Raw genomic sequence first — 196,506 nt, forward strand, 5'->3', positions numbered from 1 at the left:
CCTCAGGACACTGGCTACTCTTTCGCGGGCACTGGCTCATACCAGTCTGAAGAAGGAGCTTCTGGCCGCCAGAAGTACAGAAACGGCTGTGGAATCTATACTGCGTCATACCGGTGCAGTACGCCATGCTCCGGGTGCCTCTAAAGCCAGTGGGAAGAAAATGGCTATTATCAATGTATATATGCAGGAATATCTGCAGAATATACTGGAGCTTATGGTAGAGATGGGCATTGACGGAGCTACTATACTTGAATCAGGAGGAATGGGTGCGCACATTTCTGATGTCCCGATATTTGCCAGTTTCATTGGATTCATGCAGGAGCGTAAAAATATTTCCAAAACCATAATCGCCCTTGTTGAGGAAGAACAGTCAGCAGAACTCATACGCAGAATCGAAGAGCTTACTGGTGATCTCGATACTCATCAGGGGGCAATGATTATGCTGATCGATGTAGCTACGGTCAGGGGATCAATGAAGATGATGTAGTAAACATGGCGGCAGATTCTGCCGCCATGTTTACGAATCAACTCAGCTTGCGGGCAATTCTGCGGGCTGATTTATGATTGCCTGCTCTGATATATGCCGCAGCCGCAGCTTCTATCGTCTTTCTTTCAGCATTATCCTGGACATTGATCTCCGGATGGCTCTGTGCCCGGTATTCGGAGAAACGACCTGGAAAATCAATAATCTGTCTGTTTTCTATTACCAGCAGCCTGTCAACCACAGCATCAAGAAGATAACGGTCATGTGATACCACTAATAATGTGATTTCACTTTCTGCCAGTGCTTCTTCGATTATTTCCTTGCTCGGAATATCCATATGGTTAGTCGGCTCATCCAGCACCAGCAGGTTAGCGCCCTGAAGCAGCAGGACAGCGAGCTGCAGCCGGTTGTATTCTCCTCCGGACAGGTCGTTCACAGCAGTTTCAAAATCCTGCCTGCTGAACTGCAGTCTGCTCAGCATCGAGCTGACTTCCTTTTCTCCTGAGCCACTAGCTGTTCTCAGAGTGTTCACGAGACTTTCCGAACCGGAGAACTGTTCTCTGTGTTGTGAAACATAGCCAAGCCTGAAGCTCGGGCCGATCCTCATTTCCGGATTATCCCAGTGCCCGGTTGTTACAAGGTCCCGTATCAGGCTTGTTTTTCCACAGCCGTTAGGGCCGAACAGTCCGACCCTTTCATCTGAATGTATCCTGAAATCCAGGGTATCAAGAACTGGCATTCCATCATAGCTTTTGCTGTAATTCCGTATATCAACAGCGATGTCAGCCTGGGATTTTTTGCTGGATATCTGGACCTCGATCGGTCTCCCTCCAATATCCGGAGCATCAATAGACTGTTCCCTGTTCTTCTCAAGCTGGGTTCTTCGCGCCCGAAGGCGCTTACCCCAGGCTGGATCACCTGTAGCACGGGCGATCTGCTCAAAGCGCTGTACCAGAGCTTCAAGCCGCCGCAGTTTGGCTTGCTGTACACTGTATTGTGCAAGCTGGGCAGCTGAATTCTGAAGGAGGGTCATCTTGTAGTCGGTGTAGTTACCCGAGAACTCGAGAACCTGTCCTCCATCCAGCTGCCAGATCCTGTCCACGCAGCGGTCAAGCAGTGTGCGGTTATGTGAGACCAGTAACACCGTTCCCTTGAAATCGCGAATTACATTTTCCAGACGTTCAATACCGGAAAAGTCGAGATGATTACCCGGTTCATCCAGTACCAGTACATCCGGATCCGCCATAAGCGCCCGAGTCAGCGCCAGTGAATTGCGTTCACCGCCGGATAGCTGCATGACCTTTGCGTACAGATCTATTTCAAGACCAATCTCCATGAGAATCCGCTCTGCCTTGACTTCAGCAAGATCCCCCTGAAGAGCATCATATTCTTCACGCAGATTTCCATACTTCAGCAGGACTCGTTCCAGCGCTTCAGCTTCCTGATCAGTACGGCCCATGGCATTTTCCAGGCGCTCCATCTCCTGTCTTTTTACAAGAATATCCGGCATCAGGTACTGGATCACACTTGTTTCCGGATCTGCATTGAGATGTTGAGGTACCCAGCCGATTTTCAATCCCCGTTGCACAGAAACGGTTCCTGCATCCGGATTGATTTCTCCGGTGATCAAACGGCAGAGCGTAGTCTTCCCGCCGCCGTTCGGTCCAACAAGACCAATCTTTACTCCTGCTGGTATGGCAAAGCATGCCCCTGAAAGAACGTCGGCCCCAGCTGGACGTACCGTAATTTTCTGTCCCTGAATAATCATTTTTTCCTCTCTTTTCGCAGAACACAGGACCTGACTTGTTCACCGTACAGGACAGAAAAAAAGCCGCAGGACCTGGTGTCCTGCGGCTTTGTTGATTAACTTGCAATAAGTAATTTAACGCGTTGCGAAAAACTCATTACAGCCCCAAGCAGCAGATACACCTCTCCCCTCGGGTCGAGCTGCTCCTGTTGTTCGGACTGTTAAAATTTCTGCAATACGCATTTTTCTACATTACTCCTGTTTATGCTGTATGTCAACGAATGGCTGAAACAGCCTATTCCATCTTCAGGCGGCCGACAGCCATCTGAATCAATCCAAAATAGTCCTTGAAATCAGACAGGGTGGCACCTGTTACAGCATCAGCGAGCAGCCATTTGTTGTCACTTCCCCGGACCATTTCGTCAAGAGTAAAACCGGTTCCGAAACGTGCGGCTGCTTCTTCAACAGCGTCGATATTTCCCTGCCATCCAAGATCGCCAAAGTTCCAGTAGCTGGAACCACGTTTGTACAGAGATCCTGAGGCGGTAGTAGTTACAGCCTGACCCTGTCCGCCGAATTCGGTGTACACCTGAAATCCGCCTTGTGCGATGCTGTCCCAGTAGGTCTTCATGTTGGCTTCACTGCGGATGATAATCAGCTCGAGATCCTGTCCACCTGACGGATTTCCTTCATCATCAGCTGCAACGTAGATTACTGCTCCACCGACGGTTGTGCCGACATAGTTGGTGCCGTTGTAGGAAATATATTTCGCAGTGCGAACCTGGTTGCCTCGGCTGAGATAATATACGGTGTTGTCTTCATTCCACTCAGGGGCTTCAATGTCAACCTGTGCAAGAGTATGGGGTAGGAATGCTTCATCGAGTTCAGCCTGCAGGCTTCCGTCTTCAGCTGTCTGCACTACAGCCCGACCAACATATCCACCATGAACATAGTTATAAGCCTCAACGGTCTGTCCGCCAGCAAAGCCGGTAGGTGCTACAGGATCATCACCACAGGCGATGAGAGATGCAGCAAGAACCGCAATAATCAGAATTAGAGAAATTTTTCTCATACAGTTACTCCTTGTAATAAGATATTTTTTTATCATAATCTTCCAGGCAGAATTGTACAAGTGATTTTTCTGAAATCTCATGAGGAAATTGCAGAAAGATCTAATGTAAAATTATCAGCTATCCGGTGGCAGAAAATTCATCTGCAGTGCTTCTGTAAGGTCTGATTTTAAAAGGCTGTCCGAAAACTGTTTCGAGTGGTATCATGGACGCTGGAGGAAAATAATGCAGTTACAGGATTTTCTGGATGGTTTCACCAGATCTCCCCTGGAGATAGCGCTATCTCTAGGTTTTCTCCTGCTGTTACTGGTTTTTTTTGTTTCAGTCAGCTATCTGCGTCGCCGTCAGGAGCAGGCTCAGATAAAAAAGCGCTCACAAAAAGTATATCAAACCCTGCTCAAGCGGCATTCAATAACTGCGGATGAGGAGGTTCTTCTCTCGGAGCTCGCAGCCTTTCTTCGGTCCAATGAACGGAGTTATATGCTCATGGAGAATCAAGCCATATTCAATGCCTGCGCAGAAAAGGCTCTGCATACAGACCGGCTGACAAAGGCACAGATTTCAGCGCTGCGTGACAAGCTTGGGTTCAACAAGCGGAGATCCGGTATGATACTAGAATCAAGTAAGCAGATACCGGTTACCTCTCCTGTTATACTACTGAAAAAACCGCATTCACCCGTAGAGGGGAAAGTATTGGAGCCGACTGAAAGAGCCTTCAGGGTTCAGTCCGGTACGAAGGATATGCCATTTCCAGCTAAATCCGAGGTTGAGATCGTATATCATGATGCAACTGGAGTATATGCATTTTCAGCATATCTTATTAATTTTTCCTCCGGAGTTTTCAGCCTGACTCACAGCGAACAGCTTCGGCGTGTTCAGCGACGCGAGTATTTCAGGAAAAAAATCAGTATTCCCTGCTATATGCATAGATCAGGGGAGAGGGATCAGGTCTTTCCTTCTCGTTTTATTGATCTGGGAGGCGGCGGAGCCAGCGTAGTTAATCCAAAAAAAGCATTTTCTGCCGGGGATGATATCAGTCTCAGTTTCCGTTCTGATACAGAAACCATGCTGCACATCATAGGTAGAGTTGTTCGCACCTCAAAGCATAATACAGTGTTGCACATAGATTTTGATAATATGGGAGAAAGCCGTAGAGATCGTCTGTATCGTTTGCTGTTCGGCTGATTCCTGGCCCCCTTTATTTAGCTGAAGGAATTCGGCACAATGGCCAGCATGAAAATTGCTGTTTTGCTTTCCGGCGGAGTTGACAGCTCCGTTGCTCTGAATCTGCTGCTCAGGCAGGGGTATACAGATGTATGTGCCTATTATCTCAAAATCTGGCTTGAAGACGAAATGGCTTACATGGGCTCCTGTCCCTGGGAGGAAGATCTTGCCTATGCCGAGGCTGTCTGCAGTCAGGCTGGCGTCCCGCTCAGGGTTCTGCCTCTTCAGCAGGAATACTATGATCGTGTTGTAGAATATGCGGTTTCCGAGCTTCGTGCCGGTCGTACACCAAGTCCGGATATTTTCTGTAATCAGCGTATAAAATTCGGTGCTTTCTGGGACAAGCTCCAGGAGGATTATGATTATGTTGCAACCGGTCATTATGCCCGGATTGAGCGTATCAGAAGTGACCAGACACCACCTTCATTTGTGCATCGGAACTCTATTGTTGGCGCAGCCGATCTCTGCCTTTTGCGCCGTGCACCGGATCCTGTCAAGGATCAGAGTTATTTTCTGAGTCATCTCTCCCAGGAACAGCTGCAGCGTATACTCTTCCCACTTGGGGATTATACAAAAGCCCAGGTTCGGGAGCTGGCACAGGAGTTTGATCTGCCAACAAAGGATCGCAAGGACAGTCAGGGAATCTGTTTTCTTGGTAAAATCCGGTATCCGGAATTCGTAGGACATTATCTTGGTGAGCAGGACGGGCCGATAATCGAGCGAGAAAGCGGAAAAGAACTCGGTCGACACAAGGGCTACTGGTACTACACTATTGGTCAGCGTCAGGGGATAGGTCTGGGTAATGGCCCATGGTATGTGGTAGGAAAAGATGTAGATCAGAACGTTGTCTATATTTCCCATAGCAGTCATCGTGACGAAGCCAGACGGAGTACCTTCAGAATCGAGAACCTGAGCTGGACAATTCCAGAGCCTGAGCAGACAGGTTTTCCTGCCGGTTCCTGGGGGCAGGAGTATACACTTCTCACTAAATTGCGGCATGGGCCTGAACTGATTTCCTGTACACTTGATCCCCTCAGCGGCAGAATGCAGCTTAATGATGGAGATCAGGGCATTGCTCCCGGTCAGTTTGCCGTTCTCTATGCCGGTGAATACTGTATCGGCGGAGGTCGAATCTGTGCGGACGAACTGAGCTCAGGAAAAATCTCCGGAAGAACGGATTCTTCAGATGCCTCCTCAGGTGAGACTTCAGATGCGAAGAAAGTCGGCAGCAGAGTTGAATTCCTCACTGGTGAACGCAAGCATCCGGATCGGGAAGGATTCACTTCTCCGTACCCGGTCAGTCTTGCTCCCATGATGGATCGTACCGATCGATTTTTCCGCTGGTTTCTGCGTCAGATCACGCCTAATACTTTGCTGTATACCGAAATGATCAGTACTGGAGCCATAGTATATGGCGAACGATCCAGGCATCTGGATTTCTATCCAGAGGAAAAACCGATCGCACTTCAGCTAGGTGGAAGCGATCCCTGGGAACTCGGTAAAGCAGTCGCCATAGCTGATGACTGGGAGTATGACGAAATAAATCTTAACGTCGGTTGTCCAAGCGACCGTGTGCAGCATCGTGGAATCGGAGCCTGCCTGATGGCAGAACCCGATAAGGTTGCCCGTCTGGTAGATATAATGCGGAAAAACACCAGCAAGCCTGTTACTGTAAAGCATCGTATCGGCATTGACGGACGGGAGAGTTTTGAAGAGCTCTGTCAGTTCGTGGAACAGGTAGCCGCATCAGGGGTCGAAAGACTGACAGTCCATGCACGGATTGCAATCCTGGCTGGGCTCAGTCCAAAAGAAAACAGAACAATCCCCCCCTTGCGATATGAAGATGTATACCGACTGAAACAGGAATATCCGAATCTCGAGATAGAAATTAACGGTCACATTGATTCAGTGGACTCAATCCGCAGGCATCTGACTCATGTCGATGCGGTCATGCTGGGCAGGGCAGCCTACGATAATCCATACCTCTTTGCGGATATTGAACGTGAGATATTCAGGAGCAGGACACATGTTCCTGACCGTCGTGAAATTATCGATCGTCTTATAGTTTTTCTGGAAACACGCTGGGACAGTGATTATCCCAGACCGCCACTTGGTCACATTATGGGTCTTTACCATGGTATGCCCGGGGCACGCCGCTGGCGGGGAACAATCAGCACTGAACTTTCTGCCGGTACATCTGCTCCGGAAGTTCTTCGCAAGGCGATGGAGCAACTACCGGCCTCTGCTGATTAGCCATGTAGAAACATGTATTGCTCTTTCTCTGCTTCCTGAATAAACTTTAACGAGATAGTCAGCGTCAAGGGGGTGGTGGCGATGAATAAGTTGTGGAAATATCTGTTGGTTTGTGCCTTGCTGCTTTTTGTGCTTGCATCCTGTACGGAATCAGACAGTTCAGCTGAAGTCGATCGCGGAGTGGAAACAGAGCTGACTGAACACAGAGTTGAGGCGGTTGAATCAGCTGTCGCAGTGGATGAAACCGAAACCGAAGCGTATGACGAGCAGGGCGACGAATCGGATGACCGGGCAGATATCGGAACCGATTCCCCAGCTGTTCCCGAACTGCATATTGAATTTGCTCCCGGCGATGATCCGGGCAATGTGAGAAATGCAGTTATACTTCCAGACACAGACAGTATGGGTAATGCAGTTTCCTGGCAAAGTTCGAAACCGGAATACATCAGCATTAACGGAGAAGTTAATCGACCCGATTTTTCTGAATCAGATCAGGATGTTCTGCTAACTGCCAGTATCCAGCGTGAAGAAACTGAAATCAATGAATATTTGCTGCGTGTGTTGAAACTGCCTGGGGTAGTATTCAACGCCAATGGTGGGCGGGGAAATATGCAGCCGCAGACTGTTGCAGAGAAGTTAGCGGTTCAGCTGAATGAGAATCAGTTCTCCGCACCTACCGGCACTGTTTTTGCAGGGTGGTCACGCAGTCCGGACGGACAGGCTACATATGCGGATCGTGGTAATTTCACCGCTGGAGAAATTCGGGAAACTATCCTTTATGCTGTCTGGGCAACTGACGTCTATGCAATAAGGTATCATGACCTTTTCGATGGCAGAAATAATCCAGATAATCCCGTTTCATACAGCAGTCGCTCTGCCGATGTCGTTCTGCTTGATCCTGTTCGCCGTGGGTACCGGTTCACTGCCTGGCATGATGGACCGAGTGCGCAGGCAAATCAGATCAGGCGCATAGTTCAGGGAACAGAACGCGATATCCTGTTATACGCCAGATGGAATCCCGAGCGGTATACCCTGAGGTTTGATTCTGCTGCTGACGATGTCCGGAATCCTTCTTCAGTAACAGTGACCTTTGACTCTACCTATGGCACGCTGCCGGTGCTGGAACGTTTGGGGTACCATTTTCTGGGCTGGACAAGGGAATCCGATGGAGTGCGTGTCAGCTCTGAATCAATTGTGCAGACAGATCGTGATCATGTGCTGACTGCGGTCTGGTCTCCTGTGGAGTATTCTATCAGATATTCCAGTATGTACGATGCTGTTAATCATCCTGAAAATCCTGTTGTATATACGATAATCGAAAATCAGATCAACCTTCTGCCAGCTGAAAGAGCCTCATATCATTTTGATGGCTGGTTCGATAATCCCGAGTACAAAGGTGACAGGATCACCCATATTCCGGCCTCTTCAGTTGGTGAACGCGAATATTATGCGCGGTGGCTGTACGCTTTTCCCGGTATTGAGTACAGGGATATGGTCGTTGTTCCGGGAGGAACATTTCTACAGCGTGCGACAGAAGGAGATCCCCGGCAGTTCTATAATCGTGTTACCAGCTTTGAGATAGCCCGTTATCCGGTGACATACGAGCTTTGGTATGCTGTAAAGAGCTGGGCCGATGCGAATGGCTATGACATTGGCAGGCCAGGGCGTGAAGGAAGTCATGGACCAATCGGGCGTGAACCGCAACGTTTTCCTCATGAACCCGTAAGTACTGTCAGCTGGAGAGATTCAGTTGCCTGGCTGAATGCCTACAGTGAAATGAAGGGGCTGGAACCAGTGTATTACATAGACAGGGCCATGACACAACCAGTCCGCAGCAGCTCTACCGCAAACAGTCCCCAGACTGCTGCTGGTCAACAGGATAATCCCTTCGTGAACTGGAATGCTACAGGTTATCGTTTACCCACCGAAGGTGAATGGCAGTTTGCAGCAAGTTACCGGGACGGTTTTGAGTGGACACCTCATACCTTTGCCTCTGGAGCAACAGCAACCTGGACCAATGAAACGGCGAGTTCCTTAGTAGCATGGTATTTCGATAATGCCGATACCGGAAGCGGCCCGAAAACACAACCGGTCGGAAGCAAAGGGCCGAATGCCCTCGGAATATACGATATGAGCGGGAACGTATGGGAGTGGTGTTGGGATTGGTGGGCTGAGTATCCCGCTGCCGAGCAATCGGATTACCGCGGCGCTTCGACAGGGACACAGAGAATAACACGGGGAGGAGCATGGCGTTATGTTAACAGCCTTCTCCAGATCGGTAGACGGGATGGTATAGAGCCCTGGTATGCAACAACCAGAACCGGATTCAGGGTTGTTCGCAGCCGCGAATAGAGGAATACAGCAGAGTAGAGTAGCAGTAGAGTACTGCAGAGGAGTTATCCCGTGAGAAAAATACTGTGTTTGTTGTGCGGCATCATCGCCTGTATCCTGTTGTTCACATCCGCCGGAAGATCGGAGCCTAACAATTCGCAATCCGATATCCCGGCTGAGGATCAGGCGGATGCTCAGTCCGAGGCGCCGCTCTCCAACCTCAGCTTTCCAATTCTTCTTGTCGATGGGCTTTCGCGCCGCAGTGATGTGGATCTGATTGCCACTTTTGCTGAGGAACGGGAACATTTGAGCGAACTTGGTGCTGATGCATTTATCAGCAGCCGGGATGCTTTTGGCTCAATTCAAAGCAATGCTGCCCTTCTTGCTCAGGACATTGATCGAATTCTGTCAGAGACCGGTAGCAGCAAGGTATATATTATCGCCCACTCCAAGGGAGGTCTGGATTCTCGGTATCTCATAAGCAAGCTTGAATATGGAGACAGGGTAGCCGCACTGGCAACGATCGCCACCCCTCATCGCGGGACCTGGATTGCAGATACCATAGCTGAAAATGTCGGCAATGCAGAAGAACTTGTAGCTAGAGTGGTAGACTGGTTTGCCCGTTTTATCGGAGATTCTTCTCCGGATTCAGAGATGGCTGCAGACCAGTTGACCCGGCAATATATGGCGGAATTTAATGAAGAAGTACTGGATCATCCATCCGTACGGTATGTAAGTTATGCTTCTTCAATCACCGAGGAATATCCAAATCCTCTCTGGGCAAGAGTTGCATTGGCTTTTTCAGAGGAAGAAGGGGCAAATGATGGTCTTGTTTCGGTTTCCTCAGCGCAATGGGGCGATTTCAGGGGAATTGTCAATGAAATATACGGGTATGAACAGGTAAGCCACCAGGATGTTGTCGGAATGAACGATTTCTGGAACAACATGGGCTTTCCGTATCTTGAATTTATTGTGGATGTTGTTCTGGAGCTCGAAGAGGGCTATACTTCCCGATAACTATGGATACTTTACTTCTCATATTTGCCTCAATGGCCGTTTTTGGACTCGGGGTTACTCTGGTCGATATGTTCGGACTTCTGGGTGACGACAGCAACGACAGCGACGGTAGTGATGTCCTTGACTCCGACTCCGACTCCTTCGATGGAGATTCACTGGACGTAGATTCATCTGATAGTGAATCCCCCATGGAGACCGATGAATTGTTGGACGGCAGCAGCAGGCATCAATCTTCTTCTGTGTTGGCTTCGGATGAGAAAATGCCTGCAAACCGGAGTTTCTTTAGATTTGTAAGCAGATCTCTCTCCTTGCTGCGGAATCTGGTGTATTTCTGTCTGGGAGCAGGACCTACCGGCGTCTTCGGGATTCTTACAGGCTATGGACTCCTGGAAGTTCTCGCCTGGAGCGGCGGGGCAGGAGCTGGAATTCTACTGGCTGCCAGGTTTATTCGATCACTTGCGAGGCGTGATCTCGATTCCACTATCAGCATAAATGAATATTTATTCGATGAGGCGGTAATAACAGTACCAGTCCTTCCCGGTCAGATCGGGAAAGGCACTGTGCGTCGGTATGAGCGTGAGGTGGAGCTGTATATGCGCTCCCGGGATTCTGGTGAGACATTGCGGCGGGGAGACCATGCAAGAATCATCGAAATACTTGATGAGATCTGCACAGTTGAAAAACTGCCTGTTCAATAAATACCGCTGCATAAAAATCAGGAGGAGGAGAAATGCTCGAGTTAATCGATTTCAGTCCCGCATTATTCTACGGGGCTCTTGGAGGAGTTGTATTCTTTGCACTTCTCGCGGTGCTGAAGGCTACAATACGGGTTGCGAGCCCGGACAAAATTCTTGTAGTTACCGGCAGGAAGACAAAACATCATGGTCGGGAGTTCGGTTTTTCGGTTGAGCGCGGCCGGACCATGATTGTGCCGTATTTTCAGTCCATGGGACAGCTGGATCTGGGGGTGTTCCCTATATCTGTCCGTGTTGAAGGTGTAAACAGTGCGAATGGAATTACTGTTGGAGCGGATGCAACGGCATGTGTATGTATCGACGACGACGATGATGCAATGCTTTACAGCGCTGTCGAGAGGCTGATGGGGAAACGTAACGATCAGATTCATGATCAGGTTCAGCAGACCCTGGTAGGTAACTTCCGCGGTGCTTTGAACAAGGCTACCCCATTGCAGGCCATTGGTATGGAGGATGTTGTAGAGAGTGATTCGGACTCAGATTCGGAAGAAAATATCGAGCGGGCGCAATTCCGTGCAGAACTGCTGGAGGACATCAACTCCGATTTACGGTCTTTCGGAATGCGCGTTGTCTCTGTTTCCCTGCAGAAAATCTGGGATACATCAAACTATATCGCTAACCTGGCCCAGAAGACCCTGGCAGAAAAGCGCCGGCAGGTTGAGATAGAGGAAGCACGGCTCTATGCAATTGCCGAGCAGGCAGAGAGCGATGCCAAACGGATTATAGAGGTCTCTAGATCCAAGGCCGATGAAGCGATTATTGCTGCCCGTCAGGATCTTGAAATGTACCGACGGGAAGCCGCCGGACTTATTGAGGAGGCTACGCTTCAGGCCGATCAAGCTATCTCCGAGGCTAAAAATGCCGGGGAATCCATGGTGCAGGCTGAGTTGATATCACTGCAGAAACTGAAGAATGTCTCTGCGGTTACCTTGAAGGCAGAAGCTGAAGAAGAGGCTGCCAGGATAATTGCTGATGGAGAGCAGAAATCCGTATCGGTACGCCGGGGAGCCAGAAACGAGGTCCTGGCTGATAAAACACAGATTATCGGTGAGTATGGTGACGACGCTGCAAGTGTTATTTTTCTCCAGCATAAACTGCCGGATGTATATGCTGCCTACAAAGAGGCGACAGAGAACAGCAGTGTAGACAGTCTGGTAGTGATGAACGATGAGGAGGGATTCTCCGGCGCTGTAAACCGGGGACCACGGGCTTTTGCTGATTTTCTGAATACCTTTGCCGATACATTCGGAATTCGGGTCCGGGATTTTGCTATGCCTGAGAAAGGAGCTGTCAAATGATTTATTTCGTAATTGGACTCGGTGGGTTTGCTGTCGGAGCTGTGCTCCTGCAGCTGATCACAAACATGAAGATAGTTGGTGGTAATGAGCTAGGTGTGGTTTCCGGTTCCGGGGGAAAGAAAGGTTTCAGAACATTTTCCGGTGGGCGTGCATTTATAATCACGTTGCTTCAGAAATTCAGCAAGTTTGATCTGACTCCGGTCACTATCGAGGTTGTTGTTGATTCAGCGATCGCGGCAGGCATAGTACCCTTGAATGTCAAAGCTACGGTATCGTTTGCTATCGCCGCCAACGAAGCTGGTAGAAGTCATGCCGTTACCAGAATTCTCAGTCTTGCAAGAAACCGCGAGAATCTTCAGCGGGTTGCTAATGACATCATTGAAGGTCACCTCAGGGATTCTATTGCCAGCATGACCCCGGAGCAGGTCATGAAGGACAAGGATACTCTCGTAGCCAAAATGATCAATGTCTGTAAGCTGGATCTTGAGAATATCGGGCTTGAAATTACAACCATGAATATAGCGGATGTGGATGATCACCGCCTCCCGGGGGTTGAAGAGCCAGATCTGTATATGGCATTGCTCAAGCGGGTTCAATCCGCAAATGCTGAAACAAAGGCTCGGCAGGCTCAGGCTGAAGCACGCGCTTCAGCAGCAGAGCAATCCCATGAGCGGAGGGCTGAAACAGAGGTTCAGAATCTCAAGAATGAACTCGAGCGTCTGAAGGCTGACGTCAGGGTAAAACTTGCGGAGCAGCATCAGCGGCGGAAGGTTGGCATCGAGCAGGAGAGTGCAAATGCAAGAGCTCGTGTTTCCGGAATCCGGGGAGAAATTGAAGCTGAAAAACAGAATATCGAGATGCTTCGAAACCGTTACAAGGCAGAAATAATAACTCCGGCAGAAGCCGAAGCAGACAGGCTGCTGCTTGCTGCAAAGACCGGGATGGCCGCCTGGAAGGCCATTGCCAAAGCCGAACATTCGGAACTCAAGCAGACGCTCAAGACACTTAAAAGCGCCGGAGATGATGCACGCCGTGCATGGATAATCGACAACTTCGATGGCTTGTTCAAGCCGTTTGCTGGAACCCTGGGCAGTTATCCCTCACGTCACGTATCCGTTGTGACTGGTGCCATGGGTGACCATGCTCCGATTTCTGCTATTCATCCCAACGCCGTAACTGCGGCACGAAATGATATGCTTGCGGCAGCCTTTGATTCTGTAAAGCCCGCCGACAAAAAAGCAGAGAGATGATATAATATGGAGCAGGAGGATATCATGAAAGAGAGACCTCAAGCTGTCGTTCTTTTTGCAGACGGGTTTGAAGAAGTCGAGGCTGTAACGCCTGTTGATTTTCTGCGTCGCGCTGGTATTGTTACCCATATGGTCGGCATTCAGGACAGAGATGTCGTCGGTTCACATGGTATACGCATTACTACCGATTATACGCTGGATGAACTGGACACCACTCCGGAGGTGATTATTGTGCCGGGAGGACCGGGAGTAGTAAATCTTGCTTCTGATCCTGCGGTCTGCAGTCTGCTTGAACAGCAGTTTTCATCCGGGCGCTATATCGCTGCCATTTGTGCTGCACCGGCAAAAGTTCTGGGTCCGCTCGGCCTGCTGGTAAATCGCCGCTATACCTGTTATCCCGGTCTTGAGGAAAATCTGAAGGAAGGAGAATTCTCAACGGATCGGGTAGTTGTTGACGGCAATCTTATAAGCAGTAGAGCCGCAGGCAGCTCAGCGGAATTCAGCCGGGAAATAATCCGGATTCTGGCAGGTGATGAAGCGGCCGATGGGGTTCACTCATCTACTCTGCAACCCTGATATAAAAAAGTCTGTCTGAAACATAGTTCAGACAGACTTTTCTGATTTGTAGTATACTGATATGCAGTATACGATATAATCCTGCTCGGATTATTTCCAGGGTCTGGTCAGAATCCTGTCCAGACCATTCCACTTTTTCAGATCCTTCGGCAGCTTCGCCTTCCTGTCAGCATTAATATAGGCAGGATCCTGGAAACGATAGGTGTACTCTGTGTGCTCCGCATACGTATTGTTGATCAGGGCATAGGTATCTTCAGTCATTACCAGTTCTTCGTCTGTTGGTATTACAAAAATCTTGACTGCTGAGTCTGGAGCGCTGATCTCGGTTTCGGCATTTTTTGTCATAGACGCGAAGTTCCGTTCACGATCTATTTTAATACCCATTGATTCCAGGCCTTCCAGTGCCTTCTGGCGGATAATAGGGCCTCGTTCTCCGACGCCTGCAGTAAAGACAATTGCATCTGTTTTACCGAGGGCAGCGGCATAGGATCCTATGTACTTGCGGATACGGTATGCTTCCATATCGATTGCAAGCTGAGCCCGTTCATCGCCTTCTTCGGCAGCAATTTCGATATCGCGTCGATCAACATATTTTTCTGTTATTCCGAGCACGCCGCTCTGTTTGTTCAGGGCTGACTCGACTTCTTTTGAGGTCATACCGGTTTCATTGATCATATAGAAAGTGATTGCTGGATCATGATCCCCGCTGCGGGTGCCCATAATCAAGCCCTCAAGAGGAGTCATGCCCATGCTTGTATCAATGGATACCCCGTTCTTTACGGCACATATTGAGGAGCCATTCCCGATGTGTGCAATAATGGCATTGGTTTCGAAGGGGTCTTTCTCCAGCAGTACCGCAGCACGCTTGGCAGTATAGAGAAATGATGTGCCATGAAATCCATAGCGCCGCACTCCGTGTTCACTGTACCAGTTGTGAGGTAATGCATAGAGGTAAGCCTGTTCGGGCATGGTCTGATGCCAGGCCGTGTCCATTACAGCTGCATGCGGCACATCCGGGAGAACCCGACGGGCTGCTTCGATACCGGTGATATTTGCCGGATTATGCAATGGAGCAAGATGTGAGAGTTCACGGAATGCCTGAATAATCTCATCGTTTACCAGGACAGACCTGTTGAAGCGCTCACCGCCATGTACGACACGGTGCCCTACCGCCTTGATCTCATTGATCGATTCGATTGCTCCGAATTCTGCATCGGTCAGGGCTTCAAGAATCAGCTCGATAGCCTCCGCATGAGTCGGACAGTCACGTTCTTTTACCATTTCCGGTTTTCCCGCGCTGGCATGCTCGATTTTAGATCCCGGCTGGGTTACTCGTTCTACGATTCCGGAAGCTACTACCTTACCCTCTGTCCAGTTGTATAGCTGGTACTTAAGGGAAGAGCTTCCACAGTTTAAAGTCAAAATTTCCATTCCTGTACTGTACAGGAAAGCGATTGGCCGATGCAAGCAAGCTGGGGGTGTCAATACAGTCAGGAATTTGGAAAAAAATGATTTTTTCCTTGCGAATGCAGCTTATACCCCCTATAATCGAGTTAGTAACGCGCATTAAGGAGGAGAATTACCGAATGAGTGTGATGACAATTAACGGTGGTCCAGTGCTGACTTTTTTATCGAAGCCAGCAGTAAGAGTGATAACCTCAATTCTGATAATAGCTGTTCTCATAGCTGTTTTCGGGTTAAGTGTTGATTTCATGCGGCAGCAGGATGCCCCGCGTGCAATGCTTGCAACGGTTGCATTGCTGGTAGGGGTGCTCGGTATCTGGGCCGTATATTTATCGTTTGATAATCTTATCGATACCTTTCCGACAAGGATCAGGGATTTTATCAGACCGTATCTTTTTATGGGCCCTGCGGCAGTGGCTCTTTCGGTCTATTTACTTTATCCAGGGGTGAAGACAATATATGTGAGCTTCTTCACGTACCGGCGTGGTCAGGGTGGGCCCACACCCGGAACCTTCGGATTTCAGAATTATGCTACCTTGTTCTCGGACCGGAATATATTGATAGCCTTCCGGAACAATCTTCTCTGGCTGATTCTTGTGCCGCTTTTTGCGGTTTCAATCGGTCTGATTGTTGCCGTGCTTGTAGACAGAATTAAATGGGAAAAGTTTGCCAAATCCCTGATTTTCCTGCCAATGGCTATTTCTTTCGTCGGTGCCAGTATTATCTGGAGGTTCATATATTACAGGGCTCCTTATGGCGAACAGATTGGGTTGCTGAATGCATTGAGGGTCAATTTATTCGGTATGGAACCGGTAGGGTTCCTGGCAATGCAGCCATGGAATAACCTTTTTCTTATCGTGATCATGATCTGGCTGCAGACAGGATTTGCTATGGTTATTCTGTCCTCGGCGGTCAAAGGTGTGCCAAGTTCGCTAATGGAGGCTGCCAGAATTGATGGTGCTGGGGAATTCAGGATTTTCTTTCAGGTAATAATTCCATATATTTCAGGAACCATCCTGACGGTAACTACTACCATAACCATACTGGTCCTTAAGGTTTTCGATATTGTATTTGTAATGACCAGTGGTAATTTTGATACAAACGTAATTGCGAATGTCATGTATCAGCAGATGTTTGTCCAGGGCAACTTCGGCCGTGGAAGTGCTGCAGCAGTTCTTCTGTTCGTGGCAGTTCTTCCGGTTATGATCTACAACATGCGCAGTCTGGAAAGCAGGAGGTAATTTATGTCTGATGCTATATTCAAGGTTGAAACAGCCGCACATTCCAAGGCGTATAAGTTGCGTAAGCGAAAAGAACTTGGTAACAAGCTGCTCGTGAATTTAACCGTTACTGTAATTGTTACAATATGGACCATTCCTACGCTCGGTATTCTCGTCAGTTCTTTCAGACCCAGAAACATGATGGTTTCTTCTGGCTGGTGGACTGCTCTGGTGAACCCCTTTTTGAGTGGTCAGTGGACGATTGACAATTATATCAGTGTTCTTGTGGGGAGAGGCATGGGAAATGCCTTTATGAACAGCCTTCTCGTTACTATTCCGGCTACGGTTATCCCTATTACCATTGCAGCCTTCGCTGCATATGCTGTTGCCTGGATGGAATTCCCCGGAAGGAAGCTGTTCTTTACCATACTTGTCGGTCTTATGGTTGTGCCACTTCAGATGAGTCTTCTGCCCTTGTTCACCCTGTATCAGCAGGCAGGGCTTAATGGAACTTTTCTCGGTATTTGGCTGGCTCATACCGGTTTCGGTTTGCCATTGGCAACCTACCTGCTCTATGGCTATATTGCCGGACTGCCGCGTGACCTGATCGAGGCGGCCAGAGTCGACGGGGCTGATCCCATGCTTACGTTTACCAGGCTTGTACTGCCACTTTCCACACCTGCAATAGCTTCTTTTGCAATCTTCCAGTTCCTCTGGGTCTGGAATGACCTGCTGGTAGCTCTGGTATTTCTGGGAACGCGGGCGGATGTGGCAATTGTTACTACCAATCTGTCGGAAATGGTTGGTTCGAGGGGACAGGACTGGCATCTACTTACTGCAGGTGCTTTCATATCAATGACCGTACCTCTGGTGGTATTTTTCAGTTTGCAGAGATACTTCGTTCGCGGTATGATGGCAGGGTCTGTGAAGGGCTGATATCCGACGGACAATTAGCGTATCTGATTGGAGTAGGTAGTGAAGCCAAAACGAGTTTCAGCAGAAGATGTAGGAAGAAGAGCCGGGGTGTCACGTACGACTGTTTCATTTGTGCTGAATAATACACCTGGTAAAAGTATTGCTGAAGAAACCCGCCAGCGGGTGCTGCGGGCAGCCGCTGAGTTGGGGTATACTCCGAACGAGGCTGCCCGCAGGCTGGCTCTTACCAGGGACAGGTCAATCGGTCTTTACATCTGCCACTCCAAGTCGGTATTCTCCGACGCCTTTATTATTCGTCTGATTGAGGGTATGACTCAGACCGTCAATCGGAACAGGGTCAGATTGCTTATTCATCAGCTTCCACTGATTGGGAGCGACTACCTTCAGTTAGCCCGTGAGGATGATGTGTCAGGGGTATTGTTACTGAATACCCATGCTGAAGATGCAGAGCTTCGCCGAATCGTTGAAAGCGGATTTCCTGCTGCGGTACTGGATGTTCACCAGACTCTGCAGGTTGACCAGGTAGCAACAGATAATAAAGGTGGTGCCAAAGAGGTGGTAGAGCACCTTTTAAATCTGGGACACAAACGCATTGCAATGATTACACATGCCAAACTGGAGTTCACTGCTTCTCGTTTACGGTATCAAGGCTATCGTGAGGCTTTGTCAGAAGCCGGTATTGAATATGATGACAATCTCGTGCAGATAGGTGACTTTACTGAAGAGAGTGGGTATGCTTGTGCTGTTCGGTTGATTGCACTTGAAAACCGACCTACGGCAATCTTTGCCGGGAATGATGTGATTGCATACGGTGTGCTCAGCGCATTTCGTGACAACGAAATTACCGTACCGGATCAGATATCGGTAGTAGGCTTCGATGATGACTTTCTCTCACGCTATCTGAATCCTCCGCTCACCACAATGGCTTTGCCGGCAGGCGGGATGGGCGGAACAGCAGTAGATCTATTGCTGGAGCGTATGGACAGAGACCCATCAGAAGGTGATGCTGTCCGGACAATCATATTACCTTCCCATCTTGTAATCCGGGAGAGCACAGCTCCTCCAGGTGGGAACTGAAAATCCTGATAACGTGAGGAGCGCAGTGTGTCGCATTCTGAACACCCTTATGAGCTAGATGGATGGAGAATTACTGAAACAGAATTCCATCCAGAAAAAGTCGCTGCGGACGAGACTGTATTTGCCCTTGCAAATGGTCATATAGGTATCCGGGGAACCTTCGAGGAACAACGCTGTATCTATCATAATGGGACCTATATCAATGGTTTCTATGAAACCGAGCCTATTGTGTACGGTGAAAGTGCATACGGTTTTCCCAAACTGAAACAGCAAATGCTCAACATTACTGACGGTAATATTATTGAGCTGTATGTGGATGAGGATCCTCTGGATCTGTCTACCGGCACGGTACACGAATACCGTCGAAGTCTCGATATGCGTTCAGGGATCAGCACCCGGCATGTCCGCTGGGAAAGTCCGGGCGGAAAAATTATCAACCTCAATGTACGCAGACTTGTCTCCTTTCGCCGCAAGCATGTTGCCGCCATAGACTGGGAATGTATTCCGGAAAATGAATCAGCGGTTCTCACCATAATGAGCAAACTGGAAGGGAAGCAGCGGGCAGTCAGCTCAGCGGATGATCCTCGTGTTGCGCATTCACTTTCACGCAATGCTCTCATTCCGAAAGGGAAGAAGATTGATGATCTTGAAGGCTCAATGCAGCACATAACAAGAAATACCGGCTTGGGATTACTGGTGACAATGCGGAATATTTTGAGGACCAAGGCGGAATACTCAGCTGAAGCTCATACATATCCTCAGGAAATTGTGCATAGCTACAGAGTCGAAGCAGAACCAGGCCAGATCGTTCATCTCGATAAGATCTATACCTACCATACAAGTATGGATAAACGCAGTCCTGATCTGAACCGCCCTGCAAAACGCGTGAGAAACGAGGCATACAGTCTCGGCTTTGAGGGTCTGGCCAAAGAGCAGCGTGATTATCTCCAGGATTTCTGGAAGCATACGGATGTAGAAATCCAGGGTGACATAGCTCTTCAGCAAAGCCTGCGTTTCAACATGTTTCATCTGCTGCAGGCGGCCGGACAGGATGGCTTTACCAATATTGGAGCCAAGGGACTGACAGGTGAGGGGTATGAAGGCCACTATTTCTGGGATACCGAGATCTATGCCCTTCCGTTTTTTACCTATACCAAAAGAGATATAGCCAGAAAACTGCTTGAATTCCGTATTCATACACTCGATCAGGCTCGGGCACGTGCCAGGGAACTGCATCATAAAGGTGCTCTGTATCCCTGGCGGACTATAAACGGGAATGAAGCATCAGCGTATTTTCCCGCCGGCACAGCCCAGTATCATATCAATGCAGATATTGTCTTTGCGATGAAGAAATATGTTCTGGCAACTGGTGATGAGAATCTGCTACTGCAGGGAGGCGCTGAAGTTGTAATTGAAACTGCACGTTTCTGGTATGATCTTGGCGATTTCATACCATCAAAAGGCTTCTGCATTAACGAAGTGACCGGTCCAAATGAGTACACAACACTCGTAAATAATAATGTATTTACCAATATGATGGCACGACAGAATCTTCAGTATGCGGTAGAACTGGAGAAGTGGTTGTCAAGTGAACACCCGGCTCTTTATGATGATATTGTTGACAGACTGATTTTGCATCCGAGGGAATCAGTCAATTGGGCGAAAGCTGCAAAATCGATGTACATCCCCTATGATGAAAAGAAGTCCTTGTATCCTCAGGATGAAAACTTCTTCGACAAGGCAGTATGGGATTTTAAAAATACACCAAAAAGCAATTATCCACTGCTGCTTTACTATCATCCACTGACGATATATCGCTACCAGGTGCTGAAGCAGCCGGATCTTGTGCTTGCACTCTTTCTGCAGGGACAGCACTTCAGCCCCGAAGAGAAAAGACTGAATTTTGATTACTATGATCCTCTTACTACCGGTGATTCAAGTCTGTCGGCCTGTGTGCAGAGTATAGTAGCAGCTGAGGTCGGAAATACTGAAAAGGCATATCATTATTTTATGAAGACTGTTCGTATGGATCTCGACGATGTGAATGGCAATGTGAAAGATGGAGTACATACGGCGGCGATGGCAGGTTCATGGCTTTCAATGATTTATGGCTTCATTGGACTGCGTGATTATGAAGGCTTACTGAGTTTTAATCCGCATCTCCCGGATGCATGGGAGTCGATCAGGACAAATCTGCAGTACAGAGGTTCTTCTCTGGCAATTGAGTTGAACCGTAAAGGACTTCAGCTTTCATGGAATGGTGCTGAAGAAATAAAGATTGAGGTCAGGGGCGCTGAGTATTCTCTGGAAGCCCGAAGCAGCATATCTGTCGGAATTATGTGAGGAATTCCTGGAATCTGACTTTTTCTGATTGAACATACCTTTCGATGACAAGTTCTGCTGTATAGCTGAATGTGAGAAGTATATTTGGATACCTTGTTATTCTGCTGGGACTTGGAGTTCCGGCAGAAGCTGCTCAATTGTATAGCAAGTTTCATTCTGATACCGGCTCGTTTCACCGCCTTAAAATAGACTCGGAGCTGCAACTTGTGCGTCTGGATTTCAGTTATCAGGAAGACGCTCATCTGGAGGCTTTAGGATTACGGCGGGACTTCAGTTCTGGTGTACGGTTGGCAATCGGTCCGATCGGTGGCCTGTCCTGGCTCTATAGACCATCAGTGCCTGCTTTTTCTTCCTTGTTATCGGATGCTGGCAGAATTCATGCAATCAGGGATCTCTCCTTTTCCAGCGGTAATACTGTATCAGAAGCATATGCTGCTGCAGTTTTCAATGTCCTTCATCTTATTATTAATAGTGGTATTTCTGTGAATATGGATGAATTCCGGAATGTATCATCACATGTATCCGTGTGTCATCCAGGCGGACTGAGCGCTGTACTGGCAGCTGATCGGGGTCTGGTTATTCCACCGTCTCTGGCAACGGCATCATTTATACTTCCGGGGGAAATACCCGCAGCTGGCACAGGACACAACCTTCATGGAATTCTCAGGTATTCCAGCAGCAATCTGATTTTATCTGCAGGGCTGTTTACAGCAGTCCTGCCTATGACAGGAAGGCGGAATGGCACCTGGGGATTCCTGCATTACAGCTTGAGTAATTACAGTTTTGCTGCTTCTCTCGGCTATGATCAGGGAGCTTACAGCAGACATACGGGGACCTTTCGTCCCTTGAGGATTCCCTTCCGGATTCAGTTGAAGAATGATAATAAAGAGCATATGGTCTTACTGCGGCTTTCGGCAGAACTCGATGATTGCAGCTGGAAAATCAGAGTCCAGCAGAAGATTCCTGTTTTCTCTGAAAGTTTGTGGCTGCAGGCTTTCGTGGAGCTGGATTCACTCGCAGAAACAGTAGTCGAAGGACAGCTGCAGTTCCAGCATAAGCTGAAGCACGGTTTAGTCGATCTGCTTGTATTCGGAAGTTTACAGCCTGGTGACTTCAGATCCCGGCAGGGCCTACGTGCTGTCCTGCGATATGGACTCTTCGGGCTGGAGTATGCACTCAGGCTGGAAAGCAGCATACCTGGTCTCGAGCAGCAACTTCGGCTTCATTTTCAGACAGCTTCTGTTCTGGTTCATACCGAAATCATGTGGAATTCCTTGAGAAGAGGGATAAGTCACGAAATGGGGATTCGCGCAGGAGAAGGCTAATTCCAATCGCCAATGAACTGGACTTCAGGATCCAGGCGCAGTCCGGTTGCTTCCTGAACTGTTTTCTGAACCTCGTCAATCAATTTCTTCATATCAGCTGCCGTTGCATCTCCCTTATTAATGAATATGTTCCCATGATATGGCGCAATCTGGGCCCCTCCAATGCTTTTTCCCCGTAGGTTGAGCTCGTCAATTATCTGTCCGCTTGGTTTTCCGAAATCATAGTTGTTCTTGAACGTGGATCCTGCTGAAGGATGCCGAAAATGTCCCTTTGTGTTTCTGTCTTCATAATGGCCTTTCATACGTTTGCGGATATTCTCCGGGTCCTCTTCTGTAAGATGGAATTCGGCTGCCAGTATCACAACACCTGATTTCTGGAATGGAGACAGCTTGTAGTCCCAGTCACCTTCATGAAAATGGTAGGTATGTATTCCTTCTGAACTGGATATACAGCGTACCGTTTTTAGTATGCCTGAAATTTCCGATCCATAACAACGTGCATTCATCCAGACAGCACCCCCGATGCTTCCCGGCATGCCATAGAGGAAGTCGAGACCGGCAAGACCCTCATCGGCACAGAGCTCGGCTGCCCTGGATACATCCATACCAGCACCGATTTCCAGACTGATATATTCGCGTTTCCTTGTAATAGTGAAATTCTGTAGTTTGCTGCTGAGGATGGTCAGACCCCTGATTCCCTTGTCGCTGACCAGAATATTAGCGCCGGCGCCAAGGACCAGCCAGGGAATTTTTTTACCGGCGGCCCAGTTTATTAATGACGACAACTGTTCTTCGGTCTCCGGAATTGCAAGCAGATCAGCAGGACCGCCGATTCTGAAACTTGTGTAATCTTTCATTTCTGCATCTATCAGGATTGATCCTGACTCTTTCGGGATATACAGATCTGATAGTTGAGAATAATATATCGTGTCCACTGGGTTATCATAGTCATTTTTTGTTGATTATGGTAGGCTTGCGAACATAAACTTGCTTGAAAGGACCTGTAACCGGCGACGGTGCGACTTGTTTAATATGCAGAAAGAAGAGAGAAACGGAATCCCGGAATTCCAGGATGTGTACAGGCATGTGTTTCCCATTATCTATCGTGTAGTTCTGCGTATTGTGAACAGCGAGGATATTGCTGAGGAGCTGGTGCAGGAAGCCTTTATAAAATATCACCAGCATCGCGAGAAGCTTCCTGATATTGCCCAATCGAAATACTGGCTTATCCGGGTATCAAAGAATATGGCTCTGAATTATCAAAAGCGGAAGGGGCGTGAGTACAAGGCCTATGAAAAGGCTTTTTACGAACCGAAGCGGGTGCAGGAGACGGGTGAGACCGAACTGCTTCGCCAGGATTCCGCGGCGCAGGTTCAGGCCGTACTGCAGCAACTGCCCGAAAAACTTCGGACGGTACTGATATTGAAGGAGTATGGCGATTTGTCCTATAGAGAAATCGGTGCGATAATGGGTATTCGTGAAGGAAATGTAAAGGTTCGTGTGTTCCGTGCCCGCGAACGTATTGCGAAATTGATGGAGGAAGACGATGTCTACATCCCGTGATATGGAATTACTGTCTGCCCATCTTGACGGCGAAGTGCCTGAACCCTGGCGAAGCCGAATGGATAGATTTATTGCATCCAGTGCTGAACGGCAGGCAGGTTTCGAGCGGCTTAAATCAGTGAAGACGAAACTGCATTCGGAATCGCCGATTGATTATCAGGGTGCTCAGGATCGTGTCTGGAATCAGCTCCAGCAGCGTATTACCCCCGCCAAACCGCGTATACTTACTTCGGCTCACTGGTGGGAAAAAGCCGTTTCTGTCCCTCTTCCGGCGGCTGCCGCAGTGGTAATCACAGTATTTGCATTCGGTGTATTTGCCTTTCGAGGTCCGGGACGTCCTGACCCCGGTTATGACCTTGCGCGCAGCTCGGAACTTTTTTCGGGTTCACCGGTTTCCTTCGACTCAGGGGGATTGAATTCTCCGAATTTCAGGCCTGTAATGGATAATCAGATCGGATCGGATCTTCAGTTGAGGGTTCAGGTTGACTCCATTGCTCAATTGCTGGAAATATTAGCTGCACAAAATGTCGTCAGAGATATAACCATAAATCTTCCACAGGAATCACAGTTCAGTATATATGGTGAGCCAGCCCTCATGCGGGCATCTGATGTGAACTCACGGGGTGTCAGGTGAAATCTGTTCTTCTCCTATTCAGCTTGATGGTGTCTATACCCAATATTGTCCTGTCAGAGACAAACGATATTCCTCCCGTTCCGGAGGGTAGTGTCCAGACTGGAGAGCACCTGGATTTATTGAGTGATTCAGGATATGAATTCGATATTATTGCTCGTCTTATTAATCAGGAAAGTGAAGCAATCTGGGACATGGAAATATCAAGGCAAACTATTTCCGGTAGAGCAATTTCCATTCGGCTTGAAGGCGAAAGTATTGTGATTCTTGCCCAGTTTACGCCCTATGAACTTAAAGAGGATACAGTCTTTCTGGTTGCCCAGGGGCAGACCTGGCTTTCTGTGGATGAAGATGAAGGCGTCAGATACCGGACAGCCTTCAAAAGTCTGGAGCTTGTGCTCGATGAGTCCTTGTTGTTTTTTCCTCTTGGCTATAAATTTGCTGAGGAAAGTGGTGACGGTATGAATCTTGAAATAGAGATAAAATTCAGCTCCATCATTTTTGCAGCTGAGAACGAGTAATTTACTGAAAAGGACTTCAAACAACATGCTTCAACGACGACAGGTGCTGCTTCTTGCTGCACTGGCTGTACTGATTACTGTAATTATTCTATTTGCCAGATTCATGCAGCCTATAGTAGAGATTGACTCCATCAGCCCGACCAGGGGTTCTTCCGGTGAGATAGTCGTTGTACTCGGTCAGGGGTTTTCCGGTAGCAGTACCCGAATACGCATCGGCGATCGCATTGTTCCACGGGCAAATATCAGGGAATGGGCGGATAGCAGAATAAGATTCCTGGTGCCTGGTCCTGCGTACTCCGGCCTTGTCACGGTTGAAGTTGATGGACTCATCAGTAATCCGGTACTGTTTACAAATACAGATGGATTACCACAATCTGCAGCCGGCAGTTCATCTGTACATGCATACGAGCCCTTTGTTTTTTCCGTCTCACCCAATGTCGTACCTCCCGGCCGCGAAGTAACCATTTCCGGGCGTGATTTCGGGGTAACCCGAACCCTGGGCAGTATTGTGTTACAGCCTGATGAGGGGCGAGGTGATGAACTGCAGGATTTCCCGGAGCGTTATATTGTACCTGAATCCCATATTATTTTATGGACTAATGACACGATTCGTTTCTATTCACCAAACGGAATTATTGCTGATCAATTGTATATTGAAACCAGGGAGGGCAGGAGTGATGCTCTTCGTTTTGAATTACAGGATACTGTCGGCACATACCAATACCGCAATCCCTATGAAATTGCCGCTGGTTTCGTGTTTGATGTGGAGGTTGCATCTGAAGATTCTGAAACTGAAGCATCATTGATATCCGGTGTAGGTAATGAAGTAGTTTTATGGTTGCCGGCAGTACCTGAAAGACCGGAGCAGCGTTCGGTGGATAATTTGAGGCTTTATCCGGAACCCAGATATTTCGGCAGCAATGCTATGAAGTTTGTATTCTCGGATCAGGATATTATTCCGAGGTTATCAATGAACGATCGAACCGAGCTGATCAGGATTCACACCGCATTAACAAGGTATTCAGTTGAAACCACTTTGCTACCCGACCGGGTTGTTGCAGCTTATCAAGCGGATCATCCACTATATCGTGATTTCCTTGGCAGTAGTCCTGGAATAGAAGTTAATCAGGAGACCCGGAACAGAGCCTTGAGTCTTGGGGGGAGAGGAAGCAATCCCCTTGTCATAGCCAGAAATCTCTTCGCTGCTGTGCGCAATGAATTGAGCATATCAGGCGATGATACTGTTGATTCAGCTGAGTACGCCCGGCAGCTTACAAGCCTGCTGCGCAGCAGAGATATACCTGCCCGAATTGTCACCGGTATTCTGTTCCCGCCGGAAACAGACAGTACGTTCTATCACCATTGGGTAGAGTGGTATGTTCTGGATTTCGGCTGGCTTCCCATGGACCCATATGTAGCTGATGCTGTTGCCTCCGGGCTTGATTGGGTACAAGGTTTTCCTGAGGATCCACTTTACTATCGTGAAAACCTGGATCCATACAGGTTAACACTGCATCATGCCGGAATTCTTCCACCCAGGAATGACAGATACAGTCATCAGCGGGATATACATGGGAATCCGGTTCCTTTTATGGAACTTGCCTATGGTCATCTTGAAAATCTTACAATGGACATCTACTGGAATGATCCCATGCGAATTTTTGCCGGGCATCATAATCAATAATGTAGAGGAAATTGCACTTAATTCTGCAATTTCCTCCTCGCATCAGTGTATCGTACTAAACCAGATTTTCAGTTTCAATTGCGTGCTGGATTTTTTCGATTTGATTTCGATTTGATTCGACCCCTGTCTGAAATTCCTTCAGCATGTTTGATGAATCATTCGTGTTGTCTGCTATCTGCCGGCAAAGCTCACTGCAGTCTGCCATTCCTGCTTTGTTATCCTCATAGAGATCATGAAACCTGCTACTTGTATTTTTGCTGGTCTGAAGAGCGGAATTGATAGTATTCAGGACCTTTGCTGCTTTGTCAGCAGTTTTTAAGGCTCTGGTGAAATTATGTGATGCTTTATCAGAGTAGAAGCCTGCTTCACGTACGTTATTAATGATCTTATGGATCAGGCTGTACATTGTATCTGTATTTTCAGAAGTATAATCAGCAAGTTGACGGATTTCGGATGCTACGGTTTCGAAACCTTTATTGCTTTCTCCTCCATGAGCACTTTCTATATATGCATTCAAGGACAGCTGTCTTGTCTGCTCACTGATCGAGTGAATACTGTTCAGTATTTCCATGACATTTGCTATGTCCTGTTCAATGCTCGTTATATAATCATTTTCTTCAATAACCAGTGATTCACTGCTCTGCAGATCGTCAACGAGTCCGGAGCATAGAGTGGTTATCCTTGTCTGTTCTTCCAGCAGTTGATGTAGTTTCCGGGCAGAAGAGTCAAGCTGTTCTGAGTTATCACTCATGAAGGAAGCTCTGGTGTCAGTTTGCTCTATAAGCCTTCTGGATTTCAGCTGAAGCACTCCCGAGGCATCTTCAGCAGATTTCAATAGTATTCTGTTCGCACTGAGATCCTTCAGATAGCTGTTGCTCAGTTTCTCCAGATGACCCGCCGATTCATTGTATGTATTTTTCAGATCCTCGATTTCTATGTTCAAGGCCTCGACCGTGTCCAGGCTTTGTCTGTTTTCGTAGGCTTTCTGTCTGAAAATATTCAGTTTCTTACTGATTTTCAGAATGAACATATCCAGTTCATCAAGCTTACCCTGTGGAAGGGTTAGGCTTTTCGGCTGCTGTACACAGCTGCTTAAATCAGTGTATACACGGCGTATACGGCTTCTGGTTTTTCTGGATGCATACACAATGAATAGAAATCCGGAAATAGTACCAGATAGAAGTATCAACAAGGCTGTGATTGTCAGAATCGTTTGATATTTTTCTCCCCTCGAAACAGCCTCGTTTTCGATATCCCTGAGAGTGGAAAACAAGGCCCTGCCGTTTTCTACAGATGAATGATTGTCAAATTCTTGTATGAACATATCCAGTCTTTGTTCCTGGCTGCTGGAAGGGGATGCAGTCCACACCTTTCCTGCAAGATCTATAGCCTGGTCCCGGAGTATGCCTGCGTCCTGTTCAGACATCTGGATTCCCTGCTGTCGGGTTATTTGATTGAGTGTATAGCGCCTGACAGCCGATCCTGCATCGTGCGCCATGGCTGTTTTTTGACGATACAGACTGTCTGTTATAGCTGAAGCGGCCAGAAGAGTTGCAGCAGCCAGAAATGAGACTGTAAAGAGAATCTGGATCCAGGTAATTTTTCGGCTGATATACATGATATACAGTGTAGAAGTATTTGCACCAGCCTGCAACATATAAACAGTAATACCCCTGCCGATTGACAGCCGTTTTTATTTTTCATATCCTCGCTCATACGCACAGCAATACAAGGGGTGTTAATATGCAGTACTTGATGGAAGCAGATCCGGAACTGGTAGAGGTAATCAGAAAAGAAGAGGATCGTCAGAAACATAAACTGGAGTTGATTGCTTCGGAGAATTATACCAGTCAGGCCGTGCTGGAAGCAGCAGGAACTGTGCTTACAAATAAATATGCCGAAGGGTATCCCGGCAAGCGTTATTATGGCGGTTGTGAGTATGTGGATATTGCTGAGGATCTTGCCAGAAATCGCGCCAAGGAACTTTTTGGTGCCGATCACGTCAATGTACAGCCCCATTCAGGCAGTAATGCCAATATGTCGGTATATATGACAGTCCTCCAGCCCGGAGATACCATTATGGGTATGGATCTGGCACATGGCGGACACCTGACACATGGTGCTTCTGTAAGTTTCAGCGGGAAAATCTATCGATCTGTCAGCTACGGGGTAAGCAAGGAAAGTGAAACCCTGGATTACGATGAGATTGCAGAAACCGCGAGACGGGAACGGCCCAAGCTGATTATTGCAGGAGCTTCAGCATATCCCAGAACAATCGATTTTGAACGATTTGCGGCTATTGCTACAGAAGTCGGTGCGTATTTTATGACAGATATGGCGCATATAGCCGGACTTGTAGCTGCTGGTGTGCATCCGAGCCCTGTTCCTTACTCTGATTTTGTTACCACAACTACACACAAGACCCTCAGGGGGCCACGTGGAGGCATGGTACTGATCGGAAGGGACAAGGAAAACGATATGGGAATTGTTGCTCCCAAAAGCGGACGTACCAGGCGTTTCTCAGAGCTACTCGATTCAACTGTCATGCCTGGCGTTCAGGGTGGACCTCTTATGCATATAATTGCTGCAAAAGCTGTGGCTTTTAAACAAGCTCTTCAGTCCGATTTTACTACCTACCAGAAACAGGTCGTGAAAAACGCATCTGTGCTGGCTGAGCGGCTTTCGGATGGAGGACTGCGTCTGGTCTCCGGAGGAACTGATAACCATCTTATGTTACTGGATCTCACTGCTCTCGGTATCAGTGGAAGAGATGCAGAGCATATGCTGGATGCAGCTGGAATTACTGTTAACAAGAATGGAATACCATATGACACCCGTAGCCCACTGGTGACTTCCGGTATCCGTATAGGTACTCCTGCTCTGACAACCCGGGGAATGGCAGAGGATGAAATGGCAGTTGTCGCCGCTTTTATTCTGAAAGCACTCAAGAGCGGTAGTGATGAGCAAGCTCTGAAAAAAATCGCTGGAGAGGTTCGTGAATTCTGCGCGGCTTATCCGCTTTTTTCTTCATGATTTTTACAGTATTGCGCTACAGTGCATGACAATTCCGGATTTTTGAAATATACTTGAGCATACATGGCACAGGAAAATCCGCTTCAGTTAGCATTTGTATCATTTCCTCAGGGAGCCTACATCATCGTCGAGGGCAAGGCGAATGCTGACTGCTTTTATATAATTCGTTCCGGTAAGGTTCAGATAAGCAAAGAGGTTGAAGTTGTTCAGGAAGAGAAGGGCAATCTTCTCGGTCCCGGTGACTTTTTCGGCGTCGTCTCTACTATGTCCGCTCACAGTCATATTGAAACTGCGCGGGCGGTTACCGAGGTCTCTATGATCGCCGTCAGGCGAGAGCAGTACCCTCTGCTTATTGAACGTAATACGCCTGTGGCGATGAAGATTATTGAGGCTTTCTCCAAAAGAATGAGATATCTGGATGAAGCCCTCGCCCAGCGTACATACAAGGCATCTGCAGAGATGAACAGTAATCATCTGTTTAATGTAGGTGAATATTATCTGAAGCAGAATCAGTACAATCTTGCCTTTTATGCCTATTACCAGTATCTCAAACTGGTTCCTGGCGGACAGGAATCTGTAAAGGCAAAGGAACGGCTGGAAAAAATCAAGCCCTATGCCTCTCCTGTATATCTTGAGGAAGAAACCGAACAGTTTAACCGGACATACCCGAAGGATACCATGATTTTTGCCGAGTCCATGCCAGGCCGGGAATTGTATATTATCCAGCAGGGCCGGGTTAAGATTTCAAAGATCATAAACGATAATGAGGTGCTTCTGGCTATGCTGAAACCAGGAGATATCTTTGGTGAAATGGCTCTGCTTGAAAATAAACCGCGTTCAGCTTCAGCAATAGCTTTCGAAAACTGTACAATGCTGGCGGTAAACAAGGAAAACTTTGGCCGCATGGTTACTTCACAGCCACAGATTATTGCCCGATTAACCACTCTTCTCTCCGAGCGGATATGGCTGATATACAAGAGTCTTGCTAACACTCTCATCGAGAGTCCTGCCGGACGGATGTATGATGCATTGTATATCCAGCTCGAAAAAGATCGTGTTCCATTGAGGAGAGGAGCTGGCCATACCTTTGAATTCGGTCCTAAGGAACTTATGAACCTGGCCGGAATACCGCTGGACACCGGCTATGTACATGTCCAGGAGCTTCTGAAAGGCCAGTACTTTAATCTTGCAGATGGAAAGATCCGTTGTTCTGATGTCACCGAGCTTGAGAAGCAGGCTAAATATTATCGGAAAATGGAACGTATCAGCAGTGCGCGTCGCAGCAGGTAGGGCCTGATCCGAACATGATGTCTCCCTATAAGTTCCCTGCATTATATGCTGCTCAACACAAAAACCAGCTTGAGGACCTCGAATTCTACCAAGGTTTTTGCGGCGCTTCGGTGCTGGAGCTTGGTTGTGGAACCGGAAGACTGAGCTTCCCGCTTGCGGCTGCGGGGCACCAGCTCACCGGTGTCGACATTGATGAGAATATGCTGGCTTATGCTAATGAGATTCTGGCTTCAAGAAAAGAGCTTGCAGACCGAATTCGATTTATCAGATCGGACATACGGGTGCTGGACCTCGGTGAGAAATTCGACACGGTCATTTTCCCTTACAACTCGATAGGACATATTTCACCCGGAAAAGACCTGGAGCAGCTGGCAGCCGCTATAGCATCTCATATGAACTCTGACGGGAAATGTATAGTGTCATTGTTGCAGCCAGACGACGATTTATGTTCTGCTGATTCAGAGCTCCGACACCTTGAGCAGTTCAGTGATGCAGCAGGTGTGATAATTGATCTCTATGAGAGGACCCAGTGGTTCCCGGAAAATAATCGTCTGGTATTTGACTGGTATTATGAACAGGATGCGCAGGACGAGCTGCTGCACCTGAGGAATGAATTGCATCTGCATAGTGGAGAAGGCTTGGCTCGTGTGTTCGCAGCACAAGGCCTGGTGCTGAAGAAGTGTTTTGGTGATTTTGATGGGGCTCCATGGAGAGAGGGCAGCCCTGAACTCCTGCAGCTGTACCAACTGGCATAAACGAAGTCAGCCTGACGCTTTTCTTAAAACTGCACTTGCGTTATAGTGGGGCAATCACACTATACGCCAAGGAGCAGCAAATGGGTTGGTGGAAAAACAGTACGGTATATCAGATCTATCCTCGCAGTTTTGCAGATGGAAACCATGATGGAATTGGTGATATCCCCGGAATCATCGAAAAGATACCATATCTGGCTGAACTTGGTGTGGATGTCGTCTGGCTGAGTCCTGTGTACCGCAGCCCGATGGATGACAATGGCTATGACATTTCTGATTATCAGGATATCCATCCTGAATTCGGCACCATGAGTGATTTTGACAGGATGCTTAGCACCATGCATCAGTATGGTATCCGCTTGGTTATGGATCTTGTCGTAAATCATAGTTCAGATGAACACAGCTGGTTTACCATGGCTCGTGAAGGTAAGGATTCTCCAACCAGAGATTACTACATCTGGCGTGATCCAGCTCCTGATGGTGGCCCTCCAAATAACTGGACAAGTTTTTTCTCCGGTTCAGCCTGGGAGCTTGATCAGGCTTCCGGACAATACTATCTTCACCTTTTCTCCAGAAAGCAGCCGGACCTGAACTGGGAAAATCCGAAGCTCAGGGAACGTGTTTACGAAATGATGCGCTGGTGGCTTGACCGCGGGGTTGATGGTTTCAGAATGGATGTAATCAATCTGATTTCCAAGACTCCCGGGCTACCGGATGGTGCTGAGGGAAATGGATTGCTGGTTGGAAAAGAGCATTATGTAAATGGACCGCGCTTCCTTGAGTTCATGGATGAGATGAACAGGGAAGTTCTCAGCAGGTATGACACACTCACCGTTGGGGAGATGATAGACGGTACAAAAGACCGGGCACTCGAGCTGACGAAATCCGATCTGAATCGTTTGAATATGATTTTTACCTTTGAACATGTCATGGTTGATTATGGACCGCTGGGTAAGTATGATCCTGTTGATTTTGATCCCGGGAAGCTCAGGGAAGTCCTGTATACCTGGCAGAAAGAGGTTGCGGCTGAGGGGTGGAACAGCCTGTATCTGAGTAATCATGATCAGCCGAGACATTTATCCCGTTATGGGAATGATCAGGAATACCGCAAGGAATCTGCAAAGTTATGGGCTATGGTGCTTCATGGTCTGCGTGGTACGCCTTATGTATATCAAGGGGAGGAACTCGGGATGAGAAATTATCCCTTCACCTCCATTGAAGAGTTCAGAGATATTGAAGCCCTGAATGCATACAAGGCTATGCTGAATGATTATGGAATGAGTAAACAGGAGGCTCTTCGCAGGCTTCTGGTTCATAGCCGTGACCATGCCCGCACGCCGATGCAGTGGCAGCCGGATATGGAATCGGCTTTTCCTCATCCCTGGATAGCTGTGAATCCTGATGTTGAAGAGGTAAATGCTCTTCAGCAGGTGGATGATTCAAATTCAGTGTGGTCCTTGTATCAGCGTCTTATTGCACACCGCAAGGAGCTGCCGGTTCTTTCAGGAAACTGGATAGCAATGAATGAAGATCATCCATATGCCTTCGTCTATGCGCGGATCTGTAATGACCAGTTACTGCTTGTCATGGCGAACCCTGAAAATACAGGCATCAGTCTCGATGTCGAAGTGAAATCCCTGCCGGATGAATGGCAGGATATTATAGCACGTGTAAATCCGAGAATGCTCTTGTCATCTGTCCATGATTTGCGGGAGTTGCCGCGGGCGGTAGAGTTCTCGCTGGCCGGTATTGAACTGAAGCCATGGGAAGCCTGTTATCTGTTATGGGACAAGCGCTGATATTTACAATGAGGAGTACCTATGCAAGCTGTTGATCTGGCGAAAGCCTTTAACCCCAGAGAATTTGAAGATGAAGTCTACAAGCGCTGGATGGAATCCGGTGCATTTGCTCCGGCTGATGAAGCCCGGTATGGAGCTGATGAAACACCTTTCGTGGTTGTTATTCCACCTCCAAATGTTACCGGTGTACTGCATCTCGGTCATGGATTGAACAATACACTTCAGGATATTCTGGTTCGCTATCATCGCATGACCGGAAGGCGCACCTTATGGGTTCCTGGTACTGATCATGCCGGCATCGCAACACAGAACGTTGTGGAAAGGATGCTGCATAAGGAAGGGACCAGTCGGCAGGAACTCGGCAGGGAAAAATTCATCGAGCGCACCTGGGAAGTCAAACGGGATCATCATGCTACCATTACCCGTCAGCTGCAGAAAATCGGATCTTCGTGTGACTGGAGTAGAGAACGTTTTACCATGGACGATGGTCTGAGCAAGGCTGTCACAGAGGTGTTTGTTCGTCTCTATAATGAAGGACTGATCTACCGGGGAACCTATCTCGTAAACTGGTCAAGCGGATTGCAGACGGCTCTATCGGATGACGAGGTTGAATACAGGGAAGTTCAGGGGAAACTGTATCATCTCAGGTATCCACTGCCGGACGGCAACAGTGTGACGGTAGCTACAACCCGTCCAGAGACCATGCTGGGAGATACGGCTGTTGCTGTGCATCCCGAGGATGAGCGCTTTGCTCATCTGGTGGGCCAGGAGGTTGAACTTCCTCTGACTGGACGTCGGATTCCAATTATTGCAGATGAATATGTTGATCGCGAATTCGGAACCGGTATGGTCAAAATCACTCCTGCTCATGACCAGAACGACTACGAGATAGGCGAGCGCCATAATCTCGAGAAAATCAATATTCTGAATCCTGACGGGACACTGAATTCCAATGTGCCGGAAGCCTATCGGGGTATGAATGTTATTGATGCCCGAAAAGCCGTTGTCCGTGATCTGGATGAGCTTGGCTTTTTCAGTCATGACGAGCCTCATAAGCATCAGGTGGGACATTGCTATAGAACGGATGTAGTTATTGAACCGTATCTCTCGGAGCAGTGGTTTGTGCGCATGCGTCCTCTCGCAGATAAAGCAATGAAGGCATTGACCGATGACAAGATCCGTTTTTACCCGAAAAAGTACGAGAATACATATACGCGTTGGCTCGAAAACATACGTGACTGGTGTATCAGCCGTCAGCTGTGGTGGGGACATCGTATTCCTGTCTGGTATGATGATGAAACAGGCGAAGCATTTGCATCAACGACTGATCTGAACTCACCGGAGATGGTGGCAAGCCGGGGCGGCAAGTTGCTCCGGCAGGATGAGGACGTTCTGGACACCTGGTTCAGTTCCTGGCTCTGGCCGTTTTCCACCCTTGGCTGGCCTGAGAAGACCGAAGATCTTGAAAGCTTTTTTCCTACCTCAGCATTGGTAACAGGCTATGACATTATATTTTTCTGGGTGGCCAGAATGATAATGGCATCAAGTCATTTTCTGGGTGAAGTGCCCTTCAGGGATATTTATATAACCAGCCTGGTACGTGATATTAAAGGCCGGAAAATGTCCAAGAGTCTCGGAAATGGAATAGATCCACTGGAAATCGTAGACGAATTTGGCGCGGATTCCTTGAAGTTCACATTAGCATTCCTTTGTGCACAGGGGCAGGATATTCTGATCGACAAGGAAAGCTTTGGACTCGGCAGCCGCTTTGCCAACAAGATCTGGAACGCAGCCCGGTATTTGCTCATGAATCTGGAAGGAAGGCAGATTATACCCTTTCCGGAGATCGAGCTGAAGGCAGTGGATAAATGGTTGTATCATCGATTGAATGAAACAGCTGCCTCTGTGGCCAAAGCAATGACTGTCTATCGATTTAACGATGCCTGTCAGGCTGTATATGAGTATTTCTGGAATGACTTCTGTGACTGGTACATCGAGGCCAGCAAGCTCAGCCTTTTTGGTGAAGATGATCTCGAGAAGGATCGTGCAGTCAGTCTTCTTATGTATGTTCTCGAGGAAAGCATGCGACTTCTGCATCCGTTCATGAGTTTTATAAGCGAGGAGATCTACTCGAAACTACCGGAGCTCAAGCCTGCAGACGGATCAGAACCCGGAAAACTTCTGATGGAATTACCTTTCCCGAAAGCATGTAATGATCGCGAGTTCCCTCTTGAGGCTGGCCTGTTTACTAGTGTACAGGAACTGGTTCGGCTGGTCAGAACCCTGAGGAGCGAGTTTACCATTCCTCCTGGTGTAAGGATTCGCTTTTCTGTACTTGTTGACGACAGTTTCAGTGATATGGATTTCCTGGTAAACAACGCTGATATTATCGAGCTTCTCACGAAGTCTGAATCTCTGAAGATTCATGCCGCAGGCAGCGCTCCTGCTGGCATTGCCGATGGGGCTGTTTGCCTTGTAGGTACCGGCTACCAGTGCTTGGTATATGTCCGTGATCAGATTGATGTGGATGCAGAGCTGAAGAAACTCCACAAGAATGCGGACAAACTGAGCAAGCAGCTTGAAGGAACTGTCAAAAAGCTTTCCAACGAAGCTTTTGTGAATAAGGCAGCTCCGGAGGCGGTGCAGAAAGAGCGTGAAAAGCAGAGTGAGTTCGAGAACAAGCTGGCGAAGATTACTGAATACATAACAGCACTGGGAGGCTGATCAATATGCGGAATCTGCTCAGCTACGGTCTGAAGCGTTTTACCGAAATTATGGGTAGAACCTTCAGCTTCTATATATTCCATCGCCCGTCTCCCAGTTCTGTTTCCGGCTATCATGGCCGGCGGCGGGTAAGATACCGCAGTCAGGGTAACGATATGGAGACAATTCGGCATGAGATGGAATGGATAGAGCGATTCCGTAAAAGCGACCTGTATCATTTTGTTCCCAGATTACTGGATGCTTCGGTAGAGTTCGGAAATGCCTATTATGATATTCAGTATTATCCGCATCCGAGCATGTCTGTCATCCTCAGGAAGAACATGAATGCCAGTTTTTACCTCAGGAAGAGGTGGAATATACTATTTCACGGACTCTCCGAGACTTTGTATGGGGATCAGAATTCGCTGGAGGTACCTGCTGATTATCTCGAGAAGGAGCTTTTTGAGCCCATTCAGAAAGAAATTAGAAGTATTGCCGCCAACAAGTCCGTAGGAAAGCTGCTGCGCTCGGAAACTCCGAAGATCAACGGACAGACGATGGTTGGCCTGCTCCCTGCTTTGTCTCTGTTGAAGCAGCGTGCTGATATCCGGGAGCGCCTGGTTCCAACGCGTTTGCACTGCATTCATGGACGAATGTCCCTTGAAAATATCCTGTGCGGCTGGAGATCTTCCCGCATGGTACTGCTTCATGGTGGTGGACGCCCGCAGGGCATTTATGGCGATGTTGCAAAGGATGTCGCACGTCTGTATCATGAGCTCCGCGGTTATATGATTCATCTGCAGGAGCGTCAGTACTCACTGATCATGCTGGTTGATGAGCAGCCGGAGCTCGAGTTTGAAATTCTGAACCGTCATCTTCGCGACAGACTGGTTGATAATTTCGTTATGGTACGGGATGCCGTTGAGACCTGGGTCCAGCCCCGTCATGGAAATGTATTATATCGGGCTGCATTTTATGAAGCCTGTGAGCCATTGTTTGATCTGCAGCGCAAGGATATGCGCCGCTCCGAACAACTGATGCTGGGAGCAACTGCAATTATTCGCTTGAATGAGTGGTTGCTAAGGTATCATGCTGATGTTCTCGATCAGCTTCAGACATCACTGCAAGGAGACAAGGAATGATTTATCGCTATGATAAGAGTCGAAATCCGAGACTGTTAACACTGAAACTCGGTCTGCTTGTTCTTGGAGCAGCAGCCTCTGTTGTTGTGTTTACCGCACAGCCTATAGTTTCTATACCCGTTTTTATTGTAGCTGCTTTTCTCATTTTGAAGGTTCATCGGGTATACAGGGACATGATTGATAGTTATTTTAATGTTCATGATGAAGGAATATCCGGCAGGACGCCTTCGGGAAAAATGGTCCGGATGTCCTATGATTCAATGAGTGATGCAGGAATACTCAATTCATCCGGTGATACACGAGTAGCATTTTTCTACGATAGTGACGCTGACCAACTGATTCAGCTGCCGGATTTATATATTAATTTTAATGCAATGCTGGAAGAAATCTCACAGTACCGGTCTCTGCCTGAGGTGATACTTGAGGATGGTGAGAGTCTTGAAGAAATGCTGCGGAAGAAATTTCCGGATGATGAAAGCAGTGCGGATGATGAAAGCAGCACTGAAGAAGCAGAACTTGATTTGTAATAGAGCAGGAGGATAGAGTGTACAAGGCTGTAGACCCAAAGGTCAGTTTTCCCGGAATGGAAGAAAATGTACTGGAATTTTGGAAGAAAAAACGGATATTCGAGCGTTCTCTGGAACAGCGGGAAGGTGCCGAGGAATTTGTGTTCTATGATGGACCTCCTTTTGCCACTGGACTGCCTCACTTCGGGCATTTTGTGCCTGGTACAATCAAGGATATTATTCCCAGATATCAGACAATGCGCGGGAAATATGTAGACAGAAGATTCGGCTGGGATTGTCACGGTCTTCCTGTAGAATATGAAATGGAGAAATCGCTCGGGCTTTCAGGAAAGCGGGAAATTGAGGAATATGGTGTAGCCAGATTCAATGAGGACTGCCGCGGTATTGTACTGAGATATACAAAAGAATGGGAGCGCATTGTTACCCGGCTGGGACGCTGGGTTGATTTCGAAAATGATTATAAAACCATGGATCCCTCGTATATGGAGTCTATCTGGTGGGTGTTCAAGCAACTCTGGGAGAAGGATCTTATTTATGAAGGTTACTATATCCTGCCTTATAGCCCTGCTTTGACAACAGCACTCTCCAATTTTGAGGTGAATCTTGGGGGCTATAAGGATGTCACTGATCCTGCAATTACGGTTGCATTTGAGGATACAGAGCATAAAAATACCTATTTACTTGCATGGACCACAACTCCATGGACACTACCTTCGAATCTGGCTCTTGCAGTTGGTTCTGATATCTCATATGTGGAGGTTGAAGACAAGGGCAAACGTTATATTCTTGCCGAGAGCAGACTGAGTCACTACTACAGTGAAGATGAAATGCCCGAAATAGTTGCCCGTCACAGTGGTCATGAACTGATTGGTAGATCATATCGACCCTTGTTTCCATATTTTGCTGAAAATACGGAGCTTGGGGCCTTCAAGGTATTTGCAGGTGACTTTGTAACTACCGAGAATGGAACCGGAATTGTCCATCTTGCTCCGGGTTTTGGTGAAGACGACTATGACACACTGAAGGACAGTGGGCTTCCTGTCATTGTGCCGATTGATGCAGATGCAAGGTTTACAGATGAAGTCAGTGATTTTGCCGGCATGTATGTGAAAGACGCTGACAAGGAAATCATCCGTCATTTGAAGGATCAGGGCTCTCTGATCAGGCGTGAGAATTACCTTCACAGTTATCCACATTGCTATAGAAGTGGTAAGCCGCTAATTTACCGGGCTATTTCATCCTGGTATGTTCGTGTCGAGCGGATCAAGGAATTAATGCTGGAATGCAACAGCGGTGTTCACTGGATGCCTGAACACCTGCGTGATGGCCGCTTCGGCAAGTGGCTTGAGGGTGCTCGTGACTGGGCGATAAGCCGGAACCGCTACTGGGGTAACCCTATTCCTGTATGGGTCAGCGACACGACGGGTTACAGCGAATGCATTGGCAGTATCGCAGAGCTTGAGGAAAAAAGCGGCACGAAGGTGAGCGATCTTCACAAGCATTTTGTTGATGATCTTACCTGGCCTGACCCCAGCGACCCGGATGGGAAAGGCGTGATGCGCCGCGTCCCGGCTGTACTTGACTGCTGGTTTGAATCAGGCGCCATGCCATATGCCCAGAGTCACTATCCATTCGAAAACCGGGAACATTTCGAGCAGAATTTTCCGGCCCAGTTTATTGCTGAGGGACTGGACCAGACCAGGGGATGGTTCTATACCTTGACGGTTCTTGCCGCGGCTCTTTTCGAAAAGCCCGCATTCAAAAATGTTGTTGTAAATGGTCTTGTGCTCGCTGAAGACGGCAAGAAAATGAGCAAAAGCCTCCGTAATTACACGAATCCTGAGGAAGTACTCAATCGTTTCGGTGCTGATGCCTTGCGGCTTTTCCTGATTAATTCTGCGGTTGTACGTGCTGAAGATCTTAAATACAGTGATGATGGTGTCAAGGACGTTCTCAAGAACATTATAATCCCACTCTGGAATTCCTATAGTTTCTTCGTTACATATGCAAACATAGACGGAGTTAATCCAGTAGAAGCCCCGCGAAATCCGGACAATCCCCTGGACCAATGGATCCTATCCTATGTTGAAGGTCTCGCAGAGGAAATGACCAGTCACCTGGATAATTATGATCTGCAGAAAGCAGCAGCACCGCTGGTGAAATTTATTGATCAGCTTAATAACTGGTATATACGCCGCTCGCGACGCCGTTTCTGGAAGAGTGAGAATGATCAGGACAAGGACCAGGCCTACAGCACATTATATGCCGTTCTCATGAAGCTTATTACACTTGCGGCTCCTTTTATTCCGTTTATAACTGAAGAGATATATCAGAATCTCAGGCAGGATCATATGCCTGAATCCATTCATCTCTGTGATTATCCGGCGGTAGGGAAAAATCCCAGAAATACTGCGCTGGAACAGAAAATGGCAGCCACCCAGCAAGCCGTCAGCATGGGGCGGGCGATCCGCAGCATGTATAATCTTAAGGTCCGTCAGCCGCTGAAAGCAGTACATCTGGTGACTTTGAACAAAGAGGAAAAGAATATCCTGCGTGAAATGGAGGATATCATCCGTGAGGAGTTGAACGTCAAGGACGTTGTATTCAGGGACAACGAGGAAGATCTGGTAGAATATCAGGCCAAGCCAAATTACCGTGTGCTGGGAAGCCAGCTTGGTAAGGATATGAAGCTGGCTGCCTCCAAGATCCAGGCTTTTACCGGACGTGAAATTGTAAGCCTTATGGAAGGTAATGTTCTTAACCTCGATATCGGGAAGCGGAGTATTGATATAACTATCGAAAGCATTGAAGTACAGCGTCTTGAAAAAGAAAACCTGAAGGTCTTGAATGAGGGATCTCTCACCATCGCGCTTGACCCGGAAATTACCGAGGAACTCAGCCGGGAAGGTATCGTCAGAGATCTTGTCAGGGGTATTCAGAATCTCAGAAAAGAAAGCGGCTTTGATGTAACTGACAGGATCATCATCAGTTTACAGAACGATGAGATGCTTGCAAAAGCCGTACAGGATTTTGAGGAATTCCTGCTGGACGAGACGCTCTGTACCGGCATTGAATGGAAGAGCAGTCTCGATGGTGTAAAAGTCGGGGTTGGTGAGATGACGGCCTGTCTGACCATACGGAAGGCAGGCTGATGAAAAGGCTAATGCTGCGGATGCTTGGCACCGCAGTCTTTCTGCTGTTCCTGTACTCCTGTGCCAGCGTTCCCCGGATCAGTGAAGATGCTGATCCGCTTGCATTGCTGCCGCCCGATTCAGTGCTTGTCTTCAGTCTTCCCGCAAGTGCCCAGCGGGAAGGTGTAGAACGGTTGATGCCTGAATTATACCAGGGTGATATGTCTGCTGTCATGAACAGGGCTGCACGTATTACCATTGCCCGTAGACCGGTCGTTGTTGTGGAGCAGATACACATGGTTCTGGAAGGTAGGTACAACTCTACAATGCTATTCTGGGGCTTGAGTTCGCGCAGGGGATGGCAGCGAATGCGGCTTGAGAACGGGCAACGCTTTTATCTGCATGACAGGATTGCCGTCATGCTGGTCGACTCCGGATACCTGTATGTTCTTGCAGGGGATTTCAGTAGTGTTGAGCTCGAGGCCGCATTGAACCGGGCCCTGGTGCCTTCAGAACTGCGGTCTTTTCCGGAACTTGCAGCGGACCAGGACTTCGGCAGAATCTGGTGGAAGGATACAGAGTCGCTTATTGGTTCTGAGGCCATGTCAATTATTCCACCTCTGTTCCGCAGCAGTTTCGATGCGGAAGGAAGTTTCGATTTCTATGTTCATCCAGAAGGCAGTGTCAGTCTGGAAGGTTCTCTGCTTGCCGGCAGTGAAATGACCGCCAGGGTTCTTAATACAAGTCTGCGGGCATTACTGCCTCAATTACTTCAGACACAAAGCAGACCGGACATATATCGTGAAGGCAGATCTGTGTATCTGGAAGATTTGCGTATAGAATCCGACATTGCGGAAGGGTGGATACGTTCTATGCTTGAGGATATTCTCTAATACAGCTACATTAACGTTATGAAGATAACTGTTGTCGATTATGAAGCCGGGAATTTACGCAGCATAGAAACAGCTCTGCAGCGTCTTGATGTGCCCTATGAAATCAGCTCCGATCCGGATCGGATCAGGAAAGCGGTTAAAATTATTTTCCCGGGAGTTGGCCATGCCGGTCATGCAATGCAGACCCTTCATGCCAAAGGTATAGACTCTGCACTCCGTGAGGCCTACACTGCTGGAATTCCGATTTTCGGAATCTGTCTCGGATGCCAGATTATTCTATCATCTTCAGAGGAAGCTGCAGGCAGCTGCCTGGGTCTTATACCAGGAAGTGCCATGGAGTTTCCGGTTAATTCTGGACTTAAAGTACCTCATATGGGTTGGAACGAGGTTCAGCACGATGAACGTCACTGGCTGTTTGAAGGCATTCCATCCGGGGTGAGCTTCTATTTCGTTCACTCTTATTATCCTAAGCTTGAAGAAAACAATGAGATAGCCTCCTCGGAATATGGATTTCGTTTCAGTGCAGCCATGGAAAAGAATTCTCTCGTGGCTGCACAGTTCCATCCTGAAAAATCCGGCGAGTACGGGATCCGTATGCTCTCCAATTTCTGTTTCAGACCAGTCTAGTTTTTCGTGTTGTAAAGGAGATATGTCTATGCTGCAAAAGCGAATAATTGTCTGCCTTGATGTCCGTGAGGGGAAGACAACCAAAGGTGTAAAATTCAAATCCAATGTGGATATTGGCGATCCCGTCGAGATGGCCCGGCAGTACTATGAGGATGGTGTAGACGAGCTTGTCTTTTATGACATCACCGCATCCGCTGAGAAGCGCGGAATTATGATAGATGTAGTAGAACGGGTTGCTGAACAGATTTTTGTGCCTTTCTGTGTTGGTGGAGGATTGTCGAGTCTGCAGGATATGCGGGCAGTCCTACTGGCCGGAGCCGAGAAGGTAAGTCTGAATTCCCAGGCCGTCAGGAATCCTGATATTATTTCCGAAGGAGCCGGACAATTCGGCCGTCAATGCATCGTACTTGGAATGGATGCCGTTCGCGACGCCGAGATGCCGAGCGGGTATAGAGTCGTTATTGATGGTGGGCGTACACCTACGAAACTCGATGCCCTGCAGTGGGCCCTGAAAGCAGAAGAACTAGGTGCTGGCGAAATAGTATTGAACTCGATAGATGCGGACGGAACGAAAAATGGATATGAAATCCAGCTTACAAAGATGATTTCCGAGGCTGTTCGGGTTCCGGTTGTCGCCTCAGGTGGTGCGGGACTCCCAGAGCATCTCGCCGAAGTTCTTGATGCAGGAAAGGCAGATGCAGCATTGATTGCAAGTATGGTACATTACGGAGATTACCGGGTGCAGGATATCAAGGCTGTACTGACTTCATATGGATTACCTCTCAGGCTGCGCTATAAACCAGCCTGAAAGCGTTTCTGAAATCTATTTGTAGACGGCTACTGGACGTTTTTGCAATTCCTCAATATATTATCGCCATTAGTTCACTCAAGGAGAAAACAATGCCCAGCTATGATTATGAATGCACAGCCTGCGGGTATCAGTTCGAGGAATTCCAGGCAATGTCGGATCCTTTGCTTACCGACTGCCCGTCCTGCGGTGAATCCACGCTGAAACGTCTTATAGGTGGTGGTCTCGGGGTTATCTTTAAAGGCAGCGGTTTCTATGTGAATGACAACAGATCCGCAAAGAACGGTGCCGGTTCTTCCTCAGGAGAATCGTCCTCAGGCAGCACTTCTAAAACGGCTGCGGGAACTGCTTCGACAGCCAGTTCGTCATCGGCAAGCTCATCTGTTCCCTGATTACGAACTGGGGATTCTGATATTCCACTCATATAAGGCAGTTCCGGATACCGGTGCTGCCTTTATTTTTTCAGTCCAGTAAGCAGGATATCTGTATCTCCTACAATTTCCAGACCGGCAGGTTTTGCGATATCTTCGAAAACAATATATCCGTCGAGGGTTGTGAGCTTCACCCTCGCTTTGGCTTCTATGCTTTCGCTGATGGGTCTACTCATGGAACCCTGCACAGGTGCTATCAATGTTCCTGCAGATTCGCGGTCAGCCTCAATATTCAGGATATACTCACTGTTTCTGATTTGCAGCTGAACCTTTTTTTCTGTTATGGTGCAGGATGTAATACGGGATTTGTTGTATGTTGTAAATCGCTGCTGGGTTTTCGGGGTGTGGCAGACAGCCAGAAAACCCGGGAAACTCTTTCCCATCCAGGGTATATGTGCCAGTGAAAACATGACCGAATGTCCGGGGCTGGAGAAGGAGTTTGTCTGAAACCAGACCCATGACTGCGGCATGGAACTGCCCCAGTCTTTTTCTATGTAACCCCTGCCTCCATTCATGTCTATGCTATTGCCATTCAGGCTAATACTTCCGAATACATCATGATCAAGACTGATCACTCCATGATAGCATTCCATTTTGGGAACAAAACGGTACCAGCCCATGATTCCGGGGGAAAACAATCTCCGGTCTGCCAGGTCTGTAAGTGAAGAATATCTTAGATCGGCCTCAATCTGGCAGTCATCGCGGTCAATATGCAGCAGGATTCCATCCTTACTGAATCGGTTCGGTCCGATAAATACCTCGTAGTCCTTTTTGCTCCATCGGAAATCCTGTACCGGATACGGAATATAGTGGGTGACCTTGCCCTGAATATACTGAATGAAAGCCTCACCGCGGCCTTGTTCATCATAAGCCAGCCCGCAAATGACCGAAACGGAAATTCCTCCGGCGGCACTGACTTGTTTATGGTACCAGCCTTCAAAATATGACTTTTTTTTTCTGACCCCCTGAAAACACTGTGGATTCCATATTCGTCGCACAATACCCATGCACTTAGTGTAAACACTGATTCATGAAATGACCAGCTTTTTAATATGTATAGTTGTCATATAATTGCGGTATCGGTAAGCTACAGCTTATGGAAAAAGATATCGATTTTATTGAAGAGGGATTGAAGCCACAGCTGCAGTTCAATAAAAGAGGCGGTCTACTGCCGGTCATTGTACAGGATGTCAGTGACGGCAGGATACTGATGCTCGGCTACGCCAATCATGAGGCATTCGAATACAGTCTTCGAGAGCGCCGTGCCTGTTTTTTCAGTACAAGTAGAAACAGGTTGTGGGTTAAAGGTGAAACTTCCGGTGACTATCTGAGTATTGAGAAGATTCTGGTTGATTGTGACCAGGATGCTATCGTGTACTGCGTCAGCAGGGTAGGGGAAGGAGCCTGCCATACCCGTGGTGCAAACGGTAAGGCACGAGTCAGCTGTTTTTACCGTGAGGTAATTTCTGATGGAAGCAGCCTGGCATTTCTGGAACATGAAGCCGGCAGTACAGAAATATGATAGCAACAATTATTAATGCAGCTGCAATCATACTTGGTTCTCTTGCAGGTATTCTTGCGAAGCGCTGGATCAAGCCCTCGGTTAATGAGCGCATTTTTCTGGCTGTGGGTGTCTTTACGATTATAATCGGTATGGATATGGCATTGACCTCACAGCGTTTTCTGTACATGGCCATTTCACTGGTTGTCGGTGGAATCATCGGAAACGGACTCAGAATCGAGGACAGACTGTATGCAGTTGGTCAGCGCATCAAGGATTCAGGCATTTCCAGGCATGATCATTTCGCAGAGGGTTTTCTCACATCGTCTGTATTGTTCTGTGTAGGGGCGATGGCAATTCTTGGTTCGCTGCAGGCTGGTGCAGCCGGATCATATGAAATACTGCTGACCAAGTCGGTAATGGATGGGAGCATTGCCATACTCCTGGCTGCTGCCATGGGGGGAGGTGTTGCGCTTTCTGCGATTGTTATTCTGATCTATCAGGGTGGGCTGACATTATTTGCCGGCGTCCTTTCACCGCTACTGAATGATTTAATGCTGGCGGAACTTACGGGAACCGGAGGCGCACTGATACTCATGATCGGCTTGAACCTGAGCGGAATTGTGAAAATCAAGACCGGTGATTATTTGCCAGCTATTGCGGTAGCAATTCTGCTGGCCTGGATTGATCCCATGAAATCAATACTATAGCAGATAACAGTCCTTACCCGAGACCCGGCGTCTCGGGATGTTCATCGACCATGCTGTAGACCGTAGCTTTCTGGTTTACAACCGGCAGTGCTTCTATTTCACTGATTGCATCATGAATCGCAGATGCTGGAGTTGGGTGAACAGTAATAATAACAGGAACAGATTGATCATGCTCCCAGCGTTCATCCTGCAGCATACTGGCGATGCTGATTCCGTGTTTGGCAAATACTGCGGTTATAGCAGCCAATGCTCCTGCGACGTCATTCAGTTCGAGTCTCAGATAATAGCGGAATTCCATGAGAGCAGCCGGGGTCTGGGCCAGCGGTGCGGCCTGATCCGACCAGATCCTGAAATCAGCGAAGGCGGTTTGATATGTGCCGGCCGCGAGACCGATAATATCACTTACAACCGCAGAACCTGTCGGACGTCCACCGGCTCCGCGCCCGTAATACAGGGTATGTCCGAGATTGTTTGAATACAGGCTGATTGCATTGAAGGCGTTATCTACACGGGCAAGGGGATGTTCCTTTGGAATAAACGCCGGACTGACCATGACATGCGGGCCTTCGTCGGTCTGCTGGGCCATAGCCAGCAGTTTTACTACATAGCCTAGTCTTTTAGCATAGCGGATATCATTGGGGTCCAGTTTATCTATTCCGATGGTCGTAATTGATTCCATAGGAACCCGGGTGCCGAAAGCTATAGTAGAAAGAATAGCAATCTTGTGTGCTGTGTCCTCACCGCTCACATCCAGTGTGGGGTCAGCTTCGGCCAGACCAAGCTTCTGAGCCTGCTTCAGAGCCTTATCATAGGATGAGGTGCCCATTTGGCTCAGTATGTAGTTACAGGTGCCGTTCAGGATGCCGTAAATGGCATCCATTTGTTCTCCGAGCATGGCCTGGGTCATTACCTGAACAATAGGGACTCCGCCGGCACAGCTGGCTTCGAAAGCAAGCGCAACATTGTTTTCTCTGGCGATCGCCATGAGCTCATGGCCGTGATATGCCAGCAAAGCCTTATTTGCAGTAACAACGTGTTTTCCTGCTTTCAGGGCAGTAGTTATAAATTCTTTGGCAGGGTGAATTCCCCCGATAAGTTCAACAATAATATCCGTTTCAGGGTCCGTAAGTGCTGCCTGGGTATCTGTTGTATACAGTTCTTTGGGCAGTTCAAGTGAGTCTGCAACATCAAATGCCAGAGACGCAATAGCACGTAATTTCACTTCAGTGCCAATTCTGCGGGCAATGCTTTCAGCTTCAGACAGCAGTATTTTTGCTGTATTGGCTCCGACAGTACCGGCGCCTACTATGGTAACCTGTATGGATTTCATGGCGCCATCGTATGTCAGCTTCTGGTCTCTGTCAATAGAGTTGACATGCGTGGCTGAGACGCGTACAAAGATGTATGTCATTGCAACTATGCCTGCGTCCTGCAGGAGAACTATCTTCCGACGCTGTCATCCGGAAGTCCATAATGTTCAGAATATTCGAGCGGACTACTCACAACAATACCAGTGATTATGCAGATACCGGAGTGTATCCTCCCGTGCTTTTCCGTGATGAAATTCTTGTCTGGGGATTTGATGTCATAGAAACAGCAGCCGGAATTGATCCGGATATCCTGTTGCCAGTCTATAATTTAGAGGGCTGCAGCTGGTTTGCTACGTTCAGGGCTTTGCTTATGCATGAAAATCGCTGTGACCAATACAGTTTTGTGGAAATGGATCGTCTTGACAAGCTGATCAATCAATATGATCTATCTGAAGAGGAAAAATCCCTGCTTGATCCTGTAGTGCAGCGGAAAGGCAGTTTCCGTTCACATGTATCCCGCTATCGGATACTTCCTGAACTGCTCAGACAAGCTGTGAACAGCGGCTTGTGCGATGTTCGTACTGCGCAGGCTGCAGCAGACCTGCCTGAAATACTGATCCAGGCTGTACTGGAGAGAAATCCGGGTTTCAGCAGCAGCAGAATCATGCTTACCTGGCTGGCCGAGATTGTTAAAAGGGATTCAGTTGATTCTGCTGAGGCGGCCCTGCTGGTTGATAAAATACAGTCTGCCGAAAAGCCTCAGGAATTGTTGAAGATCATCCGCTATCCAGAACTGACGGCACGATTACAGAGAGCTGCAGAATTGCAGGACAGGGATTCCGGGTCATCACGGCTGAAAATCGAGCTTCCGGAGAATCTGGAAGGCGATAGCGTCAACATTCGCTGTCAGGTTCGGTCAAAAGAAGAGCTGGAAGAACAAATCAGTATTCTGTCAGCTCTTCGGGAGAATTTGGATGAGTACCTCGACTTATTATAAACATATAATCGACAGGATTTATTTCACACCGGAGTCCGAGAACTTTGCCGCATTCAGGAATGTCGCCGAGCAGCTGGGAGGACTTCCCTGGAGCTGTGTAAATTCAGCACAGGATATCCCCGAAGAATTCCGGAATGAGAGGTCACTTCTGCTGCAGACGGTGCGTGGAGAACCATTGACCAGCTGCCCCGGGACCAGGGTTCATGAGTGCTGCAATTATCATACCCTGGATGCTTTTATCGGGTGCAGTCTGGGATGCTCATACTGCATAATGCAGAGTTATCTAAATTTCAGTCCACTTGTCGTCCAGGTTGATCCGGGTCCGGGAATTCGCTCGATGCAGGCAGCTGCTTCCGGAATGCCGGTTTTACGTCTTGGTACAGGTGAGGTAGGTGATTCACTGCAGCTCGATCCACTGACAGGTATTTCAGATGCATATATTCAGGCCGCAGCCAAGTTGCCAAATGTGCACTTTGAAATGAAGACCAAGACTGATTTTGTTGATCACCTCCTGGACATACAGCCGAAAGGCAACGCGGTGATTGGATTTTCAGTAAACCCTCCTGAGATTATCCGCAGTGAAGAAGGCGATGCAGTATCACTTGAACGGCGGTTGAAAGCTGCAAGGAAGGCCGTTGAAGCGGGATACAGGGTAGCCTTTCACTTCGACCCAATGATACGGCAAGGTGACTGGCACTCCTGCTACCGAGATCTCGCACTGAGTTTACGTAGCTTTTCTCCGGAGAGCGTCGCCTGGATCAGTCTGGGGAGTGTCCGTTTTACACCAAATCTCCGTAAACAGGTCGCAGACCGTCCGTATCTGTATGATGAATTCGTTCCTTCTGCGGATGGAAAACTTCGCTATCTGCAGCCCCTGCGGGTAGAGTTATACCGCAGTGTGGCTGACATTCTGTTTCCGGATTACCCCTTGTATCTGTGCATGGAGAGTCAGGCCGTCTGGAAAAAGGTTTTTTCGTACTTGCCGGATGACATTCCTGCATTACGTGATATATTTATCGGCAGGAGGCTAGATCGTGGATAAATCGCAATTAAACTGTAATGGGAGCATCTACCGGAAACTGGACGGACAATTGTGCCGGACTGTATTGCTGGCAGCTGTCCTGATTGCAGTGTTTACTGCACAGCTTCCAGCTTCAACAGCTCAGAAAGCCGTAGCCACCACAATGTTTCTGGAGGGCAGCCCTCAGCTTGTCCGTGAAGGCAGGCAGGTGGCGGGTGAAATCGAGTTCGGCCAGGACTTGTATAATCTGGACCTTATCAGAACAGATCGCAGTTCTCTGCTTGAACTGGAACTGTCTCCGGATCTTCAGGCACAGGGTAGAATGACTGTGCATCCTTCCAGCGAATTCTACCTTGCTTTCGATGCCGGGAGTCATGAATCCGCGGTGCATATTCTGCGGGGCAGCAGCAGTTTCGATATCAGCAGACTGCCTCGGGGACGTGGGTTCTCGGTCCACACAGCTGGTGCTGTTATGGGGGTCCGCGGAACATCCTTTTCTGTTGATACCTCTGCACAAGGCGAATACCTGGTCAGTACATTAACTGGCAGAGTGGAGGTAACCAGTCAGGACGGACAAAGTATTGTCGCGGTTCCGGGACAGGTAGTAGAGTTCACTGTAGTCAATGGTTTCAGGGCCTTACAGGTGGAGCGCGGACATGAAGACGAGTTTCGCAGTCGATGGAAGGAACAGCGACTTGAGGTTCTGCTTGCAAAGCCCGAATCAGCGATTGATTTCTTTTCTGGAAGATACTATGACGGCTTGACTGAATTCAATCAGCGCTTTCGTGATTTGATGGAGCACCAGGATATCATCGATCTCTGGATACTGGAAGACAAACAAGGGCGTCAGTCCCGCATGGCAGATCAGCTGCGGCAGAAATCAGCTCTGGCCGGCCCGCTTATGCGGATGACCGCGCACCTGGTAATCTTTGAACGGACATATTACCGTGCCGTTGAACTCCGCGACATTCTGGAGGAGGCGTCCATGCTTCACTCAGTTAAAGGCGCTTCGGAGTTCTATGCTGATTTTGATTCTGATGCCAGGGTGATCGCAGAGCGGCTGAATATGCTTCGGTATATCATGCGCTTGTATGCAGATCGAAATAATGGACGGCTGCCGTTCTAGGCAGCCTGTTGTTCATGACTGAAATCAAATTAATTCATTTTTCCAACAAAAATAGTTTGACAGTAATCCAAAGGCGTGGTATTTATTAGTGATCAATTAGTTGATTGTTCCAATTAAAAGGTTGATTAATTAATTGCGATTTCCAACCAATTCTGTCTACAGTTTTGGTTGGAGTTAGGCAAGTGGGTATGCAAGACTGAAAACCCCTGCATACCCCCACGTACTGTAAGGAGGTACATATGAAAATGAGAAGGATTGCATCAATTGCGATTGTTCTGTTGCTGGTAGCCGGTATGGCATTTGCCGGCGGAAGGCAGGAGTCTGCATCTGGCCGGGTTGTAGTTGATACTATGGCTTATGGTGACAACTCAAATGCAGAAGGCGTAAACTGGGTTCGGATAGTAGAAGAATTCGAAGCAGCAAACCCCGATGTGAAAATCCAGTATGAACTGCTTTATGATGAGGCTTATCACCAGAAGGTTACAGCCCGTCTGGCAGCTGGAAATGTTCCGGATCTTGCGTATATGGGAGCTGATGCACGCTGGGGACTGCCATGGCAGGAAGCAGGGCAGCAGGTTGATCACCGCGCATGGATCGATGATTCTTTCTATGATATGAGCCTGATTCCTCCGATGGGTCCGAACGGCGAAGTTGTTCAGATTCCTCTGGGAACCGGTAATATCACAACCGTACTCTATGTCAATGAAGCCCTGGTGAAATCACTCGGCTATGAAGTTCCAACAACTTACGAGGAATGGGTAGCTATAGTTCCTGCTGCACGAGCAGCGGGTCTGGATGTAATTTCTATCAACGGTGCTGATGGTTGGGCATGGGGCAGCTGTTTCATGTCAACTATTATCGCCCGACTTTCCGGTGATCCGAACTGGGTGAGCAAGGCTGTTGCTGGTGAGCACAAGTTTACCGATAAGGTATTTGTTGATTCACTTGCATGGGTTGACCGCATGATCAAGGATGGCGTTCTTGCTTCTGATTCAGTTCTGGTAGACTATGGTGCAAATGTGGCCAAGTATACCAACGAACAGGCTCTTGCAATGATCCAGGGTCAGTGGATTGCAGGCGATATTTCTTCTGCAAACCCGGCTGTTGCCAACAATACTGTTCTTATGCCGCTTCCAGCTCTTCCTGGTGAAAGCCCTGCTACAGCAAAATCTGTAGCTGCAGCAATCCAGGTTGGCTATGGTATTACCGCAAAGGGATCACAGGATCCAGCAGTACGCGATGCAGCATTACGCTTTATCCAGTACTTCTACAGCCATCCCGAAACAACCCAGAGACTGCTTGACGGAGCTATCGTAGCCCCGATCCTCAAGGATTTTCAGGTTCCTGCTGAGCTTTCCCAGATTAACCGACGTAAGGTTGAACTGGCTCAGAACGCCTCAATGGAAACTGATGTAATTGATGCATATCTTGCCGGTGCTGCAAACGAAGCACTGAATGCAGGCATGCAGCAGATCGCGTCCGGAGCATCGACTCCAGCGCGGGTTGCTGAGCAGGTTCAGAACCTGTTGAACAACTAAGCATTTGCCTGGTTGCGGCAGGGAGGGCTTGCTCTCCCTGCCGCTTTTTTTGAGGAGTTAATACGTGCAACAAAATAAAAGAAATCTGGCAGCGTTTTTCTGGCTGGTAGTACCTGGATTGTCCCTGTACCTGCTGATTGTCGCTTACCCCATAATACACTCCATCTGGCTGAGCCTAAGTGATTACAATCCAAATCGAGGCGGTGAATGGAATTTCGTAGGACTCATGCATTACCGGCGCATGCTGGTTGATCCAATGTTCTGGCATGCTTTCCGCAACAATATGTTTGTAGTTGCTGTGTCAGTTTTCGGTCAGATTCCGATTGGTTTTATTCTGGCTTATATATTGTACCGGGAAAAAGTAAAAGCCCGGAATTTTTTCCAGTCAATGGTGTTCCTGCCGCATTTTCTGTCAATGATAGTCATCGGACTGCTCTGGCGGCGGATGTTTATGGCAAATGGTCCTGTAGCAGGACTTCTTCAGTTCTTTTCCGGGGATCCAAGAGCTCAGTTTACAATGATGCTCCGTGCCGAGACAGTAATGATTCCCATAGGTTTTGCCCTTATATGGGTCTACACCGGTTTTTACCTGGTGATTTTTATGGCAAATCTTCAGAAGCTCGATGTTGGTATGGTTGAAGCTGCAATGATCGACGGGGCCAGTGAGCCGCAGATCTTCACCAAGGTAATTGTGCCTCAATTATCAGGAACTCTGCTTGTCACATCTATACTTGCAATAGCTGGTTCCCTTAAAGGCTTCGAGCTGATCTTCTCCCTGACTACTCAGGGTCTGCAGCGAAATAATGCAATGGTACTGCCGATTTATATGTACCAGACTGCCTTCCAGGATTACACGAACACAATGAGGTTTGCATACGGGTCAGCGATCTCGAATGCAATAGTTGTAATCAGTATTGCTCTGATTCTAATCAGTAATCTTGTTAACAAGAAATTCAGGGCAGGAGAGGAATTTTAAATGAAAACAACAGTAGTTGAAGCAAAAAAACCTGCACAGACTTTTTTAGATATGCTTGCACAAACTGCTTCATATGCAGTCTTTATTGGATGGGCGTTAATAACCATACTTCCGCTCCTCTGGATGGGATATTCTTCCTTCAAGACAAACGAGGAACTCACAAGAGACATGTTCAAGCTCCCCAATGTGCTCGTAAGTTCCGGTGAACATGAATTTGTTGCTATTGAGCGCAGTCTGAATGTAAGACTCCCGTACAACCCGAATGTTGATACAAGGGAGCGCTTGATAATTGAATCCACGAGTATCGCTCCGGCCCGCAGGCTGCTGGTGTTTTTCCTTTTAAAGGAAGAACTACCTCCACATCTGGCATCCATGCAGCCGGGCGATACTCTTCTTGTTCAGGATCTGCCGGGGCACATGCAGCGGAATATCCGTTTCCGTATGTTTTTCTATAACTATATAAATGCCTGGCAGCGGGGAACAATGGGGCAGAAGTTTCTGAATAGTATTATTTATTCAGCGGGATCCACGTTCCTGATTGTGTTGTTCAGCCTTATGATAGGTTTTGCAATTACCAAGCTCGGGCTGAAAAAACTGAGTACTTTGGTTGCGGTGCTTATCGGTCTGGGATATCTGATCAGTATAAACTCGGTGATTATTCCCCTGTTTTTGATGCTGTCATCTATAGGCTTAACTGATACGCATCTCGGGATTATTATGGTCTATACAGCCTTCGGACTCCCGCTGGCGGTGATGTTGTGCAGCCAGTTTATTAAAGGAATACCTGACAGCCTCATTGAGTCTGCCTATATGGATGGTGCTACTGTCTGGCGAATGTTTCTTGGAATCGTAGTTCCAATGACTACCCCGGTAATAGTTACGGTCTCGATAATCAGTGCTCTCGGTATCTGGAATGAGTTTCTGCTGGTACTGGTGCTCGCAAGTTCGAGCGCAACCGTCTCTCTTCCCGTCGGGGTGTATTCTTTCTCGAGTCAGACAAGTGCACAGCTTGGCTGGCAGTTGGCTGCCCTGGTGATCGCCGCACTTCCTGTTATGGTTGTGTATTTCTCTTTTCATAGCAAAATAACACAAGGTGTTGTGGCAGGTGCCGTTAAGGGTTAGATAATCCTGATCTGAAGGTTGCCGGTAACAGCTGCCAACGATAGCTATCAATATCTATAGATAACTGCGGGATTTCACGGTTTGTGAAATCCCGTTTTATGTATTGGTCCTTATGTATTGGTCAGGTGAGCCATGTGTTCCAGAAGACGATCCCTTATTTTCCCGATCAATCCTCCGTCTGCATGTAGATAATCAGGAACTCCGAACAAGGAGTGAAGCACAAGGTTGGCAGCACCGACTGCTACTGCTTTTTCTGCATAACTTGAATTGCTTATACTTACTTTCCGGGGAATCTGCGGTTGATATGACCAGTTTTCTTCTATGCAATGCCGAAGCACCGGAATAATTTCTTCCGAAAATCCTTCCAGTCCTCCGCAGATATACAGACCATTTACATTGAAAGTATTGATAATCAAGGATATCTGCCGTGAAAGTTCGGTAAAGGTCCTGGTTCGAATCTCCTTGTTGCTGTGGAAATCCTGCAGATCCTTTTTGTGAACAGAGAACTGGGCATCTGGTTCACCATTCCAGAATATACTGCGGAACTCCCCGGCAAAATAATCCGGTCCATGGTATATCTGTCCCTGAAGCGCAAGTCCTATACCCACGGAGAAAGCATCTACCACAGGGGGAGTCTGACCAATCTGAACACCCGGGGTTTCGCCGAGAACAGCCATGAAATTACCGGTGTTTCCTTCCTGTGCATTGTTGAGTTCTGCCCAGGCACAGGCATTAGCATCGTTTTCAACAATAACCGGGATGCCATGGGTCTTTATTAGACTGTCTGTTAGATTCAGCTCTGAGTGAATCTGGAGAGGAATGGAATACCGTATGCTGCCCTTCCGGGTATCAATAATACCCGAAAGACCTACTCCAACTGCTGCAACAGGTACAGACACCTCTTTGACTTCTCTGCAGAGTTTTCCTATCAGTTCTGAAAGCTCAGGCAGCAGATTCTCTCTGCTTATATGATGTTTGCCGCTTTGGGAATGTAGTATTTCACCACGGAGATTTGTGAAAACAGCCTGATATGATTCCGGTCTGAACTCAATACCTAGAATACTGCCGAATCCTGTTTTTATTCTGATCAAGGTTGGCTTTCTTCCTGCGCCTGGTGCTGAATTTCCCTGTTTCCATTCTTCTATCAGGCCAAGATCAAGAAGTTTATTACTGGCATTGGTTATTGTGGATTTATCCAGCTGCAGGCATCGTGCTATTTCCGTGCGGCTGATAGCCTGCTCTTTCCAGATCAGATGGAGAATCCGTGCTAGATTCAGTTTGTTCTGTGTCTGCCTGCTGCTGAGCATCTCTATTCTCCTGTATTATATCTGAATTGTACAAACTAAGCGCCGGACAATCAATACAGCAGCTCGTGGCCTGAAAAACACCTGCATTGTTCAATGCCCCGTAGACTGTAGAACAAGATCATTCAGTGATAGCAGCTGAATTCTTGATTTCTCATCTGTCTGTTCCGGCATCAAAGCTGTAATTTCATGGATCGGACTCAGGGTTTCAAAATTCGCTTCTCCATTCGGCAGCGGCTTTCCGTCTATTTCGATCCATGCTCTGCAGATAAGGTTCTGTGCCTTGACTGATAGCTGAGGAATACCCTTGAGGTTCCTGTTGATTTTCAGTTCATAGCGTGGTGTCTCCCACTTGAACTGTCGTGGGTTGCAGAAGAATTTGCTGGATGACCACTCGAGCTTTCCTTTTCTGAACAGCTGCATATGAATACAGCTGTTATCGATATTGAATCCCTTGGGCAGCTTAACCGCCTGCAGCCTGATTGTATTCATTCCACTACCGTCAATTTCGAGGCCTTTGAATTCAAAGCTTTCAAGCAGCTTTCCGCTGCTGTGTATGCAGGACAGGACTACAGAATACATATCTTTAACAGCAGAGTCGCTGAGTAATACTGTATTGATTTTTCTACCGGAAATACTGCAGTCAAGAATAACAGGAGCAAAGATTGAACGTGTCGCATAATGCAGAGGTTTCCATAGTCCGTAATAATCTATTCCTGACCATGATGGTCCCGGCCATGAATCATTCAGCTGCCAGTAAATGGTTCCCATGCAGCGAGGTGAGTTCATGCGAAAATGTCTTATAGCTTCCCCGATACCTTCTGCCTGCATAAGTTGAGATGCATATACAAGGTGGGGGAATTGGCCGGGTTCACCGATGTATTCTCTGGTATAATGCTGGATTAATTCGTTGCCGGCATCGTTTTTCTGATGGTGATCCATTACATCTGAGTGGAGTTGCTGTTCTGTAATGTCGGCAAATTTTCGTACCGTATCCATAGATGGAAATGACTGCATTCCGAATTCTGACAGAAAACGATGGAACTGTGTAGAAAACCAGCTGAAGGGCTGACGTCCATGCCATACCTGCCAGTCGTGAACATCGCCGTGGTTGGGGCTCTGTGCCTGGATAATCCCTCCGTAGGATGAAGGAGAGGATGGCCAGTACTGTCTGTCCGGATCCAGAGCATGAACGATTTCAGGAATCCTTATTTCAAACAAGCTCAGATAATGCTGTGTGAGTTTCTCGGTTTTTGGGATATCCCAGTGATCATATGCAGCCTCCATCTCATTGTTTCCACACCAGAGAGCAAGTGAACTATGATTTCTGAGTCTTCGGACCTGGTACTCGGTCTCCTTCAGGAACTCAAACGTGAATTCTTCAGTTAGTTCATGAGCAGAACAGGCAAGCATGAAATCCTGCCAGACGAGCAGTCCAAGGCGGGTGCATTCCTCGTAGAAAAAGTCATCCAGGTAAATGCCGCCTCCCCATATTCTGATCATATTATGATTTGCTCTGCGGCAGTCCTCGAGTAGTTCTGTTATCCTGTCTCCGTTTATTCTTGTAATGAGATTGTCCTGGGGAACGTAGTTTCCCCCTCTGGCGAATATATCCCTGCCGTTAATCCGAAAATAAAAGCTGCTGCCCCACTTATCAGGTTCAGTAACCAGAGATATGGTGCGGATACCAAATTTCATCTCCATGCGGCTGCTGCCGAAGCTGTTTCTGTGTTCAATTTCTGCTCGGTATAAAACCTGTTCTCCCATACCGTTAGGCCACCAAAGCCGGGGATTCATGACAAGGAAAGATAATCGCCCTCGATCAGTGTGGATTCTCTGCTCGATAGTCTGCAGCTTTTTTCCGCCCGGCTTATAGACAGTTATTATTATCTGATCGTCAGAGAAAGTATTGCGGTCCATTGTGAAATCAAAATGAAGTACTGCTGTGTCCTTGCTGTGTACCTGACGAAGGTGCACGTCCTGCAGCGCTGCACCGGCACAGGTCTCGATTTCAATTGATCCTGCCGGGCCCATATCAGGCAGTGTTGGGCCCCAGTCCCATCCGGACATGAAATATGATTTTCTCAGATGGCCAACACCCTGGAGGCTGTGATGGGCATTCCACAAGGGAGATTCACTGTTTTTCTTTCGATAGAAGTCACTTGCTGAGGAAAAATGAAGTTCGAGGGTATTTGCTCCATTTTTCAGCACCCTGGTGATATCTATTCGGTGTTCCCGGTGCATGTTGCTCAAAGCTGCACATTCCTGACCGTTAAGAATCACGCGGCAGATGGTATCGACAGAAGACAGCACAAGAAAATGATTCAGGTCAGTGTGTTTCTGAGTCTCTGGAAGATCATAGTTGAATTTTCTGGTAAAGGAGCATCCCTGTTCGGCAAGTTCTGCATATTGAAGATCATTCTTTCCATAAAAAGGATCAGGAAGTATTCCGGCATCCAGGACGGCTGTGAATAGTGATCCCGGTACTGCTGCATTAATGGTTTGGGATAAAGCCGGGCTCTGTAAGCTCCAGCCTGTGCCGTTCAGAGATAGAGAGTGAACCTTCATACCGCCTCCTGCTGCTGTTACATGGAAAATATAATGATATATTCTTACAGTATAGTTTATTAAAATGAAAAATCCTATGTGCAGTAAAAGGATTTCTTCAAATCCGGTTTCTCCATATCTGAATTTTTTCAGGAATACCGGTTTAATCTACAGGTTCTTTCATATATGCTGGCATGATCCTGATCAATATTTACAAAGAGGGTATCGTGTTTTCAATTCTGAAAAAATTCTGGCCGTTTTCTCGTGAATACAGAGCTAATCTGATGATTGCCTCTCTATCGATGCTTTTTCTTGATTCGGTTATGTATCTCATACCGATTGGAATTGCCTATGCCACTGATCATATATTTCCGAATATCCGTGATGAAGGCATGCTGTTACAGCTCTTCTGGATCACCCTGATTATTCTTCTTGCTGGTGTGTTCCGCGGTGCGGTAGCTCATGTTATGATCCGGAATTTCTGGAGGTCAGCTGAAGGTACAGTCAAGAACATTCGGAACGCTATGTATGAAAAGTTTCAGCATCTGGATATTTCCTTTTATGATACCGCCCAGGTCGGCGATCTCATGTCCCGTGCAACCTATGATCTGCAGCTCGTACGCAACTTTTTTGCATTCGGGATTGAACATCGAATCAGAATCGTACTCGTAACCGTAACTGTACTGGCGTTCATGCTCTGGCAGGATTGGCGTCTTGCCCTGCTTGTGTATGGAATACTGCCGGTGATGTTCGCGCTTGTACTGTATTTCAGTGCGGTAATGAAACAGGCTGTAAAACAGCGTCAGAAACAGATGGGAAACCTGAATACCCGTTTGCAGGAGAATATTGCTGGTATCCGGGTGGTGAAATCCTTTGCTATGGAGAAGCAGGAGATACAGTACTTTGACCGCGAGAATTCTCTCATGCTGCAGAAGGATTCAGCTGTAGCCCTTTTGCAGGTGAATCTGAACTCTATTCTGTTGCTGACAGATGGGATTGGATCCCTTCTTATTCTACTCTTCGGTGGGTATATGGTAATCGAAGGCACAATGTCGCTGGGTGTTCTCTTGGCTTTCTTTGGTTATCTGAGTGTAATTTCCATGCCTGTACTTCTGCTCTCATTCAATACATCGCTTATAAACCAGGCGAAGGGCGCTGCTGTCAGAATACTGGAAATTTTGAATTCTCCTGATCAGCAGCGTTTTAACTGCGGCTCACTTGCTGCAGACATAGAAGGCCGTCTGAGCTTTGACAAGGTTTCATTCAGTTATACAGACGGGAGTCCGATTCTCCGTGATGTATCATTTACCATCGAACCAGGAGAGCATGTTGCCTTGTTCGGCTTGACCGGAGCAGGAAAAAGTACCCTGATTTCGCTGATCCCCCGGTTCTATATGCCTGATAGCGGCAGTATACAGCTGGACAACGCTCCTATCGAAGACTGGGACATGCATTATCTCCGTTCCCGGATTGGAACAGTGCTGCAGGAGACTTTTCTTTTTTCAGCCTCTGTGTCGGAAAATATCGCCTTCGGCAAACCTGGAGCGAGTATGAGTGAGATCCAGGAAGTCGCAAAGCATGCTCAGATACATGATTTTATTGAATCACTGCCGGAAGGCTATGATACGATGATCGGTGAATACGGGGCCGGTTTATCGGGAGGTCAGAAGCAGCGGATTGCGATTGCCAGAACCCTCCTGCAGGATCCGAAACTATTGATTCTCGATGACTGTACTTCCAGCCTTGATGCTCTAACCGAGCGGAAGATCCAGCAGCAGCTCAGACTGCTCATGCAGGGCAGAACGACAATTATTATAGCACAGAGGATCTCGACCCTGGCACTTGCTGACAGGATCATCGTTCTTGATAACGGAGCAGTGAAAGCCATCGATTCTCACGATGGTCTGCTTAAAAATAACGAGCTTTACAGGTCGATTTTTGAATCACAGACTGTTTTCAGGGGGAGTGCGATATGAGTATAGGCAACAAGCGGGCAGCTCTTGCTATTGCACAGGAGAAAGAGACTGCACAGTTCGATTGGTCACTCCTGAAGCGTCTCCTGGCTTATCTCAGGCCATATAAGCTTAGATTGGCTGTTATGTACAGCTTCGCTGCTGTGAATGTGCTCTGTGGTCTGATGATACCGGTTCTTGTAAAAATCGGTATTGATGATCATATAGCAGTAGGGGACTGGCCGGGCCTGCTGAGGACTTCAATTATCCTCTCGGTTCTTGTGTTTCTGTTGTTTGTCGGTGCGCGCATACAGGGACGTTTGATGATGAAAATTGGCTACAGGGTCCTTTACGACTTACGGGCAGACCTGTTCCGGCACCTGCAATATATGTCCTTCAAATATTTTGATACCAATAAAGCCGGCCAGATAATGAGCAGGTTGACCAACGATGTTCAGGTTCTGGAGGAACTGCTTCAGGGCGGACTGGATACAATTGTGGTAGATGTTCTGATTATTCTCGGTATAACAGTAGCCATGTTCTCTCTGGATCCCAGATTGAGTCTGATCCTGTTTTTTACCGTACCGGCATTGGTCCTGGTTGTTTTTGTTCTTCGAAGCAGGATTATAGATGCCGGCCGTGGTATACAACGGACATTGTCACTGGTGAATGCATTTCTGAATGAATCGATTTCCGGAATCAAGGTTATCCGTTCATTTTCCAGGGAAGAGGAAAACATTCAGGCATTCGCCGTGGTGAATGAGAATTATTTCACAGAAACCAAACGCTTTTATCCGCTGTTGGCCTTTTTCTGGCAAAGTGTCGCGAGTCTGAATGTGATCGGCAAAGCGCTGGTTCTGGGAGGGGGAGGTGTGCTTCTGTACTATGAGGCAATTACAATAGGGGTCATAGCAGCCTTTCTTTCCTATATCAACAGATTTTTTCAGCCCATGCAGAAGTTGAGCAATATGCTGAATCAGATGAGCCGTGCCATGGCATCTGCCGAGAGAGTTTTTGAATTGATGGATATTGCACCGGAGGTTAATGATCTTCCTGATAGTATACATGTAGAGGAACTCCGAGGCGATGTTGTCTTCAGAAATTTATGGTTCTCCTATAACCGGGAAGAGACAGTACTCAGAGATATCTCGTTCTGTGTCGATGCAGGGCAGACTCTGGCGGTAGTTGGCCCAACCGGATCGGGTAAAACAACCATTATCAGTCTGCTTTCAAGGTTTTATGACCCTGGTCATGGTGCAATTCTCGTGGATGGCTGTGATATCCGTGAATACTCACAGGAAAGCTACCGCAGCCGTATTGCCCTGGTAATGCAGGATGCCGGAATGTTCTCCGGAACGATCAGCAACGCTATACGTTACGGGAAACCGGATGCCACCAGAGAAGAAATCGAGAAGGTCGTCAAGGAGATAGGTTTTCACGAAATGGTATTAGGCATGCCGCAAGGCTATGATACGGATATAGGTGAACGCGGAGCACTGCTTTCCCTGGGGCAGAGGCAGCTGCTTGCATTTGCCAGAGCTTTGATACGAAATCCTTCCATTCTTATTCTCGATGAAGCCAGCGCATATCTGGATTCACGAAGCGAGGAGCTTGTACAGGCTGCAATGAAGCGTCTTTGTATGGGGCGAACTTCTTTTGTCATAGCTCATCGCCTGTCGACTATTCGTGATGCTGATAAAATTCTGGTTATTGATAAAGGGGTAATTCACGAATCCGGGTCTCATGATGAACTCATGGAAACCGGTGGGCATTATGCTCAGTTGATTCATACACAATACGGTGTTGTCTGATTGAGGGATACACTGTTCTAAAAAGCTGTTTTTAGTTTAGCAGCAGAGCAAAAAAAAGACCGCCTGAAAGGCGGTCTTAAATGCATACCAGGCTTTATTTTGCCTTGTAATCCAGTGATTCTTCTGTAGTGATATCGAAGAGAGCCATTCGCTCCATGTTCGGAACAAAGCGAAGCTCGTCACCAATATCGTATTTAAGGGTAGGGGCAGTACGTGCAATAATTGTGTGGTTGCCGGTATTAACATATACATGTGTTTCGGCACCAAGAGGCTCAATAACCTCAACGTTTGCACGGATACAGTCGCCATCTGGAGCCTGAGCATTGTACTCAAGGTCTTCAGGACGAATACCCATAATGAGATCCTGTCCAACATATGGTTTTGCCAGGTCTGATTTTTCACCTTTGAGAATAACCGAGAAGTTGCCTTCTGTCAGTTTGATCTTTCCACCGTCTTCAGTAACCTTTACAGTCATGAAGTTCATTGGAGGAGATCCGATGAAACCAGCAACGAAGCGGTTAACCGGCTTGTTGTACAGTGTGAGTGGGTCACCAATCTGCTGAATGTATCCGTCTTTCATAACAACGATTTTGTCGCCCATGGTCATAGCTTCAACCTGGTCGTGGGTAACGTAGATCATGGTAGCCTGAAGACGTGTGTGCAGTGCACTTACTTCAGCACGCATCTGAACCCGGAGCTTGGCATCAAGGTTTGAAAGGGGCTCATCAAAAAGGAAAACCTTTGGCTTACGAACAATTGCACGGCCAACAGCAACACGCTGTCTCTGACCACCGGAAAGAGCTTTCGGCTTACGCTCGAGCAACTCACCGATATCCAGAATACGGGCTGCTTCATCAACACGCTTCTTGATTTCTTCCTTGTTGTATTTGCGGATTTTCAGACCAAACGCCATGTTGTCATACACAGTCATGTGTGGATACAGAGCGTAGTTCTGGAAAACCATTGCGATGTCCCGGTCTTTCGGGGGCTTTTCGTTAACAAGCTCGCCATCGATCCGGAGTTCTCCTCCGGTAATTTCTTCCAGTCCGGCAATCATGCGCAGGGTTGTGGTTTTACCACATCCTGAAGGACCAACCAATACGACGAATTCCTTATCATTAATAATGAAATTCGATTCCTTAACGGCTTTTACACCGCCATCATAGACCTTTGTTAGATTTATGAGCTCAACTGTGGCCATAGAAACCTCCTATCTAGGGATTATATTATGTGCTCATGTTACGCTGGATTCAATGATCTGTCAAATTCAATTTACTGCTTTTTACTCATCTTCTCCGCGGGCGTCGATCCAGGACTGAATACGGGATTCGAGAAGTTCCTGCCGGGGTTCCTGTGGTGATTCAAGCATTTCCCTTATGGCAGGTGCGAGTACATTATTCTCGAGATCTCTCCAGTAGGACGGCAGTAAGGGAGGGAAAATCAGACGTGAAGCGACCGGTGCCTTGCCATACATCTCCGGAAAGTAGTGAGGAATTGCCTGTTCATTTGTCTTGACGATGGCCGATAAGCCACCGAACAAACCGAAGAGCGGTAAGCCCTGGCTGATCGTGTGTTCTATAAGGGCACGCTGACTGTCTTCAAGCGACAGCCATTTCAGAAAGGCTTCAGCAGCCTTCTTCTGCCTGCTTTCAGCTGGTATGGCTGCATAGATCATATTCGGTAGTACTGGAATTTTTCCCTGGTTGCCGAACCAGGCAAAATCCAGATCCTGTTTGAGATCCCCGGGAAGCCGCTGGTATTCACGCAGGTCTACAGGATAATAGTCGATGCGCCCCTGTCGTAGCAGGGCATAGTATGGAGGGTACATATAGGTGTCGCGGAATCTGTTCAGTTCACGTATCTCTGAACCGGACTGCTCTATCCAGTCCCTGAGTTCGATAATAGAATCGATCACTTCATCCGAATGCCATGCGGGGCTGCGAGGCGCGGAGAAAGCCAGCTTTATAAGCTGTGAACGCATGTACCACAGGGGGAAGTTCCTGTTCCACAGCGGAGAAAACCCTGTCCGGGTCAAACGCCGTTCGTTGGCAACCGTTTCGTATTCAAGACGGTTCAGTTCAGCAAGCTGATTCAGTCCGATTGTCAGCGGCGGTTCTCTGTTCCATTTCTGGCCATGCCAAACCATGACAGGCAGTGAAAAAGCGACCGGCAGCATTGTTCTGCCGGATTCATCAAGATAGATTTCCTTTAGCTGACTGTACATCCCGTCGGGAACATCCAGTTCAAGTGCGGAAAACCAGTTCTTTCTGTAAGCCCCTGCAGGGTTTTGTTGTATGATTAAATCCGGTGCGGGATCTGAGGAGTTCCGGTAAGCAGCAGGATCGGGAAGGGTTACCACTCTTAGCTGAATACGGCTTTGACTGGCATTGAAATATTCAGCATATATGTGCATAACCGCTTCCGATGTATGCACTCTCAGGATCGTTTCTGTCTCAGGCCTTCCTGGAAGGACTGTGATCAACAGGGCTGCAGTCAGCACGAGCAGTGCTGCCAACAGCCATAATCGTCGTTTCTGAATCATGCTCTGTTTGTATCATGATAGAGCGGCATCGGCAACGGCACTGTATAGTTCGGTCAGACTTTCAGGATCTACTCCGGCATATGCTACCCTCAGGAGACTGGTGCCGAATGCAATCACTCCGATTCCCTGATCAAGAAGCTTGTTCCGTATTTCCTCTGCCTTGCCCTCAGGACTGTGGAATGCCATGAAATAGCCTGAATTGAAGGGCAGAACCTGAAGCGGGAATGTGGGATCAGAAAACGGCTTCTCACTAATGATTTGACGTACTATTTCATAACGATGCTGAAGTAGGGTTGCTATTTCTGCTTTCTCCGCGTGATAACTGCTGTCTTCCATAGCCTTGAGAAGCAGGCTTTGACCGAGAGTATTACCGTTGGATACGTTCGATCGTATTGAACCGGTCAGTTTATCATCCCAGGCGGCAAAATGATCCTCGCTCAAACCTCTGGCTGCGACGGTAATGAAACCTATTCGAAATCCCCAGACATAATCTTCCTTGGTGGCACCGTCAATCTTGACTGCAAGTAGTCTATGATGAGCTGCGGCTGCATGTGCAAAAAGAGATTGTGTATCCGTCTGCTCATTGTAGAAAAGGCCGAAATAGGCATCATCGCAAATCAGCATAATATCCGTGGATGCCGCTGCTTCTGTCAGGGAACGGATTATTTCCGCTGATTCATTGGTATCCGGGCTGTATCCGGTGGGATTGTTGGGAAAGTTCAGCAGTATGCGGACACCACGCGCATTTTTATGCTGCTCGATGCAGGAGCGGAGGCCGTCGATATTGAACTGATTGCGGCTGTTGAAGAATGGGTAGGTTACTATATTAACACCATGCCGGACTGCAAACAGAAGCTTGTAGTTTCCCCAGAAAAGATCCGGCAATATCAATACATCTCCCGGGTCACAAAAAAGATCAGCAATCTGGCTGAGTCCATTTGTCAGTCCTGGTGTAACCATCGGCAGGCTTGTTGCAGCTGCAGCAAGGGAAGGGTTTTTTATGAGCATTTCCTGCTTCCACCGCTCGCGGAGTTTCCGGTTTCCGGGGGTAGGGCTGTAGCCTACAGTATCTTTCGGGCTGACGCCGGGCACAGCGGCATGAATGCTTCTGAGCATAATAGGTTCGCCTTTACTGTAAGCCATGCCTACAGTGGCATCAAATCTGTGTGCTCTGGCTGCGGCTTCTGCTGCCTGTGCCACAATTCCTTTCGGGAAAAACATTGCCTCTCCCAATCGGGAAAGCATGCTTCTGATAACGGTACCTTCAAGTCGCTGATTTAACTGCTCTGCTGGCTGCACGTCTAAATACCCTCCGTGCTACAGCATATCCGAGTGCGGCTGCTTTTACAAGCATAGCGCATGTGTATTCCACAGCTATGAATTGACAACAGCAGGAATATGACGTAGGTTTTTCTTATGGCAGAAAGCACTTCTCCCGCTGATGAAGTTGTAGGCTTCCTTGATAAAATACTCGCTTTTTTTGGCGGAGAAAACGATCCCGAACGCGCCAGGAAGCGGCGTTTAAAGCAACTCGGGAAAATTCTGGGAAAACAGAAATATAAATTCTACAAAGTGCGTAATTCCGAGGCACAGTCCGGGCTTGCAAAGCTGTTTTTCGAGATATACAAACTGCTTGCCCAGGCGCAGCAGATTCTTCAGGGTGCAGAGAGTTCACAGGCAATCAAGGCAATTACCATTGAATCATTTCTGGGCAATGATCTGCTGGAGCTGCAGGAACATTTCAGCGAGGATCATATCCGCAAACTCTGTGAAGCTCATGATACCAAGAAGGTTGCCTCGCTCATGAAAGATGACATGATTGCCTTTTTCGGGGCATTTGACGGCGGGACCGTCCGGGACATCCAACAGGCATACTTTCTTGTTTCAGTCTTCATCGATCTTGTTCGGTATGACTACTATTTCATGCTCAAGAAATTTGATTCCAGTATTCAGGAATATAATCTTACGTACCAGCCGAAATTCGAATCAATCAATGCAGAGTATATTGTTGATGATCTGAAAAATTTTGTTGATATTCTTCAGATGGTTCCTCAGGATGGTGATTGGGACAAGGTTTTTGATATCCTGACTGCCTATCGCGGGATAGAGCTTGTTGACCGTGGGAAATGGAAGAAGCTGCTTTCGCAGCTGCAGGGTATAAAAAAATCAGGTATTCTGGAACAGATAGTTCAGCATGCGTCGAGAGACCCTGACTTCACCCCCCTGAAGAAAGCCAGTGTGGAAAAAATAGTAGAGCCTTATCTGAGCAAAATGAAGTCCCAGACCGAGATCACTATCCAGAAGATTCTACAGGAACAACGCAACAGTAAAGTGGCCCAGCTGGTCAAGAAGGTTTTTGGTACCTCGGTTGTGGCACGCTCCAAGCATTATACGGAGAAAGCAAATGTGATGTTCTCCAAGCGGATGATGGGTGGATTCACACACACGGCAGCATTCAATTATCTCAAAGCGTTTCTGATAGATTTTTTCAAGAAGGATGTCCGGGAAGTGCATGATATTCTGGTCATCCGTGGGCAATGGTCTTCACAGATTATGTCTAATCAGCTTTCTGCTGCTTTTCATGAGCTCATGGATTTGAGTCAGAAGGTTGTTCAGTTCGATGAATCGCTATCCGAGGAAGGTGAGCTTGGAATGAAGCTCAAGAAAGCGAGCGGAAAGGTGGTTGAAAAGGATCCCTCTACTGCAAAGCTGCTCCGACAGCTGCTGGATGAGATCAACAAGACAGCTCAAACATATATCAATAATGCCGCCCAGAATCTTATACAGATGGGTAAAGGTGTAAAGGGTGTTCTTGAAGACTACGGTAACAAGAATGATCCTCTTATATTGAACTGGCGTGAGGTTGAAAATGCCTCTGAAGAGCCGATAGATGCCAGGTTAAAGGATATATACACCAGAATGTATTATTTCGTTCAGCTTCTGCAGATGTTTGTAAAGTCTTCAAGCTGAGCAGGAATCATCTTCAATTCTGAATTTCTGCTCCAGTTCGATCAGATATTGTTTCTGTTCTTTTCCGCTTCCATCGGGCTTGCTCCGAAGTGCATATGAACCTATCTCCCCTGAGGAAAGTATTACGCGATGGCATGGTATTATGATAGGGACGGGATTCCTGGCCAATGCACCACCAACTGCTCGTGCAGCATGCCGGTTGCCGATCTTGAGAGCAAGTTCTGCATAGCTGATCGTCGTCCCGTAGGGTTGTTTCTGCAACCGTGACCACACCGCCCTCTGGAAGTCGGTGCCCTTCAGTTTTACCGGTAGATCGAAACAGATTCTGGCTCCGGAGAAATACTCCTTGATCTGCTGTTCTGCTTCACCACAGGCGTATTTATTGCGTTCTGCTGTTTCAATAAATGGCGGCGGTGTATTAAGACCTATATGCAGCAGATGACCACTCTTATCGACGGATAAATAGAGTGATCCGAGGGGGGTGTCGATAATATTGTAATAGATATATCGCTGCTGCATGCAGCAAGCATACCTTATTCAGCTGTAGTGAAGGAAGAGGTGAAGGGAGCATCAAGAGGATTCTCTCCGATGTTCCTGGCTGTCTCCGGAATAATAATACGGATTGTGGCATCCTGTGGCCATCCAGCTCCCGGCGGGCTTATCCTCAGCTGGTGGAGCTCGGGCCAGTCAAACTGAAGATTGATAGGATGCACGGTATCGTTTTCTGGATCCTGCAGAATAAGTTCATCGGTTACCGTGTCCTGGTCCATGGCCGCAGAAAATACTACGAGAAGGGCCTCATCGAGGCTGCTGATCTGCTGCCGGTTTTCGAGCTTAATGGGACTTCCTTCTGTATAACTGCTTGCTTCATACATGCCAACTACAAAAGGAGTAAGGATAGGGTCGAAAGGATTGCTTCTGTCCATGACACTGAGGCCGGGTATGCCGCATGCGCCGATGCTCAGGCTGATAATGCTGAAAATCAATATCAGTCTGCCATTTTTTGCTGTCAGAGAGGTGATCCGCTTGTCCTTTAATAGTTCCATAATAGTGATACCCCGCGCGGTTCTATAATGAGTCGGCCTCCTGAGAGACCTGTGCTCCTGTTTCCTGAGAGTTCAAACTGATTTTCTTCAGCAAGCATTCGTGACTGCCTGGCCGCTGACCTTATTTGAAGCATTCCGTAGGTGATTCCTGAAATACCCAGTCCGATTCCAGCTGCACCGCCTATTCGGTAATAGATGCTTTGCTGCTGCATATCAGCATAGGCTGTGTGGGCAGAAGCGAAGTCCTGGATGCTTGATGTCTGATCAAGCTGCATGTAGACATTGTACAGATCATCTGCCTCGCGGTACATCTCCATGCCCTGGAGAGATGCCCATACTCCGCCTGAAGTTAGGGCTGCCCCCGCAAATATCGAGATAACACCACGCTGTATTGCAGCTGTGCCGGGAGGAGGGATTTCTTCAGGTTCTGCGTGAGACTGTATTCGCTGCTGTAGATCGGGTCTTGTTGATTGTGCAAACAAGCGGGAGCCTGGCAGTGCAATGAGTAGAATCAGAACTATGGCAAAACGTGGATGCAGCATCATACTGAATAGTATATCGGAAAGACTGTCGCGTTTCTGTATGTCGATGGTGCATTATTCCCTTGACTTTTATTCATTTTCACGTGAAAATTAGAAGCATTAATAATCAGTCATCAATTAATGTCTGCAATAACTGTCGACAAAAATTGTTACAACAAGGGAGCATAGAATGAAATCATCAACAGAAAAGAACAGGCGCACAAAAAGCAATGGACAATTCTGCTTCAGTGAAGAATCCAGTGTTCGAATTCGAGAGTGTAGTCAGGACAAAACCCGGGAACCCTGGCTCATGCTGCTTGCCAGAAGAAATCAGAAACCGACCAGCACCTTATGCTGGGGGCTGACAAACAGCGGAACAACATTTGCCCGTATCGGAACACAGGAGGGTGACATTCTGAACGGCTTTGTTCATGAAGATCCTTACAAGGCAAGATTGCTGGGGCCATATACCTATTTTGTCGATTCAAATGATAATTATTTCACCAACACCTGGTATCCGGTTATGCATGAAGATCAGAAACTGGAAACCGAATTTAATTTCGGATCTGTAGTATACAGAACTTCATATAAGGATCTTCGTGTCGAAACCAGTTGTTTTATACCCAATGAGTTTGATGCCCTTGTTCAGATAATAAAACTGAAGAATGAATCTGAAACCGGACAAAAATTCAGAATGTATTCGATTAACCCGATCAATATCGGTGATGCGCGTGACATACAGTTTTCCGGATTCAATACTCTCATGATGGGAGGTGCCCGGATCGACAGGGAAATTGATGCACTTGTATGGCGGAACAGCTTTGGAATCCCTTTTGCCGATAATCCCGATACCGTCAAGGGCATGTTCGGGAAACTTGCAGTTCATGTCTCATCGCTGAGTGGTTGCAGCTTCTCAAGCAGATACGAAGAATTCGTCGGGCATTTCAGTGACAGTCTGGCCTGTCCTGCGGCTTTGTTTGAAGGACCTTTGCCGGATCGAGATGCAGAAGAGCTGACAAGTGCCTTATCTGCGCTTCAGAATGAAGTTTGCCTTGCCCCGGGTGAGGAGAAAGAGATTGTGGTGGCCCTCCTGGCATCCAGTACCGAGGATTATTACCGCAACGGGAAGAAGGAACTTAAAAAACACCTTGAAGCTATCCGGGACCCGGAACGAGTGAAGGCGATGTATGCTGCCGTACGCAAGGATTGGGAAGAGGATATTGCCCGGCTGAAACTGCATGTTCCCGAAGATAATCTGTTTAATGATTCCTTTAAATGGCTGCAGTATCAGTGTGCAATGGTTGCAATTCTGAACCGGATGAAATCGCGGTATCATTCTGGTTTTGAATACGGATATGGATTCCGGGATATTCTGCAGGATCTGCTCGCCTTGCTCCCGACGAACCCGGTTCCAGCCCGGGATCTGATTGCCTTTACTGCCTGCCAGATGTTCTCTGATGGATCTGTATATCATAATTTCTTTGTATCTGCTAAAGGCAACCGGGATTTCCAGGCTTGTGATGATCCCTTGTGGCTCATATATGCGGTATGTGAATACGTCAAGGAAACCGGAGATACAGCTTTTCTGGATGAAGTACATGACTTTGCAGACAGCAAGGAAGGATTGCCTGCACGTTCAGGGACTATAATGGAGCACTGTATTGCTGCCGTGGAGCGTGTCTGGAAGAATTCTGACAATGGATTACCGCTGATGATGGATGCTGACTGGAATGATGATCTTTCGTCATACCCGCAACACCGCTCGGTAATGGCTGCCCAGATGTTGTTCAAGGCATTGAATGAAATGATTCAGCTTTTCGAGGTAGTAGATACGCATGCTGATTTACTGAATGGATACCGGCAGAGGGCAGAGACTGTCCGCAATAGCGTTGAATCCCGCTGTGTTGATCCTGAGGGACATTATATTCGAGCGCTGGCTCCCGATCCGGCAACTCAGGATCTTGGCTCGAGCAGAACTGACAAGCTTGTTTTTCTTGAGCCGATTGCCTGGTCATCTTTCAGCGGCCTGGCAGACAAGAAGCGCTTCGATGTTCTGAAAAAAACCGTTGAAGATAATCTCGATGACAAGTACGGAATATCCCTCTGTCAGGGTGACCGTGGACTTGCAGACGGGGCACTGCCATTAGATTATTCTGCCTGGAAACGCAATGCTCCCGGAAAAAAAGAAAATGGCGGTCAGTTCAGGCATCTGGAATCGTGGTACATGGCTTCTCTCTGTCTGAATGGTTATGGGAATGAGGCCTGGGAAGTTTGCCGGAAGACGCTTCCGGCGGTGGCGAGTAGTCATGATCCCTACAATTATGCTGCTGAGAGATTCGTGTATCCGGAATATGTCAGTGGATCTGCCAGCAACGATCATGGAAAAGCCGGGCATACCTGGCTCACAGGAACAGCCCCGACACGGCTTGGAATGATTGTTGAATACATTTTTGGAATACGGCGCGTGTATAATGGCTTGCTGATTGATCCCTGCGTTCACGAGAGCTGGAGGGAGTTCAGGGCAGAGCGTCTGTACCGCGGAACAAGATTCAGGATTACCTATAAAAACCCTGACGGAGTCCAGAAAGGCGTTGTCAGCATTCTTGTCGACGGGCAGCCGGTCCACAGCAAAACAGTAAAGGGGCAGGTTATTCCGGCAGCCTGCTGCGATGGCGGCGATCATCAGGTTGAGGTGCTAATGGGTGAGGTCAATGAAAATCGCTGAGTATGAATCATTCCTTGAGAATATATCGACGGAGATTGAAGGTCTCAGGAAGCGCTCTGTATTCCTGGTGACAGATCTGATAAAAGGTGGCGAGCTCGATGACCCTGAGTACAGGGAGTACAACGCCACGGTTTTTACAGGTGAACAGCTGGTCTATACACATGCTCTGCTTGTTTCGGATTTCCTTGTATCCGGTTCCGCTCCACTGCTTGTCGATTTTCCGAAAGCAATTGAGCTTTATGTTCGGGCAGGTGCTGGTTCGGTTTCGAATGCGGAGAAGGCTTTGAAGCTTTCCCGGATCAATTTTCTTGGTACTGATGGAATGCGGGGGCGGGTGGGGAATAACTCATCCGCGAAGTCGGTGTTTGCGGAGTATCTCGAAGAGAATCTATTTTCTCCAGGACTGGTAGAGCTCATGAGCGCAGCATTTTCACGGATGCTGATTGCCGCCGGGACTGCTTCCGAGGGTGATCAGATCTGTGTTGGCAATGACGGCAGAGACAGGGCTGTGGGTGGCTTGCTGGTTAAAGCAATGCATAGGGGTTTCAATGCCGGGGGAATGAAAGTGCTGGATCAGGGGATCATGCCAAGTCCCTTTGTTCCGTATCAGGTGCTGAAGCGAGGATTGCCCGGAGGCGCGGTTTTGACTGCCAGCCATAATCCATCGAATCAGAATGGTATAAAATTCTTTGTTGGAGGGAATAAACTTCTACCAGAGGGTGTAGTGGGCGAATACAGTCTTTCTGCCTGGATGTACCGCTGTTACAGGGACAAGCTACAGTTCCCGGCTGCAGAATATGAGTGTCTGCATTCAGCCGGGCAGGAAGCCCTGGAGTTTATGATTGATTCCTTACCGCATGATCTGGGAGTGGTGCTCGGTGACTGCAGGATAGTCCTGGATAACGCTAATGGTGCATACGAAGAGTTGGCCGGGAAGATAACCGAGCACTTTCAGCTACACAGCACTACTGTCAACGGCAGAGCTGATGGCGGAAATATTAATGAAGCCTGCGGGGTTGCAGAAATTGAAGGTACTGATTTTTTCACTGCAGAGGATTATACCAGATCCATAGCAGTAGTTCAGCGGGTCTTCGACATCGGCAGGTCAGAAGGGAACTGTTGGGGAATAGTCCTTGACGGTGATGGTGACAGAGCTTTTGTTCTGCTGTACTGCGGAACAGATGACAGGGTCTACGTTCTGAACGGAGACCGCTGCGGCTATCTGCTTGCTGCTTACCTGGAGAAAACATCGGACTCGACTTTTGTCTGTACCGTCGAGTCGGATCTTATGACCTCGTATCATGCCGCCAGAACCCTGGGATTACGGACTGAAACCAGCAGTGTAGGAGATAAGTGGATAGCTGCCTATCCGCCTGAATCACTGTTGATTGGTCTTGAAGCTTCAGGACACATTATTATGCCTCTTCCGCTGGTAGATATACACGGCAAAAAGAAGTATCTCGCATCCGGAAATGGAATGCTGACGGCTCTCATGACTCTGTATGCTGTTCATGCAGGCAATTTGACTATCCCTGAAATAATCGAGCCCTTTGAACCTGGTTTTACTTATACTGCATATACGTATCTCTCAGACCGCTCACGTTTTTACCGGGACAGCACTGTCTGGAAAAAGGATGTCAAGCTGATTGAGGATGGCCTCGAGAGACTCAAACAGAGAGATCCAGGGCTGAAGAACAGCAGGATCCATTTTCCTGAAAAAGAGGATGCACATATGCTGTATGCAGTGCTGGAAACCGATGGCCTTGTCTCTGCCGCAGTTTTTTGTCGCAATTCCGGAACGGAGGAGAAAACAGCTGTCTATGCGCAGGGACCCCGGCGGCTTGCTGATGAACTGCGGTTTATAGCCGAAAGGGTCTCCGAATATCATCAGTCGGTTCTGAAAAATACAGAGCGCCAGGAGTACCGTTGGGAACAGCTTCTTATGTCCGGGCTCTCGCTCAGAGGGCAGCTTTCTATCGCAGAACTGCATGAAATAATAGAACAGGATACCGGTTCCCCGGCTGCTGATTCCGATCTTATGGCGCTTGTATATGGCATGAGGAAGGAGCGCAGGGTGGTACTGGATTCCGGTCTTATAAAACCTTCAGCAACAAGGAGTCATGAATGAATACATATGGAAAATTCAACGAACAGGATCAATTTGAAATCAATCGGCCGGACACACCTGAACCATGGCTGCATTACCTTATTCGTCCAGGACAGCCGGGGACGGAGACCTTCTGCAGCGGGGTAAGCTATGCCGGTGGTGGTTTTGATGTAAAAGGAACGCATGAGAATACCTTCGTAGACACACAGCTGCACCTGAATGACAAGGACGATATGGGCCGCTATGTCTATGTGCATGATAGAGATACTGACGAGCTGTGGTCAAGCAGCTGGCAGCCGGTGCGGAATCCTGATCAGATAATGAAAACAACGCTGGGATTCGGCAGCATGGTATTTGATTCATCATGTGCAGGAATTGAATCGCTTCTGACCATGATAGTTCCGAAGGATTTCGATGGCTGGATTCAGAATATCGTCATCCGCAATACGACAAACCGGGTGCGAAGACTTGGTTTGTATCCATTTGTACCGGTACATATGGGCGATGCCCTGGCACGGCTTCTTGCAGGAGATAATGACGGCTTTTTCGGAGGTGCTGCCTGGGATCAGGACCTGCAGGGTATTGTATTTCGAAGACATCATGGCGCTCCGCTCAGGGATGATCCCGAAAAGATAAACGGTATGCTCGGCAATGTAGCTCTGTTTTATTCGACTCTGAATACAGCGCAAACCAGCTATGAAACCAGTCTGGAAGCTTTTTATGGTGACAGATTTCATGATCAGAGTAACCCGGCTTCCATTCAGTCAGGGAGCTTGTCGAAAACCGATACTCCTTATTTGAGACGGACCTGCGGTGTGTTTCAGCACGAGATTGAGCTTCAGCCGGGTGAAGAACTGGAATTCGCGGTAGCTTTTGTTGCAGGCAGCACCCAGGATTATTACCTGAACGGCAAAAGTGAAATGCGGCGCATTCTGGACTGGGTCCGGGATGCTGGCGCGAGAAAGAAGATGCAGCAGAATGTCAGCCAGTATTGGGAGGAGCATCTCGGGCTTCTTGAAATCAGGACTCCTGATGTTCAGATCAACCGCGGCTTCAAGTGGCTGCAGTACCAGTGTGAAATTGTATATGTTCTGAATCGTATGAAATCGCGCTATCACACCGGCTATGAATATGGCTGGGGTTTTCGGGATATTCTGCAGGATGTGCTTTTTTACCTGGCATATGATCCCGGGAGTGTGCGCGCTGCCTTGCTGCATATAAGCACCCAGATGTTCAGCAGCGGTATCTGCTATCATAATTTCTTCATTGATCAGCCGGGGAACAAGGCTGTTGAGGCATGTGATGATCCAATCTGGTTTCCGAATGCTATTGAGAAATACTGCAAGGAGACCGGTGATTTTTCCATACTCGATGAGCTGACGGACTACGCAGAGGTTCATGAGGGAACAGCCGGAGTACAGGGCAGCATTCTTGAACACTGCTGTGCTGCACTGGATAGAGTCGAAGCTGATTGCAGTGAGCGTCATTTGCCCTTTTTGAAAGACTGTGACTGGAATGACGACCTGAATATTCAGCGGATACAGGGGCAGCCGAACCGCAGTATGGAGTCGGTAATGGCGGCTCTGCAGTATTACCGGGTCCTGCTGGACACCGCCGCATTGTTCGAGGCCGCAGGAAAACTACCGGAAAAATCGGCTGAATTCAGGGAACGTGCGGACAGGCTTCATGCAGCCATCGCTGCTCACGCACTGGATGTCGAGGGTTACTACAAGCGGGTTTTGTTTCTGGATCCGGAGCAGGAAGATCTCGGGAGCAGTTCGAATACCTATGGAAGAATCTTCCTCGAACCCCAGGTTTTTGGTATTCTCAGCGGTGTTGCGGATTCAGACCAGGCAACTGTATGTCTGCAGGCTGTGGAGAAATACCTGGATACTGATTATGGGGCCATGCTGTGCTGGCCGGTGTTTACTGATCTTTCTGAGCATGATACCTTGCCGCAGCGGAGCTGGAACATAGAGAAAGAGCCACCGGCAATGAAGGAAAACGGTGGTATTTTCATGCATGTCAACGCCTGGTTGATTCAGGCTTACTGTATGACCGGTCAGGGAAAAAAGGCATGTGAGTTATATAAGAGGATACTGCCTGAAAACCTCAGTTCGGATCAGGATCGATATAAATCCGAACCCTATGTCTATCCTGAGTATGTAAGAGGGAAGGGGATAGACAGCTTCGGCCGCGGGGGGCATACTTGGCTGACCGGAACTGCCCCGACCATGCATCAATCCTTGATTGAGCACATACTCGGTCTGCAGCCGGATTTTGACGGATTACGAGTAAACCCCTGTATCGATCCGGAATGGAAAGAATTCTCGATTGTCAGGAGATTCAGGGGAGCTGACTACAGCATAACTGTCCGGAATCCGGATTCCTGCATGCAAGGCGTCAAGTCTATGTGTGTTGACGGTCAGGAAATTGCCGGATCATTGCTGCCGGTCTTTGAAGACGGAAAGCTGCATACAGTGCTGGTGATCCTTGGAGAATCTGCATAATGTGTTGACGGGAGAAGTACATCATGGGTGTTACAATAACTGATGTTGCCAGGCATGCCGGCGTGAGCCATACCACCGTTTCCTGGGTCATTCATGATGATCCCAGAATTACAACTGAAACCAAGGAAAAGGTGTGGAAGTCAATCCGTGCGCTGGACTATCATCCCAATATTCAGGCCAGGAGTCTGGTCCGCGGAAAAACCGATGTAATAGCTGTGGTAGCCTCTACTTTTTCTACGGCCTTCGAAATGACTTTTTTGAGAGGTATGGAGAAGGCTGTATCAGAGGACCTGATTTCTCATTCCATCAATCTTTTTTCTACCTACCAGAACCCTGAACGGAAGGATAAGCTTCTGCGGGAAATACTTCATGGAAAACGGGCTGATGCCGTAATCCTTGTGAACCTTCCGCTGCCTGAAGACATCAGGGCGAAATACCTTCAGCATAATGTGCCGATTATTCTTGTCGAGCATGAGGCTCCCGATGTGCATGTCTTCAAGATGGACGGACATGCAGGGGCTTATGCCGCTGTTGATCATCTGATCAAGCAGGGGCGCAGGCACATTGCCCTGGTAAACGGCATTGTAAATACGGATGAAGGCGGGGTCAGTCCAAAGGAACGGCTCGACGGCTATTCCCGGGCTCTCTCTGATCATGGTATTGAATTCAATGACAATCTTATTTGTGAAATTGACGAGTACTACTTCGAATTCGGGGAACATGCCCTGCATGTTCTGAATGAACGGAATACCGAAATTGATGCAGTCTTCTGCGCTGCTGGTGATATGGTAGCCTTCGGTATAATGAAGGCTGCTAACGATCTCGGGCTCAAAATGCCGGATGATATAGCGGTGATCGGCTATGATGATCTTGAAGTCTCAGTGCTGGTGAATCCACCATTAAGTTCGGTCAGTCAACCGACCGAAAAACTGGGCTATACCCTGATCGAATCCATTGGTGAGATAATCAAGAATCCATCCGGGAATCCGGTGATCAGGGTTTTTCCACCGCGCCTGGTAATTCGCGGGACAGGCTGATGAGTAACTCATTACTTCGGTGTAAAATAGCTATATCTTCCCTTTGACTGCCTTGCCATAAGAATTGCTCCATCGATTGCATCTGATTCAGGTTCCTGTATCATGTTCCGCAGATCAGCCGGCAGTTTTGCTGCAATCCGTATACCAATGCTTCCCATCATAGCTATTCTTGTGCTTCCAAGCCGGACATGAGCCCGGAGTATGGTGACCAGATCATCCAGCGCTTCCTGCAGGATTTTTTCGGCGTAGGGATCCCCGTTTTCCGCTGAATCAAAAGCCAGACGGGCGAATCTTCCATAATCTCCGGGTATAGCCGTTTTTGACCAGGTAATAATATAGTCTATGAGCTCACGTCCCTGCAGGTTTAGAGTGCCGCTGAGTTCCCGGAATTTTTCAAGAACCGACTCAGTGAAGGCGGTCGGTTTTACAATCTCATCTAAAGCCCAGAGAGCGGTCTGCACCGACCTGAGACCCCACCAGGCCCCGCCTGCCTGATCAGAGATTGGAAACTCGTGTCCTCCGATCTGGGTGCTTTTTCCCTCGTGCATGAGGAAACCGCAGGATCCTGTCCCGACAATCTGAATTGAACCGTCCTCGCCCCTGAAGGCTCCCATGAGCGCACCGAATGCATCTGTATCCAGAACAACTGATGCGAATGGCCAGTTACGGTCCATGAAATCAGCTGCTGCCGACTGCATTTCAGCGCTGGCAAGAGCCAGTCCCAAATGACATTCCCTGTAGGATTCAGGTTTCAGGCCGGCAGCATCGGCTGCATCTGCGAATACCTCGAGTACACGCTCGGCAACCATTGAGGGGCCGAGAAGCAGATTCGCAGGTTTTCCTTTTGCTTCTCCGAGGATAGAACCGTTTTCAGATACAATGCGGATTCTGCAGCCCGTGCCGCCTCCGTCAATTCCAGCGTAGATCACAGTAAAACTCCTGTCTGATCAGGTATGTATATATTCTTTCAGCTTCCCGCTGATTCTTTGCGGCACGATTGCTTTCAGTACAATGAAGTCATCCTCGTAGTCCTCAGAAATAACCCGGCCGTTGCGATGCAACATGGCAGCCAGGTCGCTCCGGTGTGCCGGCAGATGGTAGACCGCGGTATGCATATGCTGCTCTATGAGACTCTCGATCGTTCCAATGAGGCGATCCATTCCCTGTCCGGTTTTAGCAGAGATCTCGATTATCGGACCCGAGGTTTGCGGGCGATAGAGCTGATCTGATTCTACAAGGTCTGCCTTGTTCAGGACGATAATGCATGGGTAAGCATCGGCTTTGAGCTCTCTTAAAACCCGATCTACGGCCTCAGCCTGTTCCCTGGCGTTTTCTGCAGATGCATCTATGACGTGAATCAGGAAGGAGGCATGCAGCGTTTCTTCCAGGGTTGAATGAAAAGCGTCCACCAGTTCATGTGGTAGATTGCGCACAAAACCTACCGTATCCGTAAGGAGAACCGGGCCGATTCTGGGAAGTTCTATCCGCTTTGTGCTTGGGTCCAGGGTGGCGAAGAGTTTGTCCTCGCTGCCGAGTTCTGCTCCGGAGAGGTATTCCAGGAGTGTTGATTTTCCGGCATTGGTATATCCGACAATTGCACCCGTCGGCATAGGAATGCTTTCACGGCGCTTGCGCATGGTGGCCCGGTGTTCCTCGACGTGTTCCAGTTCCCGCTTGACTGCGGTAATTCTTCGCTGAACAAGACGACGGTCGACCTCAAGCTGCTTCTCTCCCTCACCTCGGGTACCCTTTGCTCCACCGCGCTGGCGGTTCAGGTGTGTCCACTGACGGGTTAGCCGGGGCAGGGAATATTCGAGGGAAGCAAGCTGTACCTGCAGCGTAGCTTCCTGGCTGGTGGCGCGCTGCTTGAAAATCTCCAGGATGACTTCGCGGCGATCGATTACTGCCAGGCCGGTTTCCTTTTCCAGATTTCTCTGCTGAGAAGGGCTGAGTTCGTCATCGAAGACAATACAGCTGCATTCATGATCCTCGGCAAGCTGCTTGATTTCTGCAAGCTTTCCGCTGCCTATGTAGTAGCGGGGTTGTGGATTTTTGAGTGAAACTAATATGGAATCCTTCGGTTCAAGGTCTATGGAGCGGCAGAGTTCTGCCAGTTCATGGAGTAGATCTTCCGCTTCTGCCTGGCTGCGGGCAAATACTGATTCATATTCTATCTGGGACCTGCTGTTCCTGGAACTGCCGCAACTTGCGACAAGAATTGCACCTTCCGGTGCGTTTTGACTGAGTTCGATCATCTGAACCAAGTATAGCAGTATTTCTGCTAAGGTCCAAGCGAAAGATAAGGTAAAAAGACAGCTGAATTTCTCATGGTTCTTAATGTATGGTAAATTATAATAATCTGGATCTCACTATATAGTGTGGTTCTGCCGATGTATGTAAGGTGAGAAGTAATAAGACGGAGTAAACAGATGAAGAGTCGAAATCACGTGGCCTTGTTCGGTCTCGTAGCAGTACTGATAATATTCTCAGCTACAGGATGCAAGAATCTATTCCAGGTTGGTCTCGGGGCTTCAGTGGATCTCGAGCCGCCTGAAATCAGTTTGTCTCAGCCTGCAGTGAACGACTTTTTACGCGGCTCCGTCGAATTCCGCGGTAGGGCAACAGACGATACCGGGGTAGAAATTGTTGAGTACCAGTATATGTCTGCAGTGGATAGCAGCTTTTCCGAGTGGAAACCGGTAGACGCCCTGGAGAATGACGTCTGGACATTGCAGCTGAACACCAGAGAGCTTCCTGACGGGCGTTTGCGGATGAATTTCCGTGTCACCGACATTGCAGGGAAACGCTCACTTCTTCTGGATCAAATCTATGGTGTGGATAATACTCCTCCGGTTGTTCTGGTCACTGAACCCAGGCGATATTCCCAGTTGGTTTTCAACACCCAGGTTGTGCTTACTGTATCTGCAGCGGACGTGCATGCTATTCGTAAGTTCGGTTCGGTAGTAGAGAAATCCACCGATGAAGGTGCGACATGGACTGAAATCGAAAGACAGGAAGTCCAGCAATCCACCACCTGGACCAAGATATTTGAATCAGGGAATTATACCTCGGATGAAGAACCTGAGGCATGGTTCCGTTTCTTTGTATGGGCGGAAGACGAAGCCCGGAACCGCAGTACGCAATTTTATCATATAGACAAGCTGAACGAGCTATCATCCCGTCCGTGGACTGCAGATCAGCTGCGGGACGCACTGGCCTCAGGAACCAGTCCAAGTCCGTCTGCTATACGGGCTACCAGTTTTCCTAAACAGAATAAGCTCGATTTGATTTTCGATGAGCTGGGTGACATACCAGTTATTGAATGGATTTCACCTGTTGCGGCAGAAGATGGTGGTATACCTGGCACAGGCTCGCGAGGGTTGCTGGCAGGACTATTTCGTGACGATGACGGCATAGATATTGATTCTGCGGAGATAAAGATTCAGCGCAGTCCGGATTTTAAATTTACTGAGTATACACAGGCACGGGCAGAGGGTGGAACAGCAGTATTCGATTATATTGAAAGTCTTGAGTGGTTTGATGTGCCTGATGGTCTTGGGTGGCGTCGACCGGAGCTGGTTGCTCAGGATATACGTTCGGTGTCCTGGGATTATCGCCTGCCGGAGGGCATGGGGCAGGGGTACTTTAGGGCTCATCTCTACGTTGTCGATATTGATGGCACCCCAAGCCTGCCGTATTATCAGTTGTTTATTATCAGTGACGGCAGTCCCACTGTCGAGATTGACTCGCCAGAAAACATCAATTTTTCAGATCGCTTTGTACTGACCGGAAAGGCTTCGCCTCCAAGTGAGGATGTCGGGCTTGAGGGCGTGAATATTGCACTGCGTGACAGTACTCAGTCTGGTCTGGACTGGGGTGATATTCAGGCGTATGCTGCAGATTTCGATCCGGTCACACAGAAATGGACATTTGACACTGCTTCGGTTCCCGGACTGGACCTCTCACAGCTCAGCGACGGCAACATTACCGTACGAGCGATTGCCTTTATCGGAGAGGATTCTGATGCTCGTCAGGTCAACCTGGTTAAGGATACAGTTGCCCCTGAAATTGACATAAATAACCCCGAAGCAGGTTCATTCCTGAATCGCATAGCGCAATTCCGTGGGGTTGCCAATGATGCCCTGTCCGGTGTTGCCGGTATTGATGTGCGTGTTGAGGGCACACTGGGTGGGGGTAGCGATGTACTTGTCGATTGGACAGGTTTTTCGACATCCGCCTACAGCCTGGCAGCAGACGGCTTTGAGTTCAGTGGTACAGCTACCAACTGGACGCTTAAAATCGATACAGAGAAGTTCGAGGATGCTCCGCTCGAGCTCTTCGTCAGAGCAACCGACCGGGCTGGGAATCAGCATGAAAGTACCCGGGCCTTTGAAATCTATCAGGACAGCGACCTGCCGGTTATGAGCATATCTAACATGGACGAGGACGGTGGCAGGTTTGATAATGTACTCTCCGGAGATCCTCGCCTGATCGGCAGCGTTTCGGATGATGACGGGGTAAACCCCGACAGCTTCCGCTACCGTGTCTGGCGAACTATAGATAATGAATGGAGTGCCTGGAGGTATGTATATAGCAGCGGTGAGCGTTCGCCTACCCCGCGACTGGATTTTAATATTCCGCTCATGAACCCCAATAATCCTGGCCAGTTCCTGGGTGATGGCAGCCATCTGCTGCAGCTCTGGATAGAAGATATTGACGGTATCGGGCTGACCCGGATTGTACCCACCGACAACGATCCAGTGCCTCCGGAAAGCGGAAAGGTGCTCAATTTCTCGGTGGACAAGGGTGCCCCGACGGTAACCATTGCCTCACCGTCCAGCAGTTTTGTCACGAATAATGATTTCTCGATAATCGGTCAGGCAACCGACGGATTCGGAATCGAGCTCATTCAGATCAGTTTTGATGGTGGTGACAGCTATGAGGAAGAACCGCTTTATAAGTACGAGAACGACGACTCCGACCCTGAAACTGTTGTTCCCATTAATTACCTGGTAACGGTTGGCGACGAGGGAAATGTTCAGGACGGAACCTATAACATTCGTCTACGCGCCCGTGACCTCTCCGGTTCCGAGGCAACCGAGAATATTACCGTTACTATAGATACAACCCCACCGACGATAGAGTTTATCCGTCCGGAAGATGGTCAGACCGTGAATGCCGGTGTGCTGATCCAGGGATCGGCCAATGACAATATGCAGGTGCATTCGGTGTACTGGTATATTACCCCCGAGGGCGATACTCCGCCGGACGACATTGGCGAGTGGAATTTGTTTCCGAACCGCTACAGCTGGGAATATACCTGGGATACCTATGCCTACCAGAACAATATCCAGGGGAATTTTGATCCTGCCGGATATGATTTCCATGTACGAGCTCGTGATACCGCCGCCAACTGGGGTGAAATTGCAACGCTGACGCTGCAGGTGGATCAGGAATCAGACCGACCGAGTCTTGAGATCTCAAACCTTGATCTGACGGCAAGCGGCATGCCGGATCCACTCGGAACCACACCGGGTAATCTTTTTGGCAGCGATGCCCTGATTACCGGCAGCGTACAGGATGATGACGGAGTCACCGGTGGGGGAATCGCCTACAGAACTCGCAGCTGGGATTGGAATGCTGATGAAGGCGCCGGTGCGTTCGGCGCATGGTCGGCAACAGATGAGGATGACTGGGAACCGGTTGCCAATACCTTTACCGGTACTCGCACCAATGCAACCTGGTCACAGCCGGTAGCATTGCTGGGTGACGGGGTGCACGAGATCGAGTTCCGTGTCCGTGATATCCGCTACGACAGCGAACGCCCTCTAAGCGAAAACTTTAACTGGAACACTATCGGGCCGATTTCGTTTGCGATTAACACCGCTAACCCTCAGCTGGATATTGTCAGCGGTCTGGCATCTGCCGGCACTACTTTTATAGGGGACGATGCTGCTTTTAGCGGAACGGCATCCGATAGCATAGGGGTGTACGAGGTAAGGGCATCGTTCTATCCGGATAATAATCCGGATGACCTGATCAGTCTGGAAGTAAATGGTACGAGTGCCTGGGACACAGAATTCCCGGTAGCTCGCGGAGAACCGGAGCAGCTTGCCGATGGCGACTATATAGTAGTCATAACCGCAACTGACCGACTCGGACGTTCCACATCGATTTCACGATCGGTTTATGTAGACACCGAGGCACCGACTATTACGGTGGGCAATCTGAGCGAGAACGATCTTATTTCTACCGAGGATTTCACGATCAACGGTACCGCCAGCGACGGAAGCGGCAGCGGTGTTGCAACGATTGAGTACAGTCTTGACAGCGGGGCGACCTGGGCAGAAGCCGCGGGGACTACCCGTTGGTCAGTAGCTTTGGAAGGCCTGGAAGAAAGTCTGGAAAACTCGATTCGGCTGCGCTCCAGCGACCTGGCCGGCAACCAGTCGGATGCTATTATCATCAATTTTCGGGTCGATTTGAATCCGCCGGAAATCAGTGATTTTGTCTTTAGTGGAATTAATACTGTCGGCAGTCAAAACTATGCCAGGGACGAGTTCGGATTCAGTTTTAATGCCTCCGATACCCAGGGACTCAAGAGTGTAACAGTGACCCGAACCGGAGATGCTGGAACCGTTACTGTGTTCACTGAGGACTATACCGAGGGAGTAACCGCAGACACTATCCTGGTGACCCAGAATCAGCCTGATTCCGAACTGGATGAAGGTGATTATACATACAGCATTGTCGTAGAGGATATTGCCAACCGTACGGCTACTCTGAACCGCACGGTGATTGTGGATACCACAGCACCGGATGTCGAGATTACCAACCTGCGTCCGGTGTTGGAAGGCGATTTTCTGGATCGGGTTAACGGCACCATAGAGTTCTCGGTAGCTGCTGGTGATTCCGGCGGACTGGTCAGCAATGGTGTGAAGTGGTGGATTATTCGCAGTGATGCCGCCTCCGGAGAACCGGTCGATTGGTCCGATGTACGGGGGGCCGCATTTATTACATCACCATACAAGGCTCTGTTCAATACCGACTCAGGTACAGATTCTGATGGCGATGCAATGCAGGATGAAACCGAATACACCCTGTACATCATCGCCCGGGACCGGGCCGGCAACGAGACCAAGGTCGAACAGGAATTCCTGGTCGATCAATCCTCGGACTGGCCGACGGTTAGCTTTACCGATGTAAACCCTGGAATCTCAACCGCCGGAGAACTGCAAACCGCACTGGATGGAGGCGATCAGGATAATCTGCTGGAGCTCAACGCCCGTATACGTGGTACTATTTCGGATGACGACCGGATTGATCGTGATACGATCGAGATTGCCCTGAATGTCGAGAGTCCGCAGGATGCAGATTTCGATCTGGTCAGTACCCGTGGGTCGTCAGGGCGCAGCGTAACCTTCTCGCATAACCTGATCGACGTCGCCGGATTAGGCGACGGGGTGCATTTCTTCTATCTGCGTTTCAGTGACGATGCCAATGTCAAGCTTGGCACGGATCCCCTTGTACGCACGACAACTGTGGGGCCGGTCTACTTCGTGATTGATACGCAAAATCCCACTCTGGCAATCACTGCACCGGGTGTGAACAGTTATCAGGGCAACAGCTTTACCGTGACCGGTACGGCATCCGATGCCAGCGGCATTGACCGGGTTCGGGTATCCCTTGATGGCGGAGCAACATGGGGCTCTGCAGTTGACACCAGCGGGGCTGAGGAACCGGCCTATAAAACCTGGTCATATCAGGCAACCGTGGCTGAAGATGATATTGTTGCCATCCAGGTACGTGCCTTCGACGCCTTTGACAAGAATACAACGGTAGAGCGTCAGGTGACGGTAGATACTACCCCGCCTGAAACCACTATAAACGAACCCGGCATCGGGGCGACGGTGAACGGTGTAGTGCGATTGCGAGGAACCACCAATGACGACTTTACCGTTGCTGCTACCTATTACTACATCGCCGAGAGCAGCGTTGTACCACCGGATCCGACTGACGATCTGACCGGCTGGACGGCCTTCGGTGGTGCCTATAGCTGGGAATACTACTGGAACAGCCTGGAGGATCATGATTCCGAAGATCCGCAGGATTATACCCTGCATGTGGCTGCCCGGGACTCAGCCGGGAACTGGAGTGAACCGAACAGCGTAACGCTGACAGTTGACCAGACCACCAACCTGCCGGTGGTTACCATCAACAACCCTGATGGGCAGTTGCTGGATAATACCGGAGTTATTTCCGGGACTGCTACCGATGACGATGGTATAAATTCCGGAACCATGGAAATCAGCTTTGATGGCGGCAGTACCTGGCGCCCCGTCTCCCATCCCGGGACCGGCGGATTTTTCGTGAACTGGTCTCATGTTATCTCTACAGCTCCTGGATTGCCGGAACGGTTTGATCCATATGAAGTACAGGTTCGGGTGAACGATATCGGCGATGATAGCAGTGGTGTACATACTATTGATCCGGTAACCGGCACGTCGAATGTGATCAACATCCGGAAGAATGATTCACTGCCGGACTCCGCGATTACGGAAATCAGCAATGGCATCCGTACCGCTACAACACTGCAGGGGGTATATGTCTCCGACTATTTCAGGATTGAGGGTACTGCCACAGACGGTGTAGGTATTGATACGGTAGAGGCCCGCCTTGTTGGTATAGCCGGGCATGATGTATTCGAGGAAGTAATTGATATCTCTGGTGAAGATCCTCCATTTGCTACCTGGGAATGGGAGAAATCCGAGCTGAATCTTTCCGGACTGTCATCAGTAACTATAGAGATTCGCAGCACAGACCTTCATGGTCGGTTCTCGACCCGCTCGTATACCATTCTTGTCGACAGTGAAGCGCCGGCTGCGGCCATAGAAACACAATCAGAAAATCCTGATACCGCCAGTGGTGCCTATAACGGTCTGGTGACCTACCGCGGGACAGCTACCGACAATGTCCAGGTAGAGAAAGTGTATTACCGCTTCGAAGAAGCAGATCCCGGTCCACCAGATACTGATTTCATCGGCTGGTCGGAGGCCGCTGGTGTATACAACTGGAATGCTCAGCTGGATACCCGCACGGTCCATGACCTGGCGAGTGATTATACTTACAACCTGTATGTCGTTGCGGTTGATGCCGCCGGAAACGTCAGTGCGACTGAAAGCCTGTCGTTTACGATCAATCAGGCCAGTGATCGACCGGTCCTGTCACTCAGTACGCCTGATGATGACGAGCTACTGGGACAAGGTGCCAAGGCAATCGGATCGGTATATGATGATGATGGTCTGAGCAGTATCGAGATCAGAATTGCCGAGACATCCGCATGGGGCTCGATAACGGATGGTGATTATGTTCCGGTCGACAGTCCGGCCAGCGTGTCCGGCCGTAATGTCTTCTTCGAACATGATCTGTCGGAATTCAGCGACGGCTCCTACACCATGCAGATGCGGATCCGTGACAGTAATTGGGTGAATGATACAGATACCCCGTTCAATTTCTATGAATCAACCCCGGTTGAGTTTGCCATCGATGTTGATCCGCCCAGTATCGATATTGCACGAATGGTGATTGATGCGCGGTATGTCGGAGAGGATGACCGGGTCTTTACGAGCAGTTTCAACGGCCGGTTTGTCAACAACGATTTGACCCTTTATCTGGATGCCAGTGACGACAGTGGACTGGAATTTGTACAGATACGTATCGACGAGGATGCGTGGATCCCTGCCGTGCTGGAAACAGAGGGCGAGTTTGTCGGGCTTTACCGGGCCACAATTGATGGCATTATAGGTGGTGATCTCGACGGCGACAGAACTATCCATTATCGCGCCCGGGATAATTCCGGCAAGACAACCGCAAGATTTATCTCTGTTGTAGTGGACACCAAGGCACCGGAAACAGAGTTTATCACCGACAGTTCCGAGGTCTACCGTACGGTACGCGTACGGGGACTTGTCGAGGAGGAAAACCCCCTTGAAAAGACATATCTCTGGATTGGAGAGGTCGAAGATCTTGAGAATTTACCCGAGGCTCCGACTGACATGAGCGACTGGGATCGCGAGGTAACCGGCAGCTACTCATGGTACTATGATTTTGATACCACTGTTGAAGATCCGCAGGGATGGTACCGCCTGGTTGCCCGAACGCGTGACCGGGCAGGCAACCTGTCAGACCCGGTTGGCCTGCTGCTTGATTTAAACCAGGAAGCTGATCGACCGGAAATCAATCTTTCCAACCTCACCAACACGGCTGAACCGTCTGCAGGGCAGAATACCCTGTCCAGCCCGATCATCAGCGGCTATGTGACCGACGACGATCGGGTTGCCGGGAACTCAATGCAGATCCGCATCCGGGAGGCCGGTGAGGAAACCTGGCCGGCATGGGAGATTCTGCCGACCGTGGATGATGCCTTCTTTGTCAATTGGTCGTACAACTTCGATTTGCCGGACGGGGTCTATGAGATGGGCTTCCGCGTCCTGGATACCATGGCCGTAAACCTTGTCGACGTAATGGATCCGGACAACTATGCGGCAGACAACTACAACTGGCAGGAGATCGGGTCGGTCAAGTTCTTTATTGCAGCCAACCCGCCAGAGATAACGGTATGGGATCCGGATCTTGGTGGCGGAACAGGTACGATGTGGAGCGCGAATAACCGCAAGGCATATCGTGGCGACTTCACGGTGAATGGAAATGTGACATCGAGTTCTGACAATACCTTCATGCAGTTCCGTACCCAGGAGGTGGGGCAGCCATGGACAGCGTGGGAATATGTTCCCAGTACCTGGGACGGCGCAAGCGGCACAATCCCTGCGAACACCACGACCGACTGGAGCTTTACGGTGACAATCGACGGTGAAGTCCCCGAGGGTGAATACGGACTGCAGATCCGTGCAGTTGACTCCCTTGGTGGAGTGACTACGCGTCCGGGTGCCGGTGAGCAGCCGTTCAGGTACTTTGTGGACCGGACAAAGCCAACGGTTATTTCTGCAGATGCTACCAACAACGCCCAGGGTCGGGTGGATGTTACCGGATCGGATGATGTATTCATCTATGGCTTCCGTTATGTGACAAGACCGGCTGATGGCAGCAATCCTCCTGGTGCCAATCCGAACGAGTGGATCGGGTTTACCGACCACCTCCTCACCTCAATTACAGAGAGTGTTGATTACTACGATGGTGCACCGGCAACATTCGAAACCGGTGGTAATCCTTGGGGAGGTGGCAACCGTATGTACTTTGCCATGCGTGATCGGGCCGGCAACTGGAGCGATATCTATCGCATTGACAGATACACCGGCCTTGCCGAGCCTCCGATATTTTTTCTGGAGTCCGAGTATTAATCAACCGCCCAGCGCGCCAGAGCATTCAGCTCCGGCGTGTTGGCCCGGTCGATCCAGGCGTCCAGGACATTCGTAGAGGTGTCCTGTGCTTGCCAGGCAAAGAAGGGCCGCCCGGTAATGCGGCTGAGCCGGGCAGTGATCTCCGGACTGGTAAGGTGTGTGACAAGACTTTGTGCCTGCCGTTTGTTTCTGGAGGATCTCAGCACCCCAAGATAATGAGCGCTTCCTATTGTCCAGGGAATTGAAGATTCATTTGGGAATGGCACGAACACAATCTCCGCTCTATGCTGAGGTGGGAGCGCAGTAAGCATTGTTTCATTCAGTATTGTCAATGCTGCAGAACCATCGGTCAATGGAGCAAGTCCAGCTGCCCAGCCCCTCGTCCATACATCTTGATTGAAATACCCCAGTTCACGCCAGGAAGTAAGTTTGTCTTTTGCAGCTATAACGGATTCAGGGAGTGATTCAACAAACGGGAATGTTTGGGCTGCGAATCCTCCATGCATTGAGGCGGTAACAAACTGCAACCACAGCACATATGGCCATCCATGGCTGTTGCCGAGTGTTATAGGTGTGATATCCTTCGAGAATAGAATCTGCATTGCTGTTTCGAATTCTGCAAGATTTATGTCTCCCTGTTGTAATTTACTCGAAAGTTGTGGGGATTCACTTCCTAATATTTGCAGTGCATCTGTATGAATACCCAGCATCCATAATCGACCACTCCATGCAATTGGAGTCTCAGTGTAACCTGAAGGGTTTTCCGGAAATTGACGGAGGATGTGCACATCAGGATTAATATTTTCGTTTGTTCCAAACATCGAAAAATCTATATGGATATTTGTTTGTTTTTCATCTGAGTATTCCTGTAATATTATTTCTATTTGATGAGCTATCTCAGTATTAGTCAGATCGTGATGCACATGTAGTCTTATCACTTGAGGTGATTGGAAGTGGATTATTGTAACTACAGCCATCATGACCATAAGCACCGTTGTTATTCTAATGATGAGTACCGTTCTGTTATTCATGATAGCCTCCTGATTCTGCCCCTGAATGTTCCAGTGTTTGAAAGTATAGCAAGCATGTGAATTTCTGCACAGATATAGTCTGGTTTGCTTTATGATATCCAAAAAATTTATTGTGTGAAGGGCCAAATATTGATTGAATTTGTCATAATGAAAAATGTATGTTAATTTATAGGAGATCAGGTCTCAGCAATTAGTGAAACCTAGCCGATGCATGTAAGGTGAGATGTAATAAGACGGAGGAACATATGAAGAGTCGGAATCGCGTGGCCATGTTCGGTCTCGCTGCGTTACTGGTAGTAATCTCAGCTACAGGCTGTAAAAACCTTTTTGAGGTAGGTCTCGGATCGGCAGTTGACCTCGAGCCACCGCGGCTTGTTCTGGAGACGCCTGGAATCGACAGCTACCTGAGAGGTCAGGTTGAGTTCAGTGGCCAGGCAACGGATGACCAGGCAGTAGCACGAGTTGAGTATCAGATTCGGGCACAAGATGACACTTCATTCAGCGAATGGACTCAGGTTGACGAGTTTTCAGATAACGAATGGAAAATTAATATAGATACCCGCGGGCTGGCAGATGGACGTCTGCGTCTGAATGTCCGTGCCACCGATACCGCCGGCAAACAGGCTCTCCTTTCTGATCTGACATTCAGTGTTGATAATACTCCACCCGTTGTTCTGCTTACCAGTCCCCGTGATTTTTTCCGGGATCCTTCCCGTGGTGAAGGTTATAATACCTTTGTGGCTATTGATGTTGCCGTTGCAGATGTACACCCCCTTGAATACATAGGTGTACAGATTCTTGATTCCGATGGAAACAGCCTGGTCCGCGACGATCACACACAACTTGCGGGTAATAGCAGTTTCGAAGTGATCTCACTAAATGGAAAAAAGGCACTGATTCAGAAAGGCGTAGCTTCTCCCTGGACTTTTATTTTTAATTCCCGGGATTTTTACCGCTCGTCTGGTGATGACAGTGAAGATTTCAATTTTCATTTCTTTGCCAGGGATGAAGCGGGAAACCGCAGTACCAGCTACTACCATATTGATGACATTCGAAAATTAAGTAATGAAAGTGATCGAACAATTCAGACCGTAACCCAGCTTGCATCTCGTTTGAAGTCCGGTGGACTTACAAACCTGAAATCCCGTTCGGCTGCTGCAGATCCAATGGTCCTGCATTTTAACGAGAAGCTGGATATCCCTTGGGTACAGATTGTTACCTTCGATATTGGGCGGACAGAAATCGGGAACGAAAGTGTTGATGATCCCTATCGGATTGCAGCTGGCAACAATCTCATCGGTAGCGCACAGGATGACGATGGTATAGCCATCGGTTTTCCTCTGATTTTCATACAGGACAAAAATGATGATCGTCTGCCGGAGCCATCTGCCAGCAGCACAATTGACGATCTGGAAAATGAAGGCTGGATTCAGCTCGCGGAACCTGATGACCGTACTCCGGCTCAGCGTCAGTTCAGTTGGCCGATTCCGGCCGAAATTGAAGAACGGAGAATCAGCGGGAATCAGAGGGTGTATTTTCTCGTCAGGGATACTGGTGGTGCACAACGCATGCAGGTCTATTATTCCCTTATTTTCACTGGAGCACCTCTGCTTGAGATCAGCAGTCCAGGGCAGAGTGAGGTTGTCAGAAATACATTCACTATTAGTGGAACAGCAAGCCATGAAGATGGCGCTCCATCAGTATTTCTACACAGGCAGACCTCCTCAGGATCCGTATTACTCGGCGAAATTGAAGAAGGTTCACAGTGGAGTTTTGAGGTAGATACCAACGAGCTGAATGATGGTTCACATACCTTTATAGTTTCCGCCCGGATGAGTGAGGACGAGGGGCAGGCTCAGGCTACCCTGGCGGTGCGGGTAGATAATACCCCTCCGGTTGTATCAAGTATTCCGGGTATGGCTAACAACCAGGTAATTCATAACAGCTCATATTCTTTTACGGTTCCTGCTGCCGATCCTGGCAGTGGAATAGCTCGCTTTGAATATCGACTGCGTACATCATCAATAGGTGAATGGACAGAGTTCCAGACAGCTGACACCGGTAATTTCGGCGAAATTGAATTGAGCAACCTGGAAAACGGATTAAATCAGCAGCTTGAGGTCCGCGTAACAGATAATGCCGGTAACAGCACTGTAATAAGCCGGAATTTCAATGTCAGTCTTTCTCTTCCCGGCTTGATTTATGAACATAAGCTTGAAGACGGCAGCGAAAGTTGGAGTTCTGATTGGTCAGGCACGGTTTACAAGAGTAATGCCACAGGCTTTAGTCTTCGCGGGACAGCAGACAGTGCTGTTGGAATTGATCGAATTGAAGTTCAGGCTGTCGGAGATTCTTCCGGTACAGTCGGTACAATTGAGCTTGTGGAAACAGGTTTACCCGGAGATCTCTCGAGAGACTGGACAGTGCAAGTAGAGCCTACCGAAGAGAATTTGTACACTATTGAGGTAACAGCTTATGATATGGCAGGCCGCAGCCGCAGCCTGAGCCATGTACTTACCTGGGATGCATCTCCTCCGATTATTGAGGTGCTGAATCTGGAAGACGGGGATGCAATTGAATCCGAAACTTTCGAGATTCGTGGAACCGCACTGGATTTCTCCGGTGTTCAGTCAGTGGAATACCGGATTGATTCCGGTTCAGGATTCTCTGATTGGGCACTGGTAAGCGGTACCCAGAGCTGGAGATACACGGTCGAGGGACTCGAAGAAGGCCCTGGATTGCAGATCCAGTTCAGGGCAACTGACCGTGCAGGAAATAGTGCGGTTACCAACAGCATCACCTTCGGGCTGGACAAGGCAAATCCAGATCTCGTTATAGATTTAATTAATGGTGGAGCAGCGGCTTCCTGGATTGCGGGTACTGCGGTTAATGACAATGTTGTACTCAGTGGACATGCCAGCGATGCGAGTGGAATACAGTCGCTTTCCATCAGTCTTGATGGCGGCAGTAGTTTCGAGCTGATGAGCGATAGCCCGGAAGAAGGTGAGAGCGTCGATATCACCCCGGTTCAGTGGGAACATACTATTGTAGTTCCTTCCGATGGCTCCATGGATGGACTGCGTAATATTATTGTCCGTGCAGTAGATGCATACGGAAAGGTAACCGACAGAAGCATCAGCATGCGCTTCGATGCAACACCTCCAGTAGTCACTGTGAGCAATCTCGTTGATGACGCTCTTATATCGAGTACTCCCTTTACCCTGAACGGTACCTGGACTGACATGGGCGGCAGTGGAACAAGTGGAGGCTTAGCCGGAATAGACTTCAGGATCAATGACGACGACGAGTGGCAGCCAGTCGATAAAGAGGCCGGAGACAGTCTGAGCGCAAGCAGTTGGTCAATCAATCTTACAGCTGATCGTGGACTGCAGCAGGGTCTGAATCAGAGCATTAGCCTTCGTGCACGAGATGTTATCGGGAATCAAAGTACAGCACTGGAGATTAATGGACTGAAAGTCGATACAGCCCCGCCGGTATTGGTAGAAAACAACTACGATAGTGGACTGGTGTATAGCAACAGCCTGATCAGCTTCAGTGGTACTGCTACTGATTTTAATGGTATTGCCAGTGTCACAGTCGATGGTATGCCAGTGACAAGTACTAATGACTTTGCCACATGGACCTTTACCGATAATGATCCACAGGAAGGAACGAATACCTATTCCATAGTTGCAACAGACAATGCCGGTCGTTCGACCACTATAAGTCGAAGTATAGTGTATGACACTATTGACCCAGATGTGGAAATTACCAATCTGCGGCCTACAATAGAGCTTGCAGGTGGTGAGACACGCGTAAACAATATCGTTGAATTCAGTGTAGCAGCCAGTGACGAGAATGGTCTGGGATCCGGTGCAGTGCGCTGGTATATGCTGCGTAGTGATTCTGATGATCCGGAGTTCACAGATGCATTCCCTGAAGGGAATGAGACCGGAGGTACCTTTGCTGCAACTCCATATTCGGCAAAAATCGATACCCGTGACCTTGATGACAATACGGAATACACCTTGTGGATACTTGTGCGCGATCGTGCAGGGAATGAAACCAGAGTCAGTAGAGTAGTAATAGTTGATCAGGATTCGGATATTCCCACGGTCAGCTTTACCGACCTGGATGCGGGTGTGGACAGTGAAGCAGCTGCAGGCCTGGATGGCCAGAATCTACTGGATTTCAATGCCCGGATACGCGGTACAGTAAGTGATGATGACCGGGTTGCTGCCGCCAGTATAGAGCTTTCAATAAATGGCGGGGCCTGGGTGAGTCCGACAAGTGTTGGCGCTAATAGCCGGAATGTAAGCTTCACTCATAATCTTGATGCCCTTGATGAGGGAATCCATTCGTTCAGTATTCGTTTCAGCGATCTTGCATCCGAGAAAATCCAGAAGGATGGAGCTCTGGATGTGGCAGCTGTTACACAGGAAATTGGACCGATCTGGTTTGCGATTGACTTTGCACCTCCAACAATAGAAATCAATAATCCTGGCAGCGGTGCGGCGCGTAACAGTGATTTCACCATTTCCGGCATCGCAGTGGATGCGAACGGTCTGGGACTTCATGTTGATGGTTCAAATGATCCAGTAGCTGGCTCCTGGGTACAGGTGAATACCGGTAGTGGTTGGGAAAATGCGATTATTAGCGGAAATCCACAGACTGAAGAGGTCACCTGGGAGTATACCGTCCTGGTTGGCGCTGATGGACTTGCAGATGGAAACCGGACCATACAGGTCCGTACCGTTGATCGTTTTGGAAAGACAGCATCTGCGCAGCGCAGTGTTCTCATAGATACAGCGCTGCCGGTAATCGATGAAATAAGCATTCCAGATGAAGCACTTGAGGGAGATCCGTCTACCTGGCTTACAGGTTCAGCTGCCACAGCATCCGGAACAGCAGTTGATACCGGAAGTCCTGCCAGTGGTGTAGCCCAGGTGAAGTACCGTATATATTCCGGCAGCTATAATTCTGGAGACGATGCAGAATGGGCCAGTGCGCTGGGTGGCTTTGATGGAACCAGCTTTGCCTGGAATACCAGCCTGAATCTTGGTGCAATCGGTGAAGGAATACGAACACTTGAAGTGCGGGCAGTAGATGCAGCTGGAAATATCGGTGATGTATCGTATGTCGAGTTCGGTGTGGATCAGAATAATCCCGGGATAACAGAGACAGGAATAGCTGCGCCGGTATCGGCAAGCGGAAATGTATTTGAGTTGAGCGGCAGTGTGAGCGACAGTAATGAGCTGTCGTCTATAGTAGTTACCCAGCAGCGGGGTGAAGGCGAAGAGATAGTTATTTATGACAACAGTGGGCTTGCTGGTACGTCTGCAGACTGGACTCTGGGTAGCTTGCCGCGTGATCCTGCGGCAGCAGATCCAGTTGATCCGTCATCAGTTTTCGCCAATACTGCGGGAGTGCTGACAGATGGTGATGGTATTTATATCTACCGGGCAACTGTAACAGATATAGCCGGGAAGACAGCGCAGATTACACGAACGGTTACAGTGGATCTGGTTGGACCTGAGGTGAGCATTACAGCACCTCCTGCATCCGGATATCGATCCGGAGACAGTACTACGATCAGTGGTACAGTTGCTGACGTGGAGTTTGTAAGTGATATAAGCGAAGTGCGTTTCTGGATCGGATTCGAAGGAACCGAGCCTCCTGCGTCATACGAAGACTGGATAGCCACTGCAGCCACTAAAACAGGAAACGGTCAGGCTGAATGGTCACAGGCCGTGACCCTGGGTGGAGGTATCGGTCAGATACCTGAAGGTCGACAGACTCTGCATGTAGTTGCGCGTGATACAGCCGGAAACTGGAGTGAGGATGTAGCAGTCCGGACCTTTATTGTGGATCAGGCAGATCCGACAGTTGAAGAAAATGTTATTGGAAGCAGTGCAACGCAATACAGCAATACGAGTTTCTCTTTGGGTGGAACAGCAAGTGACAGCAATGAGCTTGATCGAGTGGAAATCCGTCAGGGTGGGGCAGAAGGTACTCTGGTAGCGACAATAGAACTGAATGGAGATAACGACAGCTGGAACATAGGAGACCTGCCTCGTGATACGGGAGCAGCAGACCCGACCGACCCAGCCAATGTGCTGGTCGAAGATGGTACCTTCCAGTATCATATACGCGTTATTGATATCGCTGGTCGCAGCAGTTCGCTCACACGAACAGTCCAGGTAGATGTGACTCCTCCGAATGTAGAAATTGGCGGCCTGACTCCAATTGTAGAAATCGATAATGATGATTTTGTAAATGGTATAATCTCATTTACAGCAACTAACGTCAGTGACAATACCGGCGGGAGTGGTTTGATAAGCAATCCTGTACGCTGGTGGATCCTACCTTCTGCAGACCCCGCACCTGTTTGGGATACAGCAGGCTTCACCAGTTTTGGTGCTGCTCCGTATTCAGCAACAGTGGATACAAATGATGCAGTGGACGGCTATGACGATGGTGACTATGTACTGTATTTCGCATCACGTGATCAGGCCGGAAACACTGCGATTGCGTCACGTGCCTTCATCGTAGACCAGGAAAGTGACCGACCCATTTTCACCTTTACAACACCTGACTCCAATGGTTTAACCGTCTATACAGATCGGAACAATATGAATGCTACGGGTACAGTCCAGGATGTTGATGGACTTGCATTGCTGCAGCGCCGCTTCCCTGGTGAGGCTGAATGGACCACCGTACAACAGTGGACTGACAACTGGCCGACAAGCTACAGCTGGTCGATTAATATTGATGCTATTCAGGATGGTGCCAACCGGACATTTGAACTCCGTGCCGAGGACCGCAAAGGTGAGACCATATATTTTGAAAATGAAGTGAGTTCTCCGACGTTTACAATCAGTACAGGCAGTCCTGAGGTAGAAATATCAGCACCGGCCACCGGAGATTTCTATAATGGAGACAGCGATATAGCTGCTTCCGGCACTGCAACGATTGATACGAGTCTGGTTGATGCTGAAATTACCCTCATTGAATACCGACTGGGAACCAGTGGCACATGGACCGAGATTACGTCCGGTAATCTCGGTGATGTTGTCTCCTGGAGTGAAAACATTCCAATTCCCGTTGATCAGAACGAAGGTGTTCTGAGATTAAGTATTCGAGCCACTGCTGACAATGGACAGACCGGTACGGCAGTACGAGAAATTCGCATTGACAAGACTGCTCCGACCATCAGTTTTACAACTCCATCAAATGCTGCAATCGTGAATGGTAATTTGACTGTCAGTGGTATAGCTGGTGATGACAATTCAGTGGATCGTGTGCAGCTTGAGCTAATTCGTCAGAGTGACAGTGTCGTTGTGGCAAGCTATGCGGATACCGGAAGCTTTAACTGGTCACGGAGCATTAATACCGTAAACGATCTTGATGATCTTTCGAACTATATACTGCGGGCAACCGTATTTGACGCAGCTGGTAATTCAGCAGTTGCAGAACGCACTGTTAGCGTTGATCAGTCTACTGATACTCCGGTAATAGTATATGCAGAATCAGGTATAGCAGCAGATGGTTCTACAGTTTTTACCTCGACCGGGAACTTTAACCTTCGGGTAACAGATGATGATGGTGTTGAAGATGTCCGGTATCGTTTTAACGGCGACAGCTGGAATACAATATCTATTGGTGGTTCCAGTCCTGTAACAGTACAGATTCCCCTGGCTGGATTAAGTGATGGTTTGCATGAGATAGAGTTTGAGGTTATTGATACTGCTGGCTTCCCGATGGGTACCCTGACGGCTGGACCTATAGAGTTCAGAGTGGATACGATTGCACCAACTGCTGCAATCCAGTCTCCTGCATCCGGGGCTGCTTTCAACAGTAACTTCTCTCTCAGTGGAACTGCAGATGATATTAATCCGATTACGACGGTTGAGTATCGAATAAATGACGGTAGCTGGTTCGAAGTTGATACACTGACTTTTAACAGCGGAACTGAGTGGGCCTGGACGGTAGATGAGGTTGACCTGATTGCCGCCAGCCCGGCATTCGGGAATAATAATGTAACAATTCAGGTGCGTGCAACAGATATTGCAGGGCGCACAGATACTGCTTCACGATCTTTCACATATGATATTTCCGATCCATCGCTCAGTATCAGTTTGCCAGTCGACAAAAATCCTGCGGACACCGACAATATCACAATTAACAGGACCATAGGTTTATCCGGAACAAGCAGTGATCCCTATAGTGGTATTGAGTCTGTAGAACTGTACGTTGTTCGTCCTGATACAAATCTTCATGAAATTACCTCGGTAAGCGGAACAACGAGTTGGTCAGCAGATATAGATACTACCTTGTATGACAATGCTGATTATGCAGTAGAAGTTGACCCAGCCGATGGTGATTATCGTGGTGTGTGGGATCTTACTCTGCGCGCAATTGCGATTGACAATGCAGGTAACACTGCGAGCGAAGACATCGTTCTGCGTATTGATCAGACCACCAACCTTCCAGTAATCAGTTTTACTAATATGGCTACAGATGGGAGTCAGCTCTTTGGTTCTGCAACGCCGATAGCTATCTCTGTTACTGATGATGATGGTGTGGATTTTATTGAATATCGCTTTAATGGCGGAGGCTGGAATCAGATTGCACTTGGAGGAAACAGCACTGAAACAATCTCACTGTCCTACAGCCTGCCTGACGGTCTGCATAGCATTCAGGTGAGAGCGCAGGATACAATTGGAGGAATTGAAAGCCTTACGGAGACAGATCCAATCGAGTTTCGTCTGGATACCCTGCCACCGTCGGTCAGTATTGCAACTCCAGCCAGCAACAGCTTCTGGAATGACACAGTAAGCGTGACAGGCACAGCCACAGATGCCAACGGCATTACACTGCTTCGTGCCCGTATCGATGGTTTTGGTGATTGGGTGGATGCTGTACTCACTGAGATTTCTCCAACCGAGTTCAGCTACACAGTTGAGCTTCCGGTCAGTGGTGGTGCGGGGCTATCTGAAGGTGTTCACAATATTCTTGTTGAAGCAACCGATGGAGCTGAAAAAACCCAGCAGACCACCAGATCTTTTACCTACGACATTACCCCACCGGTAATTTCGATTCTTACTCCGGACAACGGTGTGAATGTGAACGGCCGTGTCACCTTGCGCGGCGCATCAACAGATGACAGCGGGATTGATCTGACTGAGCTGCGAATTGGAAACAATCCAACTGCGGAATGGGTTCCTTTTGTCAATCGATTTAACTGGGAACATGTATTCCTGAACATCAATGCCTTTGCCAATAGCACCGATGCCGTTGAAACTGCACCTGGCTCTAATGTATGGCAGCTCCCGATATATATCCGGACGTTTGACCCTGCTGGAAACGAGACAGTAGTCGGTGGAATTGGAGATGGTTCACAGGATTATTATCTGACAGTCGATCCTGATGGAGACAATCCTGAAGCTGTAATTTTACAACCTACAAATAATGAGACAGTAGGCGGGCGAATACGTGTCAGCGGTTCAGCTGAAGATGACGATGCGGTATACCGGGTTGAAATAGCCTTTGATATGAACAACGACGGAACCTTCAGTCACCCCGATGATATCTGGCCAGAACCTGATGGTGGTTGGCCAATGGGTGAAGAACCAGTGGCGTCCGATGTTATTGCAGATGCAAATACCACACAGTGGTATTTGGTAAACGACAACACAACATCTGGAACCTGGTCGAACTGGTCAGTTGACCTGAACAAATACGGGGAATTCAATCCCGATGAAGGTGAATTGCGGACTATTCGTATAAAAGTACGAGCAATTGATACCAAAGATGGCAACTCACCAGGAATTGCAGGTACTGCCGAGATTATTACTGTAATAATTGACCCTAACGTTCCGAGTATCGAGAACCTGAACTATGCTAACGGTGACACTGTTGGAGGACAGATTGTACTGTCTGGTACTGCGCGTGATACTTCGCAAATAGACTTTTTGCGGGTACGAGCCAGCGGTGGTGGAGTAGCGAACAATATTATTCTCATCAACAACGGGGTCATTCAGCAACCTGACTGGGTCACTGAGGTAGATTCGGGTAGGGAATTTGACTTTAATGTTCCGCTGGACTCACTGGCGCATTTTGGATCCGGTCAGTCTGGTCTGTGGTCATTTAACATTGAAGCCGACGATGGACAGTTTACCTCACAGTCATTCTTTACTCTGCAGGTCGATAATAATCCTCCAGGTGGTGTTCTCGATCCATTCATTGAAGAGATAAGTGTTGCTGGTGAAGATTATGTGCGGATCAGTAATTCAGCCTATGTACTGCAGGGAACCGCGAATGATAGTGGAACTGTGTCCGGTGTTGAAGCTGTAGTTGTGTGGCTGCGTCGCGGTGACAGGGTGTATGATCTGCGTTGGAATGATTATGCCTATGTCAGCAAAAGTGCCGATGGAAGTGGTGAATATTCAGCAGATCTGATAAGCGCAGCTGCAGCGTCCAGCGGAATAACTTATGTGATTGTTGAATTAGGTGATACCGATTTTACAGAAATTGGCGCAGCACGAAATGAAGTCGGTGTTGTGTTCGAAGCAACAGGATCCGGCAGTGGAACCGGCTTGTTGGCACCGGAGAATTACTTTGCAGTAATTGATCAATTCAATGAAGAAGGTGATGACAATGTAATCGGTAAGGGTAATCAGGACGGAATTCGGGAAAACCTGCGGCTCTCTGCAGGTGGGTATGAGTGGTATATGATTTTTGATAGTACCGAGATCGATGATGGTGCTATCGAGATTAATTATGCTGTTCGTGATATTGGCGGTAATCATACTTCATATAGCGAAGATGCATTTGTAGCCAATAAACGGCCGGAGATTATGTCTATAACCCTCGGAACCGACCTGACTGGCGCAGGCAGTGTAAATGTTACCGAATCATTTGTCTCTGCCTATACCGCAACAGATTTCACTGTACGCAATGAACTCCTGCAGTTTACTATTCTCACTCAGGACGCTGCAGACGCCAATACCCCGCTGAACTTCACTGTTGAATATTACGACGGTGTTGCATGGCTTGAGTTATACACTGGAACAGATGCAACAATTGATATTACCGACTTCAGTTCCATTGCTGATACCATTGGCGCAGGGGCATGGGATCCGAACGATGCACAGTTCCGTGTCACGGTCACAGATAGTCTGGAAATGCAGACCTCACAGGAGGTCCGCATGAACATTGATAATGTAGACAACATACCACCGAGTATTGAAGTTGCACCATTTGGTCAGCGTTTTACGATCTCCCAGACCGACGGTAGCAAGGTTCTTGAAGCGGCGGATAACTACAATGAGAACATTGTGACTACTGGTAGTGGCAGTAATGTAGTTCGCCACGGATATGTGCAGTATGCTGAACACAGTAGTAATGCACGTGCTGATATCAGCGGAAAAGTTATTATCACTGGAAGGGCTGAGGATAATCAGCGGATTCAAGCTATTTCTGTCAGAATAGCAGAGTATGATGGTGGTGAAGGAGTTGGGCAGCCGTTTACTATCGCAACATGGGATGGTACTGGTCTGATAACTAACGGAGACTCTATCGCTGATGTTGCTGCAGGAACAGCTGACTGGGGCTTTGAAGTTATTGGAGGCAGCGAATTCATAACAGAAGCCGACGGTCACGTTCTGAACTGGCGTTTTGCCTGGAATTCTGCACGCATAAATGGTGTGGCACGTGCCAATGTCAACATAGAATTTGAAGCCGTAGACTTTGGACCTGATGATGGTAATGTCTCGAATAATAGTACTGATGTCGATGTAGTCCCATATATCTCTGGTATTATAAACCCTGCTGGGCAGTTTGGAATAAGCGAGGTTGTATTACGCTCAGCGACCGGTATATATAGTATTGATAATAGAGCAGGGCAAATATTCCGGATAGATGGTTTTAATCTTTCAAGTGGAAATGCGTATCTTACCAGTGCTGCAATTGGGATTGAACCGTCGGTGGGTGACGCACTCAATTCAACAGAGAATGGCTCGGCACTGGATATAGACCGGAATCTGGCAGGCTCAGGGTATTTAACAGTTTTTGTGAATGGCATAGCTAGTCTAAATAATCTGAATAATAATGACGCTGACTATAACCAGGAAGAACAATTTGGCAACCCACGTTCTGTTCGATGGAATGATGACAGATTTTTACGAGTATGGGATGTTACCGAGGTTATGTCGGGCACCGACACTCAGACCTACTACTACCCATCCATGATCATGGATGGAAATCAGCCTCTGTTTAGCTATACAAATGACAACAATGGTTATACTTACCGGACCACTGGGGACAATGTTTCAGCTTGGCGTTCGGGGCAGTGGTATGAACGGCATTCTGCGATAGCGAGAACAGATGGTGTGAACTGGATACTTTCGGTACAGGATGCATTTGCAGGTGGCATTGGCTATTTATATCTAAATCGTGATAGACAGCAGGCTGCTTTAATAGGTGGTAATCCACGAACAAATACCAACCACTTTGAAATTCTTGGTCTGGATTTTAGAAGTCGTCAGTTGAACAGAGTGAAATTTCCCAAGCTGCATGTAGATGGGCCAGCTAATAATACTAACATCTACATAACATACTACGATGCACATCCGGATGAACGGAATCTATCGTTTGTATCTTTCCGTGCAAGCAATGCTACCGACAGCAATCTTACGGAACCAGCAAACGACGCTGGCAGAGCAACTCAGGTACAGGTTATACCAGGCACTGCTAATGCGAGCAGTGAGTACTATGATATGGTAAAGGTAAATGGTACAGATATTGCTGTCATTTATTTTGATGGAAATGCAGGTGCACTAAAACTTGCATACTCCAGTAATGCATGGAACGTTAACAATCTTAGTGGAGGCGGTGACTGGAATACTATAGTTCTCGATGACAGTGCCCTGACAGGATCACATGTGTCTGCAGCAGTGAGTCAGCAAGGAGATGATACTTATCTGTATGTTGCTTACCATGATGCAGCGGAAACCTCTTTGCGATTTGCTGCTGTTGATTGGAGCGATAAATCTACAACAAGTGTACAGGTAGATTCACAGTTCTCGGTGGGTACCAGGACAAATATGCATGTTATAGATGGTATTCCATATATTAGCTATAGCTCTGACTCTTACATTGGCACAAGGAATTCCATGCGATTGGCGTATCCTGTGGCTGCAAATGAAAGAACCAACATCGAGAATATACTCTATGACGGCTCTGATCAGAATGATCAATATACGGGAAATTGGGAAATCACAGCAGTGCCTACGTACAATATTCCTCGTCCAGGAATTGAACAGTTTCATCGAACTATGATCAATCAATACGTGGCTGCTGGAGAAAACCTGCCAGTTGTCGGTTGGCTTTCCGATAAGATTGAGTATGCTCGTATGTTGCCAGTAGTTGATTAATAGTGAATCAGTTTTTAACTGAGAGAGCAGATAGTTGCTGTTGCCATAACTTTAGTGGCAGCAGCTGTATTGTTCACGCGGTAGATAACAGTTTGTTGTATCTGCTGCCTTAGGGCAGCAGATACTCATTCAGCGTATCATTCAGCGATTCTCTGTCTGGTTCTGCTGCCCAGCGGAGCTCTGCAGGAAGTATCCGCCCGGCAATAGCGAGCATCCGGGTTGCGGTGCGGGCATACTCGCTTGGAATGCTTACCCTGCTGTTGACAGCAAATAGTCCATGGCTCAGGGCTATTCCGGAAGTTATTTTTTCCTGATTGACTGGATCTGCCAAGGCCTTTATAAGTGCAAGAGCTATCGGCTTTCTGGCTCCTCTTGTGCTTAAACCTGCTCCCAACAAACGGCCCACATAGATCGGTGGGCGGGGTCCTTGAAGTGGGGGAGGTGAGAACAGGAACTGTCTGTGTTGATCAACTGGAATATTTTGACTGAAGCCGCTGTCACTAAAAACAGCAAGCGCCTCAGCCCTTTGCAGAATCATAAGAGCATCGTCAATATTGTAGCTGGCACTTGATTGAGCAAGTTGCCTGGAGGTGGATAGCTGCTGGAATGAATCTCTGGCCTGTTGAAGTGCTTGGTGAACAGGCAAATCTTCATGAACAATAGTATCAGCTGCAGAGATCATTAGATCCGCTACAGCACTACCAGGTTGGTTTCCATAGAGTGCGATAAACAAATCGAATAGACGTCCCTGTGTATACCCATGTGTTATTAATGCCTGTCTGTCCTGCTGCCGCCGTTGGTCCAGGAGTGCAAACAAATCCTGCGGAGAATCCGGTAACTGTCTGTCTGCCAGCAACTGTCGGCTGTAGAAAATACCTGATGGCCTCCATGTCAGCGGAACAGCAAATAAAATTTCTTGCAGTGAAAAGCTGTTCAAGGCAGCCGAGGGAAAAGAAGGTGGTACCTCCAGAGGTTCAAGACCTGCCTGCATTAGTCGCTCGAAATAATATCCTGCCGGAAGAATGACTATATCTGCTCCACGAAGCTTTTGTGTTGCGAAGTGGTACAAATCTGCTTCGGATTCATATCGGCTGATCTTTATTCTGGTCCCGGGAGAAGAATATAGATATTCATTCAGGAAGTCTTCAATTGCCGCTTCCTCTACACTGTCAGCTGACAGTGCTATATGCAGGGTATTCCGTTCCAGAGAAGTCAGAACAAGGCTAACTACTATGACTGCAGCAATTATGAGTGCTGCAGATATCAGCAATTTCATCTTCATGCTGATATAATAACACAATTTATAGCATTGGCGCAGAGGCTCACTGGATATTCTCCAGCATCGCAGCCAGCTCTTCTGCTGAATATCGCTCGGGGTTTTCTACCGCATTTCTGAAGAGTCTGAAACCTTGCTGAATAAATGCCGGAGAAACCCATCTTTCCGGACTTGGAAAAACTGAGCTTGTAGTTGAAAGAATATCAGCTGAAAAAGCCGGAAATCCTTGTTCTTCACCGGCGGGTAGAGCAGCAGTACGGTAGCCATCGGAGCTGATCCCCGGGGAGCCGGCGAGAACAAACCTATCTGCCAGCGCCAGGGCTCCTTCCGGGTTCCGGGAGTCGGAAGGTACTGCCAGGGCCAGAACCTGGCCCAGTTCTGCAGAATTATCCGGGCTGTCCGGGTTGATGCCTGGAAAACGCAGCATATTCAGGTCGATGTGTGAGGGGAATCGGTTGATTGCGTAGGTTCCCAGGAGAACAAAACCTGCCCTGCCAGCAGCAACCTCTCTGACACTTTCTATCCATCCACTGGTGTGTGGCTGATCAGAAAACCAGCCCATACGCGCGTACTGCAATAGAAGTTCGAGTGCCTCTATGCTGCCGGTATCGGTGAAACTTCGTCTACCTTCAATCAGGGCACGGTGGGCTTCAGTACCATTCAGTCGTATATCAAAGTAGCTGAACCATGCGGCTGCAGGCCAGCCGAATTCGGCTCCAAGAGCAAATGGTGCTATATTGGCTTCATGCAGGGATACTGCCACTGCTTCAAGATCATGAAGCGATTTAATTGCAAGCGGATCAAAGTCCGGTATCACACTGCTGATTATATCGGGTCGGTACAGAAGCCCCCAGGTATAGGCTCCGATCGGCACTATATATTCCTCGGCGTTTCCATGAAATTCCAGCTTTCCAAGATAATTTTCCTCATGGGACTCCATTCGGCCTGTGTATTCAGACAACTGCAGGAGACTGCTGCTTCGTATCCACTCCAAGTGAGTTTGGTTCCCCGACCACAGAATAAGGTCAGTTCCTGACGGTATCTGATTTGCTGATTCTTCTGTAATCCATGTGAACTGCAGGTCCGGAAGTTCGTTTGCGATTGACTCAAGTTCAGAAAGAAATCCGGATTCACCGACTGCAACCGAACCGTGTGGTCGAAGTGAGCGTTCGCAGCCTGAAAGTGCCGGTAAAATTATCAAACAGAAAAACAACAGTGCATATTTCTTCATGAATCTCATTAAAAAATAATAGTCTTGAATGAGGTGTAAAGCAATGCTATTTTGTATATAATTACACTGTTTTTCTGGAGGTAAAAATGAATGTAAAAATGTATGTGAGAATTTTGCTACTGGGTATCGTGATTATACTGTCTTCCTGTGATTTATTTGGAACACGTCTGTCACCACCAGAATGGATTATCGGGAGCTGGGAGAATACTCTTCCGGAAGCTCAAACCTTTATTGAATTCCGGGAAGATACTGTGATTTTCGGGCAGGGTCAGAACTCAATGGATTTTGCAGCTAGCCAGCGTGCCTGGGACAGAGTAGAAGGAGATTCTGTCTATGTTCTCACTGCAGAACACCTGAATATAGAAGGAGAAGCTGAGTACCGCTTCGAACTACAGGCTGATGACAGCCTGCTATATACGGCTAACCGACAAGGTTTTTCTGAACCAATAGTGACGGAACTTGTAAGAGTTACTGACAGTTGAGACTCTCTGTGGCTGCTGTAGATATCAGAATCAGGTGACAGTATCCAGCATTTTTATAAGCTCAATATCATAGTACTGTGGACTTTTATAAAGTTCTTCGAAAGCCGCTTCCCGATCCAGTATATCCCGATAGTTCCGGGAAGAAACCAGTGCTATGTAGCTTTCTACTACACGAATTGCCCTGGCTATATATGGTATTTCGTCTCCCTTAAGGCCATAGGGGTATCCCGTTCCATCCAGGTTTTCATGGTGTTTCGATACGGCATCCTTGAAAAGACTACGGCTGCTCTCCGGGACGAAGAATACCATGTTCAGCCCTATAGTAGTATGTGTTTTTATTATTTTGAACTGTTCTTCGGTAATTGAACCAGCAGCAAGCAACTCGGGGTCTATATTCAGAAAGCCGATGTCATATACCAGACCAGCAGCATAATGCAGCATTGCTGTGTCAGGATCCACGCCACTGGCTATAGAAATCTTGTAGACTGATTCTGCGACGGCCTGGCTGGCATTTTTTCTGCGGGTTATACTGTCTATCTGTTGTGCATAACTTCTGCATTGCTCGGTGAGGGCACGCACTTCATCATTATTGAGCGGATTAGTCCCTGTTCTGCTGTCAGCCAGCAGTCCGGCACTGGGCCCTCCGATAGATGGTGCCGCAGCATCGGGGCGGAAAGGGAGCGCTGCATGATTCCCGTCGGAAATCTGCATTGCCTGAATTGTCCGGATAGTGTTCTGGAACTGTTCCTGCTGCACCTTCTGCTGCCGCACGCTTATTACTACAAACAATATGGCAAGTGCCAGTACAATAAACCCTGCAGCAGCAAGTCCGATCACTACGGTGTATCCAAGACTGGCTGTTGCCTGTAGCGCTTGTTCGGTGCTGCTCAGACTGGTGCTTATAGTGCGTTCAAGCTGATTTCGGAAGCGTTCCTCCTGCTCGAGTCTGGCTGTTTCGAGCTCAGATTGACGCTCCATAAAACGGTTGAGTTCTTCCTGTCTGGCTTGTTCTCTTTCAAGTTCAAGACGCTGGTTCATCTCGATTATACGGTCTATTCTACCCTGCTGTACTGCATCAAGCTGCTCACGTTCTGCCATTAGTTCTGACTGACGAGCCTCGAATTCTTCACGCTCTCTGGCAAGCCGTCGTTCAATCTCCTCCTGACGACGCAGTTCTGTTTCCTGTTGTCGTTCGATTTCGGCAAGGCGATCCATTTCTGCCTGCAGGATTCGTTCTTCTGCTAAAGCATTGCGGGCTGCCTGAAATGCGTCCGTGGCCTGGGAACGAACTGCTGCAGGTGCGCTTATAAGTTCTTTCTCCAGATCCTGCAGGGCATGCCAGGCTTGTCTGGAGGCCAGATCATTGGCGTATAGTCGGACTGTTCTCTGGCTTACAGATAGTGCACTTTGGGGCATGCTCTGGTCACTATAATACCGTAGAATGAGTCGTGCTCTGGCAAAGGCACGTTCGTAATCTCCGGTTATCAGTTCTGCTTCCGCAGATTCTATAGCTCGTGAGATGACTGCATCCTCTGCAGATACTTTATGTGAGGGCAGTACGACGTATGCTGTGCACAACAACAGGATGAGGAAATAACGATAGTATTTAGTTGTTTTGGGCATAATACATAACTCCTAGTGCGAGACCTGGCTTGACTGACCACTCAGTCGACTGGGTAGAAATGATAACGGTGCCGCGGATCGACGGCTGCAGATTCAGGCTTAATCCAGGTCTAACTTCAAATATCCGGATATCCAGTTCGCTGTCCCATGAAAGTGAATCTCTCAGAACTCCTTCGGGATTAAATGTGCCAAGAGGGAGCCAGTCAAAACCGAGTGAAAAATTCATGAAGGAATTCAACTGCGTCTGATCAATGTACACACCAGCTACCGGCACAATCATGGAGCCAACGACCGGTAGGTTAACCGACTCAGGTTCTGAAGCAGGAGTGAACCTGGTGTAACGCAATCCGAAGCGGAGATGTAAGGGGAGAACAAAAAAATCCTCATTTTGACTGAGTGCTGTACCAATCCAGAGTGGAGCGCCGAGCCAGATGTATAGTCCAGCATCATGGCTCTGTACGTAATCACTGAATGAGAAATAGCTGTTGTCATAGAACACTCTGGTGCCGACAGAAATGAGGGGATGTTGAAATCTGAAAGCAAGCGAACCATGACTGCCGAGTGTTCCTTTTTCTGTAATACCATCCGGGCGGTAATAGTTGTAGTGCAGGGGGCCAAGTACTGCCTGGAATCTGAAGTGCTCACTGCGAATCTGCTGCAGTCCTGCACGGTACTCAATCAGATCCTCTTCCTGCTGTCGTAGTCTGGCTTGATCCCTCTCTAATGCTTCCTGTTGTTGTCTGATTTCTGCCTGGCGCTCTGCTTCCTCGATTGCAATATAAAGGTCGGCGGCAGACTGGTTGTCTATGTTGTACAGAAGAACTGTGCCTGCAAGTTCACGTGCATATGCAAGTTCACCCGCACGCACGTATTCACGGGCCGCAGAGAGAATCTGTTCCTCAATAACAAGGCTTTCATGTGCTTCGGCGTCTATCAGATAGTCCAGGACAGTACCTGTATCTTTCCGGCTAATCGCATTCTGAAGGGATTCTGCCTGTACGCTTGCTGCAAGTAACATTGCAGCAAGCGATATGAATATAATCTTTTTACTTTTCACGTTCTTATTCTAATACCTTTTCTCATTTTTTGCATAATAAATCTCATGTATGTTGAAATATAAATATTTCGCGTCTCAAGTACAGAATAGCTGGAGAAAAACCGAAGATAAGTATAGAATGATATCTATATGAGCTATGTAAAAAGGTGTGTATATATGAGTAAAGTTGTATTTAGATCAGACAAACAGACAACCCGCGATTGTGGAAATAGCCTCCTGGTGCTTATGTATATGATTTCATTGTTGCTGATTTCAACCTTGCCGGTATTTGGCCGCGGAACTCCCGAGGATGCCTGGCAGCCGGTTGAGGGAACAGAAAACTGGCAGCATGAACTGGACATCTCCGAGTACGATGCCGGTTTATATAACATAATAATCCAGGGTCGCGACTTTGCAGGCAATGAATACATTGAAGGCCCGTTTAACATCAGAATCGATCCCGAATCTGATAAACCGATCACCAGAATTATTTATCCGGAACCAGGTTCCGTGGTCAGAGGAACTGTAGATGTTGTAGGTGTTGCGGTGGATGACGATGCCGTGGGGCGGGTTGAAGTCCGTCTCAACGATGGTGCATGGCGAAGAGTAGACGAAGGTACGGACTACTGGAGATACCAGGTGCCGGCAAATCTGCTTGATGATGGACTGCACACCATAGAGTCGCGCGCAATCGATATAAATGGACTTGAAGGCGATGTATACCGGACCCGATTCCTGCTGGATACCAGACCGCCGGTTATTCGTATTAGCAGTCATGAAAACGGAAGCATTGTGAATGGCCGTGTCCGCTTTGAGGGCAGGGTACAGGATGAGAATGGTATTCAGCTGCTTGAACTCAGCCGGGACAGCAGGCAAAGCTGGGAAACAGTAAGAACACGTTCTCAGCGCGGCGAAATTTATGAAGAGTTTCAGTTCGATGTCCGGACCGACCGGCAGGATGATGGTGCGGTAATTTACTGGCTTAGAGCTACAGATGCGACCGGAAGTCGCAGTGAAGTGGCCTTCCTGTTTTTCATAGACAACGAGAGCCCGGACATTACTGTTTTCGAACCGGAATCCGGGAGCGATGTATACGGCTTTGTTTCAATAGCAGGCGCTATACGGGACGAGGTCGGAGTTGAGCGTTTCTGGTGGAACTGGGATGGTCAGGAAGAGGAGATTGAACTGATTCCAGGCAATCCCTACTGGGATATTGAAATTGATACCCGCGCTTATCGGGGACGGAATATCGATGTAAACTTTTATGCAGAGGATACCAGCGGGAATAGAACACATGTCAGGCACAGACTGGCAAACAATCAGGATGCCGCGAAGCCTGTAGTATCGGTGCAATCCCCGCTGTTTACCGGTGAGGATGCAGTTAGTTCAGTGCCTTTTGCCAGCACACTGTACGGTCAAGTTGAAGGTGTGCACAGAGCTGATTTTGTAGAAGTGCAGGGTCTGGGTTCCGAGCCTCTGCGTATTCCGGCGTACCCTGCTTTTTCAATTTCTCTGGAAGAAGCACCGGTAGGACGACTCGATCTTCGTCTTACCCCGGTTGATGAACTGGGCTACAGGGGAGAAGAGCTGCGATTGCGCTTTACCCACAAGGCCGATTCCCCTGAAATCAGTCTTCAGCAGTTGAGTTACTCAGGCGGCAGCTCCGAGGCCTATCTTTCCGGAATGCCCTATGATCGTTTGATCCCGGCTGAGGTATCCGGAACTGTGTATAGCCGTGGTGCTATTTCTTCGGTGGCGGTACGACTGGGAGAAGGCGATTCTGCCCAGATTCTCAGAGTGAGAAGCCGGAGGGGAGATGTCCGGAACGATGGTAAACGTGCCGAGGAATTCTCGTTTGAACTGCCACGTAGCGGATTATTCGGGCTGATACCGATTGTGATTACTGCAGTGGATGAATTCGGCACAGAAAACCGGATCCAGAAATATCTTGATTACCGTGATACCCGGCGCATTGAGGTTGACCCCTTTATCTGGACAGATGACGAGCGTCTTTCGGGCAGCGGAATAATCGAATTAAGTGGACGCAACAGTCTGCAGTTCCGCTTGATAGGCTCGAATGGGGGCAGTGGTGACAGCTTCCGTAATGTCCGTATGGAGCCTGAAACGGATATTCTTGTCCTGCGGAATCAGGCAGATATTGTCAGTATTACCGGACAGAGAGATGGTCTTGTAGAAAATGTCATAATCCATGCCGAAGCTACAGGCCGTGACGGACAGATAATCAGTTTGTCTTCAGGACCCTATACAATCAGGGTAGATCGCCAAAAACCGCTAATCAATCTCGATCGGCCGGAGAGCGGATTCGTTGCTGGTTCTTCTCTCAGCGTCAGCGGGAGCATTGAAAATGCCTCGGATATACGTCGCTCGGAAATCTCTGTTGATGGAGGAAGAACCTGGGAAGCATTGACTCTCCGTCGCAGCGGCGATGGATTCAGTTTTACGAATGCCTTTACCTTTGGAGAAGGGGACCCTACAGAGCACGCTATTATTGTTCGTGCCTGGGATGTACATGGGAATCATGGTGAGGAGCGGCGTATTGTTACCCGTTCACCCGAGCTGCCGCTTCCTTCAGGGGAGGAAGCCGAAGGACGCCGTAATGATCAGCCGGAACTCCAGGTTATGTTTCCACGTGCAGGCGCGGTTGTTGACGGTGCTGTACAGATTGGTGGAGTTGTCCGTGATCTGGATGGTACCAGTCAGATAGAATATTCAGTCAACGGCAGTGAATTCCGCCGGGGACAGAGCTTTGATTCACGACGTTATAATCAGGTATTTATGTTCAGCATTACCGGCCTTGAACCTGGTCAGCACGATGTGGTGATCAGGGCTACTGACAGGCATCCTGAGCCTCGGACACGTGAACAGCGGGTTCGTTTTGTGCTCGCTTCACCAATGATTGAAATCGGACAGTTGAGTTCAAACGGACAGGAACTTCAGCAGGGTTTCCAGCAGAATCTTGGTCAGCGCAGGGACATTTCCGGAATAGTACATAATGCTGAACGTCTGGCAACACTTCGCTGGCGCATTAATGATGGTTCCTGGAATAATCTGCGCTTCCAGGCAGCAGATTCTCCTGCATATGCCCGGACCTACTCTTTTCAGCTCCCCGATAGTCTCGCTTATGGGCGTCATGTTCTCGAAGTTCAGGCTGAGGATAGCGAGGGGCATATTGTCAGCCGGAAAATCGGCTTTTCTGTTTTGTCTGAAGGCAGTGCTCCGGTCTATAGTAATCAACTGATTTTTCTCGATCCAGTTATTTCACGCTCAGAAATGGTGATCATGGACAGGAGATTTCTGTCGGCCGTTTTTGTGGGAAGACCTATGGCCGCAGTCGAACAGGTAGGTGCCGAGCATCTGTTTCGTACAAGCTTTGAAAAAAATCGTATTGAGGTTACCCCGACTGGACAGGGAAGGGAGGATGATCTTCGTTTCAAAATTACCACCATAGATGGACTCACCTATGAAAGCGCCTCCTACACTGTGGTTGTAGATTATGAGTATCCTGAATTTGTCCTCAGCGGCCCGAATGCTGGTTTTTATTCATCAGGAACTACTGCCATAGAGGGAGTGCTCAGAGATGAAGTCGGTCTCGATGGCCTGTATTACAGAATTGGTTTGAATGGCAGTTATCGCAAGATTGAATCACCCTGGCTGGTTGACTCATCTGCTGAAACAGATGCGGAGGCAGAAACTGTCAGCGAAACGGACACTGAAACAGATGCTCCTGATTCCTCCATGGATCGGGTTCAGGATGAGTTTTATTATGAGATCAGTCTTGCTGCGCGCAGTCATGGAGCACAGCATATTTTCCTTCAGGGACGGGACAGCATGGGGCGTGTAGTGGAACACTGGCTTCCTGTTGTCTATGATCCCCTGCCTGCATCCGTTCATTTTGTAAGCCCTCCTGCACAGGATGTTATAAATGGTCTGACCAGGGTTGTTGCCCGTATAGATTCTATCAGTCCGATTGATAGCATTTCATACAGTACAGATAGTGAGAACTATACGCCGCTTCCTCTGAGCAGTACGATAGATCACATGGTGGATTTCAGTCTTCTCACGCAGGAGGACGAAGAGCTTGTATTCAGAATCGTGGATGTCGCAGGAAACATTGCTCATGTTAGTCCCATAGTTGAGGTCAGTCTGGAAGATGACCTCCCGGTGGTCGAAATTCAGATTCCTGAAGAAAATGCTGTTATAGACAGCGATTTTCGTCTGAGCGGTATGGCCTTTGATGACGATGCTGTTCGTGATATTTTCTGGCGCATCCGCTACACGGGAGATGATGGACAGGAAGTGGAAGATGATGAGGTAGTATCGGAAGAAACCGTGTCCGATGCTGGTGAAGCTGATGAAGCAGATTCCTCCATAGAGGAAGCTGTTCAGATAGAAGAAATTCCCTGGCAGCGGCTGCCGGGCGGGAACAGCTTCTCCGTCGATATCCCTCTAAGTGATCTGGCTGACAATGAGCATCTTATTGAAGTCTATGCTGTTGATTATTACGGCCTGCCAGGAGAAATCGTATCCAGAAACATTAGGGTCAGTCTGCAGGAACCGGAAATATATATGGATCTTCCTCTGGTTGATGAGACAAACAAGGGAATGATTCGTCTTGAGGGACGGGCTTTCGACGAGAATGGAATTGCAGAGGTTCTGTTATCCTTCGATAACGGCAATAGCTTTCAGCGTGCCAGTACATCAACTGGTGATTTTTCGGAATGGCATTATGACCTGAACAGTACTATTTTTGAGGACGGAACCTATTCAGTACAGGTGGTAGCTGTAGATACCTATGGAATTCCGGCTCAGTTTTTTACATTGATTAACATAGACAACACAGCTCCGGTTATTAATGTGACGCTTCCAAACGATAACGATGTAGTCTCACAGGAGTTTCTGCTCAACAGCAGGGTTGCAGACAATATCGGGGTTGTGAGTTATGTACTTGAGATCGACCCGGTTTCTCATGAAGGGGAGAGCAGGCTAATTGAGCTGCCCCTGGATCCGGTACTCAGACAGCGGATCGACATAAGTGATCTTTCCGAGGGCTGGTATAACCTGCGCCTCACAGCAAGAGATGCTGCAGATAATGAGACTGTAGTCGCAAGGAATGTTCTCGTCCAGGATGATCTTGAGAGTTCCTTTGTAAGTCTTCTTTTCCCTCAGGCTGGTGCTGATAAAGTCGGTCCGGTCGTAGTTGAGGGACTGGCAAGATCCACAGTTCCACTGCGAAGGGTGCAGCTTTTATTGAACGGATCTCTGCTGGATACAACAACTGTCAATTCGAGGGGATACTTCCGTTATGAAATCCCGCAGGATGAGGTTCAGAACGGGTACAATGAACTACAGGCAGTTATTCAGCCAGGTGCAGGAGAACAGGTATCGAGTTCGATTATTGGGTTTCAGTACACCAGCCTCGGGCCTTTTGTGACTCTGGAGAGTCATCAGGTCGGTGATTTTATTACTGATCGGCCCTGGATAAGTGGAACTGCCGGCTACAATCATAATTTGAACGATGATGATCCTGAATACCGCAGGAAATCCCGCGAGCTCAGGGTATCCCGGGTAGAGGTGAGCCTGGATAACGGCAGAACCTTTGAGACAGCCCGGGGAGGTCAGGAATGGCGTTATCGCATTGAAACGGGAGATTATCCTGATGGGCCACTGGCAGTAATTGTACGTGCCCGTTTTGAAAACGGAGAAAGCGCTGTCACCCGTAGTATGTTTACCCTTGACCAGCAGCCTCCACAGATCGATCTTCTGAGTCCTCATGAGGATGCCCGGTTGAACACCCGTATCCGAATGGAAGGGACGGCCTCTGATGAACACGGGATCGAGAGTATCAAGGTCGCCCTGAGGCCCGGAGATAAATCCAGTTATGCAGTACCCGGCTTTATTCAGGGAATGTATCTTGATGCGCATGTTCTCGGAGTTACATATTTCCAGATTGGTCTTGGTTTCTCTTTCTTCGATGATAACGTCAAGCTACAGGGGCAGTATGGACTTGGACCCGAAGAGGCACTTGATGATGAAGGCATAATGCGGCCGGCGCGTTTCTCAGGACATTTTTTGGGTGGAAAGCTTCTGGCTAATGTGGCATCATTGCCTTTCAATACCTTTTTCGGGCCTGACTGGGAATTCCTGTCCCTGAATGTTGCACTTGGAGCGACATTTAACTACATCAGGCTGTTTGAGCCATTGATTCCGGCCGGGAGAGGTCCGGAGGATGCCATCGATAGTGTTGTTCTCAGTGCTATTGTCGGTCAACTTGAGTTTCCGAGAATACAGCTCAATCATCTGACTTTTTTCAATGCCTATGCATTCTACGTTGAGCCCCAGGTCTGGTTTATCCCCAGTGATGCTTCACCTGACATTGTTCCGAGACTCAGCTTCGGGGCACGTGTGCAGCTGTTCTGACCTGAAGCCGGACTGATAAAAAAAAAGATAAAAAATTATCGATACCCTATTGACCAAGTTCGGCCAATAGGGTATTTTTTTATCAGCAATACGATAAATAAATATCGATATAAAAATAGCGCATGGAATGGTTCCATGAGCAGGAAATACAGCAAGGAGGCAGCTATGGCTGAAACAGCAAAGACACAGGTGCAGGAATTATCTGCAGCAGAGGTCTGCAATCAGGTTATCACACGGGTTGCAGCAGCACAGAAAATCTATGCCGGATACTCGCAGGAACAGGTTGATCTGATTTTCCGCAAGGCAGCTATGGCTGCTAACCTGCAGCGTATTCCTCTGGCCAAAATGGCGGTTGAGGAAACCGGAATGGGTATTCTGGAAGACAAGGTTATCAAGAATCATTTTGCAGCTGAGTACATCTACAACAAGTACAAGGATGTACAGACCTGCGGTGTAATAGAGCGTGATACAACCAACGGAATTACGAAAATACTGGAGCCAGTTGGTGTAATCGCAGGGGTAATTCCGACAACGAATCCGACCTCAACAGCGATCTTCAAGACCCTGCTGGCTCTCAAGACAAGGAACGGAATTGTACTCTCTCCCCACCCAAGGGCCAAAAAAGCTACGGTCGCTGCCGCCAGAATTGTTCTTGAAGCAGCTGTAGAAGCCGGTGCACCACAGGACATTATCGGCTGGATCGAGGAGCCGAGCATAGATGCTACTAATACCCTCATGCAGCATCCTGAAACAAACCTGATCCTGGCCACCGGTGGTCCTGGAATGGTTAAGGCTGCCTACAGCTCCGGAAAGCCTGCTGTCGGGGTTGGCGCAGGAAATACTCCCGCGATAATCGATGAGACTGTCGAGCTTCCGATGGCTGTGTCCAGCATTCTCATGAGCAAGACCTTTGATAATGGCATGATCTGTGCTTCCGAGCAGTCTGTCATAGCTGTGGCCGAGGTGTATGAAGCAGTTAAGGCCGAATTTATAAAGCGCGGAGCCTATTTTCTGAATGCCAAAGAGAAGAGCAAATTATCTGCCTATGCATTTCCAAACGGGAAGCTGAATGGAGAGGTTGTAGGTCAGTCTGCCTTTACCATCGCCATGAATGCCGGCTTCGGTGTCGATCCGCATACCAAGGTATTGATTGCTGAATGTGATGTCGTTGGCACAAATGAGCCGCTGTCAGCAGAGAAACTTTCTCCGATTCTGGCATTCTATAAAGTCGCGGACTTTGCAGCAGCAGTGGACAGAGCAGTGGACCTGGTTGCTTTCGGAGGACTTGGACATACCAGCAGCCTGTACACCAATGAGCGTAACCGGGACAGGATTGAACTCTTTGGTGAAAAAATGAAAACCGGACGTATTCTGGTCAACAGTCCTGCAAGTCAGGGCGCAATCGGTGATCTGTACAACTTTAAACTTGAGCCGTCTCTGACCCTCGGATGCGGCAGCTGGGGAGGTAATTCCGTGAGTGAGAACGTAGGTGTGAAGCAGCTTCTGAACACCAAGACAATCGCTGAAAAACGCGAGAATATGCTCTGGTTCCAGGTCCCACCCAAGGTCTACTTCAAGTACGGATCCATGGGACTCGCGCTTCAGGAACTCAGGGGCAAGGAACGTGCCGTAATCGTGACCGACCGTCCCCTGTACAATCTTGGTTATGCGGACAAGGTCACCAAAGTTCTTGATGAACTGGGAATCCGAAGCCGTGTGTTTGCCGACGTTGACCCGAATCCTACTCTGAGCAATGTAAGGCAGGGACTGGCGGTAATGGATGAGTTCAAGCCGGATGTTATAATTTCTCTCGGCGGAGGCTCACCTATAGATGCTGCGAAAATTATGTGGCTGCTGTACGAAGACAGCACTGCCAGCTTTGAAGGACTCGCTATGCGCTTTATGGACATCCGCAAGCGTATCTATAACTATCCTGAGCTTGGCAAGAAAGCCATGATGGTTGCCATCCCAACCACCAGCGGAACCGGCGCAGAGGTAACGCCATTCGCGGTCATTACCGACGATGATGGCATGAAGCACCCGCTAGCTGATTACGCACTGACCCCGGACATGGCGATTATTGACGGTGAACTTGTAATGAGCATGCCGAAAAAACTCACTGCATGGAGCGGTCTGGATGCCTTGACCCACGCAGTAGAATCATATGTGTCGACTGTTGCCAATGAATACACCATGGGACTTTCCCTGCAGGCAATCAAGATGGTTTTTGATTACCTTCCTGCCGCGTATCTGAACGGTGACACGGATGTAACTGCGCGTGAAAAGATGCACAATGCCAGTACCATTGCCGGTATGGCTTTTGCCAACGGATTTCTGGGAATCTGTCACTCACTGGCTCACAAGCTGGGTGCCCGTTTTCATGTGCCGCACGGCTGTGCGAATGCGATGCTTCTGAATCACGTAATCCGTTTCAATGCAACTGATGTGCCAACCAAACAGGGCATACTCCCGCAGTACACCCACCCGATGGCTAAGCAGCGCTATGCACAGATTGCCGACTTTCTGGGGCTTGGCGGCAAGACAGAGGATGACAAGGTTCAGAAACTTATCGGGAAAATCGAAGAGCTGAAGCAGGTCTGTGAGATTCCTGCTAACCTGGCTGTTTACGGTCTGGACAGGGCTCAGTTCGAAACCGAGCTGGACATGATGTCTGTAGAAGCTTTCGATGATCAGTGTACCGGGGCAAACCCCCGTTACCCGCTGGTTGAGGAACTCAAGCAGATTTATCTGGATGCCTTTGACCGCAGCTTCTGATCAAGCCGGTAGTTTGTGACTGCCATGGTTTCCATGGCTTCAATGAATATCAGCGCCGTTCGGTATGTTTGCCGGCGGCGCTTTTTTCAGACTCAGTGCAGACTTAGTTCAGAGCCTGCTCGACATCGGAGATAATATCCTCTATTGATTCCAGCCCAACAGCAATCCGCACCAGACCGGGGCTGATTCCGACTGCCTGTCGTTCTTCCTCGCTGAGTTTTGAATGTGTGGTGGTCGCAGGATGTGTGGCTATGGTCCGCGTATCTCCCAGATTGGCGCTCCGGCTGATCATCTGCAGCGCATTCACAAACTTCATTGCTCCCTGAATCCCGCCTGACAGCTCGAGGGTGACTATGCCTCCACCTGCTTTCATCTGCTTTTTTGCAAGCTCATGCTGCGGGTGGGAAGGCAGGCCAGGATACGATACCCGTTCTACTCCCGCCAGCTCCTCCAGTCTTTGTGCCAGCTGCAGGGAAGATATACAGTGGCGATCCATTCTCAAGGACAGGGTTTCCAGACTCTTTGAGAGTATCCAGGCGTTGAATGGTGAGAGGCTGGGGCCGGTATGACGGGTAAAAAATACAGCTTCTTCGATAAGTTCGGACGAACCCAGAAGCGCTCCGCCGAGACTCCGTCCCTGACCGTCAATAAACTTGGTTGCAGAATGGACCACCAGATCCGCACCGAGCCGGGCTGGCTGTTGCAGATACGGTGTTGCAAAGCAATTGTCAACAATCAGTTTTGCCCCTGCACTGTGACAGACATCGGCTATTGCAGCGATGTCAAAGAGCTCAAGTCCGGGGTTGGAAGGGGTTTCTATCATTACCAGTCTGGTTTCCGGCAATATGGCCGCTGCAAAGTCTTCTGGATTGTGACCACTGACCCAGCTTACCTTAACTCCCCAGCGCGGGAGTATATGCTGTAGCAGCTGTATAGTTGAGCCGAACAAGGCGCGGGAGGCCAGAATGTGATCCCCGCTGCGGATGAACGACGCCATGGATGCAAATACCGCAGCCATTCCACTGGCGGTGACTATACCGGCTTCGGTTCCTTCAAGAAGACAGAGCTTTCTGGCAAACTCATCGGTATTGGGGTTTGCATAACGACTGTAAATAGTGCCTTTCTCCTCACCGGCAAACATGGCCTGAGCCTGCTCTGCTGAATCGAACATAAATCCGGAGGTCATGTAGATAGGTACCGCATGCTCGCGGTGGCCTGAACGATCGGCCTGTGTGCGGATCGCATCTGTCTCGAAATTGCCGTATGACTGGTCTTGATTCATGTTTTCCCCCGGTATTCTCTGGTCGAAACCCTAGTCTTTTAGTATAGTAACAGAATGAGGCACTATAAGACAATCGATCAGGTAATAGGAAATACACCTTTGGTTCGCCTGCAGCGTATTTGCAGCGGAAATAATACGGTGCTGTTGAAACTCGAGGGGAATAATCCAGCTGGATCAGTAAAAGATCGTCCGGCATTCAGCATGATCAACGAGGCAGAAGCCCGTGGGGAAATCAAGCCTGGCGATACATTAATTGAGGCAACCAGCGGAAATACGGGAATTGCCCTTGCCATGGTGGCTGCAATTCGCGGTTACAAAATGCGTTTGATTATGCCTGATAATATGAGTGTCGAGCGTCGTGCTCTCATGAAAGCCTATGGTGCTGAAATCGTGCTGACACCGGCTGAGAAAAGCATGGAAGGTGCAATCGACCTGGCCCGGGACATGGAGTCCAGGGGTGAGGGAAGGATTCTCGACCAGTTCGGAAATGAAGATAATCCTCTGGCCCATTACCGCACAACCGGCCCTGAAATCTGGACCGAGACAGCTGGTGAGATTACCCATTTTGTGGCATCAATGGGTACCACGGGGACTATTATGGGTACCGGCCGGTATCTGAAAGAAATGAAACCATCGGTAGAGATTGTCGGTCTCCAGCCTGCGGATGAAGCCAAAATTCCCGGAATACGCCGCTGGCCACAGGAGTATCTGCCTGCTATCTATAAGCCCAATGATGTTGACCGCATACTCGATGTCGGTCAGGAAGAAGCCGAAGAAACAACCAGGAGGCTGGCAGCCGAGGAAGGAATATTTGCCGGTATCTCCAGCGGCGGCAATGTAGCCGGTGCTCTCCGTCTGGATGCTGAACTTCAGGGTGCGCTCATCGTGGTAATAATCTGTGATCGTGGGGATCGATATCTCTCAACCGGCGTGTTCCCCGGCTGAGAGATCATTCATCAGGCCCTGAATTTTTTCCAGATTTTCTCTGCCAATCAGCTCTATTTCTCCAGACTGATTGAACATTGCTCCGGCATAGTCCGATAGTTTTTCGAATGACTGATGTAGATGCTGCATGTTTTCAGAGGCTTCGCCGAGGGCGGTTCTATTATCCTGCAGTGACTGAAGCATCTCCTTGACCGCAGCCTGTACTTCCAGCCCCAGACTGTGAACGTCTGCCGCCCGGCCGCTGATCATTGCAGCATGATTATTCATGCCCCTGATCCGCTCGAGAACTGTCCCGAATGCCCCGGAAGCATGATTTATCCGTTCTATAATTGCAGCAAAGAGGAGGTTAAGAGAATCCGTATCCTTCTCGGTCTCGGAAATCTGGGTTGAAGTCTTTTGCAGTGACTGCTGGATTTTTTTCGAGTTCTCGTTGGTTTCCAGGCTCAGTTTCCTGATCTCCTGTGCAACTACGGCAAATCCGCGTCCTGATTCACCGGCATGAGCAGCTTCAATTGCAGCATTCATAGCGAGTAGATTCGTTCTGTCTGCAATATCCTCTATCAAGCGTATAATCGAAAGAATTTCCTTGGAGCCGTGGGCCATGTTGGTGATTCTGCTTGCTGTTGCTTCGAGCTGACGCTTGCCTTCTCCTGCCTGGCTGATCAGGGTCTGCAGATAGGATTGCTGCTCTGTAGAGGCCGTTTCAATTTCTTCTGATCGGGATGCAATCTCACGGATTCCTTCGGTCATATCAGCTGTCCCGGCCTGCTGATCCTTTACGCTTTTATCCACGGAATTTCCTGACTCGTGAACCTGGACTTCAATCGATTCTACCTGGGAGAGACTGACCTGAAGACTCTCGAGTTCCTGATTCACCCGTTCAATCTCACTGTGCATTTCCTTGACTGCCGACAGTCCCTTTCCTGCTGAGTCCATGAGACGGTCGCCGATATTCGCACCTGAACTGATTGACTGCAGCAATTCGTTCGAGCGGGCAAATTGCTGTTCTGATTCCCTGCGGCGCTGGTCTGATTCAGCAAAGCTCTGTAGCTGGTTCATGAACATCTGGTACATAAAGAATCCCGCCAGGAGCATAAGGACAATCAGTACCGTTGAGTCGAACAGGATGCCGGGGTGGAGGGCAGGATCAGTTGTAGGCAGGACTCTCAGGAACAGGGTCGCCAGCATAATAATAAATCCGTACGTTATGCTGACAATTATCTGCCAGCGGGATACCACCAGCATAGGAATAGCAATATAGGCAGTGAGCAGATAGCTGCCCAGAACAAAAAGACTCAGGGCATTTCCGTCATTGACTCGTAAAAAATAAAGAGCAACTGCCGCCAGTAGAAACATACACATTGTCACAATATTAGCCAGAATAAATCTGCCGTTACAGATCTGATAGTTCATGGCAAAGAGCAGTACTGCTAAAATGATTTCTCCTGCTGCAATTGCATACTGTCCCTCTATTCCTCTAACCAGACCCAGAAATGCAAAACCGGCTGCGAGAACAAAGTTCACCCAGAACAGGGTTTTCGCCTTTCTCCTGACCAGAATACTTTCACCAGCATAGATCTGATCTATTTTACAGGAGATGTTCATGTGTTATTCTTCCTCCATATACCAGATTATATTGTAGTACACAGGAGAAACAAATGACAGGAAAAAAACGTGCAGATATTCACCCGGGCCTTAAGGTAGCAATTGTCCAGAAGCAGGATCAGCGCAGCGGTAATCTGACTGAGGGTATAGTGCAGGATATTCTTACCAACTCAGCGAATCATCCGCATGGCATAAAGGTACGTCTTCAGAGTGGAGAAGTGGGGAGGGTTCAGCGCATCGAGGAATAATCGATGCTTGTATACGACCTCGATTTTTTATCCTTACTTACTTGACTAAGTAACGTGGGATACTTATTATGATATTCAGAGGGTGAAATGCCCGAAAATATCAGGAGGCTTGTATGAAGAAGATTGTATTAATGCTGCTAATTGCTGCGACGGGGTTTTTTGCGGCTTCATGCGGCAGGTCCGATGAGTCTGCAGAGTTTGATCACGAGCTGCTGCATGTCTCGTACGATATAGCAAGAGAGATCTACCGGAATGTAAATGAAGCCTTCATACCATGGTATGAAGAACAGACCGGATTAAGAGTACATATAGAACAGTCGCATGCCGGATCCAGTCGTCAGGCTCGAGCTGTTGCTGCAGGACTGGATGCAGACGTAGTGAGTATGAATCAGTTTCTGGATATACAGCTGCTCTATGATTCCAGCAAGGATCAGCCAGGTGGATCAATTATCCCTGAGGACTGGTATACACAATATCCGAATAATTCGAGTCCATATAGTTCCACCATGGCATTCGTAGTCCGCAAGGGGAATCCGAAAGGTATTCATGACTGGGATGATCTTGCCAGGGATGATATCAGCATTGTTGCTCCAAACTACAAGACAACCGGGAACGGTCGCTTCAGTTATCTGACGGCATGGGCCTATGGTCTTGAGCGTATCGTTCCCAGAGTCCTTGGTGAAGCTGCGACAGACGCCTCCGACGAGGAACGCGATGCGATCGTCCGGGAATATGTGCAGAGCGTGCTTGCAAATACCCGGGTTCTGGCCGCAGGAGGCAGGGCTGCAACGACTGCATTCGTGGAAAATAATCAGGGTGATGTGCTGCTGACATTCGAGTCAGAGGTAAATCTGATTGTTCAGGATCTGGGTCCTGACAGATTTGAAGTTGTGGTTCCGAGCTACGGCATAGATGCAGTCATGTATGTTGTGGTCGTAGATGCCTATGCTTCGGAAAAAGGAAACCTGCAGGTGGCCAGAGACTACTGGGATTTTGTATATACCACCCGTGGGCAGGAGATAATTGCCGAGTCCTACTACCGGCCGTATGACCCCGAGGTTGCGGCGCGGTATGCAGATCTGCTTCCTGAGCTTGATCTTTTCGATGTGGCCGAGGTTTTTGGTGGCTGGGCCCGGGCGAATGAAGACCATTTTGTAGACGGCGGAAGTTTTGATCAGCTGATTGAAGCGATCGGACGCCGCTGATTTGTCAGCTGATATGTCAGCTGATATGTCAGCTGATATGTCAGCTGATATGTAACGGGAGGAATCTGATGAGTTTATTTACAGGAAAAAACAAAAGACATGCAGTACTGCCCGGCAGGGGTCTGAGTATTGGTTTTACCCTGACGTATCTGGGCTTTATTCTGATTCTTCCTCTCGGCGGACTGGTACTCTCGGCGGCTGGAGCTGGTTGGGCTGGCGTATGGCGGGGAATAAGCAGCCCCATGGCTGTTGCTACCTATCGGATTACTTTTTTTTCGGCGCTCGGGGCAGCTCTCGTCAATGCAGTTTTCGGAACAATTACTGCCTGGGTTCTGGTTCGCTATAGTTTTCCGGGCAGGAAAATTCTGGATGCCCTGGTTGATGTGCCCTTCGCCCTGCCGGGAGCCGTAGGCGGGCTCGCCCTGGTCGGTATGTTTGCCGGTAATGGACTGATCGGACGGTATCTGGAACCTATTGGAATCCGGATAGCCTACACCTACTGGGGAATTCCCCTGGCGCTTTTGTTTGTCGGCATCCCCTATGTGGTGCGTACTATGGAGCCGGTGATCCAGGCACTGGATCCAGCAGCTGAGGAGGCTGCTGCAATACTGGGAGCTGGTGAAGCTACCCGTTTTCGAAGGGTTCTTTTCCCGGCCTTGCTGCCGGCGCTGTTATCCGGGTTTACCATGGCATTTGCCCGGGGTCTGGGTGAGTATGGAAGTGTCATTTTCGTGGCAGGTAATATACCTTTCGAATCCGAGGTGACAAGTCGACTCATCTACAATCGTCTTGATCAGTATGACGTGGTAGGGGCAACTGCGGTTGCTTTGCTCATGGTCATCGTCTCCTTCCTGATGCTGATCGTCCTGAATGTGCTGCAGATTTGGCAGCAGCGACGCATTGGAATCGGACTCACGAGTGTGAGAGGGGGCGGAAAATGAAAGATGTATCTGAGCGCCCCCAAGGGCCTGGAGCCTGGCTGTTGTTGGGGCTTGCGCTCTTTTTCGGCCTGGTCATGATTCTTTTGCCGGTTATCTCGATTCTATTTGCAGCCTTTGCTCAGGGAGCAGCGGCATATTTCTCTGCAATCAGCAGACGGGAAACGATTGCTGCCCTTCGCTTGAGTCTATGGGTAATGGGTATCTCACTGCCTCTGACAGCCCTGTTTGGAATTTCGGCTGCATGGGCTATTACCAGATTTGATTTTTTCGGAAAGAAATTATTGCTGGCCCTTATCGATGTTCCGATCTCACTGTCACCGATTGTAGTTGGGCTCATGTTTGTCCTGCTCTACGGGCGCTTCGGTATTTTCGGGGGATTCCTGCAGGGTATCGGACTGCGAATTATTTTCGCACCGCCGGGACTGGTACTGACAACATTGTTTATTCTGATTCCTTTTGTTGTTCGTGAACTTATTCCTACCATGCTCGAACTGGGAAGCAGTGAGGAAGAAGCGGCCAGGATTCTTGGTGCGTCGGGTTTTCGTATGTTCTGGCATGTAACCCTTCCAAATATCCGCTGGGCGCTGCTGTACGGACTGATTCTATCCGCTGCCCGGGCAATCGGGGAGTTCGGCGCGGCCAGTGTGGTTTCCGGACTGATCCGGGGAAGTACCGTTACCCTGCCGCTGCAGATCGAGATCTACTACAACGAATATATGACTACAATGGCCTTTGCCTCATCGACCCTGTTCTTTCTGCTGGGAGGTGTGACGTTGGCAGCAAAGCATTTTGTGGGGCAGAGGAAATCCAGGGAGGTGGAACATGATACAGGCAACAAATGAGCATTATCTGAAAGCGCTTGGACTTACCCGTCGCTTCGGTAGCTTCACTGCAGTCGATTCAGTGGATCTTGAGCTTGCCTCGGGTGAGTTGCTGGCTCTGTTGGGACCATCAGGCTGTGGAAAGACGACATTGCTGCGAATGCTTGCCGGCCTGGAACCCCAGGATGCCGGTGATGTATTTGTTGAAGGGCTGTCACAGAGCGGAATTCCGATTACAAAACGGAATGTCGGTTTTGTGTTTCAGCATTATGCCCTGTTTCGTCACATGAACGTGTTCGAGAATGTTGCTTTTGGTCTCAAGGTACTTCCGAAGTCGAAGCGTCCGGATAAAGCTGAAATCCGTCGAAGGGTTCACGAGCTTCTTGGTCTGGTACAGCTGGAAGACCAGACCCGGAAATATCCTGATCAGATGTCCGGCGGGCAGCGACAGCGGGTTGCACTGGCAAGGGCTCTAATCGTAAATCCTAAAATCCTTCTGCTGGATGAGCCCTTCGGGGCGCTGGATGCCAATGTCCGCAAGGAACTGCGCCGCTGGCTCAGGCGGCTTCATGACGAGCTTCATATTACCTCGATACTGGTTACCCATGATCAGGATGAAGCTCTCGAGGTGGCGGACAGAATAATCATTATGAATGAGGGAAAAATAGAGCAGTCCGGCACTCCAGAGGATATCTACCTGAAACCGGCTAATGAGTTTGTGTATAAATTCCTCGGAGCCGTAAATGTATTTCACGGACGTGAGAAGCAGTATTTTGTACGACCTCATGAGATGGCTTTCAGCCGGGTTGCGGTCAAGGATTATATGCCGGCCAGGGTCTCCCGCATCGGTTTTTCCGGGGCTTCTGCCCGGCTGGAAGTCAAGCTGCAGCAGGATCAACAGCTTGTAGAGGTCATGCTGCCACTCTCCCAGTACAAGGCTCAACGTCCCCGGGTGGATGATCTTGTCTATATCAGTCCCACTGAGTATCGCGAGTTCAGCGATTATCAGATTTAATTCCGAGCCTCTGGTGGCTGACAGATACAGCATTTCCCTGTAATCTGTTGGCCAGCAGGGAGGCTATTCAATGAGCAGTGTGCAGCAGAATCTTGAAAATCTTCGTGGCTTGATGTTGAAGTCAGGTTTCAGTGCTTATATCATTTTTTCAACTGATCCGCATATGAGCGAATATGTCCCTGAGCGCTGGACGGGACGTGCAGTTTTCTCGGGATTTACCGGTTCTGCCGGTACACTTGTGGTAACTCGCTCCCGGGCAGCTCTCTGGACGGACGGACGGTATTTCCTGCAGGCAGAGAAGCAGCTGGAAGGCAGCGGAATTGAGCTGATGAGAGATGGGCTGCCGGATACACTGGACTTTGCTGACTTTATTGTTGCGGCGACCAAGACGACAGAGACGACTGGGACGACCGAGACGACTGCAGCTCCCATAGTCGTTGGAACCTCAGCGGACTGCATCTCTATTGCCGAGGCACGCAGGCTGCAGAAACTTTTCTCACGCAAAGGTCTGCAGCTGCAGGCTTCCAAAGATCTACTGGAACAAGCATGGGTGGACCGCCCATCTGTACCATCCTCAGCACTGGAGGAATTTCAGGCAGAACAAGCTGGAGAAAGTAGAATTGACCGTCTTGAGCGCTTGAAGAAACACATGACAAAGCTATCGGCCCAGGCATTGCTCATTGGCAGTCTGGATGACCTTGCCTATCTTTTTCTATTTCGCGGGTCGGATATTCCCTACAATCCTGTATCAGTCGGCTATGCACTGATTGAAGAGCAGCGGATCCGGCTGTATCTTCCCGAGGAGAAACATGAATCTGCAGCTTTTCTGGCAGCTGAAGGTATTGAACTCCTGGCATACTCCCGGATTTTCAGTGATCTTACGGCATTGCCGGAGGGCTGCCGCTTGATGATCGATCCTGTCAGAACAAATCTTGCGTTGTATCAGTCGTTGCCGGCGCATGTTCAGCTGCGGGAAGCCCCTTTGCCCAGCATTGCCATGAAGGCCGAAAAGAACAGTGTTGAAGTGTCCAACATCCGCAGAGCAATGCAGATTGATGGGGCCGCCCTGCTGCGTTTTCTGCGCTGGCTGAAGCAGCATCCGGCTGTCGATGATCTTGATGAGCTACAGGCTGCCCGGAAACTACAGGAACTGCGGGCAGAGCACCCCCAATACCGTGGCGATTCATTTCCTGCTATTGCGGGTTTCGGTCCAAACGGAGCCATTATCCACTATTCGGTCAATGAAGAATCAGCCAGGCCTTTTAATCGGAATGGACTCTTTCTGATTGACTCAGGTGCGCATTACGATTGTGGAACCACTGATATTACCCGTGTCGTCTGTTGGGATCGACCTACAGACGCTATGCGCCGTGATTATACCCTGGTGCTGAAAGCCCATATAGCGCTGGCAAGTGCCCGCTTTCCTGCCGGAACAAGGGGAATTCAGCTGGATGCAATTGCACGAGACTGTCTTTGGCGGGAGGGTCTGGATTATCGTCACGGAACGGGGCATGGGGTAGGCTATTGTCTGCCGGTACACGAGGGACCTCAGTCAATCAGTTCCAGAATGATTGATGTGCCCCTTGCAAAAGGAATGCTCAGTAGTAATGAGCCGGGACTTTATCGGAGCGGTGAATATGGAATCCGAATCGAGAATCTGATTCTCTGTATTGATGCGCCTCATGGAAAAGGTACAGAGCCGGGAGAGTTCGGCAGCTTCCTTGCCTTTGAAACCATGAGTCTCTGTCCCTTTGAAACAGGGCTTATTATGCCGGAATTGTTGAGTAGTACAGAAATCCAGTGGATAAACGATTATCACAGCCAGGTCGAGGATGCGCTTTTGCCATTTCTTGACGGAGCTGATGCTGAATTTCTCAGAGATGCATGCAGGCCGATTGGAGACAGAAAGTAATGGATAGTTACATACCCGGAAAAACCCTTGGAATAATTGGAGGCGGACAGCTCGGCAGAATGCTGCTGCCTGAAGCCCGGCGGCTTGGTCTCAAAACAGCCGTTTTTACGGCCTCAGAGCAGGACCCTGCAGTAGGTGGGACAGATCTGTACATTCAGGGCAGACTGGATGATGGTCATGCCATCGCCCGTTTTGCTGAATCCTGCGATTATCTGACAATCGAGATTGAACACGTGGCCCTTGAGGGACTAGAGGCAGCAGAGAAGTCCGGGTGCATTGTATTTCCTCCCTCAAAGGCGCTTGCAATTGTGCAGGATAAACTTGCACAGCGACGCTGTTTTGAAGGGCTTCCACAGCCGGAATATGCCGAACTGCCGCCGTATGCAAATGGGCCGAAGTGGCGACAGGAGGTTCTTGAAATTGCTGGAAGATTCGGCTTTCCGGTGGTCCAGAAAAGCCGAAGAGGTGGGTATGACGGACGCGGGGTGGCAGTGCTGCGGAATGAAGATGACATACTGCTCGAAGATGGCCGCCTGCTTTGCGATGAGAGTTACCTCGAGGCTTTCGTTCCCTTGAGCATGGAGCCTGGGGTGATAGTGGCCCGCACAGCAACAGGTGAGTGTACTGCCTTTCCGGTCACCGAAATGCTCTTCGATCCCGATGACAATATCTGTACCAGTGTTGCATTTCCGGCCCGTATTGATCCGCTTCTTGCAGAGCAGGCTGTGGAGATTGCAAAAGAGGCAGCCCGGAGACTCGATACCTGTGGCTTGCTGGCCGTTGAGCTTTTCCTCGGGAAAGACGGGAAGCTGTATCTGAACGAGGTTGCCCCACGGCCGCATAATTCGGGCCATGGGACCATTGAGGGTCTGCCGACCAGCCAGTTCGCCCAGCATCTGCGGGCTGGTATGGGCTTACCGCTGGGTGCCATGGATCCGGTTATTCCCACAGTCATGAACAACCTGCTTGGAAGTCCACAGGCTAAGGGAAAGCCCTGTATCCGTGGTCTGGATGAAATGCTTCGTATTCCCGGTACCCAGCTTCACTGGTACGGTAAACCCGAAGTACGGCCGGGGCGGAAGATGGGGCATGTGAGTGTAACCGCAGCCTCTCTTGATCTGGCATTGAGCAATGCCGCTGCAGCTGCAAAACTGCTTGTGGTTGACTCCTGCCGTCCTGATCAGACTGATTCATGATCTAAAACGTGAAAGAATAACAGGAGGAACTGAATGAGCGTACGGGTAGGAATAATTATGGGCAGTGACTCGGATCTGCCGGTTATGCGTCCAGCTGCCGAAATCCTTGAATCCTTCGGGATTCCCTTTGAAATGACCATTGTGTCGGCTCACCGGACTCCCCAGCGTATGTATGAGTATGCCCAGGGAGCTGCCGAGCGGGGAATTCAGGTGATTATTGCCGGAGCCGGCGGGGCTGCCCATCTGCCTGGCATGGTTGCAGCATTAACTGCGCTTCCGGTTATCGGTGTGCCGGTGCGCGGATCAAATCTGGAAGGTCTGGACAGCCTGCTTTCTATTGTTCAGATGCCCAGAGGAGTTCCGGTTGCTACTGTGGCTATCAACAATGGCCTGAATGCAGGACTTCTGGCTGCACGGATCCTTGGCTCAGCCGATTCGGATATTCAGCAGCTTATTGAGGCTTATCAGTCCTCACAGGAACGCGAGGTACTGCTCAAGGTGGATAAGCTGGCCAGGAACGAATTATAGCAAGCCGGGCACAATCCCGGGCAACAGTCCCAGGCGCAGGCTGAATCCAGTCCGCGCCCGGATTTGTCTTATCCAGATTCTATTTCTGAATACTGTAGCTGACCTGTACTCTTGCCCTGACGCTGTAGTCTCCAGCGGAAACGGGGGTAGGTACAGCATCGGCAGATCTTGCGCTCATGACCATCATGTCGCTTTCCTGTCGCGGCATATTCCAGCCGTACTCCTCGTTGATCCACATTGGAGGACCAATGCGCACTTCCTGGGAATCTGCCATACGTTCAGCCTTGCTCCGTGCATGCTCCATAGCCAGTTCAAGGGCTTTCAGTTCTGCTTCAGCTGTGCTGGACACCAGGAACTGGATGTTCCGGACAGAATCCGCACCAGCAGAAAAAGCCGCATCAATGACTGAACCGACCAGGCTGGTTTCTTCAAGCGTTACCAGCAGGGTGTTTGTAACCCGGTAGAATGGCTCCTGCGGGGGCTGGCCTTCTCTCTGATACGGTCGCTGTATGGCTACATTGTAGCTGACCGTCTGAATACTGTTTTCAGAAATTCCGAGTTCACCGAGTTCACGGAACACAGCCTGCATGCGTCGTGCGTTTTCCTGCACGGCGGCATTCGCTTCAGGGTCTTCGGTCTCGACCGCAATATTCAGGGTGGCGATATCCGGTGTCAGTTGAACAATTCCCTCACCGGAAACCGAAATACTGCCGGGGTGCTCGGGTTCCTGTGACCCGCCTGCAAAACCCGGCACACTGCAGAACACAAGCAGCAGGGCTGCTGCGGCTGCTCTTCGAATCATGCTGATTTTCATACTTCAACTATATCACGCTACATCGGGCAGGAACAGACAGGGTGTCTATCTCCCTGCACATTATCAATTCTGGCAGATGCCGGCCAGAATTTATGTTCCCGCACCCATTCAAGCGGATAAGCAGCTTTTTCCCTGCTATAGAGATGAGTCCAGCTGTCAGCACTGATTTCCTCGAGGGTATGAGGTGCATTCTTCAGGAGATTGTCCTCGGGATCAGCCGAGCCGTCTTCAAGTTCTCTGATCTCTCCTCTGATTGCAATCAGAGCCTCGCAAAAGCGGTCGAGTTCTTCCTTTGATTCACTTTCTGTCGGTTCGATCATCAGTGTTCCCGGTTCCGGCCATGCCATGGTCGGGGCATGGAATCCATAATCCATGAGCCGCTTGGCCACATCTTCTACACGGATGCCGCTGCTTTTTTCCATTTCACGCAGATCAAGTATGCATTCATGAGCGAGTCTGCCCTGGCTGTTCCGGTATGATATCGGATAGTGTTGTTCAAGCCTGGCCGCTATATAGTTCGCATTCAGTATTGCAGTTCTGGAGCTGTCAAGCAGTCCGTTGGGTCCCATCAATCGTATATAGGCATAGGAAATCGGCAGTATACTCGGGCTCCCGAATGGTGCAGAGGAGACCGGCGGACAGACAGCATTGGCAAGGCTGCCGCTGGACGGACCAGGGTAATAATCATGGGGGTCATGGAAGCTTGCTGGTGGCAGGAAAGGCATAAGATGGGCTGCTGCACAGACCGGTCCCATGCCCGGACCTCCACCACCGTGGGGAATCGCGAAGGTCTTATGCAGATTCAGGTGGCAGACATCGGCCCCGACAAGTGCGGGTGAACTGATTCCCATCATCGCATTCAGATTGGCCCCGTCCAGATAGACCTGACCGCCTGCCTCATGCACAATTGCAACCGCCTCAAGAATATTTGCATCAAATACCCCGTGTGTGGAGGGGTAGGTTATCATAATCGCCCCGATCCGCTCAGGTTGTTTTCGTATATGACTGCTTAGTTCCTCGGTGTCGATACTACCATCCGCTGCTGAGGGAATTGTAACAACTTCAAAGCCTGCCATAACCGCGCTGGCAGGGTTTGTGCCATGAGCGCTGTCTGGTACGAGGCAGACTGTGCGTTGTGCTTCGCCGCGGCTGATGTGATACGCTCTGATCATGAGCAGGCCGGTGTATTCTCCCTGGGCTCCGGAATTCGGCTGCATGCTGACAGCGGGGAGTCCCGTTATTTCTGCGAGGTAGGATCCCAGTGCAGTAATAAGGTCCTGATATCCCCTGCTGTGATGATACGGAGCAAATGGGTGTAAGGATGCAAAACCCTCGTAGCTGATTGCCTCCATTGCAGCTGCCGGGTTCAATTTCATGGTGCATGATCCCAGGGGTATCATGCTGTGGGCAAGCGACAGATCTTTTTGTTCCAGAGAACGGATATACCGCATAATCTGTGTTTCACTTCGGTAGCGGTTGAAGTTCGGATGTTGTAGGAAAGGGCTTTTCCGCTGTATCTCCTGAGGCAGTTCAGGGCACTGCATGAGCAGGGCTTCAAGCTCGGCCAGACTGATGCTTTCAGGACGGTGCGCCGGTTGACTATGTGCCCCTGCAGGATGACTGTGCCTCGGAAATGCCTGCAGCAGTACCGGCAGTTGTGAAAGGTGCAGACTTTCATCTACGCTCAGTGAAAGCTGTTCTCTTCCGCTGCGCCGCAGCAAAAAGCCCAGATGTTCAGCACGCAGCATGAGGCTGACACATTCATCACTGCTGAGATCCCGTATTTCTATGGTATCAAAACGTGGAGTGCTGCTGATGCAGTACCCGCGATCCCTGAGTACGGTTTCGATCAGCCAGGTATAACGGCGTATTCGCTCGGCGATTGATTTCAATCCTTCCGGTCCATGATATACAGCATACATGGAAGCCAGAATCGCCGGCAGAACCTGGGCTGTACAGATATTGCTTGTAGCCCGGCTGCGGCGGATATGCTGCTCGCGTGTCTGCAGTGCCAGACGGATGCCGTCCTTACCCATTCGGTCCTTGCTGACCCCGACCAGACGCCCCGGCATCTGGCGCATAAGCTCACCCTTGCAGGCCAGATAGCCTGCGTGCGGGCCACCGAATCCCATGGGTAGACCGAAGCGCTGTGTGCTTCCTACCGTTATATCAACTCCGAATCCTCCTGGCTCTGGAAGCAGGGTAAGAGCCAGAAGATCTGCAGCCGCCACGACTGGAACGCCTTTTTCGTGCAGAAGCCTGATTTCATCGGCTGGAATATGGACCGTCCCACTGCTTCCGGGATACTGAAACAGAGCTCCGAAGAATGTACCCTCCGGCTGTGAATCCAGTACTGTCTGCAGATGATCCCAGTCGCCGATTTCCACATGCAGTGATTGAGCTTCGGCCCGTCCCAGCACCAGTTCTATAGTCTGCGGATGACAGTCACTGTGAATAAAGAAGCGGTCGGCTGTACTGGTTCGCGGCATACTGCGTCGACACATCAGCATAGCCTCAGCCGCGGCAGTTCCTTCATCGAGCATGGAAGCATTGGATATTTCCATACCGCTCAGATCACTGATCATGGTCTGGAAATTCAGCAGGGCTTCCAGACGGCCCTGAGAAATTTCTGCCTGATAGGGGGTGTACTGCGTATACCAGGCGGGATTTTCCAGAATAGTTCTCCGGATTACAGCCGGCATCACCGTGCCGTAATACCCCTGTCCGATTAGTGAGTGCGCGGTGGTGTTTCGTGATGCAATCTGTCTGAGTTCCTGAAGAAGCAGATCTTCAGGCGCGGCTGCAGGCAGTCGAAGTGTCTTTTTTCTCCGGATCTGGTCAGGAACGGCCTGGTCTATCAGCTCGTCCAGGCTGCTGCAGCCGATCTGCTCCAGCATCTCCTTTTGCTCCGCTGTGTCAGGCCCGATGTGACGGGGGAGGAAGCTTCCGTATTCTGTAATGCCAGCCGCATGGGCAGATGCATCGGCTGCCCCTTTGGCGTCCTCAATTCGATAGTTCGGTCGGTAGAGAGGTCTTTTTACGATTACTGCTTTTCTTTTCTGATTACGGATCACAATAAAAATTTCATTGCCGATTCCGGCTAAATGCTGCTCTATATATGCATTTCCCGCAAAACAGTCAGCACTCGGTGCCTTCATTCCTGAAACAACCTCACCGATTGTTGCACCTTCACTGTCCTCAATAGCACAACCGGGGCGAGGTACTCCTGCATCTTCCATAATGAAGGTAGTCAGCCGTCTGCTTCCACCGGCAGCCTTACGCTCCTCAATTGCGTGGCGGCCGATGAATTCATGAGAAAAATCACAGGCCCAGAGCAAACGCGCCTCCACAGGACTTGTTTCCAGGCTTAATTCATGACCGTACAGCGCAAAGCCCGGCTCAAAACGGAGACTGTCACGTGCTGCGAGCCCGGCCGGACCTGCCTCGATACCGGCTTCCTCGGCTGCGCGCAGTAGACCGGCCCACATACCAGCCGCCTGTTCTGCTGGAAGAACGATTTCAACGCCCTCTTCCCCGGTGTACCCGGTGCGGCTCATTAGAACTACCGTTCCGAAGAGGCTTGTCTCGCAGGCATAGAACCTTGGAAAGGTTACCGGCATTTTTCTTATGTGCTCAATCAGTTCAAGACTCCTGGGACCCTGAACAGCAATCATAGCCGTAGTTTCACTGACGTCATGAAATCCGGCATTCAGTCCGCTTGACTGCTCCCTCATCCATGCCAGATCTGATTCTCTGTTGGCAGCATTCAGCACCACGAGGAAGCGGTCCGCGAGACGGTAAACAAATACATCGTCCAGAATGCCACCATCCCGGTGGCACATCAGGGCATAGCAGCTTTCGTAGATCTCCAGCTTGCGGACATCTGCGCTGAGCAGACGGGCCAGAGCATCTCCTGCCTGTTTGCCGTATATTTCTATTCTGCCCATGTGTGATATATCAAAAAGCCCGACAGATCGTCTGACAAGTTCATGTTCGGCAGTTGCCCCGCCAGGATATGTTATGGGCATATCATAGTCGGCAAATTCGCTCATCTTTGCTCCGTGGCTTTGATGAATCTCATATAGTGCTGTTCTGGAATTCTCCATTGTCAATCTCCAAATGAAATGCCCATGTCGCGGGCAGTTGCTATTGTGTCGCTGTCTACAGGTACCAGTTTCATGGCGTGTGCGACTTCTTCCAGCGGTACATAATCTACGTACGGTGGCTTCAGAGCTACCATAACATTTTTCTTTCCTTCTTCCAAAGCCCGAACAGCGGCTGCTCCGAAACGCAGAGAAAGCATGCGGTCTCTGGCACTCGGGGTGCCGCCACGGAGCAGATGTCCGAGCACCACACATCTTGCTTCCTGACCGGTGATTTCCTGCAGCTCTTCTGCTATCTCTTCACCGATTCCTCCCAGGCGCTCAGCGCGACCGAGCTCTCTGCTTTTTACCATATGGCTGCCTTCTTTCTTCCGAGCCCCTTCGGCCACAACAACAATAGAAAACAACGATCCCTGTTCAATGCGCTCTCTTGTTTTTTGAGCAATCTTATCTATTTTATAAGGTATTTCCGGGATCAGTATAGCATCAGCTCCCGCGGCCAGACCGCTTTCAAGTGCAATCCAGCCGGCATAGCGGCCCATTACTTCTACGACCATTATTCTGCGATGCGATTCTGCGGTGCTGTGGAGGCGGTCAATACATTCAGTTGCAAAACCTACAGCAGTATCGAAGCCGAAGGTGGCCTGTGTATGTTTCAGATCGTTATCTATTGTCTTGGGAACGCCGATTACCGGAATATTACCTCGTTGGCCGATTTCATATGCAACCGATAACGAGCCGTCACCACCGATTGCGATCAGGGCATCAAAACCCTCTTTTTTCAGGACAGTAATTATTTCATCACAGCGGTCTACGGTTTTCCAGCTGCCATCTACCTGTTGAACGGGATACTCCAGTGGATTACTTTTGTTGGTGGTGCCCAGAATTGTTCCTCCGAGATGGGTAATCCCACTGACACTCGTTTTGTTCAGTTCTACTATTCCCCCATCCGGAAAGCGTTCGGGTTCAAGGATCCCGTTATATCCTTCACGAATACCATATACACTCCAACCCCTGTGTACAGCAGCGATCACCACTGCGCGGATTACGGCATTCAGACCTGGCGCATCACCGCCGCCTGTGTTTACAGCAATTTTCATGATATCCTCCTGTTTCTGGTACCCATGAGGCAATATGTACATATTCAGTATACACTGAATTGAATGATTCCTGCCAATGAAGCCCGTTTACTCATTTTGATTCCAGAAGGTCAGCTGCTTCTTATTGACACATTACAGAGGGGATTCTACCATGGTCGCATTATGCAGCAATATCCCAGACGCCGTCTTCCTGCAGAGTGGGAAGCACAGAGCGCAATAATGATAGCCTGGCCGGATTCACTGACAGACTGGAATCAGAATCTCGACAAGGTACAGGAATGTGTGGCCGCAATTATACGCGAACTGTCTCTTGAAGTTCCGATTCTGCTTGTATGCCGTGATCAACAGGAAACCGCTTCGATTTTGAAGCAGCACTCAGCCTTGAGAGGCATTGTAATTTTTGCTGAACTGCCTCTGGATGACACATGGACCAGGGATTATGGCCCGATTACCCTGTATGAGTATCCGGATGTTGAATGTCCTGACGCTCCGGAAACCGGTCTGCAGCCCCGGCCTGTTCTGCTTGACTGGGGCTTTAATGGCTGGGGTCTGAAATTTCCTGCCCGGAATGACAATATGCTTACCAGACGTCTTTCTGCTTCCGGATATTTCGGCAGTACAGAACTTGAAACTGTCCCTTATGTACTTGAGGGTGGATCGATTGAAAGTGATGGACAGGGGACTATATTGTCCACTGCACATTGCCTGCTGGACTACAATAGATCCCCAGGCAGCAGTCTCAATGATCTCGAGCAGAGACTTCTGCACTTTCTTGGTGCAGAGCGTGTTCTGTGGCTGAATAACGGATATCTTGCCGGAGACGATACTGATTCACATATCGACACGCTGGCTCGTTTCTGTGATCCCCAGACTATCGCGTACACATGTACCGATGACCGCAATGATGAGCATTATGACAGTCTTCAGGCAATGCAGGCTGAGTTGCGTGGGTTTCGTCAGAAGAACGGTGAACCCTATAATCTGGTTCCTCTGCCGCTGCCGTCTCCTATGTTCGCTGAGGATGGGCATCGTCTCCCGGCTACCTATGCCAACTTTCTTATTACAGATCACTCGGTCTGGGTCCCTCAATATGGAGTCCCCGAAGATACAAGCGCTTTTACCAGAATGATAGGTTTGTTTCCAGGCAGGAATATACGCGGAGTGGATTGTGCTCCGCTGATCCAGCAGCACGGCTCTCTGCATTGTATCACCATGCAGATTCCTGCTGGCGTAATAGATAAGGGAGGACAGATACATGCCTGATACTTGTACAGTTGCATTAGTTCAACAGAAATGCAGTTCTGCCCGGCTCCCTGATTCCCGGCCGGATTTTATCCGCAATAGTAATCTTGAAATAACAGCTGATGCCGTTCGGGATTGTGCATCCCACGGAGCTGGTCTGGTTGTTCTGCAGGAGCTTCATGCCGGACCGTATTTTTGCCAGACAGAAGATCCTGATGTTTTTGATCTTGCCGAGACAATACCGGGTCCCTCGACTGAATTCCTTGGCAGACTGGCAGCCGAGCTTGGTATTGTGATTGTAGGCTCGCTCTTCGAACGACGTGCCCCGGGACTTTATCATAATACAGCAGTTGTAATGGATTCTGACGGAAGTCTGGCCGGTACATACCGCAAGATGCATATTCCCGATGATCCAGCCTATTATGAAAAATTCTATTTTACACCCGGTGATCTTGGATTCGAACCCGTTCAGACCTCCATCGGCAGACTTGGAGTGCTGGTCTGCTGGGATCAATGGTATCCGGAAGCCGCCAGGCTGATGGCTATGGCAGGAGCTGATATGCTCATTTACCCGACTGCGATCGGCTATGAAAACAGTGACATCCAGGAAGAAAAAGACCGACAGCGCGAAGCATGGATAATCAGCCAGCGTGGACACGCAGTTGCCAATGGACTGCCGGTTATAAGCGTAAATCGCTGCGGTTATGAGGCTGATCCATCCGGAGTTACGGGAGGAATCAACTTCTGGGGCAGCAGCTTTGTCGCGGGACCCCAGGGTGAATTGCTTGCGCAGGCAGGTCAGGACGAAGCTGAAAATCTGATTGTCGGGATTGATCTCGCCAGGGCTGAACAGGTGCGCCGCATGTGGCCGTTTTTCCGTGACCGCCGTATTGATGCCTTTTCGGATCTGCTGAAGCGGTGGCGGGATTGAAGTCTGCCTGAGTAGTTAGAAAACACTCTCAAAGCTGTAGCCCTTTTTATGGAAGTATGGCACCATAATCAGGTGAATACCAAGAATACTTCAATCATACGCGGGAAGGTCCCCGCAGAGACAGCACAGCGCCTGCAGGCCCTGCAATCGCTTATAAATGAACGAATCGTTTTCCTTGACGGTGCGATGGGTACCATGATCCAGCGCTGCGGTCTTGAAGAGCAGGATTTCCGCAGCGGTTCCTACGCCTCAATTCTCGAAGATCACAAGAAACCGCTTAAGGGAAATAACGATCTACTTCTACTTACCCGGCCTGAAATAATCCGGGACATACACATGCAGTTTCTGAATGCCGGTGCGGATATAATCGAGACCAACACCTTCAACAGTACCAGCGTGTCACAGGCTGATTACGGGACAGAGCATCTGGTGTATGAACTGAACCGCGGCGGTGCAGCCCTGGCACGTGAATGTGCAGCAGCTGCCGATGCTGAAAAAAGCGCGGCTGGAGATTCACCTCAGCATTTTGTTGCCGGTGTGCTGGGGCCTACCAGCAAAACCCTGTCTCTGTCTCCGGATGTAAATAATCCCGGCTATCGGGCCGTCAGTTTTATCGAGCTCGCCGAGAGTTACCGTGAAGCTGTAGGTGGACTGATCGACGGGGGCTCGGATCTCATACTGATTGAGACCATTTTTGATACCTTGAACGCCAAAGCCGCGATCTATGCAGTGAAGCAGGAATTTGCCCGCCGCGGATATGAGCTGCCGATTATGATATCCGGTACCATTACCGATGCCAGCGGGCGGACATTGTCCGGTCAGACCGCAGAAGCATTCTACTATTCCATTCAGCATGCAGAGCCCTTCAGTGTAGGTCTGAACTGCGCACTGGGGGCGGATCTCCTCAAGAGATACGTGGCTGATATTTCCAGGGTAGCTGATTGCCCGATTAGTACACATCCAAATGCAGGCCTGCCTAACGAGTTTGGCGAATACGATCATTCACCTGAATTCATGGCTGGTATTATGGCTGATTTTGCCAGAGACGGTATCGTCAATATTATCGGAGGCTGCTGCGGAACTACACCGGAGCATCTCCGGCAGATCTGTGAGGCTGTCCGCGGAGAGAAACCGCGAACAGTGCCTGCGCATCGGGAGCAGATGTGTTTGAGTGGACTGGAACCTCTGGTTAACACTCCTGAGCTCGGATTTATCAATGTCGGAGAGCGGACAAACGTCACCGGTTCACGCCGCTTTGCACGGCTTATTACCGAGAAGAAATATGAAGAAGCCCTTGAGGTAGCCCGCGATCAGGTCGACGGCGGCGCGCAGATTATAGATGTCAATCTGGACGAAGCAATGCTTGACTCTGCTGAGGAAATGCGGATTTTTCTGAATTTACTGGCTGCCGAGCCGGACATCAGCCGGATACCTGTTATGGTCGATTCCTCCAAGTGGGAGGTTATCGAAGCCGGACTGCAATGCATACAGGGCAAGGGCGTTGTCAATTCAATCAGTATGAAAGAAGGGGAGGCGGCATTTCTTGCGCAGGCAGAGAAAGTACGCCTCTACGGTGCTGCTGTCATCGTTATGGCATTTGATGAGAAGGGCCAGGCTGATACCCGTGAGCGGAAGGTTGAAATCTGTCGCAGGGCCTACAAACTGCTTACCGAAAAAATCGGCTTTCCTCCTGAGGATATCATATTTGATCTCAATGTTTTTGCTATCGGAACAGGCATCGCTGAACACCGGAATTATGCCGTAGATTTTATTGAGGCTGCAGGGATTATCCGTAGAGAAATGCCTCTGGTCAGTATCAGTGGCGGTGTCAGCAATGTGTCATTTTCTTTCCGCGGCAATAATGCTGTGCGTGAGGCTATTCATTCCGTGTTTCTGTACCATGCAGTGAAGGCTGGAATGAATATGGGAATTGTAAATCCGGGGCAGCTGGAGGTATATGACGAGATCCAGCCTGAACTGCTTGAACATGTCGAGGATCTGGTTATGAACCGACGTGAGGATGCAACGGAACGCCTTCTCGATCTTGCTGAATCAGTACAGACGCAGGGAAAATCCAGGGTTGAGGACCTTTCCTGGCGTGAGGAAACGGTTGGCAAGCGCCTTGAGCATGCACTCGTAAAGGGAATTACGGCCTATATAGAAGCGGATACCGAGGAGGCCAGACAGAATGCCGATCAGTCCCTGGATGTAATAGAAGGTCCCTTGATGGATGGCATGAATGTTGTCGGAGACCTTTTTGGATCAGGAAAAATGTTCCTTCCCCAGGTTGTTAAGAGTGCTCGTGTCATGAAAGCCGCAGTAGCCTATCTTCTGCCGTATATTGAAGCCGAAAAAAAAGCAGGCGGCGGGGAACAGAAAGCCAAGGGAAAAGTACTGATGGCTACCGTCAAGGGCGATGTTCATGATATCGGCAAGAATATAGTCGGAGTAGTGCTTGGCTGCAATAATTACGATATAGTCGACCTAGGTGTCATGGTTGAGTGCGAGGATATTCTCAAAGCTGCCCGTGAGCATAAGGTTGATGTAATCGGGCTCAGCGGATTGATCACTCCCAGCCTCGATGAAATGGTGCATGTTGCCTCGGAAATGGAAAAGCAGGGCTTTGAAATTCCCTTGATTATCGGAGGCGCCACTACCAGCAAGATTCATACAGCAGTCAAGATTGATCCTGCATACCATGGTGCAATTGCCCATGTGAAAGATGCATCTCTGGCTGTTCATATAGTCAGTAGAATGCTCAATGACTATGAAGGCATCCGGAAGGAACTCAAGGATGACTATGAAAAGACCCGTATCAAGCGGGCTGCCCAGGCAGATGAAAAAGAATATCTTCCGATTTCCGAGGTCAGGGCAAAGAGGTTCTCGCCGGACTGGAAAAGCTACACCCCTCCTGTGCCGAAGCTTGTTGGCAGAAAGCATTTTATTGATTATCCCCTTGAGCACATCCGCAAATATATCGACTGGGGTTTCTTTTTCTTCAGCTGGCAGCTGAAGGGGAAATATCCGGATATCTTCGACGATCCGAAAATGGGGGAGGAAGCCCGGAAACTGTATAAAGATGCAAATGCCATGCTTGATCGCATGATAAGCGAGAAAAGGATCCAGGCAAATGGTTCCATTTTTATTCTCCCGGCTGCATCTACCGAAGACGATGATATACGGATTTATGCAGATGAGGAACGAAGTAAGCTGCTTGGTGTCTGGAATACCCTCAGACAGCAGAAGCGGAAGACCGAAACGCCCTATTATCTGAGCCTTTCGGATTTTATCGCTCCGGAATCCAGTGAATGCAGGGATTATATCGGCGGTTTTGCAGTAACCGCGGGAATAGGAGCTGACAAATTTGCCGAAATATTCGAGAAGGCAGGTGACGACTACAGTGCAATCCTGGTCAAGATTCTGGCAGACCGGATGGCTGAGGCCTTTGCCGAATGTCTGCATGAGGATGTCCGCAGGGAATACTGGGCGTATGCTCCAGATGAGAATTTCTCTGTTGAGGAACTGCTTGCCATTCGGTATCAGGGAATCAGACCGGCCCCCGGTTATCCGCCCTGTCCAAATCATGAAGACAAGGCCGCGCTGTTCGATATACTTGAAGCAGATGAAAATTCCGGTATCGAGCTTACCCAGAGCTGGATGATGACTCCGGCAGCATCTGTAAGTGGATATATCTTCAGTCATCCTGAAAGTCATTATTTCGGGGTTGGAACTCTGGCCAGGGATCAGGTTGCTGATTGGGCCAAAAGAAAGCAGATTGAGCTTGAAACAGCCGAAAAATGGCTTGCACCGAAACTTGGATACAATACGTAACGAATGGTTATAGAAGATGGTTAGTTTTCTATGTGTAAATGTTGTATATTTGTAATGAGAAAGGGAGGTTTTCCATGAAATTTTGGAGAATAAAGTGGCTTGTGCTGGCAATTATGGTTGTTTTTGCTGCAAGTTGTGCATCCACCCCCGAACCGGAACCCGAACCGGAGGTGGTGGATATTGTAGAACCGGAACCTGAACCGGAACCTGAGCCTGTTGGACCTGCTCCTGAAGCAGAACGACAGAGAGCTCTTGATCTGAGATTGCGGATCCAGGAACGAGGTATAGCTGACCGTGACCCGGAAAATTACACTCTGGGCAATCAGGCTTTCGATAGAGCCGAGGATTTTTTCCTTGCCGAAGATAATATCGAAGCAAAAACTGAGTATGATGCTGCTATTCTGAGTTATCGCAGAGTAATCCGTTCGGGATTTGCAGATGAAATTGCAGCAACAAAACAGAATATCAGCAGTGTCCGTCAGGAGGCTGATGATGTTCGCGCCGCACGCGCGGCTGCCGATGAATATGAGGCTGCTGCAGCTGCATACGATGAAGCTGCTGAACTGGAAGCCGAAGAAGAATATGACATTGCGTATGACGCATACCTTGAATCAAACAGGCTTTTTACAGAGGCACGTGACATCGCCGCCGAACGGCGTCAGGCAGCTCTCGAGGCACTTGAACGCAGCCGGACCAGCATTCAGGAAACCGAGTCACGAATCCGTGACCGTGAAGAATCTGTGAGTGCCGAGGTGAGCGAGGATGAAGCTGCAGCCGAGGCTGAGCGGGAACTCGCTGACGAGATAGAGGAGGAAGAATAAATGAGAGTACAGACTAAGTGGATTTTATCACTGCTGGCAATTCTGTTTGTTTTCCTTGCACCCAATGCATTCTCCCAGAATCTGCTTGACAATCCGGAAATACGGCAGTCTCGTGAATATGAGCGCCTGGCTGAACAGGCTATTGAAGATGGGGATTATGCAGAGGCTATCGAGTATTCCGAGCTGGCAGCCGAGTATGCCCGAAGAGGGCAGGAGACAGCGGAGCGCATGGCGATGGCCTACCGAGCCAACAGTCTTCGGAATCGTGCTGACAGCCGAATCTATTACTCCCGGAGAATAGGGGTTCCAACCCAGGCTCCGGACGTATTTACTGAAGCCCTTGAGGTTTTTGCAGATGCAGAACGCTATCTCCGTGACGGGCGTTATGAGCTGAGCATGGAAAGCTCACAGAAGGTGTTGAGCCTGCTGGACGGCTTCGAACCACGTCGCTTTGTTGCTGAACGCCCTGTGCAGCCCGATCCCGAGCCGGATCTACCCCGATACTATATAGTCAGGAGAATCCCTGAGCGACGTGACAGTTTCTGGCGTATTGCCGAGTATGACTTTGTATATGGTGACCCGTGGCTCTGGCCGCGCCTGTATGAACGCAACAAGGATCTGCTTGTCGACCCGGAAAATCCGCACCTGATTCATCCTGGCATGCAGTTTGAAATTCCAAGCCGCGCCGGAGAACTACGCGGCGGTATCTGGAATCCTCAGGATGCCGAATAAGCATCTGACTTGAACTGGCGGCTGATCAAATGATCAGCCGCTTTTTTTTATGGTTTCAGGAAATAGTTCTAATTTTTACTCAATACCTAGCACCCGACTACTCGACATTGCTTCCACTGCTGAAGAATCTTTCCACTGCTTCGGAAATTGAATCGCTTGCAAGAACTTCTTTCAGCGGACCATGAGCTGCAATTTTCCCATCTTCCAGAAAAATGAAATTGTCAGCAACCCGTAAGATGCTGCTGAGTTCATGTGAGATAACCAGCATTGTTACATTCGTTTTCTCTTTCAGATAAAGGAGCAGCTCATCAATTTCTTTGGATGTCTGGGGATCAAGTCCGGCTGAGGGCTCATCAAATACCAGTAGCTCAGGATCCAGAGCCATGGCTCTGGCCAGTGCTGCCCGTTTTTTCATACCCCCGCTCAATTCGGATGGTTTCATATACAGGGTGTGCTCCATGCCGACCAGCTTGAGTTTTGCATAACATATCCTGCTTATCAGTTTGTCCGGAAGATCGGTATGGCGCTTCAGGGGAATTGCTACATTATCATGTACACTGAGAGAATTCAGTAAAGCCCCGTGCTGGAACAGGACACCCACACGCTTCATGATCTTATCGAATTCATCACCCTCGGCATGCTTCATTTCAATGTCAAAGAGTTTTACATCTCCTGAGTCAGCTTTGCTGAGGTTCAGAATAATTCTTGCCAGGGTTGTCTTTCCACTTCCGCTGGCTCCGGCAATAACTGTTATTTTTCCTGGATAGATATTGAAATCGATATCGTGAAGAACCTGTACACCGTTAAAGCTTTTACTGATTCTGTGTCCGGAAATTATCGGTTTATTCATTTCTCACCCCAGATACACAAAACTGAAAATAACATCAATTAATATCACAGCAAAAATTGAAGAGACAACTGAGGTCGTGGTCATTCTACCGACTTCCTGTGCACCGCCTTTAGCCGAAAAACCGCAAAAACTACCAATAACAATTATTGTCCAGCCAAAGACCAGACTCTTGGAATAACACATAACAAGATCTCTCGTGGTCAGGACTGCAAAGCTTCTGTTCAGGAATATTGAGGCACTCAGATCAAGGTACAGTACAGCTATACCCATGCCTGCAATAATTGCAACAATAATCGAGACCGTAACCAGCAGAGGCATGGCGATGGTAATTGCATAGATTTTCGGTACTGTCAGATAACGGATGGGATCAACACCCATGGTCGTCAGGGCATCCAGTTCTTCATGAATACTCATGCTGGCCAGTTCCGCTGCAATGGAGGATCCACTTCGTCCTGCGATAATGATAGCTATACCCATCGGAGCAATCTCTCGTACTACTGAAATGGCCAGGAGATCAGCCATAAACAGATTTGCACCTATCATACGAAGCTGTGCTGCTGACTGTAGAGAAAGAATCAACCCAAGTATCAGAGAAAGAAAAAGAACTATGGGGGCTGCATTCAGTCCGAGGTGCAATAGTTCCTCACCGAAAGATCCTTTGCGGGCAGATTTGCGTGAGAAAATGCTATGTGTCGCCGCGAATGCAACATCAGCAAAGTGAACGAAAAAGTGGAGCGAAGCATCGACAATGGTATAGAATCGCCCACCGATTGTCTCCACCATGGATGCGTGATCATCTCTGGTCTTTTCCGGCATATCCTGTGAGGAATACAGCTCCCAGCGCTGCTGTAAATCACCCTCAAGTCTGATAACAGCAGACCTGGGAAGTTTATGATATGCAACTGCTTCATCCAGCAGCGCCGCTCCTGCACTGTCAATCTGAATTACTGATTCCGCATTTATCGAAGTGGTCCTGCCGGGGTTTCTAAGCAGTTCGCCGGCAATTTCCGGTATCGTATCACGGTCGAGCCGCTTCGGCAGCCTGAATACCTGCTCAGCCTTCCTCATACAGTATTTCCAGTATAGCTGCCATGAAGGAATCTACGTGATCGTACAGATAGTTCTGAAAGGCCAGTGAAAAATCGGAAGGACTATCCGATTCCAGTTTGATTTCTCTGCTTTCAGAGCTTGTGTACAGTAGTCTGTTCTGACTGCGATTAAGCAGGCTGATTCTTGTCTGGATTGCTGCATAAAATTCCCTGTCCTCCGGCAGAAGCTCCAGCTTGTCGATCTGCAGCTGGATCTCATATTTGGGCAGAGGAATTCGTGCTTCGCGTTCTACAGAGATGAAAATTCCGGTCTTCAAAGCCCTCTGGGCAACAAAGTCTGCAGCTCCGCGGGGAAGACTGCTCGCCCACAGGTGGTTCTGTAGATAATGTATCTGAGTGGCATTCACCCGCCGGACCATCTGCCTTCTGTTATATGCTTCATGAACCCGTGCATCACGGACATACAGAATTTCATCTATCCGAGGAAGCTCCATAAGCGAGGCCGGCAATTCCTTTTGATCAGCCAGGAGAGTGTAATAACGGCTTGGCTCTGATCTGTTTGTGAAGCAGGAAGTGAGAATTGCAGTCAGTAGGACTGCACTCAGAATTGTGTATACATTTCTCATAAGTTTGCCCCTTTAATCCCTTCTGGAACGCAGCAGAAGACCGGGATCTTCGCTAAGCAGGAATGAAAATTGAGAGAGATTGTCGGCAGTCAAACGCAGACTATCCATTACAGCAAAAAAGCTTCCCTGGCTCTGGATCGTTAGCTGTTCGACCTGTGAAGCAGCTGAATCAACCTGTCTGGCTGCATTTATCAATTCCTCTGAGACATCAGCAAAGCGAGGAAGATTGGCTTTTTCGATTTCCTGCTGCAGAGTCTCGACTGTGTGGTCAATATTATCCAGAGAACGGTTCAGTCTGTCTGTTATAGACGACAGGTTCTGAAGACTCTGCACAAGGGGTTCACTGCTCTGTTTGATCAGTGAATCAATGTTGTTGGTAATACTGTTCAGCTGCTGTGCGTTCTGTAGAATCAACAGATTAACATTGGCTAGTGTCTGTGCGATGCTGTCGGGATTATCCGGATTAATCAGATTACTGGCATCGAGAATGAAGCCGTCCGCACTGTTTGACAGATCCAGTACCGGGGTCAGTAGCTGATCGAGCAGGCCAGGCGCCATTTTAATGGTAGAGCCTGGCTCCAGGACAGGTGCATCAAGGCTGCCTCCCCGAAGTTCTATATTGGTTGTACCGGTTATTCCAGCCAGAACCAGCTGAGCCCTGGTATCTTCCCTGATTTTTACATCTTTATTTACCGCTATCTCAATGATAACCCTCTGGTAGTTCTCGGGATCGAATCTCATCTGGAGTACTGTGCCGATGGTTATGCCGTTGTAATAGACAGGGCCACCCTGATTTACTCCTCTGACGGAGGCATCTTCGAATACGATCTCGTAATAATCCCAGCTCTGCAGCAGGCTAGGTCCTGCAACCATGGCTGCAAAGGCCGCCAGTGCAATGAATCCCAGGAGTATAAATATTCCCAGGCGGATTTTTTGTCGCCTTGTAATCATATAGTAATGGAGTATAATGCTTCATTATTTTTTTCGCCATAGCATTGACCTGAAGCCGGCATATGGATACGCTTTTTTTAATGAAACAAAGCGTAGATTCGGTATCCCGGGCTGGCATACTTTCAATAGTGGTCAATCTGATTTTATTTGTCGCCAAGCTGATGGTCGGATTATCTATCGGTTCTCTTGCTATTTTAGCAGATGCCTGGCATACCCTTTCTGACAGCCTGTCCTCACTCGTCGTTATTATTGGTGCACGTATTGCTCACAAGCCGGAGGACGATGATCATCCATTTGGACATCAGCGTGCTGAATGGATTGCTGCAGTTGTAATCGCAGTAATGCTGGCTATGATAGCCGGTAATATAGGGCTTGGTTCTCTGCAGCGAATTCAATCTTCTCAAGGTATCCTCTTTGGTCCGGCTGCCATAGCTGTAACCGCAGCATCTGTAATATTCAAGGAAGCACTTGCCTTGTACTGCTTTTTTATAGCCCGGCGCTGCAGTTCTGAGTCGTTGAGGGCAGACGCCTGGCATCATCGAAGTGATGCACTCAGTTCTCTCATAATCCTTTTTGGGATTCTGATCGGGTACAGATATGCTTGGATGGATGCAGCACTCGGACTGTTGATCGCAGGCTTCATTCTGTTTACCGCCTTTGGGCTGCTGAAAAGGGTGGGATCCTTGCTGCTCGGTGAATCACCGGATGATGATATGCTGCGCCGTCTGTCGGAAATAGCTGACCGGGTTGCAGGACAGTCCGTCGATCTCCATCATGTACATCAGCATGTCTACGGTGGTCACAGGGAGCTTACCATGCACATACGCCTATCAGGCAAACTGAATCTGGCGGATGCACATGCAATTACAGATAAAATAGAGCATGTCATGAGAACTGAACTTGATGTTGAACCCACAATACATATTGAACCGCTATCATGAGTGTCAATCCAGTGTTTTCCTGATTTATGGTACTGTATTTCTGAGAACTGCCGCGCTTACAGCACCTACGCGTTGATGAATCAGTCTGCCTTCAGAATCAAGTACGAAAGTAGTCGGGACAACCCGGATCCCGAATGAGTCCTGAATCCTGCCGTCCGTGTCCATCAGGTGAAGCAGGCTGGAATCGTAATCCGAAGTGAAATCCCGGACAGCCTGTATTGATGGTTCACTTCTGGTAAGGTTCACTCCGATTATTACTGCCCTGTCCCCTAGTTCCTCCTGCAGTTTTAATAACTCTGGATATTCTGCCCGGCATGGAGGGCACCAGCTTGCCCAGAAATTCAGTATTACTGCCTGGCCGTGGAAGTCAGACAAGGCATACCTTTGTCCGTCCAGACTGTTCAGTTCAAAATCGATTACCGCAGCATTTTCTGAAGATAGAGGTCTGCTCTGTATAATGTTTCCTGCCGCCATAATCAGTACTGCACTGAAAGTCATGAGCACAACACTACGTCTGAAACTGATTGTCAGAACCAAGTGGCCTGCATATGCGCTTCGCTTGCTGTACAGGAAATGAAGCACTGCTGCTGTAATACCAAGTATGCTGCCTGCCGGGCCTCCCGGGAGATACAATAATGCGATTGGTGACTGCATTACCGTACCGAATGAGAATATCAGTGGTGAAAGCTTCCAGAAAATAATGAAAACGAACAGAGCATTCAGTACCGTGTCACTGCTAAGTTTTCTGAGTCGGGATCTGTCCTCGGTGCTCAGGTCTGCTTTGTGTAGGCTGCTATATAAAACACCGGCTATTAGAGCTGCCGCTGCTGCTCCGGCAGTGAAAAGATAATGACTGGGGAATGATATCAGGTTATTCATATATAAAGAATAACTAATTATGGGCTCGATGCCAACTCTGCTATGAGCTGTGCAAGTTTGGCAGGACTCACAGGTTTCCCGAGAAAGGTATTTATACCGGCATTCAGGCACTGGTTCTTCTCATCTTCCATCGAGAATGCTGAAACAGCGATGATCGGTATATCATGATTCAAAACCGAGGAATCGCTGGATCGAATTATTCTGGAGGCTTCGAGCCCGTCCATCTCCGGCATCTGTATATCCATAAGAACCAGATCGAAGTGATGTTCTGAAAGCTCCTTGATTGCCTGAACGCCGTTCGATGCGATGCTTGTGCGATGCCCCTGTGAACGGAGAAGGGCATCGGTCACGCGCTGATTGATCAAATCATCCTCAACGATCAGAATGTCCAGAACCGGGCTCAGAATCTGGGTTTTTGAACCGCTGTGATTTAATCTACGCTCTGTAGAAGACGTTCTGTTCTGTGAGGAGTAATCCTGATTCATAGTCTGTTTACCGGTGATGTTGTCTTTCATTTTTTCTCTCGCGTATAATGCTGAGTATAGCGCATCAATCCTGATTACGAAACTTGCATCTGTCCCTTTTTGCGGTCCGCTCAGGCGGCTTTGAATGCTTATTTCCGTAGAGAGTTCCCGGGCCTGTCGTCTTGCCAGTGCCAGGCCAAGTCCAATGCCCCCGAAGCTGCGTGTAAGACTGGCATCTGCCTGGAAAAAAGGCTCGAATATTCTGGACATCGCATGATCCGGTATTCCGCATCCGCTGTCCATGACAGTGAACTTCAGATGCAAGGGATTCCTTTGAACGAGATCAATATGAAGGTGAGCAAATCCTTTCGAGGTAAATTTTACTGCATTATCTATCAATGGCTTCAGCAGCTGCCTGATTTTTCCGGGATAGCCAATAAGCCAGTCAGGTATTTCCGGGTCCACAGTGAAGCTGAAATCCAGTTTCTTTTTCAGGGCTGCCTCCCTGTACTGGCTGAATATTTCGTTGCAGACAGTAGTGATCCGGAAACGGATCTGCTTGTCCCTGAGTTGATTATGATCCAGCTGCGAGAAGGACAGGATCTCCTGCACTACATCGTGCAGGCGGTGGCCGCTTTCACGGATAAGCTTAAGCAGGTCTCTCTGGTCGGGTTCAAGGCGCTCAATATCAATCAGTTCCGATATACCGATAATGCCGTTCAGAGGTGTCCTGAGTTCATGACTGATGTTTGCAATAAACTGATCCTTGACCAGGCTTGCCGAATCAGCCTTGTCGAGGGCATTCTGAAGTTCGGCTTCCATGCGAAGCCGCGTGCTTATATCTCTGGCTGTTTCTACCACACCTATGAATTTACCCGATGGGCTGAACACTGGAGAGGCATGAATGGACCACTGTCGGCGGTCAGGTAGATTCCGTTCCACCCATTCTTCCTTATGGCTTTCAAAACAGCGCAGTACCGGACAATTCTCACAGACTTTGTTACGATTGCTACCCCAAAGGCTGTAACATTTCTGCCCGTGGAGCGTTCCTCGAGTCGAGTGGAGGCTCTGCTCTGCTTTTTGATTGGCCCATGCAATTTCAAGAGTATCCTTCTCATAGTATATGACCATGTCAGAAACCGATGAGAGTATCTGCGAGAACTGGATCTGATTAAGCTCGAGTGCATCTTCTGTCAGTTTTTCTGCACTAATGTCGCTTGCGATGGCATCCATCCCGATGACCCTGTTTTCGGCATCCCGCTGCAGGATGTTGTGTAGTGAAATCCAGATTGTACGGTCATCTCTGGATTTCCATCTCATCCTGAACTGCGGGGGCAGCTGATCTGGCTGTTCCAGCATAGACCGGATGCGGTTGCGATCTTCAGGATGGATTATTTTATAAAGCATTTTGTTGCTTTCATAGAGTTCTTCTGGAGTATATCCGCTTATTTCCAGAACAGAAGGGCTCACATAGTTCAACCTGAAAGAAGGAAATAGCTGGCAGTGAAATACTACATCGCCGACTGCACCACTCAGATCCTCAATACTCTTTCTTCTCAGAAGAATCTCTTGATTAAGCAGGTGCTGTCGGGTAATATCCTCAGCGATGGTAGCGAAAAAACCGGGGTTGGTTTGAAACGCATGTACCCGGAACCAGCGGGATAATGCAACCGAATAATCCTCGAATATTTCGGGAGTGCCTTCGGTGGCAACCCTGGCGTAACGGGGGATCCATCCGGCTTTGTCGTGTGCCGTTTCAGGGAGCAGTTTTGTGACTGTTTGACCGATGATCTTTTCTCTTGTGCTGTGGAGCAGCTCAGCGAATGCCTTGTTGCACTCGGTGAACCGGTAATCAACAGCCTGCCCGGTATCATCGAGAATTAATTCGTGAACTGCAATAGGTATGGGAGTTGTGTGTAAGATATCGGTATTATCAGTCATTAGTCTCCCCACTCAGATAAATTATAGTTGAAAAATATGTGAGAAATCAATTTTTTCTGCTTCATAATTTTAGAAAAACGGTTTATCATGGTATTGATCACGCAGACAGGAGTTTTGTGTCCTATGAAAATGAAACGGGTTACCATAAATGACATTGCGGAGGCAACAGGTTTTTCCAAAACCACTGTATCCTTTGCATTTAATACACCTGACCGTCTGCCTGCGGTTACAGTCAAAAAAATCAGGGACACTGCCCGGGAGATGGGCTATTCGCCGGATCCCCTTGCCCGTTCCATGACCACCAGGAAGACTGGAACGATTGGTCTTCTGTTGCCTCAGGAACTTCAGCTCGTCTGTGAGAATCATCTTTTTACCGATTTATTGCGTGGTATCGGGGAAATGCTGGAGCATGATCATCGTTCAGTGCTGCTTGTCCCGCCAGTGAAGGGAAGCATCAGTGAGGCAATTGCAGGTGCAGTAGTAGACGGCTTTATAACCTGGGGACTCGAACGGGAGCATAGTGCTGTAGCTATACTCGAGCAGCGGGGAATACCATATGTTATGCTGGATGCAGATTCCTTCGATGACGTTCCATGCGTTAATGTAGACGATCGAAATGGTGCCTACGAGGCAATGCGCTACGTTCTTGCCAACGGGCATCGCAGGATTACTATTCTTGCGTTTCTCAACCCCTACGGCCTCGATTATGAACAGTATCATGGAACCATACGGGAGCGTATTCAGGGCTATGATGATGCATTACGTGAGGTTGGATTGAATGTGGATTCACCTGAAATCCAGCTTGAGGTTGATATGGTTACCCGGAAAGCCGGACATGATCTTATGCACAGAATCTGGTCGTCCCCTGATACGCGTCCGACTGCAATTGTTTCAATGAGTGACACCTGTGCACTCGGAATTATCGAGTATTGTCATGATAAGGGAATCCGTGTGCCACAGGATCTGTCTGTTGTCGGCTTTGATGATGTGCCGGAAGCCGCCCTTATGAATCCTGGATTGACAACTGTTGCCCAGTCGGGGGTGGACAAGGGCAGGGAAGCTGCCAGAATTCTCCTCGAACTTCTGAAAAAGACCAGCGGAAATCCTCATGTGCTGTTAAATACACATCTTGTCGTACGCGGGTCGGTTACGAGGGCTGCAGCTTCAAAATAAGCATCGGTTTTTTGCCGGACGCTACTCAGTCATTATTTTCTCGGGAAGCTCAAGTACTTCTATGGCACCGGGCAGACCTCCTTCGGGCAGTGCAAGGATTTTTGCCAGCAGCTTAATATTATGCTGCTGATAGGCCATCAACTCATTGTGATAGCTGTCCATAATAACAAAACTGGCATTAACTGCGAGCTTTTCCTGATCATCAATAAGGGTTAGCACTAGCTGGGTAAATGGCTCATTGCCAATCAGTCTCAGCCTCCCATACAGCAGGGACTCTTCCCCGGCGCTTAACTCATTCCATGCGGGCTGTGGCTCCTGTCTGCCGAAGCCGAAAACCTCACTGGCAGGGATCAGTGCCAGACAGCAGATTAAAAATAACTTCAGATACATGTACTCTCCTCTCAGGGAAGGCGGATTATTCTGTAGCTCATATCATAAGGAACCCTGAAACTGAAACTGTGACTTCCCTGCAGGGAGTTCCCAAGCAGGAGTATATGACTGCTTCCTGGAGCAAAGCTGTAGTTCAGATCGAGGTCATGAGCAGGAATGGCGCGGGGCCCGGTGTCGGATAGCAGTCTGGCGTCGGAATTATTCACACTGATCTGGTTGAAGTTGTACAGATTTATTGATCCCAGTCTGTAATCATACGCCAGTCCCTGTTCTGTCAAAGAAAAATCGAACCCGGAGCTTCCGTTGTTCAGTCTTTTGCTCTCAATAGCTGATGTGCTGCCGGATCGCAGTGCGGCTTCAGAAAAATCAAGCAGTAGATCCTCGAAGCTTTTTTTCGTACCACCGATTTTCAGCACAGCCTCGGTAATAGCCCGATCATCGGAATAGCGGTTCTGAATGATTTCCCGAAGCAGGGCCGGCCCTCCGTAGGCTCTCAACAGATATGCTCCGAAGGAGTAGGATAAGGCATAATCGAATAGAATATCATAGCGACCTCGACCGACACCCCACTGTGTCAGACTGTATTCCGGTCTTCCGTTATAGAAGCTGAGCCTGCCGCTGAACCGCCCGTTGTTTCCCGGACTGCTGCCGGGCCCATAGTCAAATTCATCGTCTTCGGTCAGCTCGAGTTCTCTGGGACCGGGAATGTTCAGCTTGTCTGCCAGTAGATCCTCCATGGCCATTGCAGCCAGTTCATCGAGCCAGGTTTCGCTGGCATCGCCCTGGAGGATTGCCTTCTGGTAGAAATTGATCATGTGCTGGAATTCGTGGGCCAGGGTTGAATACACAATCTGCTGGTTGCTGCCCTCCGGTGACCAACTACCGTTTTCGCTGTTCCCTGGATCAGCATACAGGGCGGAGTTCAGATAGAAGTACAGTCCTTCGTTGCTCCCTCTGGCATTGAGGAAGTTATTCTGCGCCCAGAAATAGCCGGCGAAGCCCGGGTTACTCATATCCTTCAGTACAATATGAATTTCCTGTGCAGCTTCCGGCGGAATAAGATTGCTGTAGTTGTGGCTTCCCCATGGTTTTCCGGCAATGTCCACTGCCCAGTCATAAATTGCTGCTTCGCCGGACCGAAGGAAACGGTCAGCCAGTTCCCCAACCATTATGTCGCTTGGTTCTGTGACATCGGAATCAACCGAATCATCGGTTTGCACCCAGATAAACAGATTTATTTCTGTACTTTCAATACTCTTGCTGCGCTTTTCTCTGAGTTTGGTATTTATTTCTTTTACACTCTGAAATCCTGATGGGTAGATGTAGAGATTCCGTTCAGCCCCGATCTCCCAGTCGGAGAAACTCTGGTATCTGACTGGCTCCAGGCTCCGGCTTGAGATGCTGGAGAGCAGGTCGAGCAGACTGCGGTTTTCCTCTGCTATCTCACGGCTGAGCTCAAGGGCAGTTGTAAGTTGTTCGATATCCGGATCATCACTGGCTGCTGGAATTTCCTGCATCCGGGGACTCAGTATGCTGCGTGATGAGCTCACCGAGGAATCTATCAGCTCATACCCGCGTCTGCTGTCAGGGCCTGAATTGACGAGCAGCAGGTATACCTTCTCATTGGAGTAGTTTCCGGATTCAGTGGTAACAGGAGGAAGGGGCAGGAATGTCCTTCTGATTTCATTTCCACGTTTCTCCCGGTAAAACATCCGGGCTCGAAGATTCGTCTCATTGTGAATAGTGATAGGTCCCCGGTATAAGTTAGAACTTTCACTCACACGCGATCCATCCAGGGTATAGTATATCTTTCCGATAGAGGATGCAGGAATCAGGGTGATTTCGGCATATCCATCGAAGAATTCACCTGAAAAATCATATTCAATATCCAGTCGGAGGTCAGGATTTATAAGTGCGCAGCTGCTGACAAGCAGTACCGCGGTAAAAAGCAGTATATAGCGTTGCATATATAAATTATACTCAGATTTCCTGGTCCGTGCAAACCAGTGCTTGTATTCCCTTGCCCTGAACGATACAATGATCTGCTGTCAAGCGGAACATCTTTCAGGAGGACATGTGCCCAGCAGTACTGTTGAACAATATATTAAAACCGTCTATCTGCAGATAGAGCAGAATCACAGACCACTGGTCCAGATGAAAGAGCTCTCGGATGCAATGGCCGTAACCCCCGGAACTGCCACCTCAATGGTCAAGCATCTTGATGAACAGGGACTGCTGGAATACCTGCCCAGGAAAGGGGTTCAGCTGACTGAAAAGGGCCGCCAACTGGCCCTGAAAATGGTCCGTAGACATCGTCTTATAGAAACCTTCCTCGAAAAAGTGCTTGGTTATGATTGGGCGGAGGTCCATGATGATGCCGAGCGGCTTGAGCATGCTGTATCCGACAAGTTTATTATACGTATCGCTGAAGTCCTGGAGAATCCTGATTTTGATCCCCATGGCGATCCAATACCGTCCGCAGAGGGTGCCGTTGAACTATCACAGGACATTCCTGTGATCCACTGTCCGGAGAACGCTGAGATCGAGATACGTCGGATTGCTGATACTGACCCGGAATTTCTGGCTTTAATGAAGTCTCTCAGGCTTACACCTGGTGAACGTTTCAGTCTGCTCGAAATCTCTCAGGTGGCAGGAACCCTGCGACTGAGACACAGTAGTGGTGAAGAGGCTGTAATCGGTTATGAGGCTGGTGCAAGAATTATGGCAGCGGCTTCAGCTGCACGCGTGTAGCACCCCAGCTGCCGCGGGAAGCCCAGTCCAGCTGGTAGTCCGTAACATAGTCCAGGCGTTCAAGCAAGGCATGTACCCTGGTGCGTAGTACGCCTTTACCTTTTCCATGTACAATTCTGACAGAGAGGATTTCCCTGAGTCTGCATTCCTGTAGATAATCCGGAATCAGATCGCCGACCTCAGAAGGTTTGAACAGATGCAGATCGAGTTCATCCCGGATCGGCAGCTGCTGCATATTGGATTCCATCTCAGAGTCTCAGCTGTCCATGAAGTTGAGGGAGAAGATCTCTTCAATTTCTGCTGCTGCTTTCTCCTCATCTGGCCCGTCAACCATCAGCTTGATCCTGTCTCCCTGCTGGGCGCCGAGTGAGAGAATCATAACGATTTCACGGCAGTCAGCTTCCATACCATCCTTGATCAGAATGATCTGAGCTTTGTATTTTTTAGCTGCGGTGAAAAGAAGCCCTGATGGCCGGACATGAATCCCTTTAGGGTTTGTTACAACGAGATCTCTGGTGATCACTCCCTGGCTCCCTTCGATGATTTCTGTTCGTTTTCAATTATTTCTATCAAGATTTGTACTTCCTTATCTATGTTTTTTAACTGTTCCAGATCAATAGCAGCATTCAGTTCTGCTGTCTGGCAAAGATCACCGAGAGCGGGAAAAGCCATATTTCTGGCAAAACCTTTCATTTTGTGTGCAGCCTTGGAGTACAGCACTGTGTCTCCGGCAGCTACAGCTTCCTGAAGGGACTGAATATACATCGGAAAATCCTCGATTGCATAGCCCAGTAATTCAGAGAGCAGTTCACTGTCCTGACCCACCCGCTGTTCAAGTTCGTCCCTGTTGAAATGATGCACAATATGTCTCCCGTTCACAGTCTATTCGAGGAAGAGGTATGTTGCAATATAATCTCCTGCAGTTCCTGTTCATTTACTGGTTTAGGACTGTAGGCATTCATACCTGCAGCCTGACAGCGTTCCTGTTCGCCGCTCATCGCATGAGCAGTCAGGGCTATTATAATTGATTTTGATGGTGTCTGATCAGCAGACAGATCGGCCTCTTCTATGCTTCTGATCTCCCGAGAGGTTTCGTAACCATCCATCTCAGGCATCTGGATATCCATGAGTACTATATCCGGTCGATGATCGGAAAATATTCTAATGGCTTTGGCTCCGCTTTCAGCTTCGAGAATTTCTGCACCCGGGAGCATTCTCTGAATCAGGACTCTTGCAAGCACTCGATTAACTCTGTCATCGTCTACTACCAGAACCGTGTACATTGAACAACCGTTTTCTACGCAGGGATGTTCTGGGTAGTGGAATGCGGACTTCACTGCATCATCGGCAGTTTCTATCACAGTAAGATTCAGGTTGAAGAAAAACCGGCTTCCTTTCCCCGGCTCGCTTTTCAGGTTCAGCTTGCTGTTCATAAGACCAAGAATCCGGTTGGAAATCGGTAGCCCCAGACCGGTGCCGCCGTATTTTCTACTCGTGGAGGGATCTGCCTGTACAAATGATTCAAATATATCCGCTTGCTGGTCACGGACTATTCCAATGCCGGTATCCGCGACACTGAAGCGCACATGGGCTGTTCCCGGGACAGTCGTGTGCAGTGACTCAATCATTAGATCTATGCTGCCATGTTCTGTAAACTTGATCGCGTTTGACAGCAGGTTGGTGAGTACCTGTCTCAAACGAAGCTCATCTGCCAGCACCAGCTTAGGGATTGATGGGTCTATTATCAGTTTCAGCCTGTTAGCCCTTCCAACTGCCTGCGGATGCATTGTATCGACAAGATCCTGTAGAAATGGTCTCAGTTCGAGGCTGTCTTCGTGAAGCTCAAGTTTCCCTGCTTCTATTTTGGAAAAATCGAGAATGCCATCAATAAGATGTAGAAGAATCTCGGATGATTTGCGGATATTCCCTGCAAATTCCTCCTGTTCAGAATTTTCCGGTTCGAGAAGCCTGGCAAATCCGACAATACTGTTCAATGGGCTACGGAGTTCATGGCTCATGGCGGATAGAAAGCTCGATTTGGCAAGGCTGGCATTCCGGGCTTCCTCTATGGCTTCCTGCAGGGACAACTCAACCTGATACTGCTCACTTAAATCGATTGTTGTCAGTACGATGTGTTTCGGCAGGCCGTCATCTGTAGGGATCACTGCTCCGGTGACCATCATCGGAAACATATGTCCATCGCGATGTTTATGCCAGATTTCCAGTGAATCAGTTCCTTTTCGATGGAGTACCCGTTCTTTTATACCTGTTTGATCGCTGTATGTATCTGAAACCGGCCTCCCGATGAGGTCTCCTACCTGGTAGCCGTGAAGCTTTGCGTAGTAATTGTTACTGAATCGGATTTTCCCATCGAGATCTGTAATTACAACCCCGTATGCAGAGTTGTTGAATATAGATCTGAAGCAGTTCAGTTCGTGTTCGGTTTTGGAGCGTATCAGCATAAGTGCCGTCTGATGTGCCAGACGTTGAACAAATTCAGTCCTGGAATCGGTCTGTATCTCGCTGTTGTACAGGATGAAATCACCAAGTTCAAGTTCATCATGTGAAATAATGATTCTATGAATCCGGAATGTATTCCCGGCATTGCCCTCATATTGTTCTTCCTGGATTTGTCCCAGGGGATGTCGGCCTGTTTCTGCTATCAGCTGCTGTAGTATAGCAGCTGAGCCGGCTATGGCATTTGTTCTACTTGTGTGTCCGTCAGCCTCGATAAGATTCATAACACAGAACTCTGCACCACTCAGCTGCAGCATGCATTCGCATATATGCTTGTAATCTGCATTTACCGCACTTGTCTGCATGAGTTCTTCAGCCATTCTGCTTGACAGTAGTGCTGCTGATATATCAAACATGCAGATTGTACATTGATTTCCATGGCTCCTTGATCTCAGAATCATAACACGCTTCTGTGACTGTAGGGAAACAGTAATTTCCGGGCTGCCGGAAAGGCATGAGAGAAAGGCAGAGTGGAGCTCGGGAAATTCTGTCATGATCTGTTCTGCACTGATGTTTCGGCCCAAAACTTCGAGAAATTCGGGATTCATTTCCAGAATGCAGAACGATCCCGTTTCTGTTTCCTGTAGAACTGCACAGGGAACAGGAAGGGACTGAATTCCGGAACCAGATTCATTCATGAGAGTGCGCGATTATAGGCCTGGAGATAGTGCTTGATCAGCCGGTCCCAGTCGAACAGAGGCGAGGCGGCTTCAGTACGGTTCCTCAGCTCAATGCGCTCTCTCCTCGAAAGACGCACGAACTCCGCCAGGGTATCTGCGAGTTCTTTGACACTGCTCTCATAGTCAGAATTTCGTCGGTCAATTACATATAATCCCTGTTTACTGTGTCCACGCATGGATTTCTGTACATAGTCTCCGAAACCTGAAAGATTGCTGGTAACAGCAGGAATGCCTGAAGAGACACATTCAAGTGGTGTATACCCCCATGGTTCGTAATAACTCGGGAAAATACCCAGATGACACCCTCTCACGAACTCGGTGTATTCCATACCGAATAGCGGGCTGAGTTGAGTTACAAAGTCTGGATGGTATACGATTTTTACAGGGTCTTCGCGATAATTAAACAGCTTGACTGTGCGGATTGCATTCAGTAGGGGATCGTTCAGGTCATCTACCATATTGTGTGTTGTTACATAAGGCAGTTCAGGTGATTCCCAGCTTTGCAGGGAACGTCGGATCCGCAGCCTTAGATGTTCATCAACACAGCTGTTCAGATCGGGCATGCGGTGGGTATCCTCGCTCAGTGCCTTGTACAGGAGTTTTCTGCGGATCTGGTCTGCAACCTCATTACAGGCATTGCGGATTTCTTCCAGGAGAGCACGGGATTCCAGAACTTCGGGGTTGATTGTGTGGTAAGGCGCTCTTGTAATGAAAAACACCACAATCTTCATTGGAGAGCCAGTTTCCTTCAGCTTGTCATTCAGCAGTTTCAGTGCGTCAAGCGTCAGGTCAAATCCCTTGTTCCTGAATTCATAGCGCCCTGAGGTAAAAAAATAAAGAGTATTATTCAGATCCATAGGAGCATTTCTGAAGAAGTGTCCCATGATAAATGTGTTGATTCGTTCCTTGTTTTCTTTATGCAGGTTCTGGAACTCATGGAGGGCTTCAAAGCGCTCGCTGTTGATGCCGTTTGGAAGTAATAGATCAGGTTCTCTTCCAAGTAAATGGATGCATTCGTCAGCGGTAATAGCACTGACGGTAGTAAATACATCCGCCCCAAGAGCAGCGGCCCGCTCCGCTTTGACTCCCGGACTTATTCCGTAATGCGCAGCTTCCTTTTCCCAGTCATATGTATCAAGATTTTCATAGAACTTTTTTTCCTGCATTGCAAGATAACGCCCGAGCAAGGTTGCATGTGTGGTGAAAACCGTTTTCAGATTGTCAGGCTTTAATGATTCCGGCATTGCCTGGAGCATGCCGATTGGAAGTCCTGCCATCCATTCATGATAATGCGCTATCATTTTTCCGTTTTTCGGTGTGAGCTCCGCGCAGCGCAGGCTGAACTCGAAGAGTCCCATGCTGAACCGGGCAACCTCACGGAAGAGTTTGTCCCTTGCAGGATATTGAATTCCCAGTTCGCTCTGCAGCTTGTGTGCTATTTCGCTGTCAGTAAGGGGGCCAGATTCCGGATCAATCAGTACCACTTTCGGTCGGCCAGGAACAAGCCAGGTACCGTAGACAACCCGATATCCCCGGGATCTCAGCTGGGTGACTGCCTGACCGAACAGGGAGTTGTCCGGTTCCTGGGAATCAACCACCGCATCAGCCTGCTGAGGGAAATAGGGGCCAACCAGAATATAACGGTCATTCTGCCAGTGCTGCAGTATGCTCGTTATTTTTGTTCTGATTACTGTATAGATACCGCCTACCTGGTTGCAGACCTCCCATGCGGCTTCAATCATATATGCTGACCTGATGTTTTTTTTCGCTGCGCTCATACTATAAGACTATTACTCAAGTTAGGTTTCAAGACAAGGGTGATTTCAACTTAAACCGTTTTACAATCGGGAAGTTTTTCTATCAGCATGCTAAAAAAACCCGGGAAGCATGGAGAAACAAGGCTGAATGCATTACACATATATTGTGGATACTTTATTGTTTTCTTTGGCGATAGTTTTTTCTTCTGCTCTTGCTTCTATAGTAACACGAGCCCTGTGTCGACGGCACCGGAGCGCACCAATGAAGGGGGCTGAGCATGGCAGGGATTTGTCTCCTGCATCCGAGTACAGCCCCTTCAGAGATTTCCTGGATCCCCAATCCCTTCAGCACATAACCAGAGTATTTTCTCTGCCTCTAAAAACGCTTGTTGGTCTGTCCGATGAGCTCAGGGAATCAGTTCGCCGTGGAAGGCGTGAAGATCTTGTTCATGATCTTCGTCAGTCAGCAAACTATCTTTTGCAGACACTGAATGAGCTTAAAGAGTTGTCTGTGTTATCAAGTGGAGAAGTTGTTCTGCGCCCGGAAACATTTAATGTGAGTGAGGAGTTCGAGCGGCTTGTAGCTTTGTTCCGCTGGCAGCTGAGCAAAGGCGGTATTGAAGCCCTGTTCACCAACCATGGTAAAAAATTGCCACTCATCAGGATTGATTCGTTGAGGCTCCGTCAGATTATTTTGTGTCTGCTCGCAAATGCTGCGCAATTCACTGAACAAGGAAGAATCACTTTGTATGCAGAGTGGATCGGTAATAACGGGACTGGCGATCTGCTGGTGTTTGTTGAGGATACAGGCCCGGGTATACCCGAGGAATACAGACAGAGCATTTTTCTTCCGTTTTTCTCCATACCCGATGGGAGAGGCGGAGCGGGTCTCGGTCTTTCTATCGTACATCGTCTGCTTGTACAGATGGGCGGGGAAATCTCTCTGGAGAGTGAAGTCAGCAAAGGCAGCCGGTTTACTCTGCGTTTTCGTGGTCTGGAAGTCGTCGATTCTGGTGAAAGCAGTAGTAAGGCTGAGCAGGTAGAGGAAATAATTGAGTCGACTGAGACCGGGGGGGCTGAACAGACTGCTTTGCGCGAGGCTTCTGCAAACAGATTTTCTCCGGATGCAGTGCTCTTTCGAGCATCGAAAGTCCTGCGTGAACGTGGTTTCCCGGAGGAAATAGCAAAATGGGCCAGGCAGAAATTGCAGGACAAAGATTATTGCTTTCTGAACAGTTCAAGCGCTGTTGCCGAGCTCGCAGCGGCAGCTGAGAGTTTCGATCCGAAAGCCATTGAATCAGCGTGGGAAAGTCTGGAGGCTGCATGCAGGACAGAAGAGTAGATGATCCCTTCAGGATTCTGATAGTTGATGATGAATCCATAAATGTACAGATTGCAGCACGCCTTCTGCAGAAAGAGGGCTTGCTGGTCTCATATGCCCTGAATGCAATTCAGGCTCTTCAGCGTATAGAAGCAGTACAGTTTGACCTTTTCCTCGTGGATATAATGATGCCGGAGATGGATGGAATCAGTCTCTGCCGTACTATTCAGCAGATGCCTGATCAGCGTGATGTTCCCCTTTTATTTCTGACAGCTCTGGACAAGCAGGGCACTATTGTTGAAGCCTTTCAGGCTGGTGCAGTTGATTATATTGTAAAACCTTTCTACGGACCTGAACTGGTACAGCGCGTGCTGGCACATCTGAGAATTCGTGATCTTCAGAAGCGTCTTGAGTCTCAAATGAATGAAACAAGTCTTCAGATGCTCAGAAGTGTACAGGCAGAGGATGAGTTGCGGAAGAGTCAGATCGAGCTTTCGGAAGCCAATCGGGTTCTGGCAAACTGGGCACATAGGGATCCCCTGACTGGACTCTGGAATCGTCGGAAAGCATGGGAATTGATGTTATACGAAGCAGACCGCAGTGACCGGAACAAATGGTCAACCGGCCTCATAATGATCGATCTGGATCATTTCAAGATAGTAAACGATACGCATGGCCATAGTATCGGGGATGAAATTCTCAAGCAGGTCAGCGCATTGATTCTGGAATCAGTACGTGGTCAGGATACGGTAATCCGCTGGGGGGGTGAGGAGTTTCTGGTTATTCTACCGGAGACAGTCAGTAAAGGTGCCCTTACAGTAGCTGAAAAACTTCGTACTATCGCTGAGGACACCGTGTGGCGGGAAAGCAGCGTGCTTGTTACTTTCTCTCTTGGAGTGTCTATAAGAAACTCCGGGCAGAGTTGGGACAGCGCAATCAAGGAGGCGGATGATGCGCTGTACCTGGCCAAGGAAACCGGCCGCAACCGGGTAGAGGCGGCCGTGTCCTGTTTGTAGTTCAGATTCTTTATATGTACCTCATTCAGGCAGTTGTCTGAAAGCTCCCTGATCTGCGCTGCTTGCAAGACTGGCATAAATTTTCAGAGCCTTGCTTACCTGCCGCTCACGGTTCAGTGGTGTATAAGCTCTGGAGCCGCGAGCAGCCTGAGCCTCGTGGCGTTTCTGTAGTTCTTCCTCGCTGACCTTCATTTCGATCCGTCGTCCGGGAATATCGATCTCTATGACATCACCATTCTCCACCAGAGCGATCGCACCGCCGGCAGCCGCTTCGGGACTGGCATGACCGATCGAAAGCCCGCTTGTGCCTCCGGAAAACCTGCCATCGGTAAGTAGTGCACATTCCTTGCCGAGACCGAGAGATTTCAGATAGCTGGTCGGATACAGCATTTCCTGCATACCGGGTCCACCTTTTGGACCCTCATATCGGATAATTACCACATCACCGGCTTGTATCTGTTCATTCAGAATAGCATGAACAGCATCATCCTGGCTTTCATAGACCTTTGCATTGCCGGTGAAACGAAAAATACTGGGGTCAACTCCAGCTGTCTTGACGATACAGCCGTTCACTGCAAGATTTCCAAAAAGAACTGCAAGACCTCCGTCAGCATAATATGCCTTTTCTACGCGGCGGATACATCCTGCATCGCGGTCGAGATCAAGATCCTTGAAGCGTGCATTCTGGCTTCCCAATGTCAGGTTACGGTAACCTCCCGGCGCAGCCCGATAGAATTCTTCAGCTTCAGGCTTCACTTTTCCGTCTGCGATATCCCAGGCGTCGAGTGCATCCTGCAGAGTCGGGAAATCAACCCTGAAGACACTGGTGTCGATCAGTCCTGCTCTGTTCATTTCTCCTAGAATTCCCATTATACCGCCGGCCCTGTGGACATCCTGGATATGGTAGTCAGCGTTCGGGCTGACTTTACACAGGCAGGGGATTCTGCGTGAAAGCTGATCAATGTCCTTCATACTGAAATCCACCTCAGCTTCCCGGGCTATGGCAAGCAGATGCAGAATAGTGTTGGTGCTTCCTCCCATTGCAATATCCAGGCTCATTGCATTCATGAATGCGGATCTGCTTGCTATGGAGCGGGGTAGTACGGAAGTATTGTCATTATCGTAGTACTCGCGGGCCAGATCTACAATGCGACTGGCTGCTTTCTCGAAGAGTAAGCGTCGCTCCTCATGTGTTGCCAGAACCGTACCGTTTCCGGGAAGAGCCAGACCGAGTGCTTCATTCAGACAGTTCATTGAATTGGCCGTGAACATACCCGAGCAGCTTCCGCAGGTCGGGCAGGCATTTTCCTCAACCTCTGCCAGGGTCTCATCATCTACATTTCTGTCTGCAGCCATAACCATAGCATCGACCAGATCATATTTTTTATCGCCAACTACTCCAGCTTCCATGGGCCCGCCGGAGACAAAAATAGTAGGTATATTGAGCCGCATAGCTGCGAGCAGCATGCCTGGAGTGATCTTGTCGCAATTGGAAATACAGACCAGTGCATCTGCACAGTGGGCGTTCACCATGTACTCAATGCTGTCAGCAATCAAATCGCGGCTGGGAAGACTGTACAACATTCCGCCATGTCCCATTGCAATACCGTCATCAACTGCAATGGTGTCAAATTCAGCCGCAAAGCAGCCCTGATCCTCAATAAGTTTTTTTACTTCCTGTCCGATATCATGCAGATGGGCATGACCGGGTACGAATTGGGTGAATGAGTTTGCAATGGCAATAATCGGTTTGCCGAACTGTTCTTTCTGCATTCCATTGGCCCGCCATAAACTGCGGGCTCCAGCCATATTTCGACCGGCTGTGTTGGTAAGGCTTCGTAAAGCGGGCATTGTATCCTCCATAAATTGTACTCTGCGTGCTTCTATGTATAGCAGACAGCCATTGATGCGTAAAGTGAAATTAAGTCATCGAATTGGTGAAGAATACGCAATAAAAACGGACTGCAGCTGACTTCGGCCGAATCTCTATCTGTCGGCATATTCCAGGCTGATTTTCTCGAATTCCGCTTTTACCATGTCGAAGACCTCGACTATTGCCGGGTCAAAATGTGTTCCTGAACTGGACAGAATAATTCTGCAGCTCTCTTCATGGCTGAATGCAGGTTTATATACCCGCTTGCTTCTGAGTGCATCATAAACATCTGCGACTGCCATAATTCGGCCTTCCAGTGGAATTTCGATTCCTGACAAAGCATCCGGATATCCGCTTCCATCCCATTTTTCATGATGTGATCTGGTCAGAGCGACGCCGACCTCCAGAAATGAGTTCTCCCGGTAATGTTCCTTGACGGCCTGTAGATTTTCAGACCCGATTATTGTATGCCTCTTGATTATTTCAAATTCAGCTTCTGTCAATTTTCCCGGTTTGAGCAGAATACTGTCGGGAATTGCAACCTTGCCGATATCATGCAGTGGAGCTGCATGATACAGATTGTGAATAAATATATTGTCAATCAAATCATGGAATCCGGAAATCTCCGACATTTTTTCTGCAAGTACCCTGGTGTATTTCTGCACCCGCTCCACATGTTTGCCGGTATCGTTGTCTCGAAATTCAGCAAGTTTGGCAAGTGCAAAAATAGTCGATAGATGAGAATCGTGGATCTCCCTGATTTTCTCAGCTACCATTTCCTCGAGTTTGCTGTTGTGCTGCTCCAGCTTTTTTCTCAGCAGCTGCTGCTGTAGATGTGTTTCCACGCGCGCTCTGACTTCCTCGAACTGGAAAGGTTTTGTTATATAATCCTGACCACCAGCAGCAAATGCCCTTACCTTGTCATCGGTATCCGATAAAGCGCTGATAAACAGTATGGGTATCCGGCATAGTAAGGAATCAGATTTCAGCTCCTGACTGACTTCGAGTCCACTCATGCCGGGCATATTGATGTCCAGCAAAATTAGATCCGGAACTGATTTTTGAGCTGCATCCAATGCTTCAGGTCCGTTACTGAATGTCTGGACCTGGTATCCTGTATCTTCAAGAAACAGTGATAGGACTTTCAGGTTAATAGGATTATCATCCACTATCATAATCGTGGATTCTTCAGATTGGTCCATAACCAGTATGTCATCCATATCCGGTTCGCTCACGGGAGGCTCCTTTCGTTAATTGATGATAACATGGATCGCAGACTGTTTGTATGCTATAATTATAACATCATGGAGGTAAAAAATGAAATCAAGATGTATAATGGCTCTGATTCTTGTGCTTCTGCCTGCCTCTATCAGTGCAGGTGTAGGGATTGGTGCGGCTGTCTTTTCAGACACACCGATACTGGCTGCAGAGGATGTATCCGATGCTCTGGACGGCACCTTTACATTCGGGGCTAACGGTAGAATCAAGTTTGATCGATTAAATCTGGATGCACTGGCTCTCTATGCCATGGAAGAGCGTAGCATAGATCTGTATCTTACTGCCCAGCTTTCCTACGATTTCCTGATTTTCAGATTATCGGGAGGTATCGGACCTGCTCTGCGTTTCGCGCTTTCAGAATCCAGTCCTGTGGACGAAATGACCATAGACTGGCTCAATGCAAAATTTGATCTGGATCTGCTGCTTGGCCGCATTTCAACAGGATTGAGTTTCCAGTATCTCGTACCAAGCCGGAATGACCGGGCTGTAGATTTTTCCAGCGCCAGGGGAAGAATCGGTGCCTCGCTGATTCTCTGGTAGTCTGCGTTTACAGATCTGGCTGCCCACAAAATATTCTTCAATCTTTCCACTTTTAGTTGCATGCTGGAATTTATTTTTCTCCTGAATTACAGTATTATAAGTGCAAGGTGGCAGCGTGACAAAGGTTTTAGTTGTAGATGATGAAAGAACAACAGTCTCGGTTATTAAAAAAGCACTTGAAAGTAGCGGCTATGAGGTCATTGCTTTCACGGATCCGCGAGCAGCCGTAGATGCTTTCAGGCAGGAGAAAACGGATCTGGTAATCTCTGACTATTTTATGCCCCGGATGAGTGGTGCTGAGTTTCTGGCGGAACTGCGCAGCTATAGTGCCGACTGTCCGTTTATATTTCTAACCGGTAATTCTGATCTGCAGCTTGCAATCGAACTGGTGAAAAGCGGTGCAGATGATTATATAACCAAGCCGATTGTAGTTGAAGAACTTGTGTTCAGGGTTGAAAAATGTATTGAGGATGTACGCAGACGCAGGCTCCTGGCGCAGATTCAGCAGGAGCGCGAGCTTATCAAACTTGAAAATCATAAACTTGTGAACTGGCGGCAGCTCTATGCAAGCAAGGATATACGTCAGACAGAGCAGATGATAAGACAACTGAGTCAGGCAATCAATCAGGCAGGAGGATATCTCTGGCTGGATCTCCTGAAATCAGAAATTGGTGAGTCCAGTGGAAAGAATTACTGTATCAGCCCTGAAGTTGCCGAAATGGTGCTGGAAACCGCAGCTTCCCAGAAGCAGATATTCGATTATATTACATTTATTGGTGACATAGATCATATCGATCTAAATATAGGTGATTTCAAAATTGCCGATTTGATGAGTGAGATTGTATCGTTTTGTCGGGAAGAGATGGAAGGATGTCTGAATTCTTACAACAGAGGTATTGCAGTCGGTGTACCCGGATCCGTACCAGCAGGAAGAGTAAGAATCGACAAGGCGTATCTCAAGAAAATTCTTCATGAGCTTCTGGTAAATTCGATCAAGTTCTCACCGGATGAAAGCCGGATTGTGCTTAGTATTGATGTGGTTTCAGGTTTACATGAACCCCGTCTGGAGATTACGATCCAGAATGTAGCTAAGGAAAGTGATGCTCTGGATACTGCTGGTAACAAAATTTTCGGAATTCCTTATGACTACTCAGAAATGGTTTTCGATCTGTTTTACACAATCGACCAGTATCCTGTGGAAATTCCTGAGGAGGAGTGGAAAAATGGAACCGGTTTGTATGTAGCCCGGAAACTTTTAAAAAGGCAGGGAGCCTGGATCAGAACCGGAAATGGTACGGATCATACCGGTGATAGCCCAACACCAGTTGTTCGTGTCACAATAACCATCCCTCTGCTGAAATAGCGCAGGGATGTTGAACGAAAAGGAGACGAGTTTGGCCAGTAAAATTTTGATAATTGATGATTCTGCAACAATGCGTCAGATGATACAGATCATTCTGAAAGGTGCCGGACATGAAGTCGTGCAGGCGAATGATGGGCCTTCCGGCCTCGCAGCACTGGATAGCAGTTTTAATCTTGTTATAACAGATTACAATATGCCTGGTATGAATGGTGTGGAGGTTGTCAGAAATATTCGCACTGGGACTGTTCACCCGAATGTGCCTGTGCTGATGGTTACTACAGAAAGTGAAGCTGCCAAAAAACAGGCTGGAAAGGATGCCGGTGCGACAGGCTGGGTGACCAAACCGTTCCAGAAAGAGCAGCTGCTTGGTGTCATTGATAAGGTGCTCGAAAAAACCGAATTCTGATGAGCTGTTCAGTGAATTCCAGGGGAGATTATGGTCCAGATCAAAAAAAACAGTGCAAGAAGCAAGCGGATAGAAGTCTCCTTCAGCGGGCGCCTGGTATTTTCTGAAATCAGGGATATTTATGAAAAACTGGCCGGTCTGATCAGTTTGGATAAGGAGCTCCGGATCGACCTTGATAAAATCGATGGGATAGACCTTGCGGGGTATCAGTTGTTACTGTCCCTGTCCCGGACAATTAGCGAAGAAAAAATCCCCTGTGTCGTTAAATCGGGCAGCTGTGCTGAAAGGCTATCCAGAATGAGTGAGTTTACTGGCTTGCCCAAACCTTTTGGGGCACTGGAAACCGAGGAACAATGAGTATTGAAACCGATCCCCTGGATATCTTTCGTGAAGAAGCTTCAGAAATACTCACGGAACTCGAGCAGAGTCTTATAAACCTTGAGCAGAATGCAGATGACAGAAATCAGATTGATTCCGCATTCCGGAATCTGCATACCCTGAAAGGGGCCGCCTCAATGTTTGGTTTCCAGGGCCTGGTGGACCTCACACATGTGCTTGAAGCGCTTTTTGAGCAGGTTCGTGATTCCGGTGAAGCCGTTCCATCTGCGATCGTAAATGTTGCCTTGCAGTCACGGGACGAAATATCTCGACTTGTGCAGGCTGCTCTCGACGGAGATGCGGAACTCCCTGATCCGGAAATCATTAAATCTATCAAACAGCTGCAGACTGCTGATGCCAGTGCTGAAAGCAGTGGTCTGATCGGCGGTGAGGCAGATTACTCAAAGGGGGAGACGGTATCGCAGCCCGGAACCTATCGTATTACCTATGCTCCCAATATCGATGTGTTGAGACATGGAGGCGATCCTCTGTCACTCATTCGCGAGTTGAAGGAACTGGGTTCGGTTCTTGTTATCGGTTTCTGCCAGGATATACCGGCTTTTTCTGAACTGGATCCTGAATCCTGCTATGTAGGTTGGGAAATACTGCTCACGACAGATAAGCCGGAAGACAGCATACGCGATGTGTTTCTGTTTGCACAGGATTCAAGGCGTCTGGATATCCGTCTGATCGATGCCGATGATTTTTCCGACAGCAATACATCATATAAACGCCTTGGAGAAATTCTCGTTGACCGCGGAGATATTGATGTGGATCAGCTCGAAGCGGTTATGCAGGGGCACCAGCATTTTGGCCAGGTTCTGCTGGATAAAGGCTACATTACCGGTGAGCGGCTTGAATCAGCCCTTGAGGAACAACAGTATGTCCGGAAAATCCGGGAGTCGCGTCAGAAAGTCGAACTGTCGTCAACGATCAAGGTGAAAACCGAGAAACTGAGCAGTCTGGTAAACCTTGTTGGTGAGCTTGGTACATTGCATGCCAGGCTCGGGATAATTTCCAGTCACAGGGAAGATGAGGATCTGTTCACTGTGACTGAACAACTGGAGTCCATGCTCAGACAACTTCGGGAGCTGGCCATGGATATGCACATGGTGCCGATTGGATTGCTGTTCAGTGGGTTCCGCCGCCTGGTGAGAGATCTAACAGCAGAGCTCCATAAAGAAGTCGATTTTATTCTTGAGGGAACCGAGGCAGAGCTGGATAAAAATGTGCTCGAACGGCTTAAGGACCCTTTACTGCATATAATCAGAAATTCAATTGATCACGGTATCGAGTCTCCCGATGTGCGTCGAGCTGCCGGAAAATCTCCGACCGGACAGCTTACAATGCGAGCTCAATATTCCGGTGCATCGGTGCTGATTGAAGTCATTGACGACGGTGCCGGTCTGAATGCCGGAAAGATTCGGGCTAAGGCTGTGGAGCGGGGACTTATCCCTGCGGATCAGGAATTGAGCATGGAAGAGATCTACAATCTGATTTTCGAGCCGGGCTTTTCGACTGCGGAGGTAGCTACAAATGTAAGCGGCAGGGGAGTAGGAATGGATGTAGTACGAAGTAACCTGGAATCGATTTCAGGTTCAGTACAGATTCATTCAGAGCCTGGTAAGGGCAGCCGTATTGCTCTTCGGATACCTCTCACCCTGGCCATTATTGAGGGCTTGTTGGCTCCGGTCGCCGAACAGAAATATCTGGTTAATTTGGCTAATGTAGTGGAATGTGTGGATCTGGCTGACTACAATATAGACATTGATGCAGGCCTTGTGACATACCGTGGTTCGAAACTTCCGATACTGAATATTGCACGGCAGTTCGGTTTTTCCGGGCAGGCAAAATCGCTGTATATGCTTGTTGTTACGAATGGGCAGAAGAAGATAGGTTTGGCTATTGATGATGTGCCGCTGTCTTTTCAGGGGGTGGTCAAGCCTCTCGGGAAATTGTTTGCAAGACACGACGGCTTTACCGGGGCGGTCATGCTTGGTGATGGCACTCCGGCATTGGTACTCGATGTCGAGCGGCTGTTTCGATAGCTGCAGAATATAACAGTAGGGAGCACATGAACAGATTCCTCCGCCTTGTATTACTTCTATTCTGTCTGTCATCTCCTGTAGTGAGTATTCAGGCACAAAACGTGGTTCGGCTCGGGCCGGATGACCGTAAAATTGATATTTCCGGACACACTGTGTACATGATTGACAGGGGCGGCGAGCTGGATATCAGCAAAGTTCGGGCATTGTCCGAAAGATCAGGGTTCCGGGAACTGACGGATCGGCCTTCATTCAATTTCGGATATACGAAAGATGTATATTGGCTCCGCCTGTCAGTAGAGGATACTACAGAAGGAAAACGAAGCTGGCTTCTGGAAATTCCGAATTTCTTTCTGGATGATGTCAGGCTTTATGGTCCTGATGCTGAATTCGTTTCCGGTTATCAGCTGCCGATTGATCAACGGCCGGTGCAGCATCGCAACATCCAGTTTCAGATCAGCCCGAACTCCGGTGTGCCGAGTGAATATTTCCTGCGTGTGGAATCTTCCTCTACAATGAATATACCCTTACACATTGTTGAACAGACTTTCTCTATACAGGACAGCCAGATACGAGCGATCAGATCCGGTTTTTTCTACGGAATAATTTTCGTTATGATACTGTATAATGCAATTTTTTATGTCCTGGTGAGGCAGAGAGCACTTTTGTATTATGTGCTTGCTGTAGGCAGTTATTTTCTGTATATGCTTGGCATTCATGGGGTGGCCTATACATATCTCTCGGCTTACAGCATGTTTCTGTTTACAGGGCATATGAACAATTTTGTTCCTTTTCTGGGAGCGTCAGGTATGTTCTGGGGGGTTCAGTTCACCCGGGCTTTTCTTGATACCAGGATATTCGCAGTTAAAATCGATAAGGCATTGCATTATCTACTGTTCCCGGTCGGTATTTTCGCTGCAGCAGCCTTACTGGCACCTTACCCGATAGTTGCTCTAATCGGTAATTCTGTAGCAGTTATCTGGGTTTCAGCCATATTGCTGACAGGTATTTTAATGGCACTCAAAGGAACCCGTTCTTCCAGGATTTTTATTCTGATTCATGGAGTGCTTGTTATAGGGGTCTCGCTTCATTCACTCAGGGCACTGGGACTTCTGTCACACAGTTTCCTTACAGTTCATGGTAATCAGATCGGCTTTGCATTGAGTTCTATAATTCTAGCAGTAGGTCTTGCCAGGGGGCTTCAGCTCGGCATGGAGAAAAAAATCGCCGAGCGCACACTGACAATACAGCGGCAGAAACGGGATCTTCTGGTAGCCAAGCAGCAGGCAGAATCTGCGAGCAAGGCCAAATCGGATTTCCTTGCAAATATGAGTCATGAGATCAGAACACCACTGCAGGGTGTGATCGGATTTACCGAACTCCTGCAGAGTACAGAACTGGATGATCGTCAACGCAGGTTTCTACAACATGCCTCCGAGAGTGCTCAGACACTCATGGAAATTGTTGGTGATATTCTGGATTTTTCCAAGATAGAGGCCGGAAAACTGGATCTGGAATTACTGCGGACCGATCTTGCGGAGCTTGCAGGACAGATTCTGGAAATTATACGACCCCGTGCCGTCAACAAGGGGCTGGAGCTGCAGATGCGAATTCAGCCGGATCTACCTGATATAGTAATAATCGATCCTATCCGCCTCAAGCAGATTCTTCTTAACCTGCTTCAGAATGCTGTCAAGTTCACTGAGTCTGGTGAAGTTGAGCTTGATATCAGTTTCCAGCCCCGGACTGACAACACCGGTCATTTTCTGTTTGCGATTCATGATACTGGCATTGGAATCAGCCCGGAGGACAGGGCCAGATTGTTTCAGGCTTTCACCCAGGCAGATACATCCACAACACGGAGATATGGGGGGACCGGCCTGGGCCTGGCGATTTCAGCAAGACTGGCGGAACAGATGGGTGGTGAAATCGATGTCCACAGTACGGTAGGGGAAGGTTCGACTTTTATTCTTTCGATAGATGCTGAATATGATCCTGAGGGAGTAAGCCGCATAGGCATTGCTGCAGAAAGCCCTGCTGAAGCTATTAATGAAATCGAGAATCGATCCGTTGTAGTAGCTGATGATGATCAAAACAGCAGGCTGCTGATCAGGGAACTGTTCAGCAGAATTTCAGAAAAAATTGAAATCCATGAAGCTGTGAATGGGCAGGAGGTACTTGATATTATTAATGAGCATGATGTACATCTGATACTTATGGATGTACAGATGCCGATTATGGACGGACTGACTGCATCAAGAGAAATAAGGTCAGATTTCAGCCACAGGTTCAGTGAAGTGCCTATCGTAGCATTGACTGCCCGTGCCCAGAATATCGACCGCGAGGAGTGTCTGAGAGCAGGGATGAATGATTTCTTATCCAAACCAATTCGTTTCAAGCAGCTCAGGCAGATATTTCAGAAATATTACCAGGTATAATTTATGAAAATGAGAGATTCAATCCGCCGTTTTGTCCGCAGGTCAACTGATCCTAATTTGATTGTCCGGTATTCAGGGCGGCAGACGATTATTAAATACGCAAAGAACTTTTTCTCCTTCTATAGCATATTATACCACAGTATGGTCATCTCCTTTTGCAAAATGCTTACCCCGCGACCGGCGGTATTCCTGTACCGTAGTATGCTTCATATGAAAATTGGCAACAATGTCGGGCTGGTCAACGGACTTGAGCTGGACAGAATCCATCCTTCCCTGATTGAGATTGAAGACGATGTTATCATTGGCTGGAAGGCAACGATTATGTCGCATGAATTCACCCATACCAGATTGAGGTTTGCCAGGGTGTTAATCAAGAAAGGTGCCTTGATAGGTGCTCATTCAGTAATCCGCTGCGGAGTCACGATTGGTGAGCATGCTATTGTTGCAATGTGTTCCTACGTTACGAGTGATATTCCCGCGAATCAGGTATGGGGAGGTAATCCGGCTCGATATATACGCGATGTTACGGAGGATGACCTGCGGGTGCATCCAGACGACCATGCTCATAGATCGGATGCCGGGGACTGACATCCAATCTATGTAAAAGCAACAGCTATAGTTTTCGCATTCCCGGCAGTCGCTGTACAGCCGAGAGGAAGGCGGGGATTGCATCCAGCGTCTTGGCTGGAGTTATTTCACCTGCTTCAGCAATTGTAAACAGGCGCGCCTTGTGTTGTGCCGCGAGAACTGCATCCACGTTATCCAGAGCTAACTCGTTTCCTTGATTTCCGGGTACAGCATATCCACTGTCATCTGACCAATATGCTTCGTGCAGCTGATACAGACTCTCCAGAAGATCCCTGCTCCTGTAAAGCCTGACTCCTACATTACTCCAGCCTTTCTCTTCACTTGTTGTTTTTCCGGTTAGTTTAGCATGGTGAAAGGCAAGCGGCAGACCTTGATCATTCGTTTCGATTGTGTAGGCAGGTTTCTGTACCATGGCAGCAGGCAGCAAAAGTCCGGTGTTGTTGCCTGTCGAGTCCAGTGCTGCAAGCAGCAGGAGGCTGTCACTGATCGTGTTTCTGTTGTTGGCGTCACCACCGAAATTGCAGATTACATAGTCATAGTCTTTCCAGAAATCTGCGGCCTGTAGTGCCGCTGCGCCGTGTCCCAGAGGGGAGCCCAGGAACAGTTCCTGTCGCTGGAATTGGTAGCTATCTGAATCAAAGCCAAGCGGCTCCAGGATCTCTGCTTCAATTTCCTGCTCGTAACCACTGGTCATGATCAGATGGCTGCCCAAACCCTGTACGGCATACAGGCTGTAGGCAGCAACAGGGAGCTTCTTTTTATTGCAGATAGTTTCCGGTAATAGATTTCGGACCGGGAACAGGCCACGGGGCTTGCTGACATCAAAGTTGACGGCGTCTTCATCGTTTTCCGCAGCTTCAATGGATTTTACCCAGCGGCTTCCGGAACCTGCCAGTAATGTCAGTACTGCAGTTCGTTTTTTGAGCATAGCGAGGGCAGTTTCGGCAGATCCACCGAGAATTGCGGCGGCGTCTGCCCGGATTCGGTCACGATGCAGCGATGCTTCACTATAATTGCTGCTGGTATACTGCTCTATAGTTTTCATAGAAGTCCTACTGTATTCTATCCGCATATTTTTCGACAATGAAGTCGATATCCTTATCGCCCCTGCCGCTGAGATTGACCAGAATTGATTGTCTCGGCTTATCTTTTGCCAGCTTGAAAGCATACGCAATTGCATGAGCGCTTTCCAGGGCAGGAATTATTCCTTCCTTCCGACTGAGTTCGAAAAAAGCATCGACACATTCATCATCACTGACCGATGTGTATTGTACTTTACCCTGATCCTTCAGCATGGAGTGCTCTGGACCCACTCCTGGATAATCCAGTCCGCTTGCAATCGAGTAGACAGGCGCTGGTTCCTGATTATCATCCTGAAGGAGATAGCATTTAAAACCATGAATAATGCCTGGTTTTCCGAATGTCATAGTAGCAGCATGGTCACCGGTTTTTTCTGAACGGCCCATTGGCTCAACACCATACAGGCTGCAATCCGGAATATCCAGAAATCCTGAAAAGATACCCATCGCATTACTGCCACCGCCTACACATGCGACTATATTATCCGGGTTCTCACCAGTCATTTCGTGAAACTGTTCCCGGGCTTCGATTCCAACTACACGCTGGAAATCACGTACCATCATCGGGAAGGGGTGTGGCCCAACTACAGATCCAATACAGTAAATGGAGGTTATCGGATCCTGCAGATAGGACTGGAAAGCTGAATCGACTGCTTCCTTCAGAGTTTTTAATCCGAAGCCAACCGGTACAACTTTTGCACCGAGAATCTGCATTCTAACGACGTTTGGGTGTTCCTTGGCAATATCTACCTCACCCATATGGATTTCGCATTCGAGACCGAAGTACGCAGCTGCGGTCGCAAGGGCGACACCATGCTGGCCTGCACCGGTTTCAGCTATCAGCTTCTTTTTCCCCATGTATTTGGCAAGCAGTGCTTCACCCATACAGTGATTGAGCTTGTGGGCTCCGGTGTGATTTAAATCTTCCCGTTTGAGATATATGCGTCCCCCGAGCTCATCCGAGAGTGTTCTGGCGTAATATACAGGGGTCGGTCTTCCCTGAAAATGCTTACGGATGCTACGGAGCTCGGAAATAAATTGATGTGACTTGCTGATTGAATAGTAGGCATCGGTAATTCTGTCCATTTCCTGCTGCAGCTCTGGAGGAATATAACTCCCTCCGAATTCTCCAAAATTGCCTTTTTCATCCGGCACGGTTTTAAAATAATCTGGATTTTGTGTCATAAGATTTGATCTCCTCTCGTCACTATTGTAGGTGAGATGCCGGGTTTTGAACAGAGAGAATTTCTTCCTTGTTGACATTGGTCTACATGCTAACGATACTGTATCAGGGAGAATAAAATAAATGCGAATTCTACTTGTTGATGACAGCAGAATGTTTTTGAGGCTGGTTGAACGCGTTCTGTCTTCACGTATTGATGCTGAAATTGACACCGCAGGCTCTCTGGTTGAAACCAGGGAATTGACTGCCGGGAATTCCTATGATGTTGCACTGCTTGATCTTGTTCTCCCGGACGCTCCAGATGGTGAGGTGGTGGATTATGTCGTCTCCCTCGGCATTCCTGTAGTTGCATTTACCGGAAGATTTGATGAAGGCCATCGCGAAAATATACTCAAGAAAAAAGTTGTTGATTATGTAATCAAGAATAACCTACAGAGTGCATCTCAATTAGTTGACATAGTCGAGCGGTTGCAGAAAAACTGCAACATCCGGATTCTGGTTGTTGATGATTCAGCTGTCGTCCGGCAGAATATCTGTTCAGCCCTGGAAGCATACCGCTTTCAGACAATAGATGCGAAAGACGGAGAGGTTGCTTTCCAACTGCTTGAGGAGCATTCGGATATCCGCTTGGTAATTTCGGATTATAATATGCCGGGTATGGATGGATTTGAACTGGTTGAGAAAATCCGTCAGAAATGGACCCGTGCAGAATTGCCGTTTATCGGTGTGTCGGGAAATGATGCCCCGTTCCTTTCAGCCCGTTTTCTCAAACTGGGTGCCAATGATTTTCTGGCAAAACCATTTACCAGAGAAGAATTGTATAGCCGGGTACTGAATAACATCGAAATGCTGGAATTTATCCAGGAACTGAAGAAGCTGGATGAACAGAAAAACAGGTTTCTTGGTATGGCTGCACATGATTTGAGAAACCCGATCAACGGCATAAGCGGTTTTTCTGAATTGCTGCTCGAATTAAGCGCTGATAAACTGGATGCCCAGGAGCGTGAATTTCTCGGTCTGATTCATCAATCTTCCAGAGAAATGCTTTCTATCGTAAATGATCTTCTGGACCTGAATGCTATTCAGACAGGAAACCTGGAAATCCGCAGAAAAAGGGATAATCTCGGTGATGTTATCAATGGTAGAATAAAATTGTTTGATACTATGGCACAACAGAAGGGCATCAAGCTTGTATTCAACAAGAATAGGGTTGAGGATATACTTCTTGACCGGATAAGAATTTGCCAGGTCATAGATAATCTGATTTCCAACGCAGTGAAATTTTCTCCAGCTGATAGTTCAGTTGAAATTGAGCTTGATGAGAGTGGTGATTCAGCGGTCGTATCGGTGAGAGATTTCGGTCCTGGAATCAGCAGTGATGATCTGGACAAGCTGTTTGTACCTTTCAGCAAAGCCAGTGCACGGCCGACCGGAGGAGAGGCATCAACCGGACTTGGTCTGGCAATTACCAAGAGAATAGTAGAAGCCCATGGTGGAAGGGTTTATGTTGAGAGTACGCTTGGTGAGGGATCCTGCTTTTCCTTTGAAATTCCCAAGCATTGACGGGACATGTTAATGTTTAGTATTTTCGTATGATGGCGGTATTTAAATGATGCATACAACCGATCATGTTCTGTCTGAGAGTCAGGAGATGTATCTGAAAGCAATCTATATAATTCAGGTACGTAAAAAAGCTGCCCGGGTCAAGGATATTGCAGAGGAACTGGGTGTGAATAAGCCTTCAGTAACAGCGGCACTAAGAGTCCTCTCCGGACTGGAACTTGTCAACTATCAACCCTATGATCTTATTACACTTACCCAGAGAGGTGAGGAGGCGGCCAGGGCAATTATTGCCAAGTATCGCGCGCTGAAGGACTTCTTTGAAAAAGTACTCGGGGTAAGTCCTGATACAGCCGAAGCCGAGGCTTGCCAGATGGAGCATAGAATATCCGAGGATGTCTTCGAACGACTTCTGCATTTTGTAGACTACTATGAAACCTGTCCCCATGAAAAAGTCCGCTGGAACCCGGTTTTGAACCGCTTCTGTACTTTGTCCGAGGATAATTGTCAAAGATGCATTGAAAATAGTTAGTTAATACAAACTTTACTAGCTTGACCTTTTTTTTCTGCTTGTGCTATCATTTTCTCATAATGCATTATAAAATTTGTCAGAAATAGGAGAAGTGATGTTGTCAAAAAGAATGTTATCTTTACTTATATATATTTTCATAGGTTCTATGGTGCTGAGTGCCGGTGGGCAAACTGAAGCTGAGAGTCGCTCATTTACTCTTTATTCAGGAAGAGGTGAATCTCTTGTCGAGCCTCTTATCGAAGAGTTCCGAAAAGAAACAGGAATAAATGTGAATGTGCGTTATGGTGGTACCAGTGAACTTGCTGTACTGCTTGCAGAAGAGGGCAGCCGGACTCCTGCCGATCTTTTCTGGGCTCAGGATGCAGGTGCTCTCGGAGCACTGTCCCTACAGAATCTGCTTGTGCAGCTCCCTGCACGCTACATAGACTCCTCATTACCGATGTACCGCAGTTCAACCGGAAATTGGGTAGCTGCCAGTGGACGGGCCCGGGTTCTTGCATATTCACCCCAGCGCCTCGCAGAGGATGAGTACCCACAGAGCGTGTTTGACCTGACCAATGAGCGTTATCGTGGACGTATAGCGTGGGCTCCCAGCAATGGTTCATTCCAGGCATTTATAACCGCAATGAGGGTTGAATACGGGGATGATGTAACCCTGCAGTGGCTGAGGGATATGTTGGCTAACGACGTTCAGTCCTACAGGAATAATACTACACAGGTTGAAGCTATTGCTGCTGGTGAAGTAGATGCCGCATTGGTAAATAATTATTATTTGCTGAGATTTCAGGATCAGGATCCTGATTACCCTGTAGCCCAGCGCTTTTTTGCAGATGGTGATATCGGCAATATGGTTAATATAGCTGGTCTTGGAATAACTGTACGTGGTTCTGCTGCTGATAGCCCGGCTCGAGAAAATGTTGAACGTTTTATTGACTTCCTGCTCGGATCAGATGCTCAGCAATATTTTGCGGATGTTGTATTTGAATATCCTGTAACCGATGCGACCGAGCAGAACCCTCGGCTTGAAAGTCTTGACAGTCTGATTAATGCCGCCCCTGAAATTGACCTGGATGCACTTTCTGACCTTGAAGGGACACTTTCGCTGCTCAGACAGGCTGGAGCGCTGTAGATGAAGTCTGCCCGAAGGCAGGAAGGCCGCCGCAGAATTTCTTCTGCGGCACCTCCTGTGGCATTGCTTGCTGTTCCCGTTGCTGTTGGCGGGATCATGTTGGTGCCTTTGCTGTACCTCGCACTGCGGGCTTTTTCGGCAGAAGCAGCTGTACTCGCGGATATGATTCTTCGTCGGCGAACACTCATACTTTTAGGAAACACCCTGCTTTTAGCGGCATCTGTCACTTCGCTGTCCTTGATAATAAGTCTGCCTCTTGCTCTGCTGACTGAACGCAGCAACCTCTACGGAAGACGAATCATTACGATGGTAGCTGTCATGCCGCTCGCTGTACCCGGCTATGTCATGGCATATGCCCTGTTGGGTATTGGCGGAAACTATGGATTTGCAGCAAGAGTTTTCGGCCTGGAAATTTCACGAATATCGGGGTTTCCTGGAGCTCTGCTGGCACTTACTCTGTATTCTTTTCCTTATATGTATCTGAATTTACGCACTGGCCTGCGCAGTCTGGATCCGGGCCTGGAAGAGTCAGCACGAAGTCTTGGCTATGGACCGACGTCGGTTTTATTCAAGGTAGTTCTGCCGCATTTGCGACCGGCGATACTTGCCGGATCGGTAATCATAATTCTTTATACCGTAGGTGACTTTGGTGCTGTGGCACTAATGCGCTATGAAGTCTTCAGTTATGCTATTTATAACCAGTACGCTAATGCCTTTGACCGGGTGTATGTATCCGTATTGTCACTGATGCTTCTGGCAATTCCGGTTGCGGTTCTGGCGATTGAAGGCCGACTGCTCAGCCGGACACATCTGGCACGGGTGGGAACCGGAGCTGCCCGAAGATCTGTCCCTGCCCGATTAGGTCCTCTGGCACAGGTTGCGGGACTGAGTTACGCTGCATTAATCAGTTTTCTCTCGATTGGTCTTCCGATTGTAATGCTCATGTTCTGGATGTTTCAGGCATCTCCGTTTGCAGAATTCGCCAGAGTTGGTCAAACATTCCTGCGTTCTGCAGCAGTGGCAGGGCCTGCCGCTCTCATTGCAACGCTTGCTGCCCTACCGGTTTCCTATATGCATTCACGCTATCCCGGTCCGGTAAGCAGAATCGCTGAAAAAGCAGCTTATATAGGCTATGCAGTTCCTCCACTTGCCCTTGCGTTGGCTCTGGTGTTCTTTTCTCTCAGGCTGATGCCGGTACTGTATCAGCGTTTACCTTTGTTGATAATTGCTTACAGCATGAACTTTCTTGCCCTTGCTATCGGGCCGTTGCGGAGTTCAATGCTGCATGCTCCCAGAAAGCTTGAGGAAGCCGCCCGTTCACTCGGTTATTCTCCTGCGGCAGCATTCTTCAAGTCAGTTTTGCCGCTTCTGCGTAGTGGAATATTCGCTTCCATTGTACTGGTTTTTGTCATGGCTATGAAAGAGCTGCCATTGGCCCTCATTCTCGGGCCTACAGGATGGACAACTCTTTCAATGGCGGTATTCACACGTACTTCTGAAGCCCTCATGGCGCAGGCAGCTCCATATGCAGCTGCTATAGTGCTGTTTTCCAGTATGTTTGTAGGACTCATGCTTCGCTACGAAGGAGATGCACATGCACCTGCTTGAAATTCAGGAACTCACCAAGTACTTTGATCTGCAAAAAGCTCCTGCTGTAAATAGCATCAGTCTAAGGGTCGAACCCGGTGAGATATTCGGTCTTCTGGGTCCCTCGGGTTGTGGAAAAACAACCACCCTGCGGATGATTGCAGGATTTACTTCTCCTGACAGTGGAGTAGTACGTCTGCGTGACCAGGATATTACTGCTTTACCGCCGGAAAAGCGTAGGATAGGCCTTGTATTTCAGGATTATGCGCTATTTCCGCATCTTTCTGCATTGCGGAATGTTATGTTCGCGCTTCCTCATCTTCCCGGGAAATTGCGGAGAGCCCGTGCATTCGAGTTGCTGGAGACAGTAGGGCTTCATGGACAGGCAAAACAGATGCCGGATCAGTTGTCCGGCGGGCAACAGCAGCGTGTCGCGATTGCCAGGGCATTGGCAGCAGATCCTGTTCTGCTGCTTCTGGATGAACCTTTCAGCAACCTGGATGCTGCCTTGCGTGACTCAACACGCAGGGAGGTGCGGGCAATTCTGAAACGGGCCAATATGAATGCAATTCTGGTCACCCATGATCAGGAAGAAGCCCTCAGCTTCTGTGATCGCCTGGCAGTAATGAATGAGGGAAGTATAGAACAGGTTGGTTGTCCAGAGCAGGTTTATTTATACCCTAGCACAGCATTCACGGCCAGGTTCCTCGGCAGGGCTAATCTGCTTGTGGCGAAGGCTTATGGAGATATGGCAGATACTGCGCTCGGACGGATTCCTATACGTCCTTGTTCACATGGAGATGTGCTTCTCTCGTTGCGACCCGAGCACCTATCCATAAGACCCTTTAAACCAGATGTGGCAAATGCAATGCCTGCCAGAGTAATTACCAGGGAATTTCGTGGTCACGATGTTACTTATCGACTGGCTGCGGGAGATAATACGTATATCGCACACACAGATTATACCCACGTCTATCAAGCCGAAGAGCAGGTGTTTATTCAGGCTCACGAGCCTGCAGTGGTTGTCAAGGATTCACCGTATTGTGGCGTCTGCAGTTCTGATGTCTGCCGCCTTCGGCATGAATAGTTGGTATTTCTGCTTTAATTACTGGATTTGTGCTGCAAAAACACATATGTCGTCTCTCTGCGGATTTCCATTCTGATACTGTTCTAATGCTTCCAGAATCCGGGATTTCTGCTGCTGGAATGGTACTTCCTGTATGCTTTCCAGCAGCTGGATAAAGCGGCGTTTACCGAAAGGATGGTTCTTTCCACCGCCGTTCTGATCAATCAAGCCATCGCTCAGAAGGTAGAAAATATCATTCTTTTTAAGTTCGATTTGCGCAGACTGAAACTCATAGTCGAGTGCAGTTCTGATGTATCCTGCTCCCTTTCGGCTCCCGGGGAAGAATTCCACGCCGCTCCCTCTGCGGACAAGATATAGCCCCATGTGAGCACCGGCAAACTGGAGGATTGACTGACCACTATGAATAATACCGATGTCCAGTCCATCATTCAGATTGCTGCCCCCTTTTTGCTGTAAATTTCTGCGTACACCATTGTGCAGCTCACTCAATATTGCTGCTGGACTGCTGGCGAAATCTGACTGAGAAACCTGAATAATCTGATCCAGGATGCTTGAGGACAACATGCTCATAAGGGCACCCGGTATACCATGTCCGGTACAGTCACCGATTGCAATGTATCCCTCTCCGGCAACCTTGGCAGATCCCCAATAAAAATCTCCCCCGACGGTATCCCGGGGCATGTATATAATAAAATGATCAGGAAATATTCTTTTCAGTTCGGAATCACTTGTCAGAGTAGATTTCTGTATGCGCTCAGCGTATTCGATGCTGGTATCGAGCTCCTTCTTGCGCTTTTGGACCTGCTGACTGCGTTGTCCAACCAGTTTTTCCAGATTATCGGAGTATTGTTTCAGGTCATTTCCCAGGCTTTCTTCACGCCTGTATGTTTCGGCAAAGTGCTGGGAAATAACTACGGACAGAGCAATCGCAAAACCAAGAATGCCGAAAGGTGCGAGGAATACTGAAACTATTATATTTTCCGCATACAGGATGTCATTTATTGAAGTGGCAAAGAGCAGTATACTTGCCAATAAAAAAGCATAGGCATAGGGACGATTTCTGATGATAGCCAGAGCAATGACCGTGATCAGGTATATAGCAGTGGTAAAGGTGGCAAGATGATATACACTCAGGAGATCAATTGCACGATCAAAAGGAAGTATCATAGTTATCAGTGAATACACTGATGCAAACAGCAGAAGTCCTTTCCAGACAAAGCCTTGACTGTCATTAGGAAACAGGAAATGCAGAAAGACCGCCATGCTTACAGGCATGAAATAGTAGGAGAGAAACCATAATTTACCGAAAATACTGAAGGGAATATCAAAAAGCAGGAGTAGTACGCGTTCTCCTGCCAGAAGAATAAAAGCAGCAAAAAAGAGACACACGAAAAAGAAAGCCAGAGGAAGTCGTTGCTTTCTGTTTACTGCAAATAGAATCAGGTTATAAAGACCTATCATCAATAATGAGCCGCCGATCAGGCCTTCGTACAACAGACCGCGCTGGCGGACATTCAGTGTATCCTGGACTTTCCCGATGTATAGAGGTCGTTTTCGGCCTCCTTCGCGGTCAATGTAATTAGCAATATGCAGAATAAGGTCCAGCTCTTCTGTACCATGGCGGATATACTCTGCCGATCTTGGACGTAATCGATGATCTGTAGATGAAATATCGGTTCCCGGAATACCGGCGTTGGCAAGTAGCGTTCCGTTAACATAGAATCGCATGGAATTTGCCGTTTCCAGAATGGTAAAGCCGATTCTGTCCGGCCAGTCATTATCAATCAGTACTCTGAGACGCAGGCTGGCGTAACTGTCAGGTGGGAAGTACTCGCCGGGTAAATTCAGATGATTCCATAATCTTGGCTGCTGGATGTAGATGGGATCCTGTAGTGCTTCTTTATCTGCGTAAACAAACTCTTCCCAGTAAAATTCCCATTCACCGGCGAGGTCAAGAATTCCGTCTGTCTCCGGATTCCATCCCCTGGCATCGAGAACACCATTCAGAGCCTTCGGTGCGTGCACTGAATCAGCAATTAGTACCTGATCCCGGATTACATTCAGAAAGAGCAGCACAAGCAGTAGAAGCAGCACAGCTGTTAGAACACGCTGGATAATTCTGGAAGCAGACATTCTCTCAGCATATACGACAAACAGAAAAACTGCCATAAAATAGCGCGGTTAAAGACATTTTTGTCAGAGGAAATTGCAGAATTACATGCAATTTCCTCCCCGCATCAGCAGCGCATTCTCATGTAAAATGTGATTTTACAGAAAGCTCATCAGTTTTAAAATCTGAAGCCCTGGCCTGAGGTAGGGCCAGGGCTTCAGACAATTCCGGGCAGTGCCGACTACTCCGCCTGGGTCTGCCAATCCATGTAGGGGAGCTTCGCAGCTGTTTGCCGTACCTTGTCCGCATTAGCTACGAGCAGTGTTGTGCTGTCCCATGTACCAGCCAGCAGGGCTTTCCGGCGCGATTCAGGCATACTGATGCTGAATTGCTGCCTGGATCCTCCGGATTCTGTGATATTGATCTGCATGGACTCGAGATCAAGGTCGAAGATTGCCTCCGGATTATTCAATGCCGTCTTCTGCATGGAAAGCACATCGTTCTTTTCTGCTGTAACCGCGGGTACTCCGAGCATCACGCAGTTTCCTGCAAATATTTCTGCAAAACTTTCTGCCACTATAGCCGATATTCCCCACCGGTGAAGACTCTGAGGAGCATGTTCACGGCTGCTTCCGCATCCAAAATTGACATTTCCAATCAGGATTCTGGCGCCCTGGAATTTATCTTCGTTAAATGGATGGGGTTTCTGGTTACCGTTATCGTCAAAACGCTCATCAAAAAACGGGTAGTCTCCCATTTTGGTGAAGGTAATTTCCTTCAGAAATCGGGCCGGAATTATTCTGTCGGTATCTATGTCGTCGCCTCTGACTGGTACGGCGCGGCCGTTGATCTGGGTTATTTTAGACATGGGCAGTCTCCTTTTTTCCGAATTCTCTTATATCGCATACTGAGCCCCTGATAGCTGCTACAGCAACCATTTCCGGTGACATAAGCAGTGTCCGTCCGCTTGTGCTTCCCTGCCGCCCGATGAAATTCCGGTTGCTTGAACTTGCACTTATCTGATCCCCCTTGAGCTTGTCGGGGTTCATTGCAAGGCACATGGAGCAGCCGGCTGCCCGCCATTCGAAACCTGCTTCCATGAAAATGGTATGCAGACCTTCCTTGACTGCCTGTTTTGCCACCTGCATTGATCCCGGTACTACAAAAGCATGTACATTTCCGGCGACCTTGTGTCCCTTTACTACAGCCGCTCCTGCGCGAAGGTCTTCTATTCTTCCGTTTGTACAGCTGCCGAGGAAAGCGACATTAATCGGTATACCTTCCATTTTCTGGCCAGGTGTTAGTTTCATATGACGGAATGCCAGCTCTACTGCAGATCGTTCACCCTCATCATCAATATCCTCAGGGACGGGTAGGGTATGCGAAATTCCCACACTTTGTCCGGGCGTAACTCCCCAGGTGACCATCGGCTCAATATCTTCTGCCTGGTATACAACGAGGTCATCGTACTCAGCATCACTGTCACTGGCGAGGGCCTGCCACTTTTCGATTGCTTTATCCCATTCCGAACCTTTCGGACAATATTCACGCCCCTTGAGATACTCGAATGTCGTATTGTCGGGGTTGACGTACCCAGCCCTGGCGCCGCCTTCAATAGACATGTTGCAGACTGTCATGCGCCCTTCCATACTCATGTTATCGAATACATCACCGGCATATTCATAAGCGTATCCAAGACCGCCTTTTACACCGAGTCTGTTGATGATGTAGAGGATAACATCTTTCGGGGTTACTCCCGGCCGCAGCTTCCCGTTTACCTCAATCCTTCGAACCTTCATTGGATCCATTGCCAGGCACTGGCTTGCAAGAACATCGCGTACCTGACTGGTGCCGATACCAAAAGCGAGGGTGCCAAATGCGCCGTGAGTGCTGGTATGTGAATCTCCGCAGGCAATCGTCATACCTGGTTGGGTGAGACCCATTTCCGGACCGATTATATGTACAATTCCCTGTTTACCGGTTTCGAAGTTGAAAAACTCAACCCCGAATTCTTTTGTATTCTTTTCAATAGCCTGCATCATCAGTTCCGCCTGCGGATCGGTGAATGGTCGTTTTTGATCCCTGGTTGGCACAATATGATCCATTGTGGCAAAGGTTCGCTGCGGATATGCCACTCTCAATCCTCGTTCCCGGAGCATATCGAATGCCTGCGGACTGGTTACTTCGTGAATCATGTGAAGACCAATAAATAACTGGGTCTGTCCTGATGGTAGTTCGGTAACAGCATGCTGATCCCAGACTTTGTTGTATAAGGTTTTTTTTGCCATACATCCTCCTGAATACCTGCTGACGCAGATAGCATGAAGCTAATGTATACTTGTTTTAAATATTTGTAAAAGATATATTAATTATGATTGCCATAGGTTTTTGCTATGGATAATCCGCTAACTGCTCAGGAAAGGATTGAAATTGTGGAGATCCATCAGCTCAGGTACTTTCTGTCGATCTGCCAGACAGGTTCTTTTACAGCTGCGGCTGAATTATGTCACATCAGTCAGCCCAGTCTGTCTGTTCAGATATCAAAACTCGAGGAAGAGTTGGGTGGTAGTCTTTTTGAACGTTCCCGGCAAGGTGCCCGCCTGACGGCGCGTGGGGAACTATTAAAGCCAAGAGCTGCCGAAACCCTCCAGCAGCTTCTACTGGTACGAAGTGATATGGATGCCTATGATGGTCTGGCTCGGGGTTCAGTCAGGTTAGGCTGCCTACCGGCTACAGGTGCTCACATTCTTCCGGTTTTGCTTGGAGCATATCAGATTGATCATCCGGAAATCGACATTCAATTAAAGGAGGAGAGCAGTCCCGGCCTTTCAGCTGCACTCCTCAACTATGAAATAGATATAGCTGTAACGGATGAGGCGGGGCTGGACCGGAACCTGGAAGCGGAGGTTCTATTTTCGGAGGAGTTGCTGGCAGCACTTCCTCTTGATCATCCCCTCGCACTGCGAAGTGAGCTGGATCTACAGCTGCAGGCACTCAAAAACGAAAGTTTTATAATTATGAAGGAGGGTCACGGATTTCATCGTATTGTCATGCAGGCATTACAGCAGCAGGGTATTTCTCCTCAAATTGTTTATGAAAGTGCAGAAATAGAGACTGTTCAGGGTCTCGTAGGGGCCGGTCTGGGAGTCAGCCTTGTGCCTAAAATGGTAAGAAAAGCCTGGGGAATCGCATATCGAAGAATTGCAGTTCCCAGACCATCCCGGACATTGTTTCTGGCATGCAGAAGCTTCGCAGATCTGAGTCCTGCCGCGCAGGCTCTCAGGGAAACAGCTCAGCAGCATCTGCAGAATTTTGGTGTTTAGCCTTTTTCCTGCGTTTCATTGTATACAGCATTTTGTCTGCTCTATGTATAAGCGTCTCAATATCATCATTGCTGTCTGCCTTGAATCTAGCAGAACCGAAGCTCAGTGATAGACTGTAAGGCTTTCCGGCGACAGCGTTATGCTCCCTGGCCGCCTCTTCAATCCTGTCAGTCAGGTTCCGGATACGGGAAGGATCGTTTTCGAAGATGAAAGCAACGAATTCGTCACCGCCCATACGGGCAATCACATCAGTGCTGCGCAGACAGCTCTGCAATATATTGGCTGTTGCGATGATGGCTTCATCGCCTTCGCGGTGACCAAAACTGTCGTTTATCTGTTTCATTCCGTCCAGGTCTATATACAGCATATATGCACTGTCCTCGACCGATTTCAGCAGTTCCATCTGCTTTGGAACCAGTGTCAGAAAACCTCGCCGGTTGTACAAGCCGGTCAACTCGTCTTTTTCTGCCAGAATCTTCAGCTTGAGCGAATAATGCTCCAGTGTTCTGAGTGCGTTACGGAGTTTGCTCTGAGTCTCTTCCTGCTGTTTGAAAAGCAGGGCTGTTTTCATGGCCGCAGCTATTTGATTAGTCAGTGTCTCGAAAACATTCGTGTGAATTCTCTTTGTTTCCAGAACCATATACCCTAACTGTTCTTCCCTGAAGTAGAGGGGACTAATTACTTTTTGATATAAGCGCTTGTCTGGATATACGCTATCAGGGAGGATCCTGATTGGCTTGAATGATACAGGTAGAATATCGCCTGGATTGCTGCTGTCGTAGCCCATTACCATCTGGAGCCGCTCTGGTTGTTTCCAGTCCTCGCCTCTCTTGTGAACGATTATGTCTTCGTATGCTACCAGATGTGCGCATGTAATGCCAAAGCGCGGTAGGTCTTCCTTCAAAAGCTCGGTCAATTCCTGCATCGAGATTATTGAAGTCATGCGCTGCATCATGGCCCGTCCTATTGTCATGTTCTTTTCCATTCTGAAGCGGTTGGCAGCCTGGAGTAGGTGTTCTGCTTCGCTGATCATAATCCTGGCATTGAGGAAAAGAATTTCACGGATCATTTTATCCTGTTGGGAAAGGTCAGAAGTGTCAGATTCAGCCTTTATCACCTCGAGAATCTGCTGCCATGGTGCGGAAGGACCGGTACCTGTAAGCTGTAGCTGCAAAGCGCTGTCAAGTTTACCGAGGAATGCGGTTTTGATTTGCTCTGCATTCATGCCGGATGAAAACAGAGAAAGAAATTCTTCGATCTTCTCCTTATCGTCCACGAGCTTGTGAATGTCTGCTGTGCCTTTTGATATGAATCGTGAAGAAAGGCTTTCAGCAGAATTACAGGAGGATCGAACTACAAGTTCTGTAGGAAGAAATACATGCTTGATCTTCCTTTCCCCTTTGAGAGCTTTGTAAGCAAGTTCTGCGGCAGTCCAGCCCTGTTTATAAAATGGCTGCTGCACTGTGGTCAAAGGAGGGAGTGAGAATTGTGATTCAGGAAAGTTGTCAAACCCGCTTATACCTTTATCCCTGGGAATCCGAATACCGTTCATCTGCAGGACTCTCATCGCTGCAAGGGCCATGTTGTCATTTGAAGATATAATGCAGTCGAAGTCGATCTTTTTGTCCAGTAGATCCTGAAGTGGTTCTGCGACTGTGTCTTCTGTGAAATCACCGTATAATAAGAGGCGGCTGTCATGAACCAGATTATTCTCCAGCATTACCTTTTTGAAAGCCTTATATCTATCCTGTGCTTCAGGATTTCTAGCGGGTCCATGAATAAACAAAGGATTCCTGTAGCCTCTGTTCTGAATCATGTGACGGCTGATCATTTCCATACCTCCGGTATTGTCAACGCAAACCGAAGTGAAGTTTTCGAGCTTGAGACCAAGACTTATTACAGGTATATCGCGGCATGTATCGAGGAATTTCTGAAAATTATGGGATCCTGTAAAATTTGCAAGGGTTCCGGTGGATGCGATCAAGGCATCAATATTGCCGGAATGAACGTGCTCGTAAATGACATTGCCCTGATATAGATATCTCCTGGGGTTATTTAATGCTTCACCCAGAAAAACCAGCAGATTACAGCCAAGATGCTCTGCCGCATCCGAGGTACCGGACAGGAGTTGAATTGAATATTCATCATAAACATTCGTCAGTTGTAGACCTATGGTTGGATTCCTGCTGTTCATTACTATCAGTATTGTATGCTGATTTTCGGGAAATAGCCAGAAATTCCAGTTTCATCAGTATTGTGTGAAGTTTGTATGAAGACTTGCAGAAAAGCAGTTTCCAGCCTACCATATGCAGTATGACCCAGGCAGAATTACAGTCACAGCGTGAGCTGGTAGTAAAAAGAATAGTTGAATTAACCGGTTCTCTCCCGTATCTTGATGAAGAAACCAAAGCAATAGCGCCCAGCTCGAGTCTTGGCCGCCTGACCAGAATGGAAGCCCTGAATGATAAAGGTGTTAATGAACACATAAAGGGTCAAACCAGAATTACCTTGCAGAAGCTCGAAAACGCTTTACTTCGTATAGACAGTGGATCCTACGGAAGCTGTGTGCGTTGCGGACGAGAAATACCCCTCGGTCGTCTTCAGCTCGTTCCTGAAGCACTGGTGTGCGTGCCCTGTGCGGAAAAGAAGCGCTGAGTAATGTCACTAACCAAGCATTGTCTGGACATACTCTCGGATATTCTGAGATACACACGTATGGATTTGGGTGCTCCCTGGCAGCTCGAATTTGTCATGAATCCTCATGCCGGTACCTGGCGGCAGGGTGGGGCTGCACTTCTGCGTATGCTGCAATCCCTGGATCTGACACTTCATCAACAGGAGCCTGATCCAGACAGCTGCTGCGGCAAGCCCGTCAAAGCCTTTAATATACGTCATTGGGTAACCCCGGGGCCTGGTGGAGAGAAGCAGATTGCCGGTCAGATACTTCAGGACGGTTTTTCGGGACCACGGCTTGTGATTATTGCCGGCGGGGATGGTACCGCGCAATCCCTGTTCAGTTCATTTCTTGACCTGCATTCCCCGGAAAGCAGCTGTATGTATTTTTATCGTTTACCGCTGGGATCAGGTAATGATAACAGTGATGCTGATGATATGCAGAGTGCATTAAATGCTCTGACAAGCGGAATACTGTGTCCTGCTGCATCAATGGACATGCTTGAGATTATGACTGATTCCGGGCGCGTATACCGTACTTTTAATATTGTGTCATTTGGTCTTGATGCCTATGTAGTTCAATTGAATCAGTGGTTCAGAAAATGGATTCCCGGTAATTTTTACTCAATCATGGTTGATATCGGCAGCCTGTTCTATCTTCCCTGGCTTGGCAAGAAGAAAATCAGGGTAAGTCCCGGTTCATCTGATCAGCCTTCCTCTGATCAGAATAGTCCTGCCTGGTACAATGGATGCTTTCTCATTGCCGCACTGGGAGTCAGCGGTAGCAGGCAATATGGAGCAGGCAAAAAAGTACTTCCTGACAATGATAATCTCTGTCTGATTGAGCGTTTGAGTATATTCGAGGTTTTCAGATTCAAGAAGCTGCTTTATTCGGGACAGCATCGTCAGCTCGAGGCTGCTCATTTCACCAGCTTCAATCAGCTGCAGATCGATTATTCCGGTACCCTGTGGATGCAGTGTGATGGAGAGCAGGTGCTGCTGCATTCAAGTGACTTCCCGCTTCGTATCGTGAAAAAGGCGAGCCCATGGAAGATTCTTCGATCGCTTGCCTGATCAGCTTATCATCGGTATGCTGTTTGTATGAATAATTGCTGCTGTGACACAAATGCCTTAACATCTGATCATGTAGATGGAAAGATATCGAGAATTGAACAGTATTATCTCAGCAGAATGTCATCAGTCTGTCCTGACTGGCAGCTTCTCGGCTGGGAAAATCAGTCCGCACAATATCGCAGATTTGCCGTTCTGGAGTCTTTGCTGGAATCAGGACAGAGAATTCTGGATGTAGGCTGTGGTCTTGGTAATCTGCTGGACTATTTTCAGATTCATGAACACATAGTGGATTATACCGGGATAGATATACTTGAAATAATGGTTGAAAAAGCACGTGCGAAACATCCGGCTGCTCGTTTTGAAGTGCAGGATATTTTTCTGGAAGATTGCCTTCCCGGACATGAGTTCGATATTGTTTTTTCATCCGGAATATTCAATATCAATCTCGGAAATAACGAGGAGTTTCTATGCAAAGCCGTCAAGCGATTTTGCGAATTCTCCAGTGGCCATGTCGTATGCACCCTTCTTCATGAACGCTCTCCTGATAAGGAATCAAGATATTTCTATTCGGATCCCCGGCGAATGTCTGCACTGATCAGCCAATCTATTCCTGAATGCAGCATCAGTATTATTGATAACTATTTGCCTAATGATTATTCACTGCACATTGCATTACCGTCAGTATTGAACTAGAATTAGCAACAGGGGTTTCGTCCGTGTTCAAGCGTACTGTCTGCATTATATCCGCCAGCATCCTGTTACTGCTTGGTTTTTCGATTTCTGCTCAAAATCTTAGGGTTGGAGTATATTCCAACAGCCCCAAAATATTCATTGATTCCCGAGGTAATCCCGCAGGAGTATTCATTGATCTCCTGGAATATATTGCCCGTCAGGAAAATTGGGAGCTGTCATACGTTATTGATGAATGGTCGGTTCTTGTCGATGCCGTCAGCGAAGGTAATGTTGATATATTGCCTGATGTTGCCTATTCGGAATCCCGTGCCCGAAATATGCTGTTCAGTCAGATCAATGTAGTTGATGACTGGCTGCAGGTATTTGCTCTACAGGATAGCGGGATCAATACCCTTGCTGATCTTGACGGCACCTCGATTGCGGTACTGCAGGGTTCAATGCAGGAAGAGTACCTCAGCGGCAGTTTCAGGGAATCGTTTGGTTATAACTTCAGTCTTCATTCGCATGCTGATTATTATGGTACTGCGCAGGCTGTCCTTCTGGGAACGGCTGATGTTCTGGTCGCTTCCCGGTTTTTTTCATTTTCTCCGGAACGAGATTCGCGTATTGTTCCGACTACCATAGTTTTCCGCCCTTCTGTAACTCTGTTTGCCTTCAGCAAGGATATTGATTCTGAGATTCCTTTGACTATAGATGCTCATATGGCTGCTTTGCAGAATGATCCCTATTCTGTGTACTACCGTTCCCTTGACACCTGGTTTGCCCCACCTCGTTCAATGGTTTCCCGGGTTCTGATTGTCTTGCTGCTGGTTTCAGCCGTATTGCTGCTTATTATGGCTGTGTTTGTACCAGTGCTGAGAATGCAGGTGAAAAGAAGCAATGCAGAATTATTGCTTGCAAACGCTAACCTGAAGGAGTCACTTGAGGAGCGCGAAAAACTTTTACGTGAACTATACCATCGAACACGCAATAACATGCAGATAATCTGTGCGATGCTCAATTTGCAGGCCGCTCAACAGGATTCTGAAATTCTGTCTGATGCCTTTGCGTCTGCACAGGGGAGAATTCAGGCCATGGCTATTGTGCATGAAAGCATGCTTGAAGCAGAGAATCTTCACTGTCTTGCTATGTATGATTTTATTCGCGATCTTGTTGAAATGGTCAGAAGTAGTGACCCGCAGAATTACTCCGGAATAAAGGCTGATATAGATGTCCCTGATATTCCGGTTAATATGGATAATGCCCTGCCGCTGGGTCTTGTGCTGAATGAACTGCTTTCCAACAGCTTCCGCCATGCATTTGTGCAGAGATCCCGGGGAGATTCACCGGAGATCAGTATCCGGATGATTAATCATCCGGCTGATGCTAGTCGTTATTCAATTGTGTATCAGGATAATGGAATTGGAATACAGGACATTGAAGCATACATTCAACCTTCCAGTCTCGGACTGCAGCTGATCCATTCTATCGCAGAATCACAGCTCGGTGCAGATGTGCTCTTCGAGCGTCGGCAGGGCATGTATGTTCGTATTGAGTATGTGTATATGCAGCAGTACGGCTGTACCGACTGAAAATCCTGCTGAGCTTTTTATTTCTGTGTCTGGCTGTTCGGATTTTGGACAGCCAGGGCCTGCAGGTTCCAGCCGCTGGGCTGCTGGAATACACGCAGACCAAATTCAGGCAACACAGCCAGAAGGTGATCAATAATATCAGCCTGTATTCTCTCGTAGTTTACCCAGGTCTTGTCTGTGCAGAATAGATACAGTTCCATGGGAAGCCCGGTAGGTCCTGGTTCAAGATAACGGATCATATGAATCATTTCCTTCTGGACCTGGGAATGGTTCTGCAGATAGGCGGTCACATAGGCCCTGAAGGTTCCCAGATTCGTCATTCTTCTTCCGCTGATATGGTCATCTGCCCCGATGCCGAGGCGCTTGTTGTGTGCAGAGATATCTTTCTGTTTATTGCTGACGTAGTCGCTCAGAGCGGGAATGCTTTCGTAAGCCTTGATTTCACTGTCATCCAGGAAGCGAACGGATTGCATGTCGATATATAATGCCCGCTTTATCCGTCTTCCGGGAGAATCGCTCATGCCGCGCCAGTTCTTGAAGCTGTCGGATACAAGAGCGCTGATAGGAATTGTGGTATAGGTCATATCCCAGTTTCGCACGGTAATGGTTTGCAGGGTCATGTCTATTACATCACCATCCGCCCCGTATTTCGGCATTTCAATCCAGTCTCCGATGCGGACCATATCGTTAGCTGAAAGCTGGAGGCTTGAGACAAATCCCATAATCGAATTCTGAAATACCAGAATAAGAACTGCACTCATGGCTCCCAACCCGCTGAGAATCCCGATGGGGGAGACGTTCATGATAGTAGTGAACATCAGAATACCGGCTACAATGTATGCAAATATCATGATCATCTGCAGGTAGCCCTTGATTGGTTTTTTTCTTGCAATCTCGATGCTGATTGAATTGTAGATTCTGTTTACCGCATCCAGGCTTGCTGCGAGGGCGTGTGCTATCATTCCGATCATATAAGCAGCCAGCAAGCGTCTGAGAAGATCGGTCACTGAGTTGATTCCCGGAAGAAAGGCTGGCAGAAGTATGTATAAAAGCCATGCCGGTACGATTTTCAGCAGGCGTTTGAAGACCCCGCTATCAAGGAGCGTTTGATCCCATTTAACCGAGGTTTTTTCTACAAATCTATGAAGAATCCTGCTCAGGAAAAATCGGATTAAAAGGTTGGTGACAGCTGTCAGCAGGATAAGGCTGAGGACAGCCAGGAGCTGACTTGATCTCAGTGATAGTTCCGGGCTGAAATTCAGCATTTCAAAGAGAGGGCTTAACTGTTTGTCAAAACTCCAGGGGTCTGTGTGACTCACTTCTGCTCCTTCATTTATTTGCTTTCTTCGCAATGTATATTGATTGTACAGCATCATTGTTCTGCAAGGGATTAAAGAAACGGATTTCTTCAGCGCTTGCTGCTGCAAAAACATCAGCAAGATGCTTTGTAAATCGAGGATCCGGAGGATTGTTTGACCAGAGGGCAAAAACTCCTCCCGGTTTGATTTTCTGCATCATGTTATTCAAACCTTCAGAGGTGTAGAAACCTGCATTATCGGGGTCAAGAAACTCTTCTGGTGAATGATCAATATCCAGGATAACTGCGTCAAATAATCTGTGTGGATCTTCAGGGTCAAAACCCTCTGGGCTTTCTGCCATTGCGAAAAAATTCCCGGAAACAAACCTGCAGCGCCTGTCATTGCAGAGCTCCCTGCTTAGTGGCAGGAGTCCGTTTTTATGCCAGTCGATTACAGCATCCAGCATGTCAACTACAATAAGTTCATTAACCCGCAGATCTTCAAGCACTGCATGTGCTGTGTAGCCGAGGCCAAGTCCGCCGACAACAACATCGAGCAGCTCACCCTCTACGGTTTCCATCCCCATTTTGCCCAGCTGATGTTCTGATTCGGTAAACATACTCGACATTAAATATTCGTCGCCTAGTTTGATCTCGTATATGTCATCACCACCGTACAGATTTTTACGCCTTCTCAGGCTGAGTTCCCCGATAGATGTCTTACTGAATCCAAGTTCCTCAAATAAAGCACTCATTCATGCAGTATAAACGAAATTGCAATCATGGAAAGTATTGACAGCTAAAACATACGGCACTAGGATTATTTCATGATAATAAATGACTCAGATCACGGATCAGAATCTATACGATGGGGTATTCTCGGTTGTGGGAATATAGCACATAATTTTTTGAAGGCTTTGCCATATACATCCAATGCGAGTCTCACCGCGCTGGCTTCCAGAACGCCCGGAAAGGCAGCTTCGATGGCTGCTGAGTACACTGTGGAGTTTCCTGATGTTTCAGTTTACTGTGACTATGCTGATCTGTTTGAGTCGGATGACGTTGATGCTGTATATGTGGCAACCACCCACAATTTTCATTACGAGAATGTGAAATTATGTCTGGAAGCGGGGAAGCATGTGCTTTGCGAAAAGCCGATTACAATCAACGCTGCTCAGCTGGAGGAGCTTCGAACCCTGGCATGGTCGCAGGGGTGTTTTCTTATGGAAGCCCTATGGACCAGGTTTCTCCCCGGAATAATCAAACTGAGGGAACTGATTGAAGATAATACCATTGGTGATATCCGGTTTCTACAGGCAAATTTCGGGATAGAGGCGAATCAGGACCCTCAACATAGGCTTATGAACAGGGATCTCGCAGGAGGCGCATTACTGGATCTGGGCATCTATCCTCTGAATTTTGCTTGTATTGTTTTTGACAGCATGCCCGTTGAGGCAAGAAGTCTGGCAGCAATCGGACAAACAGGTGTTGATGAGCTCTCTGCGTATCTTCTGCAGTTCGCCGAAGGGCGTATTGCCGTACTCAGTTCAAGCTGTGCCGTTAATGTGCCTCATACTGCAGTACTGTATGGATCAGAGGGGTCAATTACGGTTGAAGATTTTTTTCATCCATCACGGATTATTGTTGAAACAGAAAAAGGTAGAAGTGAGTATGATGTTTCGTTTCCATCAAGCGGATTTCAGTATGAAATTGAAGAATCCTGCAAGTGTATTCTTGCTGGAATGAAAGAGAGCGAACTTCATTCTCTTTCTCGATCCATGAGTATTATGCAGCTCATGGACGGCTTCCGGAAGGACTGGGGACTGCAATATCCCGGTGAATGAGTTTTTGCAAAAAGCTCTGAAAAAATTCTGGAATACTGCTTGACCAAAATACCGTGCTCCGGTATATTCACCCTCACGCGCCGGGAGGCGCCGATCGCTAACCGGCATTCGTCGGAAAGTCAATTAAAAGTTTTTATGTTGAACACATAAAACCCTTGACACGATGCTGTGAGATGTGGTAACTTCCCTCTCACGATCTTGTTACCAGGCTTGGCCTGGGTGACTTTTGCGGTCTGGTCTTTTACAGATAATAGAGAAGGAAGGATGCCGTGGAGTGGGAGAGGCGTGGCGCTCAAGTTGTTATGCAGCAAGTA

138 protein-coding genes and 1 pseudogene (1 of these 139 running past the window's edge) are annotated in these 196,506 nt (G+C 48.5%); 88 read left to right on the forward strand and 51 right to left on the reverse strand.

Features of this window, described 5'->3' with window-relative positions; genetic code table 11:
• Positions 1–487: the 3' portion of a PTS sugar transporter subunit IIA gene (locus ACYQ2L_RS02930; RefSeq protein WP_460050868.1), read on the forward strand. The gene continues 344 nt to the left of window position 1, outside the view; 487 of the gene's 831 nt are visible here — the last part of the coding sequence; the start codon falls outside the window, past its left edge; it ends in the stop codon at positions 485–487.
• Between the two features lie 37 nt (positions 488–524).
• Here ACYQ2L_RS02930 and abc-f read toward each other — a convergent pair whose 3' ends face one another.
• Positions 525–2,252 (reverse strand): ribosomal protection-like ABC-F family protein, encoded by a 1,728-nt coding sequence (gene abc-f, locus ACYQ2L_RS02935; RefSeq protein WP_460050870.1) that lies wholly within the window; start codon positions 2,250–2,252, stop codon positions 525–527.
• A gap of 274 nt (positions 2,253–2,526) precedes the next feature.
• Positions 2,527–3,303: a hypothetical protein gene (locus ACYQ2L_RS02940; RefSeq protein ID WP_460050872.1), complete on the reverse strand. Its 777-nt coding sequence runs from the start codon at positions 3,301–3,303 to the stop codon at positions 2,527–2,529.
• A gap of 223 nt (positions 3,304–3,526) precedes the next feature.
• Here ACYQ2L_RS02940 and ACYQ2L_RS02945 point away from each other — a divergent pair, with 223 nt between their 5' ends.
• The 9 genes and pseudogenes from ACYQ2L_RS02945 to ACYQ2L_RS02985 all read left to right on the forward strand — a co-directional run bounded on the left by ACYQ2L_RS02945 (position 3,527) and on the right by ACYQ2L_RS02985 (position 14,005).
• Positions 3,527–4,486: a PilZ domain-containing protein gene (locus ACYQ2L_RS02945; protein WP_460050874.1), complete on the forward strand. Its 960-nt coding sequence runs from the start codon at positions 3,527–3,529 to the stop codon at positions 4,484–4,486.
• Between the two features lie 48 nt (positions 4,487–4,534).
• Positions 4,535–5,659 (forward strand): annotated as a pseudogene (gene mnmA, locus ACYQ2L_RS02950) (tRNA 2-thiouridine(34) synthase MnmA); the annotation flags it as partial.
• A 27-nt stretch (positions 5,660–5,686) separates the two neighbouring features.
• Positions 5,687–6,778 (forward strand): tRNA dihydrouridine(20/20a) synthase DusA, encoded by a 1,092-nt coding sequence (gene dusA / locus ACYQ2L_RS02955; RefSeq protein WP_460051151.1) that lies wholly within the window; start codon positions 5,687–5,689, stop codon positions 6,776–6,778.
• Between the two features lie 81 nt (positions 6,779–6,859).
• Positions 6,860–9,130 carry an SUMF1/EgtB/PvdO family nonheme iron enzyme gene (locus tag ACYQ2L_RS02960; RefSeq protein ID WP_460050876.1) on the forward strand — a complete coding sequence of 757 codons (2,271 nt, stop codon included), beginning with the start codon at positions 6,860–6,862 and terminating at the stop codon, positions 9,128–9,130.
• Positions 9,131–9,181: 51 nt separating this feature from the next.
• Positions 9,182–10,126, forward strand: a complete 945-nt coding sequence (locus tag ACYQ2L_RS02965) for an esterase/lipase family protein (RefSeq protein ID WP_460050878.1) — start codon at positions 9,182–9,184, stop codon at positions 10,124–10,126.
• A gap of 2 nt (positions 10,127–10,128) precedes the next feature.
• Positions 10,129–10,824, forward strand: a complete 696-nt coding sequence (locus tag ACYQ2L_RS02970) for a hypothetical protein (protein ID WP_460050880.1) — start codon at positions 10,129–10,131, stop codon at positions 10,822–10,824.
• A 32-nt stretch (positions 10,825–10,856) separates the two neighbouring features.
• A complete protein-coding gene (locus ACYQ2L_RS02975) occupies positions 10,857–12,179 on the forward strand; it encodes an SPFH domain-containing protein (protein WP_460050882.1) in 1,323 nt (440 codons plus the stop codon).
• The gene (locus tag ACYQ2L_RS02980; protein WP_460050884.1) at positions 12,176–13,429 is read left to right on the forward strand and encodes an SPFH domain-containing protein; all 1,254 of its coding nucleotides are present in this window, start codon (positions 12,176–12,178) and stop codon (positions 13,427–13,429) included. The genes ACYQ2L_RS02975 and ACYQ2L_RS02980 overlap by 4 nt, the downstream gene beginning before the upstream one ends.
• Before the next feature lie 24 nt (positions 13,430–13,453).
• Positions 13,454–14,005 carry a DJ-1 family glyoxalase III gene (locus ACYQ2L_RS02985; RefSeq protein WP_460050886.1) on the forward strand — a complete coding sequence of 184 codons (552 nt, stop codon included), beginning with the start codon at positions 13,454–13,456 and terminating at the stop codon, positions 14,003–14,005.
• Between the two features lie 90 nt (positions 14,006–14,095).
• Here ACYQ2L_RS02985 and ACYQ2L_RS02990 read toward each other — a convergent pair whose 3' ends face one another.
• Complete coding sequence (locus tag ACYQ2L_RS02990) at positions 14,096–15,436, reverse strand: acetate kinase (RefSeq protein ID WP_460050888.1); 1,341 nt, start codon at positions 15,434–15,436, stop codon at positions 14,096–14,098.
• A 155-nt stretch (positions 15,437–15,591) separates the two neighbouring features.
• Here ACYQ2L_RS02990 and ACYQ2L_RS02995 point away from each other — a divergent pair, with 155 nt between their 5' ends.
• The 5 genes from ACYQ2L_RS02995 to ACYQ2L_RS03015 all read left to right on the forward strand — a co-directional run bounded on the left by ACYQ2L_RS02995 (position 15,592) and on the right by ACYQ2L_RS03015 (position 22,370).
• Positions 15,592–16,710 carry a carbohydrate ABC transporter permease gene (locus ACYQ2L_RS02995; RefSeq protein WP_460050890.1) on the forward strand — a complete coding sequence of 373 codons (1,119 nt, stop codon included), beginning with the start codon at positions 15,592–15,594 and terminating at the stop codon, positions 16,708–16,710.
• Between the two features lie 3 nt (positions 16,711–16,713).
• Positions 16,714–17,625 (forward strand): carbohydrate ABC transporter permease, encoded by a 912-nt coding sequence (locus tag ACYQ2L_RS03000; RefSeq protein ID WP_460050892.1) that lies wholly within the window; start codon positions 16,714–16,716, stop codon positions 17,623–17,625.
• A 39-nt stretch (positions 17,626–17,664) separates the two neighbouring features.
• On the forward strand, positions 17,665–18,702 hold the full coding sequence (locus tag ACYQ2L_RS03005) for a LacI family DNA-binding transcriptional regulator (protein ID WP_460050894.1): 1,038 nt from the start codon (positions 17,665–17,667) through the stop codon (positions 18,700–18,702).
• A gap of 27 nt (positions 18,703–18,729) precedes the next feature.
• Positions 18,730–21,045 carry a glycoside hydrolase family 65 protein gene (locus ACYQ2L_RS03010; protein ID WP_460050896.1) on the forward strand — a complete coding sequence of 772 codons (2,316 nt, stop codon included), beginning with the start codon at positions 18,730–18,732 and terminating at the stop codon, positions 21,043–21,045.
• A gap of 71 nt (positions 21,046–21,116) precedes the next feature.
• Positions 21,117–22,370 carry a hypothetical protein gene (locus tag ACYQ2L_RS03015; protein WP_460050898.1) on the forward strand — a complete coding sequence of 418 codons (1,254 nt, stop codon included), beginning with the start codon at positions 21,117–21,119 and terminating at the stop codon, positions 22,368–22,370.
• On the opposite strand, the gene murB is transcribed toward ACYQ2L_RS03015, so the two are convergent.
• A complete protein-coding gene (gene murB, locus ACYQ2L_RS03020) occupies positions 22,367–23,305 on the reverse strand; it encodes a UDP-N-acetylmuramate dehydrogenase (RefSeq protein WP_460050900.1) in 939 nt (312 codons plus the stop codon). The two genes, ACYQ2L_RS03015 and murB, sit on opposite strands and share 4 nt — an antisense overlap.
• Positions 23,306–23,402: 97 nt before the next feature.
• On the opposite strand from murB, the gene ACYQ2L_RS03025 reads away from it, so the two are divergent.
• The 4 genes from ACYQ2L_RS03025 to ACYQ2L_RS03040 are packed head-to-tail and all read left to right on the forward strand — an operon-like array spanning position 23,403 to position 26,769.
• Positions 23,403–23,933, forward strand: a complete 531-nt coding sequence (locus ACYQ2L_RS03025) for an RNA polymerase sigma factor (protein ID WP_460050902.1) — start codon at positions 23,403–23,405, stop codon at positions 23,931–23,933.
• On the forward strand, positions 23,917–24,567 hold the full coding sequence (locus ACYQ2L_RS03030; protein ID WP_460050904.1) for an anti-sigma factor family protein: 651 nt from the start codon (positions 23,917–23,919) through the stop codon (positions 24,565–24,567). Before ACYQ2L_RS03025 ends, ACYQ2L_RS03030 begins: the two co-directional genes overlap by 17 nt.
• Positions 24,564–25,085, forward strand: coding sequence for a hypothetical protein (locus ACYQ2L_RS03035; RefSeq protein WP_460050906.1), 522 nt, complete (start codon positions 24,564–24,566; stop codon positions 25,083–25,085). The genes ACYQ2L_RS03030 and ACYQ2L_RS03035 overlap by 4 nt, the downstream gene beginning before the upstream one ends.
• A 25-nt stretch (positions 25,086–25,110) precedes the next feature.
• On the forward strand, positions 25,111–26,769 hold the full coding sequence (locus ACYQ2L_RS03040) for an IPT/TIG domain-containing protein (RefSeq protein ID WP_460050908.1): 1,659 nt from the start codon (positions 25,111–25,113) through the stop codon (positions 26,767–26,769).
• A 55-nt stretch (positions 26,770–26,824) separates the two neighbouring features.
• On the opposite strand, the gene ACYQ2L_RS03045 is transcribed toward ACYQ2L_RS03040, so the two are convergent.
• Positions 26,825–28,387, reverse strand: coding sequence for a methyl-accepting chemotaxis protein (locus ACYQ2L_RS03045; protein ID WP_460050911.1), 1,563 nt, complete (start codon positions 28,385–28,387; stop codon positions 26,825–26,827).
• Positions 28,388–28,512: 125 nt separating this feature from the next.
• Between ACYQ2L_RS03045 and glyA the strand changes: the two genes are divergently transcribed.
• The 12 genes from glyA to ACYQ2L_RS03105 all read left to right on the forward strand — a co-directional run bounded on the left by glyA (position 28,513) and on the right by ACYQ2L_RS03105 (position 43,866).
• Positions 28,513–29,802: a serine hydroxymethyltransferase gene (gene glyA, locus ACYQ2L_RS03050; protein WP_460050913.1), complete on the forward strand. Its 1,290-nt coding sequence runs from the start codon at positions 28,513–28,515 to the stop codon at positions 29,800–29,802.
• Positions 29,803–29,865: 63 nt separating this feature from the next.
• Positions 29,866–31,092, forward strand: coding sequence for a cyclic nucleotide-binding domain-containing protein (locus ACYQ2L_RS03055; RefSeq protein ID WP_460050915.1), 1,227 nt, complete (start codon positions 29,866–29,868; stop codon positions 31,090–31,092).
• A gap of 14 nt (positions 31,093–31,106) precedes the next feature.
• The gene (locus ACYQ2L_RS03060) at positions 31,107–31,847 is read left to right on the forward strand and encodes a class I SAM-dependent methyltransferase (RefSeq protein WP_460050917.1); all 741 of its coding nucleotides are present in this window, start codon (positions 31,107–31,109) and stop codon (positions 31,845–31,847) included.
• A gap of 80 nt (positions 31,848–31,927) precedes the next feature.
• Positions 31,928–33,643 (forward strand): alpha-glucosidase, encoded by a 1,716-nt coding sequence (locus ACYQ2L_RS03065; protein ID WP_460050919.1) that lies wholly within the window; start codon positions 31,928–31,930, stop codon positions 33,641–33,643.
• 21 nt (positions 33,644–33,664) lie between these two features.
• Positions 33,665–36,367, forward strand: coding sequence for a valine--tRNA ligase (locus tag ACYQ2L_RS03070; protein ID WP_460050921.1), 2,703 nt, complete (start codon positions 33,665–33,667; stop codon positions 36,365–36,367).
• 5 nt (positions 36,368–36,372) lie between these two features.
• Positions 36,373–37,488 carry a hypothetical protein gene (locus ACYQ2L_RS03075; RefSeq protein ID WP_460050923.1) on the forward strand — a complete coding sequence of 372 codons (1,116 nt, stop codon included), beginning with the start codon at positions 36,373–36,375 and terminating at the stop codon, positions 37,486–37,488.
• Positions 37,485–38,015, forward strand: coding sequence for a hypothetical protein (locus tag ACYQ2L_RS03080; RefSeq protein ID WP_460050925.1), 531 nt, complete (start codon positions 37,485–37,487; stop codon positions 38,013–38,015). The genes ACYQ2L_RS03075 and ACYQ2L_RS03080 overlap by 4 nt, the downstream gene beginning before the upstream one ends.
• A 17-nt stretch (positions 38,016–38,032) precedes the next feature.
• Positions 38,033–41,167 carry an isoleucine--tRNA ligase gene (gene ileS, locus ACYQ2L_RS03085; protein WP_460050927.1) on the forward strand — a complete coding sequence of 1,045 codons (3,135 nt, stop codon included), beginning with the start codon at positions 38,033–38,035 and terminating at the stop codon, positions 41,165–41,167.
• On the forward strand, positions 41,167–42,039 hold the full coding sequence (locus ACYQ2L_RS03090) for a hypothetical protein (protein WP_460051155.1): 873 nt from the start codon (positions 41,167–41,169) through the stop codon (positions 42,037–42,039). Before ileS ends, ACYQ2L_RS03090 begins: the two co-directional genes overlap by 1 nt.
• 18 nt (positions 42,040–42,057) lie before the next feature.
• Positions 42,058–42,666, forward strand: a complete 609-nt coding sequence (hisH, locus tag ACYQ2L_RS03095) for an imidazole glycerol phosphate synthase subunit HisH (protein WP_460050929.1) — start codon at positions 42,058–42,060, stop codon at positions 42,664–42,666.
• A 28-nt stretch (positions 42,667–42,694) separates the two neighbouring features.
• Positions 42,695–43,474: an imidazole glycerol phosphate synthase subunit HisF gene (gene hisF / locus ACYQ2L_RS03100; RefSeq protein ID WP_460050932.1), complete on the forward strand. Its 780-nt coding sequence runs from the start codon at positions 42,695–42,697 to the stop codon at positions 43,472–43,474.
• 92 nt (positions 43,475–43,566) lie between these two features.
• Complete coding sequence (locus ACYQ2L_RS03105) at positions 43,567–43,866, forward strand: FmdB family zinc ribbon protein (RefSeq protein ID WP_460050934.1); 300 nt, start codon at positions 43,567–43,569, stop codon at positions 43,864–43,866.
• A 62-nt stretch (positions 43,867–43,928) separates the two neighbouring features.
• Here ACYQ2L_RS03105 and ACYQ2L_RS03110 read toward each other — a convergent pair whose 3' ends face one another.
• A complete protein-coding gene (locus ACYQ2L_RS03110) occupies positions 43,929–44,912 on the reverse strand; it encodes a tocopherol cyclase family protein (protein ID WP_460050936.1) in 984 nt (327 codons plus the stop codon).
• Between the two features lie 89 nt (positions 44,913–45,001).
• Between ACYQ2L_RS03110 and ACYQ2L_RS03115 the strand changes: the two genes are divergently transcribed.
• Both ACYQ2L_RS03115 and ACYQ2L_RS03120 read left to right on the forward strand, forming a co-directional pair.
• Positions 45,002–45,427, forward strand: a complete 426-nt coding sequence (locus ACYQ2L_RS03115) for a phosphoribosyl-AMP cyclohydrolase (RefSeq protein ID WP_460050938.1) — start codon at positions 45,002–45,004, stop codon at positions 45,425–45,427.
• Positions 45,424–46,116, forward strand: coding sequence for a DUF554 domain-containing protein (locus ACYQ2L_RS03120; protein WP_460050940.1), 693 nt, complete (start codon positions 45,424–45,426; stop codon positions 46,114–46,116). The genes ACYQ2L_RS03115 and ACYQ2L_RS03120 overlap by 4 nt, the downstream gene beginning before the upstream one ends.
• A 13-nt stretch (positions 46,117–46,129) precedes the next feature.
• Here the strand turns inward: ACYQ2L_RS03120 and ACYQ2L_RS03125 are convergent, their stop codons facing one another.
• Positions 46,130–47,446 (reverse strand): homoserine dehydrogenase, encoded by a 1,317-nt coding sequence (locus ACYQ2L_RS03125; RefSeq protein ID WP_460050942.1) that lies wholly within the window; start codon positions 47,444–47,446, stop codon positions 46,130–46,132.
• 143 nt (positions 47,447–47,589) lie between these two features.
• Between ACYQ2L_RS03125 and ACYQ2L_RS03130 the strand changes: the two genes are divergently transcribed.
• The 6 genes from ACYQ2L_RS03130 (at position 47,590) to ACYQ2L_RS03155 (ending at position 54,206) form a co-directional block, all read left to right on the forward strand.
• Positions 47,590–48,423, forward strand: a complete 834-nt coding sequence (locus ACYQ2L_RS03130) for a hypothetical protein (RefSeq protein ID WP_460050944.1) — start codon at positions 47,590–47,592, stop codon at positions 48,421–48,423.
• Complete coding sequence (locus ACYQ2L_RS03135) at positions 48,401–49,465, forward strand: SPL family radical SAM protein (protein ID WP_460050946.1); 1,065 nt, start codon at positions 48,401–48,403, stop codon at positions 49,463–49,465. Before ACYQ2L_RS03130 ends, ACYQ2L_RS03135 begins: the two co-directional genes overlap by 23 nt.
• Positions 49,458–50,570 (forward strand): FecR family protein, encoded by a 1,113-nt coding sequence (locus tag ACYQ2L_RS03140; protein WP_460050948.1) that lies wholly within the window; start codon positions 49,458–49,460, stop codon positions 50,568–50,570. The genes ACYQ2L_RS03135 and ACYQ2L_RS03140 overlap by 8 nt, the downstream gene beginning before the upstream one ends.
• A gap of 239 nt (positions 50,571–50,809) precedes the next feature.
• Positions 50,810–52,108 carry an ABC transporter substrate-binding protein gene (locus ACYQ2L_RS03145; protein ID WP_460050950.1) on the forward strand — a complete coding sequence of 433 codons (1,299 nt, stop codon included), beginning with the start codon at positions 50,810–50,812 and terminating at the stop codon, positions 52,106–52,108.
• Between the two features lie 64 nt (positions 52,109–52,172).
• Entirely contained in the window at positions 52,173–53,084 is a 912-nt protein-coding gene (locus tag ACYQ2L_RS03150) for a carbohydrate ABC transporter permease (RefSeq protein ID WP_460050952.1), read from the forward strand.
• Positions 53,085–54,206 carry a carbohydrate ABC transporter permease gene (locus ACYQ2L_RS03155; RefSeq protein WP_460050954.1) on the forward strand — a complete coding sequence of 374 codons (1,122 nt, stop codon included), beginning with the start codon at positions 53,085–53,087 and terminating at the stop codon, positions 54,204–54,206. It abuts the gene before it with no gap.
• A gap of 110 nt (positions 54,207–54,316) precedes the next feature.
• Here ACYQ2L_RS03155 and ACYQ2L_RS03160 read toward each other — a convergent pair whose 3' ends face one another.
• Both ACYQ2L_RS03160 and ACYQ2L_RS03165 read right to left on the reverse strand, forming a co-directional pair.
• The gene (locus tag ACYQ2L_RS03160; RefSeq protein ID WP_460050956.1) at positions 54,317–55,513 is read right to left on the reverse strand and encodes an ROK family transcriptional regulator; all 1,197 of its coding nucleotides are present in this window, start codon (positions 55,511–55,513) and stop codon (positions 54,317–54,319) included.
• Positions 55,514–55,603: 90 nt separating this feature from the next.
• The gene (locus ACYQ2L_RS03165; RefSeq protein WP_460050958.1) at positions 55,604–58,078 is read right to left on the reverse strand and encodes a glycoside hydrolase family 2 protein; all 2,475 of its coding nucleotides are present in this window, start codon (positions 58,076–58,078) and stop codon (positions 55,604–55,606) included.
• Between the two features lie 173 nt (positions 58,079–58,251).
• Here ACYQ2L_RS03165 and ACYQ2L_RS03170 point away from each other — a divergent pair, with 173 nt between their 5' ends.
• Together ACYQ2L_RS03170 and ACYQ2L_RS03175 are read left to right on the forward strand one after the other, a co-directional pair.
• Entirely contained in the window at positions 58,252–60,033 is a 1,782-nt protein-coding gene (locus tag ACYQ2L_RS03170) for an ABC transporter ATP-binding protein (RefSeq protein WP_460050960.1), read from the forward strand.
• Positions 60,030–61,820, forward strand: a complete 1,791-nt coding sequence (locus tag ACYQ2L_RS03175; protein ID WP_460050962.1) for an ABC transporter ATP-binding protein — start codon at positions 60,030–60,032, stop codon at positions 61,818–61,820. Before ACYQ2L_RS03170 ends, ACYQ2L_RS03175 begins: the two co-directional genes overlap by 4 nt.
• A 94-nt stretch (positions 61,821–61,914) precedes the next feature.
• Here the strand turns inward: ACYQ2L_RS03175 and ACYQ2L_RS03180 are convergent, their stop codons facing one another.
• From ACYQ2L_RS03180 to ACYQ2L_RS03190, 3 genes are all read right to left on the reverse strand, one after another.
• The gene (locus ACYQ2L_RS03180; protein ID WP_460050964.1) at positions 61,915–63,021 is read right to left on the reverse strand and encodes an ABC transporter ATP-binding protein; all 1,107 of its coding nucleotides are present in this window, start codon (positions 63,019–63,021) and stop codon (positions 61,915–61,917) included.
• An 81-nt stretch (positions 63,022–63,102) separates the two neighbouring features.
• Positions 63,103–64,362 carry a hypothetical protein gene (locus tag ACYQ2L_RS03185; RefSeq protein ID WP_460050966.1) on the reverse strand — a complete coding sequence of 420 codons (1,260 nt, stop codon included), beginning with the start codon at positions 64,360–64,362 and terminating at the stop codon, positions 63,103–63,105.
• A gap of 12 nt (positions 64,363–64,374) precedes the next feature.
• Positions 64,375–65,661, reverse strand: coding sequence for an aminotransferase class I/II-fold pyridoxal phosphate-dependent enzyme (locus tag ACYQ2L_RS03190; RefSeq protein ID WP_460050968.1), 1,287 nt, complete (start codon positions 65,659–65,661; stop codon positions 64,375–64,377).
• 117 nt (positions 65,662–65,778) lie between these two features.
• Here ACYQ2L_RS03190 and ACYQ2L_RS03195 point away from each other — a divergent pair, with 117 nt between their 5' ends.
• Positions 65,779–67,332, forward strand: a complete 1,554-nt coding sequence (locus tag ACYQ2L_RS03195; protein ID WP_460050970.1) for a DUF5312 family protein — start codon at positions 65,779–65,781, stop codon at positions 67,330–67,332.
• Here the strand turns inward: ACYQ2L_RS03195 and ACYQ2L_RS03200 are convergent.
• Genes ACYQ2L_RS03200 through ACYQ2L_RS03210 form a run of 3 tightly spaced genes read right to left on the reverse strand, consistent with a single transcriptional unit; the run spans position 67,324 to position 68,923 of the window.
• Positions 67,324–67,851: a methylated-DNA--[protein]-cysteine S-methyltransferase gene (locus ACYQ2L_RS03200; RefSeq protein ID WP_460050972.1), complete on the reverse strand. Its 528-nt coding sequence runs from the start codon at positions 67,849–67,851 to the stop codon at positions 67,324–67,326. The genes ACYQ2L_RS03195 and ACYQ2L_RS03200 overlap by 9 nt on opposite strands.
• 14 nt (positions 67,852–67,865) lie before the next feature.
• Positions 67,866–68,378 carry an Ig-like domain-containing protein gene (locus ACYQ2L_RS03205; RefSeq protein WP_460050974.1) on the reverse strand — a complete coding sequence of 171 codons (513 nt, stop codon included), beginning with the start codon at positions 68,376–68,378 and terminating at the stop codon, positions 67,866–67,868.
• Complete coding sequence (locus ACYQ2L_RS03210) at positions 68,366–68,923, reverse strand: hypothetical protein (protein ID WP_460050976.1); 558 nt, start codon at positions 68,921–68,923, stop codon at positions 68,366–68,368. The genes ACYQ2L_RS03205 and ACYQ2L_RS03210 overlap by 13 nt, the downstream gene beginning before the upstream one ends.
• 166 nt (positions 68,924–69,089) lie before the next feature.
• On the opposite strand from ACYQ2L_RS03210, the gene ACYQ2L_RS03215 reads away from it, so the two are divergent.
• From ACYQ2L_RS03215 to ACYQ2L_RS03230, 4 genes are read left to right on the forward strand one after another with little or no spacing between them, the layout of a single operon-like run.
• Positions 69,090–71,624, forward strand: coding sequence for a GH36-type glycosyl hydrolase domain-containing protein (locus ACYQ2L_RS03215; RefSeq protein WP_460050978.1), 2,535 nt, complete (start codon positions 69,090–69,092; stop codon positions 71,622–71,624).
• Positions 71,611–73,752: a hypothetical protein gene (locus tag ACYQ2L_RS03220; RefSeq protein WP_460050980.1), complete on the forward strand. Its 2,142-nt coding sequence runs from the start codon at positions 71,611–71,613 to the stop codon at positions 73,750–73,752. Before ACYQ2L_RS03215 ends, ACYQ2L_RS03220 begins: the two co-directional genes overlap by 14 nt.
• Positions 73,749–76,241: a GH36-type glycosyl hydrolase domain-containing protein gene (locus ACYQ2L_RS03225; protein WP_460050982.1), complete on the forward strand. Its 2,493-nt coding sequence runs from the start codon at positions 73,749–73,751 to the stop codon at positions 76,239–76,241. Before ACYQ2L_RS03220 ends, ACYQ2L_RS03225 begins: the two co-directional genes overlap by 4 nt.
• 23 nt (positions 76,242–76,264) lie before the next feature.
• Positions 76,265–77,278: a LacI family DNA-binding transcriptional regulator gene (locus ACYQ2L_RS03230; RefSeq protein WP_460050984.1), complete on the forward strand. Its 1,014-nt coding sequence runs from the start codon at positions 76,265–76,267 to the stop codon at positions 77,276–77,278.
• Between the two features lie 11 nt (positions 77,279–77,289).
• On the opposite strand, the gene ACYQ2L_RS03235 is transcribed toward ACYQ2L_RS03230, so the two are convergent.
• Entirely contained in the window at positions 77,290–78,207 is a 918-nt protein-coding gene (locus tag ACYQ2L_RS03235) for a glucosamine kinase nucleotide-binding domain-containing protein (protein WP_460050986.1), read from the reverse strand.
• An 18-nt stretch (positions 78,208–78,225) separates the two neighbouring features.
• Positions 78,226–79,533 carry a GTPase HflX gene (gene hflX / locus ACYQ2L_RS03240; RefSeq protein WP_460050988.1) on the reverse strand — a complete coding sequence of 436 codons (1,308 nt, stop codon included), beginning with the start codon at positions 79,531–79,533 and terminating at the stop codon, positions 78,226–78,228.
• A gap of 174 nt (positions 79,534–79,707) precedes the next feature.
• Here hflX and ACYQ2L_RS03245 point away from each other — a divergent pair, with 174 nt between their 5' ends.
• The gene (locus ACYQ2L_RS03245) at positions 79,708–88,635 is read left to right on the forward strand and encodes an Ig-like domain-containing protein (protein WP_460050990.1); all 8,928 of its coding nucleotides are present in this window, start codon (positions 79,708–79,710) and stop codon (positions 88,633–88,635) included.
• On the opposite strand, the gene ACYQ2L_RS03250 is transcribed toward ACYQ2L_RS03245, so the two are convergent.
• Positions 88,632–89,666, reverse strand: a complete 1,035-nt coding sequence (locus ACYQ2L_RS03250; RefSeq protein WP_460050992.1) for a hypothetical protein — start codon at positions 89,664–89,666, stop codon at positions 88,632–88,634. The genes ACYQ2L_RS03245 and ACYQ2L_RS03250 overlap by 4 nt on opposite strands.
• A 245-nt stretch (positions 89,667–89,911) precedes the next feature.
• Between ACYQ2L_RS03250 and ACYQ2L_RS03255 the strand changes: the two genes are divergently transcribed.
• Positions 89,912–103,102, forward strand: a complete 13,191-nt coding sequence (locus ACYQ2L_RS03255; protein WP_460050993.1) for a beta strand repeat-containing protein — start codon at positions 89,912–89,914, stop codon at positions 103,100–103,102.
• Positions 103,103–103,211: 109 nt separating this feature from the next.
• Here the strand turns inward: ACYQ2L_RS03255 and ACYQ2L_RS03260 are convergent, their stop codons facing one another.
• Together ACYQ2L_RS03260 and ACYQ2L_RS03265 are read right to left on the reverse strand one after the other, a co-directional pair.
• A complete protein-coding gene (locus ACYQ2L_RS03260; RefSeq protein WP_460050995.1) occupies positions 103,212–104,384 on the reverse strand; it encodes a hypothetical protein in 1,173 nt (390 codons plus the stop codon).
• A 40-nt stretch (positions 104,385–104,424) separates the two neighbouring features.
• Positions 104,425–105,609, reverse strand: coding sequence for an ABC transporter substrate-binding protein (locus tag ACYQ2L_RS03265; protein ID WP_460050997.1), 1,185 nt, complete (start codon positions 105,607–105,609; stop codon positions 104,425–104,427).
• An 86-nt stretch (positions 105,610–105,695) separates the two neighbouring features.
• Here ACYQ2L_RS03265 and ACYQ2L_RS03270 point away from each other — a divergent pair, with 86 nt between their 5' ends.
• A complete protein-coding gene (locus ACYQ2L_RS03270) occupies positions 105,696–106,091 on the forward strand; it encodes a hypothetical protein (protein ID WP_460050999.1) in 396 nt (131 codons plus the stop codon).
• Between the two features lie 30 nt (positions 106,092–106,121).
• On the opposite strand, the gene ACYQ2L_RS03275 is transcribed toward ACYQ2L_RS03270, so the two are convergent.
• Positions 106,122–107,714 (reverse strand): HD domain-containing phosphohydrolase, encoded by a 1,593-nt coding sequence (locus ACYQ2L_RS03275; RefSeq protein WP_460051001.1) that lies wholly within the window; start codon positions 107,712–107,714, stop codon positions 106,122–106,124.
• Positions 107,698–108,771, reverse strand: a complete 1,074-nt coding sequence (locus ACYQ2L_RS03280; RefSeq protein WP_460051003.1) for a hypothetical protein — start codon at positions 108,769–108,771, stop codon at positions 107,698–107,700. The genes ACYQ2L_RS03275 and ACYQ2L_RS03280 overlap by 17 nt, the downstream gene beginning before the upstream one ends.
• A gap of 156 nt (positions 108,772–108,927) precedes the next feature.
• On the opposite strand from ACYQ2L_RS03280, the gene ACYQ2L_RS03285 reads away from it, so the two are divergent.
• Positions 108,928–115,188 carry an Ig-like domain-containing protein gene (locus tag ACYQ2L_RS03285; protein WP_460051005.1) on the forward strand — a complete coding sequence of 2,087 codons (6,261 nt, stop codon included), beginning with the start codon at positions 108,928–108,930 and terminating at the stop codon, positions 115,186–115,188.
• Positions 115,189–115,323: 135 nt separating this feature from the next.
• Complete coding sequence (adhE, locus tag ACYQ2L_RS03290) at positions 115,324–117,963, forward strand: bifunctional acetaldehyde-CoA/alcohol dehydrogenase (RefSeq protein WP_487247718.1); 2,640 nt, start codon at positions 115,324–115,326, stop codon at positions 117,961–117,963.
• Positions 117,964–118,066: 103 nt separating this feature from the next.
• Here adhE and ACYQ2L_RS03295 read toward each other — a convergent pair whose 3' ends face one another.
• A complete protein-coding gene (locus tag ACYQ2L_RS03295; RefSeq protein ID WP_460051007.1) occupies positions 118,067–119,245 on the reverse strand; it encodes an O-succinylhomoserine sulfhydrylase in 1,179 nt (392 codons plus the stop codon).
• Between the two features lie 54 nt (positions 119,246–119,299).
• On the opposite strand from ACYQ2L_RS03295, the gene cysM reads away from it, so the two are divergent.
• Entirely contained in the window at positions 119,300–120,190 is an 891-nt protein-coding gene (gene cysM, locus ACYQ2L_RS03300; protein ID WP_460051009.1) for a cysteine synthase CysM, read from the forward strand.
• Here cysM and ACYQ2L_RS03305 read toward each other — a convergent pair.
• Positions 120,167–121,795, reverse strand: a complete 1,629-nt coding sequence (locus tag ACYQ2L_RS03305; RefSeq protein ID WP_460051012.1) for a methyl-accepting chemotaxis protein — start codon at positions 121,793–121,795, stop codon at positions 120,167–120,169. The two genes, cysM and ACYQ2L_RS03305, sit on opposite strands and share 24 nt — an antisense overlap.
• A 53-nt stretch (positions 121,796–121,848) precedes the next feature.
• Here ACYQ2L_RS03305 and ACYQ2L_RS03310 point away from each other — a divergent pair, with 53 nt between their 5' ends.
• The 8 genes from ACYQ2L_RS03310 (at position 121,849) to purE (ending at position 129,661) form a co-directional block, all read left to right on the forward strand.
• Positions 121,849–122,043, forward strand: coding sequence for a YwbE family protein (locus tag ACYQ2L_RS03310; RefSeq protein WP_460051014.1), 195 nt, complete (start codon positions 121,849–121,851; stop codon positions 122,041–122,043).
• A gap of 113 nt (positions 122,044–122,156) precedes the next feature.
• Positions 122,157–123,248: a sulfate ABC transporter substrate-binding protein gene (locus ACYQ2L_RS03315; protein WP_460051016.1), complete on the forward strand. Its 1,092-nt coding sequence runs from the start codon at positions 122,157–122,159 to the stop codon at positions 123,246–123,248.
• A gap of 68 nt (positions 123,249–123,316) precedes the next feature.
• Positions 123,317–124,189: a sulfate ABC transporter permease subunit CysT gene (gene cysT / locus ACYQ2L_RS03320; RefSeq protein ID WP_460051018.1), complete on the forward strand. Its 873-nt coding sequence runs from the start codon at positions 123,317–123,319 to the stop codon at positions 124,187–124,189.
• Positions 124,186–125,031 carry a sulfate ABC transporter permease gene (locus ACYQ2L_RS03325; RefSeq protein WP_460051020.1) on the forward strand — a complete coding sequence of 282 codons (846 nt, stop codon included), beginning with the start codon at positions 124,186–124,188 and terminating at the stop codon, positions 125,029–125,031. Before cysT ends, ACYQ2L_RS03325 begins: the two co-directional genes overlap by 4 nt.
• On the forward strand, positions 125,012–126,025 hold the full coding sequence (locus tag ACYQ2L_RS03330) for a sulfate/molybdate ABC transporter ATP-binding protein (RefSeq protein ID WP_460051022.1): 1,014 nt from the start codon (positions 125,012–125,014) through the stop codon (positions 126,023–126,025). Before ACYQ2L_RS03325 ends, ACYQ2L_RS03330 begins: the two co-directional genes overlap by 20 nt.
• 70 nt (positions 126,026–126,095) lie before the next feature.
• Positions 126,096–127,937 (forward strand): M24 family metallopeptidase, encoded by a 1,842-nt coding sequence (locus tag ACYQ2L_RS03335; protein ID WP_460051024.1) that lies wholly within the window; start codon positions 126,096–126,098, stop codon positions 127,935–127,937.
• A complete protein-coding gene (purK, locus tag ACYQ2L_RS03340) occupies positions 127,937–129,133 on the forward strand; it encodes a 5-(carboxyamino)imidazole ribonucleotide synthase (RefSeq protein ID WP_460051026.1) in 1,197 nt (398 codons plus the stop codon). The genes ACYQ2L_RS03335 and purK overlap by 1 nt, the downstream gene beginning before the upstream one ends.
• 33 nt (positions 129,134–129,166) lie before the next feature.
• Complete coding sequence (gene purE / locus ACYQ2L_RS03345) at positions 129,167–129,661, forward strand: 5-(carboxyamino)imidazole ribonucleotide mutase (RefSeq protein ID WP_460051028.1); 495 nt, start codon at positions 129,167–129,169, stop codon at positions 129,659–129,661.
• Between the two features lie 79 nt (positions 129,662–129,740).
• Here the strand turns inward: purE and ACYQ2L_RS03350 are convergent, their stop codons facing one another.
• The 3 genes from ACYQ2L_RS03350 to ACYQ2L_RS03360 are packed head-to-tail and all read right to left on the reverse strand — an operon-like array spanning position 129,741 to position 135,678.
• Positions 129,741–130,475, reverse strand: coding sequence for an SIMPL domain-containing protein (locus ACYQ2L_RS03350; protein ID WP_460051030.1), 735 nt, complete (start codon positions 130,473–130,475; stop codon positions 129,741–129,743).
• A 17-nt stretch (positions 130,476–130,492) separates the two neighbouring features.
• Complete coding sequence (gene gcvP / locus ACYQ2L_RS03355) at positions 130,493–134,581, reverse strand: aminomethyl-transferring glycine dehydrogenase (RefSeq protein WP_460051032.1); 4,089 nt, start codon at positions 134,579–134,581, stop codon at positions 130,493–130,495.
• A 2-nt stretch (positions 134,582–134,583) separates the two neighbouring features.
• Entirely contained in the window at positions 134,584–135,678 is a 1,095-nt protein-coding gene (locus tag ACYQ2L_RS03360) for a 6-phosphofructokinase (protein ID WP_460051034.1), read from the reverse strand.
• Between the two features lie 63 nt (positions 135,679–135,741).
• On the opposite strand from ACYQ2L_RS03360, the gene ACYQ2L_RS03365 reads away from it, so the two are divergent.
• The 5 genes from ACYQ2L_RS03365 (at position 135,742) to ACYQ2L_RS03385 (ending at position 143,235) form a co-directional block, all read left to right on the forward strand.
• A complete protein-coding gene (locus ACYQ2L_RS03365) occupies positions 135,742–136,941 on the forward strand; it encodes an agmatine deiminase family protein (RefSeq protein WP_460051036.1) in 1,200 nt (399 codons plus the stop codon).
• Positions 136,934–137,851 (forward strand): carbon-nitrogen hydrolase, encoded by a 918-nt coding sequence (locus ACYQ2L_RS03370; RefSeq protein ID WP_460051038.1) that lies wholly within the window; start codon positions 136,934–136,936, stop codon positions 137,849–137,851. Before ACYQ2L_RS03365 ends, ACYQ2L_RS03370 begins: the two co-directional genes overlap by 8 nt.
• Before the next feature lie 72 nt (positions 137,852–137,923).
• Entirely contained in the window at positions 137,924–141,682 is a 3,759-nt protein-coding gene (gene metH, locus ACYQ2L_RS03375; RefSeq protein WP_460051040.1) for a methionine synthase, read from the forward strand.
• A gap of 74 nt (positions 141,683–141,756) precedes the next feature.
• Positions 141,757–142,503 (forward strand): hypothetical protein, encoded by a 747-nt coding sequence (locus ACYQ2L_RS03380; RefSeq protein ID WP_460051042.1) that lies wholly within the window; start codon positions 141,757–141,759, stop codon positions 142,501–142,503.
• Complete coding sequence (locus tag ACYQ2L_RS03385; RefSeq protein WP_460051044.1) at positions 142,504–143,235, forward strand: LysM peptidoglycan-binding domain-containing protein; 732 nt, start codon at positions 142,504–142,506, stop codon at positions 143,233–143,235.
• Positions 143,236–143,332: 97 nt separating this feature from the next.
• Here the strand turns inward: ACYQ2L_RS03385 and ACYQ2L_RS03390 are convergent, their stop codons facing one another.
• Genes ACYQ2L_RS03390 through ACYQ2L_RS03405 form a run of 4 tightly spaced genes read right to left on the reverse strand, consistent with a single transcriptional unit; the run spans position 143,333 to position 146,711 of the window.
• On the reverse strand, positions 143,333–144,085 hold the full coding sequence (locus tag ACYQ2L_RS03390; RefSeq protein WP_460051046.1) for an ABC transporter ATP-binding protein: 753 nt from the start codon (positions 144,083–144,085) through the stop codon (positions 143,333–143,335).
• A gap of 3 nt (positions 144,086–144,088) precedes the next feature.
• Complete coding sequence (locus ACYQ2L_RS03395; RefSeq protein ID WP_460051048.1) at positions 144,089–145,153, reverse strand: ABC transporter permease; 1,065 nt, start codon at positions 145,151–145,153, stop codon at positions 144,089–144,091.
• Positions 145,140–145,760 (reverse strand): PqiC family protein, encoded by a 621-nt coding sequence (locus ACYQ2L_RS03400; RefSeq protein WP_460051050.1) that lies wholly within the window; start codon positions 145,758–145,760, stop codon positions 145,140–145,142. Before ACYQ2L_RS03400 ends, ACYQ2L_RS03395 begins: the two co-directional genes overlap by 14 nt.
• A gap of 12 nt (positions 145,761–145,772) precedes the next feature.
• Positions 145,773–146,711, reverse strand: a complete 939-nt coding sequence (locus ACYQ2L_RS03405) for an MlaD family protein (RefSeq protein ID WP_460051052.1) — start codon at positions 146,709–146,711, stop codon at positions 145,773–145,775.
• An 80-nt stretch (positions 146,712–146,791) separates the two neighbouring features.
• Here ACYQ2L_RS03405 and ACYQ2L_RS03410 point away from each other — a divergent pair, with 80 nt between their 5' ends.
• Positions 146,792–147,652: a cation diffusion facilitator family transporter gene (locus tag ACYQ2L_RS03410; protein WP_460051054.1), complete on the forward strand. Its 861-nt coding sequence runs from the start codon at positions 146,792–146,794 to the stop codon at positions 147,650–147,652.
• A gap of 24 nt (positions 147,653–147,676) precedes the next feature.
• Here the strand turns inward: ACYQ2L_RS03410 and ACYQ2L_RS03415 are convergent, their stop codons facing one another.
• Both ACYQ2L_RS03415 and ACYQ2L_RS03420 read right to left on the reverse strand, forming a co-directional pair.
• On the reverse strand, positions 147,677–148,531 hold the full coding sequence (locus ACYQ2L_RS03415; protein WP_460051056.1) for a TlpA family protein disulfide reductase: 855 nt from the start codon (positions 148,529–148,531) through the stop codon (positions 147,677–147,679).
• Positions 148,532–148,548: 17 nt separating this feature from the next.
• Complete coding sequence (locus ACYQ2L_RS03420) at positions 148,549–150,936, reverse strand: PAS domain-containing hybrid sensor histidine kinase/response regulator (protein ID WP_460051058.1); 2,388 nt, start codon at positions 150,934–150,936, stop codon at positions 148,549–148,551.
• Positions 150,937–151,059: 123 nt separating this feature from the next.
• Between ACYQ2L_RS03420 and ACYQ2L_RS03425 the strand changes: the two genes are divergently transcribed.
• Positions 151,060–152,109: a LacI family DNA-binding transcriptional regulator gene (locus ACYQ2L_RS03425; RefSeq protein ID WP_460051061.1), complete on the forward strand. Its 1,050-nt coding sequence runs from the start codon at positions 151,060–151,062 to the stop codon at positions 152,107–152,109.
• Positions 152,110–152,130: 21 nt separating this feature from the next.
• Here ACYQ2L_RS03425 and ACYQ2L_RS03430 read toward each other — a convergent pair whose 3' ends face one another.
• Positions 152,131–152,499: a hypothetical protein gene (locus ACYQ2L_RS03430; RefSeq protein ID WP_460051063.1), complete on the reverse strand. Its 369-nt coding sequence runs from the start codon at positions 152,497–152,499 to the stop codon at positions 152,131–152,133.
• Between the two features lie 11 nt (positions 152,500–152,510).
• Positions 152,511–154,466 carry a M30 family zinc metallopeptidase gene (locus tag ACYQ2L_RS03435; RefSeq protein ID WP_460051065.1) on the reverse strand — a complete coding sequence of 652 codons (1,956 nt, stop codon included), beginning with the start codon at positions 154,464–154,466 and terminating at the stop codon, positions 152,511–152,513.
• 109 nt (positions 154,467–154,575) lie between these two features.
• Here ACYQ2L_RS03435 and ACYQ2L_RS03440 point away from each other — a divergent pair, with 109 nt between their 5' ends.
• Complete coding sequence (locus ACYQ2L_RS03440) at positions 154,576–155,250, forward strand: metal-dependent transcriptional regulator (protein ID WP_460051067.1); 675 nt, start codon at positions 154,576–154,578, stop codon at positions 155,248–155,250.
• Here the strand turns inward: ACYQ2L_RS03440 and ACYQ2L_RS03445 are convergent.
• Genes ACYQ2L_RS03445 through ACYQ2L_RS03465 form a run of 5 tightly spaced genes read right to left on the reverse strand, consistent with a single transcriptional unit; the run spans position 155,219 to position 160,225 of the window.
• The gene (locus tag ACYQ2L_RS03445) at positions 155,219–155,497 is read right to left on the reverse strand and encodes a Smr/MutS family protein (RefSeq protein ID WP_460051069.1); all 279 of its coding nucleotides are present in this window, start codon (positions 155,495–155,497) and stop codon (positions 155,219–155,221) included. The two genes, ACYQ2L_RS03440 and ACYQ2L_RS03445, sit on opposite strands and share 32 nt — an antisense overlap.
• Positions 155,498–155,506: 9 nt before the next feature.
• Complete coding sequence (locus ACYQ2L_RS03450; RefSeq protein WP_460051071.1) at positions 155,507–155,773, reverse strand: HPr family phosphocarrier protein; 267 nt, start codon at positions 155,771–155,773, stop codon at positions 155,507–155,509.
• Positions 155,770–156,111, reverse strand: a complete 342-nt coding sequence (locus ACYQ2L_RS03455; RefSeq protein ID WP_460051073.1) for an Hpt domain-containing protein — start codon at positions 156,109–156,111, stop codon at positions 155,770–155,772. Before ACYQ2L_RS03455 ends, ACYQ2L_RS03450 begins: the two co-directional genes overlap by 4 nt.
• 14 nt (positions 156,112–156,125) lie before the next feature.
• Positions 156,126–158,405 (reverse strand): PAS domain-containing hybrid sensor histidine kinase/response regulator, encoded by a 2,280-nt coding sequence (locus tag ACYQ2L_RS03460; RefSeq protein WP_460051075.1) that lies wholly within the window; start codon positions 158,403–158,405, stop codon positions 156,126–156,128.
• Complete coding sequence (locus ACYQ2L_RS03465) at positions 158,402–160,225, reverse strand: glycosyltransferase (protein ID WP_460051078.1); 1,824 nt, start codon at positions 160,223–160,225, stop codon at positions 158,402–158,404. The genes ACYQ2L_RS03460 and ACYQ2L_RS03465 overlap by 4 nt, the downstream gene beginning before the upstream one ends.
• Before the next feature lie 127 nt (positions 160,226–160,352).
• Between ACYQ2L_RS03465 and ACYQ2L_RS03470 the strand changes: the two genes are divergently transcribed.
• Together ACYQ2L_RS03470 and ACYQ2L_RS03475 are read left to right on the forward strand one after the other, a co-directional pair.
• Entirely contained in the window at positions 160,353–161,546 is a 1,194-nt protein-coding gene (locus tag ACYQ2L_RS03470; RefSeq protein ID WP_460051080.1) for a sensor histidine kinase, read from the forward strand.
• Positions 161,528–162,541, forward strand: coding sequence for a GGDEF domain-containing response regulator (locus ACYQ2L_RS03475; RefSeq protein ID WP_460051082.1), 1,014 nt, complete (start codon positions 161,528–161,530; stop codon positions 162,539–162,541). Before ACYQ2L_RS03470 ends, ACYQ2L_RS03475 begins: the two co-directional genes overlap by 19 nt.
• A 21-nt stretch (positions 162,542–162,562) precedes the next feature.
• On the opposite strand, the gene ilvD is transcribed toward ACYQ2L_RS03475, so the two are convergent.
• Positions 162,563–164,392 carry a dihydroxy-acid dehydratase gene (gene ilvD, locus ACYQ2L_RS03480; protein ID WP_460051084.1) on the reverse strand — a complete coding sequence of 610 codons (1,830 nt, stop codon included), beginning with the start codon at positions 164,390–164,392 and terminating at the stop codon, positions 162,563–162,565.
• Positions 164,393–164,527: 135 nt separating this feature from the next.
• Positions 164,528–165,649 carry a response regulator gene (locus ACYQ2L_RS03485; protein ID WP_460051086.1) on the reverse strand — a complete coding sequence of 374 codons (1,122 nt, stop codon included), beginning with the start codon at positions 165,647–165,649 and terminating at the stop codon, positions 164,528–164,530.
• An 82-nt stretch (positions 165,650–165,731) separates the two neighbouring features.
• On the opposite strand from ACYQ2L_RS03485, the gene ACYQ2L_RS03490 reads away from it, so the two are divergent.
• From ACYQ2L_RS03490 to ACYQ2L_RS03520, 7 genes are all read left to right on the forward strand, one after another.
• Positions 165,732–166,232 (forward strand): hypothetical protein, encoded by a 501-nt coding sequence (locus tag ACYQ2L_RS03490; RefSeq protein ID WP_460051088.1) that lies wholly within the window; start codon positions 165,732–165,734, stop codon positions 166,230–166,232.
• A gap of 115 nt (positions 166,233–166,347) precedes the next feature.
• A complete protein-coding gene (locus ACYQ2L_RS03495) occupies positions 166,348–167,595 on the forward strand; it encodes an ATP-binding response regulator (RefSeq protein WP_460051091.1) in 1,248 nt (415 codons plus the stop codon).
• Between the two features lie 31 nt (positions 167,596–167,626).
• A complete protein-coding gene (locus ACYQ2L_RS03500; protein WP_460051093.1) occupies positions 167,627–168,001 on the forward strand; it encodes a response regulator in 375 nt (124 codons plus the stop codon).
• Between the two features lie 30 nt (positions 168,002–168,031).
• The gene (locus ACYQ2L_RS03505) at positions 168,032–168,358 is read left to right on the forward strand and encodes an STAS domain-containing protein (protein ID WP_460051095.1); all 327 of its coding nucleotides are present in this window, start codon (positions 168,032–168,034) and stop codon (positions 168,356–168,358) included.
• Complete coding sequence (locus ACYQ2L_RS03510) at positions 168,355–170,427, forward strand: chemotaxis protein CheA (RefSeq protein ID WP_460051097.1); 2,073 nt, start codon at positions 168,355–168,357, stop codon at positions 170,425–170,427. The genes ACYQ2L_RS03505 and ACYQ2L_RS03510 overlap by 4 nt, the downstream gene beginning before the upstream one ends.
• Positions 170,428–170,453: 26 nt before the next feature.
• Positions 170,454–172,862, forward strand: a complete 2,409-nt coding sequence (locus ACYQ2L_RS03515; RefSeq protein ID WP_460051099.1) for a hybrid sensor histidine kinase/response regulator — start codon at positions 170,454–170,456, stop codon at positions 172,860–172,862.
• Positions 172,863–173,072: 210 nt separating this feature from the next.
• On the forward strand, positions 173,073–173,450 hold the full coding sequence (locus ACYQ2L_RS03520) for an acyltransferase (protein ID WP_460051102.1): 378 nt from the start codon (positions 173,073–173,075) through the stop codon (positions 173,448–173,450).
• 25 nt (positions 173,451–173,475) lie between these two features.
• On the opposite strand, the gene ACYQ2L_RS03525 is transcribed toward ACYQ2L_RS03520, so the two are convergent.
• Both ACYQ2L_RS03525 and trpB read right to left on the reverse strand, forming a co-directional pair.
• Entirely contained in the window at positions 173,476–174,495 is a 1,020-nt protein-coding gene (locus ACYQ2L_RS03525) for a hypothetical protein (protein WP_460051104.1), read from the reverse strand.
• A gap of 7 nt (positions 174,496–174,502) precedes the next feature.
• On the reverse strand, positions 174,503–175,714 hold the full coding sequence (trpB, locus tag ACYQ2L_RS03530; RefSeq protein WP_460051106.1) for a tryptophan synthase subunit beta: 1,212 nt from the start codon (positions 175,712–175,714) through the stop codon (positions 174,503–174,505).
• Positions 175,715–175,835: 121 nt separating this feature from the next.
• On the opposite strand from trpB, the gene ACYQ2L_RS03535 reads away from it, so the two are divergent.
• The 5 genes from ACYQ2L_RS03535 to ACYQ2L_RS03555 all read left to right on the forward strand — a co-directional run bounded on the left by ACYQ2L_RS03535 (position 175,836) and on the right by ACYQ2L_RS03555 (position 181,607).
• Positions 175,836–177,275: a hybrid sensor histidine kinase/response regulator gene (locus tag ACYQ2L_RS03535; RefSeq protein ID WP_460051108.1), complete on the forward strand. Its 1,440-nt coding sequence runs from the start codon at positions 175,836–175,838 to the stop codon at positions 177,273–177,275.
• Positions 177,276–177,321: 46 nt separating this feature from the next.
• Positions 177,322–177,804, forward strand: a complete 483-nt coding sequence (locus ACYQ2L_RS03540; protein ID WP_460051110.1) for a metal-dependent transcriptional regulator — start codon at positions 177,322–177,324, stop codon at positions 177,802–177,804.
• A gap of 145 nt (positions 177,805–177,949) precedes the next feature.
• The gene (locus ACYQ2L_RS03545; protein WP_460051112.1) at positions 177,950–178,933 is read left to right on the forward strand and encodes an iron ABC transporter substrate-binding protein; all 984 of its coding nucleotides are present in this window, start codon (positions 177,950–177,952) and stop codon (positions 178,931–178,933) included.
• Entirely contained in the window at positions 178,934–180,541 is a 1,608-nt protein-coding gene (locus tag ACYQ2L_RS03550; protein WP_460051114.1) for an ABC transporter permease, read from the forward strand.
• Entirely contained in the window at positions 180,528–181,607 is a 1,080-nt protein-coding gene (locus ACYQ2L_RS03555; protein WP_460051116.1) for an ABC transporter ATP-binding protein, read from the forward strand. Before ACYQ2L_RS03550 ends, ACYQ2L_RS03555 begins: the two co-directional genes overlap by 14 nt.
• 18 nt (positions 181,608–181,625) lie before the next feature.
• Here ACYQ2L_RS03555 and ACYQ2L_RS03560 read toward each other — a convergent pair whose 3' ends face one another.
• From ACYQ2L_RS03560 to leuC, 3 genes are all read right to left on the reverse strand, one after another.
• Positions 181,626–183,740 carry a PP2C family protein-serine/threonine phosphatase gene (locus tag ACYQ2L_RS03560; RefSeq protein WP_460051118.1) on the reverse strand — a complete coding sequence of 705 codons (2,115 nt, stop codon included), beginning with the start codon at positions 183,738–183,740 and terminating at the stop codon, positions 181,626–181,628.
• 218 nt (positions 183,741–183,958) lie between these two features.
• Positions 183,959–184,585 (reverse strand): 3-isopropylmalate dehydratase small subunit, encoded by a 627-nt coding sequence (gene leuD, locus ACYQ2L_RS03565; protein ID WP_460051120.1) that lies wholly within the window; start codon positions 184,583–184,585, stop codon positions 183,959–183,961.
• Entirely contained in the window at positions 184,578–186,005 is a 1,428-nt protein-coding gene (leuC, locus tag ACYQ2L_RS03570) for a 3-isopropylmalate dehydratase large subunit (RefSeq protein WP_460051122.1), read from the reverse strand. The genes leuD and leuC overlap by 8 nt, the downstream gene beginning before the upstream one ends.
• Before the next feature lie 105 nt (positions 186,006–186,110).
• Between leuC and ACYQ2L_RS03575 the strand changes: the two genes are divergently transcribed.
• Positions 186,111–187,040, forward strand: a complete 930-nt coding sequence (locus ACYQ2L_RS03575; RefSeq protein WP_460051124.1) for a LysR family transcriptional regulator — start codon at positions 186,111–186,113, stop codon at positions 187,038–187,040.
• Here the strand turns inward: ACYQ2L_RS03575 and ACYQ2L_RS03580 are convergent.
• The gene (locus tag ACYQ2L_RS03580) at positions 186,997–189,234 is read right to left on the reverse strand and encodes a GGDEF domain-containing protein (RefSeq protein WP_460051126.1); all 2,238 of its coding nucleotides are present in this window, start codon (positions 189,232–189,234) and stop codon (positions 186,997–186,999) included. The genes ACYQ2L_RS03575 and ACYQ2L_RS03580 overlap by 44 nt on opposite strands.
• Positions 189,235–189,353: 119 nt before the next feature.
• On the opposite strand from ACYQ2L_RS03580, the gene ACYQ2L_RS03585 reads away from it, so the two are divergent.
• Genes ACYQ2L_RS03585 through ACYQ2L_RS03600 form a run of 4 tightly spaced genes read left to right on the forward strand, consistent with a single transcriptional unit; the run spans position 189,354 to position 193,051 of the window.
• On the forward strand, positions 189,354–189,695 hold the full coding sequence (locus tag ACYQ2L_RS03585) for a TraR/DksA family transcriptional regulator (protein ID WP_460051128.1): 342 nt from the start codon (positions 189,354–189,356) through the stop codon (positions 189,693–189,695).
• 3 nt (positions 189,696–189,698) lie between these two features.
• On the forward strand, positions 189,699–190,787 hold the full coding sequence (locus ACYQ2L_RS03590; RefSeq protein WP_460051130.1) for a diacylglycerol/lipid kinase family protein: 1,089 nt from the start codon (positions 189,699–189,701) through the stop codon (positions 190,785–190,787).
• Between the two features lie 27 nt (positions 190,788–190,814).
• A complete protein-coding gene (locus tag ACYQ2L_RS03595) occupies positions 190,815–191,480 on the forward strand; it encodes a class I SAM-dependent methyltransferase (protein ID WP_460051132.1) in 666 nt (221 codons plus the stop codon).
• A gap of 23 nt (positions 191,481–191,503) precedes the next feature.
• Positions 191,504–193,051 carry a sensor histidine kinase gene (locus ACYQ2L_RS03600; RefSeq protein ID WP_460051134.1) on the forward strand — a complete coding sequence of 516 codons (1,548 nt, stop codon included), beginning with the start codon at positions 191,504–191,506 and terminating at the stop codon, positions 193,049–193,051.
• Positions 193,052–193,068: 17 nt separating this feature from the next.
• On the opposite strand, the gene ACYQ2L_RS03605 is transcribed toward ACYQ2L_RS03600, so the two are convergent.
• Positions 193,069–194,370, reverse strand: coding sequence for a mechanosensitive ion channel family protein (locus ACYQ2L_RS03605; protein ID WP_460051136.1), 1,302 nt, complete (start codon positions 194,368–194,370; stop codon positions 193,069–193,071).
• A 10-nt stretch (positions 194,371–194,380) separates the two neighbouring features.
• Positions 194,381–195,103, reverse strand: a complete 723-nt coding sequence (locus tag ACYQ2L_RS03610; RefSeq protein ID WP_460051138.1) for a spermine/spermidine synthase domain-containing protein — start codon at positions 195,101–195,103, stop codon at positions 194,381–194,383.
• Between the two features lie 72 nt (positions 195,104–195,175).
• Between ACYQ2L_RS03610 and ACYQ2L_RS03615 the strand changes: the two genes are divergently transcribed.
• On the forward strand, positions 195,176–196,192 hold the full coding sequence (locus tag ACYQ2L_RS03615; protein ID WP_460051141.1) for a Gfo/Idh/MocA family protein: 1,017 nt from the start codon (positions 195,176–195,178) through the stop codon (positions 196,190–196,192).
• 119 nt (positions 196,193–196,311) lie between these two features.
• On the opposite strand, the gene ACYQ2L_RS03620 is transcribed toward ACYQ2L_RS03615, so the two are convergent.
• A partial coding sequence (locus ACYQ2L_RS03620; RefSeq protein ID WP_460051143.1) for a hypothetical protein occupies positions 196,312–196,506 on the reverse strand: 195 nt, incomplete at its 5' end.

The sequence above is a fragment of the Spirochaeta dissipatitropha genome, assembly GCF_054657935.1.

Excerpts from the sequence above, each read along its gene's own strand:
- ACYQ2L_RS03560 (WP_460051118.1), bottom strand. The coding sequence starts at position 183,740 with ATGTCTGCTTCCAGAATTATCCAGCGTGTTCTAACAGCTGTGCTGCTT.
- ACYQ2L_RS03090 (WP_460051155.1), top strand. The coding sequence starts at position 41,167 with ATGAAAAGGCTAATGCTGCGGATGCTTGGCACCGCAGTCTTTCTGCTG.
- ACYQ2L_RS03550 (WP_460051114.1), top strand. The coding sequence starts at position 178,934 with ATGAAGTCTGCCCGAAGGCAGGAAGGCCGCCGCAGAATTTCTTCTGCG.
- ACYQ2L_RS03580 (WP_460051126.1), bottom strand. The coding sequence starts at position 189,234 with ATGAACAGCAGGAATCCAACCATAGGTCTACAACTGACGAATGTTTAT.
- ACYQ2L_RS03195 (WP_460050970.1), top strand. The coding sequence starts at position 65,779 with ATGGCAGAAAGCACTTCTCCCGCTGATGAAGTTGTAGGCTTCCTTGAT.
- ACYQ2L_RS03430 (WP_460051063.1), bottom strand. The coding sequence starts at position 152,499 with ATGTATCTGAAGTTATTTTTAATCTGCTGTCTGGCACTGATCCCTGCC.
- ACYQ2L_RS02990 (WP_460050888.1), bottom strand. The coding sequence starts at position 15,436 with ATGGAAATTTTGACTTTAAACTGTGGAAGCTCTTCCCTTAAGTACCAG.
- glyA (WP_460050913.1), top strand. The coding sequence starts at position 28,513 with ATGCAGTACTTGATGGAAGCAGATCCGGAACTGGTAGAGGTAATCAGA.
- ACYQ2L_RS03305 (WP_460051012.1), bottom strand. The coding sequence starts at position 121,795 with ATGAACATCTCCTGTAAAATAGATCAGATCTATGCTGGTGAAAGTATT.
- ACYQ2L_RS03330 (WP_460051022.1), top strand. The coding sequence starts at position 125,012 with ATGATACAGGCAACAAATGAGCATTATCTGAAAGCGCTTGGACTTACC.
- ACYQ2L_RS03065 (WP_460050919.1), top strand. The coding sequence starts at position 31,928 with ATGGGTTGGTGGAAAAACAGTACGGTATATCAGATCTATCCTCGCAGT.
- ACYQ2L_RS03295 (WP_460051007.1), bottom strand. The coding sequence starts at position 119,245 with ATGAATCAAGACCAGTCATACGGCAATTTCGAGACAGATGCGATCCGC.
- leuD (WP_460051120.1), bottom strand. The coding sequence starts at position 184,585 with ATGTCTAAAATAACCCAGATCAACGGCCGCGCCGTACCAGTCAGAGGC.
- hflX (WP_460050988.1), bottom strand. The coding sequence starts at position 79,533 with ATGATCGAACTCAGTCAAAACGCACCGGAAGGTGCAATTCTTGTCGCA.
- ACYQ2L_RS03045 (WP_460050911.1), bottom strand. The coding sequence starts at position 28,387 with ATGTATATCAGCCGAAAAATTACCTGGATCCAGATTCTCTTTACAGTC.
- ACYQ2L_RS03200 (WP_460050972.1), bottom strand. The coding sequence starts at position 67,851 with ATGCAGCAGCGATATATCTATTACAATATTATCGACACCCCCCTCGGA.
- purK (WP_460051026.1), top strand. The coding sequence starts at position 127,937 with ATGGATAGTTACATACCCGGAAAAACCCTTGGAATAATTGGAGGCGGA.
- ACYQ2L_RS03370 (WP_460051038.1), top strand. The coding sequence starts at position 136,934 with ATGCCTGATACTTGTACAGTTGCATTAGTTCAACAGAAATGCAGTTCT.
- ACYQ2L_RS03025 (WP_460050902.1), top strand. The coding sequence starts at position 23,403 with ATGCAGAAAGAAGAGAGAAACGGAATCCCGGAATTCCAGGATGTGTAC.
- ACYQ2L_RS03155 (WP_460050954.1), top strand. The coding sequence starts at position 53,085 with ATGAAAACAACAGTAGTTGAAGCAAAAAAACCTGCACAGACTTTTTTA.
- ACYQ2L_RS03165 (WP_460050958.1), bottom strand. The coding sequence starts at position 58,078 with ATGAAGGTTCACTCTCTATCTCTGAACGGCACAGGCTGGAGCTTACAG.
- cysT (WP_460051018.1), top strand. The coding sequence starts at position 123,317 with ATGAGTTTATTTACAGGAAAAAACAAAAGACATGCAGTACTGCCCGGC.
- ilvD (WP_460051084.1), bottom strand. The coding sequence starts at position 164,392 with ATGCCCGCTTTACGAAGCCTTACCAACACAGCCGGTCGAAATATGGCT.
- gcvP (WP_460051032.1), bottom strand. The coding sequence starts at position 134,581 with ATGGAGAATTCCAGAACAGCACTATATGAGATTCATCAAAGCCACGGA.
- ACYQ2L_RS03490 (WP_460051088.1), top strand. The coding sequence starts at position 165,732 with ATGAAATCAAGATGTATAATGGCTCTGATTCTTGTGCTTCTGCCTGCC.
- ACYQ2L_RS02945 (WP_460050874.1), top strand. The coding sequence starts at position 3,527 with ATGCAGTTACAGGATTTTCTGGATGGTTTCACCAGATCTCCCCTGGAG.
- ACYQ2L_RS03180 (WP_460050964.1), bottom strand. The coding sequence starts at position 63,021 with ATGGCCACAGTTGAGCTCATAAATCTAACAAAGGTCTATGATGGCGGT.
- leuC (WP_460051122.1), bottom strand. The coding sequence starts at position 186,005 with ATGGCAAAAAAAACCTTATACAACAAAGTCTGGGATCAGCATGCTGTT.
- ACYQ2L_RS03160 (WP_460050956.1), bottom strand. The coding sequence starts at position 55,513 with ATGCTCAGCAGCAGGCAGACACAGAACAAACTGAATCTAGCACGGATT.
- ACYQ2L_RS03520 (WP_460051102.1), top strand. The coding sequence starts at position 173,073 with ATGAAAATTGGCAACAATGTCGGGCTGGTCAACGGACTTGAGCTGGAC.
- ACYQ2L_RS03365 (WP_460051036.1), top strand. The coding sequence starts at position 135,742 with ATGATTCCTGCCAATGAAGCCCGTTTACTCATTTTGATTCCAGAAGGT.
- ACYQ2L_RS02975 (WP_460050882.1), top strand. The coding sequence starts at position 10,857 with ATGCTCGAGTTAATCGATTTCAGTCCCGCATTATTCTACGGGGCTCTT.
- ACYQ2L_RS03395 (WP_460051048.1), bottom strand. The coding sequence starts at position 145,153 with ATGAGGAAGGCTGAGCAGGTATTCAGGCTGCCGAAGCGGCTCGACCGT.
- ACYQ2L_RS03250 (WP_460050992.1), bottom strand. The coding sequence starts at position 89,666 with ATGAATAACAGAACGGTACTCATCATTAGAATAACAACGGTGCTTATG.
- abc-f (WP_460050870.1), bottom strand. The coding sequence starts at position 2,252 with ATGATTATTCAGGGACAGAAAATTACGGTACGTCCAGCTGGGGCCGAC.
- ACYQ2L_RS02970 (WP_460050880.1), top strand. The coding sequence starts at position 10,129 with ATGGATACTTTACTTCTCATATTTGCCTCAATGGCCGTTTTTGGACTC.
- ACYQ2L_RS03415 (WP_460051056.1), bottom strand. The coding sequence starts at position 148,531 with ATGAATAACCTGATATCATTCCCCAGTCATTATCTTTTCACTGCCGGA.
- ACYQ2L_RS03425 (WP_460051061.1), top strand. The coding sequence starts at position 151,060 with ATGAAAATGAAACGGGTTACCATAAATGACATTGCGGAGGCAACAGGT.
- ACYQ2L_RS03265 (WP_460050997.1), bottom strand. The coding sequence starts at position 105,609 with ATGAAGAAATATGCACTGTTGTTTTTCTGTTTGATAATTTTACCGGCA.
- purE (WP_460051028.1), top strand. The coding sequence starts at position 129,167 with ATGAGCGTACGGGTAGGAATAATTATGGGCAGTGACTCGGATCTGCCG.
- ACYQ2L_RS03525 (WP_460051104.1), bottom strand. The coding sequence starts at position 174,495 with ATGAAAACTATAGAGCAGTATACCAGCAGCAATTATAGTGAAGCATCG.
- hisF (WP_460050932.1), top strand. The coding sequence starts at position 42,695 with ATGCTGCAAAAGCGAATAATTGTCTGCCTTGATGTCCGTGAGGGGAAG.
- ACYQ2L_RS03405 (WP_460051052.1), bottom strand. The coding sequence starts at position 146,711 with ATGATTACAAGGCGACAAAAAATCCGCCTGGGAATATTTATACTCCTG.
- ACYQ2L_RS03615 (WP_460051141.1), top strand. The coding sequence starts at position 195,176 with ATGATAATAAATGACTCAGATCACGGATCAGAATCTATACGATGGGGT.
- ACYQ2L_RS03350 (WP_460051030.1), bottom strand. The coding sequence starts at position 130,475 with ATGAAAATCAGCATGATTCGAAGAGCAGCCGCAGCAGCCCTGCTGCTT.
- ACYQ2L_RS03575 (WP_460051124.1), top strand. The coding sequence starts at position 186,111 with ATGGATAATCCGCTAACTGCTCAGGAAAGGATTGAAATTGTGGAGATC.
- ACYQ2L_RS03610 (WP_460051138.1), bottom strand. The coding sequence starts at position 195,103 with ATGAGTGCTTTATTTGAGGAACTTGGATTCAGTAAGACATCTATCGGG.
- ACYQ2L_RS03335 (WP_460051024.1), top strand. The coding sequence starts at position 126,096 with ATGAGCAGTGTGCAGCAGAATCTTGAAAATCTTCGTGGCTTGATGTTG.
- ACYQ2L_RS03105 (WP_460050934.1), top strand. The coding sequence starts at position 43,567 with ATGCCCAGCTATGATTATGAATGCACAGCCTGCGGGTATCAGTTCGAG.
- ACYQ2L_RS02960 (WP_460050876.1), top strand. The coding sequence starts at position 6,860 with ATGAATAAGTTGTGGAAATATCTGTTGGTTTGTGCCTTGCTGCTTTTT.
- ACYQ2L_RS03555 (WP_460051116.1), top strand. The coding sequence starts at position 180,528 with ATGCACCTGCTTGAAATTCAGGAACTCACCAAGTACTTTGATCTGCAA.
- ACYQ2L_RS03220 (WP_460050980.1), top strand. The coding sequence starts at position 71,611 with ATGAAAATCGCTGAGTATGAATCATTCCTTGAGAATATATCGACGGAG.
- ACYQ2L_RS03230 (WP_460050984.1), top strand. The coding sequence starts at position 76,265 with ATGGGTGTTACAATAACTGATGTTGCCAGGCATGCCGGCGTGAGCCAT.
- ACYQ2L_RS03125 (WP_460050942.1), bottom strand. The coding sequence starts at position 47,446 with ATGAAATCCATACAGGTTACCATAGTAGGCGCCGGTACTGTCGGAGCC.
- ACYQ2L_RS03260 (WP_460050995.1), bottom strand. The coding sequence starts at position 104,384 with ATGAAGATGAAATTGCTGATATCTGCAGCACTCATAATTGCTGCAGTC.
- trpB (WP_460051106.1), bottom strand. The coding sequence starts at position 175,714 with ATGACACAAAATCCAGATTATTTTAAAACCGTGCCGGATGAAAAAGGC.
- ACYQ2L_RS03245 (WP_460050990.1), top strand. The coding sequence starts at position 79,708 with ATGAAGAGTCGAAATCACGTGGCCTTGTTCGGTCTCGTAGCAGTACTG.
- ACYQ2L_RS02940 (WP_460050872.1), bottom strand. The coding sequence starts at position 3,303 with ATGAGAAAAATTTCTCTAATTCTGATTATTGCGGTTCTTGCTGCATCT.
- ACYQ2L_RS03145 (WP_460050950.1), top strand. The coding sequence starts at position 50,810 with ATGAAAATGAGAAGGATTGCATCAATTGCGATTGTTCTGTTGCTGGTA.
- ACYQ2L_RS03545 (WP_460051112.1), top strand. The coding sequence starts at position 177,950 with ATGGTGCTGAGTGCCGGTGGGCAAACTGAAGCTGAGAGTCGCTCATTT.
- ACYQ2L_RS02980 (WP_460050884.1), top strand. The coding sequence starts at position 12,176 with ATGATTTATTTCGTAATTGGACTCGGTGGGTTTGCTGTCGGAGCTGTG.
- ACYQ2L_RS03385 (WP_460051044.1), top strand. The coding sequence starts at position 142,504 with ATGAGAGTACAGACTAAGTGGATTTTATCACTGCTGGCAATTCTGTTT.
- ACYQ2L_RS03325 (WP_460051020.1), top strand. The coding sequence starts at position 124,186 with ATGAAAGATGTATCTGAGCGCCCCCAAGGGCCTGGAGCCTGGCTGTTG.
- ACYQ2L_RS03470 (WP_460051080.1), top strand. The coding sequence starts at position 160,353 with ATGCATTACACATATATTGTGGATACTTTATTGTTTTCTTTGGCGATA.
- ACYQ2L_RS03285 (WP_460051005.1), top strand. The coding sequence starts at position 108,928 with ATGAGTAAAGTTGTATTTAGATCAGACAAACAGACAACCCGCGATTGT.
- ACYQ2L_RS03055 (WP_460050915.1), top strand. The coding sequence starts at position 29,866 with ATGGCACAGGAAAATCCGCTTCAGTTAGCATTTGTATCATTTCCTCAG.
- ACYQ2L_RS03275 (WP_460051001.1), bottom strand. The coding sequence starts at position 107,714 with ATGCCCAAAACAACTAAATACTATCGTTATTTCCTCATCCTGTTGTTG.
- ACYQ2L_RS03030 (WP_460050904.1), top strand. The coding sequence starts at position 23,917 with ATGTCTACATCCCGTGATATGGAATTACTGTCTGCCCATCTTGACGGC.
- ACYQ2L_RS03115 (WP_460050938.1), top strand. The coding sequence starts at position 45,002 with ATGGAAAAAGATATCGATTTTATTGAAGAGGGATTGAAGCCACAGCTG.
- ACYQ2L_RS03080 (WP_460050925.1), top strand. The coding sequence starts at position 37,485 with ATGATTTATCGCTATGATAAGAGTCGAAATCCGAGACTGTTAACACTG.
- ACYQ2L_RS03315 (WP_460051016.1), top strand. The coding sequence starts at position 122,157 with ATGAAGAAGATTGTATTAATGCTGCTAATTGCTGCGACGGGGTTTTTT.
- hisH (WP_460050929.1), top strand. The coding sequence starts at position 42,058 with ATGAAGATAACTGTTGTCGATTATGAAGCCGGGAATTTACGCAGCATA.
- ACYQ2L_RS03170 (WP_460050960.1), top strand. The coding sequence starts at position 58,252 with ATGATCCTGATCAATATTTACAAAGAGGGTATCGTGTTTTCAATTCTG.
- ACYQ2L_RS03360 (WP_460051034.1), bottom strand. The coding sequence starts at position 135,678 with ATGAAAATTGCTGTAAACACAGGCGGCGGTGATGCGCCAGGTCTGAAT.
- ACYQ2L_RS03445 (WP_460051069.1), bottom strand. The coding sequence starts at position 155,497 with ATGGAATCCAATATGCAGCAGCTGCCGATCCGGGATGAACTCGATCTG.
- ACYQ2L_RS03225 (WP_460050982.1), top strand. The coding sequence starts at position 73,749 with ATGAATACATATGGAAAATTCAACGAACAGGATCAATTTGAAATCAAT.
- ACYQ2L_RS03075 (WP_460050923.1), top strand. The coding sequence starts at position 36,373 with ATGCGGAATCTGCTCAGCTACGGTCTGAAGCGTTTTACCGAAATTATG.
- ACYQ2L_RS03465 (WP_460051078.1), bottom strand. The coding sequence starts at position 160,225 with ATGAGCGCAGCGAAAAAAAACATCAGGTCAGCATATATGATTGAAGCC.
- ACYQ2L_RS03380 (WP_460051042.1), top strand. The coding sequence starts at position 141,757 with ATGAAATTTTGGAGAATAAAGTGGCTTGTGCTGGCAATTATGGTTGTT.
- ACYQ2L_RS03110 (WP_460050936.1), bottom strand. The coding sequence starts at position 44,912 with ATGGGTATTGTGCGACGAATATGGAATCCACAGTGTTTTCAGGGGGTC.
- ACYQ2L_RS03215 (WP_460050978.1), top strand. The coding sequence starts at position 69,090 with ATGAAATCATCAACAGAAAAGAACAGGCGCACAAAAAGCAATGGACAA.
- ACYQ2L_RS03590 (WP_460051130.1), top strand. The coding sequence starts at position 189,699 with ATGTCACTAACCAAGCATTGTCTGGACATACTCTCGGATATTCTGAGA.
- ACYQ2L_RS03175 (WP_460050962.1), top strand. The coding sequence starts at position 60,030 with ATGAGTATAGGCAACAAGCGGGCAGCTCTTGCTATTGCACAGGAGAAA.
- ACYQ2L_RS02985 (WP_460050886.1), top strand. The coding sequence starts at position 13,454 with ATGAAAGAGAGACCTCAAGCTGTCGTTCTTTTTGCAGACGGGTTTGAA.
- ACYQ2L_RS03595 (WP_460051132.1), top strand. The coding sequence starts at position 190,815 with ATGAATAATTGCTGCTGTGACACAAATGCCTTAACATCTGATCATGTA.
- ACYQ2L_RS03420 (WP_460051058.1), bottom strand. The coding sequence starts at position 150,936 with ATGACTGATAATACCGATATCTTACACACAACTCCCATACCTATTGCA.
- ACYQ2L_RS02995 (WP_460050890.1), top strand. The coding sequence starts at position 15,592 with ATGAGTGTGATGACAATTAACGGTGGTCCAGTGCTGACTTTTTTATCG.
- ACYQ2L_RS03400 (WP_460051050.1), bottom strand. The coding sequence starts at position 145,760 with ATGAGAAATGTATACACAATTCTGAGTGCAGTCCTACTGACTGCAATT.
- ACYQ2L_RS03270 (WP_460050999.1), top strand. The coding sequence starts at position 105,696 with ATGAATGTAAAAATGTATGTGAGAATTTTGCTACTGGGTATCGTGATT.
- ACYQ2L_RS03475 (WP_460051082.1), top strand. The coding sequence starts at position 161,528 with ATGCAGGACAGAAGAGTAGATGATCCCTTCAGGATTCTGATAGTTGAT.
- ACYQ2L_RS03390 (WP_460051046.1), bottom strand. The coding sequence starts at position 144,085 with ATGAATAAACCGATAATTTCCGGACACAGAATCAGTAAAAGCTTTAAC.
- adhE (WP_487247718.1), top strand. The coding sequence starts at position 115,324 with ATGAGCAGGAAATACAGCAAGGAGGCAGCTATGGCTGAAACAGCAAAG.
- ACYQ2L_RS03210 (WP_460050976.1), bottom strand. The coding sequence starts at position 68,923 with ATGATGCTGCATCCACGTTTTGCCATAGTTCTGATTCTACTCATTGCA.
- ACYQ2L_RS03185 (WP_460050966.1), bottom strand. The coding sequence starts at position 64,362 with ATGATTCAGAAACGACGATTATGGCTGTTGGCAGCACTGCTCGTGCTG.
- ACYQ2L_RS03460 (WP_460051075.1), bottom strand. The coding sequence starts at position 158,405 with ATGAATGAATCTGGTTCCGGAATTCAGTCCCTTCCTGTTCCCTGTGCA.
- ACYQ2L_RS03435 (WP_460051065.1), bottom strand. The coding sequence starts at position 154,466 with ATGCAACGCTATATACTGCTTTTTACCGCGGTACTGCTTGTCAGCAGC.
- ACYQ2L_RS03535 (WP_460051108.1), top strand. The coding sequence starts at position 175,836 with ATGCGAATTCTACTTGTTGATGACAGCAGAATGTTTTTGAGGCTGGTT.
- ACYQ2L_RS03585 (WP_460051128.1), top strand. The coding sequence starts at position 189,354 with ATGACCCAGGCAGAATTACAGTCACAGCGTGAGCTGGTAGTAAAAAGA.
- ACYQ2L_RS03070 (WP_460050921.1), top strand. The coding sequence starts at position 33,665 with ATGCAAGCTGTTGATCTGGCGAAAGCCTTTAACCCCAGAGAATTTGAA.
- ACYQ2L_RS03040 (WP_460050908.1), top strand. The coding sequence starts at position 25,111 with ATGCTTCAACGACGACAGGTGCTGCTTCTTGCTGCACTGGCTGTACTG.
- ACYQ2L_RS03310 (WP_460051014.1), top strand. The coding sequence starts at position 121,849 with ATGACAGGAAAAAAACGTGCAGATATTCACCCGGGCCTTAAGGTAGCA.
- ACYQ2L_RS03000 (WP_460050892.1), top strand. The coding sequence starts at position 16,714 with ATGTCTGATGCTATATTCAAGGTTGAAACAGCCGCACATTCCAAGGCG.
- ACYQ2L_RS03130 (WP_460050944.1), top strand. The coding sequence starts at position 47,590 with ATGTTCAGAATATTCGAGCGGACTACTCACAACAATACCAGTGATTAT.
- ACYQ2L_RS03120 (WP_460050940.1), top strand. The coding sequence starts at position 45,424 with ATGATAGCAACAATTATTAATGCAGCTGCAATCATACTTGGTTCTCTT.
- ACYQ2L_RS03540 (WP_460051110.1), top strand. The coding sequence starts at position 177,322 with ATGATGCATACAACCGATCATGTTCTGTCTGAGAGTCAGGAGATGTAT.
- ACYQ2L_RS03205 (WP_460050974.1), bottom strand. The coding sequence starts at position 68,378 with ATGGAACTATTAAAGGACAAGCGGATCACCTCTCTGACAGCAAAAAAT.
- ACYQ2L_RS03510 (WP_460051097.1), top strand. The coding sequence starts at position 168,355 with ATGAGTATTGAAACCGATCCCCTGGATATCTTTCGTGAAGAAGCTTCA.
- ACYQ2L_RS03255 (WP_460050993.1), top strand. The coding sequence starts at position 89,912 with ATGAAGAGTCGGAATCGCGTGGCCATGTTCGGTCTCGCTGCGTTACTG.
- cysM (WP_460051009.1), top strand. The coding sequence starts at position 119,300 with ATGAGGCACTATAAGACAATCGATCAGGTAATAGGAAATACACCTTTG.
- ACYQ2L_RS03515 (WP_460051099.1), top strand. The coding sequence starts at position 170,454 with ATGAACAGATTCCTCCGCCTTGTATTACTTCTATTCTGTCTGTCATCT.
- ACYQ2L_RS03060 (WP_460050917.1), top strand. The coding sequence starts at position 31,107 with ATGATGTCTCCCTATAAGTTCCCTGCATTATATGCTGCTCAACACAAA.
- ACYQ2L_RS03135 (WP_460050946.1), top strand. The coding sequence starts at position 48,401 with ATGAGTACCTCGACTTATTATAAACATATAATCGACAGGATTTATTTC.
- ACYQ2L_RS03505 (WP_460051095.1), top strand. The coding sequence starts at position 168,032 with ATGGTCCAGATCAAAAAAAACAGTGCAAGAAGCAAGCGGATAGAAGTC.
- ACYQ2L_RS03410 (WP_460051054.1), top strand. The coding sequence starts at position 146,792 with ATGAAACAAAGCGTAGATTCGGTATCCCGGGCTGGCATACTTTCAATA.